Source organism: Amycolatopsis sp. NPDC051045 (genome assembly GCF_040682955.1).
Taxonomy (GTDB): domain Bacteria; phylum Actinomycetota; class Actinomycetes; order Mycobacteriales; family Pseudonocardiaceae; genus Amycolatopsis.
In genome coordinates this window covers 111,574-339,259 of record NZ_JBFBCC010000006.1, presented here as the reverse complement: position 1 = coordinate 339,259, position 227,686 = coordinate 111,574, and the positions used below count along the sequence as shown (strand labels likewise).

At 71.5% G+C, this 227,686-nt stretch carries 209 protein-coding genes and 1 pseudogene (2 of these 210 running past the window's edge); 136 read left to right on the top strand and 74 right to left on the bottom strand.

What is annotated here, in order from left to right; all coding sequences use genetic code 11:
* The 7 genes from AB0M80_RS17965 to AB0M80_RS17935 all read left to right on the top strand — a co-directional run.
* A protein-coding gene (locus AB0M80_RS17965) for a hypothetical protein (protein ID WP_364565560.1) crosses the window boundary here: on the top strand, positions 1-777 show its 3' portion. 273 nt of this gene lie to the left of the window's left edge; the window shows 777 of its 1,050 coding nt (coding positions 274-1,050); the start codon falls outside the window, past its left edge; it ends in the stop codon at positions 775-777.
* Between the two features lie 3 nt (positions 778-780).
* Complete coding sequence (locus tag AB0M80_RS17960) at positions 781-2,142, top strand: WXG100 family type VII secretion target (RefSeq protein ID WP_364565557.1); 1,362 nt, start codon at positions 781-783, stop codon at positions 2,140-2,142.
* Positions 2,142-2,612: a hypothetical protein gene (locus AB0M80_RS17955; RefSeq protein ID WP_364565555.1), complete on the top strand. Its 471-nt coding sequence runs from the start codon at positions 2,142-2,144 to the stop codon at positions 2,610-2,612. Before AB0M80_RS17960 ends, AB0M80_RS17955 begins: the two co-directional genes overlap by 1 nt.
* Positions 2,609-2,929, top strand: a complete 321-nt coding sequence (locus AB0M80_RS17950) for a YbaB/EbfC family nucleoid-associated protein (protein ID WP_364565552.1) — start codon at positions 2,609-2,611, stop codon at positions 2,927-2,929. Before AB0M80_RS17955 ends, AB0M80_RS17950 begins: the two co-directional genes overlap by 4 nt.
* Positions 2,930-2,963: 34 nt before the next feature.
* Positions 2,964-4,337: a type VII secretion integral membrane protein EccD gene (gene eccD / locus AB0M80_RS17945; protein ID WP_364565549.1), complete on the top strand. Its 1,374-nt coding sequence runs from the start codon at positions 2,964-2,966 to the stop codon at positions 4,335-4,337.
* Positions 4,338-4,446: 109 nt separating this feature from the next.
* Positions 4,447-5,715 carry a glucuronoxylanase gene (locus AB0M80_RS17940; RefSeq protein WP_364565546.1) on the top strand — a complete coding sequence of 423 codons (1,269 nt, stop codon included), beginning with the start codon at positions 4,447-4,449 and terminating at the stop codon, positions 5,713-5,715.
* Positions 5,716-5,780: 65 nt separating this feature from the next.
* Positions 5,781-6,179: a RidA family protein gene (locus AB0M80_RS17935; RefSeq protein ID WP_364565543.1), complete on the top strand. Its 399-nt coding sequence runs from the start codon at positions 5,781-5,783 to the stop codon at positions 6,177-6,179.
* A gap of 50 nt (positions 6,180-6,229) precedes the next feature.
* On the opposite strand, the gene AB0M80_RS17930 is transcribed toward AB0M80_RS17935, so the two are convergent.
* Complete coding sequence (locus tag AB0M80_RS17930) at positions 6,230-7,279, bottom strand: type VII secretion protein EccE (protein WP_364565540.1); 1,050 nt, start codon at positions 7,277-7,279, stop codon at positions 6,230-6,232.
* Positions 7,280-7,420: 141 nt separating this feature from the next.
* Between AB0M80_RS17930 and eccB the strand changes: the two genes are divergently transcribed.
* The 3 genes from eccB to AB0M80_RS17915 are packed head-to-tail and all read left to right on the top strand — an operon-like array spanning position 7,421 to position 10,193.
* Positions 7,421-8,842 (top strand): type VII secretion protein EccB, encoded by a 1,422-nt coding sequence (eccB, locus tag AB0M80_RS17925; RefSeq protein WP_364565538.1) that lies wholly within the window; start codon positions 7,421-7,423, stop codon positions 8,840-8,842.
* 11 nt (positions 8,843-8,853) lie between these two features.
* Positions 8,854-9,549 (top strand): response regulator transcription factor, encoded by a 696-nt coding sequence (locus AB0M80_RS17920; RefSeq protein ID WP_364565535.1) that lies wholly within the window; start codon positions 8,854-8,856, stop codon positions 9,547-9,549.
* Positions 9,546-10,193 carry a response regulator transcription factor gene (locus AB0M80_RS17915; RefSeq protein WP_364565532.1) on the top strand — a complete coding sequence of 216 codons (648 nt, stop codon included), beginning with the start codon at positions 9,546-9,548 and terminating at the stop codon, positions 10,191-10,193. The genes AB0M80_RS17920 and AB0M80_RS17915 overlap by 4 nt, the downstream gene beginning before the upstream one ends.
* 106 nt (positions 10,194-10,299) lie before the next feature.
* Here the strand turns inward: AB0M80_RS17915 and AB0M80_RS17910 are convergent, their stop codons facing one another.
* Positions 10,300-11,094, bottom strand: a complete 795-nt coding sequence (locus AB0M80_RS17910; protein ID WP_364565529.1) for a carbon-nitrogen hydrolase family protein — start codon at positions 11,092-11,094, stop codon at positions 10,300-10,302.
* 84 nt (positions 11,095-11,178) lie between these two features.
* Between AB0M80_RS17910 and hisD the strand changes: the two genes are divergently transcribed.
* From hisD to AB0M80_RS17890, 4 genes are read left to right on the top strand one after another with little or no spacing between them, the layout of a single operon-like run.
* The gene (gene hisD / locus AB0M80_RS17905) at positions 11,179-12,504 is read left to right on the top strand and encodes a histidinol dehydrogenase (protein WP_364565526.1); all 1,326 of its coding nucleotides are present in this window, start codon (positions 11,179-11,181) and stop codon (positions 12,502-12,504) included.
* Positions 12,501-13,601, top strand: a complete 1,101-nt coding sequence (locus AB0M80_RS17900; protein ID WP_364565523.1) for a histidinol-phosphate transaminase — start codon at positions 12,501-12,503, stop codon at positions 13,599-13,601. The genes hisD and AB0M80_RS17900 overlap by 4 nt, the downstream gene beginning before the upstream one ends.
* Entirely contained in the window at positions 13,598-14,197 is a 600-nt protein-coding gene (gene hisB / locus AB0M80_RS17895) for an imidazoleglycerol-phosphate dehydratase HisB (RefSeq protein ID WP_326947373.1), read from the top strand. Before AB0M80_RS17900 ends, hisB begins: the two co-directional genes overlap by 4 nt.
* Complete coding sequence (locus tag AB0M80_RS17890; RefSeq protein ID WP_364565520.1) at positions 14,194-14,352, top strand: hypothetical protein; 159 nt, start codon at positions 14,194-14,196, stop codon at positions 14,350-14,352. Before hisB ends, AB0M80_RS17890 begins: the two co-directional genes overlap by 4 nt.
* A 45-nt stretch (positions 14,353-14,397) precedes the next feature.
* On the opposite strand, the gene AB0M80_RS17885 is transcribed toward AB0M80_RS17890, so the two are convergent.
* A complete protein-coding gene (locus tag AB0M80_RS17885; protein WP_364565517.1) occupies positions 14,398-16,584 on the bottom strand; it encodes an MMPL family transporter in 2,187 nt (728 codons plus the stop codon).
* A gap of 205 nt (positions 16,585-16,789) precedes the next feature.
* On the opposite strand from AB0M80_RS17885, the gene AB0M80_RS17880 reads away from it, so the two are divergent.
* Positions 16,790-17,383, top strand: a complete 594-nt coding sequence (locus AB0M80_RS17880; protein ID WP_364565514.1) for a TetR family transcriptional regulator — start codon at positions 16,790-16,792, stop codon at positions 17,381-17,383.
* A 125-nt stretch (positions 17,384-17,508) separates the two neighbouring features.
* On the opposite strand, the gene soxR is transcribed toward AB0M80_RS17880, so the two are convergent.
* The gene (gene soxR, locus AB0M80_RS17875) at positions 17,509-17,970 is read right to left on the bottom strand and encodes a redox-sensitive transcriptional activator SoxR (RefSeq protein WP_364565511.1); all 462 of its coding nucleotides are present in this window, start codon (positions 17,968-17,970) and stop codon (positions 17,509-17,511) included.
* A gap of 52 nt (positions 17,971-18,022) precedes the next feature.
* Between soxR and AB0M80_RS17870 the strand changes: the two genes are divergently transcribed.
* Together AB0M80_RS17870 and AB0M80_RS17865 are read left to right on the top strand one after the other, a co-directional pair.
* Positions 18,023-18,715 (top strand): thiamine pyrophosphate-dependent enzyme, encoded by a 693-nt coding sequence (locus tag AB0M80_RS17870; protein ID WP_364565509.1) that lies wholly within the window; start codon positions 18,023-18,025, stop codon positions 18,713-18,715.
* 2 nt (positions 18,716-18,717) lie between these two features.
* A complete protein-coding gene (locus AB0M80_RS17865; RefSeq protein ID WP_364565506.1) occupies positions 18,718-19,611 on the top strand; it encodes a transketolase in 894 nt (297 codons plus the stop codon).
* Here AB0M80_RS17865 and AB0M80_RS17860 read toward each other — a convergent pair.
* Entirely contained in the window at positions 19,589-20,707 is a 1,119-nt protein-coding gene (locus AB0M80_RS17860; RefSeq protein ID WP_364565503.1) for a hypothetical protein, read from the bottom strand. The genes AB0M80_RS17865 and AB0M80_RS17860 overlap by 23 nt on opposite strands.
* Before the next feature lie 300 nt (positions 20,708-21,007).
* Between AB0M80_RS17860 and AB0M80_RS17855 the strand changes: the two genes are divergently transcribed.
* Positions 21,008-21,622: an NUDIX hydrolase gene (locus AB0M80_RS17855; protein WP_364565500.1), complete on the top strand. Its 615-nt coding sequence runs from the start codon at positions 21,008-21,010 to the stop codon at positions 21,620-21,622.
* Here AB0M80_RS17855 and AB0M80_RS17850 read toward each other — a convergent pair.
* The 3 genes from AB0M80_RS17850 to AB0M80_RS17840 are packed head-to-tail and all read right to left on the bottom strand — an operon-like array spanning position 21,593 to position 23,569.
* Complete coding sequence (locus tag AB0M80_RS17850) at positions 21,593-22,135, bottom strand: NIPSNAP family protein (RefSeq protein ID WP_364565498.1); 543 nt, start codon at positions 22,133-22,135, stop codon at positions 21,593-21,595. The genes AB0M80_RS17855 and AB0M80_RS17850 overlap by 30 nt on opposite strands.
* 36 nt (positions 22,136-22,171) lie before the next feature.
* Positions 22,172-23,344, bottom strand: coding sequence for an acyl-CoA dehydrogenase family protein (locus AB0M80_RS17845; RefSeq protein WP_364565495.1), 1,173 nt, complete (start codon positions 23,342-23,344; stop codon positions 22,172-22,174).
* A gap of 48 nt (positions 23,345-23,392) precedes the next feature.
* Positions 23,393-23,569: a hypothetical protein gene (locus AB0M80_RS17840; protein WP_364565492.1), complete on the bottom strand. Its 177-nt coding sequence runs from the start codon at positions 23,567-23,569 to the stop codon at positions 23,393-23,395.
* Positions 23,570-23,740: 171 nt separating this feature from the next.
* On the opposite strand from AB0M80_RS17840, the gene AB0M80_RS17835 reads away from it, so the two are divergent.
* The 6 genes from AB0M80_RS17835 (at position 23,741) to AB0M80_RS17810 (ending at position 28,049) form a co-directional block, all read left to right on the top strand.
* On the top strand, positions 23,741-24,604 hold the full coding sequence (locus tag AB0M80_RS17835) for a hypothetical protein (RefSeq protein ID WP_364565489.1): 864 nt from the start codon (positions 23,741-23,743) through the stop codon (positions 24,602-24,604).
* A 32-nt stretch (positions 24,605-24,636) separates the two neighbouring features.
* Positions 24,637-25,254 (top strand): imidazole glycerol phosphate synthase subunit HisH, encoded by a 618-nt coding sequence (hisH, locus tag AB0M80_RS17830; protein WP_364565802.1) that lies wholly within the window; start codon positions 24,637-24,639, stop codon positions 25,252-25,254.
* A gap of 36 nt (positions 25,255-25,290) precedes the next feature.
* Complete coding sequence (gene priA / locus AB0M80_RS17825; protein WP_364565486.1) at positions 25,291-26,028, top strand: bifunctional 1-(5-phosphoribosyl)-5-((5-phosphoribosylamino)methylideneamino)imidazole-4-carboxamide isomerase/phosphoribosylanthranilate isomerase PriA; 738 nt, start codon at positions 25,291-25,293, stop codon at positions 26,026-26,028.
* Between the two features lie 504 nt (positions 26,029-26,532).
* Positions 26,533-27,126, top strand: coding sequence for a TetR family transcriptional regulator (locus tag AB0M80_RS17820; RefSeq protein ID WP_364565484.1), 594 nt, complete (start codon positions 26,533-26,535; stop codon positions 27,124-27,126).
* Positions 27,127-27,182: 56 nt separating this feature from the next.
* Positions 27,183-27,524: a DUF1330 domain-containing protein gene (locus AB0M80_RS17815; protein WP_364565481.1), complete on the top strand. Its 342-nt coding sequence runs from the start codon at positions 27,183-27,185 to the stop codon at positions 27,522-27,524.
* A 48-nt stretch (positions 27,525-27,572) separates the two neighbouring features.
* Positions 27,573-28,049 (top strand): GNAT family N-acetyltransferase, encoded by a 477-nt coding sequence (locus tag AB0M80_RS17810; protein ID WP_364565479.1) that lies wholly within the window; start codon positions 27,573-27,575, stop codon positions 28,047-28,049.
* Here AB0M80_RS17810 and AB0M80_RS17805 read toward each other — a convergent pair.
* Complete coding sequence (locus AB0M80_RS17805; protein WP_364565476.1) at positions 28,033-28,419, bottom strand: PPOX class F420-dependent oxidoreductase; 387 nt, start codon at positions 28,417-28,419, stop codon at positions 28,033-28,035. The two genes, AB0M80_RS17810 and AB0M80_RS17805, sit on opposite strands and share 17 nt — an antisense overlap.
* A gap of 133 nt (positions 28,420-28,552) precedes the next feature.
* Here AB0M80_RS17805 and AB0M80_RS17800 point away from each other — a divergent pair, with 133 nt between their 5' ends.
* Entirely contained in the window at positions 28,553-29,491 is a 939-nt protein-coding gene (locus AB0M80_RS17800; RefSeq protein WP_364565473.1) for a hypothetical protein, read from the top strand.
* Here the strand turns inward: AB0M80_RS17800 and AB0M80_RS17795 are convergent.
* The 3 genes from AB0M80_RS17795 to AB0M80_RS17785 all read right to left on the bottom strand — a co-directional run bounded on the left by AB0M80_RS17795 (position 29,481) and on the right by AB0M80_RS17785 (position 32,206).
* Positions 29,481-30,458 (bottom strand): hypothetical protein, encoded by a 978-nt coding sequence (locus tag AB0M80_RS17795; protein WP_364565470.1) that lies wholly within the window; start codon positions 30,456-30,458, stop codon positions 29,481-29,483. The two genes, AB0M80_RS17800 and AB0M80_RS17795, sit on opposite strands and share 11 nt — an antisense overlap.
* Positions 30,455-30,967: a SigE family RNA polymerase sigma factor gene (locus AB0M80_RS17790; RefSeq protein ID WP_364565467.1), complete on the bottom strand. Its 513-nt coding sequence runs from the start codon at positions 30,965-30,967 to the stop codon at positions 30,455-30,457. The genes AB0M80_RS17795 and AB0M80_RS17790 overlap by 4 nt, the downstream gene beginning before the upstream one ends.
* 66 nt (positions 30,968-31,033) lie before the next feature.
* Positions 31,034-32,206 (bottom strand): phytase, encoded by a 1,173-nt coding sequence (locus AB0M80_RS17785; RefSeq protein ID WP_364565800.1) that lies wholly within the window; start codon positions 32,204-32,206, stop codon positions 31,034-31,036.
* A 128-nt stretch (positions 32,207-32,334) separates the two neighbouring features.
* Here AB0M80_RS17785 and hisF point away from each other — a divergent pair, with 128 nt between their 5' ends.
* From hisF to AB0M80_RS17755, 6 genes are all read left to right on the top strand, one after another.
* Positions 32,335-33,108 (top strand): imidazole glycerol phosphate synthase subunit HisF, encoded by a 774-nt coding sequence (hisF, locus tag AB0M80_RS17780; RefSeq protein WP_364565464.1) that lies wholly within the window; start codon positions 32,335-32,337, stop codon positions 33,106-33,108.
* Positions 33,105-33,482, top strand: a complete 378-nt coding sequence (locus AB0M80_RS17775; RefSeq protein WP_364565462.1) for a hypothetical protein — start codon at positions 33,105-33,107, stop codon at positions 33,480-33,482. Before hisF ends, AB0M80_RS17775 begins: the two co-directional genes overlap by 4 nt.
* Complete coding sequence (hisI, locus tag AB0M80_RS17770; RefSeq protein WP_086841627.1) at positions 33,479-33,841, top strand: phosphoribosyl-AMP cyclohydrolase; 363 nt, start codon at positions 33,479-33,481, stop codon at positions 33,839-33,841. The genes AB0M80_RS17775 and hisI overlap by 4 nt, the downstream gene beginning before the upstream one ends.
* Positions 33,838-34,200, top strand: a complete 363-nt coding sequence (locus AB0M80_RS17765; RefSeq protein WP_364565459.1) for a DUF1304 domain-containing protein — start codon at positions 33,838-33,840, stop codon at positions 34,198-34,200. The genes hisI and AB0M80_RS17765 overlap by 4 nt, the downstream gene beginning before the upstream one ends.
* Before the next feature lie 28 nt (positions 34,201-34,228).
* Entirely contained in the window at positions 34,229-34,750 is a 522-nt protein-coding gene (locus tag AB0M80_RS17760) for a hypothetical protein (RefSeq protein WP_364565456.1), read from the top strand.
* A 70-nt stretch (positions 34,751-34,820) separates the two neighbouring features.
* Positions 34,821-35,237, top strand: coding sequence for a hypothetical protein (locus AB0M80_RS17755; protein ID WP_364565453.1), 417 nt, complete (start codon positions 34,821-34,823; stop codon positions 35,235-35,237).
* Here the strand turns inward: AB0M80_RS17755 and AB0M80_RS17750 are convergent.
* Positions 35,218-35,832 (bottom strand): TetR family transcriptional regulator, encoded by a 615-nt coding sequence (locus AB0M80_RS17750; RefSeq protein ID WP_364565450.1) that lies wholly within the window; start codon positions 35,830-35,832, stop codon positions 35,218-35,220. The genes AB0M80_RS17755 and AB0M80_RS17750 overlap by 20 nt on opposite strands.
* A gap of 94 nt (positions 35,833-35,926) precedes the next feature.
* Here AB0M80_RS17750 and AB0M80_RS17745 point away from each other — a divergent pair, with 94 nt between their 5' ends.
* The 8 genes from AB0M80_RS17745 to AB0M80_RS17710 all read left to right on the top strand — a co-directional run bounded on the left by AB0M80_RS17745 (position 35,927) and on the right by AB0M80_RS17710 (position 42,411).
* Positions 35,927-37,486 carry an anthranilate synthase component I gene (locus AB0M80_RS17745; RefSeq protein WP_364565447.1) on the top strand — a complete coding sequence of 520 codons (1,560 nt, stop codon included), beginning with the start codon at positions 35,927-35,929 and terminating at the stop codon, positions 37,484-37,486.
* 25 nt (positions 37,487-37,511) lie between these two features.
* Positions 37,512-38,039: a Trp biosynthesis-associated membrane protein gene (locus AB0M80_RS17740; RefSeq protein ID WP_364565445.1), complete on the top strand. Its 528-nt coding sequence runs from the start codon at positions 37,512-37,514 to the stop codon at positions 38,037-38,039.
* Positions 38,040-38,163: 124 nt separating this feature from the next.
* The gene (trpC, locus tag AB0M80_RS17735; RefSeq protein WP_364565442.1) at positions 38,164-38,973 is read left to right on the top strand and encodes an indole-3-glycerol phosphate synthase TrpC; all 810 of its coding nucleotides are present in this window, start codon (positions 38,164-38,166) and stop codon (positions 38,971-38,973) included.
* Complete coding sequence (trpB, locus tag AB0M80_RS17730) at positions 38,970-40,181, top strand: tryptophan synthase subunit beta (RefSeq protein ID WP_364565439.1); 1,212 nt, start codon at positions 38,970-38,972, stop codon at positions 40,179-40,181. The genes trpC and trpB overlap by 4 nt, the downstream gene beginning before the upstream one ends.
* On the top strand, positions 40,178-40,969 hold the full coding sequence (gene trpA / locus AB0M80_RS17725) for a tryptophan synthase subunit alpha (protein WP_364565436.1): 792 nt from the start codon (positions 40,178-40,180) through the stop codon (positions 40,967-40,969). The genes trpB and trpA overlap by 4 nt, the downstream gene beginning before the upstream one ends.
* Before the next feature lie 34 nt (positions 40,970-41,003).
* Positions 41,004-41,381, top strand: coding sequence for a MerR family transcriptional regulator (locus AB0M80_RS17720; RefSeq protein WP_364565434.1), 378 nt, complete (start codon positions 41,004-41,006; stop codon positions 41,379-41,381).
* Positions 41,382-41,431: 50 nt separating this feature from the next.
* On the top strand, positions 41,432-41,695 hold the full coding sequence (locus tag AB0M80_RS17715) for a Uma2 family endonuclease (RefSeq protein WP_364565431.1): 264 nt from the start codon (positions 41,432-41,434) through the stop codon (positions 41,693-41,695).
* Positions 41,696-41,742: 47 nt separating this feature from the next.
* Complete coding sequence (locus AB0M80_RS17710) at positions 41,743-42,411, top strand: peptidoglycan recognition family protein (RefSeq protein ID WP_364565428.1); 669 nt, start codon at positions 41,743-41,745, stop codon at positions 42,409-42,411.
* Here AB0M80_RS17710 and AB0M80_RS17705 read toward each other — a convergent pair.
* Entirely contained in the window at positions 42,403-43,761 is a 1,359-nt protein-coding gene (locus AB0M80_RS17705; RefSeq protein ID WP_364565425.1) for a glutamine synthetase family protein, read from the bottom strand. The genes AB0M80_RS17710 and AB0M80_RS17705 overlap by 9 nt on opposite strands.
* Before the next feature lie 188 nt (positions 43,762-43,949).
* On the opposite strand from AB0M80_RS17705, the gene AB0M80_RS17700 reads away from it, so the two are divergent.
* The 3 genes from AB0M80_RS17700 to lgt are packed head-to-tail and all read left to right on the top strand — an operon-like array spanning position 43,950 to position 47,383.
* Positions 43,950-45,086: an amidohydrolase family protein gene (locus AB0M80_RS17700; RefSeq protein WP_364565422.1), complete on the top strand. Its 1,137-nt coding sequence runs from the start codon at positions 43,950-43,952 to the stop codon at positions 45,084-45,086.
* Entirely contained in the window at positions 45,083-46,255 is a 1,173-nt protein-coding gene (locus tag AB0M80_RS17695) for an amidohydrolase (RefSeq protein WP_364565419.1), read from the top strand. The genes AB0M80_RS17700 and AB0M80_RS17695 overlap by 4 nt, the downstream gene beginning before the upstream one ends.
* A 51-nt stretch (positions 46,256-46,306) precedes the next feature.
* The gene (gene lgt / locus AB0M80_RS17690; protein ID WP_364565416.1) at positions 46,307-47,383 is read left to right on the top strand and encodes a prolipoprotein diacylglyceryl transferase; all 1,077 of its coding nucleotides are present in this window, start codon (positions 46,307-46,309) and stop codon (positions 47,381-47,383) included.
* Positions 47,384-47,497: 114 nt separating this feature from the next.
* Here lgt and AB0M80_RS17685 read toward each other — a convergent pair whose 3' ends face one another.
* Entirely contained in the window at positions 47,498-48,286 is a 789-nt protein-coding gene (locus AB0M80_RS17685; protein ID WP_364565413.1) for an SDR family oxidoreductase, read from the bottom strand.
* A gap of 300 nt (positions 48,287-48,586) precedes the next feature.
* Here AB0M80_RS17685 and gltB point away from each other — a divergent pair, with 300 nt between their 5' ends.
* The 6 genes from gltB to AB0M80_RS17655 all read left to right on the top strand — a co-directional run bounded on the left by gltB (position 48,587) and on the right by AB0M80_RS17655 (position 60,930).
* Entirely contained in the window at positions 48,587-53,140 is a 4,554-nt protein-coding gene (gene gltB / locus AB0M80_RS17680) for a glutamate synthase large subunit (RefSeq protein WP_364565410.1), read from the top strand.
* Positions 53,133-54,638: a glutamate synthase subunit beta gene (locus AB0M80_RS17675; protein WP_364565407.1), complete on the top strand. Its 1,506-nt coding sequence runs from the start codon at positions 53,133-53,135 to the stop codon at positions 54,636-54,638. Before gltB ends, AB0M80_RS17675 begins: the two co-directional genes overlap by 8 nt.
* A 133-nt stretch (positions 54,639-54,771) precedes the next feature.
* Positions 54,772-58,086, top strand: coding sequence for a hypothetical protein (locus AB0M80_RS17670; RefSeq protein ID WP_364565404.1), 3,315 nt, complete (start codon positions 54,772-54,774; stop codon positions 58,084-58,086).
* A 111-nt stretch (positions 58,087-58,197) separates the two neighbouring features.
* A complete protein-coding gene (locus AB0M80_RS17665; protein WP_364565401.1) occupies positions 58,198-59,085 on the top strand; it encodes a peptidase in 888 nt (295 codons plus the stop codon).
* 82 nt (positions 59,086-59,167) lie between these two features.
* Positions 59,168-60,565, top strand: coding sequence for an alpha/beta hydrolase (locus tag AB0M80_RS17660; RefSeq protein ID WP_364565398.1), 1,398 nt, complete (start codon positions 59,168-59,170; stop codon positions 60,563-60,565).
* Positions 60,566-60,606: 41 nt separating this feature from the next.
* Positions 60,607-60,930, top strand: a complete 324-nt coding sequence (locus AB0M80_RS17655; RefSeq protein ID WP_364565396.1) for a hypothetical protein — start codon at positions 60,607-60,609, stop codon at positions 60,928-60,930.
* A gap of 9 nt (positions 60,931-60,939) precedes the next feature.
* Here the strand turns inward: AB0M80_RS17655 and AB0M80_RS17650 are convergent, their stop codons facing one another.
* Positions 60,940-61,536: a phosphatase PAP2 family protein gene (locus AB0M80_RS17650; protein WP_364565393.1), complete on the bottom strand. Its 597-nt coding sequence runs from the start codon at positions 61,534-61,536 to the stop codon at positions 60,940-60,942.
* A 24-nt stretch (positions 61,537-61,560) separates the two neighbouring features.
* Here AB0M80_RS17650 and AB0M80_RS17645 point away from each other — a divergent pair, with 24 nt between their 5' ends.
* Positions 61,561-62,952, top strand: a complete 1,392-nt coding sequence (locus AB0M80_RS17645; protein ID WP_364565390.1) for a class II 3-deoxy-7-phosphoheptulonate synthase — start codon at positions 61,561-61,563, stop codon at positions 62,950-62,952.
* Between the two features lie 16 nt (positions 62,953-62,968).
* Here the strand turns inward: AB0M80_RS17645 and AB0M80_RS17640 are convergent, their stop codons facing one another.
* From AB0M80_RS17640 to pknB, 5 genes are all read right to left on the bottom strand, one after another.
* Positions 62,969-64,285, bottom strand: a complete 1,317-nt coding sequence (locus tag AB0M80_RS17640) for a wax ester/triacylglycerol synthase family O-acyltransferase (RefSeq protein ID WP_364565388.1) — start codon at positions 64,283-64,285, stop codon at positions 62,969-62,971.
* Between the two features lie 184 nt (positions 64,286-64,469).
* Entirely contained in the window at positions 64,470-65,171 is a 702-nt protein-coding gene (locus tag AB0M80_RS17635; RefSeq protein WP_364565385.1) for a hypothetical protein, read from the bottom strand.
* Positions 65,172-65,309: 138 nt separating this feature from the next.
* Positions 65,310-66,815: an SPFH domain-containing protein gene (locus AB0M80_RS17630; RefSeq protein ID WP_364565382.1), complete on the bottom strand. Its 1,506-nt coding sequence runs from the start codon at positions 66,813-66,815 to the stop codon at positions 65,310-65,312.
* Between the two features lie 55 nt (positions 66,816-66,870).
* Positions 66,871-67,080 carry a hypothetical protein gene (locus AB0M80_RS17625; RefSeq protein WP_364565381.1) on the bottom strand — a complete coding sequence of 70 codons (210 nt, stop codon included), beginning with the start codon at positions 67,078-67,080 and terminating at the stop codon, positions 66,871-66,873.
* Positions 67,077-69,095: a Stk1 family PASTA domain-containing Ser/Thr kinase gene (pknB, locus tag AB0M80_RS17620; RefSeq protein ID WP_364565379.1), complete on the bottom strand. Its 2,019-nt coding sequence runs from the start codon at positions 69,093-69,095 to the stop codon at positions 67,077-67,079. Before pknB ends, AB0M80_RS17625 begins: the two co-directional genes overlap by 4 nt.
* A 103-nt stretch (positions 69,096-69,198) precedes the next feature.
* Between pknB and AB0M80_RS17615 the strand changes: the two genes are divergently transcribed.
* The gene (locus AB0M80_RS17615) at positions 69,199-69,567 is read left to right on the top strand and encodes an Rv2175c family DNA-binding protein (protein ID WP_364565798.1); all 369 of its coding nucleotides are present in this window, start codon (positions 69,199-69,201) and stop codon (positions 69,565-69,567) included.
* 375 nt (positions 69,568-69,942) lie between these two features.
* On the opposite strand, the pseudogene AB0M80_RS17610 reads toward AB0M80_RS17615, so the two are convergent.
* Positions 69,943-70,671, bottom strand: a pseudogene (locus AB0M80_RS17610) (MFS transporter); the annotation flags it as partial.
* Between the two features lie 22 nt (positions 70,672-70,693).
* On the opposite strand from AB0M80_RS17610, the gene AB0M80_RS17605 reads away from it, so the two are divergent.
* The gene (locus tag AB0M80_RS17605; RefSeq protein ID WP_364565376.1) at positions 70,694-71,218 is read left to right on the top strand and encodes a CGNR zinc finger domain-containing protein; all 525 of its coding nucleotides are present in this window, start codon (positions 70,694-70,696) and stop codon (positions 71,216-71,218) included.
* 71 nt (positions 71,219-71,289) lie between these two features.
* Here AB0M80_RS17605 and AB0M80_RS17600 read toward each other — a convergent pair whose 3' ends face one another.
* From AB0M80_RS17600 to merB, 5 genes are all read right to left on the bottom strand, one after another.
* Positions 71,290-72,069: an LLM class F420-dependent oxidoreductase gene (locus AB0M80_RS17600; RefSeq protein ID WP_364565374.1), complete on the bottom strand. Its 780-nt coding sequence runs from the start codon at positions 72,067-72,069 to the stop codon at positions 71,290-71,292.
* A gap of 2 nt (positions 72,070-72,071) precedes the next feature.
* Positions 72,072-72,992, bottom strand: coding sequence for a phytoene/squalene synthase family protein (locus AB0M80_RS17595; RefSeq protein ID WP_364565372.1), 921 nt, complete (start codon positions 72,990-72,992; stop codon positions 72,072-72,074).
* Positions 72,989-74,461: a phytoene desaturase family protein gene (gene crtI, locus AB0M80_RS17590; protein ID WP_364565369.1), complete on the bottom strand. Its 1,473-nt coding sequence runs from the start codon at positions 74,459-74,461 to the stop codon at positions 72,989-72,991. The genes AB0M80_RS17595 and crtI overlap by 4 nt, the downstream gene beginning before the upstream one ends.
* 1 nt (position 74,462) lies before the next feature.
* Positions 74,463-75,554: a polyprenyl synthetase family protein gene (locus tag AB0M80_RS17585; RefSeq protein WP_364565366.1), complete on the bottom strand. Its 1,092-nt coding sequence runs from the start codon at positions 75,552-75,554 to the stop codon at positions 74,463-74,465.
* A gap of 61 nt (positions 75,555-75,615) precedes the next feature.
* Positions 75,616-76,305, bottom strand: a complete 690-nt coding sequence (gene merB / locus AB0M80_RS17580) for an organomercurial lyase (RefSeq protein WP_364565364.1) — start codon at positions 76,303-76,305, stop codon at positions 75,616-75,618.
* A 95-nt stretch (positions 76,306-76,400) separates the two neighbouring features.
* On the opposite strand from merB, the gene AB0M80_RS17575 reads away from it, so the two are divergent.
* The 3 genes from AB0M80_RS17575 (at position 76,401) to AB0M80_RS17565 (ending at position 80,131) form a co-directional block, all read left to right on the top strand.
* Positions 76,401-77,285 carry a methylenetetrahydrofolate reductase gene (locus tag AB0M80_RS17575; RefSeq protein ID WP_364565361.1) on the top strand — a complete coding sequence of 295 codons (885 nt, stop codon included), beginning with the start codon at positions 76,401-76,403 and terminating at the stop codon, positions 77,283-77,285.
* 70 nt (positions 77,286-77,355) lie between these two features.
* Positions 77,356-79,044 (top strand): DUF885 domain-containing protein, encoded by a 1,689-nt coding sequence (locus tag AB0M80_RS17570; protein ID WP_364565358.1) that lies wholly within the window; start codon positions 77,356-77,358, stop codon positions 79,042-79,044.
* A gap of 217 nt (positions 79,045-79,261) precedes the next feature.
* Positions 79,262-80,131 (top strand): EamA family transporter, encoded by an 870-nt coding sequence (locus AB0M80_RS17565; protein WP_364565796.1) that lies wholly within the window; start codon positions 79,262-79,264, stop codon positions 80,129-80,131.
* Between the two features lie 18 nt (positions 80,132-80,149).
* On the opposite strand, the gene AB0M80_RS17560 is transcribed toward AB0M80_RS17565, so the two are convergent.
* Positions 80,150-80,722: a GNAT family N-acetyltransferase gene (locus AB0M80_RS17560; RefSeq protein ID WP_364565355.1), complete on the bottom strand. Its 573-nt coding sequence runs from the start codon at positions 80,720-80,722 to the stop codon at positions 80,150-80,152.
* Complete coding sequence (locus tag AB0M80_RS17555; RefSeq protein ID WP_364565352.1) at positions 80,719-81,231, bottom strand: YbaK/EbsC family protein; 513 nt, start codon at positions 81,229-81,231, stop codon at positions 80,719-80,721. Before AB0M80_RS17555 ends, AB0M80_RS17560 begins: the two co-directional genes overlap by 4 nt.
* A 1,178-nt stretch (positions 81,232-82,409) precedes the next feature.
* Here AB0M80_RS17555 and AB0M80_RS17550 point away from each other — a divergent pair.
* From AB0M80_RS17550 to AB0M80_RS17535, 4 genes are all read left to right on the top strand, one after another.
* Positions 82,410-82,871: an SAV_6107 family HEPN domain-containing protein gene (locus tag AB0M80_RS17550; RefSeq protein WP_364565794.1), complete on the top strand. Its 462-nt coding sequence runs from the start codon at positions 82,410-82,412 to the stop codon at positions 82,869-82,871.
* The gene (locus AB0M80_RS17545) at positions 82,861-83,628 is read left to right on the top strand and encodes a maleylpyruvate isomerase family mycothiol-dependent enzyme (protein WP_364565349.1); all 768 of its coding nucleotides are present in this window, start codon (positions 82,861-82,863) and stop codon (positions 83,626-83,628) included. Before AB0M80_RS17550 ends, AB0M80_RS17545 begins: the two co-directional genes overlap by 11 nt.
* Before the next feature lie 58 nt (positions 83,629-83,686).
* Positions 83,687-84,418: a VOC family protein gene (locus AB0M80_RS17540; RefSeq protein WP_364565346.1), complete on the top strand. Its 732-nt coding sequence runs from the start codon at positions 83,687-83,689 to the stop codon at positions 84,416-84,418.
* 202 nt (positions 84,419-84,620) lie between these two features.
* A complete protein-coding gene (locus tag AB0M80_RS17535; protein WP_364565793.1) occupies positions 84,621-85,682 on the top strand; it encodes a GNAT family N-acetyltransferase in 1,062 nt (353 codons plus the stop codon).
* A gap of 6 nt (positions 85,683-85,688) precedes the next feature.
* On the opposite strand, the gene def is transcribed toward AB0M80_RS17535, so the two are convergent.
* The 6 genes from def to AB0M80_RS17505 form a co-directional block, all read right to left on the bottom strand.
* Entirely contained in the window at positions 85,689-86,189 is a 501-nt protein-coding gene (gene def, locus AB0M80_RS17530) for a peptide deformylase (RefSeq protein ID WP_364565344.1), read from the bottom strand.
* Positions 86,190-86,502: 313 nt separating this feature from the next.
* The gene (locus tag AB0M80_RS17525) at positions 86,503-91,182 is read right to left on the bottom strand and encodes a DEAD/DEAH box helicase (RefSeq protein WP_364565342.1); all 4,680 of its coding nucleotides are present in this window, start codon (positions 91,180-91,182) and stop codon (positions 86,503-86,505) included.
* On the bottom strand, positions 91,160-91,960 hold the full coding sequence (locus AB0M80_RS17520; RefSeq protein ID WP_364565340.1) for a DeoR/GlpR family DNA-binding transcription regulator: 801 nt from the start codon (positions 91,958-91,960) through the stop codon (positions 91,160-91,162). The genes AB0M80_RS17525 and AB0M80_RS17520 overlap by 23 nt, the downstream gene beginning before the upstream one ends.
* On the bottom strand, positions 91,932-93,209 hold the full coding sequence (locus AB0M80_RS17515; protein ID WP_364565337.1) for an MFS transporter: 1,278 nt from the start codon (positions 93,207-93,209) through the stop codon (positions 91,932-91,934). The genes AB0M80_RS17520 and AB0M80_RS17515 overlap by 29 nt, the downstream gene beginning before the upstream one ends.
* Entirely contained in the window at positions 93,206-94,192 is a 987-nt protein-coding gene (pdxA, locus tag AB0M80_RS17510; RefSeq protein ID WP_364565791.1) for a 4-hydroxythreonine-4-phosphate dehydrogenase PdxA, read from the bottom strand. The genes AB0M80_RS17515 and pdxA overlap by 4 nt, the downstream gene beginning before the upstream one ends.
* On the bottom strand, positions 94,110-95,543 hold the full coding sequence (locus AB0M80_RS17505; protein WP_364565336.1) for a four-carbon acid sugar kinase family protein: 1,434 nt from the start codon (positions 95,541-95,543) through the stop codon (positions 94,110-94,112). Before AB0M80_RS17505 ends, pdxA begins: the two co-directional genes overlap by 83 nt.
* Positions 95,544-95,728: 185 nt before the next feature.
* Between AB0M80_RS17505 and AB0M80_RS17500 the strand changes: the two genes are divergently transcribed.
* From AB0M80_RS17500 to AB0M80_RS17485, 4 genes are all read left to right on the top strand, one after another.
* Entirely contained in the window at positions 95,729-97,567 is a 1,839-nt protein-coding gene (locus AB0M80_RS17500; protein ID WP_364565334.1) for an Hsp70 family protein, read from the top strand.
* Between the two features lie 42 nt (positions 97,568-97,609).
* Positions 97,610-97,804, top strand: coding sequence for a DUF3046 domain-containing protein (locus tag AB0M80_RS17495; RefSeq protein ID WP_364565332.1), 195 nt, complete (start codon positions 97,610-97,612; stop codon positions 97,802-97,804).
* Positions 97,805-98,040: 236 nt separating this feature from the next.
* The gene (recA, locus tag AB0M80_RS17490; RefSeq protein ID WP_364565330.1) at positions 98,041-99,087 is read left to right on the top strand and encodes a recombinase RecA; all 1,047 of its coding nucleotides are present in this window, start codon (positions 98,041-98,043) and stop codon (positions 99,085-99,087) included.
* 245 nt (positions 99,088-99,332) lie between these two features.
* On the top strand, positions 99,333-99,860 hold the full coding sequence (locus AB0M80_RS17485) for a regulatory protein RecX (protein WP_364565788.1): 528 nt from the start codon (positions 99,333-99,335) through the stop codon (positions 99,858-99,860).
* A gap of 73 nt (positions 99,861-99,933) precedes the next feature.
* Here AB0M80_RS17485 and AB0M80_RS17480 read toward each other — a convergent pair whose 3' ends face one another.
* From AB0M80_RS17480 to edd, 4 genes are all read right to left on the bottom strand, one after another.
* Complete coding sequence (locus AB0M80_RS17480) at positions 99,934-101,253, bottom strand: MFS transporter (RefSeq protein WP_364565328.1); 1,320 nt, start codon at positions 101,251-101,253, stop codon at positions 99,934-99,936.
* A gap of 19 nt (positions 101,254-101,272) precedes the next feature.
* On the bottom strand, positions 101,273-103,249 hold the full coding sequence (locus AB0M80_RS17475; protein ID WP_364565326.1) for a PEP/pyruvate-binding domain-containing protein: 1,977 nt from the start codon (positions 103,247-103,249) through the stop codon (positions 101,273-101,275).
* 215 nt (positions 103,250-103,464) lie between these two features.
* Positions 103,465-104,079, bottom strand: a complete 615-nt coding sequence (gene eda, locus AB0M80_RS17470; RefSeq protein ID WP_364565324.1) for a bifunctional 4-hydroxy-2-oxoglutarate aldolase/2-dehydro-3-deoxy-phosphogluconate aldolase — start codon at positions 104,077-104,079, stop codon at positions 103,465-103,467.
* Positions 104,076-105,971 (bottom strand): phosphogluconate dehydratase, encoded by a 1,896-nt coding sequence (gene edd / locus AB0M80_RS17465; protein WP_364565320.1) that lies wholly within the window; start codon positions 105,969-105,971, stop codon positions 104,076-104,078. The genes eda and edd overlap by 4 nt, the downstream gene beginning before the upstream one ends.
* A gap of 252 nt (positions 105,972-106,223) precedes the next feature.
* Between edd and AB0M80_RS17460 the strand changes: the two genes are divergently transcribed.
* From AB0M80_RS17460 to AB0M80_RS17435, 6 genes are all read left to right on the top strand, one after another.
* Entirely contained in the window at positions 106,224-106,511 is a 288-nt protein-coding gene (locus AB0M80_RS17460; protein ID WP_364565317.1) for a hypothetical protein, read from the top strand.
* A complete protein-coding gene (locus AB0M80_RS17455; protein ID WP_364565314.1) occupies positions 106,508-107,332 on the top strand; it encodes a hypothetical protein in 825 nt (274 codons plus the stop codon). The genes AB0M80_RS17460 and AB0M80_RS17455 overlap by 4 nt, the downstream gene beginning before the upstream one ends.
* Positions 107,333-107,384: 52 nt before the next feature.
* Positions 107,385-109,301 (top strand): fumarate reductase/succinate dehydrogenase flavoprotein subunit, encoded by a 1,917-nt coding sequence (locus AB0M80_RS17450; protein ID WP_364565312.1) that lies wholly within the window; start codon positions 107,385-107,387, stop codon positions 109,299-109,301.
* Complete coding sequence (locus tag AB0M80_RS17445; protein ID WP_003054483.1) at positions 109,298-110,050, top strand: succinate dehydrogenase/fumarate reductase iron-sulfur subunit; 753 nt, start codon at positions 109,298-109,300, stop codon at positions 110,048-110,050. Before AB0M80_RS17450 ends, AB0M80_RS17445 begins: the two co-directional genes overlap by 4 nt.
* Before the next feature lie 82 nt (positions 110,051-110,132).
* On the top strand, positions 110,133-110,657 hold the full coding sequence (locus AB0M80_RS17440; protein ID WP_364565309.1) for a GNAT family N-acetyltransferase: 525 nt from the start codon (positions 110,133-110,135) through the stop codon (positions 110,655-110,657).
* Positions 110,654-111,769: an amidohydrolase family protein gene (locus AB0M80_RS17435; protein ID WP_364565306.1), complete on the top strand. Its 1,116-nt coding sequence runs from the start codon at positions 110,654-110,656 to the stop codon at positions 111,767-111,769. Before AB0M80_RS17440 ends, AB0M80_RS17435 begins: the two co-directional genes overlap by 4 nt.
* Here the strand turns inward: AB0M80_RS17435 and AB0M80_RS17430 are convergent.
* The 7 genes from AB0M80_RS17430 to AB0M80_RS17400 form a co-directional block, all read right to left on the bottom strand.
* Complete coding sequence (locus AB0M80_RS17430; protein ID WP_364565304.1) at positions 111,753-111,938, bottom strand: DUF397 domain-containing protein; 186 nt, start codon at positions 111,936-111,938, stop codon at positions 111,753-111,755. The genes AB0M80_RS17435 and AB0M80_RS17430 overlap by 17 nt on opposite strands.
* On the bottom strand, positions 111,935-112,786 hold the full coding sequence (locus tag AB0M80_RS17425) for a helix-turn-helix transcriptional regulator (RefSeq protein ID WP_364565301.1): 852 nt from the start codon (positions 112,784-112,786) through the stop codon (positions 111,935-111,937). Before AB0M80_RS17425 ends, AB0M80_RS17430 begins: the two co-directional genes overlap by 4 nt.
* A gap of 395 nt (positions 112,787-113,181) precedes the next feature.
* Positions 113,182-113,919, bottom strand: a complete 738-nt coding sequence (locus AB0M80_RS17420; protein WP_364565298.1) for an SDR family oxidoreductase — start codon at positions 113,917-113,919, stop codon at positions 113,182-113,184.
* Positions 113,920-113,994: 75 nt separating this feature from the next.
* Positions 113,995-114,855 carry an amino acid ABC transporter permease gene (locus tag AB0M80_RS17415; RefSeq protein WP_364565295.1) on the bottom strand — a complete coding sequence of 287 codons (861 nt, stop codon included), beginning with the start codon at positions 114,853-114,855 and terminating at the stop codon, positions 113,995-113,997.
* Complete coding sequence (locus AB0M80_RS17410) at positions 114,852-115,499, bottom strand: amino acid ABC transporter permease (RefSeq protein ID WP_364565293.1); 648 nt, start codon at positions 115,497-115,499, stop codon at positions 114,852-114,854. Before AB0M80_RS17410 ends, AB0M80_RS17415 begins: the two co-directional genes overlap by 4 nt.
* A gap of 99 nt (positions 115,500-115,598) precedes the next feature.
* Positions 115,599-116,525: a glutamate ABC transporter substrate-binding protein gene (locus tag AB0M80_RS17405; RefSeq protein WP_364565290.1), complete on the bottom strand. Its 927-nt coding sequence runs from the start codon at positions 116,523-116,525 to the stop codon at positions 115,599-115,601.
* A 56-nt stretch (positions 116,526-116,581) separates the two neighbouring features.
* Positions 116,582-117,310, bottom strand: coding sequence for an amino acid ABC transporter ATP-binding protein (locus tag AB0M80_RS17400; RefSeq protein ID WP_364565785.1), 729 nt, complete (start codon positions 117,308-117,310; stop codon positions 116,582-116,584).
* A gap of 290 nt (positions 117,311-117,600) precedes the next feature.
* On the opposite strand from AB0M80_RS17400, the gene AB0M80_RS17395 reads away from it, so the two are divergent.
* Both AB0M80_RS17395 and AB0M80_RS17390 read left to right on the top strand, forming a co-directional pair.
* Positions 117,601-118,275 carry a response regulator transcription factor gene (locus AB0M80_RS17395; RefSeq protein WP_364565782.1) on the top strand — a complete coding sequence of 225 codons (675 nt, stop codon included), beginning with the start codon at positions 117,601-117,603 and terminating at the stop codon, positions 118,273-118,275.
* Between the two features lie 5 nt (positions 118,276-118,280).
* The gene (locus AB0M80_RS17390) at positions 118,281-119,678 is read left to right on the top strand and encodes a HAMP domain-containing sensor histidine kinase (protein ID WP_364565287.1); all 1,398 of its coding nucleotides are present in this window, start codon (positions 118,281-118,283) and stop codon (positions 119,676-119,678) included.
* A 9-nt stretch (positions 119,679-119,687) separates the two neighbouring features.
* On the opposite strand, the gene AB0M80_RS17385 is transcribed toward AB0M80_RS17390, so the two are convergent.
* Positions 119,688-120,608: a TAXI family TRAP transporter solute-binding subunit gene (locus tag AB0M80_RS17385; RefSeq protein WP_364565285.1), complete on the bottom strand. Its 921-nt coding sequence runs from the start codon at positions 120,606-120,608 to the stop codon at positions 119,688-119,690.
* Positions 120,609-120,756: 148 nt separating this feature from the next.
* On the bottom strand, positions 120,757-121,665 hold the full coding sequence (locus tag AB0M80_RS17380) for a 2-dehydropantoate 2-reductase (protein ID WP_364565282.1): 909 nt from the start codon (positions 121,663-121,665) through the stop codon (positions 120,757-120,759).
* Between the two features lie 55 nt (positions 121,666-121,720).
* On the opposite strand from AB0M80_RS17380, the gene AB0M80_RS17375 reads away from it, so the two are divergent.
* The gene (locus AB0M80_RS17375) at positions 121,721-122,284 is read left to right on the top strand and encodes an ABATE domain-containing protein (protein WP_364565279.1); all 564 of its coding nucleotides are present in this window, start codon (positions 121,721-121,723) and stop codon (positions 122,282-122,284) included.
* Positions 122,285-122,304: 20 nt separating this feature from the next.
* Here the strand turns inward: AB0M80_RS17375 and AB0M80_RS17370 are convergent, their stop codons facing one another.
* Positions 122,305-124,272: a hypothetical protein gene (locus tag AB0M80_RS17370; protein ID WP_364565276.1), complete on the bottom strand. Its 1,968-nt coding sequence runs from the start codon at positions 124,270-124,272 to the stop codon at positions 122,305-122,307.
* Positions 124,273-124,501: 229 nt separating this feature from the next.
* Here AB0M80_RS17370 and AB0M80_RS17365 point away from each other — a divergent pair, with 229 nt between their 5' ends.
* The 7 genes from AB0M80_RS17365 to AB0M80_RS17335 all read left to right on the top strand — a co-directional run bounded on the left by AB0M80_RS17365 (position 124,502) and on the right by AB0M80_RS17335 (position 136,446).
* Positions 124,502-125,611: an ROK family protein gene (locus AB0M80_RS17365; RefSeq protein ID WP_364565273.1), complete on the top strand. Its 1,110-nt coding sequence runs from the start codon at positions 124,502-124,504 to the stop codon at positions 125,609-125,611.
* Positions 125,612-125,764: 153 nt separating this feature from the next.
* Positions 125,765-126,733, top strand: a complete 969-nt coding sequence (locus AB0M80_RS17360; protein ID WP_364565271.1) for a sugar ABC transporter permease — start codon at positions 125,765-125,767, stop codon at positions 126,731-126,733.
* 25 nt (positions 126,734-126,758) lie between these two features.
* Entirely contained in the window at positions 126,759-127,598 is an 840-nt protein-coding gene (locus tag AB0M80_RS17355; protein WP_364565268.1) for a carbohydrate ABC transporter permease, read from the top strand.
* Positions 127,599-127,632: 34 nt separating this feature from the next.
* Positions 127,633-128,946 (top strand): extracellular solute-binding protein, encoded by a 1,314-nt coding sequence (locus tag AB0M80_RS17350; RefSeq protein ID WP_364565266.1) that lies wholly within the window; start codon positions 127,633-127,635, stop codon positions 128,944-128,946.
* 7 nt (positions 128,947-128,953) lie between these two features.
* Positions 128,954-133,132, top strand: a complete 4,179-nt coding sequence (locus AB0M80_RS17345) for a glycoside hydrolase family 38 C-terminal domain-containing protein (protein ID WP_364565263.1) — start codon at positions 128,954-128,956, stop codon at positions 133,130-133,132.
* A gap of 144 nt (positions 133,133-133,276) precedes the next feature.
* Positions 133,277-135,124, top strand: coding sequence for a phosphatase PAP2 family protein (locus AB0M80_RS17340; protein ID WP_364565260.1), 1,848 nt, complete (start codon positions 133,277-133,279; stop codon positions 135,122-135,124).
* Positions 135,121-136,446 carry a jacalin-like lectin gene (locus tag AB0M80_RS17335; RefSeq protein ID WP_364565257.1) on the top strand — a complete coding sequence of 442 codons (1,326 nt, stop codon included), beginning with the start codon at positions 135,121-135,123 and terminating at the stop codon, positions 136,444-136,446. The genes AB0M80_RS17340 and AB0M80_RS17335 overlap by 4 nt, the downstream gene beginning before the upstream one ends.
* Here AB0M80_RS17335 and AB0M80_RS17330 read toward each other — a convergent pair.
* A complete protein-coding gene (locus AB0M80_RS17330; RefSeq protein ID WP_364565254.1) occupies positions 136,431-137,153 on the bottom strand; it encodes a serine/threonine protein kinase in 723 nt (240 codons plus the stop codon). The two genes, AB0M80_RS17335 and AB0M80_RS17330, sit on opposite strands and share 16 nt — an antisense overlap.
* A 269-nt stretch (positions 137,154-137,422) precedes the next feature.
* Here AB0M80_RS17330 and AB0M80_RS17325 point away from each other — a divergent pair, with 269 nt between their 5' ends.
* The 3 genes from AB0M80_RS17325 (at position 137,423) to AB0M80_RS17315 (ending at position 142,096) form a co-directional block, all read left to right on the top strand.
* The gene (locus tag AB0M80_RS17325) at positions 137,423-138,802 is read left to right on the top strand and encodes a glycoside hydrolase family 43 protein (protein ID WP_364565251.1); all 1,380 of its coding nucleotides are present in this window, start codon (positions 137,423-137,425) and stop codon (positions 138,800-138,802) included.
* A gap of 23 nt (positions 138,803-138,825) precedes the next feature.
* Positions 138,826-140,262, top strand: a complete 1,437-nt coding sequence (locus AB0M80_RS17320) for an RICIN domain-containing protein (protein WP_364565250.1) — start codon at positions 138,826-138,828, stop codon at positions 140,260-140,262.
* Between the two features lie 79 nt (positions 140,263-140,341).
* Entirely contained in the window at positions 140,342-142,096 is a 1,755-nt protein-coding gene (locus AB0M80_RS17315; RefSeq protein ID WP_364565247.1) for a cellulase family glycosylhydrolase, read from the top strand.
* A 272-nt stretch (positions 142,097-142,368) separates the two neighbouring features.
* On the opposite strand, the gene AB0M80_RS17310 is transcribed toward AB0M80_RS17315, so the two are convergent.
* From AB0M80_RS17310 to AB0M80_RS17300, 3 genes are all read right to left on the bottom strand, one after another.
* Complete coding sequence (locus AB0M80_RS17310; protein ID WP_364565779.1) at positions 142,369-143,163, bottom strand: SDR family oxidoreductase; 795 nt, start codon at positions 143,161-143,163, stop codon at positions 142,369-142,371.
* A 32-nt stretch (positions 143,164-143,195) separates the two neighbouring features.
* A complete protein-coding gene (locus AB0M80_RS17305; RefSeq protein WP_364565245.1) occupies positions 143,196-143,591 on the bottom strand; it encodes a carboxymuconolactone decarboxylase family protein in 396 nt (131 codons plus the stop codon).
* A gap of 84 nt (positions 143,592-143,675) precedes the next feature.
* Positions 143,676-144,356 carry a helix-turn-helix domain-containing protein gene (locus AB0M80_RS17300; protein ID WP_364565243.1) on the bottom strand — a complete coding sequence of 227 codons (681 nt, stop codon included), beginning with the start codon at positions 144,354-144,356 and terminating at the stop codon, positions 143,676-143,678.
* Between the two features lie 91 nt (positions 144,357-144,447).
* On the opposite strand from AB0M80_RS17300, the gene AB0M80_RS17295 reads away from it, so the two are divergent.
* Positions 144,448-145,566 carry an NAD(P)/FAD-dependent oxidoreductase gene (locus AB0M80_RS17295; protein WP_364565241.1) on the top strand — a complete coding sequence of 373 codons (1,119 nt, stop codon included), beginning with the start codon at positions 144,448-144,450 and terminating at the stop codon, positions 145,564-145,566.
* A 7-nt stretch (positions 145,567-145,573) separates the two neighbouring features.
* On the opposite strand, the gene AB0M80_RS17290 is transcribed toward AB0M80_RS17295, so the two are convergent.
* Positions 145,574-146,254: a TetR/AcrR family transcriptional regulator gene (locus AB0M80_RS17290; protein WP_364565240.1), complete on the bottom strand. Its 681-nt coding sequence runs from the start codon at positions 146,252-146,254 to the stop codon at positions 145,574-145,576.
* Positions 146,255-146,322: 68 nt separating this feature from the next.
* On the opposite strand from AB0M80_RS17290, the gene AB0M80_RS17285 reads away from it, so the two are divergent.
* From AB0M80_RS17285 to AB0M80_RS17275, 3 genes are all read left to right on the top strand, one after another.
* Entirely contained in the window at positions 146,323-147,432 is a 1,110-nt protein-coding gene (locus tag AB0M80_RS17285; RefSeq protein WP_364565237.1) for an FAD-dependent monooxygenase, read from the top strand.
* Between the two features lie 61 nt (positions 147,433-147,493).
* The gene (gene miaB, locus AB0M80_RS17280) at positions 147,494-148,987 is read left to right on the top strand and encodes a tRNA (N6-isopentenyl adenosine(37)-C2)-methylthiotransferase MiaB (protein WP_364565235.1); all 1,494 of its coding nucleotides are present in this window, start codon (positions 147,494-147,496) and stop codon (positions 148,985-148,987) included.
* Positions 148,984-149,457 (top strand): hypothetical protein, encoded by a 474-nt coding sequence (locus tag AB0M80_RS17275; RefSeq protein WP_364565232.1) that lies wholly within the window; start codon positions 148,984-148,986, stop codon positions 149,455-149,457. Before miaB ends, AB0M80_RS17275 begins: the two co-directional genes overlap by 4 nt.
* 19 nt (positions 149,458-149,476) lie before the next feature.
* Here the strand turns inward: AB0M80_RS17275 and AB0M80_RS17270 are convergent, their stop codons facing one another.
* Together AB0M80_RS17270 and AB0M80_RS17265 are read right to left on the bottom strand one after the other, a co-directional pair.
* On the bottom strand, positions 149,477-149,929 hold the full coding sequence (locus AB0M80_RS17270; protein WP_364565230.1) for a hypothetical protein: 453 nt from the start codon (positions 149,927-149,929) through the stop codon (positions 149,477-149,479).
* A 398-nt stretch (positions 149,930-150,327) separates the two neighbouring features.
* Positions 150,328-151,641 carry a DUF349 domain-containing protein gene (locus AB0M80_RS17265; RefSeq protein WP_364565227.1) on the bottom strand — a complete coding sequence of 438 codons (1,314 nt, stop codon included), beginning with the start codon at positions 151,639-151,641 and terminating at the stop codon, positions 150,328-150,330.
* Between the two features lie 217 nt (positions 151,642-151,858).
* On the opposite strand from AB0M80_RS17265, the gene miaA reads away from it, so the two are divergent.
* Both miaA and dapF read left to right on the top strand, forming a co-directional pair.
* Entirely contained in the window at positions 151,859-152,776 is a 918-nt protein-coding gene (miaA, locus tag AB0M80_RS17260) for a tRNA (adenosine(37)-N6)-dimethylallyltransferase MiaA (RefSeq protein WP_364565224.1), read from the top strand.
* Positions 152,777-152,786: 10 nt separating this feature from the next.
* Positions 152,787-153,614 (top strand): diaminopimelate epimerase, encoded by an 828-nt coding sequence (dapF, locus tag AB0M80_RS17255; protein WP_364565221.1) that lies wholly within the window; start codon positions 152,787-152,789, stop codon positions 153,612-153,614.
* 128 nt (positions 153,615-153,742) lie between these two features.
* On the opposite strand, the gene valS is transcribed toward dapF, so the two are convergent.
* Together valS and AB0M80_RS17245 are read right to left on the bottom strand one after the other, a co-directional pair.
* Positions 153,743-156,274 (bottom strand): valine--tRNA ligase, encoded by a 2,532-nt coding sequence (gene valS, locus AB0M80_RS17250; RefSeq protein ID WP_364565218.1) that lies wholly within the window; start codon positions 156,272-156,274, stop codon positions 153,743-153,745.
* Positions 156,275-156,283: 9 nt separating this feature from the next.
* Positions 156,284-157,537, bottom strand: coding sequence for an MFS transporter (locus AB0M80_RS17245; protein ID WP_364565216.1), 1,254 nt, complete (start codon positions 157,535-157,537; stop codon positions 156,284-156,286).
* Positions 157,538-157,600: 63 nt separating this feature from the next.
* Here AB0M80_RS17245 and AB0M80_RS17240 point away from each other — a divergent pair, with 63 nt between their 5' ends.
* From AB0M80_RS17240 to AB0M80_RS17230, 3 genes are read left to right on the top strand one after another with little or no spacing between them, the layout of a single operon-like run.
* Entirely contained in the window at positions 157,601-158,104 is a 504-nt protein-coding gene (locus AB0M80_RS17240; protein ID WP_364565214.1) for a winged helix-turn-helix domain-containing protein, read from the top strand.
* A 42-nt stretch (positions 158,105-158,146) separates the two neighbouring features.
* Positions 158,147-159,595 carry a GTPase HflX gene (hflX, locus tag AB0M80_RS17235; protein ID WP_364565212.1) on the top strand — a complete coding sequence of 483 codons (1,449 nt, stop codon included), beginning with the start codon at positions 158,147-158,149 and terminating at the stop codon, positions 159,593-159,595.
* A gap of 52 nt (positions 159,596-159,647) precedes the next feature.
* Positions 159,648-160,655: an esterase-like activity of phytase family protein gene (locus AB0M80_RS17230; protein WP_364565210.1), complete on the top strand. Its 1,008-nt coding sequence runs from the start codon at positions 159,648-159,650 to the stop codon at positions 160,653-160,655.
* Between the two features lie 74 nt (positions 160,656-160,729).
* On the opposite strand, the gene lexA is transcribed toward AB0M80_RS17230, so the two are convergent.
* Positions 160,730-161,398 (bottom strand): transcriptional repressor LexA, encoded by a 669-nt coding sequence (gene lexA, locus AB0M80_RS17225; protein WP_364565776.1) that lies wholly within the window; start codon positions 161,396-161,398, stop codon positions 160,730-160,732.
* Between the two features lie 349 nt (positions 161,399-161,747).
* Here lexA and AB0M80_RS17220 point away from each other — a divergent pair, with 349 nt between their 5' ends.
* The 3 genes from AB0M80_RS17220 (at position 161,748) to AB0M80_RS17210 (ending at position 165,841) form a co-directional block, all read left to right on the top strand.
* The gene (locus tag AB0M80_RS17220; protein WP_364565208.1) at positions 161,748-162,221 is read left to right on the top strand and encodes a LysM peptidoglycan-binding domain-containing protein; all 474 of its coding nucleotides are present in this window, start codon (positions 161,748-161,750) and stop codon (positions 162,219-162,221) included.
* A gap of 279 nt (positions 162,222-162,500) precedes the next feature.
* Complete coding sequence (gene nrdR / locus AB0M80_RS17215; RefSeq protein WP_364565206.1) at positions 162,501-162,995, top strand: transcriptional regulator NrdR; 495 nt, start codon at positions 162,501-162,503, stop codon at positions 162,993-162,995.
* 32 nt (positions 162,996-163,027) lie between these two features.
* Positions 163,028-165,841: a vitamin B12-dependent ribonucleotide reductase gene (locus AB0M80_RS17210; RefSeq protein ID WP_364565204.1), complete on the top strand. Its 2,814-nt coding sequence runs from the start codon at positions 163,028-163,030 to the stop codon at positions 165,839-165,841.
* Between the two features lie 36 nt (positions 165,842-165,877).
* Here the strand turns inward: AB0M80_RS17210 and AB0M80_RS17205 are convergent, their stop codons facing one another.
* Entirely contained in the window at positions 165,878-166,669 is a 792-nt protein-coding gene (locus tag AB0M80_RS17205) for an isocitrate lyase/phosphoenolpyruvate mutase family protein (protein ID WP_364565202.1), read from the bottom strand.
* Positions 166,670-166,917: 248 nt separating this feature from the next.
* Here AB0M80_RS17205 and AB0M80_RS17200 point away from each other — a divergent pair, with 248 nt between their 5' ends.
* Complete coding sequence (locus AB0M80_RS17200; protein WP_364565200.1) at positions 166,918-168,633, top strand: hypothetical protein; 1,716 nt, start codon at positions 166,918-166,920, stop codon at positions 168,631-168,633.
* 6 nt (positions 168,634-168,639) lie between these two features.
* Here AB0M80_RS17200 and AB0M80_RS17195 read toward each other — a convergent pair whose 3' ends face one another.
* Entirely contained in the window at positions 168,640-169,188 is a 549-nt protein-coding gene (locus AB0M80_RS17195; RefSeq protein ID WP_364565198.1) for a helix-turn-helix domain-containing protein, read from the bottom strand.
* 76 nt (positions 169,189-169,264) lie between these two features.
* On the opposite strand from AB0M80_RS17195, the gene AB0M80_RS17190 reads away from it, so the two are divergent.
* Together AB0M80_RS17190 and AB0M80_RS17185 are read left to right on the top strand one after the other, a co-directional pair.
* Positions 169,265-169,876, top strand: coding sequence for an NAD(P)H-dependent oxidoreductase (locus tag AB0M80_RS17190; RefSeq protein WP_364565195.1), 612 nt, complete (start codon positions 169,265-169,267; stop codon positions 169,874-169,876).
* Positions 169,876-170,190 (top strand): multidrug efflux SMR transporter, encoded by a 315-nt coding sequence (locus AB0M80_RS17185; protein ID WP_364565192.1) that lies wholly within the window; start codon positions 169,876-169,878, stop codon positions 170,188-170,190. Before AB0M80_RS17190 ends, AB0M80_RS17185 begins: the two co-directional genes overlap by 1 nt.
* Here the strand turns inward: AB0M80_RS17185 and AB0M80_RS17180 are convergent.
* Positions 170,180-172,255 (bottom strand): prolyl oligopeptidase family serine peptidase, encoded by a 2,076-nt coding sequence (locus AB0M80_RS17180; RefSeq protein WP_364565189.1) that lies wholly within the window; start codon positions 172,253-172,255, stop codon positions 170,180-170,182. The two genes, AB0M80_RS17185 and AB0M80_RS17180, sit on opposite strands and share 11 nt — an antisense overlap.
* 112 nt (positions 172,256-172,367) lie before the next feature.
* Here AB0M80_RS17180 and AB0M80_RS17175 point away from each other — a divergent pair, with 112 nt between their 5' ends.
* Positions 172,368-173,345: a neutral zinc metallopeptidase gene (locus AB0M80_RS17175; protein WP_364565186.1), complete on the top strand. Its 978-nt coding sequence runs from the start codon at positions 172,368-172,370 to the stop codon at positions 173,343-173,345.
* Here the strand turns inward: AB0M80_RS17175 and AB0M80_RS17170 are convergent.
* Positions 173,338-173,910 (bottom strand): TIGR03086 family metal-binding protein, encoded by a 573-nt coding sequence (locus AB0M80_RS17170; protein ID WP_364565183.1) that lies wholly within the window; start codon positions 173,908-173,910, stop codon positions 173,338-173,340. The two genes, AB0M80_RS17175 and AB0M80_RS17170, sit on opposite strands and share 8 nt — an antisense overlap.
* An 83-nt stretch (positions 173,911-173,993) precedes the next feature.
* Here AB0M80_RS17170 and AB0M80_RS17165 point away from each other — a divergent pair, with 83 nt between their 5' ends.
* The 3 genes from AB0M80_RS17165 (at position 173,994) to AB0M80_RS17155 (ending at position 176,383) form a co-directional block, all read left to right on the top strand.
* Positions 173,994-175,406 (top strand): PLP-dependent aminotransferase family protein, encoded by a 1,413-nt coding sequence (locus AB0M80_RS17165; RefSeq protein ID WP_364565180.1) that lies wholly within the window; start codon positions 173,994-173,996, stop codon positions 175,404-175,406.
* Positions 175,403-175,849, top strand: coding sequence for a hypothetical protein (locus AB0M80_RS17160; RefSeq protein WP_364565177.1), 447 nt, complete (start codon positions 175,403-175,405; stop codon positions 175,847-175,849). Before AB0M80_RS17165 ends, AB0M80_RS17160 begins: the two co-directional genes overlap by 4 nt.
* A gap of 102 nt (positions 175,850-175,951) precedes the next feature.
* On the top strand, positions 175,952-176,383 hold the full coding sequence (locus tag AB0M80_RS17155; RefSeq protein ID WP_364565174.1) for a CBS domain-containing protein: 432 nt from the start codon (positions 175,952-175,954) through the stop codon (positions 176,381-176,383).
* 52 nt (positions 176,384-176,435) lie between these two features.
* Here the strand turns inward: AB0M80_RS17155 and AB0M80_RS17150 are convergent, their stop codons facing one another.
* A complete protein-coding gene (locus AB0M80_RS17150) occupies positions 176,436-177,989 on the bottom strand; it encodes a DUF4139 domain-containing protein (protein ID WP_364565171.1) in 1,554 nt (517 codons plus the stop codon).
* Between the two features lie 84 nt (positions 177,990-178,073).
* Here AB0M80_RS17150 and AB0M80_RS17145 point away from each other — a divergent pair, with 84 nt between their 5' ends.
* The 4 genes from AB0M80_RS17145 (at position 178,074) to AB0M80_RS17130 (ending at position 183,764) form a co-directional block, all read left to right on the top strand.
* Entirely contained in the window at positions 178,074-179,873 is a 1,800-nt protein-coding gene (locus tag AB0M80_RS17145; RefSeq protein WP_364565168.1) for a Xaa-Pro dipeptidyl-peptidase, read from the top strand.
* A 110-nt stretch (positions 179,874-179,983) separates the two neighbouring features.
* Entirely contained in the window at positions 179,984-181,381 is a 1,398-nt protein-coding gene (locus AB0M80_RS17140) for an FAD-binding oxidoreductase (RefSeq protein ID WP_364565165.1), read from the top strand.
* Between the two features lie 302 nt (positions 181,382-181,683).
* A complete protein-coding gene (locus tag AB0M80_RS17135) occupies positions 181,684-182,538 on the top strand; it encodes a M23 family metallopeptidase (protein ID WP_364565162.1) in 855 nt (284 codons plus the stop codon).
* A 158-nt stretch (positions 182,539-182,696) separates the two neighbouring features.
* Complete coding sequence (locus tag AB0M80_RS17130; protein ID WP_364565159.1) at positions 182,697-183,764, top strand: DUF4192 domain-containing protein; 1,068 nt, start codon at positions 182,697-182,699, stop codon at positions 183,762-183,764.
* Between the two features lie 65 nt (positions 183,765-183,829).
* Here the strand turns inward: AB0M80_RS17130 and galE are convergent, their stop codons facing one another.
* The 3 genes from galE to AB0M80_RS17115 form a co-directional block, all read right to left on the bottom strand.
* A complete protein-coding gene (gene galE, locus AB0M80_RS17125; RefSeq protein WP_364565157.1) occupies positions 183,830-184,810 on the bottom strand; it encodes a UDP-glucose 4-epimerase GalE in 981 nt (326 codons plus the stop codon).
* A 156-nt stretch (positions 184,811-184,966) separates the two neighbouring features.
* The gene (galK, locus tag AB0M80_RS17120; protein WP_364565155.1) at positions 184,967-186,151 is read right to left on the bottom strand and encodes a galactokinase; all 1,185 of its coding nucleotides are present in this window, start codon (positions 186,149-186,151) and stop codon (positions 184,967-184,969) included.
* A complete protein-coding gene (locus AB0M80_RS17115; RefSeq protein ID WP_091307717.1) occupies positions 186,148-186,864 on the bottom strand; it encodes a metal-dependent transcriptional regulator in 717 nt (238 codons plus the stop codon). The genes galK and AB0M80_RS17115 overlap by 4 nt, the downstream gene beginning before the upstream one ends.
* Before the next feature lie 113 nt (positions 186,865-186,977).
* Here AB0M80_RS17115 and AB0M80_RS17110 point away from each other — a divergent pair, with 113 nt between their 5' ends.
* From AB0M80_RS17110 to AB0M80_RS17095, 4 genes are all read left to right on the top strand, one after another.
* Entirely contained in the window at positions 186,978-187,826 is an 849-nt protein-coding gene (locus AB0M80_RS17110; protein WP_364565152.1) for a sulfurtransferase, read from the top strand.
* Between the two features lie 433 nt (positions 187,827-188,259).
* A complete protein-coding gene (locus AB0M80_RS17105) occupies positions 188,260-189,429 on the top strand; it encodes an acetoin utilization protein AcuC (protein ID WP_364565149.1) in 1,170 nt (389 codons plus the stop codon).
* A 2-nt stretch (positions 189,430-189,431) separates the two neighbouring features.
* The gene (locus AB0M80_RS17100; RefSeq protein WP_364565146.1) at positions 189,432-192,113 is read left to right on the top strand and encodes a GNAT family N-acetyltransferase; all 2,682 of its coding nucleotides are present in this window, start codon (positions 189,432-189,434) and stop codon (positions 192,111-192,113) included.
* A 2-nt stretch (positions 192,114-192,115) separates the two neighbouring features.
* Positions 192,116-193,252: a serine hydrolase domain-containing protein gene (locus AB0M80_RS17095; RefSeq protein WP_364565143.1), complete on the top strand. Its 1,137-nt coding sequence runs from the start codon at positions 192,116-192,118 to the stop codon at positions 193,250-193,252.
* A 52-nt stretch (positions 193,253-193,304) separates the two neighbouring features.
* Here the strand turns inward: AB0M80_RS17095 and AB0M80_RS17090 are convergent, their stop codons facing one another.
* Entirely contained in the window at positions 193,305-194,327 is a 1,023-nt protein-coding gene (locus AB0M80_RS17090) for an acyl-CoA dehydrogenase family protein (protein ID WP_364565140.1), read from the bottom strand.
* A gap of 8 nt (positions 194,328-194,335) precedes the next feature.
* Positions 194,336-195,499, bottom strand: a complete 1,164-nt coding sequence (locus AB0M80_RS17085; RefSeq protein WP_364565137.1) for an acyl-CoA dehydrogenase family protein — start codon at positions 195,497-195,499, stop codon at positions 194,336-194,338.
* Between the two features lie 70 nt (positions 195,500-195,569).
* On the opposite strand from AB0M80_RS17085, the gene AB0M80_RS17080 reads away from it, so the two are divergent.
* The 13 genes from AB0M80_RS17080 (at position 195,570) to AB0M80_RS17020 (ending at position 207,104) form a co-directional block, all read left to right on the top strand.
* On the top strand, positions 195,570-195,761 hold the full coding sequence (locus AB0M80_RS17080) for a ferredoxin (RefSeq protein ID WP_364565135.1): 192 nt from the start codon (positions 195,570-195,572) through the stop codon (positions 195,759-195,761).
* Positions 195,762-195,843: 82 nt separating this feature from the next.
* Positions 195,844-196,701 (top strand): 3-oxoacyl-ACP reductase, encoded by an 858-nt coding sequence (locus tag AB0M80_RS17075; RefSeq protein WP_364565132.1) that lies wholly within the window; start codon positions 195,844-195,846, stop codon positions 196,699-196,701.
* On the top strand, positions 196,698-197,456 hold the full coding sequence (locus AB0M80_RS17070) for a glucose 1-dehydrogenase (protein WP_364565129.1): 759 nt from the start codon (positions 196,698-196,700) through the stop codon (positions 197,454-197,456). Before AB0M80_RS17075 ends, AB0M80_RS17070 begins: the two co-directional genes overlap by 4 nt.
* A gap of 75 nt (positions 197,457-197,531) precedes the next feature.
* Entirely contained in the window at positions 197,532-198,320 is a 789-nt protein-coding gene (locus AB0M80_RS17065; protein ID WP_364565127.1) for an ABC transporter permease, read from the top strand.
* A complete protein-coding gene (locus tag AB0M80_RS17060) occupies positions 198,320-199,168 on the top strand; it encodes an ABC transporter permease (protein WP_364565125.1) in 849 nt (282 codons plus the stop codon). Before AB0M80_RS17065 ends, AB0M80_RS17060 begins: the two co-directional genes overlap by 1 nt.
* Positions 199,165-200,499 (top strand): MCE family protein, encoded by a 1,335-nt coding sequence (locus AB0M80_RS17055; protein ID WP_364565122.1) that lies wholly within the window; start codon positions 199,165-199,167, stop codon positions 200,497-200,499. Before AB0M80_RS17060 ends, AB0M80_RS17055 begins: the two co-directional genes overlap by 4 nt.
* Positions 200,496-201,533, top strand: a complete 1,038-nt coding sequence (locus tag AB0M80_RS17050) for an MlaD family protein (protein ID WP_364565119.1) — start codon at positions 200,496-200,498, stop codon at positions 201,531-201,533. The genes AB0M80_RS17055 and AB0M80_RS17050 overlap by 4 nt, the downstream gene beginning before the upstream one ends.
* Positions 201,530-202,561: an MCE family protein gene (locus AB0M80_RS17045; RefSeq protein ID WP_364565117.1), complete on the top strand. Its 1,032-nt coding sequence runs from the start codon at positions 201,530-201,532 to the stop codon at positions 202,559-202,561. Before AB0M80_RS17050 ends, AB0M80_RS17045 begins: the two co-directional genes overlap by 4 nt.
* Positions 202,558-203,751, top strand: coding sequence for an MCE family protein (locus AB0M80_RS17040; RefSeq protein ID WP_364565115.1), 1,194 nt, complete (start codon positions 202,558-202,560; stop codon positions 203,749-203,751). Before AB0M80_RS17045 ends, AB0M80_RS17040 begins: the two co-directional genes overlap by 4 nt.
* Positions 203,748-204,914, top strand: a complete 1,167-nt coding sequence (locus AB0M80_RS17035; protein ID WP_364565112.1) for an MCE family protein — start codon at positions 203,748-203,750, stop codon at positions 204,912-204,914. The genes AB0M80_RS17040 and AB0M80_RS17035 overlap by 4 nt, the downstream gene beginning before the upstream one ends.
* The gene (locus tag AB0M80_RS17030; protein ID WP_364565109.1) at positions 204,911-206,140 is read left to right on the top strand and encodes an MCE family protein; all 1,230 of its coding nucleotides are present in this window, start codon (positions 204,911-204,913) and stop codon (positions 206,138-206,140) included. The genes AB0M80_RS17035 and AB0M80_RS17030 overlap by 4 nt, the downstream gene beginning before the upstream one ends.
* Positions 206,137-206,625 (top strand): hypothetical protein, encoded by a 489-nt coding sequence (locus AB0M80_RS17025; protein ID WP_364565107.1) that lies wholly within the window; start codon positions 206,137-206,139, stop codon positions 206,623-206,625. The genes AB0M80_RS17030 and AB0M80_RS17025 overlap by 4 nt, the downstream gene beginning before the upstream one ends.
* On the top strand, positions 206,622-207,104 hold the full coding sequence (locus AB0M80_RS17020; protein WP_364565104.1) for a hypothetical protein: 483 nt from the start codon (positions 206,622-206,624) through the stop codon (positions 207,102-207,104). Before AB0M80_RS17025 ends, AB0M80_RS17020 begins: the two co-directional genes overlap by 4 nt.
* Before the next feature lie 109 nt (positions 207,105-207,213).
* Here AB0M80_RS17020 and AB0M80_RS17015 read toward each other — a convergent pair whose 3' ends face one another.
* Positions 207,214-209,313: a CHAT domain-containing protein gene (locus AB0M80_RS17015; protein ID WP_364565101.1), complete on the bottom strand. Its 2,100-nt coding sequence runs from the start codon at positions 209,311-209,313 to the stop codon at positions 207,214-207,216.
* Positions 209,279-210,784, bottom strand: a complete 1,506-nt coding sequence (locus tag AB0M80_RS17010) for a hypothetical protein (protein ID WP_364565098.1) — start codon at positions 210,782-210,784, stop codon at positions 209,279-209,281. Before AB0M80_RS17010 ends, AB0M80_RS17015 begins: the two co-directional genes overlap by 35 nt.
* 264 nt (positions 210,785-211,048) lie before the next feature.
* Here AB0M80_RS17010 and AB0M80_RS17005 point away from each other — a divergent pair, with 264 nt between their 5' ends.
* Positions 211,049-211,321 (top strand): hypothetical protein, encoded by a 273-nt coding sequence (locus AB0M80_RS17005; RefSeq protein ID WP_364565095.1) that lies wholly within the window; start codon positions 211,049-211,051, stop codon positions 211,319-211,321.
* Positions 211,318-211,971 carry a hypothetical protein gene (locus AB0M80_RS17000; RefSeq protein ID WP_364565093.1) on the top strand — a complete coding sequence of 218 codons (654 nt, stop codon included), beginning with the start codon at positions 211,318-211,320 and terminating at the stop codon, positions 211,969-211,971. Before AB0M80_RS17005 ends, AB0M80_RS17000 begins: the two co-directional genes overlap by 4 nt.
* Positions 211,972-212,031: 60 nt before the next feature.
* Here AB0M80_RS17000 and AB0M80_RS16995 read toward each other — a convergent pair whose 3' ends face one another.
* Complete coding sequence (locus tag AB0M80_RS16995; RefSeq protein WP_364565090.1) at positions 212,032-212,511, bottom strand: hypothetical protein; 480 nt, start codon at positions 212,509-212,511, stop codon at positions 212,032-212,034.
* 62 nt (positions 212,512-212,573) lie between these two features.
* Between AB0M80_RS16995 and AB0M80_RS16990 the strand changes: the two genes are divergently transcribed.
* From AB0M80_RS16990 to AB0M80_RS16980, 3 genes are all read left to right on the top strand, one after another.
* Complete coding sequence (locus tag AB0M80_RS16990; protein ID WP_364565087.1) at positions 212,574-213,815, top strand: aminotransferase class I/II-fold pyridoxal phosphate-dependent enzyme; 1,242 nt, start codon at positions 212,574-212,576, stop codon at positions 213,813-213,815.
* A 116-nt stretch (positions 213,816-213,931) separates the two neighbouring features.
* Positions 213,932-214,906 carry a ferritin-like domain-containing protein gene (locus AB0M80_RS16985; RefSeq protein WP_364565084.1) on the top strand — a complete coding sequence of 325 codons (975 nt, stop codon included), beginning with the start codon at positions 213,932-213,934 and terminating at the stop codon, positions 214,904-214,906.
* 67 nt (positions 214,907-214,973) lie between these two features.
* Entirely contained in the window at positions 214,974-216,080 is a 1,107-nt protein-coding gene (locus tag AB0M80_RS16980; protein ID WP_364565081.1) for an FAD-dependent monooxygenase, read from the top strand.
* On the opposite strand, the gene AB0M80_RS16975 is transcribed toward AB0M80_RS16980, so the two are convergent.
* Positions 216,070-217,113, bottom strand: a complete 1,044-nt coding sequence (locus AB0M80_RS16975) for a LacI family DNA-binding transcriptional regulator (protein WP_364565078.1) — start codon at positions 217,111-217,113, stop codon at positions 216,070-216,072. The two genes, AB0M80_RS16980 and AB0M80_RS16975, sit on opposite strands and share 11 nt — an antisense overlap.
* Before the next feature lie 222 nt (positions 217,114-217,335).
* On the opposite strand from AB0M80_RS16975, the gene AB0M80_RS16970 reads away from it, so the two are divergent.
* From AB0M80_RS16970 to AB0M80_RS16955, 4 genes are read left to right on the top strand one after another with little or no spacing between them, the layout of a single operon-like run.
* Entirely contained in the window at positions 217,336-218,619 is a 1,284-nt protein-coding gene (locus tag AB0M80_RS16970; RefSeq protein WP_364565075.1) for an extracellular solute-binding protein, read from the top strand.
* On the top strand, positions 218,619-219,551 hold the full coding sequence (locus AB0M80_RS16965; RefSeq protein WP_364565072.1) for a sugar ABC transporter permease: 933 nt from the start codon (positions 218,619-218,621) through the stop codon (positions 219,549-219,551). Before AB0M80_RS16970 ends, AB0M80_RS16965 begins: the two co-directional genes overlap by 1 nt.
* A 9-nt stretch (positions 219,552-219,560) precedes the next feature.
* Positions 219,561-220,445: a carbohydrate ABC transporter permease gene (locus AB0M80_RS16960; RefSeq protein WP_364565069.1), complete on the top strand. Its 885-nt coding sequence runs from the start codon at positions 219,561-219,563 to the stop codon at positions 220,443-220,445.
* A 17-nt stretch (positions 220,446-220,462) separates the two neighbouring features.
* Positions 220,463-221,890 (top strand): GH1 family beta-glucosidase, encoded by a 1,428-nt coding sequence (locus AB0M80_RS16955; protein ID WP_364565066.1) that lies wholly within the window; start codon positions 220,463-220,465, stop codon positions 221,888-221,890.
* A gap of 60 nt (positions 221,891-221,950) precedes the next feature.
* Here AB0M80_RS16955 and AB0M80_RS16950 read toward each other — a convergent pair whose 3' ends face one another.
* Positions 221,951-223,747: a long-chain fatty acid--CoA ligase gene (locus tag AB0M80_RS16950; RefSeq protein ID WP_364565063.1), complete on the bottom strand. Its 1,797-nt coding sequence runs from the start codon at positions 223,745-223,747 to the stop codon at positions 221,951-221,953.
* 127 nt (positions 223,748-223,874) lie between these two features.
* On the opposite strand from AB0M80_RS16950, the gene AB0M80_RS16945 reads away from it, so the two are divergent.
* The 6 genes in view from AB0M80_RS16945 to AB0M80_RS16920 are tightly spaced (at most 27 nt apart) and all read left to right on the top strand, a layout consistent with a single transcriptional unit that may run on beyond the window.
* On the top strand, positions 223,875-224,300 hold the full coding sequence (locus tag AB0M80_RS16945; protein WP_364565060.1) for a polyketide cyclase / dehydrase and lipid transport: 426 nt from the start codon (positions 223,875-223,877) through the stop codon (positions 224,298-224,300).
* An 11-nt stretch (positions 224,301-224,311) separates the two neighbouring features.
* On the top strand, positions 224,312-225,106 hold the full coding sequence (locus AB0M80_RS16940) for a metallophosphoesterase (RefSeq protein WP_364565057.1): 795 nt from the start codon (positions 224,312-224,314) through the stop codon (positions 225,104-225,106).
* A 27-nt stretch (positions 225,107-225,133) separates the two neighbouring features.
* Positions 225,134-225,568, top strand: coding sequence for an SRPBCC family protein (locus AB0M80_RS16935; protein WP_364565055.1), 435 nt, complete (start codon positions 225,134-225,136; stop codon positions 225,566-225,568).
* A 1-nt stretch (position 225,569) separates the two neighbouring features.
* Positions 225,570-226,703: an ArsA family ATPase gene (locus AB0M80_RS16930; protein ID WP_364565052.1), complete on the top strand. Its 1,134-nt coding sequence runs from the start codon at positions 225,570-225,572 to the stop codon at positions 226,701-226,703.
* A complete protein-coding gene (locus AB0M80_RS16925; protein ID WP_364565049.1) occupies positions 226,700-227,107 on the top strand; it encodes a hypothetical protein in 408 nt (135 codons plus the stop codon). The genes AB0M80_RS16930 and AB0M80_RS16925 overlap by 4 nt, the downstream gene beginning before the upstream one ends.
* Before the next feature lie 15 nt (positions 227,108-227,122).
* On the top strand, positions 227,123-227,686 hold the 5' portion of the coding sequence (locus AB0M80_RS16920; protein WP_364565774.1) for an ROK family protein. The gene runs 375 nt beyond the window's last position; 564 of the gene's 939 nt are visible here — the first part of the coding sequence; the start codon lies at positions 227,123-227,125; the stop codon falls past the right edge of the window.

Genomic DNA, 227,686 nt, shown 5'->3' with positions numbered 1-227,686 from the left:
GTGCAGAAGGGCGCCGAGCTGCTCGGGGTCTCCGGCACCCTGATCAAGACCGCGCAGGAGGCCTACCGCGCGGTGGTTTCCGCGGTGAACCCCACGGTGGCCGCCCTGATGTCGAACTGGTGGACCTACGGCGCGGCGGTCGCTTTGTCGACCGCGACGAGCGCGTCGCTGCGGGCGTTCATCACCTCGATCGGCGCGCTGCTCAAGGCGCTGGGCGCGGCCGACCTCGCCCAGCAGGTCACCACGCTGGCGCAGGTCATCGGCGAGATCGAGAAGCTCTTCCACCACGGCTCCGGCAGCTCGGGCGCGACGACGCCGTCGATCGGGAACACCCCGGTCACCGCGCCGCAGACCCCGCCGCCGGTGGCGAGCCCGTCGGGGCAGCAGGCGGTGGCGGGCGGGAGCGGCGGGGGGATCCCGCAGCAGCCTGCGTTCACCGACTACACCCCGCCCGCGCTCGCCACCGGCGGCGGTTCCAGCGGCCCGGCGGCGATCGGCGCGGGCAACCCGTCGAACAGCTGGATCCCCGTCGACCACCCCGTGACGACGGCGCCCTCGACCGGCTCGGTGCCCGCGCCCGCGCCGGTGCCCGCTCCCGCGCCGGTGCCCGCTCCCGCGGCCGGGCACGCCGACGAGGTCGTCATCCACACCAACCTCACCACCGGTGAGTCCACTGTGGAGGCTCCGGGCGGCCAGGACTTCGACCTCGACATCGACCTGGACTACAACGGCAGGCACTTCAGCCAGCACGTCGGCTACGACGCGGCCGGGAACTAGCCGATGGCGGGCTCGGGCGTGGTCGACGCATCCGGCGTGGTCAGCTCCGTGCTGTCCGGGTACCGCCGCGTGCTCGTCGAGTGCCGCCGACGCGTCACCGGTGATCCCGGGGCGCTGAGCGCCGCCTCGCAGCGCGTGGCCACCCGGGCGGCGACCGTTTCGGGCCGGGCGCGCGAAATCGACGAGTCCGCGAAGACGCTGCACGCGGACTGGGACGGCGACGCCTACACCGCCTTCGCGGCGGCTGCGGGCGAACTCGGCCGGGAACTCGCCGACGTCGCCGCGAAACTCGGCGACCAGGCGAACCGGCTCGGCACCGCCGCCCGGCTCGTGCAGTCCGCGGAGGCCGCCGTCGGCTCGGTGCTCGCGCAGTTCGACCAGTACGGGGCCCAGCTGACCGCCCAGGCCCGCGCGGTGAACTCCGCTTCGGTCGGCGCGTTCATCCAGGCCGCGCGGCAGCTCGGGGAACAGAGCGTCGCCGCGGCCCGCCAGGTCGTCGACGAGTTCTCCGACGCCCTCGCCGAGCTGTTCCCGCCCGAAGGCGTCGGACGCCTCGAGCACGAGCTGGGCAAGTGGGCGCGCGGGCCGCTGCACTGGCTCAACGGCGAGCCGCTGGACGGCCGGAAGCGGCCGCGGACCGTGCCGTCGTGGTTCGGCAACTCCGGCTGGAAGAAACTCACCTGGGACGGCCTGGAAGGCACCCGCGCGCCGAAGAAGGCGGACACGCCGTTCGGGCAGCCGGAGGCTTCGGGTCTGAAGGAGAAGATCGGCCGCAACACCGAGATCACGTACTACAAGTTCCAGCACGAGCAGGACGGCTTTTCCCCCGAGTACGACGGGAAGATCACGTCGAAGGGCTGGGACGCCGGCGCGTCCGGGCACGCGGAGCTCGCGGCGCTGCACGGTGAACTCGAAGGCAAGAAGGAGTGGGGCGTCGCCGAAGCCCACGCCAAGGGCACGGTGTTCGCCGGCGGCGAGGTGAGCGCGTCCGGCACGATCGGCGCGCACGGTGTCGGCGCGCACGCCAACGCCTTCGTGGGCGGGAAGGTCGAGGGCGAGCTCGCCGCGGACGTCGCGGGCATCGGCGTCGGCGCGAACGGCACGCTGCAGTACGGCCTCGGCGCACAGCTCGACGCCCAGGCCGTCTACGACGCCGGGCACCTCAAGGTGAGCTTCAAGGCGGGTGCGGCGCTCGGCCTCGGCGCCGGCGTGGGCGCGAAGATCGACATCGACCTGCCGAAGCTCGGCCACACGATCGGCGAGTACGGCGGCGCGGCGGCCGACGCCGTGAGCCACGCGGCCGGCGACGCCGCGGACGCCGTCGGCTCCGCTTGGGACGACGCCGTTGCGTACGTGGGGCTGTGATGACGCTCCCCCTCGACTTCGTCATCCCGGACGGCTGGACCGCCGTCGACCCGGGCGGCTCGGGCGCGGTGTTCGTCGCCGTGCACCCGGTGCCGGGCGAGGACTTCACGCCGAACATCACGGTGAGCGTGCAGCAGCGACCCGACGACGTCTCGATCGACGCCGTCGCCGCCGAAGCCGTCGAACGCCTGGCGCGCACGCTGGCCGGGCTCGAGGTGCTGAGCCGCCGCGACGTCGGCGACCCGGCCGCGCCCGCCGTCATGCAGCTGCTGCGCCTGCGCACCGGCGAAGGCAGCGAGCTGATCCAGACCCAGGTGCACCTGACGGTCCCCGGCGCCACGCCGGAGGACCGCTTGGTGCTCGAGCTCGCCTGCACGGCCGCGCCCGCGACCGCCCGGCGGCTCTCACCCGGTTTCCAGCGGTTCGTGGCCAGTGTCCACGTCCGCCAGCACGAAGGGACGCAACAGTGACCGATCCGCACGCGGTGCCGGACATGGACGAGCTCCTATCCCAGGTGCGCAAGCAGACCGAAGAGGTCCAGCGGATCCAGCGCACGGTCGAGGCGATGGAGGTCAAGGCGCACTCGCGGCAGAACGAGGTCACCGTCACCCTCCGCGGCGACGGCCGGTTCACCTCGATCGACATCGACCCCCGCGCGATCCGCGAGTACGACGCCCGCAACCTCTCGGAGATCGTCCTGGAGGCGGTGAACGCCGGGCTGCAGAAGCTCGCCGAGGCTTCGAGCGCCAAGTTCGCGCCGGTGATCGCGGCCGCGAAGAACGCCTGATGACCGCCGACGTTCTTTTTCCCGCGGAGGCGGCATGAGCACAGCCTCTCTCACGGGGACGACGCGGCGGGTCACCGTGGTGACCCCGAGGGCCCGCGTCGACGTCGCCCTGCCGCAGCAGTCGACGTTCGCCGAGCTGGTGCCGCAGCTGGTCCGGCTGGCCGGAGCCGCCGGGCAGGCGTCGGCCGAACATCCGGGCTGGGTGCTGTCCCGGCTGGGCGGCGCGCCACTGGCACTGGGACTGAGCGTCGCCGCGGCCCAGATCCGCGACGGCGAAGTGCTGCACCTGACCCCGCGGGAGCGCCCGCGGGGCCCGCTGCTGTTCGACGACGTCGTCGACTCGATCGCCAGCGTCGCCGACGCCGACGGCGGCTGGGGCCCGTCGGTCGCGCGGCGGTCCGGGCTGGTCGCCGCGGTGGTGCTGTTGCTGGCCGGTGGCCTGCTGGTCCAGGCGGCGGCGTCGGGCAGCGTCCTGGCGCCGATCGGGACGGGCCTGCTGGCGTTGGTCCTGCTGCTCGGCGGCGGCGCGTTGAGCCGTGCGTACGGCGACGCCGAAGCGGGCGCGGCCGGGGCACTGGCCGGCGTCGGCGTCGCGCTGCTCGCGGGAATGTCGGTGCTGCCACCGCATCCGCTGTTCTCCCTGTCGGCAGGCCCGCTGGCGGCGGGCTTCGCGGCGGTGACGGTGTACGGCGTGCTCGCGGCGGTCTCGGTGGCCGACCGCCTGCCGTGGTTCGTGGCGATCACCGGCGCGGCGGGCTTCGGCGCGCTGACTTCCGGGGTCGTGCTCCTGGCCGGCGTTTCACCGTGGTCGGCGGCGGCGGTGGTCGCGGTGCTCTGCACGGCGCTGGCGGCGGTGGCCCCGATGGTGGCGTTGCGCCTGGCCCGCTTGCCGCTGCCACGCGTGCCGGACGACATGGCGGCGTTCCGCGCGGACGAACAGCCGTCGCTGGGCACGGAGATGATCGGCCGGACGTCCCACGCCCAGGCGGTGCTGACGGGATTGCTGGTGGCACTGGGTTTGGTGGTGCTGGCGGCTTCCGTCGTGCTTTCTTCGGGAGGGCCGTGGGAAGCGGGGCTGGCCGCGTTGCTGGGGGTGGCGTGGATCCTGCGGTCGCGGTCGTATGCGCGCCGCGCGCAGCGCTTGGTCCTGATCGGCTTCGGCGTTCCGGCGCTGGTGTGCGCCGGGGTGTGGCTGGTGGCTTCCGGGCAGCGGACGGCGGTGTTCGCGGCGGGCTGCGCGGTCGTCCTGGCGGCGGTGCTCTGCCTGGCGTACGCGACGCGGGTGGCGCGAGGGCTGCGTTCGCCTTACTGGTCGAGGCTGCTGGACGTCTCGGAGTTCCTGGTGCTGCTTTCGCTGGTCCCCTTGGTGGGCATGATCGCCGGGGTCTACGAGGCCGTCCGCGGCTGAGCAGGCCCGAGGTCCCCTTGACGGCGACACTCGGGCCCTGTTAAGACTGATCTTTGGGAGCGCTCCCAGGCTGTTTCTCGACGTCCGCAGCCGACTTCAGGGAGATGTCATGACACCACGTCGAAACCGGTCCGAGATCGCGGGTTCGCCGCTCCTGAGCCGGCGGACAGTGCTGGCGGCGGGCGCCGCACTGCCGGTGCTGGCGGCGGGGACACCGGCCGCGGCGGCCACCGCGGTGGTCGTCGAGCCGTCGAACGTGCAGCAGACGATCCTGGGCTTCGGCGGGATGAACCACACCGTCTGGATCAGCGATCTCACCGCCGCTCAGCGTGAGACGGCGTTCGGCAACGGTACGGGGCAGCTGGGATTCACCGTGCTGCGCATTCCCGTGCACGAGGACCGCGCCAACTGGAGCCGCGAGGTCGCCACGGCCAGGCGGGCGAGTGAGCTCGGGGCCAAGGTCATCGCTTCGCCGTGGAACCCGCCTGCCTCGATGACCGAGAGCTTCTCCGGAGGCAAGCGGCTGCGGTACAACTCCTACGGCGCCTATGCGCAGCACCTGAACGACTTCACCGCGTTCATGGCGAACAACGGGGTGAACCTGTACGGGATCTCGGTCCAGAACGAGCCGGACTACGCGCAGGAATGGACAGCGTGGACCGCGAGCGAAATCGTCAAGTTCCTGCGCGAGAACGCGGGCACGATCAGCACCAGGGTCATCGCGCCCGAGTCGTTCCAGTACCGCAAGAACCTCTCCGATCCCATCCTCAACGACGCCACCGCACTGGCGAACGTGGACATCATCGGCACGCACCTCTACGGCACCCGGTCCGCGGACCTGCCCTACCCGCTCTTCCAGCAGAAGGGCGGCGGCAAAGAGCTGTGGATGACCGAGGTCTACCACCCCAACAGCACCGACTCCGCCGACCTGTGGCCGCAGGCGCTCGACGTGGGCGAACACATCCACCGCGCGTTGGTGGACGGCCGGTTCCAGACCTACGTGTGGTGGTACATCCGCCGCTCGTACGGTCCGCTGCGCGAGGACGGGCAGATCAGCAAGCGCGGCGCCACCATGGCGCACTTCTCGAAGTGGGTCCGCCCCGGCTACTCGCGGATCACCGCGACCGCGAACCCGCAATCGAACGTCTACATTTCGGCGTACAAGAGCGGATCCCGGATCGTCATCGTCACCGTCAACAAGAACACCTCGGCGGTCGACCTCGCGTTCACCATCCGGGACACCGGTTCCGCGACCGCCCAGACCTGGCTGACGAACGAAAGCGCGACCCTCGCGCGCTACAACGACGTCACCATGGCGAACGGAGCGTTCAACGCTCAGTTGCCGGCCCGCAGCATCCGGACATTCGTCGTGAATTGAGCTGTCCGCTGTGCCGGCGTGAATTCGGTGGTTGGGCGGCCGGCGGACGTGGCATCGTCGGCCTCATGTCTGTGGAATTGATCCGCGCCGGCCGCCTGACCGATGCTGTCCCGTATGCCTACGCCTCGGTGGTACCCGCCGGTGCCCGGCTCGTGCACACCGCCGGCGCGTGTCCGATCGACGAGCACGACCGGGTCGTAGCGCTCGGTGACGTCGCCGGGCAGGCCCGGCAGGTCATGGACAATCTCGAAGTGGCGCTGCAGGCGGCAGGGGCTGCGCTGACCGACGTCGTGCGGACGACCGTCTACGTGGCGAGCACCGACCAGGCGGACCTCGTGACAGCCTGGAACGTGGTGCGCGCCCGGTTCGGCGGCCACGACGCGCCGAGCACCTTGCTCGGCGTCACGGTGCTCGGCTACCGGGGCCAGCTTGTCGAGGTCGACGCCGTTGCCATAGCGAAGTGATCCACCGAGGTCGGTGCGGTGCTGCAGGCGACCCGGGTTCGACCGGACTTTCAGCTGTCCAGCGCGAGGGGCAGGGTGCGGCGCACGCCGGCGCCGTGCCGGCCGTGCAGCGGGACCACCGGGAGGTTCGGCGCGGGAACCGGAGCACCCGGCCGCGCCCCCACCCGGACCGTCACCTCCGCCTTCTCCCGCCCACCCGGCGTCCGCGTCAGCGTGTACGACGTCGCCGTGAAAGCCGCGCCCGGGACCGACACCTCCAGCACCCGCGGCGAACGCGGCGTGAAACACACCTGGGCCGCGCCACCCCACGTCCACGAGCGCCAGCCCTCGGGCGCACCGGAAGCGGCCCCCTGGACCCCCAGCGCCACCCGCAGTTCCTTCGCCAGCTCGCCGGCCTCCAGCACCGTGCTCTGGTAACCGGCTTCGGCCAACGCGCCCATCAGGCTCAACGCCGCCGACGCCGTGCTCCGCAACGCCCCGAGATCGCCGCCGCCTCGGGCCAGCGCCGCGATCGGCGCCTGGTCCGGCCGGTAGCGCACCGCCAGCCACCGCACCCGCAGCACCTGGTCGCCACGCGGGATCGCCCACGTCAGCAGCTGCGCCGAGGCCAAGGGGACGTCCGTCCGGCGATACGCCGAACACAGGACGTCCACCAGCGAATCCGGTGTCCCCGTGCCCGGCGTCAACCTGACCAGTGCGCTCCACCCGCCGTCGACCTCCGCGACGCCGAAACGGTTGCCCGCCCGGTCGACGTGCTGGCGGACCTTCACCGGCCCGGCCACGCACAGCAGCGGGTCCGGGCTGTCGCGGCGCGTGTCGTGGCGCCGCAGCCGGTACGCCGTCCAGGTCAGCGCCCAGCCCGCCAGGTGACGGCCCGCGAAGCGCACCGACGTCAGCAACACGGTCGAACCGGCGAGCACGCTCACGCCGATCCGCGTCGGCTGCGGGACGGTGTCGACCAGCCACGCCAGCAGTACGGCGATCGCGGCGATCTCCCACACCGCGGCCTGCAGCGGCCGGACCGGCAGCAGCCACGGCACCGGCGTGGCGGTGGATCGGGACGGTGCCGGGCGGACGGCGCCGGCGGTATCGACGGACACGGGTTCCCCTTTCCCCGGGCCCCGACGCTACTGCCTCCCCGGATCCGGCGTGGGCGTAAAAATTACCCTCGCCGCCCGCCGGTCCGGTGCCTAGCATCGGGCGCTCGGAGGGTTGACACACACAGCCGGGGGCACAGCAGCGTGTGGACGCAGCGGGACCAGATCCAGGCGTACCAGTTCCTCCGCCGCAGGCTCGTCTCCGCGCTCGTCGCCGCCGACGCCAACCACCCCGTCTCGCCCAGCCGCCGTCTCGTGCTGGGCACGGTGCTGGGGGTGGTGGCCGCCCTCCTGGTCACCGCCGTCTTCGGGATCATCGGCCTGCTGAACCCCTCCGGCGGCAAGGACTGGCTGGCCGGCGGCAAGGTGATCGTCGAGGAGGGCACCGGCGCGCGGTTCGTCCTCGGCGCCGACGGCGTGCTGCACCCGGTGCTCAACTACGCGTCCGCGCGGCTGCTGGCCGGCGGGAACGGCGACGCGACCGTGTCCGTGTCGCCGGAGAACCTCGGCAAGGCGGGCCGCGGCACCCAGATCGGCATCCCGGGTGCGCCCGACTCGCTGCCCGCGGCGGGCGCGCTCGTGAGTGCCGCGTGGACGAGCTGCAGCCGCACCACCCAGGACGCGCCCGCGTCGGCCGAGCCGCGCACCGCCGTCCTGCTGGCCGCGCCCGCGTCCGGCGTCGAACTGCCGCGGGATCAGGGCGTGATCGTGCGGCTGCCGCGGGGGGAGCGGTTCCTGCTCGCCGGTGGCCGGCGTTACAAGCTGAGCGACGAGGCCGCGACCGCGCTGCAGTTCGACAGCTACCCGACGATCGCGGTGTCCTCCCGGTGGATCGACACCGTCCCGGCCGGACGCGACCTCACCGCGCTGCCCGTCGGCGGCGCCGGTGACCCGGGGCCCGCGGTAGGTGGCCGCGCCACCCGCGTCGGCGAAGTACTGGCCGTCGTCGACGCGATGGCCGCGCCCGGCACCGCCACGTCGTACTACCTGGTCCGCCGGGACGGTCTCGAGCCGGTCGGGCAGACCGAGGCGAGCCTGCTGGTGACGACGGAAGCCAACGCCGCCGCCTACCCCGGGCCGCCCGCGCCGGTGGAGGTCCGCGCGGCCGACGTCGCCGCCGCGCCGAAGGTCGCCGCGCCGCGCACCGGCGGCGCCGACCCGGCGGCCTATCCCGACCGCATCCCCGGCAAGGCGCCGATCACCGGGAACTCCGTGGCGCTGTGCGTTCAGGGCAGCCGGTTGCTCGTTTCGGCGGAATTCCCGCTTCCCGCCGGGGCCAAAGCCATCCAGGTCGCCACCCGGACCGAAGCAAGGGTGGCGGACGAGGTGTTCGTCCCTCCTTCGGGAGGGGCCGTCGTCGTCGAAGCCGGCTCGGTCACCACCTACCTGGTGACCGACACGGGCCGGAAGTACCCGGTGGTGAACGCGCAGGCTTTGGTCTCGCTCGGCTACGGAGGAGTCGCCAGGCCGCCGGTCGCAGGTAGTTTGCTGGCATTGGTGCCGATGGGCCCCGCGCTGGACCCGGCCACGGCCGGGCGGCCGGCCCCGTCGGGTGGAACGGGGTGAAAGTCGTGCACATGACAGAAGAGCGTTCGACCGAGGGTGAACTGGGCCAGGGGCGGGTCCGGGTCGCGGTCATCGAAGACCACCCGCTGTACCGCGTCTCCGTCGAACGCGTGCTGGCCGGGGCCGACTTCGTCGAGCTCGGCGCGGTCGTCGATTCGGTCGCCCGGTTCCACGTGCACCGGCAGCCGCCGGGCAGCGTGGTCCTGCTCGACCTCGGCCTGCCGGGCGTCGCGGGAGCGGCGGCGGTGCTGGAGGTGTGCGAGCTCGGGCACCACGTGCTCGTGGTTTCCGCGCAGGCCGAGCCGGAGGTCGTGCTCGGCGCGATCGCGGCCGGGGCGCGCGGCTTCCTGTCGAAGGACGTCGACGCGGACGAGCTGCTGATCGCGATCAAGACGGTCGCCGGCGGCGGTGCGTACGTCTCGGCGGTGGTCGCCGGGATGATCATGAAGGACAACGCCGACCGGCCTGCCGTGTCGGCCGAAGCGGAACTGTCGCCGCGCGAGGAACAGGTGCTGCGGCTGGTGGCGGCGGGGGAGCGGGACGTCGACATCGCGCTGATCCTCGGCATCGGCGTCCGCACGGTGCGCGGCTACCTCGACCGGATCCGCGACAAGACCGGCGAACGGCGGCGGCCGGGGCTGGTCAAAGAGGCCATCCGGCGCGGCCTGATCGGCGGCGCGGGCCCGCGGCGCGGCGGCCGCAAATGAGCGACGAAGCGCCGTCTCCGCGGCGGATCCGCGTGGGCGTGATCGAGGACCACCCCCTTTACCGGTACGCGCTGAGCCGCGTGCTGACCGAAGCCCCGGACATCGAGCTCGGCGCGGTCGCCGACTCGGTGGCCCGGTTCGCGGTCCAGGACCAGCCGGCGGGCAGCGTCGTCGTCCTCGACCTCAAGCTGCGCGGTGTCCAGGACGCGGCCGCGGTCCTGGAAGTGGGGCAGATGGGGCACAAGGTGCTGGTGGTGTCCGCGCACGCGGAGCAGCCGGAGGTCCTCGGCGCGATGCAGGCGGGTGCGAAGGGCTTCCTGTCGAAGGACGTCGACGGCGACGAGCTGCTGCGCGCGATCCGCACGATCGCCGACGACAACGCGTACGTGTCGCCGACGCTGGCCGGGATGATCATCCAGGACAGCGAAGAACGGCACGCGGGGCCGAAGATCGTGTTGTCGGAGCGCGAAAAGCAGGTGCTCCGGCTGGTGGCGGCGGGGGAGCGGGACGTCGACGTCGCGGAGATCCTGAACATCAGCGTCCGGACGGTCCGGTCCTACCTGGACCGCATCCGCGACAAGACCGGCGAGCGCCGCCGGGCCGGCTTCGTCCGGGTCGCCATCCGCGAAGGCCTGCTCCGCTGACCCGAACTCGCGTGATCGAGGCCGTACTTCGCGTGATCAAAGCCGGAACTCGCGAGTTCCGGCCTTGATCACGCGAGTCACGGCTCTGATCACGCGAGATACGGGGTCAGAGGCGGCGGTTGGCGAGGGCGCCCGTGGCCGCGCGGGCCTGGGCCGAGATCGCGGGGTCCACGTCCACCAGCAAGGTCTCCGGGGCAGCGGCCGCCTGGGCGATGATCCGGCCGAAGCCGTCGGCGACCAGGGAGTACCCGATGCCCGTCGGTGCCTTCGGGTTGACCGTGACGCCCGTCGCCGCGGGGTCGGCCTGGCCGCAGCCCAGTACCCAGCAGCCCGAGTCCAGGGCCCTTGCCCGCACCAGGACCTCCCACTGGTCGCGCTTGCCCGCGCCCGCGCCCCACGACGTCGGCAGCAGGACGACGTCGGCGCCGTCGTCGGCCAGCGCGCGGAACAGTTCGGGGAACCGCACGTCGTAGCACGTCGCCACGCCGTAGACGACGCCGTCCAGTTCGAACGTGGTCGCCGAAGAACCGGGCGCCACCGTGTCGGACTCGGCGAAGCCGAACGCGTCGTACAGGTGGATCTTGTCGTAGCCGCGGTGGTGCCCGCCGCCGGTGATCAGGAGCGTGTTGCGGACCCGGCCGTCGTCCGCCGGGGTGAACATCCCGGCGACGACGACCACGTCGTGCTCGGCGGCCATGGCCGACACCGCCGACGCCCACGGCCCGTCGAGGGGCTCCGCGACCGGCTCCAGCGGGCGTCCGAAGCGCGCCATCGTCGCTTCGGGGAACACCACGATCCGCGCGCCGTCGGCCACCGCGGCCTCGACGCCTTCGCGAACCAGCTTCAGGTTCGCCTCCGGATCGTCACCCGAGTTGACCTGGCACAACGCGATTCGCGCCACCGCTGCCTCCTGCATGCTGGGATCGGCCGTCACCGGGGAGTATCGCTGAAAACCCGCTGGGCGTGACCTCGTACCCTGGTGGGCATGTTGAACCGCACCGACCTGCGCGGGCAGGTCCCGACCGCCGCCGAACTGCGCGCCACGCTCCCCCGCGCCGAATACGACGTGGACGCGGCGCTGCATCACGTGCGCCCGGTGGTCGAGGCGGTCCGCGATCGTGGTGTCGAAGCGGTCCTCGAGTACACCGAGAAGTTCGACAAGGTCCGCCCGGCCGCCGTGCGCGTGCCGGGGGCGGAGCTGACGCAGGCGCTGGCGCAGCTCGACCCGCAGGTGCGCGCCGCGCTGGAGGAGTCGATCGCCCGCGCCCGGAAGGTGCACGCCGAGCAGCGCCGCACCGACGTCACGACCACCGTCGTCGAGGGCGGCACGGTCACCGAGAAGTGGGTGCCGGTGGAGCGCGTCGGGCTGTACGCGCCGGGCGGGCTGGCCGTGTACCCCTCGACCGTGGTGATGAACGTCGTCCCGGCGCAGATCGCCGGCGTCGGGTCGCTGGTCGTGTGTTCGCCGCCGCAGGCCGCGTTCGGCGGGCTGCCGCACCCGACCATCCTCGCCGCGGCCGAGCTGCTCGGCGTCGACGAGGTGTGGGCGGCCGGCGGCGCGCAGGCCGTGGCGCTGCTGGCGTACGGCGGCACGGACACCGACGGCGCCGAGCTGGCCCCGGTCGACATGGTCACCGGGCCGGGCAACATCTACCTCACCGCGGCGAAGCGCCTGCTTCGCGGCCTCATCGGGATCGACTCCGAGGCCGGCCCGACCGAGATCGCCATCCTCGCCGACGAGACGGCCGACCCGGTGCACGTCGCCGCCGACCTGATCAGCCAGGCCGAGCACGACCCGCTCGCCGCGAGCGTCCTGGTGACGACGTCGCCGGCGCTGGCCGACGCGGTCGACAAGGAGCTGGTGAACCGGGTCGCCGCGACCAGGCACACCGAGCGGGTCGCCGAAGCGCTGGCCGGCAAGCAGTCCGGCGTCATCCTGGTGTCCACGGTGGCGGACGGCCTGCGGGTCGTCGACGCCTACGCCGCCGAGCACCTGGAGGTCCAGACCGCGGACGCGCGCGAGGTCGCCGCCCGGGTCCGCAACGCCGGCGCGATCTTCGTCGGCGCGTACGCCCCGGTTTCGCTCGGCGACTACTGCGCCGGGTCCAACCACGTGCTGCCCACCGGCGGGTTCGCCCGCCACTCCTCGGGGCTGTCCGTGCAGAGCTTCCTCAAGGGCATCCACGTCGTGGACTACACCGAGGACGCGCTGCGCGAGGTCGCCGGCCGCGTCGTCGCGCTGGCCGACGCCGAGGACCTGCCCGCGCACGGCGAGGCCGTCGCCGCGCGCTTCGAAGGCGAGGCTCGATGACCATCGGCGAAGAGGTCACCCTGGACGCGCTGCCGCTGCGCGAGGACCTGCGCGGCAAGTCCCCGTACGGTGCGCCGCAGCTGGACGTCCCGGTCCGGCTCAACACCAACGAGAACCCGTACCCGCCGCCGCCCGAGCTCGTCGCGGACGTGGCCGAGGCCGTCCGCGCCGAGGCCGCCGAGCTGCACCGCTACCCGGACCGCGACGCGGTGGCGCTGCGGCAGGACCTGGCCGACTACCTGAGCGTGTCGACGCGGGTCGTGCTGTCGGAGGCGAACGTCTGGGCCGCCAACGGGTCCAACGAGGTGCTCCAGCAGATCCTGCAGGCGTTCGGCGGACCCGGGCGCAGCGCGCTCGGCTTCGAGCCGTCGTACTCGATGCACCCGATCATCTCCTCCGGCACCCGCACCGAGTGGGTACCGGCGCCGCGCCGCGCCGACTTCACGCTCGACACGGCCGCGGCGGCCGCGGTGATCCGCGAACGGCGTCCGGACGTCGTGTTCGTCACCAGCCCGAACAACCCGACGGGTGGCTCGATCCCCCTGGCCGGGCTGCGCGAGGTGCTGGACGCGGCCACCGGGATCGTCGTGGTCGACGAGGCGTACGTGGAGTTCTCGGCACAGCCGAGCGCGGTGGAACTGCTGGCCGACTACCCGGCCCGCCTGATCGTCTCGCGCACGATGAGCAAGGCGTTCGCCTTCGCGGGCGGCCGGCTCGGCTACCTGGCGGCGGCGCCGGCGATGGTCGACGCGCTGCAGCTGGTGCGCCTGCCGTACCACCTCTCGCGGCTGACCCAGGCGGCGGCGCGGGCGGCACTGCGGCACGCGGACGCCACTTTGGACAGCGTGCACAAGCTGGCCGCGGAACGCGACCGGGTCGTGGAAGCATTGGCGGGCCTGGGTTACGACCCGGTGCCGAGCGACTCGAACTTCGTCCTCTTCGGACGGTTTTCCTCGCCCGCGGACGCTTGGAAGTCCTATTTGGACGCCGGGGTGCTGATCCGCGACCCCGGTATCGAAGGGCACCTGCGCGTCAGCATCGGCACCCCGGAAGAGAACGACGCCTTCCTCGAGGCGAGTAAGGAAGTCTCGCGATGACCCGCATCGGCAAGGTCGAACGGACCACCAAGGAGTCCTCGATCTCCGTCCAGCTGGACCTCGACGGCACGGGCGAGGTCGAGATCTCGACCGGCGTGCCGTTCTACGACCACATGCTGACGGCGTTCGGCGTGCACGGTTCCCTGGACCTCAAGGTCGAGGCGACCGGCGACGTCCACATCGACGCGCACCACACGGTGGAGGACACGGCGATCGTGCTGGGCCAGGCGCTCCGCCAGGCCCTGGGCGACAAGAGCGGCATCCGCCGGTTCGGCGACGCGTGGATCCCGATGGACGAGACGCTCGCCCACGCGGCGATCGACGTCTCGGGCCGGCCGTACTGCGTGCACGTGGGCGAGCCGGAGCAGTTCACCACGTTCACGATCGGCGGCAACTACCCGTTCGTGCTGACCCGGCACGTGTTCGACTCGCTGGCGTTCCACGCGCAGATCGCGTTGCACGTCCGGGTGATCCACGGCCGCGACCCGCACCACATCGCGGAGGCGGAGTACAAGGCGGTGGCCCGGGCCTTGCGCGCGGCGACGGAGCCGGACCCGCGAGCGGGCGGCATCCCGTCGACGAAGGGTGTCCTGTGAACAACGGAGTCGTCGGCGTGCTTCTGCTCGCCCTGGGCGGCTTCCTGGTGGGTGGGGTCTATTCGACCTGGAAGACGGCGAAGGCCTTCGCCGTGGTGCTGGGTGTCGCGGCCCTGCTCGCCATCGGCGGCGCCATCTTCTGGTTCATGGGCTGAGACGCGAAAAGGCCCCCTCTCGCGAGGGGGCCTTTTCCGTATTCGCTAGCGGTTCGCGCCGACCAGCTCGCGCTCCTCGGACTCGTCCAGGTGCTTCGTGAGCTTCTCGCCCTCCACGTCGACGTCCGGCAAGATGCGATCCAGCCACCTCGGCAGCCACCACGCGCCGCGGCCGAGCAGGGACATCACGGCCGGGACCAGGGTCATGCGGACCACGAACGCGTCCACCAGCACGCCGAACGCCAGCGCGAAGCCGATCGACTGGATCAACGACGATTCCGCGAGCACGAAGCCGGCGAAGACGCTGATCATGATGAGCGCCGCCGCGACCACCACGCGCGCGCCGTGCCGGAAGCCGGTGACCATCGCCTCCTGCGGTTCCGCGCCGTGGACGTGCTCCTCGCGCATCCGCGTCACCAGGAACACCTGGTAGTCCATCGCCAGCCCGAACAGCACGCCGATCAGCAGGATCGGCAGCATGCTCATGATCGGGCCGGTCGACTCGACGCCGAGCAGGTCCGTGAGCCAGCCCCACTGGAACACCGCGACCACCGCGCCGAACGTCGCCGCGACCGAGCCGAGGAAGCCGATCGTCGCCTTCAGCGGCACCACGACCGAGCGGAACACCAGCATCAGCAGCACGAACGCCAGCCCGACGATCAGTGCCAGGTAGGGCAGCATCGCGTCCGACAGCTTCTCGGAGACGTCGATGTTCGCCGCGGTCTGCCCGGTGACGGACAGTTTCGCGCCCGTCGCGTTCGTCAGCGCGCCGGATTCGGTGCGGATCGCGGCCACGAGGTCCTCGGTCTGCGTGCTGCTCGGGCCGCTCTTCGGGATCACCGTCAGCAACGCCGTGTCGCCGGTCTGGTTGACCCGCGGCGGCGTGACGGCGGCGACGTCGGGCAGCTTCTGGATGTCGGCCGCCGCCTGGCCGAGCGCGGCCTGGCGGTCGGTGCTCGCGGAGACGTCGACGACGACCAGCAGCGGCCCGTTGGAGCCTTCGCCGAAGCTGCGGCTGGCGATCTCGTACGCCTTGTGCTGCGTCGACTCCGGCGCCGCGGTGCTGTCGTTGGGCAGGCCGAGCTGCATGCCCAGCGCCGGCAGCGCGACGACGGCCATCCCGGCCAGCGCGACCAGCAGCACCGGGATCCGGTGACGGGCGACGAACCGCGCCCAGCGCTCGCCGTGCGTCGGCTCGACCGGCTTGCGGCGCAGCCGGATGCGGCCGCCGGCGACCCGGGACCCGGCGAAGCCGAGGATCGCGGGCAGCAGCGTCAGGGCGATGAACACGGCGATCGCGACGGTGACGGCCGCGGCGACGCCCATCTGGCCGAGGAACGGGATGCCGACGACGGTGAGGCCGGCCAGTGCGACGATGACGGTGAGCCCGGCGAACACCACGGCGGACCCGGCGGTGCCCGCGGCGCGTCCGGCGGCTTCTTCGGAGTCGCGTCCGAGGCTCAGCTCGTGGCGGTAGCGCGACACGATGAACAGTGCGTAGTCGATGCCGACGGCCAGGCCGATCATCAGCGCCAGCACCGGCGTGTTCGAGTTCAGCTCGAGGAACCCGGAGGCGAGGAAGATGCCCGCCATCCCCGTGCCGACGCCGATCAGCGCGGTGAGCAGCGGGATCCCGGCCGCGAGCAGCGAACCGAACGTGATGATCAGCACGACGGCGGCGACCGCGACGCCCAGGCCCTCGGTGGCGCCGGTCGCGGGCACGCCCTGCACGGCGTCGCCGCCGAACTCGACGGTGAACCCGGCGGCACGGGCGGCGGTCGCGGTGTCCAGCAGGGCCTGGCGGTCCTCGTCGGTCAGCTCGTACGCCTTCGCTCCGTAACTGACCTGGGCGAGCGCGACGCGCTGATCGGGTGAGATCGACCGCGCCTGGAACGGGTTGACCACGGCGGCGACCTTCGGTGCCGTCTTCAGCTGCCCGACCAGGGCTTCGACGGCGGCCTCGCCCTTGGCGTCGGTCACCGTGGTCCCGGCCGGGGCCTCGATCACCACGCGCGCGGTGGCGCCACCGGCGTTGGCCTGCGGAAACTTCTCGGTGAGCTGGTCGATCGCCCGCTGCGACTCGGTGCCGGGGATCGTCACCGAGTTCGACAGCTGGCCCGACAGCGTCAGCGCGCCCAGCCCCAGCCCCACGAGGACTGCCGCCCAGACGGCCGCCACCAGTGCTCGGCGCCGGAAGGAAAACCGGCCCAGCCGGTAGAGGAATGTCGCCACGAGTCAGCTCCGTTTCGCCTGAATGGGGTTCATTCACTCCATCAAGTGAGGTCCACGCTAGCCGATCGGCAAGGGTGTCTCCAAGCCGATCGGCAAGTATGTGACTTGCCGAACAGCAAGGTTTATCCCTGGCCGATCGGCTAGTGAAGCGGTTTGCTGATCGACAGGGCGTGACGTAGGCTCCGACGGCTGCTGAGGAGGAAGAATGACCGCCGGCCCGGCCGAGGACACCCGGACCCGACTGCTGCAGACCGCGCTGCGCCTGTTCACCGAACACGGGGTCGAGGGCACGTCGCTGCAGATGATCGCCGACGCGCTGGGGATCACCAAGGCGGCCGTCTACTACCACTTCAAGACGAAGGCGGAGATCACCGAGGCGGTCGCCGAGCCGGGCGTCCGCGACCTGGACGAGCTGGTGCGGCGAGCGGCGGCGCAGAAGCGCCGGGGCGCGCAGGTGGACCTGCTGCTGGAGGGTTTCGTCGACCTGGTGATCCGCCACCGGGTGCTGGTGGCGCTGTTTTCGAGCGACCCGGGGATCGCGCGCGCGATCGAGAAGTCGGCCTACGGCGGCGCCGAGGGCTTCGGCCGCGCGCTGCTCGGCATCCTTTCGGGCCCCGACCCCGACACGACGGCCCGGGTCAACGCCCTGGTGACGCTGACGGGCATCGCGATGGCAGGCGGTTCCCCGGACCTGGCCGGCCTCGGCGACGAGGAGCTCCGCGCGGAACTCCTCGACGTGGCCCGCCGCCTCCTGGGCCGCCCCCGCCGCCGAGCCTTGAACCCCGTGTCGACCCTCTGATCACGCGAGATGTCCCGCCAATCACGCGAGATGCCCTTCCGATCACGCGAGATGCCCCGCTGATCACGCGTGCCGAGCCGGCCGCTCGAGATGCGGAGCGATTCTTTTCGTTGATGGCAATCGGTTCAGATGCCGCCCTCGACCGCGGGACGCAGTTTGCCGGCGCCGGGTCCGTACCGGGCGAGCTGGTCGTCGTTGTTGTACAGCGCGCAGCTGCGCAGTGAGAGGCACCCGCAGCCGACGCAGCCGGTGAGCCGGTCGCGAAGCCGTTGCAGGGCGTCGATCCGCGCGTCGAGCTCGTGCTGCCAGTCGCGGGACAGGCGTGCCCAGTCCGCCTTCGTCGGGGCGTGGTCCACCGGCAGCGTCGCCAGCGCCGCGCTGATGTCCTCGAGGGAGAGCCCGACCCGTTGCGCGGCACGGATGAACGCGATCCGGCGCAGCACCGAGCGGGCGTAGCGGCGCTGGTTGCCCGCCGACCGCTCCGAACTGATCAGCCCCTTTTCTTCGTAGAACCGCAGTGCCGTGTGCGGAACCCCGCTGCGTTCCGCCACCTGTCCGATGCTGAGATGTTCAGCGAGCCTGGTCACCAGGTCAGGCTATCCTTGACTTCGAGTTTAGTCGAGGTTGCATCGTCGGGGCATGACCACTGTGACCGAACCGGGCTACGCCGACCTGCCCCGGCTGATTTCGCTGATGACCGGCGACGAAAAACACAGCGCCGCCGCGGAGTCCACTTTGGACGTCCTGTGGGTGCTCTACGACCGCGTCCTCGACGTCACGCCCGAGAACTTCCGCGAGCCCGATCGCGACCGCTTCCTGCTGTCGAAAGGGCACGGACCGATGGCGTACTACGCCGTGCTCACCGCGAAAGGCTTCCTCGCCGAGGCGGAGCTGCCGACGTGGTCCGACCCGGTGTCGCGGCTCGGCCACCACCCCGACCGGCGGCGGATTCCCGGCGTCGAGATTTCCAGCGGATCCCTCGGCCACGGCCTGCCGATCGCGCTCGGCACCGCGCTCGGCCTCCGGGCCCGCGGCCTGACGCGCGCGAAGGTCGTGACGCTCGTCGGCGACGCCGAGCTGGACGAGGGTTCGAACCACGAGGCGATCGTCGTCGCGGCGCGCGACGGCCTCGAAAACCTGACCACGGTGGTGATCGACAACCAGTCGTCGACGCGCGGCTGGCCGGGCGGGATCGCCCGCCGCTTCGCTGTCGAGGGCTGGGAGACGCGCACGGTGTCCGGCCGTGACCACGAAGCGTTGTACGACGCCTTCACCACCGCGCACCCCGGCCGGCCGCTGGCCGTGGTCGCCGTCGTCGAACCGAAGGGCTGAACATGTTGCCGATGCGCGAGACGTTCCTCGCCACCACCGAACGGATCATCGACGCCGACCCGGACGTCGCGGTCGTGCTGGCGGACATCTCGGCCGCCCAGCTCGCCGGGGCGGCGCGCCGGCACCCGGACCGGGTGATCAACGTCGGGATCCGCGAGCAGCTGCTGGTCAGCACGGGCGCCGGGCTGGCGCTGGCGGGGCTGCGGCCGATCGTGCACACGTTCCCGTCGTTCCTGGTGGAGCGCGCTTTCGAACAGATCAAGCTGGACTTCTCGCACCAGGAGGTCGGTGGCGTCCTGGTGTCGTGGGGAGCGTCGTACGACATGTCGACGGCGGGCCGTACGCACCAGTCCCCGGGCGACGTCGCCCTGATCGATTCGCTGCCGGGCTGGACGGTCCACGTGCCGGGCCACCCGGAGGAGGCCCGCCGGTTGCTGCTGGAGTCGATCCCCGGCGACGGGCGCGTCTACCTGCGGCTTTCGGCGCAGGAAAACGTTTCCCCACACCTGGGGGTGGGTTTCACCCGGTTGCGGTCCGGCTCGTCCGGCGTCGTGGTGGCGGTGGGCCCGGTGCTGGACCGCGTCCTGCGGGCGACGGCGGGCCTGGACGTGACGGTGCTGTACGCGTCGACGATCCGCCCGTTCGACGGCGCCGGTCTGCGGTCGGCGGTTCTCGATGCTTCCGCTTCGGTCGTTCTCGTGGAGCCGTATCTGGCGGGGACGTCGGCCTACTGGGTGACGGAGGCGCTTTCCGATGTGCCGCACCGGCTCAAGGCGCTGGGAGTCCGGCGGGACGCGGAGGTCCGGACGTACGGCGGGATTGCGGACCACGATCTGGCGCACGGGCTCGACGCCGGGTCGTTGGGGTTGTCCATCAGGGAGTTTTTGGGGGAGTAGGCGGGGTGTCGCCGGTGCTGGGGGTACCGGCGGCGGGGTGCTTGTAGCGGACATTGACCGTACGGTCGTGCTCTATCAACTTCATGAGCTTCTCGTTGTTCCGGCGTTCCTCGATGCTGTTGCGCGGCAGTTCCGTGTGGAGGCTTTCGTAGAGTTTGAAGCGATTGAGATCCACGACAGTGGCCATGATGGTCATGTAGTCGGCTGCGGATGCCGCTGTAGCGCGATAAGCCAGCCAGCTGAGGGCATACGGGACCAGGGCCACCAGCAACCACAGGCCATCGGTCGCGAGGAAGCCACACGTCATCACGGTGGCAACCATGAAGACCACGCAGAGCCGCACGGTCAGGTCGAACTGCTGGCGAGCGTCTCGCAAGTGGTCCAGGTGCCGTTGCTCGGCCACGAGGGAGAAATGCTGAGCAGTGAGGATGACATCGAGCCCGTACTGTTTGCCGACGCGGTCCTCGGAGCCACGCAACACATTGCCCAAGCGCGTGGGCATCGTTCTGGCCATGACCGGATAGGAATGAATGACCCCGAAAAGCGCGTCCTCGGCCGCTCGTAAGCCCGCGAAGTTCGCGCCTGCGGCGGAATCGAAGATCTCGTTGCGGCGTGTCTCCCTGGTCTTGGCATCCCAAGTCCGCGGATCTTCGTCGTAGAGGTCTTCCAGGAGTCGGTCGAGTCCGGCGATCCGGCGCCGGCGAAGGGCCTTTCGCCGCTCGTCGAGCAGGTCCAACCGGCGGCGATGGCGGTCGATCCGCCAGCGCAGTATCAGCCGCGCCGGCCCCGAGCTCCCCCAGTAACCCTCGAGGAGCCGCGTCATCCCGAACTGCAGCGGATTCAGGACCAGGCCGACGATCAAGGACGCCGGCAGGATCCACAGCAGTGCTCCGGCGTAGCTGCTCGGAGTCCACCCGGATAGCGCGTTGTGCAGCTGACGCAGGTCTGGTCGGCCGCGCCAGGAGTTGCTCGTGATCAAGACGGCGCCCCACAGCACCAGGAACAGGGACGGGATCATTCCCACGATCCCGAAGTAGCGGCCGACCCGGGTGCCGGTCGACGTGGCGGCGTCGGTCAGCGAAGTCCCGGCGGTCATCGGGACTTCGCCGAGGGGTTGAAGCCGCACTTCGAACAGCTACGGCCTCCGTGGTTGTTCCGTTTGACGCGCCCCTTGCAGCGGGGCCGTGGGCACGGCTCGTCGTCGTCAACCGGTTCGGGGTCGCGCTCGCGATCGCCGGGTTGCCGGTAGCTCGGATCCTCGTAACGAGCGAAGGGCGCGGTCCGGGCGGTGCCGAACATCAGCCGCAGCAGGCCCATGGCCCTCACCCCGCCCTCCAGGATCCGACCATGTTAGGCCAGCATTCAGGCCGAGTCGACAAGCGAGGACGAGGTGATCATGGGCCCGTCGCCCTGGGCGGTGCCCGCCGTGGGCATTGTGGTCGTCGCCCTCGCCGGGGTCTTCGGGGGTGCGTGGGCTTGGCTTGCCGTCGGGGTGCTGGCGGTGACCGGCGCCGGAGGGGTCGGCTTGCTGGTGCTCCGCGAGCGGCGGACCGATAACGTGACGCCCATGGGGCACTCGATCAGGCCGCTCGCGTTGGCGGTCATCTGGCGCGGCGACGCACTCCTCGTCTTCGACGGGCGCGACGACTTCAAGGACGAGACCTACTACCGGCCGCTCGGGGGTGGGGTCGAGTTCGGTGAGAGCAGCAAGGATGCCCTGAAGCGCGAGTTCCTCGAAGAGCTCGGTGCCGAGATCGAAGTCGGGAAACAGCTCGGGGTGCTCGAGAACGTCTTCACCTGGCGAGACCGGCCCGGTCACGAGATCGCCTTTCTCTACGACGCCCGGTTCACCGACGAAAGCTTCTACGGGCGTGAAGAAATGAAAATCCTCGACGACCCCGCCACCGCGCGGTGGGTCGACGTGCGCCACTTCCGCGACGGCAGCAAGATCCTCTACCCCCACGGGCTCGTCGACCTCCTCTCAGCGCAGCAGGGACCGGGCCGTCGGTGAGAGTTCCACGGACGAAGCCGACGCGGCACGGCTGAACCACACCGAAAACGGGCCGTCCGTGCGGACCGGCAACTGGGGGAACGTGTTCGGCGACGGCTCCGTCTCGAACGCCGCGAACGCCGACTCCGGTGGGGGCGACTGAGCAGACACCGTCACGTGCACGCCCGCGCCCGGAGGTGGGGCACTGAGCCCGCGGCGGACCGGGCGCAGCAGCAGGACGTTGTCCGAGTCGATCATCGTCGCGTTCGCCGCGGCTCGGTGCTCCTTCCAAACCGGGCCGAAGTAGAACTGCTCCAACGCCTCCTTGCGGGCCTCCATCGAGCGGAACCCGCGCAGCCACACGAACTCGTCCGGGGCCGCCGGTGCTCGGAACAGCCCGAACAGGTGCGCGCCCGCCGCCTCCTGTGGCTCGATGAACTCGCGCTCGAACAGCTCGATCAGCTCGTCGCGGCGGCCGGGGTGCAAGGTGTAGCGCCGCAGCTCCACCACGGTTTCGAACTCGGAAAACGTCATGGAGCAGAAGCTAGCGGGCACCACCGACAAAAACGATCAGCGGAACGCCGCCAGCCCCGTCACCGCCTGGCCGAGCGACAGCGCGTGCATCTCCTCGGTGCCTTCGTACGTCAGCACCGTCTCGAGGTTCGCCATGTGCCGCATCACCGGGTACTCCAGCGAAATCCCGTTCGCGCCCAGCATCGACCGCGCGGTCCGGGCCACGTCCAGCGCCGAGCGGACGTTCGCCATCTTCCCGAAGCTGACGTGGTTGTGGTGCAGCTGCCCGGCGTCCTTCAGCTGCCCGATCCGCAGCGCCACCAGCCCGGCGCGGTTGACCTCGACGACCAGGTCGGCGAGCTTGCGCTGGGTCAGCTGGAACCCGGCCAGCGGCTTGCCGAACTGCGACCGCGACAGCGTGTACTCCAACGCCGCTTCGTAGCACGCGCGCGCCGCGCCGACGACGCCGAACAGGATTCCGTAGCGGGCTTCGTTCAAGCACGACAGCGGTCCGCGCAGCCCGCGGACCTCGGGGAACGCGGCCGACGAAGGCAGCCGGACGCCGTCCAGGACCAGTTCCGCGGTCAGGGATGCCCGCAGCGACAGCTTGTGCTTGACCTCGTTCGCGGTGAAGCCCGGCGTCGACGTCGGGACGACGAAGCCGCGGATCCCGTCGTCGGTCTGCGCCCAGACGACCGCGACGTCGGCGACGGTTCCGTTGGTGATCCACATCTTGGTGCCCGAGAGCACCCAGTCGGCGCCGTCGCGCACCGCGCGCGTCCGCATCGAGCCCGGGTCGCTGCCCGCGTCCGGCTCGGTCAGCCCGAAGCAGCCCAGCGCCTCGCCGGTCGCCATCCGCGGCAGCCACTCCTGCCGCTGCTCCTCGCTGCCCCACTTGTGGATCGCGTACATCGCCAGGGAGCCCTGCACCGACACGAAGCTGCGCAGGCCCGAGTCGACGGCCTCGAGTTCGCGGCACGCGATGCCGTACGCGACGGCGCTGGTGCCGGCGCAGCCGTAGCCCTCCAGGTGCATGCCGAGCACGCCGAGCGAGCCGAAGCCCTTCGCCAGCTCCGCGGCGGGGAGTGCGCCCGTTTCGTACCAGTCGGCGACGTGGTCCAGCAGGTTGTCCTTCGCGTACGCGCGGACGGCGTCGCGGATGGCGCGTTCCTCCTCGGCGAGCCCGGCGTCGAGGTCGAGGAAGTCGTGCGGGTCAGGGGTGCGGCTCATGAGGGCTCCCGGGGGACGCGTCGATGCGGCCACCGCAGGAAACCACAGTCAGGCGTCTGTCCTCCGCGTGGCGTTCGTCACGCAGGCAGCAGACGTGCTCGGCGTGCACCGCGGGCGGGTCTGCTGGCGTGGGATCAGCAGCTCGCCGAACTGCGGAAACGGCACGCTTTCGATGTCGTCGCGCCAGGCGTGCAGCATCTGGGACAGCAGATCGTCCTCGGCCATCTTCGCCTCCCTGGCGTCCGGTCGTGCCGGGCCGAACCCACACGATCGGGTGAAGTGATACCCGGCGAGCGGGACACTCAAACGGCCTTCTTCAAGATTTTTCCGGCGGGCGGCGCGCCTGTGGCAGGATGGCGTCGCCGCCGCCAAGGCCTCAACTCCCGAGGAGCGCACGTGCGCGCACTGCGGACGGCAAGTCTGCTCGCCCTCACCACCGCCGCCCTGCTCGCGGCCACCGGCGTCGCCGACGCGCACGGAACCGGCTGGCGGCAGACCGGCCACACCACCGCCGAGAACCGGATCAGCGGCGAGGGCCTCGCGACCCTCCGGCTGCCGGGCCACGCGCCCGGGATCGTCTACCGCAACGGGGCCACCATCCCGCAGCCGCTCAAGGACGAGGGCTGGGGCCACGTCGGCGACCCGGACTCGCTGCGCGGCTACGTCTTCGACGTCTACCAGGACACCCGCACCCCGACGCCCACCACGAAGATGTACCTGGTCACCCGGCCCGACGGGACGACGACGGAGTTCGTCCATCCCCTGCAGCCCGACGAGCCGGCCGCCAACGCGAACGCCCAGGTCGCGGCCACGCCCGACGGCCAATGGCTCGTCTCCGGCCCGCTGGGCGAGATCGACCGCCTCTACGTCTCGCCGGCCCCCTTCCTCAACCCGCGCGGCCCGAAGGCGGCCGGCGACCTCCCCGTCGCCGCCCGCATCCACCTCGACCACCACATCCGCAGTGCCCAGGGCTGCGACTTCGTCACCGCGACGCGCCTGATCTGCGCCACGAGTGACCCGTACAACGACTTGTACCCGACGAACCTGCAGCTCCTGCAGATCGACCTCGCGAGGCCGCTGAACGGCCACGACGTCACCGCGCGGGTGCACGAGATCGGTCAGGTTCCCCTGACCGGCACCTGCACGGGGACCTTCACCCCCGAGGGCGTCGACTACGACGACGGCGTGCTGCGGGTGGAGGTCGTGCCGCCGTCGCCCTGCAACACCGTGACCGACGTCTATTCGTTCGAGCGCCGCTGAGTCCTGCGGCTACGCTGGGTGGCGTGTCTCGTGTGGTGATTCTCGATTACGGTTCCGGCAACCTCCGCTCCGCCGAACGCGCCGTCGCGCGCGCCGGGGCCGACGTCGAGGTCACCGCCGACCCCCATGCCGCGATCGAGGCCGACGGCCTGGTCGTGCCCGGCGTCGGCGCCTACTCCGCCTGCATGGCGGGGCTGCTGGACGTGCACGGCCACCGGATCATCGGCAAGCGGCTCGCCGGCGGGCGGCCGGTGCTCGGCATCTGCGTCGGCATGCAGATCCTCTTCTCCCGTGGCGTCGAGCACGGCGAGGAGACCGAAGGCACCGGGGAGTGGCCCGGGGTCGTCGACCGGCTGCACGCCGACGTCCTGCCGCACATGGGCTGGAACACCGTGCGCGCGCCGGCGGACTCGCAGCTGTTCGCCGGCCTCGACCCGGACGAGCGGTTCTACTTCGTGCACTCCTACGCCGCGCGCAAGTGGGAGCTGGACGGCCTGCCCGGCCAGGAGCCGAAGGTGACCTGGGCGAACCACGGCGAAGACTTCGTCGCCGCGGTCGAGAACGGGCCGCTGTGGGCCACCCAGTTCCACCCGGAGAAGTCCGGCGACGCCGGCGCGCACCTGCTGCGCAACTGGCTGGCGACCCTCTGACCGGGTGATCCGGGCCGCCGCCCTAGAGTTACCCGCGTGACTTTCACGCTGCTTCCCGCCGTTGATGTGGCCGATGGCCAGGCCGTGCGACTCGTCCAGGGCGAGGCCGGTACCGAGACCTCCTATGGCAGCCCGCTCGAAGCGGCGCTCGCCTGGCAGCGCGACGGCGCCGAGTGGATCCACCTGGTCGACCTCGACGCCGCCTTCGGCAAGGGCAGCAACCGTGAGCTGCTCGCCGAGGTCGTCGGCAAGCTGGACGTCCGGGTCGAGCTGTCCGGCGGCATCCGCGACGACGCGTCGCTGAAGGCCGCTTTGGACACCGGCGCCCGCCGGGTCAACCTCGGCACCGCCGCGCTCGAGGACCCGGAGTGGACCGCCCGGGTCATCGGGGAGTACGGCGACCGCGTCGCGATCGGCCTGGACGTGCGGATCACCGAGGCCGGCCACCGGCTTTCGGCCCGGGGCTGGACCTCCGACGGCGGCGACCTGTGGGACGTCCTGGAGCGCCTGGACCGCGACGGCGCGTCCCGCTACGTCGTGACCGACGTCAGCAAGGACGGCACGCTGCGCGGCCCCAACCTCGAACTGCTCCGCGACGTCGTCGCCCGCACCGACGCGCCGGTGATCGCCTCCGGCGGGGTGTCGAGCGTGGCGGATCTCGTCGCGCTGGCGGGCCTGGCGTCCGACGGCGTCGAGGGCTCCATCGTCGGCAAGGCGCTCTACGCCGGCGCCTTCACGCTGCCGGAGGCCCTCGCCGCGGTCGCGAAGGTCTGACCGGGCAGGGACACCGCGGCCCGGCGCGGCAGCAGCCCCGTGACGCGGTGAGCACGGTGGTGACGGCTGTCCGGCCGATGGCCGCCGGCCTGCACGCCACCGAGTGGTGCGCGCTCAGAAGGGCGACGCGTGGTCGTCAGCTCTGCGTCGGACGGTAAGTCGTGATCGTGCCGCCGTGGCCGAACGGCAGGACCTCCACGGGCGCGAACCCGCGCGGCCCGAAGCCGCCGCTGAACATCGGCAGCCCGCCGCCCGCGACCACCGGGAAGGACTTGACGACGGCATGGTCTCCGGGAACTCGGCGCGCACGTGGGCGACCATGTCGGGAGCGAGGGGGTGGAAGTCGGTCTCGCCGTCCGGTCCGGCGATCACGCCGTCGATGCTGACGCCGATGAAGTACACGAGCTTGCGCACGGGTGTCCCCCTATCGAAATAACTTCGAATGTAGTACTTTGCTTGAAGTGGTCGAGACCATAGTACTACGTCTGGAGTGGTGTCAAGATCATGGTGCGACGCAACCCCGAGCGGCGGGCCGCCCTGCTCGACGCCTCGATCGAAGTCCTGGCCAACGAGGGCGCGCGGGGGCTCACCTTCCGCGCGGTCGACCAGCAGGCCGGGGTGCCGGTCGGCACGGCGTCCAACTACTTCTCCAGCCGCGACGACATCCTCAAGCACGCGGGGGAGCGGGTGTACGAGCGGCTGGTCGACGAACAGGTCATCGCGGACGGCCTGGCGGGGCCGCGCGACCGGGCTCGCGTCACCGAGCTGATGCACGCGCTGGTGGACCGCGTGGCCGCCTTCCCGACGGGTTTCCTGGCGCTGCTCGAACTGCGGCTGGAAGCCACGCGGCGGCCGGAACTGCGGGAGGTGCTCACCCGCCGCATCCGGGCGGACGTCGACTTCAACGTCGCCTACCACGAGAAATCCGGTCTCCCCGGCGACGGCACGATGGTGGTCCTGCTGTGGCTGGCGCTGAACTGGCTGATCATGGAACGGCTGACCCTGCCCGATCTGTTCACCGACGAGCAGCGCCACGACCTCGTCACGGCGCTGGTGGATCGCCTGCTGGCCGGGCAGCCGGCCTTACCTCCGGGGTAATCGACTCCGTGCCGGCGGTGGGTCAGGATTCCTTTCGGGACAACGAAAGGATCGCCATGACCGCCTACGGACTCGCCCACCTGCGCCCGCCCGCCGTGCTGCCGGAAGAGGTCTTCCGGTACTTGGAACGCATCCAGGCCACGCTCGACCCGTACGGCGGCAAGTTCGTCGTGCACGGCGCGCCGGTGCAGGTGCTGGAAGGCGACTGGCCCGGCGCGCTCGTGATCATCGAGTTCCCGAGCCTCGCCGCGGCGCACGAGTGGTACGGCTCGCCCGCCTACCAGGAGATCCTGCAGTTGCGCGCGGACCACATCCCGGGCGATCTGATCCTCGTGGAGGGCTGCGGACCGGACCACGACTCGGCCGCCATGGCGGCCGAGCTGCGCGCCGCCGGATGAGGCCGAAAAGCGGCTGACAGCGGCCCGTGGGGGCCGTAGGTTGCCGCGGTGGAGGAGATCGTCACCCAGCTCGAAATGACCGCCGCCGATCAGCTGAACCCCGCTCCGCTCGTCGACGGCGTCTCGCTGCGGGCGACCGAGCCGGGGCCGCTGATCCGCGACCTGCACGTCCGGATCGGGACGCCCCACCGGTGGCCGAGTGCGTCCCGCGGTGACGGCGAGTGGGAACGCTGGCTCGCCGAACCGGGGCGGGAGTACCGGCTCATCGAATACCGCGGGGAAGTCGCCGGCGCCGCGGATTTCGAGCCGCAGCGGGAGAACGACGTCGAGATCACCACGTTCGGCCTGCTGCCCGGGTTCGTCGGGAAAGGGCTCGGCGGGTACGCGCTCACCCTTGTCGTCGCCGACGCGTGGAAGCTGCCCGGCACCCGCCGAGTCTGGCTGCACACCTCGACGCTCGATCACCCGAACGCGCTGCCGAACTACCTGCGGCGCGGCTTCCGCAGCTTCAGCCGTCCAGTTTGACGGCGATCCCGACCGTCCGGTCCGCCGGCCCGCGCAGCTTCGAGAAGAACATCGTGACGCGCCCGACGATGCCGTACTTGCGGGCGATCATGCGCCGGGCCCGCTCGGTGCCCGCGGCGTCCAAGAGCCGGGCCTGGCCGGACACCTTCGCGCCGTGCGTCTTCCGCCCGCGCACGTCGCAGGCCTGGACCTCGATCCGGCCGTCGTTGCGGATGCGCTTGACCTTGCCGGCCTCCCGCACCGAGCACAGCACGAGTTCGCCGCTTTCGCCGGCCACCCAGATCGGGGTGGGCACGGCGCGCCCGTCGCGCCGGAACGTGGTCAGGACGACGTAGCGCTCGGTGGCGAGCCGGTCGGTCTCGGAGGTCATGGGCTCACCGTAGCCGGGTGGGAAATGCCTAGGCCTTTCGGCGCCAAAACCCCACACGGCCGGCCGAAGCGTTTCGACACCGATGTCTGAAACGCTTTGTGGGCTCGATCATCCCGCACACTGGAGGGCGAAGATGGCGGTCACACACGAAGTACCGGTTCATCCGCAAGCGGGGTTCTTCGGCGCCGGGCCGTATCCCGCGCGCCGCGCCGCCATCGCCGTCGTCGCGGTCCTGGCGGGGTTCGCGCTGACCGCGATCTGGTCGGCGCCGTTCGTCGACTCCGTGATCGGCGACAGCGTCGCGAACGGGCTCCTCGGCTACGACGCCAAGGCCACCCCGATCAGCGGCGTCCTCGCCGGCACGCTCTTCGCGTTCGTCTCCGGCCTCGCGGGGTCGTTCACCGCCTGCAACATCGCCGCCTTCGGCGCGGTCGCCCCGCTGGTCGGCGAGCAGGCGGGCGGGAAGCGGAACGCGCTCAAGCCGCTCGGCTGGATCGCCGCGGGCATGCTCGCCGTGTCGGTGGTCTACGGCGTGATCGTCGCGCTCGTCGGCACGCGGATGCCGCAGTTCTCCACCGCCAAGACCACCGGGCTGTCGCCGCGCAGCGTCCAGTCCATGGTCGCCTTCGGCGTCGTCGGCCTGGTCTTCCTGCTGATGGGCCTGATCGCCCTCGGCATCGTCCGCAACCCCCTGGCCGGCTTCACCCGCCGTCATCCGGCGGCCCCGCTGGTCCTGATGGGCGCGCTCATCGGCGGGTTCCTCATCGGACGGCCGTACCCGCTGTTCCGGATCATGTTCCGCAGCGCCGCGGAGCAGCACAACGTGCTCTACGGCGCCGCCGCGTTCGCGCTGCAGTCGGTCGGCAACATCGTCGTCATGGCGGTGCTGTTCCTCATCCTGACCCACGCCACGGGCGGACGCGTGCAGCGCTGGCTGGCCGCGAAACCGGCCCGGATCGCGACCGTGACCGGCGTGGCCCTGCTCGTCGGCGGCACGTTCACGTTGCTCTACTGGGACGTCCGCGTGCTCGGCAGGCTGGGGATCATCTGGTTCCCGATGATCAACTGGTAGCCCGGCCGAGCCACCGGTAGTCCGGTGCGGGGTCGAGCTGGACGCCGTCCGCGACGGCGATCAGCTCGGCCTCCGGCCGCGACCCCGACACCCTCAGCCAGCGTCCCGACGGCAGCCGGACCGCGACCATCGCGTCGCTTCCGTTCTTCGGCGCCACGAAGAAGCCCTGGCCGCCGCGGACCATCACCGGTGCGCCGCCGGTCATCCCAAGGGGATTCGGGCCGACGGTGGCCCGCACCACGGCGATCGACGGCCGGGCCGGGTCCGCCGCGGTCAGCTCGGTGCTCGCGTCGGCGGGGCCGGCGCCCTGCACCGCGGCCGAACGTTCGGCCAGCCCCGGCGGCAGCGGGCCGAACCGCAGCTCGCCGCGGACCTCGACCGGTTCGGCGGTGACCGCGTCGGCGAACCGCTGGGCGACCGCGCGGGCCTCCGGGATCCCGGCGATCGACGCGCACAGCACGTGCTCGTCGTCGGCGAGCCAGGTGAGCTGCGCGGCGCCGCCGGAGCCGGTGAGCATCGCGACCCGGCCGTGCACCAGGGCCTGGTCCCGGATCGACGCGATCTTCAGCGCGGTCTGCGACCACTCGGGGTCGGCGGTGGAGTACGCCGACAGCGTGATCGAGCCCGGGCCGGCGAACCACCGCCGGACCTGCGGGGTGATGCCGGGCCCGCCTTCGCGGTACTGCTCGGTGAAGCCGCCCGGCAGCCAGCCGGGGCCGTAGGCGAGTACCGGGCGACCCGCGGCCGGCACCAGGTCCGGCCTGGTCAGCAGCTGGGCGCCCGCGACGACGCCGACGACCAGCGCGACCACGGCGGCCGCCACCAGCGCGAGCCGGGCGGGCGCGCGCCGCCGCCGGCCGGCACGGGCGAGCGCTTCCTGCACGGCCCGCCCGTCCGGGGCGCGGGCGGCGAGGCGGTCCAGGCTCTCCCTGATCAGCGTCTCGGTCTCGTGCTCGCTGCGCGTCATTCGGGGGCTCCGGCGGTGATGACGGTGGGGGGCGACCCCGCGGGGTGCGGGGCCTGGCGCAGGGTGGCCAGTGCGCGCGCGATCTGGCTGCGCACGGTGGAGGTGCCGCACCGCAGGACCGCGGCGATCTCGGCGTCGGAATAGTTCTCGTAGTAGCGCAGCACGATGGCGGCGCGCTGCTTGCGGGGCAGCGTGGCGAGCAGGCCGAGCATCGCGTCGCGCTCGTCGTAGGCGGCCGCCGGATCGGGTTCCGGCGGGCCGAGCGCGTCGAGGACGTCGTGGCTGCTGGGCACCATCCGCCGCACCGCGCGCCGCCGCCACGACAGGTATTCGTTGGTGACCATCCGCCGCACGTAGGTGGGCGGGGTGGCGATGCCGTCCCACCGCTGCTGGGCGCGCAGCAGCACGTCCTGGACGATGTCCTGCGCCAGGTGCGGGTCGTTCGTCAGGACGGTGGCGTAGCGGAGCAGCCCGTCCAGCCGCTCCGCCACGAACTCTTCGAAGCTCACACGCGTCCTCTCCGTCACCCCTGTGGACGCATGAGCCGGCCGGGCTGCTGCACCCCGGGCGAAAATTTATCGCGAGAGGACGTCCTCCAGCCGGACGAAGGCGAAGCCCGTGGTCGGCAAGGGCCCTGCGACGGGGCGGCGCTCGCCGTCGTGGACCACCAGGAGGCCGTGCGGGAAGCGGCGGCCCAGCGGGGCCGTGGTGATCGCCGAGCCGTCGGAGTGCTCGACCGAGTCCGTGCCGCGGCCCGCGACGATCCGCAGGTCACGGGGGTGCTTGCCGTACACGACGAACCGCGAGTCGCCCTGGCTGGAGGCGAACAGCGTGCCGTCCGCCACCGCCAGGCCTTCCGCGTCGGCGGTCAGCCACCGGCCGCCGTAACCGGAGTCGGGGCCGTCCGGGACGCACTCCTCGGTGCCTGCGTCCCAGCGCTGCGGGACGCCGAACGAGCGCACGCGGTCGACCAGCTCGGGTCGCCCGAAGCCCGACGCGGTCAGCGGGATCCGCCAGATCCCGACGTCCTCCTGGGCGGTGTAGAGCACGCGGCCGTCGAGCACCGAACCCTCCAGCTGCGGCCGCTCGCCGGGCTCCTCGCACGGCGACCAGGTGGCGCCGCCGGGCAGGCGGAACCGCGACGGCAGGTCGATCACCGAGATCGGCGCGGTGCCGACCGTGCCGCCCGGCCGGTCGACCAGCCGCAGCAGGGCCACGCGCGTCTCGTGCCGCCGGGTCACCGCCACCCACCGGACGCCGGTGCGCGGGTCACGGCCCGCGGCCAGGCCGTACGCGGTCCGCTGCTCGTCCACTTCGGACTCCGACGCGGAGAACACCGGCGCCGCGGCGGGGTCGGTGACGTCGCGCAGCACGCGCGCGCCGGCCGCCGAGCCCGCTGGGTCGATCCGGTAGACGCGGACCCGGTCGCGGCCGCGGTCGCTGACGACGGCCAGGTCCCCGACGACGTCGACGTTGTTGAACCGCCCGCCCGGGCCCGCGGGGACGAGCTGCAGGGTCCGCGCGCCGAGGTCGAACGCGGCCAGGCCGCCTTCCTTGAGGGTGCCGAGCACGACGCTGCGCTCCGGGTCGCGCGGGTGCACCCAGACGGCGGGATCGTCGGCGTCGGCATCGGCGGGGACCGCACCGGGGTCGTCGACGAAGGCCTGGGTCTGGAGCAGCGGCGCCGGATCGCGGGCAACGGCGGAAGCGGGGACGGCGGTCAGCAGGCAAAGGGCGGCGACGGCCACCGGGAGGAGTCTGCGCACGCGTGGAACCTAGCCGGACCGGGTGGCCGGGACGTGAACGGCGGATGCCGCGGCACGCTCCCGGCCGTGCCATTGCCTGAGGTCCGGACCCTCTTGACTACGCTGGTGGCATGTCTGTCGCGGTGCGGGTGATCCCCTGTCTCGACGTCGACGCGGGCCGGGTGGTGAAGGGCGTCAACTTCGCCGGCCTCCGCGACGCCGGCGACCCCGTCGAGCTGGCCCGGCGCTATGACGCCGAAGGCGCCGACGAGCTCACCTTCCTCGACGTCACGGCGTCCTCCGGCGACCGCGAGACCACCTACGACGTCGTCCGCCGCACCGCCGAGCAGGTCTTCATCCCGCTCACCGTCGGCGGCGGCGTCCGCAGCAACGACGACGTCAACCGGCTGCTGCGGACCGGGGCCGACAAGGTCAGCATCAACACCGCCGCCATCGCCCGGCCGGAGTTCCTCAGCGAGGCCTCCCGGCGGTTCGGGGCCCAGTGCATCGTGCTGTCCGTCGATGCGCGGCGCGTGCCCGAGGGCGGTGAGCCGACCCCCTCCGGCTTCGAGGTCACCACCCACGGCGGCCGCCGCGGGACCGGGATCGACGCCGTCGAGTGGGCCGCGCGGGGCGAGGAGCTGGGCGTCGGGGAGATCCTGCTGAACTCCATGGACGCCGACGGCACGAAGAACGGCTTCGACCTCGAACTCATCGAGCTGGTGCGCAAGGCCGTGCGCGTCCCGGTGATCGCCAGCGGGGGAGCGGGCGCCGTCGAGCACTTCCTGCCCGCCATCCGGACCGGCGCCGACGCCGTGCTCGCCGCCAGCGTGTTCCACTTCGGACAGCTGAAGATCGGCGACGTCAAGAGCGCGCTGCGCGAAGGCGGGGTCGAGGTCCGGTGAAGTCCTGGCGGGCACCCGTCGAGGTGAAAGTCACCGCCGTCCTGCTGGTCGGGCTGCCGATCGCGTGGGCGCTGCTCGACCTGATCCCCGTGCTCGGCGCCGGGGCGGGCCCGGCCATCTACCGGATGCCGGCGCTCGCGCTGATCCTCGGCGCCGTCGTGACCGCCGGGCTGGTCCTCAAGCACGGCAGTGCGCGGATCGGCGGGCTGGTCGTCGTGGTGGTGTTCGCGCTGCTGCACGCGTTCCTGCTGATCGGCGCCGAGCTGTGGTGGAACAAGCTGTTCTCCGGCCTGTCCTTCGCCGGCTACGGCTACGCGTTCGTCCTGTTGAACTCGATGCCGCTCAAGCGGCACATCCTGGGAGTGCGAGCATGACCCTCGACGCGGCCGTCTCGGCGCGCCTCAAGCGCAACGCCGACGGCCTGATCGCCGCGGTCGTCGTCGAGCACGCCACTTCGGACGTGCTGATGATGGCCTGGATGAACGACGACGCCCTCGCCGCCACCCTGGCCACCCGCCGCGGCACGTACTGGTCCCGCAGCCGGCAGAAGCTGTGGGTCAAGGGCGAGACGTCCGGGCACTACCAGCACGTCCGTGAAGTGCGGATCGACTGCGACGGGGATACGGTCCTGCTGCGCGTCGACCAGACCGGCCCGGCCTGCCACACCGGCACGCACACCTGTTTCGACACCGAGGAGCGCCTGCTCCTGGCCGATGAGAAAGAGCACGCGTGACCATCGTCGCCGACATCCTGGTCGGGCTCGTCGCCCTGATCCACGTCTACATCGTCGTCCTGGAGATGTTCCTCTGGACGACGCCCCGCGCCCGCGCCGCCTTCGGCACGACCGAGGAGTTCGCGGAGGAGAGCAAGACCCTCGCCGCGAACCAGGGGCTGTACAACGGCTTCCTGGCGCTCGCGCTCGTGTGGGGCCTCATCGCGAGCGACCCGACGGGGTTCCAGCTGAAGCTCTACGGCCTCGTCTGCGTGATCGTCGCGGGTCTCTACGGCGCCGCGACGGCCAGCAAGCGGATCCTCTTCGTGCAGGTGCTCCCCGGCGCGCTGGCGCTCATCGCGCTGCTGCTGGCGCGGTAGGGGTTCCGGAGCGGCTAATCTTCATCCCATGGGGGATTGGCTGCCGCCGAGGGAGCCGGGCGAGCCGGCGTGGGCGGCGCGGGGCACGGTGATGCTGGAGACGCGTTTGCGGTGGCCCGTGATCGCCACCGTCCTCGGGGTGCTGTTCGCCGCGGTCTTCCTGTTCTCCGGTCTCGTGGTGCCCGCGGTCGCGATCCTGGCCGTCGCCGGTGTTCCCGGTTACTGGAGTTTCGCCCGTGCGAGGCAAGCGGACGCCGCCCGCCGGACGGGGTGGCGCACCGCGACGGTGACGCTCACCGGGGGGACCGGGACACGGCTGCCGAGCACCGTCGTCGTGCGGTTCTCCGACGGCAGCCGCATCGATCTCCGGCCGTGGGAGGGCGGCAGAACGGTGCTGGCGCTGGGCGACCTGCCCGGGCTGCCGGCCGTCGTCGCCGGGTCCGGGCCCGCCGCGATGACCGTGCTCGTCCTGCCCGAACTGCCCTGGCGCGAGAAGCCGGTGCTGTTCGGGGCACGCACCAAGACCTACCGGTGGCTGCCCAAGCGGTAGATCGGCGCACCGGTCGAGAGCAGCGCCTCCGAAGACGTTCGCTTCACGAGTCGGAATGCGAATTCCGTCGATGCGCGTCTTTTCCGGCACGGTCCTGAGGCGGCCCCCGCCGGAGATCCACGTCCGCTACCGCGAGGGAACCGGGATCGTGCTGCGCGCCGTGTCTTCGACGCACGGGGCCAACGCGCTCGCGGACTTCACCGACCGGCTCGCGTGGGTGGGCGGCTGGGGGCGGGACGTGGTCGTCCTCTTCCCGAACGGCCCGCGCCGCCCGGGGCCGTACGCGGTTCCGGCGACCGCGATGATGCTGCGCACCGAGGGCGGGGCCGCCGGTGACCGCGGTGGCCGAGACCGAGTGGCGTGCCGCCGCCGGGCGGGGATCGGCGGCCGGGGACGGCAGCCGGCGGTCGTGTTCCCGGACGAGCCCGGCCCGCACGTCGTCCGGTGCGGGCCGCCGGGCCGCGGGTTCAGCCGATCTCGCCGGTGAGGTAGCGCTGCAGGTTCGGCGCGATCGCCCGGACCAGGACCTCGACGTCCTCGGTGGCGAGCGGCTCGAACTTCGCCACGTACCGGACCATGCCCAGGCCGACCATCTGGCTCGCGCAGAGGTTCATGCGCAGCGTGATGCGGTCCGAGCCGATCGAGGAGATCAGCGAGCTGAAGAACCGCTGGAAGAAGTCGCGCAGCACGTGCCCGGCCTGTTCGTGGCCGGTGATGCTGCGGATGAGGGCCACGAACACGCCGCCGCCCGCGCTGTCCCAGCGGGTGATGAAGGTGCGGACGATCCGCTCGCCCAGCTCGTCGTCGGGGCCGTGGCGCAGGATCTTCTGCAGTTCCATGGGGTCGAACGGCAGCTCGAGGACCGCCTGGGCGAACAGGCCCTCCTTGCTGCCGAACCAGTGGTTGACCATCGCCGCGTCGACGCCGGCGCGGGTGGCGATCGCGCGCACGGTCGCACCGTCGTAGCCGTTTTCGGCGAACACGGCCCGCGCGGCTTCGACCAGTGCGGTGCGGGTGTCCTGGCCGGCGGGCCGGCGCCCGCGGCGGCGGGCGGTAGTCTCGGTGTTGTCCGTGGTGCTCACGGCCTCATCATGACCCAAGCCCCCACCGAATTCAACACCCATTGAATTACGGCCCGCCGAGGCCGCGCTCCGCCGGGGCGGCACAATGAGGTCCATGGTCAGCGCATCCGCCGGTTCGACCGGTCCCGGCACGGTCAGCCCGTCCCGCGAGGACTTCCGCGTCCTCGCCGAGAGCCGCCGCGTGATCCCGGTCGTGCGCCGGGTCCTCGCCGACGGCGAGACGCCGATCGGGGTGTACCGCAAGCTCGCCGCCGACCGGCCCGGCACCTTCCTGTTCGAGTCCGCCGAGAACGGCGCGTCCTGGACCCGCTGGTCGTTCATCGGCGTCCGCAGCCCGGCCGCCCTCACCGTCCGCGACGGCGAAGCGGTCTGGACCGGCACCCCGCCGGTGGGCCTGCCGAGCGAAGGCAACCCCCTGGAAGTGCTGCGCGAGACCATCGAAGCCCTGCACACCGAACCGCTGCCCGGCATGCCGCCACTGACCGGCGGCATGGTCGGCTACATCGGCTACGACGCCGTGCGCTGGCTGGAAAAGCTGCCGGAGCTGGCCGAGCGCGACCTCGACATCCCCGAGCTGACCATGCTCCTGGCCACCGACCTGGCGGCGTTCGACCACCACGAGGGCACGGTCACGCTCATCGCGAACGCCGTCAACTGGGACGACTCGCCCGAGCGCGTGGACGCGGCCTACGACGACGCCGTCGCCCGGCTGAGCGCCATGACCGAGCAGCTGCAGGTGGCCGCGCCCGCCACGATCGCCGCGTTCGACCGCCCCGCACCGGAATTCACCCGGAAGCGCTCGAAGGCGGACTTCCACGCCGCGGTCGAGAAGGCCGTCGAGGCGATCAAGGCCGGTGAAGCGTTCCAGATCGTGCCGTCGCAACGGTTCGAGATTCCCACCGCCGCCGACGCGCTCGACATCTACCGCGTGCTGCGGACGTCGAACCCGAGCCCGTACATGTACCTGCTGCGGCTCGAGGGCTTCGACATCGTCGGCTCCAGCCCCGAATCGCTGGTCACCGTGCGGGACGGCCGCGCGACCACGCACCCGATCGCGGGCACCCGCTGGCGCGGCGCCGACCCGGAGGAGGACGCGCAGCTGGCCAAGGACCTGCTCGCCGACGAGAAGGAGCGCGCCGAGCACCTGATGCTGGTCGACCTCGGCCGCAACGACCTCGGCAAGGTCTGCAAGCCGGGCACCGTGCGCGTCGTCGACTTCTTCCAGATCGAGCGCTACAGCCACGTCATGCACATCGTGTCCACCGTCACCGGCGAGCTGGCCGAGGGCAAGACGGCGTTCGACGCGGTCACCGCGTGCTTCCCGGCCGGGACGCTGTCCGGCGCGCCGAAGGTCCGCGCGATGGAACTGATCGAAGAATTGGAGCCGGTCCGCCGCGCGCTGTACGGCGGCGTCGTCGGCTACCTCGACTTCGCCGGCGACGCCGACACGGCGATCGCGATCCGCACGGCGCTGGTGAAGGACGGCATCGCGCACGTCCAGGCCGGGGGCGGGGTGGTCGCCGATTCGGTCCCGGACTACGAGGACACCGAATCGCTGAACAAGGCCAGGACCGTGCTCTCCGCGGTGGCCGCCGCGCAGACGATGGCGGCGGCCGGCGCGCTCGACCCGGCCGCGGACGCCGCCCGTGTCTGAGCCGCCGTCTCGCCGTCCACTGTGGATGATCGTGGCCGCACTGCTGCTCGGGGCGCTGGCCCTGTGGGGTGCGTCACGGCTGACGTGGTTCGCCGAGTTCCGCGACGGCGGCGTGCGGGGGACGGTCCTCTACCGCGAGACCGGCGAGCAGCGCGCCACCGCGCTCGTGCCGCTGGCGCTGCTGGCCCTGGCCGGCGTGGCCGGGCTGGTGGCCACGGGCGGCTGGGCGCGGCGCGTGCTCGGCGTCGTGCTCGCGCTGGCGGGGGCCGCGGCGGTCTGGACCGGCGTCGCCGGGGTCCGGTTCGGCGGCTACGCCGACGGGCTGCCGGTGACCGAAATGCTGCTGGGCCGCGGCCTCGCCGTGCTCGGGGGAATTCTCGTCGCCGCCGGCGGGTTGGCAGCCCTCAAGGGCGCGGGCCGGGCCGCGCGGCTCGGCGCGAAGTACGCGGCTCCGGCGACGCGGAAGAAGGTGCGTGACCCGGACGCCGAGCTGTGGGAGGCGCTGTCCGAGGGGGAAGACCCCACGGACGTCCGGGGCAGGCATTCGGAGTAACGCGCACACCCGGAACCGGGCGGTTCGGATGCGGGGGTTAGCATCGTTTCGGCGGGAAGGGGAAGGTTTTTGTGAGCGACCTTGCGAGTGAATCCGTGAGCACGTACCCAGGCGGGGGCGTCCGGTGACCGTGCTCGAAGACATCGTCGCCGGCGTGCGGGAAGACCTCGCCGTGCGGGAATCCGCGCTGCCGTTCGACGAGCTGAAGATCCGCGCGGCCGCCGCCCCGGCGCCCCGCGACGTGATGGCCGCCCTGCGTGAGTCCGGCATCGGCGTGATCGCCGAAGTGAAGCGACGCAGCCCCTCGAAGGGCGACCTGGCCGACATCCCCGACCCGGCCGCGCTGGCGAAGGACTACGAAGCCGGCGGTGCGCGCGTGATCAGCGTGCTCACCGAGCAGCGCCGCTTCGGCGGTTCGCTGGCCGACCTGGACGCGGTCCGCGCCGCGGTGGACATCCCCATCCTCCGCAAGGACTTCGTCGTCAGCCCCTACCAAGTGCACGAGGCCCGCCTGCACGGCGCCGACATGGTGCTGCTGATCGTCGCCGCGCTGGAGCAGAACGCGCTCGTCTCGCTGCTCGACCGCGTCGAGTCCCTCGGGATGACCGCGCTGGTGGAGATCCACAACGCCGAGGAGGCCGACCGGGCCCTCGAGGCGGGCGCCAAGGTCATCGGCGTCAACGCGCGCAACCTGCACACCCTCGAGGTGGATCGCGACGTCTTCTCGCGGCTGGCCCCCGGCCTGCCGATGGATGTCTACAAGGTCGCCGAATCCGGGGTCCGCGGGCCGGGCGACCTGATGTCCTACGCCGGCCACGGCGCCGACGCGGTGCTGGTCGGCGAGGGGCTCGTCGCCTCCGGTGACCCGAAGGGCGCCCTGGTCAAGCTGGTCACCGCCGGCTCGCACCCCGCCTGCCCGAGGCCGTCGCGGTGACGGAGGAGCACGGCAAGCACGACCCGGACGAGCGCGGCTACTACGGCCCGTACGGCGGCCGGTTCATGCCGGAGGCGCTGATCGGCGTCATCGACGAGGTCGCCACCGAGTACGACAAGGCCCGCCACGACCCGGAGTTCCTGAACGAGTTCAACCGGCTGCTGAAGGACTACGCGGGCCGCCCGTCGCTGCTCACCGAGGCCAAGCGCTTCGGCGAGCACGCCGGCGGCGCACGGGTGTTCCTCAAGCGGGAAGACCTGAACCACACCGGGTCCCACAAGATCAACAACGTGCTGGGCCAGGCGCTGCTCACCAAGCGGATGGGCAAGAAGCGCGTCATCGCCGAAACCGGCGCGGGCCAGCACGGCGTCGCGACGGCCACCGCGTGCGCGCTGCTCGACCTCGACTGCGTCGTCTACATGGGCGAGGTCGACACCGAGCGCCAGGCGCTGAACGTGGCCCGGATGCGGCTGCTCGGCGCCGAGGTGATCCCGGTCAAGACCGGTTCGCGGACGCTGAAGGACGCGATCAACGAGGCGCTGCGCGACTGGGTCACCAACTCCGACACCACGCACTACCTGTTCGGCACGGCGGCCGGGCCGGCCCCGTTCCCGGCGATGGTGCGCAACTTCCACCACGTCATCGGCACCGAAGCCCGGGAGCAGATCCTGGAGCAGGCCGGGCGCCTGCCCGACGTCGTCGCGGCGTGCGTCGGCGGCGGGTCCAACGCGATCGGCATCTTCTCGGGCTTCTACGACGACCCGTCCGTGCGGCTGGTCGGGCTGGAGCCGGGCGGCGAGGGCATCGAGGGCACCCGCCACGGCGCGACCCTGACCAAGGGCACCCCGGGCAGCCTGCACGGCGCGATGACGTACCTGCTGCAGGACGAGGACGGCCAGACGGTCGAGTCGCACTCGATCTCGGCCGGGCTGGACTACCCGGGCGTCGGCCCGGAGCACGCCTGGCTCAAGGACACCGGCCGCGCCGAGTACCGCCCGATCACCGACGCCCAGGCGATGGACGCGTTCAAGCTGCTCTCGCGCACCGAAGGCATCATCCCGGCGATCGAGTCGGCGCACGCACTGGCCGGCGCGCTGGACCTGGGCCGCGAACTGGGCCCTGCCGGCTTGATCGTGGTCAACCTGTCGGGCCGCGGTGACAAGGACATGGACACGGCGGCCAAGTGGTTCGGACTGGTGAACGAATGAGCGGGCTGGACGACCTCTTCGCCGCGACGCGCGCCGAGGGCCGCGCCGCCCTGATCGGCTACCTCCCGGCGGGCTTCCCGACGGTTTCCGGGTCCCAGGACCTGATTGCGGCGTGCGTGGACGGCGGCGCGGACCTCATCGAGGTCGGCGTCCCGTATTCGGACCCGGTGATGGACGGCCCGACCATCCAGGCCGCGTCGGTGACCGCGCTGGACAACGGCTTCCGCATCAAGCACCTGTTCGAGGTGGTCGAGTCGGTGTCGGCGCGCGGCGGCCGCGCGGTGGTGATGACGTACTGGAACCCGGTGAACCGCTACGGAGTGGACCGCTTCGCGCGTGATCTCGCTTCGGCGGGCGGGCTCGGCATGATCACGCCGGACCTGATCCCGGACGAAGCCGGGCTGTGGATGGAAGCTTCCGAGGCCCACGGCCTGGACCGGACCTTCCTGGTGGCGCCTTCGTCGTCGGAGGAGCGGCTCGCTCTCACGGCCTCGGCGTCGTCGGGCTTCATCTACGCGACCGCGGTGATGGGCGTGACGGGCGCGCGCGACCAGGTCGGCGCGGGGGCCGAGGAGCTGGTCCGCCGCACGCGGGCGCACACGGCCCTGCCGATCGGCGTCGGCTTGGGCGTCCGGTCCGGTGAGCAGGCGGCCCAGGTGGCGTCTTTCGCGGACGCGGTGATCGTGGGATCGGCCCTGGTCACGGCGGCGGCCGAGGGTCCTTCGGGGGTGCGTGCGCTGTCTGCCGAGCTGGCCGAGGGCGTCCGCCGGGCGGTCGCGACCGCTTGACCCGGAGCGGGCTCCAGGTGCCAGTCTGGGTTCCGTGACCTCCTACACCCCGGCCCAGGTGACCGAAAAGACCGGCTTCACGATCGACACGCTGCGGTATTACGAGCGCATCGGCCTGTTGCACGAGGTGGGCCGCACGGCCGGCGGCCGCCGCGTGTTCACCGAGCAGGACGTGGAGTTCCTCCAGTTGCTGCGCTGCCTGCGGTACACGGGTCTGCCGGTGGCGGAGATGCTCCGGTTCGTGGAACTGCTGCGCTCCGGCGAGGCGACGCGCGAGGAACGGGTCGAGGTGCTGCGCGAGCACGAGCAGCGCGTCGAGGCCCAGATCGAGCGGCTGAAGGAGCACCAGGAACACATCCGGTTCAAGATCCGGCTGTACAGCGGCGCGCCGGAGATGGTGCCGGCGGGCTGAGGTGCGCTGTCACACCCGTGTGACACCCATCGCCCGATTCAGAACTGTCGGTGGCGGTCCGCGTACTCCCCGTGTGTGATCCATTGCTGGCCGCGGAGATCGTTTCTCCGTCGACCAAGATCCAGGACCGGATCCTCAAACGGGCCCTCTACGCCGAAGCCCTGATCCCGTACTACCTGCTGGTCGAACCCGGCGAACCGATCGCGGCGACCCTGTTCGAACTCCAAGGCGACGAGTACGCAGCCATCGCCCAGAGCGATGAAGCGGATATCGAGCTCATCCGGCCGTTCAACGCCACAATCCGCCTCGCCTGACCGCCTTTTGTACGAAAGCTGTACATCGCCGCGGAAAAGTCCGGCCCATGGACATCGCACCTCTTCCGCGGCGCACCTTCCTCCGCGGTGCCGCCGGGCTCGCCGTCGCCGGGGCGGCCGGGCTCGTACTCCCGAGAGCCGCCCAAGCCGCCTTGGCCGCCACCGAGCCGCGGATCTACAGCTGTGCCGAGTGGGGTGCCCGGCCGGCCGCCGATGCGCTCACCACGCTGGACCACCCCGCCAACCGGATCCTGATCCACCACATCGCCAGCGCCAACAGCACCGACTACTCCCTCGCGCACGCCTTCCAGGTCGCGCGCGACGACCAGCACGACCACATCGACAACAACGGCTGGTCCGACACCGGCCAGCACTTCACCGTCAGCCGCGGCGGCTACCGGCTGGAAGGCCGGCACGGCAGCCTCGACGCGCTGCGCGGCCGCACCACCATGGTCCAGGGCGCGCACTGCCCCGGCCAGAACACCAACGCCATCGGCATCGAGAACGAAGGCCTCTACACCAGCGTCGAACCGCCCGAGACGCAGTTCGCTTCGCTCGTCGTCTTCTGCGCCTACATCTGCCGCCAGTACGGCATCCCGGTCGAGGAGATCAAGGGCCACCGCGACTTCTACAACACCGAATGCCCGGGCGACCGCCTCTACGCCAAACTGCCGCAACTGCGCAGCGAGGTGGCCAAGGCGCTCAAGTCAATGTAGGTACCGCATCACGGCGCACAGCTCGTCCGGCGGCAGGGCGCCGAGCCGGTCGAGCTCGCCGCGGCGGATGTCCATCAACGTCGTCGCCAGTTCCGGGCCGAACGCCGACGTCAGCGCGGCGTCGGCTTCGAACGCGGCCACCGCCTCGGCCAGGCCGGTGGGCAGCCGCTCGGCCGAGGGGAGCGTTCCCGGGTCGACGTCGGCCGGCTCCGGCAAGCTCGCCCGGGACTCCACGCCGGCCAGGCCCGCGAAGATCAGCGCGGCCACCACCAGGTACGGGTTGGCGGTCAGGTCGAAGCACTTGACCTCGAAGTTCGCCGCCCGTTCGCGCTGCCCGGCCGGCCCCTGGACCAGCCGCAACGGCGCCTCGCGGTTCTCCAGGCCCCACACGCGGTACACCCCGGCCCAGTGGTGCGGTTCGAGCCGCAGGTAGCTGACCACCGAGGGCGCGCCGATCGCCAGCAGCGCCGGCAGCCGCGAGAGGATGCCGGCGCCGAACGCCTCCGCCGTCTCGGTGAGCCCGAATCGCCGGTCGCCGCCCGCGCACAGGTTGCGGTCGCCGTCCCAGAGGCTCAGGTGGACGTGGCCGCCGTTGCCGACGCCGTCCGGGGCGAACTTCGGCGTGAAGGACGCACGCAGCCCGTGCTGCTCGCTGACCGTCCGGATCGTCTCGCGCGTCAGCACCGCGACGTCCGCCGCGCGCACCGGGTCGCCGGCCGCCACCGACACTTCGAACTGCCCGGCCGCGTACTCCGGGTGGATCTGTTCCACCGCGACACCCTGGGCGGTCAACGTGGACACCAGCGTGCGCAGGTAGCGCGCCTGCGAGGAGAGCCGCGCGTAGCCGTAGGCCGGGCCGGCGGTGGCGGAGCGGGGGTCGTCCGGCGCGTCGGCCGCCGTGATCACCCACTCGATCTCGAACGCCGTCCGCGCGTTGTAACCCAGCGTCGCGAGCCGGGCCGTCGCGGCCGCGGCCAGCGCCCGCGCGTCCTGCGGGTGCCGCGCACCCTCCTGGTCGTACCTCCACACCGGCGCCCACGCCCAGCCGGGCTGCGCGGCCAGCGGCACGAGCGCGTCGAGGTCCGGGTGCAGCCGCAGGTCACCGACCGGGCCGCGGGAATGGGTGCCGTCCACGATGTCGTCGGTGGCCAGGAAGAAGTCGAACGAGGTCGACGCGCCGACCCCCCACGCCGCCGCCGACCACAACCGGTCCACCGGCACGGCTTTCACCCGCGTGATCCCGCTGTTGTCCACGAAGGTCAGCGCGACGAGCTCCACGCCGGCGGCCCGCAGGCCGTCGGCCCGGATGGCCCCTTGCTGCGCGAGTTCCGCCCGATCGAGCCCACTCATCCTGCCCCCCGTCGCTGGTCACCCGGGTCTGCTCACCCCGGGAAAGAGGTGAAGATCTTGGCAGACGCCGCCGGAACCCGTCCAGGGCCACCACCTCGTTTCGTCCTGCCCCGGCTGACCGTCGTGCTGTCCGCGCCCGGCATCGCTCGTAGGGTGGGGGAAAGGCTGACCGAGGTGGACGGAGGCGCATGACCGACCTGCTCCCCTTCGTCGCGGACCTGCCGCTGGTGGACCACCACTGCCACGGCGTCGTCACCCGGGACCTCACCCGCGCGGACTTCGAGGCGATGCTCACCGAGGCCGACGCGCCTTCGCCGCTCGGCACGAGCCTGTTCGACTCGCTCATCGGGCTGGCCGTGCGCGAACGCTGCGCTCCCGTCCTCGACCTGCCGAAGCACGCACCGCCCGACGTCTACCTCGAGCGCCGCGCCGCACTGGGTGCGGCCGAGGTGGCCCGGCGCTTTCTCCGCGCCACCGGCACGACCGACTTCCTCCTGGACGGCGGTTTCCTCCCGGACTCGCTGACCACCACCCGGGAGTTCGCCGAGCTGGCGGGCACCCGTGCGCACGACGTCGTCCGGCTGGAACAGGTCGCCGAAGCGGTGATCCAGCGGACGACGGCCCACGGGTTCGCCGCCGCTTTCGCCGACGAGCTGGGGAAACGCGCCGCGGCCGCCGTCGGGCTCAAGTCGATCGCCGCCTACCGCGTCGGCCTCGAACTGGCGGGGGAGCAGCCGTCGCCGTCCGAGGTCGAAGCCGCGGCGGGCCGCTGGCTGGCGCGGATCGAGGCCGGGGAAGCCGTCCGCCTGGCCGACGAGGTGCTGCACCGGCACCTCGTGTTCACCGGCCTCGACCTGGGCCTGCCGGTGCAGTTCCACGTCGGCTACGGCGATTCCGACGTCGACCTGCACCGCTGCGACCCGCTGCTGCTCACCGGCCTGCTGCGGGCCACCCGCGACCGCGGCGTGCCGATCCTCCTGCTGCACAACTACCCGTTCCACCGCCACGCCGCGTATCTGGCGCAGGTCTTCGCGCACGTGTTCGTCGACGCCGGGCTCATCACGCACAACGCGGGGTTCCGGGCGCCGGCCGTGCTGGCCGAGCTCCTGGAGCTCGCGCCGTTCGGGAAGGTGCTCTTCTCCACCGACGCGTTCGGGCCGGCCGAGCTGTACCACCTGGGTACGGCCCTGTTCCGGCAGGGTCTGTCGGACTTCGTGCGCGCCGCGCTGGCGGCCGATGCGATGTCCGAAAAGGACGCCGTCCGGCTGTGTGCTTTGGTGGGACACGAGAACGCGAAGAGGATCTACCGCTTGGAGCACGTGTGAGTGATCTGTGGACCCGGTGGACGCAGGCGATCGCCGAGGAACTGCCCGCCGCCGTCGAGCTCCGGCACGCGGTGCACGCCGACCCCCGCGGTTCCGGCGACGAGGAGGACACCGCCCGCCTGGTGACCGCCGCGCTCGGCGCGGGCGAGGGGACCCGCGTCGCCAAGACCGGCCGCGCGATCCGGCTGGCCGGCACCTCGGACGGCCCGGCCGTGGCGCTGCGGGCCGAGCTCGACGCCCTCCCGGTGCTGGAAGGCACCGGCGTCCCGTGGGCGTCGGAGACCGACCTGATGCACGCGTGCGGCCACGACGTCCACCTCGCCGCGCTGGTCGCGGCCGGCCGCGCGGCGATCCGCGTCGGCGTGCCGCGGCCGATCCTGGCGCTCCTGCAGCCACGGGAGGAGACGTCCCCGCCCGGCGCGCTCGACGTCGTCGAGTCCGGGGTGCTGGCCGAACACGGGGTGGACACCGTGATCGGCGCGCACGTCCAGCCGCGGATCGCCCACGGCGTGGTGTCGGCGGCGCCCGGCCCGGTGAACGCCTCGACCGACGAGTTCGAGGTGACGCTGCACGGCCAGGGCGGCCACGCCGGCTACCCGCACCTGCTGCGCGACCCCATCCTCGCGCTGTCCCAGGTGGTCGTGAGCCTGCAGCAGATCGCGTCGCGCCGGATCGACCCGGTGTTCGGCGCGGTCTGCTCGATCGGCCGGATCCAGGCCGGCGCCGCGGCCAACGTCGTCCCGAACAGCGCGACCGCGTTCGGCTCGCTGCGCGTGATGCGCGAGAAGGACCGCGAAAGCGCGCTCGAGACCCTCCGGGAGATCGTGCACGGCACGGCGCGGGCGCACGGCTGCGACGCCGAGCTGAAGATCAACCCGTGCGAGCCGGTGCTGAACAACGATCCCGAGCTGGCGGTGGGTGCGCAGCGCTGGCTGCGGCACGCCGGTTTTGCCGTCGACGGCAAGTTCCGGTCGTTCGGCGCCGACGACTTCGCCCACTACTGCGGCGGCGGAACCCGCGGCCTGATGCTGTTCGTCGGTCTCGGCGACACGGCGGGCGTGCCGAGTCTGCACGACGAACGGTTCCTCCCACGTGACGAAGCCGTCACCCAGGTCGCGCACGCGCTGGTGGCGGGCTACCTGGCCGCCTTGGACGCTCCGGTGCGTTAACTGCGGCCGGGTTGGTAACGCACGGCACAGTAGCGCTACGGTGGCCGCGTGATGAGCGCCTACCTCGCGACGATCCCCAGCCCCGACCAGGGGGTCTGGCACCTGGGACCGATCCCGCTCCGTGCGTACGCCCTGTGCATCATCGCCGGCATCATCGTGGCGATCTGGTGGGGCGAACGGCGCTGGGCCGCCCGCGGCGGCACCCAGGGCACGGTGATCGACGTCGCGGTGTTCGCGGTGCCGTTCGGCCTGGTCGGCGGCCGGTTGTACCACGTGCTGACCGACCCCGAGCTGTACTTCACCGAGGGCCGCAACCCCTGGAACGCGTTCGCGATCTGGGACGGCGGCCTCGGCATCTGGGGCGCCATCGCCCTCGGCGCGGTGGGAGCGCTCATCGCCTGCCGCCGCAAGGGGGTGCCCCTGCCGGCGATGGCGGACGCGGTCGCCCCCGGCATCGTCGTCGCGCAGGCCATCGGGCGCATCGGCAACTACTTCAACCAGGAGCTCTACGGCGCGCACACCGACCTGCCGTGGGGCCTCGAGGTCTTCCAGCGGTTCAACCCGGAGGACCCGAACAACCTGCTGAACGGCGTCGCGACGGGGCACATCCCGCTGCCGGAGAGCCCGGTCCACCCGACGTTCCTGTACGAGCTGCTCTGGAACCTGCTGGTCGCGCTGCTGGTGGTGTGGGCGGACCGCAAGTTCAAGCTCGGCCACGGGCGGGCGTTCGCGCTGTACGTCGCCGGCTACACCGTGGGCCGCGGGTGGATCGAGATGATGCGGACCGACACCGCGAACCACATCCTCGGGCTGCGCGTGAACGTGTGGACGTCGATCCTGCTGTTCCTGGGTGCGGTGGTGTACTTCGTGGCCGCCGGGAAGCGAGGGCCGCGGGAGGCGCCGGAGTCCCTGCGGAGCAAGGACGCGCCTGGTCCGGACGAAGTTCCGGAGACTTCGGCTTCGGACTCGGCTTCGGCTTCAGAGTCGGCTTCGGAGGCTGAGCCGGCTGAGCCGGTGGTCGCCGACGAGCCCGAGCACGCCAAGGTGACGGCCGATGCCCCGGCTGCCGTGGAGAAGCCCGCTGCGGAAGCCCCGGCCGACGAGCCGAAGAAGCCCGAAGAGAGCTGAGCCCCGGCCGCCTCGGGGCGCTGGCCGCCGGTCGACAGCAGCGGGACCGTGCTGAGCAGCCCCCGTTTTCCGCGCTACGGGGGAGGGCCGACAGTTTCGGGCGGCCGGAGGGGCTCAGCCGAGGTCGGGCAGGCCCAGTTCGAGGTTGGGCGTCTGCAGGCCGCCGTCGACCTCGAGGATCTTGCCCGTGAGGTAGCCGCCGGCGCGCGAGGCCAGGAAGATCACCGTCGCCGCGATGTCCTCCGCGTCGCCGATCCGCTTCAGCGGCGTCGCCGCCTCCATCTTCGAGCGGAGCTCCGGGTTGCCGACCACGATCTCCAGGGCCGAGGTCGCCACCGAACCCACCGAGATCGCGTTCACCCGGACCTTCGGCGCCAGATCGGCCGCCGCCAGGCGGGTGTAGTGGGCCAGGGCCGCCTTCGCCGTTCCGTACGCCGCGAAGCCGCGGCCGCTGACCCGGCCCAGCACCGACGAGATGTTGACCACCGAGCCGCCCGTTTCCAGCAGGGCCGGCGCCGCCGCCGTCGTCAGCGCGTGGGCCGTCGCGACGTTGAAGCGGAACGCCTCCTCCATGAACTCCACGGAGCTCTCCAGCAGGGGCCGCGGGTACGTGCCGCCGACGTTGTTGACCACCAGGTCGAGGCGCCCGAACTCCGACACCGCCGTCGCGGCCAGTGCCGCCGCGGCCTCGGGCGAAGAGAGGTCCACCGCGACGACGTGGGCGCGGCGGCCGGCCTCGGACACGCGCGCGGCGATCTCCGAGAGCTGGGCTTCGGTGCGGGAGGCGATGACCACGTCGGCGCCCGCTTCGGCGAGGGCCACGGCGGTGGCCGCGCCGATCCCGCGTCCGGCGCCGGTGACCACCGCGACCTGGTCGGTGAGCTTGAACCGGTCGAGGATCATGCGGCGAAATGTAACACGTTCTAGTGACCGGGGACACAGGGCGTCAACCCCGTCACGTTGGCCTGACCGGCGTTTCCGGGCCGTATACTTAGCGGAACGAACTACCGGGAACCCATCAGGAACTACGTCGTTCCGCGCAGCCAGATCGTTACCGTCCGCCGCCGTCCGGGGCGCTCTGAAGTGCTGCTGGCGTGTTTCCCAGGTGTTAAAGTCGCGCTAACAAGCGGGCCATCGTCGTCCCGTGCGCTCCCCGGCCGGTAGCCCGGCCCCGCACGACAAGACGACGAAGGAGGTCCCTTCATGATCTTCTCCGCCATGCCCGGCAAACAGGGTCTTTACGATCCGGAGACCGAACAGGACTCCTGCGGGGTGGCCATGGTGGCCGACATCCGCGGGCGCCGCTCCCACGGTATCGTCACCGACGGCCTGGCCGCGCTGACCAACCTCGACCACCGCGGCGCCGCGGGCGCCGAGCCCACCAGCGGCGACGGCGCCGGCATCCTGCTGCAGCTGCCCGACGCCCTGCTGCGCGCCGAGGCCGGGTTCGCCCTGCCCGAACCCGACGAGCGGGGCCACCACACCTACGCCGCCGGGATCGCTTTCCTGCCTCAAGACGCCGAGCAGCGCCGCAAGGCCGTCGGGCTCGCCGAACGCATCGCCGTCGAAGAGGGCCTCGAGATCCTCGGCTGGCGCGAGGTCCCGGTCGACGCCGACCGCGCCGACATCGGCCCGACCGCCCGCTCGGTCATGCCGCACTTCGCGATGCTGTTCGTGACGGCGGACGGGAAGTCGGGCCTGGCCCTCGACCGGCTCGCCTTCTGCCTGCGCAAGCGCGTCGAGAACGAGAGCGCGAACGCCGGCTGCGGCACGTACTTCCCGTCGCTGTCCTCGCGGACGATCGTCTACAAGGGCATGGTGACGCCGGAGCAGCTGCCCGCGTTCTTCGCCGACCTGCGTGACGAGCGGCTGGAAAGCGCCATCGCGCTGGTGCACTCGCGCTTCTCCACCAACACCTTCCCGTCGTGGCCGCTGGCGCACCCGTTCCGGTTCGTGGCCCACAACGGCGAGATCAACACCATCCGCGGCAACCGCAACCGCATGCGCGCCCGCGAGGCGCTGCTGGAGTCCGACGTCATCCCCGGCGACCTGTCGCGGCTCTTCCCGATCTGCTCGCCGGACGCGTCGGACTCCGCGTCCTTCGACGAGGTCCTCGAGCTGCTGCACCTGGGCGGCCGGTCGCTGCCGCACGCGGTGCTGATGATGATCCCGGAGGCGTGGGAGAACCACGCCACCATGAAGCCCGAGCGCCGCGCTTTCTACCAGTTCCACGCCAGCCTGATGGAGCCGTGGGACGGGCCCGCCTGCGTCACCTTCACCGACGGCAGCCTGGTCGGGGCGGTCCTGGACCGCAACGGCCTGCGCCCGGCGCGCTGGTGGCGCACGGCCGACGACCGCGTCGTGCTGGCCAGCGAGGCCGGCGTGCTGGACGTCGCTCCGAAGGACGTCGTCGCCAAGGGCCGGCTCAAGCCCGGCAAGATGTTCCTGGTCGACACCGCGGCCGGCCGGATCGTGGACGACGAAGAGGTCAAGTCCGCGCTGGCCGCCGAGCTGCCCTACGACTCGTGGCTGCACGCGGGCCTGCTCAAGATCGCCGAGCTGCCCGACCGCGACCACGTCGTGCAGAGCCACGACTCCGTGCTGCGGCGCCAGCTTTCCTTCGGCTACACCGAAGAAGAGCTCAAGATCCTGCTCGCGCCGATGGCCGAGAAGGGGGCCGAGCCGATCGGCTCGATGGGCTCCGACACCCCGCCCGCGGTGCTGTCGAAGCGGTCCCGGCTGCTCTACGACTACTTCAAGCAGAACTTCGCCCAGGTGACCAACCCGCCGCTGGACGCGATCCGCGAAGAGCTCGTCACCTGCATGGCGCGGATCATGGGGCCGGAACGCAACCTCCTGGCCCCCGGGCCGGCGTCCTGCCGGCACCTGAAGCTGCCGTACCCGGTCATCGACAACGACGAGCTCGCCAAGCTCATCCACATCAACGACGACGGCGACCTCCCCGGCTTCGCGTGCAGCGTCCTTTCCGGACTGTACGAAGTGGACGGTGGCGCCGCGGCGCTGGCGTCGGCGATCGAGCGCGTCCGGCGCGAGGCGTCCGAGGCGATCGCCGCCGGTGCGCGCACGCTCGTGCTGTCCGACCGCGACTCCGACCACCGGATGGCGCCGATCCCGTCGCTGCTGCTGGTTTCGGCGGTGCACCACCACCTGGTCCGCACCAAGGAACGCCTGCGCGTCGCGCTGGTCGTCGAGTCCGGCGACGCGCGCGAGGTGCACCACATCGCGCTGTTGCTCGGCTACGGCGCCGCCGCGGTCAACCCGTACCTGGCCTTCGAGACCATCGAAGACATGATCGGGCAGGGCGCGGTCACCGGCATCGAGGCCGCCAAGGCGATCCGCAACTACGTGCAGGCGCTGGTCAAGGGCGTCCTGAAGATCATGTCCAAGATGGGCATCTCCACGGTCGGCGCCTACACCGCCGCCCAGGTCTTCGAGTCCCTCGGCCTGAGCCAGGACCTGCTCGACGAGTACTTCACCGGGACGTCGTCGAAGCTCGGCGGCGTCGGCCTCGAGGTGCTCGCCGAAGAGGTGGCGACGCGTCACCGCCGCGCGTACCCGGACAACCCGACCGACCGCGTCCACCGTGGACTCGACACCGGCGGCGAGTACGCCTACCGCCGCGAGGGCGAGCTGCACCTGTTCACGCCGGAGACGGTGTTCCTGCTGCAGCACGCGTCCAAGACCGGCCGCGAAGAGGTGTACCGCAAGTACACCGACGAGGTGCACCGCCTGTACCGCGAGGGTGGCACGCTGCGCGGGCTGTTCGCCTTCCGGAACGGCGTCCGCGAGCCGGTGCCGCTCGACGAGGTCGAGCCCGCCGAGGCGATCTTCAAGCGCTTCAACACGGGCGCGATGTCCTACGGCTCGATCTCGGCCGAAGCGCACGAAACCCTGGCCATCGCGATGAACCGGATCGGCGGCCGGTCCAACACCGGCGAGGGCGGCGAGGACCCGGAGCGGCTCTACGACCCCGAGCGCCGCAGCGCGATCAAGCAGGTCGCTTCCGGCCGCTTCGGCGTCACCAGCGAATACCTGGTCAACGCCGACGACATCCAGATCAAGATGGCGCAGGGCGCGAAGCCCGGCGAGGGCGGCCAGCTGCCGCCGAACAAGGTGTACCCGTGGATCGCACGCACCCGGCACTCGACGCCGGGCGTGGGGCTGATTTCGCCGCCGCCGCACCACGACATCTACTCCATCGAGGACCTGGCCCAGCTGATCCACGACCTCAAGAACGCCAACGAGCACGCCCGCATCCACGTGAAGCTGGTGTCCTCGCTCGGCGTCGGCACGGTCGCGGCCGGCGTGTCCAAGGCGCACGCCGACGTCGTGCTCATCTCCGGCCACGACGGCGGCACCGGCGCGTCCCCGATGAATTCGCTCAAGCACGCGGGCACGCCGTGGGAGATCGGGCTCGCCGAGACCCAGCAGACGTTGCTGCTCAACGGTTTGCGCGACCGGATCACCGTGCAGGTGGACGGCGCCATGAAGACCGGGCGCGACGTCGTCATCGCGGCGCTGCTCGGCGCCGAGGAGTACGGCTTCGCCACGGCCCCGCTCGTCGTCGCGGGTTGCATCATGATGCGCGTCTGCCACCTCGACACCTGCCCGGTCGGCGTCGCCACGCAGAGCCCCGAGCTGCGCAAGCGCTACACCGGCCAGGTCGAGCACGTGGTGAACTTCTTCAAGTTCGTCGCCGAAGAAGTCCGGGAAACCCTCGCGCAGCTGGGCTTCCGGACGCTCGACGAGGCCATCGGGCACGCCGAGCTGCTGGACACCGACGAGGCCGTCGACCACTGGAAGGCGTCCGGGCTCGACCTGGCGCCGATCTTCGAGGTGCCGTCCGAGACGCCGTACGGCGGCGCGAAGCGGCGCACCCGCGGCCAGGACCACGGCCTCGAGCACGCGCTGGACCGCACGCTCATCCAGCTCGCCGAGGCGGCGCTGGAAGACGCGCACCACGTGAACATCGAGCTCCCGGTGCGCAACGTCAACCGGACCGTCGGCACGCTGCTCGGTTCGGAGATCACCCGCCGCTACGGCGGGGACGGCCTGCCCGCGGGCACCATCAACGTCACGCTCACCGGCTCCGCGGGCCAGTCGCTCGGCGCGTTCCTGCCGCGCGGCATCACCCTCGACATGGTCGGCGACGCGAACGACTACGTCGGCAAGGGGCTCTCCGGCGGCCGGATCATCGTCCGGCCCGACCCGGAGGCGAGCTTCGCCGCCGAGGCGCAGACGATCGCGGGCAACACCATCGCCTACGGCGCGACCGGCGGCGAGATCTTCCTGCGCGGCCAGGTCGGCGAACGCTTCTGCGTCCGCAACTCCGGCGCCACGGTCGTCGCCGAGGGCGTCGGCGACCACGCCTTCGAGTACATGACCGGCGGCCGCGCGGTGGTGCTCGGCCCGACCGGGCGGAACCTGGCGGCCGGCATGTCCGGTGGCATCGCCTTCGTCCTCGACGTCGACGCCAGGAAGGTCAACCAGGACATGGTGGACCTCCTGCGGCCGACCGCCGACGACATGGCGTGGCTCAAGAAAATCGTGCAACAGCACTACGATCTCACCCGCTCCGCGGTGGCGGCGTCGCTGCTCGGCGACTGGCCGCGCCGCTCGGCGGCGTTCACGAAGGTGATGCCGCGCGACTACCAGCGGGTTCTGGACGCGGCGAAGGCGGCCCGCGCCGCCGGCCGCGACGTCGACGAGGCGATCATGGAGGCCGCTCGTGGCTGATCCGACGGGTTTCCTGAAGTACGACCGCGAAGAGCCCTCGAAGAAGTCCAAAGAGGAACGGCTTTCTTCGTGGGGCGAGGTCTACGCGGACGTCGACCCCGGCGAGCGCAACGCGAAGGTGCGCAAGCAGGCGTCGCGGTGCATGGACTGCGGCATCCCGTTCTGCCACTCCGGCGGCTCCGGCTGCCCGCTGGGCAACCTGATCCCGGAGTGGAACGACCTGGTCCGCCGCGGCGACTGGGCCGCGGCGAGCGACCGGCTGCACGCCACCAACAACTTCCCCGAGTTCACCGGGAAGCTGTGCCCGGCGCCGTGCGAAGCGGGCTGCGTGCTGTCGATCTCGCCGGCCTCAGGCGGCCCGGTGTCGATCAAGCGCGTCGAGCAGACGATCGCCGACCAGTCCTGGGAAGCGGGCTACGTCCAGCCGCAGATGTCCGAGGTGTCCACCGGACGGCGGGTCGCGATCGTCGGTTCCGGGCCGGCCGGGCTGGCCGCCGCCCAGCAGCTGACCCGCGCCGGGCACGAGGTCACCGTCTTCGAGCGCGACGACCGGCTCGGCGGGCTGCTGCGCTACGGCATCCCCGAGTTCAAGATGGAGAGGAAGGTCCTCGACCGGCGCCTGGCGCAGCTGCGCAAGGAAGGCACCCGGTTCGTCACCGGGTGCGAGGTCGGCGTCGACCTGACGGTGGAGGACCTGCGCGCGCAGTACGACGCGGTCGTGCTCGCGGTCGGCGCGCTGCGCGGCCGCGACGACACGACGACGCCGGGCCGCGAGCTGGCGGGCATCCACCTGGCGATGGAGCACTTGGTGCCGGCCAACAAGTACGTCGAGGGCGACGGCCCGCCCGCGGTCGACGCCGGCGGCAAGCACGTGGTGATCATCGGCGGCGGCGACACGGGTGCGGATTCGTACGGCACGGCCACCCGCCAGGGCGCCCTGTCGGTGACGCAGCTCGACCAGTACCCGATGCCGCCGACGACCCGGGACGACGAGCGTTCGCCGTGGCCGACGTGGCCGTACATCCTGCGCACGTACGCGGCGCACGAGGAGGCGGGCGAGCGCAAGTTCGCGGTGGCGGTGAAGCGTTTCGTCGGCTCCGAGGGCCGCGTCACGGCGGTCGAGCTGCAGCAGGTGAAGGTGCAGAAGGACCCGGCGACGGGCCGCCGCGAGGTCATCCCCGTCAACGACGAGGTGGAGACCCTTCCGGCGGACCTGGTCCTGCTGGCGATCGGCTTCGAGGGCGTCGAGGAGATGCCGCTGCTGTCCGGGTTGGGCCTGTCCCTGACCCGCCGCGGAACGCTCTCGTGCGGCGCGGACTGGCAGACCGAGTCGCCGGGCGTGTTCGTCTGCGGCGACGCCCACCGAGGCGCCTCACTGGTGGTGTGGGCGATCGCGGAGGGCCGATCGGTGGCGAACGCGGTCGACGCGTTCCTGACCGGCGCGTCGGACCTCCCGGCGCCGGTCCACCCGACGGCCCTGCCGCTCGCCGTCGTCTGAGTCCGTTCGTCCGAAGGCCCCCTCGCCGCTGGCGAGGGGGCCTTCGGTGGTTCGTGGGCGGAATCGCCGTAACGAGGAGCGTCCTCGCAGCGACGCTGGGAGAGCCAGCGGACGGTGACGGGGAGGATCGTCGATGACCCAGCCGGTGGAAGACGAGCCGAGCAGCGTCGTGAACTCGGTTTCGATCGACGGCGACGTGACCGGTGACATCCTCCAGGTCGGGCACGTGGCGGGCAGCTTCCACTACAGCCCGCGTGGCGTGGCCAAGTCCTGGTACCGGGGGACGGTGCGGAGGATTGCGCCTGAGCACTTGGTGGGGCGTGAGAACGAGCTGGCCAAGCTCGAACGATTCTGCCTGGACCCCGAGCCCTCGCCGTCGTACGCGTGGTGGAGAGCTGACGCCTGGAGCGGCAAGACGGCACTCATGGCGTCGTTCGTGCTGGATCCCCCCGAGGAGGTCCGGCTGGTCTCGTTCTTCATCACCGCACGGGACGCGGGATCCGACACGCGAGCCGGCTTCCTGGCCGCCATGATCCCGCAGCTGGCCGAGGTGCTGGAGATCCCGATGCCGGAGCAATCCGGCGCGTCGGACTTCCCGGGATTGCTCGACGCGGCCGCGGAAGCCAGTGCGCACCGCGGCCGACGGCTGATCCTGGTCGTGGACGGGCTCGACGAGGACCGAGACGCAGGGGAGGACCACGGGGCCAAGAGCATCGCAGCCATGTTGCCTCGCCGTCCCGTTCACGGCATGCGGGTCATCGTCACCGGGCGGCCGAATCCCGGCGTTCCGCCCGCTCTTCCGCAGGACCACCCCCTCCACGATCCTTCGGTCATCTGCGAACTCGAGCCCTCGTCCGCGGCTTCCGAGGTTCGCCAGGCCATGGAACGCGACCTCGACCGGTTACTCGATGTGGAGGCGGGCGAGGCCCGGGATGCGCTGGGCTTGCTGGTCGCTGCCCGAGGTGGGCTCAGCCGCGAAGATCTCGTCGAACTCGTCGGACGGGGGAGCGCCGTACTCGGGACGGGCGACGGTGCCCTGTCCGGCTCCGGTCGTCCTGACCGGGTCGAGTCGCGAGTCCGCGCGGTCTTGAACAGCGTCGAAAGCAGGGTGTTCGGCCGCCGGCGTGCTCGCTGGAATCCCGGCTCGGCGCCGGAAGTCTACCTACTGGGGCACGAGGGTCTCCAAGACAAAGCCGTGAGCCGGTTCGGCTCGGACGCTCTTCGCGCCTACCGGGACCGGATCACCGCTTGGGCTGATGAATACCGGGACCGGGGTTGGCCCGCTTCGACGCCCCAGTATCTCCTGCTGGGCTATCCGAGGCTCCTCCAGGAGGCAGGGCAACTCCAGCGGATGGTCGAATGCGTCACGGATCTGGTGCGGCGGGAGCGCATGCTGGAGGTCTCCGGTGGGGAAGCGTCGGCCCAGGCCGAGATCACGGCAACACACGCGGCGGTTTCCGCGTCGGCCCGACCTGACGTGCTGAGTCTGCTCAAGCTGACGATGCACCGCGACGACCTGGGGGCACGCAACGCCCGGACGCCGGCGCGCTTGCCTGCGCTCTGGGCTCGGCTGGGCAACTTCGACCGCGCCGAGGCTCTCGCGCGTTCGATCTCCGAGCCGTCCCGGAGGGCTGATGCGGTTTCCGAGTTGATCCCGGTCTTGGTCCGTGCCGGGCAGGTCGACCGTGCCGATCGGATCGTGGCCGAGGTGGTCGACGAAAAGCTGTATCCGTACGTCAGACAGCGTCTCGTCCGTGAGCTCGCGGCCGGTGGCGACCGCACGCGCGCCAGGGTGATGGCCGACGCCATCGAAGATGCGGGCTGGCGAAGCCGGGCACTGCTCACCTTGTCGATCGACGGCCCCTTGACCGATCCGGATTCGGTGTTGGCCGCCGCCGAAACCATGGAGAACGGCAACGCGAGGTTCAGCGTCCGCTACTTCGTCGCCGCTCGGCTGATCGAGCAAGGAGAAATAGACCGCGCAGTTGCCATATCCAAGGATTTCGACTTGCCGTTCCGCGCTGACGTGATCGAGCGGGCCGCGCGCCATCTTCGGGAGGGTGGAGATCCGAAGGCCGCCTACGACTTTGCTGTGTCAGCCGGTGAGTTCGCGCCGAGTATTGCTTTTCGAACGGAGCTGGAAGGCTTGGCTTGTGTCGACCTCGAACTCGCCAAGGAGAAGGTGTTCGGCGTCGGCGACTCGAACCGCCGTGAGCAGTACGTCTGCGATCTCATCGAGTTCGCCATCGGAGCAGGCCACGTCGACTTCGCCGAATCGCTCGTCGGCTCCCTCTCGTCCGCTTACGGCAAGCGTGGGTTGTCCCTGGTTCTCGAGTCGGTTGCCGCACGTGACGGGTACGCGCGGGCGATGGAACTACTCGAAACGAAATTCGGGAAGCCGGGGGCCCGTGTCGGTCCGGAGGTGCGTGCGGCTGCTTTGACCGCGCTAGCCGAAGGCCTCCTGAAGTGCGGCGAGACCACCACGGCGGAGACCTTGGCCCGGCGGGCCGAATCCGCCGCGCGCAGCCTGGGTGAGGACTACCGGTATGAAGGTTCTTTTCGGCGGGTCACGGATTTCGTGATCGCGGCGAATGATGTAGCCGCTGCCGAACGGCTCGCCCGCATTCTCATCGCCTCTGGCGTGCAACGGCATGACTTCTCGGGGATCGCCGAACTGCTGGCCCATTTCAGTGACGTGGAACTGGCCGAGCGGGTGATTCTGCGGCTGGAGCGGACTTCGGTGGTGGCCGAGGCCATGGTGCCGCTGCTGCGCCGCCACCGTGCCGCCGGGGCCGAGGAAGAGATACGTCGCATTGTCGGTCAGTTCGGCGAACGCGTTGCCGACGGTTCTCTCGGGAACTTCGAAGGAACTCGTCTGGTCGACTTCTACTGTGCCGCCGGGCTTCCGGATCAAGCGCTCGCGTTCGCCGGGAAGATCGAGAACTCTTATCAGCAAGAGCTGGCCTTCGGTACCGTCATCAGGGAATTCTGCGCAGCCGGCCGGATCGAGTCGGCGGTCGAGGTCGTGCGAACCCAGGCCGGCGACCGGGTAGCTGCGTTCCGGCTGGCCGGACCACTCGCCGAGGCGATGGGTGCCGCCGGTTACGGCGACGGCCTCGAAGTGCTGGCGAGCCTGGGCGTCGAACAGCGGTCGACGATAGCCACGGCCTTCCTCGAACGGTTGGCCGAGCACGACACCGAACGTGCGCTGCACCTCGTCAGCACTTCCCTCCGGTCCTACGACCGGAGTTCGGTGCTGCTGGCGATGGCCCGGCGCCTGGCGGAGCCCGCGCGATCGCGCATTCTCGCGGAGGTGGCGCAGTCGAGTGAATGGCCGTCGGTGTTGCCGGCTCTCCGGCCGGACGAGTACCCCGGCGCGACGGAGATCGTCGACCAGTACATCCGCATGCAGGAGGCCCGGGTGGGGCTCGGCTCCGAAGACAGCTGACCGAGCGGGCCCGTTACGCCGGACAGCGGTGTGCGCTCTGTGGCGAGGCAATTACTTTCGAGTAGCTGTGTCGCCTTTGCGACGATTCACTTCTGCGGAAGGTGGGGCGTCTTGAAGCACACGAAACTCCGGGCCGCGGTGGTCACCGCCGTCCTCTCGCTCGCGTTCGCCCTGGTCGGTACCCCCGCCCAGGCCGGGCCGCAACCCTTCTGGACGTCCGATGCCATGCGGGCGGCCGTTCCGATGGACTCGCTCGTGAAGAGCCCGGCCTTCACGCCCCAAGACGTCGCGCGCGGGCAGAGCGCCGTCATCCGGAGCATTCCGAACGGCGGTGGCGCCTGGACCGGGGGTGGCAAGGTCACCCAGACCGCCGGGCGGGTGTTCTTCCTCTTCAACGGCCAGAAGGCATCCTGCTCCGGGGACGCCGTCACCAGCACCAACGGCAGCGTCGTCGTCACCGCCGGGCACTGCGTGAAGTACCAGGGCACCTGGCACACCCAGTGGGTGTTCGTGCCCGGCTACAACAACGGCAACGCTCCCTACGGCCAGTGGACGGCGAAGACCACGCTCACCACGCCGCAGTGGGAAGCCAGTGAGGACATCAACTACGACGTCGGCATGGCCGTGGTGAACCCGCTCGACAGCCAGCGGCTCACCGACGTCGTCGGTGCGCAGGGCATCGCCTTCAACCAGCCGAAGAACCAGAGCATGTACACCTTCGGCTACCCGGCCGCCGCGCCCTACGACGGCACGAAGCTGATCTACTGCAGCGGCACCACGTTCACCGACTTCCTGCTGACCCAGGACCACGGCATGCAGTGCAACATGACCGGCGGCTCCAGCGGCGGGCCGTGGTTCCTCTCGTTCAACGAGGGCACCGGCACCGGCGTGCAGGCCTCGGTGAACAGCTTCGGCTACAACTTCCTGCCCGGCTACATGTTCGGGCCGTACTTCGGCACCGACGCCCAGAACCTGTACAACCGCGCGCAAGCCGCGTGACCCCACGTCAGCCCAGGGGCGGAGCCGTGGTTCCGGTCCCTGGGCTGACGTTCGCGCGCTCCGGGTGAACCAGGCTCGGGGCATGCGAAAAACCTTGGTCGCGCTGGTTTCCCTGACACTGCCCCTGCTCGCCACGCCCCCGGCGGACGCGGCACCGGGATTGGAGTGGACGTCCCCCTGCCCGGACTACGGCATGTCGCCGTCCCCGACCGCCGGGCTCGAATGCGCCACCCTGCGCGTGCCGCTCGACTACGCGCACCCCGGCCGCACCATCGAGCTGACCCTTTCCCGGCACGCCGGCACCCCCGGCAAACGCCGCGGCGTGCTGCTGATGAACCCCGGCGGGCCGGGCAGCCCCGGGCTCGCCATGCCCGCCCAGCTGCTGCAGCGGATGGGCGGCTCCGGCCTGCCGGACGCCTACGACGTCATCGGGTTCGACCCCCGCGGCACCGCCTACAGCACGCCGGTCACCTGCGACATGACGCCGGAGCAGGGCGGCGCGGTCCTCGGCCCGTACGCGGACTCGCCGCGGGACGTCGTGGCCACCGCGGCGAAAGCGCGCGTCGTGGCGGAGAAATGCGGCCGGGCGTCCACAACGGACCTGCTGCCGCACATGACGACCGCGAACACCGCCCGTGACCTCGACCGGATCCGGGAAGCGCTGGGGGAGAAGAAGATCTCCTACTACGGCGTTTCGTACGGCAGCTACCTCGGTGCCGCCTACGCGTCGATGTTCCCCGGCCGCGGCGACCGGATCGTGCTCGACAGCGTGCTCGGCCCGCGGGGTCTCGACGTCCGCGCCAACCAGCGCTTCGCCGAAGGGTTCGACGACCGCTTCCCGGACTTCGCCGCGTGGGCCGCGCAGCGCGACGACAGCTACCACCTGGGCCGGACGCCGGCGGCGGTGACGGCGAAGTTCTTCGAGCTCGCCGCCGTCCGCGGGCCGGAGTTCCGGGCGAACACGTGGAACGGGCTCTACGACGACGGATCGTTCCCCGCGCTGGCCCGGGACTGGGCGGGCACCGCGCGCGCCGCGGCGGGGCCGCTCGACGGGGACAACCACGCCGCTCTGCAGCTCCAGGTGCTCTGCAACGACTCCGACTGGCCGGAGCAGGTCGGTTACTACCAGCGCGCGGTCGAACGCGAACGGGCGCGGCACCCGATGTTCGGCCCGGCCGCGGCGAACGTGAACCCGTGCGCGTTCTGGCCCGTCGAGCGCGCGGAACCGCCGGTGCGCGTGGGCGGTCCCGGCCCGGCGAACGTGGTGCTGGTGCAGAACCTGCGCGACCCGGCGACCCCGTTGTCCGGAGCACGGGAGACCCGGGCGGCGTTCGGGGCCCGCGCGCGGATGGTGACCGTCGACGCCGGGGGGCACGGTGTCTTCACCCGGGAAAACGCTTGCGGCAACGCGGTGGTACTGAGCTATTTGCGTGACGGGGTCTTCCCCGCGGCGGATGGTTCCTGCCAATCTGGCCGGTGAGGGGGTCGTTTCCCCCTCTGCGAAAAACGAGGGGAAAAATCATGAAAAGAATGGTGTTCTTCGCCGTGTCCGCGCTGGCCGCGGTCCTGCTGGCCGCGTCGCCGGCGTCCGCACAGCCCGCGCGTCCGGGACCGATCTGCATTCCGGAAGCCCTCTGGCTCCGCGGAACGGACGGGACCGCGATCTGCATGGCGGCGCCGAATCCGTCGATCACGCCGCCGTTCGCCGCGTATTCCGAAAGCAACGGCAGCCAAGACGCGTGGTGCCTGTTCTCCCGGCCGGATTATGCCGGGTTCGCGGTGCGGATCCCGGCGTTCTCGGGGGCCAACGTGCGGGTGACGGTCGCCTCGGCGCGGCCCTGCTGAGGACCGGGGTCAGGTCAAGGCGGTGAGCAGCGCCCAGTAGCCGCCTCCGCCGACGACGACGCCCATCACCAGCCCGGCCAGCACCTCCTGGGTGGTGTGGTCGCGCAGCTCGACGCGCGACCACGCCACCCAGGCGGCCGCCCCCGCGAGCAGCAGCGCCCACGGGCCGTACGTCAGCGCCAGCACCACGACCGCGGCCGAGGCGACCGCGGCGTGCAGCGAGATCTTGAACTTCGCGCCGAACGTGATCGCCACCGCGACCACCAGGCTCGCCAGCATCGACGCGGCCAGCGCGACCAGCTGCGCGGGCGCGCCACCGGCCAGGAGCACGGCGAAGCCGAGGCCGAGCGACACCCCGGCGACCAGCAACGGGACCCGGCGCCCCGCCCGGTTCGTCACGTGGTGGCCGTCCCACTTGCCGCGTTTCGCCCCGCGGACGATCACCGCCATGGGGATCAGCGAGCCGGTGACGGCGATCAGCAGTCCCCAGCTCAGCGTGGGGAGCGGCCGGTGGCCGGTGGCGGCCCAGGCGACAGCGAGGGGCAGGGTGAGCACCCACACCCAGGGGGCCAGGACCTCGGTGGCCAACCGGGCGAAGCGACGCACGGCGGGAACCTTATCCTGGTCGGTGTGAACTGGACTGTGGACGTCCCCGTCGACACACTGCCCGAGCTGCCGCCGCTGCCGCCCGAACTGCGGGCGCGGCTCGACAAGGCGCTGGCCCTCCCGGCCGCGCAGCAGCCGGAGTGGCCCGACCCCGAGGCGACCCGGCGGGTCCGCGGCGTGCTGGAGAGCGTGCCGCCGATCACCGTCCCGGCCGAGATCGACCGGCTCAAGGGCCGGCTGGCGATGGTCGCCCGCGGCGAAGCCTTCCTCCTGCAGGGCGGCGACTGCGCGGAGACGTTCGAGTCCAACACCGAGCCGCACATCCGGGCCAACCTGCGCACCCTGCTGCAGATGGCGGTCGTGCTCACCTACGGCGCGAGCCTGCCGGTGGTCAAGGTCGGCCGCATCGCCGGCCAGTACGCGAAGCCGCGGTCGGCCGCGACGGACGCGCTGGGCCTGCCGGTGTACCGGGGCGACATCATCAACTCGCTGGTCGCCAAACCCGAACTGCGCGTGCCCGACCCCGGCCGGATGATCCGCGCCTACGCGAACGCGGGCGCCGCGATGAACCTGGTCCGCGCCCTGACCGGCGCCGGCATGGCCGACCTGCACCAGGTGCACGACTGGAACAAGGACTTCGTGTCCGCGTCGCCGGCGGCGCAGCGCTTCGAGGCGCTGGCCAACGAGATCGACCGCGGCCTGCGGTTCATGAGCGCCTGTGGCGTCACCGACACGTCGCTGCAGTCGACCGAGATCTTCGCCAGCCACGAGGCGCTGCTGCTCGACTACGAGCGCTCCATGCTGCGGCTCGACAACGCGGACGCGGCGAACCCGAAGCTGTACAACCTGTCGTCGCACTTCCTGTGGATCGGCGAGCGGACCCGCCAGCTGGACGGCGCGCACATCGCGTTCGCCGAGCTGCTGGCCAACCCGATCGGGTTGAAGATCGGCCCGACGACCACGCCCGACCAGGCCGTGGAGTACGTCGAGCGGCTCGACCCGCGCGCCGAGCCGGGCCGGCTGACGCTGATCGCCCGGATGGGCAACGGCAAGGTCCGCGAGGTGCTGCCGGCGATCGTGGAGAAGGTCGAGGCGTCCGGGCACAAGGTCATCTGGCAGTGCGACCCGATGCACGGCAACACCCACGAGTCGTCCACCGGCTACAAGACCCGTCACTTCGACCGCATCGTCGACGAGGTCCAGGGCTTCTTCGAGGTCCACAACCAGCTGGGCACCTACCCGGGCGGCATCCACGTGGAGCTGACGGGCGAGGACGTCACCGAGTGCCTGGGCGGCGCCCAGGAGATCTCGGACGTCGACCTGTCGGGCCGCTACGAGACGGCCTGCGACCCGCGGCTGAACACGCAGCAGTCGCTGGAGCTGGCGTTCCTGGTCGCGGAGATGCTCCGCGGCTGAGCCGGGCCCGGAGGGGTCAGGAGGCGTCGAGGAGCCGGGCGGTGGACTTCAGGACCGCGTCCCGCAGTGAGCCCACGTCCGGCACCGCCTTGCCGTTGACCTGCAGGCCGACGTGGACGGAGTCGCGGTACGTCGCGACCGCGATGCCGACCGCGTGGCGCGGGGCCAGCGGCACGAACGGGTAGATCTCCGCCACGCGGACGCCGTCGAGCGACAGCCGGGCCGGTGGCACCGGCACCGTCGTGATCACCAGGTCGAACAGCATCGGCGCCGCCCGGCCCGCCGTGCGGGTGCCCAGGCGGTGCAGCAGCGGCGGGACGCGGTCGGCGAGCAGCGGCAGGGCGCCGGCGCCCCGGCTCGGGCCCGCCGCCTTGTTGCGGGTCATCGCCCGGCGGACCACCCGCAGGCGCTCGACCGGGTCGTCCTCGCCGACCGGCAGGTCGCACAGGTAGCCCGAGAGCTTGTTGCCGCCGAGCTGCGTACCCGCCCGGCCGCGCACGCTCACCGGGATCAGGGCGCGCAGCGTGCGGCCGTCGGCGCGCTGGCCGCGGTTGACCAGCCACTCGCGCAGCGCGCCGGACAGCACCGCCAGCACGACGTCGTTGGTCGTGCCGCCGTGTGCGCGGCGCACCCGGCGCAGCTCGGGCAGCGGCAGCCGCACGAACCCGAGGCGCCGTTCGGCGGACAGCGGTGCCGAAATCGGTGAAAGCGGCGGACGCGCGGCCCGCACGACCGACGACGCGATCCCCGCGGCTTCGTTCGCCTGGCCCCACACCGAGCCCAGCGCGCCCTTCACCGTGTCCAAAGTGGAGCGTGGCGCCGGGATCGAGCGGGGTGGCGCGGAGGTCCTCGCGGGCTGTTCGACGCCGTCGAGCAGCCCGGCCGCGATCGCGTACGCCCCGGCGCCGTCGGTCAGCGCGTGGTGCAGTTTCAGCAGCAGCGCGAACTTCCCGCCCGGCAGGCCGGTGACCAGGGTCAGGTCCCACAGCGGCCGGGACGTGTCGAGCGGCTCGGCGATCCACTGCGACGCGTACGCCGCGAGGGGGTCCGGTTCGTACAGGGAGCTCAGGGGCACGTGGTGAACGTGTTCGGCCGCAACGAAATCCGGGTCGTCGGCCCAGCTGGCCGAGCCGGGCGGGAACAGCTCCGCGCGTGCCCGCTGGCGCAGCTTCGGCAACCGGGCGGCCCGTTGCGCGAGCAGCGCCGTCAGCGCGGCCGGATCCACCGGGCCGCGGGCGGTGAAGGTGACCACCGCACCCATGTGCATCGGAGAGGTTTCGCTTTCCAGGCAAAGGAAAGCGACGTCGAGTGCGCTGAGCGGCGAGCCTGCCATGGGCGACCTTTCCGGGTTCGCGGGGGCGCACGGCCACGTGCGTCGGAAGGGAAGGAACCCACTGCACCAGCCCGACGTGACGGCCGGGTGGTCGAAGTGTTTCCACCACGCTAACGAGCGACCCCGTTCCGCCATTCGAGACACCCCGGGCCACGGTGCCCCGGCTCACAGCTCAAGAAAGGGCTCATTCCCCTGGAGCATGCCCGGGTTCTTCCGCCCGGGCCACCGGCGTGCCCCAATCGGGGGTGAGCGCGACCTGCTTGCCGACGCGGCGCACCGGCAGGCCGTTCACCTGCCGCTTGCCGAGCCCCGGCCAGATCTCCGCAGCGCCCTTGGCCGCGGCCCGGATCGCGCCGCCGTCGAGCGTCGTGCGGGTCTCCGGGATCTCCCGGTCCGCCCACTGCACGACCAGCTTCAGCGGGCCGGCCGAGGGCAGCGGCCACAGGAACACCTCGTGCTCGACGGCGAACCGCGTGCCGCCGACCGGGTGCGCCCGCAGCACCGGGGCGTCCGGTTCGGACGCGGACGGCACCGAGATCGTCTCGGAGCTCGCCCGGCTGCCGTCGGCGTAGAGCACGCCGAGGAGCAGCCCGTTGTAGTCGGGTTTGCGCCGGTGGTCGATCAGCCCCTCGGCGGGGTCTTCGACCAGGCTGTCGCGGGAGTAGACCGTGACGCGCAGTGTCAGCGCCTCCGGCCACACCTCGATGACCCGCAGCGCGACCACGGTGCGCTCGGACCGGCCCAGCGGCTGCGCCCACGGCAGCACGGCCGGGACGATGTACTCGCGCGGCGGATCGGTCCAGTGCCGGCCGCTGAACGCGTAAAGCTCCTGCTCCGGCACGGGGAACAGGGGACGCTCACGGGGACCGCCGGCGAAGAAGCTCATCGGACGGCCCGGGACGCACGGTCCGGAACCATGCGCCCACGGTAGGACAAGCGAGCGGGAATTTCCGCCCCCGAACGGGGGTACGGCCCCTGCGGCCCGTGATCCGGGACACAGAGGCCGTACACCGAGAGTAATTGGTCAGTCGCTCAGCTTGAGTTCGCCGTTGCGCCGGGCGCTCTCGGCCGGCTCGGGGTCCGCCGGCTTGCCCATGGCGTCCATCAGCTGGCGGGCCAGGCCGAGGCCGGTCCCGCCGAGCGACAGCGCCTTCGCGAACATGTCGGACATGCCGTCGGCGCCGTTGAGCACGACCATGTGGTCGATATTGCCGAACGCGCTCGCACCCGCCTCGACGATCTCCGGCCAGCGCTCGGCCAGCTGCTGCGCGACGACGGCTTCCTGGTTCTCGGCCAGCGCCGCGGCGCGCGCCTTGATGGCGTCCGCCTCGGCCAGGCCCTTCGCCCGCGCCGACTCCGCTTCGGCGAGACCCTTCGCCTTGGCGGCCTCCGCCTCGGCGAGACCACGGGCCTTGGCCGCGGCCGCCTCGGCTTCACCGGTCGCCCGGGTCGCGCCCGCCATGGCCTCGGCACGCGCCTTCGTGGCCTGCGCCTCGGCCTCGGCGGCCGTCTTCACGCGGGTCGCGTCCGCCGCGGCCCGAAGCTCGGTCTCCTTCGCCTCGGCCTGGGCCTTCGCGATCGAAGCGTCACGAGCGGCGTCGGCCGCCGTCCGCGTGTCGTACGCCTTCGCGTCGGCCGGCTTGCGGACCTGCGACTGCAGCCGCTGCTCGGCCAGTGCCGCCTCCAGCTCGGCCGCCCGCGTCTCCTGGACGACGACCTCCTGGCGCGCGGTCGCCTCGGCCAGCGGACCCGACTGGGACATCTTCGCCCGCGCCTGGTCGACCTCGGCCTGGTAGCCGGCCTGCTGGATCTGGCTTTCGCGGACCGCGGCCGCCTTCTTCGCCGCGGACATCTGCTCGACCTCGGCGGCTTCCTGGTCACGCTGCGCCTCGGCGATGCGGGCCGACGCGGCGATCGCGGCGGCGTGCGGCTTGCCGAGGTTGAGGATGTAGCCGGACTCGTCGTCGATCTCCTGGATCTGCAGCGAGTCCACGATCAGCCCGAGCTTGATCATCTCCGTGGCCGAGGACTGGCGCACCTCGCCGGTGAGCGCGTCCCGGTTGTGGATCATCTCCTCGATGGTCAGCCCGCCCACGATCGAGCGCAGGTGCCCGGAGAAGAGCTCGTGGATCGTGTCGTTCATGCCCTTCTGCTGGTCCAGGAACCGGCGGGCGGCGTTGGCGATCGAGGCGAAGTCGTCGCCGACCTTGTAGATGACGACGGCCCGCACGGTGACCGGCAGCCCTTGCTTGGTCACGCAGGAGACCTGCAGGTTGACGCCGCGGGTGTCGAGCGACAGCCGCCGGGCGGTCTGGAAGCCGGGGATGACGTTCACCCCGCGGCCGGTGATGATCTTGAAGCCCAGGCTGTCCGCGGTGTCCGCGCGGTCGACCCGGACTCCCAGCCCGGAAATGATCAGCGCTTCGTTCGGCTCGGCGACCTTGTACAGCAGCCGCAGGACCCCGAAGATCAAGATCAGCACGGCGACGAGCCCGCCCGCGGCGTACAGCAGGATTTCCACGAGACTCATGGCACCGACCCCCTCGTTCTTTTCTGTTGTGCGTGTTGGTGCCTCTTCTACGCCGTCAGCGCCTCAGGGGTTGCCACCGTTCGACGTAAACCGTCCGCGGGGGTTCGAAGTCCACCACGAGCACCTGGGTACCGGAGGCGAAGGTCTCGTCCGGGTCGGCCGGGTAGGCGTAGAACGCCTCCGTGCCGCCCCGGACGTTCAGGAGCACTTCGCCGACGAGGCCGGGGCCGATCTTGCCGGTCACGCGGCCTCGGCTGCCGATCATCCCCCGAAGCCCTTCAGCTTGACCTTGGAGTTCTTCGCCACGAACGTGCCCGGCTCCGGGTCCTGCTGGAAGACGAAGTCGAACCCGCCGCCGTTGCCGCGGCCGCGGCCGCCGTCGCGGTCGGCCTTCAGGCCGGCCTGCTCGAGGATCCGCTGGGCGTCCTCGAACGACTTGAACCGGACGTCCGGCACCTGGACGGCGTTGTTGACGAACACGCCGATCCGCTTCGCCTTCGCCTGCGAGTTGGCGGGCGGGTCGGTCCGGGTGACGGCGCCGCCCGGAACTTCCTGCTTGAACTCCTCGCCCGCCTGGAACGGCTCGAACCCGGCCTGCTGCAGCAGCTGGAACGCCTCGTCCTTGGACCGGCCCGTGACGTCCGGGACCGGCGGCAGCGGGATCGGGCCCTTCGACACGATGATCGTGACCTGGCCGCCGATGGTGAGCTGGCTGCCCGCCGACGGCGACGTGCGGATGACCGCCCCCTGCGGAACGTCGGCGTCGAAGTCGTCGGTCCCGCGGACCGGCGTCAGCTGGGACGCCTTGATCGCCTGCTCGGCGTCGGGCAGCGCGGTACCCGGCCGGATGTCCGGCACCGCCGGGCGGCCCTTCGACAGCACCACCGACACCGTCGCGTTCGGCGACAGCGGCGTGCCCTCGGCGGGGTCGGCGCGCAGGACGGTGTTCGACGGCGCCGTGTTGTCGTACTCCTGGCTGAACTGCGGGGTCAGCTTCACCGCCCGCAGCGCGTCGCCGGCCGCGGCCTGGTTCAGCCCGACGAGCCTCGGCACGCGCGCGGTCTTGTCCCCGCCGGTGTCGGTGAGGATGAAGACGAACGCCCCGATCAGTCCGCCGAGCAGCAGCACCGCCGCGGCGATCACGAAGATCCGCTTCCGGTTGTCCTTCGGCTTCTCCGGCTCGGGCCGGCTCCGCCGCCGCGGCGGCGGAGCCGGGTGCACCGGTGGCACCTGGCCGGTCACCGGGGGAGCGGCGTGGGTCAGCGCCCGCGTCGCGTTCGGGCGGTGCACCGGCATCGTCTTCTGGTTGTCCGGCACCTGCGGGATCCGCGGCAGCGTGCGCTCGGTGTCGGCGAGGTCGCCCTGGCCGTGGGAGACCGGGATCGGCACGGTCACCGGCAGCAGGCCCAGCTGGGCGCGCACGGCAGTCAGTTCGGTCAGGAACTCCCCGGCGTCGGCCGGGCGCAGCTGCGGGTCCCGCCGCGTCGCGCGCATGACCAGTTCGTCCAGGGCCGGCGGCAGGTCCGGGCGCAGCTCGCTCGGCCGCGGCACGTCGTCGTTCACGTGCCGGTACGCCACCGAAAGCGCCGTGTCCCCGGTGTAGGGCGCCCGCCCGGTGAGCATTTCGTAGAGCAGGATCCCGGCCGAGTAGACGTCGCCCCGTGCGGAGGCCGCGCCGGTGGTGACCTGCTCGGGGGAGAGGTAGGCGACCGTGCCGAGGATGACGCTCGAACTGGTCGTGCCCGCGCTCGCCACGGCCCGCACCAGGCCGAAGTCCGCGACCTTCACTGCCCCGCCGGTCTGCTGCCCCACCCGGCCGATCAGCACGTTCTCCGGCTTCACGTCCCGGTGCACGAGCCCGGCCCGGTGCGCGGTGGCCAGCGCCGACAGCACGGGTTCGGCGACGCTCAGCGCCAGCGCGACGTCCAGCGGGCCCTGGTCGTCCAGCAGGTCGCGCAGCGTCCCGCCGTCCACCAGCTCCATCACCAGGAACGCCAGCCCCGACTCCGCACCCTGGGGCAGGTCGAAGCCCTGGTCGTGCACGGCCACGACGTGCGGGTGGTGCAGCTGCGCCGCGGACTGCGCCTCCCGCACGAACCGGTCCACGAACGACCGGTCGTCCGCGAACCGCGGATCCATGATCTTGATCGCGACCGGACGGTCCAGCCGGGTGTCCGTCCCCCGATAGACGGAAGACATTCCGCCGCGGGCGAGCAGCCGGTCCACCCGGTAGCGGCGCTCGAGGAGCGTGCCGACCAGGCTGGGTTGGGTGCGTGTCACGAGTATGGATCGTACGGAACCGCGCACGCCTCGTGGAGGAGACCTGGCGGGTCACCCGTGCGTACTAGCGGGTGAGGGGACGCAATGTGGCACAGTGTCACCTGTGAGTGGGATTCCTGTCGCCAAAGACATTCTCGACACCGCCATCGCGGTCCTCCCCGTGCCGGAGGTGGCGCGCGTCCTCGGGACCTCGGCCAACAAGGTCCGGCAGATGCTGCGCGACGGGCAGCTGATCGCGCTGAAGCGCGGCGGTGAGCTGTGCGTGCCCAGCGCCTTCTTCGTCAAGGACGGGATCGTCAAGGGGCTCGCGGGGACGATCACCGTGCTCGCCGACTCCGGGTTCAGCCGCACGGAGATGCTGCGGTGGCTGTTCACCACGGACGACACGCTGCCCGGCAACACGCCGGTCAACGCGCTGCGGACCAGCCACGGCACCGAGGTCAAGCGGCGCGCCCAGGCCATGGCGTTCTGACCTGCGGAGAAAGGTCGCCGCGGCCGTCAGCTGGACGGCGGCGGCGATCAGCAGGCAGGCCGGGAGCGACCACGTCGCGAGTGGTCCGGCGAGGGCCGCTCCGGCCGCCAGACCGGTGATCTTCACGCTCGCCGCCGTCGTGAACACCTGCGCGCGCACGTGCTCGGGCGCTTCGCGGTGGCGGATCGCGAACAGCGCCGTGAGCTGCGGGCCTTCGGCGAACCCGGCCAGCACGGCCGCCGCCACGAGCAGCGTGACGTCGTGGGCGCTCGCGGCCAGCGCGGCACTGGCGGCGAGGATCAGGGTGCTGAGCCAGACCGTCCGGTCGGGGGCCCACGGCAGCGGTTTCTTCGCGAAGACCGCGTTGGCCAGCAGAGACGCCACGGCCAGGACGGTCAGCAGCAGCGCGCCGTCCGCCGGGCCGCGCAGGTGCCTCGCCCCCAGCAGCGGGTAACAGACGGTGACCATGCCGATCCCGGCGCAGGAGATCGTCGAGGCGAGGGTGGCCCGCCTCAGCGGGGCGTTGCGGACGAGGACTCTGAAGCCGTCCTTGAGGCGGGTCTTCGTCGGTGTCCGCTTCGGCAGGGACCACGCCACCGGGACCGCGACGGCGACCAGGCCGACCGCGGCGACGAGCCCGGCGGACCCGCCGAGCAACCCGGCCAAGCCGGGGCCGGCGAGGGCGGCGGCGGTGAAGGTCATGGCGTCGAGGCGGCTCGCCCGCGGCAGCGCGGGCCCGGCGACCGCGGGCAGCTGGGCGGTCCAGCCGCCCGCGATGGCGGGGTTGAGCAGGCCGGTCCCGACCGCCACCGCGACGACGGCTTCGAGCGGCAGGTGCCCGAAGACCGCGGCGACGAGCGCGATCCCGCCGGCGTAACCCGCGAGGGCGGTGGCGAGCAGCCGTCCCGGAGCGGGGCTGCGGTCGAGCAGCGCCCCGAACACCGGCCCGCCGACGGCGGCCGCCGCGGTCAGCCCGGCGAGCAACGCCGAGCCGGCGTGCGGGCTCAAGGTCAGCCCGAGCAGGAGGAGGGCGGGTCCGGACAGCTCGTCACCGGTCCGGGCGAGCGTGGCGCCGACGAGGTACCCCGCGTAACGGCTTGACATGGTCGAGACGTTACAGTGGGGGATGGCTTTTCCGCACCGGGATTCCGTGCAGCGCGCTGTCGATCTGTTGGCCGTGCTGCTGGTCCCGTCCCCCGACCCGGCCTCGGTGGCCGGGGTACTGCGTGAGCACGGCGAACCGGAACTTCCGCTGTCCCCGGAAGACGTCGTCGAGCTGCGCGCGGCGGCCCTGGAGCTGCGCGAAGTGTTCGCAGCGCCTGACGTCGCTTCGGCGGCTTCGGCGCTGAACGCGTTGTTCCTGAAGTACGCGGGTCCACCGCGCCTGACCGACCACGAAGACGGGTACGGCTGGCACCTGCACATCGACGCGGCCGACGACGGGCCGTGGGGAGCGTGGCTGGTGACGTCGTCGGCGCTGGGGCTGGCGTCGCTGCTGGCGGAGCGTCAGGGAGTGCCGGGCGGGCTGTGCGCGTCACCGTCGTGCGGGAAGCCGTTCGCCCACACCGGCGGCGGCAGCCCGCGGCGGTTCTGCTCGCCCCGCTGCGCGACCCGCGAACGCGTCGCCGCGTACCGGGCGCAAAAGCCGTGAATACCACCTTGAGGGACGCTAAGTCCTGAAGGTGGCATTCACGGCTTTGGGTCAGCGGGAGCCGGCTGCGCTCAGCTGTTGGTCTTTTCGCGCCAGGCGATCCACTTCTCCAGCGCGCCCAGGTCGTAGTCCGGGCCGCCCACGCCGACGGTGAACGTCGTGACGCCCAGCTCCAGGAGCTTCGGGCCCAGCTCGTCCGGCTCGCCCTCGACGCCGCACGAACGCTCGATCTCGGCCGGGTCGCGGCCGACGTCCGCGCAGTGCTGGTCGAGGATCTTGACCTTGCGGGCGACGACCTCCGGGTCGCCGAAGCCGTGCCAGATGTCGCCGTGCTTGGCCACCAGCTTCAGCGTCTTCTTCTCGCCGCCGCCGCCGATCAGGACCGGGATCTTGCGGGTGGGGGCCGGGTTCAGCTTGCCGAGGCGCGACTCGATGCGCGGCAGCGACTCCGCCAGGTCGTCGAGCCGGCCGCCCGCGGTGCCGAACTCGTAGCCGTACTCCTCGTAGTCCTTCTCGAACCAGCCCGAGCCGATGCCGAGGATGAGCCGGCCGCCGGAGATGTGGTCGACCGTGCGGGCCATGTCGGCCAGCAGCTCGGGGTTGCGGTAGCTGTTGCACGTCACGAGCGCGCCGATTTCCACGCGGGACGTCGATTCCGCCCACGCGCCGAGCATCGTCCAGCACTCGAAGTGCATGCCGTCCGGGTCGCCGTAGAGGGGGTAGAAGTGGTCCCAGTTGAAGACGATGTCGGCGCCGAGGTCTTCGGCGGCCGACGCGGTGCGCCGGATGGTGTCGTAGTCGGCGTGCTGCGGCTGGAGCTGCAGGCCGATCCGGATGCGTCGTTCGGTCATGATCACAGCCTACGACCGGCGCCGAACGTTTCGCGCGCCCACGTCGCGGCCAAGGGCGGTAGTGCGACCACCAGTCTCCGCCGCTTCGGCACCACGGCCCGCCGCGTCAGGATGTCGTAGTCCAGCGCGACGATCTCGTCGAGGATCCCTTCGTACAGCGTCAACGCCGCCCGCACGCAGGGCCGCGATTCGGGGCGCAGCAACGCGACACCGGCTTCGGCGCGCCGGTACACCGCCCGCGTCCGCGCGACGAAGTACGCCAGCGCCGCCCGGATCCGCGGGTCGGGACGCCGCTGCTCCAGCAGCTCACGCGAGACGCCGAACGCGGCCAGCTCCTCCAGCGGCAGGTAGAGGCGGCCGCGGTCGAGGTCCTCGCCGACGTCGCGCAGGAAGTTCGTCAGCTGGAACGCCTCACCGAGCGCGATCGCTCCCGGCGAAGCGTCGGCCGGCGGGCCGACCGTGCCGAACACCGGCAGCATCTGCAGCCCGATCACCGCGGCCGAGCCGTACATGTATTCACCCAGGTCGGTGAAGGTCGCGTACTCGGTGGGCTCGAGGTCCCTGCGCATGGACTCGAGGAACGCGTCGAACAGGTCCCGCGGGAGGCCGTACCGGCGCACCGTGTCCGACAGCGCCACCAGCACCGGGTCGTCCGGTGTCCCGCCCGCGAAGACGACGTCGACCATGGCCGCGACGCGGTCCAGTTCGGCCGCCGGATCGCTGCCGGGTGCCGGGTTGTCGACCAGCTCGTCGGCCATCCGCGCGAACCCGTACAGCGTGTGCGCGCCCGCCCGGGCCCGGGCGGGCAGCAGCCGCGTCGCGAGGAAGAACGTGCGCCCGTAGTGGGCGTTGATGTCGCGGCACGCGGTGTAGGCGGCGCGCAGGGCCGGGTCGGTGATGCCCGCGGCGTCGAGTTCGTTCACCGGCCGGTGATCCTTCCCGCGGCGAGCCGTCCGGAGATGAGCACCGGCGGGATGCCGACGCCCGGGGTGGTGCCGCAGCCGGCGAGCACCACGTTGCCCGCCGCGCGCACCAGGTTCGCCGGCCGGAACGGGCCCGTCTGCGCGAACGTGTGCGCCAGCGAAAACGGCGTCCCGGCGGCCAGCCCGCGCGCCGCCCAGTCCGCCGGGGTGATCGTCTCGTCGACGGTGAACTCGTCGCCGAAGCCGGCCAGTCCGCGCGCCTCGAGCGTGCGGAGCAGCTCTTCGCGGTACGGCCCGCGGACGCGGTCCCAGTCGATCGGCCCGCGGCTCAGGTTCGGCGCGGGCGCGAGTACCGAGACGATCTCGCCGCCGCGCCCGGCGAGCCCCGGGTCGGTCGCCGTCGGCCGGGTGACCAGCAGCGACGGGTCGCTCATGAGCTTCCCCTCGCGGATGATCTCGGCGAACGTCCGCTCCCAGGCGTCGCCGAAGAAGATCGTGTGGTGGCCGAGGTCCCACGCCTTGGCGGCGCGGCCGTGCAGGACCACGGCGGACGGCGAATAACGCAGTGGCAACGGACGGCGGGGCCGCGCCCCGAGGAGCCGGTAGGCCGTGCTCAGCTCGGTGGCCAGCACGACGGCGTCGCAGGCGATCCGCTCGCCCGAGCGCGTCCGGACCGCGCGCACCCGCGAAGACACCCGCTCGAGCCACGCGGCTTCGGTGCCGAACCGCACGTCCGCGCCCGCCCGGGCCGCCGCGCCGGTCATCGCGCGGCCGATCTCGCCCATCCCGCCTTCGGGGTAGTAGACGCCGCCGACGGTGTCCATGTAGGCGATGACGCCGTACGCGCCGATCGCGCGGGCCGGGTCGAGACCCGCGTAGAGCGCCTGGAACGTGAACAGCCGCCGGACCCGCTCGTCCCGCAGGTACCGGGCGACGCGGGGGCCGAGCCGGGCGAACCCGCCCAGCGCGCCGAGCTTCGCCAGTTCGGGGCGGGCCAGGTCGAACGGCGAGTCGAAGTTCGCCGCCAGGAAGTGGTCCTTCTGGACGGTGTACAGCTCGGTCAGCCAGCGCCGCAGCGCCCGGTAACCCGCTGCTTCGCGGGCGCCGGCGAAGGCGCGGATCTCGGCCTCCATCGCGTCGCCGTCCGTGCGCAGCGCCAGCTCGCGACCGTCGGCGAACCGCGCCCGGTACGCCGGATCCAGCCTGGTCAGGCGCAGGTTCTTGGCCAGGGGCTCGCCGACCGCGGCGAACGCCTCCGCCAGGAGCTCCGGCATGGTCAACACGCTCGCACCGGTGTCCACGGCGTTGCCGTCGAAGCTCCGCTGCCCGGCCCGGCCGCCCGGGACGTCCGCCTGTTCCAGGAGCGTGACCCGGCGTCCCGCGCCGAGCAGGTGCAGCGTCGCCGAAAGCCCGGCCAGCCCGGCCCCGATCACGACGACGTGGTCGGCCGGACCGTCGATCCGCCGCACGTCAGTACGTCCGCTGGGTGGCCTTGACGACCAGCCCCGTCAGCGCCTCGGGCGCGGGCTCGGCCAGGTGCGCGCGCTCGAGCGCGGCCATCGCCGCCGTCGTCAGCTCGTCGATCCGCCGCTCCACGGCGTCGATCGCGCCGACCTGCTGCAACGCCATCCGGACGGTTTCGACGCCCTCGTCGGACAGGTCCGCGTCGCCGATCGCGTCCGCGATCACCGTCGCCGCGGCGTGCTCGCCCTTTTCCGCGGCGAGCTGCAGGCCGAGCGCGACGAGCAGGGTGCGCTTGCCCTCGCGCAGGTCGTCGCCGGCGGGTTTGCCGGTGACCGACGGGTCGCCGAACACCCCCAGCAGGTCGTCGCGCAGCTGGAACGCCACCCCCACTTCGCCGCCGAACTCCAGCAGCGTGGCGATCAGCTCCTCCGACGCCCCGCCCAGCGCGGCGCCCAGGTGCAGCGGCCGCTGCACGGTGTAGGCGGCGGTCTTGAGCCGGTCGATCTTCAGCGCGGCCTCGACGGAGGCGTCCCCGGTGGCCTGCGTGCGGACGTCGAGGTACTGCCCGGCGAGCACCTCGGTGCGCATCGCGCGCCAGGCCGGGCGGGCCGCGGCCAGGGTCTGCGCCGGCAGCGGCGCCTCGGCGAACATGTCGTCGGCCCAGGCCAGCGCCAGGTCGCCGACCAGCACCGCGGTGGCCAGCCCGAACGTCGCGGGCGAGCCGAGCCAGCCCCGGTCGGCGTGCAGCTTCGCGCCCGCGATGTGCACCGTCGGGAAGCCGCGGCGGGAGTCGGAGGAGTCGATGAGGTCGTCGTGGATCAGCGCGCACGCCTGGATCAGCTCCAGGCTGGACACCGCCTGCAGCACGCCCTCGGCGTCCGCGCCGGCCGGATCGCCGCCCGCGCCGCGCCAGCCCCACCACGCGAACGTCGGGCGCAAGCGCTTGCCACCACTCAGCACGAACCCGCGCAGCGCGTCGATCCCGGCGGCCACGGTCGGCTCGGTGGCCAGGATCGCGGTACCCGCCCGATCGAGGAACCCGGCCAGCGCGCGCTCGACGTGGACGGGCAGGTCGGTGTCGGCGGCGGGCGCGTTCATGCCCGTAATACTCGCCGAACCCGCGGGCGCGGGAGCCGCCGGGGCACCCCGATGTGGCGAATCAGACTCCGGCCGTGGCCGCCCAGAACGGCCCGGTGAGACCCGCTTCGGCGAAGTAAGCGGCCGCGTCGTCCGGTTCGCGCCGCCGGTAGCCGCGCTCCAGCCGCCCCGCGTACCAGCCGCGGGCGAGCTGCCAGAGCGTGGCCAGGTCCAGCACCGCTCCCTTGGTCCGGCCGGTTTCCGCCAGCCAGGCGTCCACACAGGACTCGCGGCAGAAGAGGCGCTGGTGGGCGCAGGTGTGCAGCACGTCGTCCCACATCCGCGCCGCGGGCACCAGGAAGTGCGCCATCTGGCCGCCCTCGGGCGGCGCCGTCCGGTTCACCACCAGCGCGTGCGGCTGCCCGCAGCCGGGGCAGCGGGTCGCGACGAGCACCTCCGGCTCGCCGTCGACCAGGTGGGGGATGGCGAACGAGTCCCACGCGCAGCCGCCCCACCACAGCGTGGCCGAGCCCATCACGGAGAAGCCGAGCGACTTCGCGGCGAACGGGTGGGCCAGGACGACGTGCTCGCACTCGTCGAGCACCAGGTGGTGGGCGCCGGCGAGGCGGTGCAGGGCCTGTTTCGCGACGGCCAGCGACCCACCCGCGGCGTCGGCCAGCTCCGGGGCGGCCGGCGCGCGGCCGTGGCGGGCGAAGGCGTGGTAGACCGCGAGGCGCACATCCTCGTCCCAGCTCGTGTCGTCGTCCCTCACCGCTCCAGTTTAGTCGTCGAAGGTGACTCGAATGACTGTCTCGCGAGGCGGACGGGGGCTCCCGGATACCGGGCGGTGGCCCTTAACATGCGGGTATGACGTCGGTGATCGAGCGGTTGCGAGGAGAAGGGCCGAAGTTCTCCATCGAGTTCTTCCCGCCCCGGGACACGGCGGACGAGGCCGTCCTCTGGAAAGCCATCCGGGAGCTCGAGCCGTACGACCCGGCCTACATGTCCATCACCTACGGCGCCGGCGGCTCCAGCCGCGACGGCACGATCCGCAGCATCGCCCGTGTCGCGACCGAGACGACGCTGGTGCCGATGGCGCACCTGACCGCGGTCAACCACTCCGTCGCCGAGCTGCGCAACGTGATCGGCTGGTACGCCTCGGTCGGCGTCCGCAACATCCTCGCGCTGCGCGGCGACCCGCCGGGCGACGTCTACGGCGACTGGATCCCGCACCCCGAGGGCCTCAACTACGCCGAAGAGCTGGTGCAGCTCGTGCGCGAGCTGGGCGACTTCTGCGTCGGCGTGTCGGCGTCCACCTACGGCCACCCGCGCTCGCCCGACCTCGACACCGACACGAAGTACCTGGTCCGCAAGCTGCGGGCGGGCGCGGACTTCGCGATCGCGCAGCTGTTCCACGACGCCGAGGACTTCCTGCGGCTGCGCGACCGGGTGGCCGCGACCGGCTGCGACGTGCCGGTCCTGCCCGGCGTGATGCCGCTGACGACGCTGCGGACGCTGCAGACGACGATCAAGCTGTCCGGGGCGCCGGCGCCCCGGAAGCTCCTAGACCGGCTCGAACCGCTGGCCGACGACCCCAAGGCGTTCCGCGCGGAGGGCATCGACGTCGTCACCGAGCTGTGCGAGAAGCTGATCGCCGAAGGGGTGCCGAACCTGCACTTCTACACGTTCAACCGGTCGAAGGCGACGCGCGAGGTGATCGCGAGGCTGGGGCTGGTCCCGGCTCGCGCTTGAGGCCGGGACGACCCGCGCTCCGACTGAAGTCCGTACCACCGGGCACAGGGGGCCCGGTAGCGTGCGGCGCATGGCTTCTACTGCTTCCGAAGGCGTGCACGAGATCTGTGACCGCTACGTCGACGACTACGTGGCCGTGGACCCGGTCGCGGCGACCGTCCACGGCGTCCTCGGCCACGACCACCAGCTGACCGACTATTCGGCGGACGGGTTCGCCGAACGCGCCGGGCTGGCCGCGCGGGCGCACGCCGCCGTCGCCGCTGCCGAGCCGCGGGACGCCGCCGAGCGGGCGGCGAAGGCCGTGTTCACCGAGCGCGTCGGCCTGGAGCTGGAGATCCACGAGGCCGGCCTCGACGTGGCGAGCCTGAACGTCATCGCCAGCCCGGTGCAGGACCTGCGGATGGTGTTCGACCTGATGCCGCTGGACACCGAGCGGGACTGGTCGGTCGTCTCGGCCCGGATCGGCGAGGTCCCGCGCGCGCTCGCGGGCCTCCGCAGCGGCTTGCTTTCGGCGGCCGACGCGGGGCACGTCGCGGCGCTGCGGCAGGTCGCGAAGGTCGCGGAGCAGTGTGAGACGTGGGCAGGCCTGCAGGAGGAGACGGGCTTCTTCACCGAGCTCGTCGACGGCGCGTCTGCGCAGGGCGAAGCGTTGAAGGCGGATCTCGCGCGCGGCGCGCGGGCCGCCGAGGAGGCGTTCGCGGAGTTCGCCGGGTTCCTGCGGGCCGAGCTGGCACCGAAGGCCCCGGTCAAGGACGCCGTCGGCGAGGACGTCTACCGCCTGTGGTCCCGGTACTTCGTCGGCGCCGCCCTGGACCTGCGCGAGGCCTACGAGTGGGGCTGGGCGGAGTTCGCCCGGATCGAGGCCGAGATGCGCGCGGTTGCGAACCGGATCAAGGCGGGCTCGACCCCGGCGGAGGCCGCGGCGATCCTGGACGCCGACGCGCGCTACCGCGTCCGCGGCCGCGCCGAGTTCGAGGCGTGGATGCAGCGCCTGTCCGACGACGCGCTGAAGTCGTTGCGCGGCAAGCACTTCGACATCTCCGACCGGGTGATGGCCCTGGAGTGCAAGATCGCCCCGCCGGGTGGTGGCGTCGGCGCGTACTACACGGCGCCGAGCGAAGACTTCGCCCGCCCGGGCCGCATGTGGTGGTCCCTGCCCGCCGGCCGCGACGAGTTCGTCACCTGGCGCGAGACGAGCACGGTGTACCACGAGGGAGCTCCGGGCCACCACCTCCAGATCGCGACGGCGGTGGACCAGTCGGGCGGGCTGAACAAGTACCAGCGGCTGATGGCGTTCACGTCGGGCCACGCGGAGGGCTGGGCCCTGTACGCGGAGCGCCTGATGGAGGAACTGGGCTACCTGTCCGACGACGGCGACCTGCTGGGCATGCTGTCGGAGCAGCTGTTCCGCGCGGCCCGGGTGGTCGTCGACCTGGGCATGCACCTGGAGCTGACCATTCCGGCGGGCACGGGGTTCCACGAGGGATCGCGCTGGACGCCGGAGTTGGGCCTGGAGTTCATGCTGACCCGCACGATCACGGACCAGGCCCACGTCCGCGACGAGATCGACCGGTACCTCGGCTGGCCCGGCCAGGCCCCGGCGTACAAGATCGGCGAGCGCCTCTGGCTCGCGGCGCGGTCGGAGGCCCAGGCGCGGGCGGGGGCCGGGTTCGACATCAAGCGGTTCCACACGGAGGCGTTGAAGATGGGCGGGATGGGGCTGGACACGTTGCGGGAGCAGCTGGCCGGACTGGACTGAGTGTTCGTGGGCGGGGTCACCGGAAAACCGGTGGCCCCGCTTCGCGTATCCCCGTTAGGTTTGCTCCGTGCGCCGAATCCTTTTCGTCACCCCACCGCCTCGCGCCTGAGCGGGGTGGTCCCTCGCCGCGTGGTCTTCAGGGCCCGCGGCTGCTTCGTCTTGCGCACCGCCCCGCGTCGTCGATCTCCCTTTCCTTCGACGCAGGAGCGTTCCCTTGCTGTCTTTGCCCACGCGCGCCCGTTCTTCGGCCGCGCTCGTCTTCGCCGGTGTCCTGTGGGGCACCGGCGGCCTCGCCGGCTCGCTGCTCGGCGAACTCGCCGGCCTCCACCCGCTCGCCGTCGCCGCCTACCGGCTGCTCGTCGGCGGTGGCGTCGCGACCCTCTTCGTCGTCCTGAAAGGCGGCGCCCTCCCGCGCACCGCGGGCGCGGCCAAGCGCATCGCCGCCGTCGGCGGGCTTTTCGCCCTGTTCCAGGCGAGCTACTTCGCCGCCGTCGCGCTCAGTTCCGTCAGCATCGCGACCATGACCACGATCGGCGCCGCGCCCGTCATCGTCACCCTCGCCGGCGTGCGGAAACCCCGTCGCTGGACGCTGGTGTCGGTGGCCGGCACCGTCGCCGGGCTGGTGCTGCTCCGCTGGTCGCCGGAGGCACCCGCGCACCTGCTGGGCGGCCTCGGCTTCGCGCTGCTCGCGGCGGCCGGCTTCGCGACCCTCACCCTGGTCACCGCGAAGCCGGTCGAAGGCCTGGAGCCGCTGCCGACGACGGCGTTCGGCTGCCTCACCGGCGGCCTGCTGCTGCTCCCGGTCGCGAGCTGGTCCGGCATGGCGATCCCGCTGCACGCGGACGTTCTCGCGGTCGTCTGCTACCTCGGCGCGGTCCCCACCGCGCTCGCCTACGCCGCGTACCTGCGCGGACTGGCGGACGCGCACCCGGTGCTCGGCGCGCTGTCGGCCGTGCTCGAGCCGCTGACGGCCGCGGTGCTGTCCGCCGCGCTGCTCGGCGAACGGCTGAGCGTCACGGCGTGGTGCGGCGCCGCCGTGCTGGTCGCGGCGCTGGTCGTCGGCTACTGGCGCCCGGAACCGCGCTGAAGCTCGCTGCCCCTCGGCTCAGCGCGGGTCGAGGGGCAGCGCCCGCCCCAGGATCGCGAACGGCCGCGGGTCGCCGGCGAAGTGGTAGTCGCGCAGGACGTCGACGAAGCCGGTGCGGCGGTAGAGCTTCCACGCCCGGCTGGTGCCCTCGGGCGTCGACAGCAGCACGTTCGCGTTCGGGACGCCCTCGAGCAGGCTGCGCAGCAGGTCTTCGCCGATCTGGTGGCCCTGGTTCTCCGGCCGGACGTGGATCTCGGTCAGCTCGAAGTAGTCCGACAGCCAGCGGTCGGCCTCGGCGGCCCCGGACCGGCGGCTCAGTCCGTGGCGCACCTGCTCGTGCCACCACTGCCCGGCCCGGCCGCGGTAGCCGTAGGCCACGCCGAGCAGGACGTCGTCGGCGTCGAGCGCGGCCATGCAGCGCCAGCCCTCACGCAGTGCGTGGGTGAGCCACATCGGCGCGCGCTGCTCGGCGGTGCCCGCCGGGTACCGCATCGCCCGGACGTAGATGTCGAGCGCTTCGGGCAGGCGGGCGCGGAACTCCTCCGCGGAGAGCTGGACGTAGCGGGAGCAGCCGGCGGGCATCGCGGTCACGGCTGCCCATCTTCCTCGCCGCCGGCGAGCGCGCCCGGGGTGCCCCCGGTCAACGCCACCAGTTCGGCGAAGGTCGTGGGGAAGACGGCCTTCGGGTGCCCGGCCGCGGCCCACACGACGTCGTGGGCGCGCAGCGCGGTGTCGACGAGAGTCGGCAGCGGCTCGGGGTGCCCGACCGGGGCGACGCCCCCGATCGGCTGCCCGGTGTGCGCCCGCACGAAGTCGGCGTCGGCCTTGCCGATTTCGGCCCCGGCCAGCCGGGCGAGGGTCGCCGGATCCGCCCGGTGGGCGCCGGAGGTGAGCGCGAGGAGCGCGTTTTTGTCGGACCCCAGGCGGAAGATGAGGCTGTTGGCGATGGCCCCGACGGGCACGCCGAGTGCTTCGGCCGCCTGAGCGGCGGTCCGGACCTCGGCGGGCAGGACACGGATGCCCTCGGCGGCGGCGTGCTGCCCGGCTTCGGCCAGCGCGGCCGCCACCTTGGCGACGGCGGGGTGCTCCAGCGAACTCATGAACCCTATGAGATCACGCCACCGATCCGGTGTCCCGCACCACGTCCGGGGATGGCCCCCTGGGGTTGAGCGCGCACCGGGTCCGGGGTTACTCTGGAAATTGTTCGAACAAGCGTTCGACATCTGGTGAGCGCGCACCGGTCAGGTGCCCGGTACCGGGACGGGGGAAGCGTCTCGGCACCGGGCCCCCGATCGGGCTCACCCCGCGCAGGAGGAGGGTCGTCATGTCCGTCAAGGTCGTGTCCCCCACGGATCCCGGGCAGTCCGAGCTGCCCATGTCGCTGCGCCCGCAGCCGGCCCCGGCCCCGGCCGGCCCGCACCGCGGGCGGTCCCGGCAGTGCTTGTCGGCCGAGCCCCGGCCGCGTTCGTCGGCCCCGGCGGTGGACTCCGGGCAGCCCCAGCTGCCGATCTTGCTGTGCTCGTCGACTCCTGCTGCGGAATCCGGGCAGTCCCGGCCGGTGGCTGCTGATGCGGCTTCCGTCCGGTCCGAGCGGCCGGCTTCGGGGCAGTCCCGTCCGGTGGCTGCCGGTGCGGACTCCGGTCAGTCCGAGCTGCCGGTCCTTGCGGGCTCGGCGCAGTCTCGGCGGCCTGTGGCGTCGTCTCCGGCGGCCAGGCCGGTGGCTGCCGGTGCGGCCTCTGACTTGCCGATCCCTGCCGACCCGGGCGAGGCCCGGTCCGCGGTGGCGTCGTCTCCGGCGGCCCGGTCGGTGGCTGTCGGCGCGGGCTCTGACTTGCCGATCCCTGCCGACCCGGGCCAGGCCCGGTCCGCGGTGGCGTCGTCTCCGGCGGCCCGGTCGGTGGCTGCCGGTGCGGCCTCTGACTTGCCGATCCCTGCCGACCCGGGCCAGGCCCGGTCCGCGGTGGCGTCGTCTCCGGCGGCCCGGTCGGTGGCTGTCGGCGCGGCCTCTGACCTGCCGATCCCTGCCGACCCGGGCCAGGCCCGGTCCGCGGTGGCGTCGTCTCCGGCGGCCCGGTCAGTGGCTGTCGGCGCGGCCTCTGACCTGCCGATCCCTGCCGACCCGGGCCAGGCCCGGTCCGCGGTGGCGTCGTCTCCGGCGGCCCGGTCAGTGGCTGTCGGCGCGGCCTCTGACCTGCCGATCCCTGCCGACCCGGGCCAGGCCCGGCCGTCCGTGGCGTCGACTTCCGCTGCCGCCGGCTCCGAGCAGCCCGAGCTGCCGATGGCGCTGCGCCCGCCCGGCGCGGACTCCGACCAGTCCCAGCTCCCCATGTCCCTGCGCCCGCCCGCTTCTCCGGCGGCCGCCGGCCTGCTCGCCCAGGCGCGGCGCGGGCTCGCCGAGGCCGAGCGGGAAACCCAGCCCGCCGAGCGTTTCATCGGCGCCTACCTCGCCGCGCTTCGGGGCGCCGCCGCGGTGCTCACCGCGCGAGGACGTCCGCACCGGGGGCGGGCGCGTCCCGCCAGCACCTGGGTGCTGCTCGACTCCGTCGCTCCCGAACTGCGGGAGTGGTCCGCCTTCTTCGCGAGCAACTCGGCCACGCGCGCCGCCGCGCAGGCCGGCATCACCGGCAAGGTCACCGCGGAGTCGGCCGCCGGGCTGGTGCGGGCCGCCGCGCCGTTCCTGGAACTGGTCCGCCGTCTGGTGCACGGCCTGCCGATCACCGGGGAAGCCCATGTCGCGTGAGCACGGCCCGGTCGACCAGGGGCGGTTGCTCACGGCGTTGGGAATCGAAGGCAGGCTGCTGGCCGAGGCCGTGCACGCGGCGCCGACCGAGGCCCCGGTGCCCGCCTGCCCGGGCTGGTCGATCGGCGAGGTCGCCCGGCACGTCGGGAGCATCTACCGGATGATCCGGCGCCGGCTGGCCGAGGGCCGGAGCCCCGACGACTGGCCGCGCGACCCCGAGCCGGGCCAGAGCCTGCAGCAGTTCCTGGAAGCGGGCCTGTCCGAACTGCTCGACGAGCTCGCCGCGCACGACCCGGAGGAGCGCGCCGACACCTGGTGGCCCGCGGACCGGACGTACGGGTTCTGGCGCCGGCGGATGCTGCACGAGACCGTCGTCCACCGGGTGGACGTCGAACAGGCGGCCGGTGGGGACTCGCACGGCGTGCCCGACGACGTCGCGATCGACGGCATCGACGAGGTGCTGACCCTGTGGTTCGGGCAGAAGCTGCCGATGCTCGGCCTGACCGGCACGAAGGCGGGCTCGGTCGGCGTCCGGGCCGGTGCGCACAGCTGGATCGCGCGAGCCGGACCCGTCACCACGGACGCCTGGCGCTGTTCGGCCGAGGAGGCCGAGGCCGCGGACGACGTGGTCACGGCTCCACCCGCGCAGATCTACCTGTGGCTCTGGGGGCGGGCGTCCCTGACCTCGGTGACCGTGCGGGGCGTGCACGACCAGGCGGCCCAGCTCTGGGCGCTGCTGCGGCTCGCGACCCGATGACCCGGCCGGTGGGGAAGCCGAACCGGAATCGTCGGAGGTGGCGGTTAGCCTGCGGCGCATGAACACGCGCCTGGAGAACCTGGTGATCGACGCGGCGCAGCCGGAAGTCCTGGCGGATTTCTGGGCCGCGCTGCTCGGCTGGCGCGTCGCCGTCGAGGAGGCCGACGAGGTCGACGTGCGCGCCCCGGAGAGCGACGGCTGGGGCCTGGATCTGGTCTTCGTGCCGGTACCCGAACCCAAGGAGGTGAAGAACCGCATCCACCTGGACCTGGCGAGCACGACCCCCGCGCACCAGGCCGAGCTGGTGGCGCGCGCCCTGGAGCTGGGCGGCCGCCGGGTCGATCTCGGGCAGGGCGCGGTGCCGTGGGTGGTGCTGGCGGATCCGGAGGGCAACGAGTTCTGCGTTCTCGAACCCCGCGAGCAGTACGCGGACACGGGCGCGGTCGCCTCCATCCTGGTCGACGCCCACGCCCCGGAACTCTTGGCGGGCTTCTGGACGCGGATCACCGGCTGGCCGGTCCAGGCCCGGGAAGGTGACGTCCTGGTGGGACTGCGGGCGCCGTCCGGCCGGGGGCCGTGGCTGGAATTCCTCCGCAACGACGACGTCAAGCGGGTCAAGAACCGCGTCCACCTGGATGTCGCCCCTCCGGCGGGCAGCGACCACGCCGCGGCGGTGACGGAGGTCGTCGCGGCCGGTGCCGCGCCGGCGGACCTGGGCGGTCCGGCGCTGCCGTGGCGCGTGCTGACGGATCCGGAGGGCAACGAGTTCTGCGTGCTGACTCCGCGCTGACCCGGCTGGGTATTTCCACCGGCGGGAGCGCCGGGGACCAGGGCCGGTGGCCGTGTTCTGCCAGGAGGAAAGAGCCGCGGTCGTGGCCGAGTGTTTCGCCGGCGTTGCCGGGACGCGTCGAACGCTGATCTGCGCGAAACACCGGCGTCCTGGAGCGGCAACAACCCCGGGGGACCGTGGAGGCATGGAGACCTCCAGAGCGTTGCCCCAGCCGAGCCGGACGGCCGTCGCCGAGGAGCCGGCTGCGCCGTCGGCGTGGCGGGTGCGGGTCCGGATGCACGACCACCCGGGCACCCTCGCCCGGATCGCCATCCGGCTCGCCGACCTCGAGTGCAACATCCTCGGCCTGTCCGTGCTGCCGGTGCCCGGCGGGGTGCTCGACGAGATCGTGGTGCGCCCCGCGACCGGTCTGCCCCGCCGGCACCTGGCCGACGCCATCCGCGCCGAGGGCTGCGAATGCACGGCGATCATCGACGCCGACGTCCACGAGCTGGTCGACCCGTCCTCGTCGACGCTGCTCGCGGCCCGCCGCGCGATCGACGACCCGGCCCGCCTCGCCGAAGTGCTGAAGGACGTCTTGGCCGCGGACGTCGTCACGCTCGTCCCCGCCGCCGAGGCGAACCCGGCGCGCACGGAGAGCGGGCACCGGGCGGTGTTCGCGCTGGCCGACGGCAGCGCGCTGGTGGCGCGCCGCCAGTGGGCGCCGTTCGTGCAGCTGGAGCTGACCCGCGCCGAAGCGCTGGTGACGCTGCTCGCCGCGGCGGCCCGGAACGTGGCCGGCCCGGTGGTCCTCGACCGCCCGGACGGCGCGGCGATCGTCCTGCGCAAGGGCGTCCCCGGCGACGCCGACGCGGTGTCCGAACTGCACCGCCGCTGCTCGATGGCGACGCTGTTCCGGCGCTACCACACGGGAGTGCGGACGGTACCGCGCCGCCGGCTGCACCGGCTGCTGGTGCCACCGCGCGGCACGAGCGTGCTCGCCGTCTTCGGCCGCGAGGTGATCGGCCTGGCGCAGCTCATCCCGCTGCTCTCGGGCGGCGCCGAGATCTCGCTGCTGGTGGAGGACGACTGGCAGCAGCAGGGGATCGGCACGGCGATGCTGGCGCGGCTCGCGGAGCTCGCGGAGGCACAGGGCATCACGGAGCTGTTCGCGAACTGCCTTGAGGGAGACGACATCCTGCCCCGCACCGCGGCCCGCGCCGGCTTGCGCACGGAACGCAGCATCGAGGACGGCGCCAAGCTGAGGCTGTTCCTGCCCGCGTGAGCGGTCTCAGCGCTTCCAGAACCAGTCTTTTTCCCGCGCATCGCGCAGGGCGGACTTCTTGCGCTCGGCGGTGAGCCGGTCGAGGTAGAGAACGCCGTCGAGGTGATCGGTCTCGTGCTGGAGGCACTGAGCCAGCACGTCCTCGCCTTCGACCTCGATCGGCTCGTTGTGGACGTCGACGCCGCGGACCTTCGCGTGCTTCGCCCGCTTGGTGGGGAACCACAGTTCCGGCACCGACAGGCAGCCTTCGTCGATCTCGTGCGTTTCCTCGGACAGTTCGACGATCTCGGGATTGACGACGTACCCGGTCAGGCCGGCGACGTCGTAGCTGAATACGCGGAGCCCCACCCCGATCTGCGGCGCGGCCAGCCCGGCCCGCCCGGCGGGTTTCACCGAGTCGACCAGGTCCCGCACGAGCGCCTCGAGCTTCTCGTCGAACACGGTGACCGGGTCGCAGACGGACTTGAGGATCGGGTCCCCGAAATAGCGCAGTTCGCGCATCGCCATGAGCAGAACATCCTTCGTGCGGTGTCGGACTGGCAGCTTAGGCCAGCCCGGATCAGCGCTGCGCGGGAATCGCCAAGCCGGCACGCGAACCGGGCCGGCACGCGGCGGCCGGGGCGGGTTGTGGGTGGTGTTGGCGAGCTGCCGTGGCTCGTGATGCTGCGTCCTGTCGGAGGGTGTGGTGGCCGGGCCGGGGTGTGGGTGCTGTCGGCGAGCTGCCGTGGCTCGCGATCCTGCGTCCCGCCGGGGTTTCCGTGGTGCGCATCACCCCGCCGGCAGGTCCGCATCCCGCCGGAGGCGGGCTGGCCCCGTGACCTCAGGCGCGCAGGCGCAGTCCTGATGGGGTGGCCCGGAAGCCCGCCTCCTGCAGGACTTCCGCCAGCTCCGAGGTCAGCGCCTGCTCGCCGTCCGCGCGTTGGACCGACAGCTGGCCCAGCCAGCCCTCGCGGACCGCTGCCGACAGGGCCCGGGCCGCCTCCGACAACGCTGGGCGTTCCTCCGTGAAGCTCAGCAGTGATCGGCCTCCTCGCTCCACGTACAGGGCCGGGACCCCGTCGACCAGGACGGCCAGTGCGCCGGCCTTGCGGGCTGGGCGGTGCTTCGTATCTCCCGTGGCCGCCGGCCAGGGGAGGGCCGCGCCGTAGGGCTGGGCCGGGTCCGCTGCCGCCAGGACCACCGCTCGGCCGGGGGCCGGGCGGCCGGGGCCGGACAGGGCGCGCAGGCGGTCCACCGCGCCCTTCGCCGCGAACTGGGCCGCGCCGAGGCCCTCCACCACGTAGCCGCGGATCACCTGGCCGGTGTCCTCCATGCCGCGGAGCACCTTGTAGATCCCGGAGAACCCGCCGGTGACGCGTTCGGTGTCCAGCGCGCCGCGGGTCAGGACGCCGTGGCGTTCCAGGAACGCCTCCGTGCGTGCGTGGGCCCGGCGGGTCGCGTCGGTTTCGCGGGCCGGGGTCAGCGCCCACCGGCCGGCGACCGTCGGCGGCCCGGACCGCGACGGCATCTGTGGCCGCCCGGCCCGCAGTCGCGCGTAGCGGCCGCGGGGCGCCTGGCGCCGGGGTTTGTGCGCCCCGTGCCCGGCCACCTGGGCCCGCAACGGCCCCAGGGTGTCGCCCGTGACCAGCCCGGCCCAGACCAGGTCCCACAGCGCCGCCACGACTTCGGCGTCGTTCGGTGCCTTGTCCACCAGCACGGTCGCGCGGTCCACCAGCTGGCGGAAGAACAGCGCTCCACCCTCCAAAGTGGACACGATCGCGTCGTGCAGCGGGCCGGTCGGAATGTCCTCGACGACGTCGGGCAGCAGGAGGTCGGCGACGTCGGCCGGGGCGAGGGCGATCCAGCCGTCGCCGCCGGACAGCGCGCCGCAGCCCGCCCACGTGACTTCGCCCGCCGTGGTCAGCTCGTCCAGCAGCGCGGGGGAGTAGCCCGGCAGCCGCCCCGGCAGGATCAGCGACTCCACCGCGCTCGCCGGCAACGGCGCCCCGGCGAGCTGCTCGACCACCGACAGCACGTCGTCCGCCGTCGGGGCCGCCCGGACGCGGCCGCCGAAGCCGTGCCACGAAGGCAGGAACCGGCCCAGCGCCGCCGGTTCGACCGGCTCCACCTCGGCCCGCAGCTTCGCCAGCGACGCCCGGCGCAGCCGCCGCAGCACCGCCGCATCGCAGTACTCGGTGCCCACCCCGTGCGTGTCCGGATGCCCGACCGGGCTCAGCTCGCCGCGCACCAGGCGGCCTTCCCCGGTCATCCGGTCGAGCACGCCGGTGACGACGGCCGTGCCCAGCCCGAACCGAGCGGCCGCGTCCGCCGCGGCGAACGGGCCCCGGCTCCGGGCGTAACGCGACAGCAGGTCCCCGAGCGGGTCCGCCACCGGTTCGGTGAACGCCTCGGGCACGCCCACCGGCAGCGCGGTGCCCAGCGCGTCACGCACGCGGCCGGCGTCTTCGATGGCCAGGAACCGTTCCGTGCCGCCGATCCGCACCCGGATCGCCCGCCGGGCCGCTTCCAGCTCGGTGAGCCACTCGGCCTGGATCCCGCGCGCCGCGGCCTCCTCGACGGACAGGTCGCCGAGGAACCGCAGCAGGTCGGCGGCGTCCTCGGCCGAGCGCGCGTGCCGCTCGGGGTCGAGCCGTTGCAGCGACCGTTCCACCTCGGTGAGGGCGTCGGGATCCAGCAGCTCCCGGATCGCCTCGGTGCCCAGGAGCTCGGCCAGCAGCCCGGAATCCAGTGACAGCGCCGCCGCCCGCCGCTCGGCCAGCGGCGCGTCGGTCTCGTACAGGAACATCCCGACGTAGCCGAAGAGCAGGCTGCGCGCGAACGGCGACGCGGCCGGTGTCTCGACCTCCACCAGCCGGACTTTGCGGGCGCGGACGTCGGCCATCAGCTCACGCAGGCCGCTGACGTCGTAGACGTCCTGCAGGACCTCCCGCATCGCTTCGAGCACGACCGGGAAGCGCTCGTACTTCGCCGCGACCGACAGCAGCTGTGACGCGCGCTGCCGTTGCTGCCACAACGGAGTCCGGCGCCGCGGGTCCCGGCGCGGCAGCAGCAGCGAGCGTGCCGCGCACTCCCGGAACCTCGCCGCGAACACGGCCGACCCGCCGACCTCCGCGACGATCAGCTGCTCGACCTCCTCGGGGTCGAGCAGCACGTCGTCCGCGCCGATGGTGACGTCACCGCCGTCGGCGTCCAGTGCGTCCGGCAGCCGCAGGACGATGCCGTCGTCGGAGTGCGCCACCTGCGCGTCCACCCCGCGGTTCTCCCGCAGCCGCGCGGCGATGGCCAGCGCCCACGGCGCGTTCACCTGCGCGCCGAACGGCGAGTGCAGGACGATCCGCCAGTCGCCGAGCTCGTCGCGGTAGCGCTCCAGCAGGATCGTCCGGTCGTTCGGGACGTGCCGGGTGGCGGCCTTCTGCTCGGCCAGGTAGGCGAGGAGGTTGTCGCACGCCCGCTCGTCCAGCCCCGCCGCTTCGGCCCGTTCGCGGGCTTTCGTGTCGTCCGAAGTGGACAGTTCGCGGACGAACTTCCCGAGCGCCCGGCCGAGTTCCAGCGGGCGGCCCGGCGCGTCGCCCTTCCAGAACGGCATCCGCGCCGGTTCGCCCGGCGCGGGCACCACGATGACGCGGTCGTGCGTGATGTCGGTGATCCGCCACGACGAAGTGCCCAGCAGGATGGTGTCGCCGACGCGCGACTCGTACACCATCTCCTCGTCGAACTCGCCGACGCGCGAACCGGGCTTGTCTTCCCCGCCCGGCGTCATCACGGTGAACAGGCCGCGGTCCGGGATGGTGCCGCCCGAAGTGACGGCCAGCCGCTGCGCGCCGGGGCGCCCGCGCAGCTCGCCGCTGATGCGGTCCCAGGTGATCCGCGCCCGCAGCTCGCCGAACTCCTCGCTCGGGTAGCGGCCCGCGAGCATGTCGAGCACCGCGTGCAGCGCGTCGTCCGGCAGCGCGGCGAAGGGGGCCGCCCGCCGGACCAGCGAGGCCAGGTCCGGCACCGTCCACGGCTCCAGCGCCACCATGGCGACGACGTGCTGCGCCAGGACATCCAGGGGGTTGCGCGGGTAGCGGACCGCCTCGATCGCCCCGCTCGCCATCCGCTCCGCGACGACCGCGCAGGAGACGAGGTCACCGCGGAACTTGGGGAACATCACCCCGGACGACACCGCACCGACCTGGTGCCCGGCCCGGCCGACCCGCTGCAGGCCGGACGCCACCGTCGGCGGCGCCTCGATCTGCACCACCAGGTCGACCGCGCCCATGTCGATGCCCAGCTCCAGCGACGACGTCGCCACCACGCACGGCAGCTGCCCGGACTTGAGCGCCTCTTCGACGTGCGTGCGCTGCTCCCGCGACATCGACCCGTGGTGGGCCCGGGCGATCACCGGCGGCGCGCCGGTGCTCACGCCGGACTGCCCGACGGCTTCCGCCGGGAACGCGTCGGCCGGGGTGAGCTCGGTCTGCTCGGCGGCCAGTTCGTTCAGCCGGGCGGTGAGCCGCTCGGTGAGCCGGCGCGAGTTGGCGAAGACGATCGTCGAGCGGTGCGCGCGGATCAGGCTCAGCACCCGCTCCTCGACCGCCGGCCAGATCGACGGCCGCTGCACCGGGTTGCCGGCCATCTCTTCCAGCGTGCCCAGGCCGCCCGGCGCGATGCCCCCGGGCGGGAACGCCTCGGTCAGCGACTCCAGCGACTCCAGCGACTCCAGTGCGTCGAGCGGGCTCGGCGCCGGGCCGCGCGGCGCGTCGAGGTTGCCCATGTCCTCCACCGGGACCTCGACGCGCACGTCGATCGTCTTCGCCAGCTTCGGCTGGACCACCCGCACCGGACGGCCGCCCGCCAGGAAGGCGCTCACCTCGTCGACCGGGCGGACGGTCGCCGACAGGCCGATCCGCTGCGCCGGCTTCGGGAGCAGCGAGTCCAGCCGCTCCAGCGAGAGCGCGAGGTGTGCGCCGCGCTTGCCGCCGGCGACCGCGTGCACCTCGTCGACGATCACGGTCTCGACGCCGCGCAGCGACTCCCGCGCCGACGACGTGAGGATGAGGAACAGCGACTCCGGCGTGGTCACCAGCACGTCCGGCGGGGTCTTGCCGAACGCGCGGCGCTCGGCCGTGGTGGTGTCGCCGGTGCGCATGCCCACTTCGATCCCGGGCACCGGCAGCCCGAGCCGGCGGCTGGCCTGCGAAATGCCGGCCAGCGGGGCCCGCAGGTTCCGCTGGACGTCGACCGCCAGGGCCTTCAGCGGCGAGACGTAGAGGATCCGGCAGCGTTTCGTCGCCTCCGCCGGCGGCGGCTCCACCGACAGCCGGTCCAGCGCCCAGAGGAACGCGGACAGCGTCTTGCCGGACCCGGTCGGCGCGACGACGAGGGCGTGCTCGCCCGCGTGCGCGGCCCGCCAGGCCCCTTCCTGCGCCGCGGTGGGCGCGGCGAAGGCCCCCGCGAACCAGTCCCGGGTCGCGGGGGAGAAGAGGTCGAGCACGTCAACTGCCACGTCGTCCATCATGCGCGGCACCACCGACAGTTTCCGGCGTGCCCGCCAGGATCACGCTCTGGGCGAACTGCGGATACAGGACGTCGACCTTCGGTTCGTCGGTGATCAGCCGGTAGTCGCGGTCCAGCGGGGCCCAGTAGGAGAAGGGTGACTGGCCCAGCTTGGCGTGGTCGGCCAGCACATACGCTTCGGCGCCGGCGTGGAGCATCGCGTGTTTGACCACCGACTGCTCGAGTGAGGGACAGCACAGGCCCCGCTCGGCCACCACACCGTCCGCGCCCAAGAACACCCGATCGGGGGAGATGTGCCGCAGCTGCGCCAGCACGCTCTCGCCCAGGATCGCTTCGTTCGGGTGCCGCAGCCGCCCGCCGAGGACGATCAGGTCGATCCCGGCGAAGCCGGCGAGCTCGCGGATGGCGTTGACGCCGTTGGTGACCACGGTCAGCCCCTCGCGGTGGGCGAGGTGCCGGGCCAGCCTGCCGGTGGTCGTGCCGGCGTCGAGCAGCACCACTTCGCCGTCCCGGACCAGGGCGGCGGCTTCCCGGGCGATGGCGTCCTTCGCCGCCGCGTGCTCGCGGTCCTTCTCGTGCGGGCTGCGTTCGGTGTCGAGCGCGCCGCCGTAGGTGCGCACGACGTGCCCGGCGCCGGCGAGCGAGGCCAGGTCGCGCCGGATCGTCGACTCCGAGACCCCGAATTCCTCGGCGAGCTCCGCGATGCCGCCCGAGCCGTCGCGGACGGCCTCCAGGAGCATCGCGCGCCGGTCACGGGTTCCTGGTCGCGGCTGGGACATGCGCCAAGCCTTCCACAGGGACGGGTTTCAGCCCGAAGAACGCCAGCGCGGCGGCCACGGCGAGGAACGCGGCCAGTACGACGAACCCGGTGGTCGCGCTGCCGGTGACGTCGGTCAGCCAGCCGACCAGGTAGGGCCCGGCGAACCCGCCGAGGTTGCCCAGCGCGTTGATCAGACCCATCGCGACGGCGACGACCTCGATGCCGAGGAGCCGGCTCGGGATCGCCCAGAAGGGCCCGTACGGCATGTACACGCCGGTCGCCACGACGCAGAGCAGGGCGAGCTGCACGGCCGGCGGCCAGTGCCCGAGGTTGCCGAGCAGGAGCCCGGCGATGGCGACGAGCAGGGGCAACGTCACCGCGAGGCGCCGGTTGCCGGTCCGGTCGGACCAGTGCGCGCACGCGACCATCCCGGCCAGCGCGAGCACATAGGGCACGGCGGACAGGAACCCGACGGCGGTGGCCGACCCGCCCGTCATCGTCTTCACCACCGACGGCAACCACAGGCTGAAACCGTAGAAGCCGGTGACCCAGAAGAAGTAGATCCCGATCAGCAGCAGCACCTGGCGGTTCGCCAGCGCTCGCCGGTAGCCCTGCTTCCCGAACGCCGGCTTCGCGTCCTCCTCGGCTTTCAAGGTGCTTTCGAGGTACTCGCGTTCCGCCGCGGAGATCCACCGGGCCTGCGCCGGCCGGTCGGCCACCGCGAACCACCAGACGACCGCCCACAGCAGCGGCGGCAGCCCCTGCAGGACGAACACCCAGCGCCAGGACATGTGGTCGAGCATCAGGCCGGACAGCGGCGACATGAGGATCGCCGAAATCGGCAGGCACGTCATCCACAGCGCGTTCGCCCGCGCCCGTTCCGCCTGCGGGAACCAGGACGCCAGCAGGATCAGCACCGCGGGCCACACCCCGCCCTCGAACAGCCCGAGCAGCAGCCGGGCCAGGTGCAGCTGGGTCTCGTTCCGCACCAGCCCGCACAGCACCGCCGCGACCGCCCACGCGATCATCAGCAGCAGCACGGTCTTGCGGGCGCTCCACTTCGCCGCCAGCACCGCCGCGGGGATCTGGAGCACGAGGTAGCCGACGAAGAAGATCCCGCTCGCCAGCCCCTTCGCACTGGCGGACAACGGGAAGTCGGCGCCGATGTAGGGCAGGATCACCGCGACGTTCGTGCGGTCGAGGTAGGCCAGCATGTACATGACGACCGCGACCGGGATGACGTACGCCCAGCGCTTGCGGGGGATCACCGGAGGGTCGGCGGGTAGATGGCGGGCAGTTTCCGCGCGTACGGCGCCAGGGTGGCCGCGGCCTTGAACGCCGCTCGCATGGTGCCGTGCGACGCCCGGCCGGTGCCGGCGATGTCGAACGCCGTGCCGTGGTCGACCGACGTCCGCAGGATCGGCAGGCCGACGGTGACCGACACCGTGCCGTCGAAGTCGTACGTCTTCGACGCGATGTGCCCTTGGTCGTGGTAGAGCGAGAGCACCCCGTCGAACCGGCCCTGGATCCCCTGGTGGAACACGGAATCCGCGGGGATCGGGCCGACCACGTCGAGCCCGGCCGCCCGTGCGGCGGCGACCGCGGGGGCGATCGCGACGATCTCCTCGTCGCCGAACTTGCCGTTCTCCCCGCCGTGCGGGTTCAGCGCCGCCACGGCCAGTCTCGGTTTCTCCGTGCCGAAGACCTCCAGCGCGGTGTATGCCTCCCGGATCGCGTGCTCGATGTTCTCGCGGGTGATCTGGTCGAGCGCTTCGCGCAGCGAAAGGTGCCGGGTGGCGAAGAAGATCTTCAGGCCGGAGACCCAGAACATCGTGTTGAACCGGGTCGACCCGGTCAGCTCGCCGAGCATCTCGGTGTGCCCGAGGTGCTGCGAGCCCGCCGCCCAGATGGCCTCCTTGTTGATCGGCGCGGTCACGACCGCGTCGACCTCGCCGGCCAGCGCGAGCCGGGTGGCGACCTCGATCGCCCCGACGGCCGCGGCGCCCGCGGTGGCGTTCACCTCGCCCCACGGCAGGTCCTCCCGGACCACGCCGAGGTTGAGCACGTCGATCACGCCGGTGGTGAAGCGCGCGTCGGCGACCGTGGCGATCGGGTTGATCTCGAGGTGCAGTCCCAGGTGCCGGACCAGGCGCTCCAGCACGATCGCGTCACCCACCGCCACTCCGTGCGCCATCTGCAGGGCCTCGGGCTCGGCGAGGGTCTTCAGGGTGATCTCCGGGCCGATGCCCACGGGGTCGCCGAGGGTGACGGCGAGGACGGGGAGGTCGCTCACGGGTTCTTCCTTCCGGTGGCGAGGACGTGGTTGAGGTGTTCCAGGCAGGCGACTGTGACAACCGAGGCTTCGCCTCGGGCCGGGGGCTTCGCCACCCGGACCCCCGAAAAGCGGTCACGGCGTCGCGCCCGCCGATCAGCCCGCCCTTCGTGGCGAAGGGCAGCCCGGCGTGCGGGCCGCCGGACAGCCGGCCGGCGACCGCCAGGGGCACGATTTCGGCGTCGATTTCGAAACCTTCGGCCCCCAGCGTTTTCGTGACCCCGACGGCGATGTCGCCGCCGGTGGCGTAGAGCCCGCCGATCCGGTGCGTGCCGAGCACCAGCCGGGCGGCCTCCCCGAGGGCGGGCGGAAGCCGCGCCGCCACCTCCGGATCGACCGGCGTCCCGGGCGCCGGTGCCCGGGCCCGCACGCCCACCACACGGTGCCCGGCGTCGAGGAGTTCACGCACCGCGGCGGCGGTCGCCGGCGGATCGGGCCGCTCCGGGTCGACGTCGACGTACCTCGCGTCCAGCACCAGCTCGGTCTCCAGCAGCTGGTCGTGGGTCTGCCCGGTGATGCTGCCGACCACCGCCAGTACCGGCGGGACGGTGCCGTGTCCGGGTGCGAGGCCCAGCGCCGCGGCCAGCCGGACGCCGAAGGGCCCGGAGTCCACGGAGATCCACCGCGTGCCTTCGGCCGCCAGCCGGGCCGCGGCGCGGGCGACGGTGGTGAGGTGCCGGTTCGTCGTGGCGTCGCAGACGACGATCCCGGCCGGCCGGCGCAGGGCCGCCTCGACCGCGTCCACCCCCTCCTCGACGACGTCGAGCGGCAGTTCGGCGATCTCGCGGCGCGTCGGCTGGAGCAGCGTGCGGATGCGCGACGACCGGACCGGGGTCAGCGGATCGCGTGCCGCGGGGCTCTCGGCCAGTGGCACGCCGTCGACGAGGTGCAGGCCGCCGAGGGTGACGCGGCCGGCGTCCGGAAACGCCGGCACGACCAAGGCCCGTGCGGCCGGCGCCGAGCCCAGGACGGCTTCGGTCTCCGCGCCGACATTGCCGCGCAGTGTCGTGTCCACGCGCTTCACCGTGAGCTCGACGGGCCCGGCGAGCTCGATGGCCGCCCGCACCGCCTGCGCGGCGTGTGGTCCCGAAGCGTGCCGGGTACCCAGGTTCACGACCAGCGCGTCGATCCCGCTCTCCGCGCGCAGGCAGGGCGCGTCCGGTTCGAGTGGCACGTTGACGGAAACCGCGCGCAGCCCGAAGCGGGCGTACAGCGCTCCGGTCGCGTTGCTGCCGGTCAGGTCGTCCCCGAGGACGAGCAGCTTCGGCACCGGCCCACTCCCTTCCTTGCGCAGTCTGTGCAACTCGGTTGACCGAACTGCGCAACTATCGTGCACCTTGATCGACGTCCGCGTCAAGGTGCAGTGACTTTCCCGGGTCCGCACGCACCGTGACCGCGCGCATGGCAGCATCACCGCGAACGCCGTGCCGGCGTGTTTTCGCGAAGGGGAGTGCTGTGCGGATCCTGTCGGTGGACCTCGGGACGTCCAACACCGTCGCCGTGCTTTCGGCGCACGGGATGCCGCCCCGGGTCGTCGAGGTGGACGGCTCGGCCAACATGCCGTCGGCGGTGTTCGCCACCGAAGAGGGCACGATCATGGTCGGCCGCGACGCCGAGCGCCGCGCCCGCCTCGACCCGACGCGCTTCGAGCCCAACCCCAAGCGCCGCATCGACGAACAGACCCTGCTGCTCGGCACCGACGTCGTCCCGGTGACCGAAGTGCTCGCCGCCATCCTGCGCCGGGTGCTCGAAGAGACCTCCCGCCAGCTCGGCGGTGAACAGCCCGACGAGGTCCGGCTGACCCACCCCGCGCAGTGGGGCCAGACCCGCCGCACCGTCCTGATGTCCGCCGCCCGGCTCGCCGGGATGGGCCCCCACATCCTCCTGGTGCCCGAGCCCGTCGCCGCGGCGGCGCACTTCGCGTCGTTCCCCGGCAAGTCGCTCGCGCCCGGCCAGGCCCTCGCCGTCTACGACCTCGGCGCCGGCACCTTCGACGTCGCGGTCGTCGGCGCCACGCAGAACGGGTTCACCGTGCTCGCCGAGGACGGCCTGCCCGACCTCGGCGGCCTCGACGTCGACCAGGCGCTGATGGTGCACGTCGGGCGCGAGGTCTCGCACTCCGACCCGCAGCGCTGGCAGCGGCTGCTGCGGCCGGAGTCCACCGCCGACCGGCGCACCCGGCGCGCGCTGCAGGAGGACGTCAAGGCGGCCAAGGAGGCGCTGTCGCGGCACCCGCAGACCGAGGTGCCGATGCCCGAGCCGTTCAAGGACGTCCTGGTCACCCGCGGCGAACTGGAAGGCCTGGTCCGCCCGGCGATGCTGCGCAGCGTCGAACTGCTGGCGCGGACGCTGCGGTCGTCCGGGCTGACCCCGGACCGGCTGGCCGGCATCTACCTCGTCGGCGGGTCGAGCCGGCTGCCGCTGGTCGGCACGATGATCGCGGAGAAGCTCGGGGTCGTGCCGGGCAGCCTCGACCAGCCGGAGACCGCCGTCGCGCTCGGCGCCCAGCACGTGGCCCGTGACGGGCTGTCCGTGCGCACCCAGAACGTCGAAGGGGCGGTGGCCGCCGGTGCGCCGCCGCACCGGCCGCAGTACGCGCCGCCGCCTCCGCCGCAGCAGCAGTACTACGGGAACTTCCCGGCCGGCGGCCCGCAGCCGATGCCGTCGAACTTCCCGGCGTACTCGCCCGCGCCGGAGAAGGCCGAGCCGAAGCCGGGCGGGAAGAAGAAGCTGCTGATCGGGATCGCGGCCGCGGTCGTCGTGCTGCTCGCGGCGGGCCTGACCTTCGTCCTCACGTCGTCGTCCTCGGTGACCACCTACACCGCGGACCAGTGCCGGACGCCGGGTCAGGCCGACGTCAAGGGCCTCACCGGCTGCCTGCGCCAGCTCGCCGGGAAGATCGCCGACACCGGCGACTGCAAGCCGGGCATGGGCAACGGCCCGGCGGCGCCGCCGCAGAGCCTCGGGGCCGCCTCGACCTGCTCCGCGCCGGGCCGGGCGGGCACCCAGGTGACCTACGTCCACGGCGACAGCGCCGACACGCTCAAGCAGTACACCGACGGCCTGCTCGCCTCGGCGGGCGGCGACCGCACCGAGGCCGACTGGGGCGGCAACGGGCTCAAGGGGCACTACTCCTCGGCCGCGGGCAAGACGTCGGCGGTGCTCGTGTTCACCGTGTCGGACCGGCCGCTGGCCGGGTTCATCTACCAGCTGAACACGAGCGGCCAGGCCCAGGTGACGACGCCGGGCACGCTGGCCGACTACTTCGAGGCGAGCGTCCAGCCGGGGGAGTAGGCGCGAACGGGCCGTTCGCGCCCGCCGGTTAGAGTGGGTTCGATGCGGATCACGGTTTTCCGGCGGCTGATGGCCGACGAGTTCGGCCCCGGGCGGGCCCAGGTGCTGGCCAGGGACCACGTCCTGAGCGCGCTCGGCGGGCGCACCGTCGACCAGGCGCTGACCGCCGGAATTCCGGTGAAAGAGATCTGGCGCGAGGTCTGCGACGCCTTCGACGTCCCGGCGGAACGACGCTGACCAGGGCCGATGCGGTCGGCACCGACCCGGGCGGGCGAAAACCCTAGCGCAAGGGTGTGTCGCTGCGGGCCTCGAACAGGTGTTCGTCTAAGGTGTTGTCCACATCGGGTCCAGCGATCCACAGATTGGGCGCCGCGCCTGGAATTGTCGGTCCCCGCCGCTAGCGTCGGACCGGACAGCTGAAGAACCGACACAGAGAGCCCTCGACGGGGCTCCGACCAGCGAGGTGGACTTCCATGCCTGCAGCACCCGACAAGGACAAGGCGCTCGAGCTCGCGCTCGCGCAGATCGACAAGCAGTACGGCAAGGGCTCGGTCATGCGCCTCGGCGAAGAGGGCCGTGCGCCCATCGCCGTGATCCCCACCGGCGCGATCGCCCTCGACGTCGCGCTCGGCATCGGCGGCCTGCCCCGCGGCCGGGTCGTCGAGGTCTACGGCCCGGAATCCTCCGGTAAGACCACGGTCGCCCTGCACGCGGTGGCGAACGCGCAGCGCAACGGCGGCATCGCGGCGTTCATCGACGCGGAGCACGCGCTGGACCCGGACTACGCCAAGAAGCTCGGAGTGGACACCGACGCGCTGCTCGTCTCCCAGCCGGACACCGGTGAGCAGGCCCTGGAGATCGCGGACATGCTGATCCGCTCCGGCGCGCTCGACATCCTGGTCATCGACTCCGTGGCCGCGCTCGTGCCGCGCGCCGAGATCGAGGGCGAGATGGGCGACTCGCACGTCGGCCTCCAGGCCCGCCTGATGAGCCAGGCGCTGCGCAAGATAACCGGTGCCATGAACAACTCCGGCACCACCGCGATCTTCATCAACCAGCTGCGCGAGAAGATCGGCGTCATGTTCGGCTCCCCGGAGACCACGACCGGTGGCAAGGCGTTGAAGTTCTACGCCTCGATCCGGCTCGACGTGCGCCGCATCGAGACGCTCAAGGACGGCGGCGAGCCGGTCGGCAACCGCACCCGCGTCAAGGTCGTGAAGAACAAGATGGCCCCGCCCTTCAAGCAGGCCGAGTTCGACATCCTGTACGGCCACGGCATCTCCCGCGAGGGTTCGCTCATCGACATGGGTGTCGACCAGGCCATCCTGCGCAAGTCCGGCGCCTGGTACACCTACGAGGGCGACCAGCTCGGCCAGGGCAAGGAGAACGCGCGGAAGTTCCTGCGCGACAACCCGGACATCGCCAACGAGATCGAGAAGCGGATCAAGGAGAAGCTCGGCATCGGCGCGCAGCTCGACGCGGAAGCCGTCGAGGCCGTCCCGGCGCCGGTCGACTTCTGAGTGGCTGCGGGATTGGGTGAGGGCTTCGGGATTGGGTGAGGTGTGCTTGCGGAACGCGCTCGCCTCTATCCCTTCGCCGTGTTTCCCGGGGGTCGAACCCCCGGACCCCCGCCAGGGGGCGGGCCCCCTGGACCCCCGACGGGGTTGCGTTGGGTGGTGACGCGCGGCTTGGGTGACGTGCGGGTGGTGACGTGCGGTTTGGGCTGTGAGAACGAGGAGTGATTCGGGTGGCCAGGGCGCCTAAGGTGCCGCCGGCTGAGCTTTCTCCTGAGGAGCGGTACAAGAAGGCCAAGGAGATCTGCTTCGATCTCCTGGCCGTGCGTGCGCGCACCCAAGAGGAACTCCGGCAGGCCTTGCACCGCAAAGGCTTCGACGAGGAGACCAGCGAGACCCTGCTCGGCAAGCTCGACCGGGCCGGGCTGGTGAACGACGCGGAGTTCGCGGAACTGTGGGTGAAGTCCCGCCACACCACCCAGGGCCTGTCCCGCACCGCGCTGATGGCCGAGTTGCGGCGCAAGGGCGTCGACGACGAGATCGCCGCGCAGGCGGCGGGCGAGGTCGACCGCGAGTCCGAGGAGCAGATGGCCAGGGAACTGGTCCGCAAGCGCCTCGGTTCGCTCGGCAACGTCGACGAGCAGACGGCCCTGCGGCGGCTGCTCGGCTTCCTGGCGCGCAAGGGCTACCCGCAAGGGCTGGCGTACACGGTGATCAAGGAAGAACTCCGCGAGTACGGCGCGGAGTCCACCCTGCTCGACGACGCCGTCATCGACTGACCGCGCCTGCCGGCTCCGCGCCGTCGGGGCGAGGGTCGTGCGGTGGCGCTGGGCCCTGAGGCGGCCGCGGCGGTCAGTGGCGGACTTCTCCCCGCTGCCGCTGCGCGCGGAGTTCCCGGTCGGCCGGAGGGTGGTTCGCGAAGACCTGGCCGGGACGGCGGGCGCTGGGCACCCGGCGGTCCGAGCGGTGCTTGCGGACGGCCAGCAGCAGCACCGCGAGCAGTCCCATCGCGACGCACGTCACCACCGCCGTCAGCACCAGGAACTCGTCCAGCTGCCCGGCCGCCAGGTACGCGCCCAACGCCACCGCGACCAGTGCGCACACCGCGCGGTCCACAATGGACTCCATGGACAGGAGGGTCGCGCGGTACCGGGAGTCCGGGATGGAGTCGTTCAGCAGCTGCTTCTGGACCGGGAACGCGATGCCCGTTGCCACCGCGAAGACGCACAGCAGCACCACCGCCGGGAAGGAGCCCACGAAGACCGTCACCCCGAGGCACAACGCCATCACGATCGTCAACGTGAACACCGAACCCACCGGGCCGATCGCGCGGCGGAGGCGGTGGGGGCGGGCCGCGCCCAGTGCCTCGAAGACCGTCATCGCGGCCAAGACCGCGCCGTACCAGTTCACCGACAGCGACTTCGACGCCAGGATCGGCTGGAACAGGTTCACCTGGCAGATCCGCACCAGCGTGAACATCGCGACGCCCTGCACCATCAGCAGCGCCAGCCACCGGGACGAGCGCAGCGCCGACAACGCGCCGCCCACTCCCGCGAGCAGGGACGCCGTCTTGCCGGTCGCCCGGCGGCCACCGGGGATCGGCGGGAGCTTCAGCGCGAACACGAGCGCGACGGCCGCGTTGATCGCCGTCAGCCAGTACGGGGAAGGGAGGTTCCACGCCATCAGCAGACCGATCACCGGCCAGAACACGATCTTGCCGACCAGGCTGTACGCGCGGCCGACGCCTTCCACGTGCAGGTAGTGCTCGCCCGAGCCGGAGGCGTGCAGGTACTCGTACAGGTACGCGCTCTGCGCACCGGACACCAGCGAGCGCGCCAGGGCGATCAGGACGAAGTGCACCAGGAACCCGGTGTAGGAGCCCAGGAACACCGGCACCAGGTTCGCCGCCACCAGCACCCCGCCGCCCGCCGTCAGCGAGGCGCGGTAGTCGAAGCGGTCGGCGATCATCCCGGTCGGGATCTCCAGCAGGCAGAACACGAGGTAGTAGATGCTCTGGATGCCGAAGATCTCGCCGTCGGACAGGCCGGCCAGCTTTTGGTAGGAGTAGAAGATCGGTACCCACAGCAGCAGGCCGAAGAAGAACTGGAACCCGTAGGTCAGCCGGACGGCGCGCTGAACGGCGGGTTTCGCGGGCAGGCGAAGGCCCAGCATGATCGTGTCTCCCGGATGGTCAGGCCGAATAGGGGCGCAGCTGCACGAGGTGGAGGTGCTCGCCGTCGGCGAGCCACTCGACGTCCACCGGCGAATCGAAGGTGTAGTCGGGCGAAAAGTGCCCCTGCAGCAGGCGGCCGGCGATGGCGAGCCGCTGCAGCTGCGCGTGCGCCCGCTCGTCGAGGTCCGACGCCGCGTCGCCCAGGGACACCGTGCGCCCACCGCCCTCCACCGTCGAATACAGGTACTGCATCGGCAGGGCCGAACCGTCGACGACGTCGGTGACCTCCGGCGACACGTTGACGTACACCGTGCGGAAGTCCGCGCGGTTCATCGGGTTCGTCGTCACCAGCACGCCGCCGAAGTCGGCCGCGACCTGTTCCTGGATCACGACGCCCATGTAGCACTCGTCGAGGGAGATCCCGGCCTGCCGGCGCAGCCGGACGCTGCGCACGGACACCAGCGACGCCCAGACTTCCTTGACGCTGGCGAAGATCCGTTCGGCCGTGGTGACGTGGTTGCGCGACTCGTAGATCCCGGCGGCCGAGAACCCGGCGAGGTCTTCGGCGTTCGACGAACTGCGGACGACGAACGCCCGCACGCCGGCCAGCTGCGACACCAGCGCGGCGTCGATTTCGCCGGCGAGCGCACCCGGCAGGCGCGCCGACCGGATCAGGCCCTGCAGTTCGACGCACAACGGCTCGATCTCCCGCGCGTCCAGCTCGAGGGCCATCTTCAGCTTCCCGATGGCCTGCTGGATCCGCGGCGACGACTCCAGGAACCGCCGCTGCAGCGAGAACGGCAGCGCGATCCCGCGCGGCACGCGGACGTGCTCGTCGAGCAGGCGGCGGGCCGCGGCCAGCAGATCGGCGTCGACGGGGACGTCCAGCAGCCGGGCCAGGTACGGCAGCAGGTTGTCCCGCGGCGGCCGCGGCACCTGGTAGAAGCCGAGCAGCCGCTGCGAACCGCAGGCCAGGACGTGGTGCAGCTCGCCGAGGTTGGCCGCCTTGGTGCCGTAGCGGTGCCGGTCGGACGCGCGCAGCCGCGCGAGGTTCACGATCGGGCTGTGGTCGGCTTCGGGTTCCTCCAGCGTGACGCGCTGGGCGTACCACGCCGGCCGGGGTGTCGCCTCGGCCGGTTCGGCCACCTCCCGCAGCGAGATCGACGACGCCTGGGTGGCCACCGTGTACTCGACCCACCGCCCGTCGAGCCCGCGGCGTTCGATCTCGGCCAGGGCGCCCAGCTGGACGGCATTCGGGATCTGCCAGCCGGTGGCGAGGACGTTGGTGTGCGACAACGGCGTCGTGTGGCGGGCGTTGACGATCCCGGACAGCCGGGGGATGTCGTCGGGCACGCGGTCCATCACGATGATGTCGGTCCAGTCCAGCGTGGCGGCCCGGTATTCGGCCTCGGTGCGGAACGCGCGCAGCCGGCCGGTGACCGTGCCCGGGTTCAGCGCCACGAACGGCGCCGTGGAGAACAGCTCGTGTGCGAAGACGCGGGGCAGCTCGCTCGCCGGGATCTCCCGGACGATCCGCTCCTGCAGCTGGTTCGCCGGTTTGAACAGCAGCGGCAGTGACTGGTCGACGTACTGCGCGACGAAGGCGTGGAATTCCCGGATCAGCGCGGCCGGCATGGTGTCGACCTCGACCGTCTCCAGCGAAAGCATCTGCGGGTGCAGCGCGAGAATGCCGAGCAGGAACCGGCGGTCCGGCGCGTGGTAGAAGGCCTCGTTGTACGAGTCGATCTCGGCGCGCACGCGTTCTTCACCGACGCCGAGGATCTCTTCGCCGATATAGATCGCGTGAAAGGAATGCCGCGCGTCGTTCAAGAAGTGGATCATCGACCGTTCGCGGTCGACCACGACCTTGACGAAGGAATAGCCGCCGAGTGTGCCGCCCAGCTGGTGGAGTGCGGACAGCGAAAGGCGTTCGCCGACGAGCGCGGCCACGCTCTCGGGGGCAGGACTGGGCGCGACCACGCTGGTCAGGGACACGGATTCTCCTCGCTGGAAATAGCGAAGAGGAACGATAACAGGCCGGTAAATAACTCACCAGGGCGGCGGATGAGCCATTCAGCGGCACCGGGCCGGTTCTCATGACCGGCGCCACACTCTCTCGGAGCACCGTTCCAGCGCGCTGGAACGGTGCTCCCGGAATGCGGACGCGCATTCCACCATTCGGGTGCGGCAATGACGCGGAGTGATCTCCGCTACAGCGCCGCGGCCTCCGCGGCCAGCTTCTCGATCGCGGCGAAATCGCGGGTGGCGAGCGGGGTCGTCAGCCACGAGCCGCCGATGCAGCCGACGTTCGGCAGCGCCAGGTACGAAGGCGCCGAAGCCGCGGTGATCCCGCCGGTCGGGCAGAACTTCAGCGAAGGCAACGGACCCGCGATCGACTTCAGGTACGCCACCCCGCCGCTGGCCTCCGCCGGGAAGAACTTCAACGCCGAGAGCCCGCGCTCGGCCAGCCGCATCGCCTCGGACACGGTGCTCGCACCGGGCAGGAACGGCAGCCCGGACTCGAAGCACGCGTCGACGACCGCGTCCGTGCAGCCCGGGGTCACGAGGAACTTCGCGCCCGCGTCGGCCGCCTGCTTCGCCTGGTCCGGCGAGGTCACCGTGCCGGCGCCGATGACGATGTCCGGCACCTCGGCGGCGACGCGCTCGATCGCGGACAGCGCCGCCGGGGTGCGCAGGGTCAGCTCGATGACCCCGATCCCGCCGGCGAGCAGGGCCCGGGCCGCGGGGACCGCGTCGTCGGCGTCGTCGATCACCACGACGGGCATCACGGGGGACAGCTCGAGCAGGTCCTGACCGGTGGTCACTGACCGACCTCCTGGGTTTCCAAAGCGTGCGTGGGGATACCGAAGTGCTCCGGCGTCAAACCGCCGAACACCGAAGCGCCCTGGTCGGCGGGGCCGACGGCACGGCGCAACGCGGCGAACAGCTCTCGGCCGGTGCCGGTCCAGGATGCTTCGGACGGCGGCGAGTCCACAAGCGCACGCCCGGCGAGTTCTTCGTCACCGACGAGCACGTCGAGCGAGCCCGCGGCAGCGTCGAGCCGGACGACGTCGCCGTCCGCGACGCGGGCGATCGGGCCGCCCGCCGCGGCCTCCGGCGTCACCTGGATCGCGGCCGGGATCTTGCCCGACGCGCCCGACATGCGGCCGTCGGTGAGCAGCGCCACCGCGTGCCCGCGGTCCATCAGCACGCCCAGCGCCGGCGTCAGGCCGTGCAGCTCCGGCATGCCGTTGGCCTGCGGGCCCTGCTGCCGGATCACCACGACGACGTCGCGGTCCAGCTCGCCGGCTTCGAACGCGGCCGTGAAGCCCTCCTGCGTGGTGAACACCCGCGCCGGCGCCTGGACGACGCGGTGCTCGGGGGCCACCGCGGACACCTTGACCACCGCGCGGCCGAGGTTGCCCTCGACCATCCGCAGCCCGCCGTCCGCGGCGAACGGCCGCCACGCCGGGCGCAGCACCTCTTCGTCGAGGCTGCGGGTGGGCACCTCCCGCCAGACCAGCTCGCCGTCGGACAGGATCGGCTCGTCGCGGTAGCGGTGCAGTCCGAACCCGGCCACGGTGTGGACGTCTTCGTGCAGCAGCCCCGCGTCGAGCAGCGTGCCCACCAGGAACTGGATGCCGCCGGCGGCGTGGAAGTGGTTGATGTCGGCGCTGCCGTTCGGGTAGACCCGCGCCAGCAGCGGCACGACCGCCGACAGGGCGGAGAAGTCGTCCCAGGTCAGCTGGATGCCCGCGGCCGCGGCGATGGCGACCAGGTGCATCGTGTGGTTGGTCGAGCCGCCCGTGGCGAGCAGCGCGATGACGCCGTTGACGAACGCCTTCTCGTCGAGGATCCGCGAGACCGGTGTGTACTCCTCGCCGCGCGAAATCGCGACGACCCGCCGCCCGGCCTCTTCGGTCAACGCGCGGCGCAACGCCGAGCCGGGCTGGACGAAGCTGGCGCCCGGCAGGTGCAGGCCCATCACCTCGACGACCATCTGGTTGGAGTTGGCGGTGCCGTAGAACGTGCAGGTGCCGGCCGAGTGGTACGAAGCCGCTTCGGCGTCGAGGAGGTCTTCGCGGGTGGCGCGGCCCTCGGCGTACAGCTGGCGGATGCGGGCCTTCTCCTTGTTCGGCAGCCCGGAGTTCATCGGCCCGGCGGGCACGAGAACCGCCGGCAGGTGACCGAAGGACAGGGCACCGATCAGCAGGCCCGGCACGATCTTGTCGCACACCCCGAGCAGCAGCGAGGCGTCGAACATGTCGTGCGACAGCGCGATCGCCGTCGACATCGCGATGACCTCGCGGCTGAACAGCGACAGCTCCATGCCCGCGCGGCCCTGCGTGATGCCGTCGCACATGGCCGGGACGCCGCCGGCGAACTGGGCGACACCCCCGGCGGAGCGCACGGACTTCTTCAGCCACGCCGGGTACTCCTGCATCGGCTGGTGCGCGGACAGCATGTCGTTGTACGACGACACGATCGCGACGCCGGGGGCGCGCGCGGCCCGCAGCGCTTCCTTGTCGGCGCCGTCCATCGCGGCGAAACCGTGGGCGAGGTTGCTGCACGCGAGGCCGCGGCGGACCGGGCCTTCGGCGTACGCGGCGGCCATGCGGTCGAGGTAGGCGGTGCGGGTCGCGGCACTGCGCGCGGCGATGCGGGCGGTGACTTCGGCGATGACGGGGTGCAACGATGAGGTGGGGACGGTGCTCAAGTCCGGCTCCGGATCACTGGTCAGTGGTGGTCCGCGGGACGGCAGCGCTGACGCCTCTGGGTCGTGACTCTGGCCACACTACCTGCCGTGAACTGCGAATCAAAATCGATTCAGAAGATCGTCCCCCGTGACGCCGATCACGCTTCTCGTTGGCTAATGTGCTACTTGTCACACTGCACTACGCGCGGCAGAGTCGGTACCGGCGAGTTGATCGCCGACCGGCTCCGCCGGCCCCACGACCCGGGAGGCATGATGTCCACCTCCGAGATCGCCGAGCTGCGGCGAACCATCGGCCAGCTCCGGCAGTGCGTCGGCGCACTGCGCTCTCGCTACGGCGACGCGTCGGCGGTGCGCCGGCTCGCCAACGACGTCGAGCGCCTCGACATCGACACCGCGGACCTCGACGGCGTGCCCCTCGCGGTGCCCGCCCAGGCGAAGGCCGCGGAGCGCGTCCCCGTCCCCGACACCCCCTACGACCCGGCGCTCTGGCACGGCGCCGATGACGAAGGCGTCGGCGGCTACCTGCGCGACCAGCGGTGAGCGCTCCCGCTGACAACGGCGTCGGCACCGGCGTCCGGGCCCCCGAACGGGCCCGGATCGCCGAGCGCACCCTCCGCACGGACCGGTGGTGGCTGCAGCCGCTGCTGACCGTGCTCGGCCTGTCGGTGTTCCTCGTCTACGCGACGGTCCGGTCGTTCGTGCGCACCGCGTACTGGGTGCCCGAGTACCACTACCTGACCCCGTTCTATTCGCCCTGCCTGTCCACGTCCTGCGTGCCGGGGTCGAGCCACTTCGGCCACTGGTTCGGCGACCTGCCCGGCTGGATCCCGCTCGGGTTCGTCGTGCTGCCGTTCCTGCTCGGCTTCCGCCTGACCTGCTACTACTACCGCAAGGCCTACTACCGGTCGGTGTGGTTCTCCCCGCCCGCCTGCGCCGTCGCGGAACCGCACGCCAAGTACACCGGCGAGACCCGGCTGCCGCTGATCATCCAGAACGTCCACCGCTACTTCTTCTACGTCGCCCTGATCGTCTCGCTGGTCAACACCTACGACGCGATCACGGCCTTCCACGGGAAGACCGGCGGCTTCGGCTTCGGGCTGGGCAACGTCATCCTGCTCGCCAACGTGATCCTGCTCTGGGCCTACACGCTTTCCTGCCACTCCTGCCGGCACGTGACCGGCGGCCGGCTGAAGCACTTCTCCAAGCACCCGGTGCGCTACTGGATCTGGACGCAGGTCACGAAGCTGAACACCCGCCACATGACGCTGGCCTGGACGACGCTCGGCACGCTGGTGCTGACCGACTTCTACGTCATGCTCGTGGCCAGTGGCGCAATTTCGGACCTGAGGTTCGTGAACTGACTCTTGACCGCTCCCGACAACGACGTCCCCAGTTCCGAGGTGGAATCTCTTCATGACCGAGGTCGAACGGCACAGCTACGACGTGGTGGTGATCGGTGCCGGTGGTGCCGGTCTGCGCGCCGTGATCGAAGCCCGCGAACGCGGCTTCCGCGTCGCGGTCGTGTGCAAGTCCCTGTTCGGCAAGGCGCACACGGTGATGGCCGAAGGCGGGTGCGCCGCCTCGATGGGCAACGCGAACTCGAACGACAACTGGCAGGTCCACTTCCGCGACACCATGCGCGGCGGGAAGTTCCTCAACAACTGGCGGATGGCCGAGCTGCACGCCAAGGAGGCGCCCGACCGCGTCTGGGAGCTCGAGACGTACGGCGCGTTGTTCGACCGCACCGCGGACGGCCGGATCAGCCAGCGCAACTTCGGCGGCCACACCTACCCGCGGCTGGCGCACGTCGGCGACCGCACCGGGCTCGAGCTCATCCGCACGATGCAGCAGAAGATCGTCTCGCTGCAGCAGGAGGACTTCGCCGAGACCGGGGACTACGAAGCGAAGATCAAGGTCTTCGCCGAGTGCACGGTCACCGAGCTGCTCACCACCGAGGGCCGCATCGCCGGGGCGTTCGGCTACTGGCGCGAGAGCGGCCGGTTCATCCTCTTCGAGGCGCCGGCGGTCGTGCTCGCGACCGGCGGCATCGGCAAGTCGTTCAAGGTGACGTCGAACTCGTGGGAGTACACCGGTGACGGCCACGCCCTGGCCCTGCGGGCGGGCGCGAAGCTGATCAACATGGAGTTCGTCCAGTTCCACCCGACCGGGATGGTCTGGCCGCCCAGCGTCAAGGGCATCCTCGTCACCGAGGGCGTGCGCGGTGACGGCGGTGTGCTGAAGAACTCCGAGGGCAAGCGGTTCATGTTCGAGTACGTGCCCGAGGTGTTCAAGGGGCAGTACGCCGAAAGCGAAGAGGAAGCCGACCGCTGGTACGCCGACGCGGACAACAACCGGCGCACGCCGGACCTGCTGCCCCGCGACGAGGTGGCCCGCGCGATCAACTCCGAAGTCAAGGAGGGCCGTGGCTCCCCGCACGGCGGCGTCTTCCTCGACATCGCCAGCCGGCTGCCGGCCGAGGAGATCAGGAAGCGGCTGCCGTCGATGTACCACCAGTTCAAGGAGCTGGCGGACGTCGACATCACCGCGGAGCCGATGGAGGTCGGCCCGACCTGCCACTACGTCATGGGCGGCATCGAGGTCGACCCCGACACGGCCGCGGCGAGCGTGCCCGGCCTGTTCGCGGCCGGCGAGTGCTCGGGCGGCATGCACGGGTCCAACCGGCTCGGCGGGAACTCGCTGTCGGACCTGCTGGTGTTCGGCCGCCGCGCCGGGCTCGGCGCCGCCGAGTACGTGCACGGCCTCGACGGCAGGCCCGCGATCGAGGAGTCCGATGTGGACGCCGCGGCGAAGATGGCGCTCGCGCCGTTCGACCCGCCGGAGGGCGCGTCGGCCGAGAACCCGTACACCCTGCACACCGAGCTGCAGCAGTCGATGAACGACCTCGTCGGCATCATCCGCAAGGCCGAGGAGATCGAGCAGGCGCTGGTGAAGCTGGGCGAGCTGCGCCGGCGGATCCTGCGCGTCACCGTGGAGGGGCACCGGCAGTTCAACCCCGGCTGGCACCTCGCGATCGACCTGCGCAACATGCTGATGGTCAGCGAATGCGTCGCGAAGGCCGCGCTGACGCGGACCGAAAGCCGCGGCGGGCACACGCGCGACGACTACCCGGGCTTGGACGCCCAGTGGCGCAACAAGCTCCTCGTGTGCGCGTCATCGCCGGGGGACAACCCGGTGGTGCCGGACGTCAGCGTCACGGTGAAGGAACAGCTCCCGCTGCGGCAGGACCTGCTGGAGCTGTTCGAGTTCGGCGAGCTCGGGAAGTACTACACCGACGACGAGCTCGAGGCGCACCCCGGGAGCAAGGCATGAGCTACAAGGCGAGTTTCCGGGTCTGGCGCGGCGACGACACGGGCGGCGAGCTGCAGGACTTCACGGTGGAGGTGAACGAGGGCGAGGTCGTCCTCGACATCATCCACCGGCTGCAGGCCACCCAGGCGTCGGATCTGGCGGTGCGCTGGAACTGCAAGGCCGGCAAGTGCGGCTCGTGCTCGGCCGAGATCAACGGCCGCCCGCGCCTGCTGTGCATGACGCGGATGTCGACGTTCACCGAGGACGAAGTGATCACGGTGACGCCGATGCGGACGTTCCCGGTGATCCGCGACCTCGTCACCGACGTGTCGTTCAACTACACGAAGGCGCGGGAGATCCCGTCGTTCACCCCGCCCGCCGATCTCAAGCCGGGCGAGTACCGGATGCAGCAGGTGGACGTCGAGCGCTCGCAGGAGTTCCGCAAGTGCATCGAGTGCTTCCTGTGCCAGAACACCTGCCACGTGGTGCGTGACCACGAGGAGAACAAGGAGGCCTTCGCCGGGCCGCGGTACCTGATGCGCATCGCCGAGCTGGAGATGCACCCGCTCGACGTCGCCGACCGCCGCGACGCGGCGCAGGACGAGCACGGTCTCGGGTACTGCAACATCACCAAGTGCTGTTCGGAGGTGTGCCCGGAGGGCATCCACATCACCGACAACGCGCTGATCCCGATGAAGGAGCGCGTCGCGGACCGCAAGTACGACCCGATCGTGTGGCTGGGCAACAAGCTCTTCCGCCGGGACAAGTAGGGCTTTTCTCCTCGACGCTCGCGAACCGTGCTCCGGGCCGGTTCGCGAGCGTCTTCACGTGTCGGCGTGCCATGGTGGGGGCATGGAGATCGAGCTGCTGCCGCCGTCCGCCGGCTCCGCGGTGATCGAACGCGTCGCGGGGCTGGTCAACCAGGTCTACGCCGAGTCCGAGAAGGGGCTCTGGCGGGGGAGCACCGACCGGACGTCCGCCGAGGAGGTGGCCGGGTTCGTGCGAGCCGGGGAGATCGCCGCCGCCTTCGTGGAAGGTGATCTCGCCGGAGCGGTGCGGATCCGGCGGCTGGACCAGGCGACCGGCGAGTTCGGCATGCTCGCCGCCGATCCGGCGTGCCGGGGCCTCGGCGTCGGCCGGGAACTCGTGCGGTTCGCCGAGCAGGCGAGCCGGACCGCCGGGTGCCGTGAAGTGCAGCTCGAACTGCTCGTGCCGCGGGAATGGACGCATCCGTCGAAGCAGTTCCTGGCCGAGTGGTACGGCCGGCTCGGCTACCGCGTGACGCACCGCGCCGACCTCGCCGAGGACTACCCGCACCTCGCGCCCGCGCTGGCCACGCCGTGCGATTTCCTCGTTTACCGCAAGGAGCTCGCGTGACGGTCCTCGCCGGGGCGCGGGTGTTCGATCCCGAAACCGGGGAGACCACCCGCGCGGACGTCCGGCTGGACGGCGACCGGATCGCCGAGGTCGGGCCGGGGCTCGACGGCGAGCGTGCCGACTGCTCGGGCGGGCTGCTGATCCCCGGGCTCATCGACTGCCACGTGCACGTGGCCTTTCCCCGGCCCGAGCCGTTGCCCCGCAGTGCGCGGATCCTCGAAGCCGTGCCGGTGTTGCGCGGGCTGCTGGCGCGCGGGATCACCACGGTCCGGGACGCCTGGGGCGCCGATGCCGGGCTCCGGCACGCGCTGCGCGAAGGCTGGATCGCCGGGCCCGACCTGCTGATCAGCCTCCGTCAGCTGGGCCCGACCGGCGGGCTCGGCGACAGCTGGGAGCCGCCCGCGGGCGCCGTCGACCACTTCGGCGACCCGTCGCTGCCGGACCCGCTGTTCGACGGGCCGGACGCGGCGCGCGCGGCGGTCCGCCGGATGGTGCGCGCGGGGGCCGACTGGATCAAGGTCGGCGCGAGCGGCGCGATGCGGGCGGTGCGCGAGCGGGCCGACGTCCGCCCGACCGACGACGAGCTCGCCGCGCTCGTCGACGAGGCCCGCCGCTGCGGCCGGGACGTCCTGGCCCACGCGCACACCTCCGCCGCGGTCGTCTCGGCCGCCCGCGCCGGCGTGCGCAGCGTCGAGCACGGCACCTTCCTCGACGACGACGCCGTGGCCGCGCTGGAGAACGCCTGGTACGTGCCGACGCTCTCGCCGATCAGCGCCAGCGAGTTCGCCGAGACGCACCGCCGCTCGCTTCGCTTGGCCGCGGAAGCGGGCGTCCGCGTCGCCGCGGGCTCGGACCTCGCCCCGCGTCCCCATGTCGACTTGACGACCGAGCTGCGGCTGCTGGCCGCGGTGCTCGGCGAGGCGGCCGCCCTGAAGGCGGCCACCTCCGAAGCGGCACGGTTGCTGCGCCTCGACGACGACCGCGGCCGCATCGAGCCGGGCCTGCGGGCCGACCTGGTGCTGCTGGACGGCACGGATCTCGACGTGACCGACCTGCCCGGGCGGATCCGGGCGGTCTGGCACGACGGGAGACGCGTCAGCGCAGCGAGCTGAGCAGCGCGCTCCAGGCGGGGTGGGGAACGGCCAGGTGCCCGGCGCCGGGCGCCTTGGAGTCGCGGACCGCGGTGGATCCGGTGTCGAGAGCCACTTCGACGCAGGTGCTGTGTTCGGTGCCGGCATCGCTGTGACTGCTCTTGAACCACCTCGGCCCGCCACCGGTCACTCCTTCATGCGCTCGAACTCGTCCGCCAGCCGGATCAGCACCTCCCTCGATTGCCCCTCGGAAAGGGCCGCTTGTTCCAGCCTCGTGGCCAGGACGTAGAACGCCTCGACCGCGACCCGATCGTCGATGAACAGGCCCGCCGCGTAGGTTTCCTCGTAGACGACCGGCGGATGCTCGGGGAACTCCAAGATGGTGAACCGGCTGCCCACGAGGTGGTAGGGGAGTGCGGATTCGGGCAGGACCCTGATGGTGCAGTGCGGCAGGTTGGTCGACAGCACGAGGTACTGCAGCTGCTCGTGCATCAGCGCCGGATCGCGGACGATGGTCCGGAGGCTGCGTTCGTAGATGAAGTAGAGGCAGCGCGGCGGATTCTGCCGCTGCAGGAGCTGCTGCCGGTCGAGCCGAGCCTGCACGAGGAACTTGATGCGGTCCGCGGTGTAACGCCCGGTCAGTTCGTGGAGCTCCTTCACGTAGTCTTCGGTCTGCAGCATGCCCGGGATGGCGGTCGGGCTGTGCGAGACGACCGTGTCGGCCAGGTTTTCCTGGATGACGAGGGACTTCATCGGATCGACGAGCTTGTCGAAGGAAGGCCGCACCCAGTACAGGTCGCTGGGCGGCTTGGTCAGCTCGAGGAGCCGTGCGCGTTCGGCGGCCTTGGTGCCGCAGTGGGCGAGGTAGATCGCCGCGTCGATCGGCGAGATGCTGCGGCCGTTCTCCCAGGCCGACACCTTGGACGCCGACCAGTCCGCGCGGCGGGCCACCTCGCGCAGGGTCATCCGTTTCAGCTCGCGCTGGCTCTTGAGTTCGAAGGCCATTTCGCGCGTGCGCACCGTGCTCTTTTCGGTCATGCCCCGCACGCTAGAGGGGGCCTCCGACAAAACCGGGCAGGCCGCGCGCGGATTCACCGCAAGGAGGTCGTTGTTCTGGCTGTGTGACAACGGAATCCGCCTGCGAAGCGCTGTGAAGCTGCTTCGCGCACTGAAGCTGCTTCGTGCTTTCTTAAGCGAGCTTAGGCGTCGGAACGAAAGCTGCGATTGGCGAGGAGGAAAAGCGCGCCGGGTGAGGGAATCGGTTTACGGAATCGAATCGGCCGGTTTCCGGCGGCGGCCCTCGAGCGACAGTGGAGCATTACGGTGGTGCCTGGACGGGTCTTTCACTCGGCGGATGTGTTGGTCGCCCTACTCAGCCAGCCGCCGAAAGATCCGCCCCCTCGCCTCAGACCCCGCCGGCCGACCCGCGACAGCTAACCGAGCGCGCGACCGCCGTCGACCAGCAGGCGCTGGCCGGTGATGAACCCGGCCTCCTCCGACGCGAAGAAGCTCACCGCCGCGGCGACGTCCTCCGGGGTGCCCAGCCGCCCCACCGGCACGCCGGCCAGGTAGGCCGCGCGCTCGGCGTCCGGGACGTCCGCGTGGCGCTCCACCGGGACGAAACCCGGGGCCACCGAATTGACCGTGATGCCGTCCGGGGCCAGCTCGCGGGCCCACGCCCGGGCCAGGCCGACCTGGGCGGCCTTGGCCGTCGCGTAGGCCGAGCGGCCGGGGGGCGGGCGCTCGGCCACCTCCGAATCGATGTGGACGATCCGGCCGTACCCGCGGGCGCGCATGCCCGGGAGGACCGCGTGGCCCAGCAGCATCGGCGACCGCACGAAGAAGTCGAGGTGGCCCAGGTGGTCCGCCCAGTCCACATCGGACAGGAAGGCGTCCGGCTGGGGGCCGGTCGCGTTGACGACCAGGACGGTGATCGAGCCCAGCAGCGCCGTCACCGCGTCGACCAACTCGCCCACCTGGTGCCGGTCGGTCACGTCGGCGGCGAAGGCGACGGCCTTGCCGCCCTCGGCGAGGATCTCCGCCGCGGCGGTCTCGAGGCCGGGATCGTCGTGCAGGGCGTTCACCGCCACGGCGAACCCGTCGCGGGCCAGCCGCCGCGCGATCACCCGTCCGAGGCCCCGTGAACTGCCGGTCACCAGTGCGACACCCATGCTGCCGACGCTAGGGGAGACGCCGGGACACGACAAGGCCCCCGGGACGGATCCCGGGGGCCTCGAACGGGTGACTCAGGCCGACGCGGCCACGAGGTCGTCGGCCGCGGTGGGCGGCCCGGTCACGACCTTCTTGTTGCGCCGGTTGCGCCGCTCCAGGTACGTCGCCAGCGCCGTCAGCAGCAGGCACATCACGACGTAGAGGCCGGTCGCCACGATCGTCGACGGCACGATCGGCCGCCCGAACGTGCCCTGCGAACCGATGTAGCGCGCGTAGTACAGCAGCTCCTGGAACGTGATGATGAAGCCGAGCGCGGTGTCCTTGAGCAGCACGACCAGCTGGCTGATGATCGTCGGCAGCATCGCCCGGATCGCCTGCGGCAGCAGGACCAGGAACATCACCTGCGTCTTGCGCATGCCCAGCGCGTACGCGGCTTCGCTCTGGCCCGTCGGCAGCGACTGGATGCCCGCGCGGAAGACCTCCGCGAGCACCGAGCCGTTGTACAGCGTCAGGCCGAGCACCACGCCGAGGAACGGCGTCGTCGGCACGCCGGCGGTCGGCAGACCGAAGTAGAACAGGAACATCAGGATCAGCGCGGGGATGGCGCGGAAGAACTCCACGACGAACCCGGCGATCCGGCGGATCCACGCGTGGTCGGACAGCCGGCCCGCCGCGAAGATGGCACCGAAGACCAGGGCGAGCACAGCCGCGGCCGCGAACGCCTGGAGAGTCTGGAGCACCGCGTTGGCGAGGTCCTCCTGGACCTGCGCGTACTGGAGCCACTCCCACTTCCGCGCGGTGAACTGGCCGCTGTCGTAGAAGCGCCAGCCGATGAACGCGAGGAACGCGAGGACCACGACGGTGCCGACGACCGCGTAGGTCCGGTAGCGCAGCCGGGCGCGCGGGCCCGGGACGTCGAACAGCACGTTGCTCATCGGGCCACGCTCCAGCGCTTCTCCAGGCTGCGTTGGGCGAACGACAGCACGGTGACCAGGACGATGAAGCCGAGGGCGACCCACAGCAGGCCGATCAGCTGGTTCTCGCCCCGCTCGGACAGGTACGAGCGGATCGCGCCGGCTTCGGCGACGGAGAAACCGGCGGCGATGGTGGTGTTCTTCAGCAGCGCGATCAGGGTGCTGATCAGCGGCGGGACGACCGACCGCAGTGCCTGCGGCAGCACGACCTGGCCGAGGATCTGGGCGAAGGTGAGCCCCAGCGCCCGGCCCGCCTCCGCCTGGCCGACCGGCACGGTGTTGATGCCCGAGCGCACGACCTCGCAGATGAACGCCGAGGTGTACACGGTGAGGGCGACCACCGCGGCCGGGAAGTAGTCGAGCTTGACGATGTCGAGCAGCGGATAGGCGAACACGAAGAACGCGAACACCAGGGTGAGCGGGGTGTTCCGGGCGATCGTCACGTACGCCGTGCCGACGGCTCGGAAGACGGGGACCGGGCTCACCCGCAGCATGGCCAGGATCGTGCCCCAGACGAGGCTGCCGACGGCCGAGAGCAGGAACAGTTCGATCGTGGTGAGGAAGAACGGACCGAACAGGTCCAGGTTGTTGAGCAGGACGTCCATGGAGCCTTCCCGCGTCCGTTTCTTTCAAGCGGTGGTCAGGTGGTGGATGTGGGAAGGCCGGCGGACCGGGAAACCCGATCCACCGGCCTCGGTGTCACGTCAGTACTTCTCGAGGGTCGGAAGCTTGGCGTCCGAGCCCGACTTGCCGAGGGTGGCGTCGTAGATCTTCTTCCAGGTGCCGTCGTCCAGCGACTTCTGCAGGATCTCGTTGATCTTGTCGCGCAGGACCTTGTCGTCCTTGTTCAGGCCGATGCCGTACTTCTCGGTCGAGAACGTCTTGCCGACGACCTTCAGGTTGTCCGGGTCCTGGGCGGCGAAGCCCTTCAGGATCGCGTCGTCGGTCGTGACCGCGTCGACGTCCTTCGACAGCAGCTTCTCGACGCACTGGGAGTACTTCTGGAACTCGACGATGTTGCCGGGTTCGGTCAGGTTCTCCGAGCGGACCTTCTGGATCGGGGTCGAACCGGTGACCGAGCAGACCTTCTTGCCCTTGAGGGTCTCCTTGCCGGTGATCGACGTGTCGTCCTTGCGCACGAGCAGGTCCTGGCCCGCGACGAAGTACGGGCCGGCGAAGGAGACCAGCGCCTTGCGCTTGTCGGTGATCGAGTAGGTGCCGACGTAGTAGTTCACGTCGCCGTTCGCGATCGTCTGCTCACGCGCGCCGGAGTCGACCGTGCGGAAGGTGATCTTCTCGGGGTCGAAGCCGAGGCCGGCCGAGACGAGCTTGGCGATCTCGACGTCGAAGCCGCCGAACTTGCCGGTCGTCGGGTCCTTCTGGCCGAGGCCGGGCTGGTCGTCCTTGGCGCCGACGGTCAGCGCGCCCGCCGCCTTCATCTTCGCGAACACCGGGGAGCCGGCCAGGTCGACGCCGGTCGCGACCGGGTACGTCGGCAGCGCCGCGGCGTTCGTGCCGCTCTGCTCGCCCGAGCCCGGCGTGGCCGGCGTGCCTTCCTTGCCGCAGGCGGTCAGCGTGGTCAGCGCCAAGCCGCCGGCGAGCAGTCCCACCGCGAGGGTGCGGATCCTCATGTGAATCTCTCCTGTGTGTCGTCACCCGAGACGCGCACGGCGCCGCGGAACGTTTCTCAGTGGGTAAGGATCTTGCCGAGAAAGTCCTTCGCGCGCTCGCTCTTCGGCGCGGTGAAGAACTCTTCGGGCGTCGTGTCCTCGACGATCTCGCCGTCGGCCATGAAGATCACCCGATCGGCTGCCCGCCGGGCGAAGCCCATCTCGTGGGTGACGACGAGCATCGTCATGCCGTCCTTCGCCAGGCCGGTCATCACGTCGAGGACCTCCTGGACCATCTCCGGGTCCAGCGCCGAGGTCGGCTCGTCGAACAGCATGACCTTGGGGCGCATCGCCAGGGCCCGCGCGATGGCGACGCGCTGCTGCTGCCCGCCCGAAAGCTGCGCCGGGTACTTGTCGGCCTGGTTGGCGATGCCGACGCGCTCCAGCAGTTCCATCGCCGTCTTGCGGGCTTCGGCCTGCGGGGTCTTGCGGACCTTCGTCGGCGCGAGCATGACGTTCTCGACGATGGTCTTGTGCGCGAACAGGTTGAACGACTGGAACACCATGCCGACGTCGGCCCGCAGCGCGGCCAGGGCCTTGCCCTCGGCGGGCAGCGGGACGCCGTCGACGGCGATCTCCCCCGAATTGATCGGCTCGAGCCGGTTGATCGCCCGGCACAGGGTCGATTTGCCCGACCCGGACGGGCCCAGCACCACGACGACCTGGCCGCGAGGCACCTCGAGCGTGATCTCCCTGAGCACGTGCAGGTCGCCGAAGTACTTGTTCACGGCGGACGCCTTGATCATCGGCGCCGCCACCTCCGCGGTCATCTGGCCTCCCGGGTCGTTCGTGCAAATCGGGCATGGGTCACCACGCGATGGCGAGAACCTACCGTTGCGGCACCCGCTCGCAAGGCCGCTTGAGCAATACTTAGGGTTTCAACTGAGTATCGATGTCCGGTTCGGGGTGTCCCGCCGCCCGCGCCACCTCTCCTCACGGAGAGTGACCGTCCGGGTGGCCGGTGCGGGTCCGGCCCGGACGTCCTAGAGTTCGTCGCTACCGGCCGGTGGAGCAGGTCACCATGGGAGGCGGACGGGTGCGGGTGCTGCTGGTGGAGGACGACGACCGGGTCGCGGGCGCCCTCATCCCGGCGCTGACCCGCCGCGGCCTGGCGATCGCCCGGCTGGCCACCGGCGCCGGGGTGCTCGACCGCGTGCACGAGGTCGACGTCATCCTGCTCGACCTCGGCCTGCCGGACATCGACGGCGTGACGCTCTGCCGCCAGATCCGCGCCGTCAGCGACGTCGCGATCATCGTCGTGTCGGCGCGTGGCGAGGTCGACGACCGGATCCAGGGCCTGCGCGCGGGCGCCGACGACTACCTGGTCAAGCCCTACGACGTCGAGGAACTGCTCGCCCGGGTCGAGGCCGTGCGCCGGCGGCGGGGGGAGCACACCACGGCCGAACCGGTGGTGATCCGGGTCGGGGACGTCAGCGTCGACCTGTCCCGGCACGAAGTGCTGGTCGACGGGAAGGCGGTCGCCCTGTCCCGCAAGGAGTTCCAGGTGCTGGCGCTGGTGGCGGGTGCTCGCGGCGCGGTGTGCTCGCGCGAGCACGTGCTCACCGAGGTGTGGGGGCACCGCGGCCCGGCGGAGAGCCGTTCACTGGACGTCCACGTCGCGACGCTGCGGACGAAGCTGGGCCGCCCGGCGCTGATCGAGACGGTCCGCGGGGTCGGGTACCGGCTCGGCGGCCAGGTCACCAGGAGCTGAGGAGCGTGCGCGTCCGGCTGCAGGGCATCGTGCTGACGCTGGTCGCGTTGCTGGTGTTCGGCCTGGGCGTCCCGCTCGCCAGGAGCATCGCCGCCGGCGCGCAGCAGGACCTGTTCCTCGACCGGCTCACCGACACCGCCCGGTTCGCGTCCCTGGCCCAGCGCCCGCTGCTGGACAACAAGCCGTTCCTGCTCGAACCCGACCTGCGCCGCTACAACGAGGTGTACGGCGTCCGGGTGGCGGTCGTCGACCAAGACGGCAAGCTGGTCACCTCGGCGCTCGGGCCGTCCGCGGCGCGGATCGACCTGAAGGCGGAGCGGTTCAGCGGGCCGATCAACGAGGCGCTCGCCGGCCGCCGGTCCCAGCCCGCCGGCGTGCTGATGCCGTGGGATTCGACGCCCCTGGTGCTCGCCGAGCCGGTGCTGGCGGACGGCGAGGTGCACGGCGCGGTGCTCACCGTGTCCGACACCGGTGCCGAGCGCGCCGACGTGCTGTGGTGGTGGCTGCTGCTGGCCGCGGGCGGAATCCTCGCCTTCACGCTCGCGCTGGCCGTGGCGGTCCCGGTGGTCCGGTGGATCCTGCGCCCGGTGCAGCGGCTCGACGACGCGACCGGGGCGCTGGTGGCGTCGGTGATCGGCGGGCGGGAAGCCGAGCCGGTGGGCGAGGGCGGCGGGCCGCCGGAACTGCGTCAGCTCGGCCGCTCCTTCGACCGGATGGCCGAGAGCGTGTCCGGTGCGCTGGCCGCGCAGCGTGCGTTCGTCGCCGACGCCTCCCACCAGCTGCGCAACCCGCTGACCGCGCTGAAGATCCGGCTCGGCAACCTTGAAGGCCACGTCGACGACGAACCGGCCGCCGCCGACCTGGAGGCCGCGCGGATCGACGCGGGCCGGCTGCACCAGATCTTGGACGGGCTGCTTTCGATGGCCCGCGCCGAGGCGTCCGGCGGCGAACTGGACCCGGTGGTGCTGGACGAGGTCGTCGCCGACCGGGTCGCCGACTGGACGGTGGTCGGCGAGGCGCGGGACGTGCGGCTGCTCGTCGACACGGCCGGCGACGGCGCGCGGGTGCGCATGCCGCCGCGCGGCGCGGAGACGATCCTGGACGCGCTGCTCGACAACGCGCTGAAGTTCACCGCGGCGGGCACCGAGATCCGGATCGCGGTGGCCCGGGACGGCGACCGGGTGCGGTTGTCGGTGCGCGACCACGGGCCGGGGCTGCGGCCCGACGAGCTCGACCGCGCACGCGACCGGTTCTGGCGTAGCCCGGCCCACCAGAACGTGCCCGGCTCGGGCCTGGGCCTGGCGATCGTCAGCGAGCTCGTCGCGCACTCCGACGGCGAACTGGAGCTGGCCCTGCCCGAGGGCGGCGGCCTGCGGATCACGATGACGTTCCCGGTCGCCTGAGGACGCGGGCTACGTCTTCTGCGCCCGGTAGTAGCGCAGCGCGCCCGGGTGCAGCGGGATCGGCTGGGTCTCGATGCCCGGGTGCACGTCGATCGACAGCGCCGCCGAGTTGGCTTGCGCGAGCTGGCTGCGGGCGTCGAACAGGCCGCGGACCAGTGCCTCGGCGACGTCGTCGGGCATGGATTTCGGGACCACCAGGAAGTTCGGCACCACCAGCGTGGTCACCGGCAGGAGCTGGTTGTAGATGCTCGCCGGGATGGTCGCGGTGCCGTAGACCTCGGTGATCGCCTGCATCTTCGGCATCAGGTCGGCGATGTCGAGCAGCCGCACCGAGCTCTTGTAGCCCGCGAGCGTCGGCGTCGGCAGCCCGCCGGACCAGAAGAACGCGTCGACCTCGCCGTTCAGCAGCGCCGCGATGGAGTCTTCGAGGCCGCGGGTGCTCTTGGTGACCGAGTGGGTCAGGCCGGCCACGTCCAGCAGCTTGCTGGCGATGTACTCGACGCCGGACGCCGGCGAGCCGATCGCGATCCGGTGCCCGCGCAGCTGGGCCACCGACCGGATGGGGGAGTCGGCGCGGACCACGACGTGCAGGTAGTCGTCGTGGATCCGGGCGAGCGCGGCCAGGTCGGGCCGGGCCTCGTACCGGTCCGCGGCGACGTCGGCGGCGACGAAGGCGACCTCGGCCTGGCCGGCGAGCACCTTGGCGATGTTGTCGGGCGAGCCCTGGGTCTGCAGCACCTGCGGCCGGTCGATGTCCAGGCCGGTCTGCCAGGCGGTGGCCAGGGTCTGGGCGAGCTTGTAGTAGACGCCACCGGGGTTGCCCGCGGCGATCCGCAGGCGGAGGCCGTCGAAACCGGCGGTGCAGGCGGTGAGCACCAGCAGGAGGGCGGCCGCCATCGCGAGTCCGCGCGTCCGCCGGCTGCTGGCCACCCGCTGATCGTGCCAGACTCCGCGCCGTCCGGGCAGCTCAGCCGCCGGCGCACCGGGCCGCCGGTCGGCTTCCGCCGGACGAACCCCGCGGCCGTGACCGCGAGGTTCAGGGCTCAGGTGGGTGCGGCGGCCGGCCGCGGCACCCCGGCTACCTGTCTTCCCGAAGCCGCAGCACCGCGTAGAGGACGTCGTTGACGGGCGTCGGAATGCCGGCTTCCCGGCCGAGCCGCACCACGGCGCCGGTCCAAGCGTCCGATTCGGACGGACGCCCGGCGGCGATGTCGCGCTGCAGCGACGTCGTGCCCTCGGCCGGTTGCCCGTCCAGGAACGCCAGGGTGGCGGCGACGACGCCGGTGGGCAGATCGACGCCGGAAGCGCGGGCCAGCTGTTCGATCTCCGCCATGGCGGCGTGCAGCGTCCGCCGGGTTTCGGGGTGGTGGCGCAGCTCGCCGAACGTGGCGCCGGTGACCGCGCCCAGCCCGCCGGCCGGGGCGATGAACAGGAATTTCGCCCACAGGTCGGCCCAGATGTCCGCCGGGGGAGTGGTGCCGATCCCGGCGCCGGCGAACGCGGCGCGGATCCGCTCGACCCGCTCGCTCGCCCGGTTGTCCCACTCCGCGACGTCGAGCGAGCCCGCGCCGCCGACGTGCCGGATGGTGCCCGGCCCGGCGAGCGCGGCGATCACCTTCGCCACGCCGGGGAGGACCGCGTCCTTGCCGAGCACCCGGGCGACCTGCGCCGGGGCCTCGACCCCGTTCTGCAGGGTGATCACGGCGGTGTCCGCGTCCACCACGGGCGCAAGGGCGGCCACGGCGGCATCGAGCTGCCAGGTCTTCACCGCCAGCAGGACGGCGTCGGCGGTGCCGAGCTCCGCCGGGTCGCCGGTGGCGTGGACGGGCAGGGTGGTGGCTTCGGGGCCGAGCACGGTGAGGCCGCGCTCGCGCAACGCCGTGAGGTGCTCGCCGCGGGCCAGGAAGGAGACGTCGTGTCCGGCGGCGGTGAGCCGGGCCCCGAAGAACCCGCCCAGACCGCCCGCGCCGATGATCGCAAATTTCACCCGTCCTACGTTACCGGTTGAAGGGGTAACAGGGAAGGCCGGTAACCTCCACGGCGTGGGAGACAAGCAGGGATTCCGCTTCCACGGCGGGCGGCCGTCGGTGAACTTCACCGCCACGGTCGGCATGCGGTGGCGCGACGGCGGGTTCGAGCGCCTGACCGACCCCGCGGCGCTGGGCCGCTGGTTCACCGAAGCGGGCCTGACCCCGGTTGATCCGGCCTGCTCGGCGGCGGACCTGGCGGCGGCCCGCGAGCTGCGGGAAGCCGTCTACCGCTTGCTGCGCACCCAGCTGGACGAGGGCCTCGCGCAGCCCGAGGACATCGCGACCGTGAACCGGTGGGCGGCGCAGCCGCCGCCCGTCACCGCCCTGCACGCCACCCCGGCGGGCCTGCGGGCGCAGCCGGTCTCGGCGACCGTGCCGTCCCTGCTGGGGCTGCTCGCCGCGGACGCGATCGCGGTGCTCGGCGGCGACGACGCCGCCCGCCTGCGCGAGTGCGCCAACCCCGAGTGCTCGCTGCTGTTCCTCGACACTTCACGAGCGGGCGCGCGCCGCTGGTGCTCCATGAGCGCGTGCGGCAGCCGCGAGAAGATGCAGCGGTACCGGTCCGCCGACCGGTGAGGTCCCGGCTCGCCGGGCGGTCAGGGACGCGCCGTCAAATGGAGGATCGGCTCCCCGGCTTCGTCACCCGCGGGATCGCCGACGACGGCCGAGAATCCCGGTGTCTCGAGCACCAAACCGTCCGCCGTCTCCCGGACTCCGACGGTGAACGGCACATCGGGATGCGGCCCGTACCGCACCGCGAACACCGACGCTCCCGGCGGAGAATCGGGGAGGGGGCCCGCCAGGACGTGGTTCGTCTCCGTCACCCGGTGCCAGCCCGTGTCCGGGTTGCCGTAGCCGCGGGGGTCGTCGGCCAGGGAAAACGCCAGCTGCTCCTGGGTCAGGCCGATCGTTTCCGGGCTGTTGAAGCTCGTTCGGCCCGCCGGTGGGTTGACCACCTTCAACGTCGCTCCCGAGGTGATGGCCAGGCGGCCCGCGAGGAGCGTGCCGTTGGTGTGCAGCACCGCGCCGGGGGTGCTCAGGTCGAACGGTGCTCCGGCCGGTTCGGCCACCGTGAGGATCTTGCGTTGCCCGGCCTCCGTTTCCTCCGTGTACGGCAGCCCGGCGAGGAAGTCGCACGCCTCCGCCGGGACCACCGCGAACAGCGTCATCCGGGTGCCGTCGGTCACGAACAGCTGCTGGACGCTCAGCATGACCTGGTCCCGGGTGACCACCGCCTTGGTCACCAGCCGGGCGGCGAGGTCGCCGTCCCGTGCGTCGCGGAGGCGGACCGGGCCGAGCGGGCGGGTGAGCAGCGTCCGGTGCCCGTCGGCGTAGCTCAGGACCGGTCCGATCCCGTGCTGGCCGGTCACGACGGACTCGATCACCGCGGCGTGGCCGGCGTCGATCAGGTACGGCGTGTGGCTTTCCGTCAACGACACCGACGTCGTGCGGTGGCGCAGCGAATACGGCGTCGTGACGGGGAAAGCGGGCGCGCCGTGCCACGTGCTCCCGTCCTGGTACAGCCAGACCGTCGTGAACGCGAAATGCCCGCTCGGTGCCCCGGTTTCCGCCACCGGGTAATAGGGGACGCGGCGGTCGCCGAGGTAGCGGCCGAGGTCGGTTCCCAGGTGCGCGCTGAAGTAGCGGAGGCCGAGCAGGCCCTCGGCGCCGCAGTGCTGTTCGCTGTAGCGGGGGCCGCCGTAGTCGAAGCCGCGTGCGGAGAGACGGCAGTCGAGGTGGCGGGCGATCTCCGCGCCGTCGTCGAGGAACAGCCGGTCCGCGGTGACGCGGTGGGCCTGGGCCAGGAAGGACAGCGAGATCGGCAGGTAGTTCTGATCGTGGCCGGCGCCGTGCTCCGCCGGCAGCGCGAAGCCGCGGTCGGTCACCCGCGCCGGCCTGATCACGTCGGTGTACAGCCGCATGGCCGCCGCGGTGACGCGGTTGCCCTCGTCGTCCCGGGAAACCCGGCCGAGGTGGCGGCCGAGCATCAGGCCCGCGACGACCGCGCCGAGTGCCTGGTTGCCCGTCTGCTGGGGGTTGAACACGCTCGCTTCGGTCAGCCACCGCCAGTACCCGAGCGCCAGTTCCGTCACCTCGGCGTACTGGGCGCCGGTGAGCAGGCCCTCGCCGAGCTCCAGGACGTCGACGGCGTGCAGCATCGCCCACACCGTGCTCGGCCAGTCGCCGAACGGGTGCTCGCCGTCCCCCGGCAGGTACCGCGCGTACGGCAGGCCGCTATTGCGGACGCGCAGGAACGGCTCCCCGGGGTTGTCGTGCCGGAACACCCGGTTCGCCAGGAAGAAGTCCAGGCCGCGGCGCACCGCACCGGCGAACGCGGGATCGTCCGGTGCGCGGCGCCGCCAGGCCAGGCAGAGCAAGGAGAGCACACCGAGGCCCAGGTCTCCGACGTCGTCGTCGGCTGCGGGGTCCTCGAAGTTGCCGTCCGGCTGCTGCGCCGCGAGCGCGGCACCCGCCGCTGCGTCCAGGACGGCGTCGAGATGAGCGGGGTCGTCGGGCAGGTCGTGCGAGCTCGCGTGCTGGCTCGGCAGCAGGATCGGATCCATCCGCTTCGCAGGCTCCCCCGCCGTCCTGGGCACCGGACCGGTCGACATGGTCAGAAAGCGCTTTCCGGGCGACTTGCCCACTGCAGACCGGAAAACGGTGATGCGGCTGGGACCCGCACTTGGTTAAGTAGTAAACAAACGAACCCGCACGTTGTCAACGGATCGGATCGCAGCGGCGCGAGCGGCGAACGGCATTCGACAAATTCACTTCGCGAAAGCAGGGGTGCAGATGGCGAAATCGGGCATCGGTGACCGCGCCGGCGAGGTTTTCGCCGCCCTGGCGGCCGCCGGCCGGGCCACCCGGCCGCAGCTCGCGGTGGCCTGCGGGCTGTCGAAGCCGACGGTCTCCCTGGTGATGGCGGAGCTCGAAGCCGCGGGGCTCGCCGAGCGCAGCGGCCGTTCGTCGGGGGCGACCGGGCGGACCGCGGCGGTCTACCGGCTGGGCCCCCGGGCGGGGTACGTGCTGGCGGTGGACCGGGGATCGACGCAGGTGGCGCTGCGGGCCACCACGCTCGGCGGGGAACTGCTCGACGAAGAGCAGACCGCGCGGCCCGCTTCCGCAGCCGCCATGGTGGAGGCCGTGCTTCGCCGCGGGAGCGCGCGCGGCCCGCTTCGTGCCGTGGTGGTGGCCGTGTCCGATGTGGTCTCCCCGCCCGGTCGCGGTGAGCCGGCGACCATGGCGCGGGTCCGGGACGCGGTGGCTTCGCTCGGGCTGCCCGCCGGCGCGGCCGTGCGCACCGAGAACAACGTCAACTGCGCGGCGATCGCCGAACTGGCCGAAGGTGCGGGCAGAGACCACGACAGCTTCGTGTTCCTGCAGGTCGGCGTGGCGATCGGCGCGGGTGTCGTGCTCGGGCGCCGGCTCGTGCGCGGGGCGAGCGGTGCGGCGGGGGAGGTCGCCCGTTTGGCGTACCCGTGGGCGGACGACCGGCTGCCGGTCCGGGACGCCCTGGAAGCGCGGCTCGGCTCCCGGACGCTGTTGCGCCGCGCCCGTGGCCGATGGCCGGGACGCCCGGAGCCGGCGCCGCGGACGGCCGCCGCGCTGTTCGCGCTGGCGGAGAACGGGGACCCGGTTGCGCTCGAGATCGTCGCGGAACACGCCGAAGCCGTGGGAAACCTGGCCGTGTCGATCTGCGCGGTCGTCGACCCCGGCTTGATCGTGCTGGGCGGCGGGGTGGGGCGGAACAAGCTGCTCCGGCCCGGCGTCGTCGCCGCCGTCGACCGGCTCAGCTGGCCGACCGAGGTCGTGGTGAGCGAGCTGGGTGCCCGCGCGACCGTGCTCGGCGCCGCGCACCTGGCCAGGGAGACGGGCATCCGCGCGGTGCTGGACGAGGGGTGAACGAGCCGTCGTTGACAGCGGCGGAGGGCGCTGCCTAGAGTGCCGAGAAAGCGCTTCCAGCTCCCTGGGACGGAACTCCTGGAACCGCGTGCGTCGGAAGATGTGCCACGGCAGCGGTGCTGCCGGTCCACGCTGGAGTCCCGGGAGCAGCCGATGTCGCCGTCAGCCGAAGCAGCAACCCAGCCCGCCGAAGCGGGTGCCGGGATCCCGCCGGCGGCGAAACCCGCGCCTGCCCGTCGCCGCCGGAAGCGGCACAAGGACAACCGGGCGGCCTACGCCTTCCTTTCGCCGTGGTTCCTCGGGATCTTCGGGTTCGTCCTGCTGCCGATGGCGTACTCGCTGTACCTGTCGCTGACGAAGTTCGACCTGCTGAGCTCGCCGCAGTGGGTGGGCTTCCGGAACTACCTGGCGATGTGGCAGGACGAGAAGTTCCTGCACTCGGTCAAGGTCACGCTCACCTACGTCGTTTTTTCGGTGCCGCTCAAGCTCGCGGCCGCACTCGTCGTCGCCGCGGTGCTGAACCGGGGCCTGCGCGCGCTGGGGTTCTACCGTTCGGTCTTCTACCTGCCGTCGCTGCTCGGGGCGAGCGTCGCGGTGTCGGTGATGTGGCGGCAGATCTTTTCGCAGCAGGGACTGCTGAACCAGGTGCTGGGCTTCTTCGGCATCCGCGGCGCGGACTGGATCGGGGACCCGCGGTTCGCGCTGTGGACCCTCGTCCTGTTGTCGGGCTGGCAGTTCGGTACCCCGATGCTGATCTTCCTCGCCGGGCTCAAACAGATCCCGAAGGAGCTGTACGAGGCGGCGGAACTGGACGGGGCCGGCCGGATCCGGGTGTTCTTCCGGATCACCGTGCCGATGCTGTCGCCGGTGATCTTCTTCAACCTGGTCCTGGAGACGATCAACGCGTTCCAGACGTTCACCCCGGCGTACGTGGTCAGCGGCGGACTCGGCGGGCCGATCGATTCGACCATGCTGTACACGCTTTACCTCTACCGCAAGGGATTCACGAGCTTGCAGATGGGTTACGCCTCGGCGATGGCGTGGGTCCTGTTCGTGGTGATCGGCCTCTTCACCGCGCTCTACTTCGCGTCGTCACGGCGCTGGGTCACCTACGCGGACTGAACACACCACGGCCGAAAGGACCGAGATGGCCAGCAAGACCACGAAGACCCACTGGCGCGCGCACGCGGTGCTGCTCGCCGGGGTCGTGGTGATGATCTACCCGCTGGTGTGGCTGGTGGGGGCTTCGTTCAAGCCGGAGAACCAGATCTTCAGCACGCTCGACCCCATCCCGTGGCACTTCACGCTCGAAAACTACCTCGGCGGCTGGACCGCGACGGGGACGTCGTTCACCGTCTACCTCACGAACTCGGCGACCATCGCGCTCTGCGTGGTGATCGGCAACATCGTTTCCTGCTCGCTCGCCGCCTACGCGTTCGCCCGGCTCGACTTCGCCTTCCGCAGGCTCTGGTTCGGGCTGATGCTCGGAACGCTGATGCTGCCGTTCCAGGCCACGATGATCCCGCAGTACACGATCTTCTACAAACTGAACTGGATCAACACGTTCCTGCCGCTGGTGGTGCCGCAGCTGCTCGCGTTCGACTCGTTCTTCATCTTCCTGATGGTGCAGTTCATCCGGGGCATTCCCCGCGAACTGGACGAAGCGGCGGCCATCGACGGCGCCGGGCACGCCCGGGTCTTCTTCTCGGTGATCCTGCCGCTCCTGCGGCCCGCCCTGCTGACCACCGGGGTGCTGACGTTCATCTGGACGTTCAACGACTTCCTCCGCCAGCTGGTCTACCTGTCCGACAAATCGCGTTACACGGTCCCGCTGGGCCTCAATTCCTTCATCGACCGGGCGAGCGGTTCCAGCTACGGCGGAATGCTCGCGATGTCGGTGGTCACGCTCGTGCCGACGGTCGTGGTGTTCCTGGTCTGCCAGAAGCGGCTCGTCGACGGCGTCGCCAACACCGGGATCAAAGGCTGAACCCGCAACTCCACCAGCAGAAAGTGAGACCGCCATGGCACAGCACCTGTCCAGGAGGGGGTTCCTCGGGATCGCCGGGGCGGGGGTGGCCTCGGCCGCGCTCGCGGGCTGCGGTTTCGCGCCGCCCAGCACCGGATCCGGCCCCGCGGGGAACGCGCTGACCTTCCGCTGGTGGGGCGGCAACGCCCGCAACGACGCCTACCAGAAGGCGGTGAAGATCTTCACCGACAAAACCGGGATCGCCGTCACCACGCAGTATTCCGGTTACGACGGCTACTTCGACAAGCTGAACACGGAGTTCGCCGGCGGCAACCCGCCGGACATCTTCCAGATGGACACCGCCTACGTCAGCACCTACGCCGGGCGGAACGTGCTCACCGACCTGGGCACCTACATCCCCGGCACGATCGGCCTGGACACCTTGTACGCGCCGGTGCGCACGGCGGGCGCGGTGAAGGGCAAGACCTACGGCATCCCGTCCGGTTCCGGCTTCGCCCCGGTCCTCTACGACAAGACCGTCCTCGACCAGCTCAAGATCGCCCCACCGGTGGACGGCTGGACCTGGCCGGACTTCGCCGCGATCGCCACCGAGATCTCCAAGGCGTGGGGGCCCGACAAGTACGGTGCGCTGGACGCGTCGAAGGACGACTCCGGTGCGCTGCAGCCGTGGCTGCGCCAGCGCGGCAAGGACCTCTACACCGCCGACCAGTCCCTCGGGTTCGGCCCCGACGACCTGACCGAGTGGTTCACCTTCTGGGACGGCCTGCGCAAGGCCGGCGCGGTCTGCCCACCGACGCTGCTGAGCAACACCGACGCGGCGACCGGCAACCACCCGCTGATCACCGGCCAGATCGCGATGACCACCGGCTGGGGCCTGGCCCAGATGCAGCCGCTGACCCAGCACGAGCTGAAGCTGATCGTCGTGCCCCGCGGCACGAACGGCAAGACGGGCCAGGCGCTCAGCGGCGGGGTGCTGCTGTGCGTCCCGGTCAAGAGCCGGAACCCGGAGGGCGCGGCGAAGCTGATCGACTTCTTCCTCAACGACGCCGACGCGATCAAGACGATGAAGCTGCAGCGCGGGCTTCCGCCGTCGGACAAGGCGAAGAACCTCCTCGCGCCGACGGCGACGCCCACCGAGAAGGCCGACATGGACTACGGCGAGTACGTGGCCGCGGAGGTCGCCAAGGACGCCCTCCCCACCGCGCCGACCGCGCCCCCGGGCTACGGCGACGTCAAGACCGCCCTCGACTCGGCGGCCAAGCAGATCGCGTTCGGCAAGATGTCGATCGCCGCCGGCGTCACCCAGTTCTTCAGCGACGCCAAGGCGGCGCTCGCCAACGCGAAGTAGGGGAACCGTGCGCATCACGGCCGTGCGGGGCACCGACCTGTTCACCGGCTCCGCCGCCGCGGCCCGCCAGGTGGTCCGGGTGACCCTGAGCGGGCCCCGGGCTCCGGCGCGGGTCCGGGTCGAGGGCAAGTGGGTGGTCACACCCGAGCCCGTCACCGCCGACGTCCGCCCGGACGGCGTGACGGTGGAAGTCGGCGTGACCTTCCAGGCTCCCGAGGGCTCCTCGCACCGGGTCACCGTGGTCGCGGAGTCGGCCGGGCGGCGCGTCACGGCCGAGGCGGACCTGGTCGTGGCGGAAACCGGCTGGACGATGTGGATGGTTTCGCACTTCCACTACGACCCGGTGTGGTGGAACACCCAGGCGGGCTTCACCGACACCTGGCTGGATCTGCCACTGGCGCAGGAAAAGCGGATGCAGTTCCAGCGGTCGGCGTTCGACCTCGTGCGCGCGCACCTGGAGGCCGCCCGCGACGACGAGGACTACCGGTTCGTGCTGGCCGAGGTCGACTACCTCAAACCGCACTGGGACACCTTCCCCGGGGACCGGCACGACCTGGTGCGGTTCCTCCGCGACGGCCGGATCGAGCTGGTCGGCGGCAACTACAACGAGGCCAACACCAACCTGACCCACCCCGAATCGACGATCCGCAACGCCGTCTACGGCGTGGGCTACCAGCGGGACGTCCTCGGCGGTGACCCGCGCTCGGCGTGGATGCTCGACGTGTTCGGCCACGACCCGGCCTACCCCGGGCTGATGGCCGACGCCGGCCTGGAGTCGAGCGCCTGGGCCCGCGGGCCCTGGCACCACGTCGGGGCAAATCGGCACACCGGCGACATCGGCCGGATGCAGTTCCCGTCGGAGTTCGAGTGGATCTCGCCGAGCGGGCGGGGACTGCTGACCGCCTACATGGCCGACCACTACGTCGCGGGGTGGGGCATCGAGCGCCAGGACACCCTCGAAGAGGCGATGGCGGAGGCCTACCGGCAGTTCAGCACGCTGCGGCGGGTGGCCGCCACGCGCAACGTGCTGCTGCCGGTCGGGCACGACCACAACATCCCGTCGCGGTTCTGCACCGAGATCCACCGCACCTGGAACGCCCGCTACGTCTGGCCCCGGTTCGTCGTCGGCCTGCCCCGGGACTTCTTCGCCGCGGTCCGCGCGGACGCGGCGGCGCGGGGCACGGCGATCAGCGTGCAGACCCGGGACATGAACCCGGTCTACACCGGCAAGGACGTCTCCTACATCGACACCAAGCAGGCCCAGCGCGCCGCCGAGGTGGCGGTGCTCGACGGGGAGCGGGCGGCCACCCTCGCCGCCCTGCTCGGGGCGCGCTACCCCCACGAAGCCCTCGACAAGGCGTGGCGCCAGCTGGTCTACGGCGCCCACCACGACGCGATCACCGGAACCGAGTCCGACCAGGTCTACCTGGACCTGCTCACCGGCTGGCGCGAAGCGGGCGAACGCGGCGGTGAGGTGCTCGAAGGCGCGATCACCGAGCTGGCCCGGCACGCGGACACGACCGGGGACGGCGTGGCCGTCTTCGTGCTCAACACGCTGTCCTGGGCCCGCGACGCGGTGACGACGGTGACGGTCACCCACCCGGAACCGGGGGTCACGGGAGCGCGCGTGGCCGACCCGCAAGGCCGACCGGTCCCCGCCGTCACCGACGCAGTCGTGCGCCACCCCGACGGCTCGCTCGCCGAGGTCACGCTGACCTTCCTCGCGACGGCGGTGCCCGCGCTCGGCTACCGGGTCTACCGGGTCCTCGACGCGGCCACCGTGCCGCCCGGGTGGACGGTCCGGCCGGGGCCGCCGTCGATCGAGAACGACGTCTTCGCCGTCGAAGCCGACCCGGCGCGCGGCGGTGCGCTCCGGCGCGTCCACGACCGGCGGGCCGGCCGGGAACTGCTGCGGGACGGCGGTCTCGCCGCCGGGCTGGTGGTCCAGGACGAGCACGCCGAGCACCCGGTGTGGGGCGAGGGACCGTGGCACCTGCTGCCGAAGGGGCCCGGCCACGGCCCCGGTGCGGCGGAGGTGGTCGTCGAGACCAGTCCGGTGGGTGAACGGCTCGTCGCGACGACATCGCTGGCCGAGCTGCGGATCACCCAGCGCACGACGTTGTGGCGCGGAGTGCCCCGGGTGGACGTCCGCACCGAGGTCGACGGCTCGCTGGGCCGCGACCGGCTGCTGCGGGCCCGGTTCGACTTCGCCGTGCCCGGCGCCCTCCCGGTGGCCGAGGTCGGGTTCGGCGCGATCGGCCGGTCGTTCGGCTTCCCGGACGTCGACGCGGCCGAGCACCTGTGGACGCTGGACACCCCGGCCCACACCTGGGCCGGCCTGTCGGCGACGGCCCGCATCGCGCTCACCCGCGACGACGGCACCCGGACCGCGCACGCCATCGGCGTCGCCGAAGTGGTCGAGCCGGTCGGCACCGGGCCCGAGATCCGGGCGCTGGTGGCGGCCTTGGCCGCGAAGGGAGTGACAGCGACCTGCACCCGTCCCGGCGGCCCGCGCTACGGCGCCCTCGACGCCGATTCGAACCTGCCCGACGTCCGGATCGTCCTGGGCGGTGGCAACCCGTTCGCCACCGAGGTCCTTTCCACCGCCGAGCCCGGGTACCGCGCCGCACTCGCCCGCCACGGCCGGGTGTTCGTCCCGGCCGCCCGGACCCGCCGCGAAGCCTGGGTGCCCGACGCCGACCTGCGGGGACCCCGGGACCTGCCGGTGGTGATCATCGAGGACGTCACGGCCGCCGTCGACGAGCTGCGCGCCGGCGCCACCCTCGCCGTGCGGGTCCCCGACGGGCTGGCCGGGACCGCCGAGCCCGCCGACGGCTACTCCGTCGCGGTCGTCAACCACGGCACGCCCGGGTTCGTCGTCGACCCGGGCGGCACGCTGCACCTGTCGCTGATGCGCTCGTGCAGTGGCTGGCCCAGCGGGGTGTGGATCGACGGCGAACGCCGGACCGCGCCGGACGGCTCGAGCTTCGCCTGGCAGCACTGGACCCACACCTTCGACTTCGCCGTCGTCGCCGGGGCAGGGGACTGGCGTGACGCCGGTTTCCCGCGCAGCGCCCAGGAGGCCGCGCACCCGCTCCGGGCCCGGCAGGTGCCCGCCACGGAGGGCGCACTGCCGCCCACGCTGAGCCTGATCGCGGTCGAACCGGCGGAAGCCGTGCTGACCGCGGCGAAACCCGCGGGCAACCCCCTCGCCTCGGGTGCGGAGATCGCCCCTTCGGACGCGATCACCCTGCGCGTGTACGAGTCGACCGGGTCCCCGGCCACGGCGTTCGTCGCGCTGCACGGCGGGGTGCGCTCGGCCTGGCGCACCGATCTCCTCGAAGAGCGGGGCGAGCCGATCGAAGTCGACGGCGGACGCGTGCGCGTCGACCTGGGGGCCGCGGACGTGGCGACCCTGCGCTTGGAGCCGGCCGTCCGCGGTGACGGGAGCGGCCGGGAGCTCGTCCGGGCCGCGGAGCCCGTGCAGCCGGTCCCCACGCGGTACTGGCTGCACAACGAAGGACCGGCGCCGGTCGGCAACCTGCCGGTGAGCGTGCACGTGACACCGACCCGGCTGCGGCTGAGCGACGGGCGAGCCCGGTTCGACGTCACGGTCAGCTGTAGTGGCCGCCGGGCCCGCGGGCGCGTCGAACTCGAGCTGCCACCGGAGTGGCGGACAGAGCAGCTCCCGGACCTGGACTACGACCTCGAGCCGGGAGAACACGCGAAAACGGCGGTCGAAGTGCGCGGGCCGGCGACGCCCGGCCGGTACCTGGTCGCCGCCCGGATTTCCGACGGCGGGCAAATCCTCGAAGACACGGCGGAAATTCTGGTCGGGGCGCCGCCACCGCGCGACGACCTCGTCGACGTCGGTCTCGCGACCGAAGCGATCGCGGTGCCACCGGGCGGCAGTGCCGAACTGGTCGTGTCACTGGCCAACCTGGCCCAGAGCGAGATCCGGGGCGGGATCGCGGCGATCAGCCCGTTCGGCAGCTGGGCGGGCGAGGTGACGATCGGCCCGCGGCTCCAGCCGTTCCGGCTCGCCGCCGGCGAGAGCACCCCGGTGCCGATCACGATCCGGGCGGCGCGCACGGCCCGGCGCGGGGCGCACTGGTGGGTTCTGGTCCGGGTGACCGCCCACGGGCGGCTCGTGTACAGCCCCGCCGTCGAAGTCCGAATCGAGTGAATTCGTCGAATTCGCGCTACTCCCGCAAAAGATCAGGTTACTGCTCGGCGAATTGCTCCGGACGCTCCTTGACCGGGGTCGGCCGGGCACTGATCATTCCAGCGATTCCCGTGCGCTTTTCCGGCGCCTTCTCAGGAGAACGACTTGATCCCTGCGCCCTTGGACCGGCGGACCTTCCTGCGCTGGTCCGCGCTCGTCCCCGCCGTCGCCGCCGTGCCCACCGTGCTGGGCGTGCCCGCGTGGGCGGAGTCGACCGCGTTCGTCGACGCCTACCGCACGAACATCCCGGCGAACCGCACCCCGGAGACCAACGCGGTGGTGCGGATGCTGACCGGGATGCAGCGGCTCTGGCGCACCGGGTCCACTTGGGACAGTGGGGTCGTGCTCGACGCGGCGGTGCTGCGGGCGAACGTCCGGCACTGCGTCGCCGTCACCCGCGCCCGGACCGACGCCGAAGCCAAGCGCGCCTTCGTCTTCGACCGCCAGCACCAGTCCTACGCGGCCATCGGCGGTCTGGGCCCGCTCGCGGACCTCTACCGCAGCGGCGCCAAGGCCGTCACGGGCATCACCTCAGCGCCCGACGGCACGCCGCCGGCGAAGATCGACGACGCCGTCCCGGTGGACGCGCCGGCGGGCTCGGCGCTCGGCGCCGGTTCGCACGACTCGGAGCTCGGCCTGGTGGCGCAGCTCGTGGACACCGTGCGGGGCCCGTTCGCCTCGGGCAACCCGAGCAAGTACGCCTACCAGTACCCGCGGCCGTGGCGGCTGAGCGCCGACAGCCGGGTCGTCCCCACCGGCGAGACCGACGCGCTCGGCTACCCGGTCTACCGGTCCGACGTGGTCGTCGCACCGCAGCTGCTGCGGCAGCGCAGCACCGCCCCCGTCGACGACGGCGGGTTCCCCAGCGGCCACACCAACGCGTTCCACCTGGCCTGCCTGGCGCTGGCCTACGCGGTCCCCGAGCGGTTCCAGGAACTGGTGGCGCGGGCCTACGACCTGGCCGACACGCGGATCGTCGCCGGGATGCACTCGCCCGTGGACGTGATCGGCGGCCGGATCATGGCCACCGCGCTCGCCGCCGCCACCCTCGCCGACCCCGAAAACGCCACCCTCAAGGCCGACGCGCGGGAGCAGGCGCTGAAGTACTTCACGGCGAAGACCGCCACGACCGCCGACACGCTGTTCGCCCGGGCGCACACCGGCGCCGACGAATACGGCGACCGCCGGGCGAACGCGGCGATGGTCGCCCGCCGGGCCACCTACGGCCTGCCGGACCGGGCCGCGCGCACCTCGATGCGCGTGCCGAAGGGCGCCGAGGTCCTGCTCGAAACCCGTCTGCCGTACCTCGACGCGGCGCAGCGGCGGGAAGTCCTGCGCACGACGGCGTTCCCGGCCGGGCACCCGCTGCTCGACGGCCCGGAGCCGTGGGGACGGCTGAACCTCTTCGCCGCCGCCGACGGCTACGGCGCGTTCGACACCGGCGTCCGCGTCACGATGGACGCCGCTCGCGGCGGGTTCTGCGCGAACGACAGCTGGCGCAACGACATCGGCGGCGACGGCGGGCTCGTCAAGGCGGGCACCGGGACGCTGACGCTCACCGGGGGCAACAGCTACCGCGGCGGCACCCGGGTCGAGGCGGGCACGCTCGTCGCGGCGGCGCCGGGCGCGCTCGGCCCCGGGGACGTCGAACTCGCCGGGGGCACCCTGCGCGTGTCCGGTCTCCGGGCCGGCGGCTACCAGCAGACCGGCGGCACGTTGTCCGTCAGCCCGGGGCCGGGGCTGCTCGTCCGCGGCGAGGCCGCGCTCGAGCGCGGCAGCGTCCTGGTAATCCGGCTGACCGGCTCCTGCCCGGCGCACGAGGTCGAGGTGCTGCGCGCGCGGCGCCTGCGTGGCCGGTTCTCCGCGATCGAGGTCGACCGCCCGGGGCACCGGGTGGTTGCGCGTTACACGTCCACCGGTTTGTCCGTCCGAATCCTGCGGGAGTTCTCGTGAAGAAACGCCTGGCCGCGCTGGTGCTCGTCACCGCCGTGTCCACAGTGGTCAGTCCGGCGGCCGCCCACGCCGCCGACGGCGGCAGCTTCTCCGTCCTGGCCTACAACGTCGCCGGCCTGCCGGAGTCGATCTCGAGCGCGCCGACGCCGCGCGACCCCGCGACGACCGCGATCGGGCAGCGGATCGGTCCCTACGACGTCGTGCACGTGGAGGAGGACTTCAACTACCACGCCAAGCTCTACGCCGCCGACCAGCACCCGTACCGCACGCCCACCAGCGGCGGCGCGGGGATCGGGAGCGGGCTGAACACCCTGTCTTCGCTGCCGTACGACACCGACGACTTCGAGCGCGCCCGCTGGACGTCCTGCCAGCTCGATTCCGGGGACTGCCTGACCCCGAAGGGCTTCACCTTCATGCGGGTCCGGCTGGCCGAGGGCGTGTACGTCGACTTCTACAACGCGCACACCAACGCCGGGACGAACGACGGCGACGAGGCGTCCCGGGCGTCGAACCTGGCGCAGCTGACCGCGTTCATCCGGACGCACTCGGCGGGCAACGCCGTGGTCGTCATGGGCGACACGAACACGCGCTACACGCGCGCGGCCGACACGATCGCCGGGTTCGCCTCGGACAACGGCCTGACCGACGCGTGGGTGAAGCTCGTGCGCGGCGGGGTCGCGCCGGCTCCGGGCAGCCCGGCGCTGCTGTGCGACGAGCAGGCGGTCACCAACGACTGCGAGGTCGTCGACAAGGTCCTCTACCGCGGCAGCAAGCTCGTGTCGCTCGACGCGACCTTCTACAACAACGAGCACGCCAAGTTCCTCGACAGCGCGGGCAAGATGCTGTCCGACCACGACCCGATCACCGTGCGGTTCACCTGGACGCGCAACCCGGCGCTGCGGCTGTCCGACCAGTACGGCGGCCCGCACGGGAACTACTTCACCGACGTCGACGGCGTGCCCGCGGCCGCCCGGGCGCGGACGTTCTCGCTGCGCGGCGGGTCCCGCGTCGACCAGGTCGGGGTGACGCTGGAGAACGGCACCACGCTGACCCACGGCGGGACCGGCGGGACGGCGGCGTCGCTCACGCTCGGCACCGGCGAGTACGTCACGACGGCGACCCTGTGCCAGGGCAAGTACAGCGGCACGACCCGGATCTTCTCGGCCCGGTTCACCACCAACCTCGGCCGCACGCTGGCCGGCGGTACGACCACGGCGGACTGCGTGACCCGCACCGCGCCGGACGGCTGGCAGCTCGCCGGCTTCCACGGCCGGAGCGGTGACGGAGTCGACAAGCTCGGATTCGTCTACACGCAGCGGTAGTCACCCGCGGCGCCGCGCCCCGTCCCGCCGTCCGGCCGCGCCACCGGATGGCGGGGCGGCACGCCGCTCAGCAACTCCTCGGCCGCCGCCATCGTGGGCCGGGCCGCCGGGTCGGGGTGGAGCAGCCGCAGCACGGCGTCGATGACCGGATGGTGCGCCGCTTCGTGCTCGCCGGTGCCGGGACGTCCCTCCAGCGCGGCGTAGAGGGTGACGCCGAGCGAGAACACCTCCGACGGGAAGTCGGGGAAGCCCCCGTCGATCACCTCGGGGGCGAGGTAGGCGCGCGCACCGGAGCCGGCCGCTCCGGCCACGATCCCGGCGCGGCCCTCGGCCGAGATCACGACGTGGTCCGGGTCGACCGCGGAGTGCAGGACGCCCTCGTCGTGGGCGGCCGCCAGCGCCGAGGCCAGCTGGGCGCCGAACCGGGCGACCAGCCCCGGGGCGAGCGTGCCGTGCTCGTCGAGCAGCTCGGTCAGCGTCCGCGCCCCCGGGTACTCCAGCACCAGGTAGGTGGTGTCGTCCTCGTCGACGACGTCGCAGAGGGCGGTCCTCGGCGCGGGAATCCCCGGCGCCACCGGAGGCTCGTCGAACAACGGCTTGAGCGTGACGATCCGGTCGAGCCGTTCGTCCCGGGCGTGCACCGTGCCGTGCCCCGCCGGGCCGAGCAGGCGGTACCGCTCGCCGATCAGGGTTCCTTCGTGCGCCACTTCGCCGTCCCTCCCGTGCCGTCCACCGTCCTGCTCGGGGATACGGCCACGACGCGGATCCGGTTCGCTTGATCGGCTCGATTCACCCACCCGGTTCGTCCGGCCGCCCGACGATCGGACCTTGACACGGTGTGGCGCAGGCCACCTACACTGCGAACATCCCTTCACCGGCCGCGGCCGATCATCCCGACCCGGCGCCCGGCTCGTGTGTTAGCGCTAACAATGTTGTGGTGCACGCCTTTCCGGCGTTCGGACGAGATGGGTGGACGATGATCAGTCGACGAGGACTGCTGGTGGGCGTGGCCGGAGCCGCGGTCGCCGGCGTGGTCGGCAGCCGGGCCGCGGCGCGCGCCCAGGCCACGTACGACGGCTACGTCATGGCGTACTTCACCGAGTCGCCGGCCATGACGGGCGCCGATTACGGGCTGCACCTGGCGGTCAGCGCGGACGGCCTCGACTGGATGCCGCTGAACCAGAACAACCCGGTGGTGACGCCGTCGGCCGGCACCGGCGGGCTGCGCGACCCGTTCGTCCTGCGCAAGCAGGACGGCCGGTTCGTGGTGCTCGCGACCGACCTGAAGGGCACCGACTGGTCGCTGCAGAACCAGTACGTCCACGTCTGGGATTCGGCGGACCTGCGCGGGTTCACCGCGTACCGCCGGATCAAGCTGCATTCGATGGCCACGCACAGCTGGGCGCCGGAGGCGTTCTGGGACCCTTCGCGCAACCAGTACGCGATCATCTACTCGGCGGCGTACGGCGGCCACGACGTCATCATGGTCAACTACACCACCGACTTCGTGACGGTCAGTGCGCCGCAGGTGTTCTTCGACCCCGGCCACGCGACGATCGACGGGACGATGGCCGTCATCGGTGGCGTCAACTACCTGTACGTCAAGAACAACACCAACAGCACCCTGGTCGGCCAGCGCTCCGGCTCCCTCGCCGCCGGCAGCTTCACCACCTACAAGACCGGGATCGCCCCGGGGCGGGGCGTCGAGGCACCGCAGATCGTCCCGGCGCCGGCCGGGAACCGCTGGTACCTCTGGGGCGACACGTGGAGCCCCAACGGCCGGTTCTTCTGCTGGGAGACCACCGACGTGGCCGCCGGGAACTGGACGCTGCTCGGCGACCGCGCCTACACCCAGCCGCTGAACTCCAAGCACCCCGGGATCACGCCGATCACGGCCGCGGAGAGGTCCGCCCTGGTCGCCAAGTGGGGCGCACCGGCTTGGCGGCGCCTCAAGTCCTACAACTTCCCCGACCGCTACGTCCGGCACGCGAACTCGGTGGGACGCATCGACGCCTACCCGTTCGACCCGTACCAGGACCAGCTGTGGAAGCTGGTGCCGGGGCTGGCGGACGCGGCCGGCGTGTCGTTCGAGTCGGTCAACTACCCCGGCCGGTACCTGCGGCACAGCGACTACGAGCTGCGCCTGGCCGCCGACGACGGCTCGGCGACGTTCACCGCGGACGCCACCTTCCACCGGACACCGGGGCTGGCCGACTCCGGCTGGTCGTCGTTCCGCTCGCACAACTACCCGGACCGCTACCTCCGGCACCACGACTACGTGCTGCGGATCGACCCGCTCGGCAGCGCATCCTCCACTGTGGACAAACAGGACGCGACTTTCCGCGTCGGCTACTGAGACCGCTCGCGGAAGGAGCCGTCATGCTACGACGAGGTGGCGTGATTTCGTCCCTGTTCGTGCTCGTCACCACGCTGCTCGGCGCGCCCGGTGCGCACGCCGCGGCGGTCGCGGTGACCAACGGGAGCCAGTTCGCGGACACGTCCGGCAGCTGGGTGCACGCCCACGGCGGCGGCGTGCTCAAGGTGGGTGCGTACTACTACTGGTTCGGCGAGAACCGCAATCCCGACGACACCTTCCGCGCGGTCTCGGTCTACCGCTCGACCGATCTGAAGACGTGGGAGTTCCGCAACGACGTGCTCACGCAGTCCTCGGCGGCCGAGCTGGGCCAGGCCAAGATCGAGCGGCCGAAGGTGATCTACAACAGCTCGACCGGTCAGTACGTGATGTGGATGCACAAGGAAAACGGCGCCGACTACGCCGAAGCGCGCGCGGCCGTGGCCACCTCCTCCACGGTCGACGGCGGCTACACCTACCGTGGCAGCTTCCGCCCGCTCGGCACCCACATGTCGCGTGACCTGACGCTGTTCAAGGACGACAACGGAACCGCGTACATGGCCTCCGCGGCCCGTGAAAACGCCGACCTGAACGTGTACCGGCTCACCGCCGACTACACCGGCGTCGATGCGCTGGTGCAGACGCTGTGGCCGGGCTCGTACCGCGAGGCCCCGGCGATGTTCAAGCGGAACGGGGTCTACTTCCTGGTCACCTCGGGCGCCACGGGCTGGCAGCCGAACCAGCAGAAGTACGCCACGGCCTCCAGCGTCACGGGGACGTGGAGCGGGTTGACGAATTTCGGGGACTCCACCGGCTACGGCAGCCAGGCCGCGTTCGTGCTGCCCCTGCAGGGCACGCAGGCGACCTCCTACCTCTTCATGGGCGACCGCTGGGCGGGTGCCTGGCAGCGTCCCGTCAACGAGTCCCGGTACGTGTGGCTGCCGCTGACGTTCCCCAGTGCCACCACGATGGCGATGAACTGGTACCCGAAGGTGAACATCGACACGGCCACCGGCGTGGTCGCGGGCGTCGGCTCCGGCAGCGCGTACGAGTCCCTCGTCGCCCGGCACAGCGGCAAGTGCGCGGACATCCCGAGTTCCGCCAAGGACGACGGCACGGCGGTGAAGCAGTACTCCTGCAACGGCGGCGGGAACCAGCAGTGGAGCGTGCTCGACCTCGGCAACGGGTACTACAACCTGGTCGCCCGGCACAGCGGAAAGTGCCTCGACGTTTCGGGCGGCGCCACCGCGGACGGCGCCGCGGCGGTGCAGTGGGCGTGCAACGGCGGCACGAACCAGCAGTGGCAGATCCAGGCGGCCGACAGCGGGTACGTCCGCCTCGCGGCCCGGCACAGCGGCAAGTGCCTGGACGTCGTTTCCGGGTCCACGGCCGACGGCGCCGCCGTCAAGCAGTACCCGTGTACCGGCGTGACGAACCAGCAGTGGCTCCGGCGGGCGGCTTGATCAGCACCTTCGGCCCTTGACGGCCGGGAGGCAGCTCGCTAGCTTTTTGCGAAACTCCTTCATGTTTGGGGCCGCCATCATGCGCATGCTCGTGGCTTTGCTCACCGCCGTGGCTTTGACGTCCGGCGTCGTCGCCTCCGCGGTGGCCGAGGACGTACCGCCGCACCGGCTGACCGTGCGCGGTTCGGCCTTCGTCGACGAGTACGGCCGCGAAGTCGTCTTGCGCGGCTTCAACGTCTCGGGCGAGACGAAGCTGGCAGAAAACGGTTTCCTGCCGTTCGCGAACGCGGCCGACGCGCGCCGGTCCGCCCGGTCGATGCGGGCGCTCACCGGCGCGAACGCCGTGCGGTTCCCGATCGCGTGGGCCGGGACGCAGCCGGTCCGCGGGCCGGTGGACACCCGGTACCTGGCGGCGCTGACCGACCAGCTGAAGGCGTTCCTGGACGAGGGTTTCACGGTCCTGCCCGACTTCCACCAGGACCTGTTTTCCCGCTACCTGTTCAACCGTGGCAGCTGGTACACCGGCGACGGCGCGCCGAAGTGGGTGGTCGACCTCGGCGGCTATCCCGCGGAGAGCTGCGGCATCTGCGCCCACTGGGGCCAGAACATCACCCAGAACGGCGCGGTCCAGGACGCCACGAAGGACTTCTGGCACAACGCCCGCGGTGTCCAGGACGAGTTCGTCGGTCAGGCCGTCCAGACGATGACGTATCTGCGGACCAACCTGAGTGCCGCCCAGTTCGCCGGCGTCGCGGGCATGGACCCGTACAACGAGCCCTTCGCCGGGCGGTACGACCAGGGCCAGGACAGCAAGGCGTGGGAACAGAACGTGCTCTGGCCGTTCTTCAAGCGGTTCCGCGAAGCGATGGACACCGCCGGCTGGCAGGACAAGCCCGCGTTCGTCGAGCCGAACATGTTCTGGAACGCCAACATCTCCTTCCAGCTCCACCCCGGCGGCTTCCAGGACACCGGCGTCATGGGGCCGCGGTACGTCTTCAACACGCACTTCTACGACCAGCTGGCCCAATCCGGCGTGTTCATGCCGGGCAAGGCGGGCGACGGCCAGTACAGCGCGAACTTCGGCGCGGTCCGCGACCGCGCGACCGCACTCGGCACGGCGGCGATCGTCACCGAGTTCGGGCACCCGATGACCGGCTACACCTCGGACAAGACCCCGACGGTGGACAAGGCGATGTACCAGGCCCTCGACTCGCGGCTGCCGGGCGCGAACTGGTGGCGCAGCCCGGCGCAGTCGGGCCCGGTGCTGTCGGCGACGCAGTGGCAGTGGGACATCTACAGCGGCCGCCACCACGAGCTGATGAACGACAACCCGGACAAGGTCAAGACGGACGGCGACGCCTGGAACGGCGAGGACTTCTCCTCGGCCCGCACGGCGGACGACGGGACGGTCCAGCTCCGCCAGGACGCGCGCCTGCTCGACCGGCTCTACCCGGCCGCGGTCGCCGGCCACACCCTGGCGTTCACCTACGAGGACCGCTCGCGCGACGGCAGCCAGACGCTCACGTGGAACCAGGTGCCGTCCACGATGCCGGCGACCGCGGCGCTGACCGGCACCGGGCGGTACGGAATCCTCGTGTGGCAGGGGACCGCCGCCGGTGCGCCGACGGAACTCCACGTACCGGCCGGAATGACCCCGACAGTGGTCACGGACCTGACCGGGGTCACCTCGGTGGGCGACCGCCTGCGGCTCCCTGCCACGCCGGGCCTGCACTACGCCCTGATCACCGAGCCGGCGACGCCGCCGACCGCGGCCCAGCTGGCCGCGGCCCGTGCGGAACTCGCGGCTTGGGCGCCCACGGCGTCCGCGAGGTGATCGACGCGACCGCCCGAATTCCCGGACGGTGAAGAGCCATTCCGGGAATCGCCCGGACGTCCCATATCCGCCCCATCCGGCTAGGGGTACCGTGAAGTCGCGGGGGGCATCACGGCGCGCCCTACGTGTTCCAGGTCGCCACGCTCTACGTCTGGCGGCTGGTGGGCCTGAGGTGATCTCACCAAGCTGATCATCGGTGAGATCACCTCACTGCACGCCGGCGTGAGGGCAATTGCGGAGCCCGGCATCGCGCCGATCTTGTTGCCAAAGGATCACGCGGTCGTGGCGATCCCTCCGTCGACGGGGACGACGGTGCCCGTCAGGTAAGCGCCTGCCCGGCTGGCGAGGAACACGGCGACACCCGCCATGTCGTCGTCGCGGCCGATCCGGCGCAGCGGGGCCGCCGCCGCGATCGCCTCGCCGAGCTCCTCGAGGGTGGCAGCCATCATCGTCGACGGGAACGGTCCCGGCGCCACCGCGTTCACCGTGATGTGCTGCGGGCCCAGTTCCTTGGCGAGCACTCTGGTGAGTTGGTGCAGCGCAGCCTTGCTGCTGGAGTACGAGTAGTTGGGCCGCTGGGGGATGTGGATGGCGGCGATGCTGCCGATGTTGATGACCCGTGCGGGATCATCGGCCGTCCCGGCGTTGCGAAGTGCCGGCAGCAGCGCCTGCACCAGCCAAAACGGCGACTTCAGGTTGAGGTCGATGACCGTGTCCCAGGCCGCGTCCGGGAACGTCTCCAACGGCTCGTCCCACATTGCGCCCGCATTGTTGACGAGGATGTCGAGACTCCCGCCGTCGGCCGTGACGAGGTGGGAGAGGCGCTCACACTCTTCGTGCCGGGACAGATCGGCGGGGACCGCCTGGACGTCGCCGTATTCGGACAGCTGTTCCTGCGCCTGAGCGCACGCTTCTGCGTTGCGTGAGCTGATGACCACGCGGGCGCCCGCCTGGAGGAGCCCGCGCGCGATCATCATCCCGATGCCCCTGGTGCCACCGGTGACGAGGCCGCGCTTACCGCTCAGGTCGAAAAGCTCTGTGTGCGTTGCGAATCGGCTGTTCACCACTTGTCGCCTTTCTTGTTGGTCGCCCGGCATCCCTATTCCGCGTTCACCGGCAGCAACCCGCGCTCGTCGAAGACCTTCTTGGCCGTGAAGGTCGCGTTCAGCGCCTTCGGAAATCCACAGTAGACAGCGGAGTGCAGGAGCGCCTCGACGATCTCCGCCGGCGTGAGGCCGACGTTGAGCGACGCGTTGACGTGCACTTCCAGTTGCGGCTCACAGCCGCCGAGGGCGGTGAGCATGCCGAGGGTCACCAGCTGCCGGTCGCGCGGCGCCAGCCCCGGCCGCGAGTAGATCTCCCCGAACCCCCAGGAAACGACGGCCTCGCCCAGCGCGGGGGAGACGTCGGCGAGCGCGTCGATCACCCGCTGCCCGCTCTCGCCGTCGATCTCGGTCAGGGTCTTCAGGCCACGCTCGAAGCGCTCGTCGGTCATGTCGGTTCCTTTCCCCAGCGATCTTGTCTCGAACGACGCTAGGGCCTGGAGCGCGCTCCAGGTCAAACGTGACGGCCACCCGGATCACGAATATGGGGTCTGGTGAAGGGTCGCGATACCGGCCAGAAAGATGTCGACCCCCGCGAGGAATTGTTGCCGGTCGTCGTGTTCGCGCAACTGCGTCGCCGCCTTGTGCACGAAGGGGTACTGCGCTGGATCGAGTGATGCCCATCGGTCCGACACGCTGGTGAGAAAGGCCGTTCGATCCGCCTCGTCGGCGGCGAGCAGCCGGGCGTTCGCGGCATTCTGCCCCGCGACGCCGAGGACGTAGTTCACGAGCGCGCCCGCCGCGTCGAACAGGGCCCGGTCCGGAACATCGAGACGGGCGAGCCGCCCGCCGATGCTCTCGTAGATGTCCAGCAGCGCGGGGCGCCACGGTTCCCGGGAGAGCTGAGCACCGACCCAGGGGTGGGCGTCGATCGCGTCGAACAGGCCCAGTGCCACCGTGCGCAGGGCTTCCCGCGGCTCCGCGTCGACGACCACGTCGCTCAGCACGCGGGCGATGACGTCGTCGGTCGCCGCGGCGAGCAGGTCGCTCTTGTTCGCGACGTGGTGGTAGATCGCTCCGTAACCGGTGCTCAGGCGCGCGGTGAGCGCGCGGAAAGTCAGCGCCGCCTCGCCGCCTTCGTCCAGGATCTCGGCCGCGGCCTTGACGATCAGCTCCTTGGACAGCCCGTCGGTGCGGCGCGGGGCTCGTTTCGTCATGCACCGATCATCGCACGGTTGGAACGTCGATCCAAACTTGTGTTAGCGTGGTGATTGGAACGACGATCCAACCAACCTCCCGGAGGAAGTCATGACGGTCGCGATCATCGGAGCCGGCCTCGGCGGTCTCGTGCTGGCCCGCGTCCTGCACCTGCACGGCATCCCGGTCACGGTCCACGAGGCGGAACCCTCGCCGGCCGCGCGCCGCCAAGGCGGAATGCTCGACATCCACCCGTGGAACGGCCAGCCGGCGCTGGCCGCGGCCGGCCTGACCGAGGGATTCCGCGAGCTCGTCCTGGCGGGCCGCGAGTCCGCCCGCGTCCTCGATCGCCAGGGGACCGTGCTGCTCGACCAGCCCGACGACGGCACCGGCGAGCGTCCCGAAGTGCAGCGCGGCGAGCTGCGGCAGCTGCTGCTCGATGCGCTGCCGCCCGGCACCGTCCGATGGGGACACAAGGTCACCGGCGTGCGGACCCTCGGGGAAGGCCGCCACGAGGTCAGCCTGGCCGACGGCACCACCTTCGGCACGAGCCTGCTGGTCGGCGCGGACGGCGCGTGGTCACGCGTTCGGCCGTTGCTCTCCGGCGCCACGCCCGAGTACGTCGGCGTCTCGGTCGTCGAGACCTTCCTGTTCGACGGCGACACCCGCCATCCCGCCGCCGCGAAGGCAGTCGGCGCCGGAGCGCTCTACGCACTCGCGCCGGGCAAGGGAATCGTCGCGCATCGGGAGAGCGGCGGGACTCTGCACACGTATGCGCAGCTGTACAAACCCCAGGCCTGGCTCGCCGGGTCGGATGACGCCACCGTGCTGGCGCGGGTTGTCGAGGAGTTCGACGGCTGGGCCCCCGAGCTGATCGCGCTGATCGCCGACAGCGACACCCCGCCGGTCGTGCGCCGCCTCTGCACGCTGCCGGCCGGGCACCGCTGGGACCGCGTCCCGGGGGTGACCCTGCTCGGCGACGCGGCGCACCTCATGCCCCCGAACGGCGAAGGCGCCAACCTGGCCATGCAGGACGGCGCCGAACTCGGTCAGGCCATCGCCGCGCACCCCGGCGACGTGGAGGCCGCACTCGCCGGGTACGAAGCGGCGATGTTCCCGCGCGCGGCCGCGGAGATGGCGGACGAGGACATCTACGCGATCCTGTTCGGCGAGGACGCACCGCACAGCATGGTCGCCTTGCTGACCGGAGCCGAGAGCGCGGCGAAGTAGCGCCGTCTCAACGCTGCAGCCGGCCGGAGATGCCGTCGAGCAGGAAGTCGAGCCCGATGCGGAAGGTCTCGTCGGCGTCCAGGTGGGCGGCATCGCGGACCACCTTCTCCAGCGCCGGGAACCGGCCGGTGGCGAAGGTTCGTTCCAGGTAGGGCCCGAAGGTGGCCTGCCACTGCCGCTGGTCCATCCCGGAGGTCCGTTCGGCCCGGCGCTCGGCGATTTCCCGGCGCACCGCGCCGATCACGTACGCATCGACCGCGGTCACCAGCGGCATGACCATGTCCACGTCGACGTCGCCCAGCGCGGCCAGCACGGCCTCGCCCCTGGCCAGCGCGTTCGGGCCGAGCTGCGGCCGGCCACCGATCAGGTCGGCGAACCATTCGTGCCGGTGGACGGCCTGCCTGGTCAGTTCGGCCACGGAGCGCAGCACTTCACGCCACCCGTCGCCGGCCGGCCGGATTTCGGCGTGCACCGCGTCGACCATCAAGTCGAGCAGCTCGTCCTTGGTGGCGATGTAGCCGTAGAGCCGCATCGGCCCGACGTCCAGCGCGCCGGCGATCTTGCGCAGCGACACCGCCTCCAGGCCGGCCTCGTCGGCCAGCTCGATCGCCGTCCGGACGATCAGTTCCCGGCTCAGCGGGGCCGGCACCGGCCGATCCGGCGGCTCCGGCCGTTCCCACACCAACATGGCGGTGACAATACAACGCACTCTGCGATACACTGTATCGAGACATACGCTGTATCGAAGGGGGACTCATGAGCATCGCCATCGTCGGAGCCGGACTGGGCGGCCTGGCGCTCGCCCGCGTGCTGCACGTGCACGGCATCGAGGCCGTCGTGTACGAACGTGAACCGTCGCGCGACGCTCGCGGTCAGGGCGGCATGCTCGACATCCACTCCGGGCAGCGGGCGCTGCGCGAGGCCGGGCTGATCGACCAGTTCTTCGCGATCGCCCGAGGGGAAGGCCAGGACATGCGCCTGCTCGAGCCGGACGGCACCCTGCTGCTGCAGGAGGACACCCCGGACGACGCCCCGCTCCTGCGGCCCGAGGTGGACCGTGCCGACCTGCGCGACCTGCTGCTGGACTCCCTGCCCGAACACTCGGTGCGCTGGGGCCACGCGTTCGAGTCCGCCGGCGACGGCGTGCTGCACTTCGCCGACGGCCGCAGCGCGCCGTACGACCTGCTGGTCGGCGCGGACGGCGCGCACTCCCGGGTCCGCGCGCTGCTCACCGACGCCCGCCCGGAGCACATGGGCCAGAACGCCGTCGAGGTCGGTATCCCCGACATCGACCGCACGCACCCCGACCTCGCGGCGATGGTCGGCCGCGGCAACTACTGGGTGCTCGGCGACGGAAAATCCTTGGCGGCGCAGCGCAACGGCGACGGCCGCGTCCGCATCGGCATCAGCTTCTACAACACGGACGAGGACTGGTTCGCCACCAGCGGCATCCCGTTCGACGACCCGGCCGCCGCCCGGGCGCGCCTGATCGACCTCCTCTCCGGCTGGCACCCGCGCTTCACGGCCCTGATCGCGGCCTGCGACGACACGGTCGTGCCACGATCGATGACCACGCTCCCGGTCGGCCTGACCTGGCCGTCGAGGGGCGACGTCACCCTGGTCGGCGACGCGGCCCACCTGATGCCCCCGGTGGGCGAAGGCGCCAACATGGCCCTGATCGACGGCGCCGTGCTGGCCCTCGCGCTCGCGGCACACCCGCACGACCACCCCGCTGCGGTCAAGGAATACGAAGAGGAGATGTTCGAACGCACCAGCGCGGCGGCGCGGATGTCCGCGAAGATTCAGGAACTGCTGATGTCGCCGGACGCCAGCCGCAGAATGCTCGAGTTCTTCCAACCGCGCTGAAGGTCACCGGTCGGGAGGGGATGCCGAGGTGCAGGTGGCGGCGGGGCTACCCTGGAAGCCGATGACCGAGAACCAGGCACCCAGGGCGTACCAGATCCGCACCTTCGGCTGCCAGATGAACGTGCACGACTCCGAGCGGCTCGCCGGGCAGCTCGAGGAAGTCGGCTACGTTCCGGCCGCCGCCGGGGCCAAGCCCGACCTCATCGTGTTCAACACCTGCGCCGTCCGGGAGAACGCGGACAACAAGCTGTACGGCACCCTCGGGCACCTGCGCCCGGACAAGATCGCGAACCCGGACCTGCAGATCGCCGTCGGCGGGTGCCTCGCCCAGAAGGACCGCGGGGAGATCGTCAAGCGGGCGCCGTGGGTGGACGTCGTGTTCGGGACGCACAACATCGGGTCGCTGCCCACGCTGCTCGAGCGCGCCCGGCACAACGCCGAGGCCGAGGTCGAGATCCTCGAATCGCTCGAGACTTTCCCCTCGACGCTGCCCGCGCGCCGTGAATCGTCCTACGCGAGCTGGGTGTCCGTTTCGGTCGGCTGCAACAACACCTGCACCTTCTGCATCGTCCCCGCCCTGCGCGGCAAGGAACGCGACCGGCGGCCCGGCGAGATCCTCGCCGAGGTGGAAGCGCTCGTCGCCGAGGGCGTGCTCGAAGTCACGCTGCTCGGCCAGAACGTCAACTCCTACGGCGTCGAGTTCGGCGACCGGCTGGCGTTCGGCAAGCTGCTGCGCGCGTGCGGCACCGTCGACGGCCTCGAGCGCGTCCGGTTCACCTCGCCGCACCCGGCGGCGTTCACCTCCGACGTCATCGACGCCATGGCCGCGACCCCGAACGTCTGCCCCCAGCTGCACATGCCGCTGCAGTCCGGGTCCGACCGGGTCCTGCGCGAGATGAAGCGGTCCTACCGCTCGGCGCGCTTCCTGAACATCCTCGACGAGGTCCGCGCGGCCATGCCGGACGCGGCGATCACCACCGACATCATCGTCGGCTTCCCCGGTGAGACCGAGGAGGACTTCCAGGCGACCCTGGACGTCGTGGCGCAGGCCCGCTTCTCCAGCGCGTTCACGTTCCAGTACTCCAAGCGCCCCGGCACGCCGGCCGCGACCATGGACGGCCAGTTGTCCAAGGCGGTCGTGCAGGAGCGCTACGAGCGCCTGGTCGAACTGCAGAACGCGATCTCCTGGGAAGAGAACAAGAAGATCGTCGGCCGCCGCGTCGAGCTGCTCGTCGCCGAGGGCGAGGGCCGCAAGGACGCCGAGACCCACCGGATGAGCGGCCGCGCCCGCGACGGGCGGCTGGTGCACTTCACCCCGACCGGCGCCCAGGTGGACCGCGCGGTCCGCCCGGGAGACGTCGTCGAGACGGTCGTCACCTACGGCGCGCCGCACCACCTGGTGGCCGACGGCGACCTGCTGTCCCACCGGCGGACGCGGGCCGGCGACAACGCGGAGGCCGGGCTGCGGCCGAAGACGAGCGGCGTCACGCTGGGCCTGCCGGGCTTCGGTGCCCCGGCGGCCCGGCCCGAACCGGTGAGTGGGTGTGCGCTGTGACCGACCCCAAGGGCGACGGCGACCTGGCCGAGCTGGCCGCCGAGATCGACGAAGCGGGTGCGCACGCGTCCCGCACGGTGGAGCTGGGCCGCCGCGGGTTCACCATCGCGGTGTTCACGTTCGTGCTGCTGATCTGCCTGATCCTGCCGTGGGTCGGCGACCACGCGGGCTGGCAGGTGCTGGCCGGCGAGGGCGGCGGCATCCCGCAGCTGTTCGCGGCGACGTCGACCGGTGTCGGCATCCTCGCGTCGGCGCTGGCGCTGGTGACGCGGCGGTGGTGGCTGGCCTGGGTCTGCGCCGCGGGCGGCTGGTTCGCCTCGGTGGACGGGCTGCTGGCCATCTGGTCGCAGCAGTCGTCGCACGCCGTCGGGTCCGCGGGTGGCGGCCCCGGCTTCGGCATGGTCATCGCCTGGATCGCGATGATCTGCCTCGCGGTGCAGTGGATGCGCACGGCGTTCTCGCGCTCCTGAAGGCCGGTGGGGACCAGGCTCAGCCGACTCGCAGGGTCAGGGTGCTCGCCGAGTACGCGGCGGCGTACAACGTTGTCTCGGGGTGGTAGAGCCGCAGCGAGACCGTGGCGCTCAGGCTGAAGCTGAGCCGGAACGTGAAGCCACCGTTCGGCCGGCAGGTGGTGTCGGCGAGGTTCACCCACGCCCCGCCTTGCAGCTGCTGCACGATGACGGTTTCGAGGGACTGGGTGCCGTCGGCGCGGGCCGCGTCGAGCACCTTCAGATTGCCCTTGAGGTCGACCTTCTCGTTGACCTTGACGTGGTCCTTGGCCAGCTTTCCGTCGACCTTCACCTTCCCCTTGCCGGCTTCGGCGGAGGAGGTGAGCGGAGCGGCCCCGGCCGGAGCGGCGAGCGCCGGGACGAGCCCGGCGAGGGCGATGCTGATCACCAGCGCGGAGAGGATCCTGCTGGCGCTGTGGGGTGTCCTGGTCATGATCAGAGTGGAGCACCGGGAGGGGCGGGAAGCGCGCGGAAACCCCCGGTCGGGGCGGTGACCGAACCCCATCGGGTGGTCCGTCGGCCGAAAACCCCTCCCGCAGGGCAGGGCCCGCCCTCCCTGGGGGCTGCCCCCGCTTCCAGCGTATCGGCGCCCACCGACAAAACGGCCCGGAAACCGAGCCGAGCGGCCGGCTTGTCCACATCACAACGGCGCTGTGGACAAACCGCAAAAGGCCCCCTCGCCGGCTGGAAGTGCCGGCAAGGAGGCCTTTTGCGGAAAGCGACCTCAGTGGCTGGACGTGCCGGTAAGGGGCCTCTCCGGGAAACGACCTCAGAGGTCGTGACGTCAGCGGAAACGACCTCAACGGTCCGCGACTGCAGTGGTCAGCGACCTCAGCGGTCCGCGACCGCCGCCTCCGCGGCCTGGAGCCACTCGCGCCACTGCGCCGCCTGCTCGTCGGCCTGTTTCGCCCGGCGCTCGTCGCCCGCGGCGCGCGCCTTGGCCGCCTGCGATTCGAACTGCGCGACGCGCTCGCGGAACTGCGCGGCCCGGGCCTGGGCCTCCGGGTCGGTGCGGCGCCAGCGGTTGTCCTCGGCCGACTTGACCGCGTCCTGGACCGCCTTCAGCCGGCCGTCGAGCTCGCGGATGCGCTCGCGGGGGACCTTGCCGATCTCGTCCCACTGCTCCTGGATGCGGCGCAGTGCGCTCTTCGCCGCCTCGAAGTTCGCCGCCGCGTCGATCTTCTCGGCTTCGATGAGCAGTTCCTCCTTGCGCGCCGCGTTCTGCGAGAACTCCGCGTCACGCTCGGAGAACACCGCGGACCGGCGGGCGAAGAACTTGTCCTGCGCCGCGCGGAACCGCTGCCACAGCGCCTCGTCGCTGTCCTTCGGCGCCCGGCCGGCGGCCTTCCACTCGGTCATCAGGTCCTTGTAGCGGCCGGCGGTTTCGCCCCAGTCCTCGGACTCGCTGATGGCCTCGGCCTCGGCGATGAGCTCTTCCTTGCGCGTCTTGGCGGAGGCGCGCTGCTTGTCCAGCTCGGCGAAGTGCGACCCGCGCCGCCGGTTGAACCCTTCGCGGGCCTTCGAGAACCGCTTCCACAGCTCGTCGTCGGTCTTGCGGTCGACGCCCTTGACCGTCTTCCACTCGTCGAGGATCGCGCGCAGCCGGTCGCCCGCCGCCTTCCACTGGGTGGAGTCGGCGGCGATCGTCTCGGCCTCCTCGGCCAGCGCCTGCTTGCGGACGACCGCCGCCGCGCGGGCCTCCTCGCGCTCGGCCTTCGCGCTGGCCAGAGCCTTCTCGGCGTGCGCGATGACGTACTCCAGCCGCGCGGCGAGCGCGGCCAGGTCGCCGACCACGGCAGCCTCGGACAGCCCGTCCCGGATCTGGGTGGCACTCGACAGCGCGTGCTTCGGGTCGCCGGCCCCGGAGATCAGCCGGGTTTCCAGCAGCTCGACCTCGGTGCGCAGGTCGTCGAAGCGGCGCGCGTAGTGCACCAGGCCCTCGTCGGGAGTGCCTGCCTGCCAGATGCCGACGGCGCGTTCGCCCTCGGCGGTGACGACGTAGACCGCGCCCTCGTCGTCGATCCGGCCCCAGGTGGACGGGGTGGGTTCGGCGGGCGGCACGGGCGGGGCGGCGTGCCCGGCGTGCAGCGCGTGCGGCACCGGGTGCGGGGCCGGGGTACCGGTGGAAGTGTTCTCCTGGGCCATCGCAGGCTCCTTATCGCCTGTACGCCCGCTCGCGCGGGCGCCCCGCCGTGGAGCGGGGCCGGGTAATGCGGTCGTCACGGGCCGTGCTCGGATGCTACGGCCCCACGCGGCATTCAAGCAGCTCAGCGCGCACCGTGGTACTGGATGGGCCACTCGAAGCTCGTGATCCTACTTCCGGTGGACGCTCCGTGTCGGCCCGCAGGTATCGTCAGCCGCCGTGAGCAGCCCGTCCGTACCCCGTCCCGTGGCGGTGGTCGGGCCGACGGCCACCGGCAAGACCGCGCTCGCCGTGGACCTGGCCCGCGAACTCGGCGGGGAGGTCGTCAACGCCGACGCGATGCAGCTCTACCGGGGCATGGACATCGGCACGGCCAAGGCGACCGAGGCCGAGCGCGGCGGTGTGCCGCACCACCTCCTCGACGTGCTGGAGGTGACCGAGACGGCGTCCGTCGCGGTCTACCAGCGCGACGCGCGGGCCGAGATCGAGCGGCTCCTGGCCGCCGGCCGGGTGCCGGTGCTGGCCGGCGGGTCCGGCCTGTACGTCCAGGCGGTGCTCGACGACCTGCGGTTCCCCGGCACCGACCCGGCGGTGCGGGCCCGGCTGGACGCGGAAGCGGCGGCGCTCGGCACGGCCGCGCTGTACACCCGGCTGGAGGAGCGCGACCCGGTGGCCGCCGCCAAGATCCTGCCGACCAACACCCGGCGGATCGTGCGCGCCCTGGAAGTCATCGAAATCACCGGCGAGCCGTTTTCGGCGAACCTGCCCGAGCCGGGACCGGCCCGCTACGGCACGGTCCTGATCGGCGTCGACCGGGCAGCGGCCGAGCTCGACGAGCGCGTCGACGAGCGCGTCCGGCGGATGTTCGCCGCCGGCCTGGTCGACGAGGTGCGCGAACTGCTGGGGCGCGGCCTGCGCGAGGGGAAGACGGCGTCGCGGGCGCTCGGGTACCAGCAGGTTCTCGCCGAGCTGGACGGCGAAGGCGACTTCGACGCGGCCGCCGCGGCGACGGCTCAGGCGACGCGGCGCTTCGTCCGGCGGCAACGGTCCTGGTTCCGGCGCGACCAGCGGATCCACTGGTTCGACGGTGCCGATCCCGGCCTGGCCGCGCGCGTCCTGGATACCCTGGGGCGGTAATCTTGCCCCTATGGGCGGAATCGAGTTCCTCAAGGGGCACGGCACGCAGAACGACTTCGTGCTGCTCCCCGATCCGGCAGGCCGCCTCGAGCTGACCGAGGCCAGGGTCGCCGCGCTGTGCGACCGCCACCGCGGCCTGGGAGCCGACGGCGTGCTGCGCGTCGTCCGCGCCGCCGCCCTCGGCCGGCCGTCCGCGGGCGAGTGGTTCATGGATTACCGCAACGCGGACGGGTCGATCGCGGAGATGTGCGGCAACGGCGTGCGCGTGTTCGCCCGGCACCTGGTCGACGCGGGCCTGGCCACCGAGGGCGAGTTCGTCGTCGGCACCCGCGCGGGCGACCGCCCGGTGGTGGTGCACCCGGACCGCTCGGTCACCGTCCACATGGGACCGGCGACGATCACCGGGACCTCGGTCACGGTGGTGGCCGGCCGCCCGTTCTCCGGCGTGGCGGTCGACGTCGGCAACCCGCACCTGGTGTCCCTGCTCGACGGCGACGTGGCGGAGCTCGACCTGCGCGACCAGCCCGACTTCGACCACGACGTCTTCCCGCACGGCGTCAACCTCGAGTTCGTCAACCGCCTCGGCGAGGGCGCGCTGCGGATGCGCGTGCACGAGCGCGGGGTGGGGGAGACCCGGGCGTGCGGCACCGGCACGGTCGCCGCGGTGGCGGCGGCGTTCCACCTGGCGGGCACGGACACCGGCAGGTCCACAGTGGACATCCCCGGTGGCCGCGTCGAGGTGACGGTGTCCCGCGGAGCGTCGACGTTGTCGGGCCCGGCGGAGATCGTGGCACGCGGCGAAATCGACGACGCCTGGTGGGCCGCCGCCGGTTCCTGAGCCGGTTGTCCACAGTCCGGCGGTGATGTGGACAACCGGGCCCGGACGGCGGCTGTTTCGGCCTGTCGTCGGCCACCCCCGATACACTGGAAGCGGGGCCGGTCCCCCGGAGAGGGCGGGGGCTGGGGTCAGGCCCGGGCGCCGACTTCCACCTCGAGCGTGAGGGCGCCGTCGCCGTTGCGAGTGGTCACGTCCGCGATCGCGCCCGCCAGCCGGATGTCCGGCTCGACCTGCGCGAAGCGGTCCAGCACCTCAGCCGGAGCCGTCACCGTCAGCGTCTCCACCGCCGAGCGCATGGACACCTTCGCGTCCGTCTTCGCCCGGCGCACCGCCGCGATCACCTCGCCGGCCAGGGTCAGCAGCTCCGGATCACCGTCGGCAGCCGGCGGGACGGGCCACGGCGCCCGGTGCACCGAGCCCTCCTGCCACCACGACCAGACCTCCTCGGTCGCGAACGGCAGGAAGGGCGCGAACAGCCGCAGCACCGCCGACAACGCCGTCACCAGCGCCGCCTGGGCCGAAGAAGCCGCCGACGGGCCCAGGTCGCCGTACGCGCGGCCCTTCACCAGCTCGACGTAGTCGTCGCAGAACGTCCAGAAAAACGTCTCCGTCACCTGCAGCGCCCGCGCGTAGTCCAGGGCTTCCAACGCCGCCGTCGCCTGGGAGACCACCGAAGACAGCGACGCCAGCAGCGCCCGGTCCAGCGGCTCGGTGGCCACCGCGGACCCGGACGGCACGCCGAGGCCCAGCACGAACCGGCTCGCGTTGAGCAGTTTCGTCGCCAGGCGCCGCCCGACCTTCATCTGGCCCTCGTCCACTGCCGTGTCGACGCCGGGGCGCGCGCTCGCCGCCCAGTACCGCACCGCGTCCGAACCGTGGCGCTCCAGCATGTCCACCGGCGTCGTCACGTTGCCCTTGGACTTCGACATCTTCTTGCGGTCCGGGTCGAGCACCCAGCCCGCGATCGACGTCTCCCGCCACGGCAGCACGCCGTGCTCCAGCTCCGCGCGCACCGCCGTCGAGAACAGCCAGGTGCGGATGATTTCGTGCGCCTGCGGCCGGAGATCCATCGGGAACACCCGCGCGAACAGGTCGTCGTCGACGCTCCACCGGCCGACGATCTGCGGCGTGAGCGACGACGTCGCCCACGTGTCCATCACGTCGGGATCGGCCACGAACCCGCCCGGCACCCCACGCTGCTCCGCCGTGAACCCGGGTGGGACGTCGCTGCTCGGGTCGACCGGCAGGACGTCCGGCAGCAGACGGGCGTCGTAGTCCGGCTCGCCGTGGGCGTCCAGGCGGTACCACAACGGGATCGGCACGCCGAAGAACCGCTGGCGGCTGACCAGCCAGTCGCCGGCCAGGTTCTCCACCCACGACGAGTACCGGACGCGCATGTGCTTCGGCACCCAGCCGATCTCCTCGCCGCGGGCCAGCATGCGAGCCCGGAAGGCGGCGTCGGTCCCGCCGTTGCGCAGGTACCACTGCCGGCTGGCGACGATCTCCAAGGGCTTGTCGCCCTTTTCGTAGAACTTCACCGAGTGCGTGATCGGCCGCGGCTCACCGCGCAGGGCCCCGGCTTCGCGCAGCAGGCCGACCATGATCTCGCGTCCCGTGTGGACGGTCTTGCCGACCAGCGGCGCGTACGCCTCGGCCGGTACCCCGGAAGGCGCGTCGGGCAGGAACCGGCCGTCGCGGCCGAGCACCACCCGCGTGGCCAGCCGCAGCTCTCGCCACCACGTGACGTCGGTGGTGTCGCCGAAGGTGCACACCATCGCGATGCCGCGGCCCTTTTCCGGATCCGCCAGGTGGTGCGCCACCACGGGCACCTCGACGCCGAACACCGGCGTCCGCACGGACGTCCCGAACAGCGGCTTGAACCGCTCGTCGTCCGGGTGCGCCACCAGTGCGACGCACGCGGGCAGCAGCTCCGGCCGGGTCGTCGCGATCACGACGTCCGAGCCGCCGGGCCCGGTGAACGCGAGGTCGTGGAAGGCACCCGGGCGTTCGCGGTCCTCCAGCTCGGCCTGGGCGACGGCGGTGCGGAAGGACACGTCCCAGAGCGTCGGAGCTTCGGCCTGGTAGGCCTCGCCGCGCTCGAGGTTGCGCAGGAACGCGCGCTGCGAAATCAGCCGGGACTCGCGCCCGATCGTCTGGTAGGTCATCGTCCAGTCGACCGACAGCCCGAGCCGCCGCCACAGTTCTTCGAAGACCTGCTCGTCGGTCTCGGTCAGCAGTTCGCACAGCTCGACGAAGTTCCGCCGCGACACCGCGACGACGTCCTTGCCCGGCTTCTCCGGCGGCCGGAAGCCCGGGTCGTAGGGCAGCGACGGCTCGCAGCGGACGCCGAAGTGGTTCTGCACCCGGCGCTCGGTCGGGAGACCGTTGTCGTCCCACCCCATCGGGTAGAACACCTCGAGCCCGCGCATCCGCTTGAACCGCGCGAGGACGTCGGTGTGGGTGTAGGAGAACACGTGCCCGATGTGCAGCGACCCGCTGACCGTCGGCGGCGGGGTGTCGATCGAGTAGATCTCGTCCCGGGTCTTCGTGCGGTCGAAGCGATAGGCGCCGGTGGATTCCCATACGGGTACCCACTTGGCCTCCAGACCGTCGACACCGACCTTGTCCGGGACTTTCGGGCGCTCGTACGGGGTACTCATGAAGCAACTCTAGGCGGTGGCGGCACCTGCTTTTCCGGTGACGGGCAGGTCGTGCATCTTCCGCAGCGGCGAGCACACCACCCACAGCGCGGCGGCGGCCTCCCCGGCGACCGCGACCCACACCGCACCGCGGAGCCCGAGCCCTTCGCCGAGCGCGCCGCCCAGGAGCCCGCCCAGCGGGATCGTGCCCCAGACGAGGAAGCGGACGCTCGCGTTCATCCGGCCCATCAGCCGGTCCGGGCAGATCGCCTGCCGGTACGAAACCTGCGCGACGTTGTAGACGATCACCCCGAACCCGTAGACCACCTCGCCGAACACGGCGACGGCGAGCCGCCAGTCCGGACCGGTCCAGGGGATCAGCAGGTGCGCGGGCCAGGAGAGGAGCGGGACCAGCCAGATCGTGCGGGCGTGGCCGATCCGCCGGGTGAGGGCGCCGGAGAAGGCCGCGCCGAGGATGCCGCCCGCGCCGCCGACGGCGAGCAGCACGCCGACGCCCGCCGGGGACAGCCCGACGGTGCGGGTCAGGAACAGCACCTGGACCGCCATGAAGGCGCCGCCGAACAAGTTGGCCGTCGCGGTGCACGCGACACTCGCGCGCAACGGCTTGTCGGAGAAGACGAACCGCAGTCCTTCGGCGATCTGCGGCAGCAGCCGCGCGTGCCCGGTGCGTTCCGGCTGCGGTTCGACCGCGCGGATCCGCAGCAGGCACAGCGCCGAGGTCAGGTAGCCGAAGGCGGTGACGAGCACCGTGTTCGCCGCGCTGACCAGCTGGACCAGCACGCCGGCGCCGCTCGGCCCGGCGATCTGCGCGACCGATTGGACGGCCTGCAGCTTCGCGTTGCCCTCCAGGAGGTGCTCCCGCCCGACGAGCGAGGGCAGGTACGACTGGTAGGCGACGTCGAAGAACACCGTCGCGACCCCCACGAGCAGCACGACCACCAGCAGCTGGACGAGCGTCAGCACCCCGGCCCACCACGCGAACGGCACGCTCAGCAGCAGCGCGAAACGGACGAAGTCGGCGATGAGCATGACCCGGCGGCGCCGCAGCCGGTCCACCCACACCCCGGCCGGCAGCCCGATCAGCAGGAACGCGAGCGTCTGGGCCGCGGTCAGCAGGCCCATTTCGAACGGCGTCGCCGCCAGGGTCACCGCCGCGAGCAGCGGGATGGCGGTGTACCCGACGGTGGTACCGAACTGGCTGGCCGTGTCGCCGGCCCACAGCCGTCTGAAGTCGGCGTGGAAGAAGAGTGACCCCCTGCGCATGGCGCCGAGTGTCGCGCGAGTGATTGGAAAGTGTCAATCACTGTTCGCTCTAGGCTGGACGCCGTGCTCCCTGCGAATCGACGTGCCGCGACCGAAGCCGAGGCGGCCGCGCTGGCTTCCGGAATACGGCTGCGCATCATCCGGTTGACCTATTCGGAGGCGCTGACGAACAAGGAGCTGGCCGAAAGGCTGGGCCGGGATCCGGCGACGACGCTGCACCACGTGCGCAAACTCGTCGAGACCGGCTTCCTCGCCGCGCAGCCGCCGCGCCGCGGGACCCGGGGCGCCAGGGAAATTCCGTATCTTTCGACCGGGCTTTCCTGGACACTCGACTCATGCGGTGACAAGGACGTGGAGCAGGCGGTGCTCGAGGCCTACCTGGCCGAGATCGCCGAAACCGGATTCGAGGGCGTGCACCAGTCGCGCCTGGTCGTCCAGGTGGCCCCCGAGGAGCGGGCGGAGCTCGATTCGCGGCTCAACGCCCTGCTCGAGGAGTTCCGCGCGCGCCCGCGCCGTCCCGGCGCCGAACGCACCGCGATCTACCTCGCCACCTACCCCAGCACGTAAAAGTTCGGTTCCCGCGGCGAATCGTGGGAACATGGAGGCACGATGACAGAACTGACACACACCGAAGACCACGACGACGACCTGTACGACGGTGACCCGTCGACAGGCGAAATGGAGCTCGAGGACCGGGCGTCGCTGCGCCGGGTCAGGGGACTGTCCACGGAGCTGGACGACGTCACCGAGGTCGAGTACCGGCAACTGCGGCTCGAGCGCGTCGTGCTGGTCGGCGTGTGGACGGAGGGCACCGCCCTGCAGTCCGAGGCGTCGCTGGCCGAGCTGGCGCGCCTGGCCGAGACGGCGGGCTCGGAGGTCCTCGAAGGCCTCATCCAGCGGCGGACCAAGCCGGACCCGGCCACCTACATCGGCTCGGGCAAGGTGCGGGAGCTGCGTGACATCGTCGGCTCCACCGGCGCCGACACCGTGATCTGCGACGGCGAGCTCTCGCCGGGCCAGCTGCGGCAACTCGAGGAGAAGGTCAAGGTCAAGGTCATCGACCGGACCGCCCTGATCCTCGACATCTTCGCCCAGCACGCCCGCTCCAAGGAGGGCAAGGCGCAGGTCGAGCTGGCCCAGCTGCAGTACCTCATCCCGCGGCTGCGCGGCTGGGGTACGTCGCTGTCCCGGCAGGCCGGTGGCCGCGCCGGCGGTGCGAACGGCGGCGTGGGCCTGCGCGGTCCCGGTGAGACCAAGCTCGAGACCGACCGGCGGCGGATCAGCAAGCGCCTGGCGAAGCTGCGCCGGGAGCTCGTCGCCATGGACACCATCCGCGAGACCAAGCGCGGGCGGCGGCTGGCCAACGAGGTGCCCAGCGTGGCGATCGTCGGCTACACCAACGCCGGCAAGTCGAGCCTGCTCAACGCGCTGACCGGGGCCGGGGTGCTGGTGGAGGACGCGCTGTTCGCCACCCTCGACCCGACCACGCGGCGCGCGCAGACCCCGGACGGGCGCGGCTACACGCTGACCGACACCGTCGGGTTCGTGCGGCACCTGCCGCACCAGCTGGTGGACGCGTTCCGCTCGACGCTGGAGGAAGCCGCCGACGCGGACCTGCTGGTGCACGTGGTCGACGGGTCCGACCCGGCGCCGGAGGAGCAGGTCAGCGCGGTGCGCGAGGTGCTCGGCGAGATCACGCGCAAGCGCAAGGAACCCCTCCCGCCGGAGCTGCTGGTGATCAACAAGATCGACGCGTCCGACGACGTCAGCCTCGCCCGGCTGCGGCACGCGCTGGCCGGGTCGGTCCAGGTCTCGGCCCGGACCGGGGCGGGCATCACCGAGCTCGTCGAGGTGATCGCCGACCGCCTGCCGCGGCCGGAGGTCACGGTCGACATCCTCGTGCCGTACTCGCGGGGCGAGCTGGTCGCGCGGGCGCACTCGGACGGCGAGGTCCTCGAAGAGGAGCACCTCGAGGACGGCACGCGCCTGCTGGTGCGGGTCCACCCGGATCTCGCCGCGGCTTTGCGCGAGTTCGAGACCAACTCGACCGGGGCCTGACACGTCTCCGTAATGTGCGACCAGGGCGGTCGCACATTACGGAGGTGGCTGGGTGCGCTGGGTTCTGGCGGTGGTCTTCGTGGCCGTGCTGTGCGGGCAGGTGCCCGCTTCGGCGGCCGAAGCACCGCAGCCGTTGTGCACGGTGGCCGATGCGCGCATCGGCGAGCTGTCCGGCCTGGTCTCCGACGGTTCGCGGCTCTACGCGATCAACGACGGCGGCAGCAAGGTCCAGGTCTTCGTCCTGGGCCGGGACTGCAAGGTGCAGAAGGTCCTGACCGACCGGACGGACCCGTTCGACGTCGAGGACCTGGCCCGCACGTCCGACGGGCGGCTGTGGCTGTCCGACACCGGTGACAACCAGAAGGGCCGGCTGACGGTCGCCCTGCTGGAGATGAACCCGCAGGGCAAGGTCACGCTGCACCGGCTCACGTACCCGGACGGCCAGCACGACACCGAGGCGCTGATCATGGACAAGGCGGGCACGCCGTACCTGATCACCAAGGACGTCCTCGGCGAGGCCCGGGTGTACCGGCCTGCGGGCCCGTTGGCGAGCCCGGGACCGACCAACCTGGAGCAGGTCGGCACGGTCAAGATCGCCACCACGGACACCCAGGGCGGCCCGGTCGGCTCGATCGGCTCGGTCCTGGTGACGGGCGGCGCTTCGATGCCCGACGGCAGTGCGGTGGCCCTGAGGACGTACACGGACGCGTATGTGTATGCGGCTCCGGACGGTGACGTACTGGCGGCGCTGCAGCGCAATCCGGTGCGGATCCCGTTGCCGGGGGAGAAGCAGGGGGAGGCGATCGCCTTCGATCCCGACGGGACGTTGCTGTCGGGGAGCGAAGGGGTCGGCCAGCCCCTCCGCGCGGTGCGGGGCGCGGCCGCTCTGGCCGCGCAGTCCGGCGCACCGGCGGAGGGTTCGACCGGCACCGGCGCGTCGTCCGGTCCGGCGGGGGACGGGGCCGGGCTCCCCTTCCTGCCCGCCGCCGGGGTCACGCTCGCGGTGGTCGGCATCGGCTGGTTCGGCTTCAGCAGACTGCGCAGGCGAAGCCGCCGCTGAGCTTGGCTCCCCACGGCCAAGATCACTCGATCCGGTGAAGCTTCCGGGCCGTGCGATAGCCCGGAAGCGTCCTCTCAAAGGCGCCGCAGCACCGCCACGACCTTGCCGAGCACCGTGGCGTCGTCGCCGGGGATCGGCTCGTACGCCTCGTTGTGCGGCATCAGCCAGATGTGGCCGCCCTTGCGCTTGAACGTCTTGACCGTGGCCTCGCCGTCGATCATCGCCGCGACGATCTCGCCGTTGTCCGCGTCCGGCTGCTGCCGGACCACCACCCAGTCGCCGTCGGTGATGGCCGCGTCGATCATCGAGTCGCCGGTGACCTTCAGCAGGAACAGCTCACCCTCGCCGACGATCTCCCGCGGCAGCGGGAAGACGTCCTCGATGGCCTGCTCGGCCAGCACCGGGCCACCGGCGGCGATCCGGCCGACCAGCGGCACGTACGCCGCCTTCGGCATGACCGGCTGCTGGTCCATCTCGATGCCCATGGGGTTGTCGTCGGTCGCGGAGAGCACGCCGACCGCGCGCGGCCGGTTCGCGTCCCGCCGCAGGTAACCCTTGCGCTGCAGCGCCCGCAGCTGGTGCGAGACCGACGACGTCGACGTCAGCCCCACCGCTTCGCCGATCTCGCGCACGCTCGGCGGGTAGCCGAACCGGCTCACCCACGAGCGGATCACGTCGAGGACCTGCTGCTGGCGGACGGTGAGAGCGTCGTCCACCTCGTACACCTCGGGCAGGGTGTGCACCTTGCCCGGGCCACCGGGGGACCCACTGGTCCTGCCCGCCTTGTTCTCCTTCGCCACTGCGTCGCCTCCCAGACGTTCGCTGCACGTATCTGCGCGCCGGCCGCCGCCCGCGGGGTGCGGGCAGCCTCGCCGGGCGGCATCTGCCCGGCAGATGCCCTGGTCACCGACGTTAGCCCCCGGGCACGACGATTTCAAACATCTGTTCGATCGACACGCCGTGTCCGCTCGATTTTGTCGGTGGCAGGTGGTAGACCTTCGCACGGGCGTTCGATAGAACGCCTGTTCGACCTTGATCCACGGGCCGCCGGGTCCGGAATCGGGCGGACACCAGGGTTTCGAGGAGGTTCGGATGTCCCTTCTGGCCGAACGCGGGCACGCCCGCCCGGCGACCCCGGTCCCGGCGCCACCCCGTCCTGCGCGCGTGCTGCGCGGTCGCCGCGGCGAGGTGCACCGCCCGCCGACGCGCGCGCGGGTCGTGGCGGGCCGCCGTCCGGCCGGGGCACCCTGCGCGGCGCCCCGGCGGGTGTCCGTGCGGTGGCCGTGGCTCGCCGCGCTCGCCGTCGCGACCTGCCTCGTGATCACCGGATCGGGTCTTCTGGGGGCCGGGGTTTCCGGCGCCCCGGTGCCCGAGCGGACCGCGACGGTGTCGGTCGCGCCGGGCGATACGCTCTCTTCGCTGGCCGGGCGATTCGCGCCGGACAGCGAACCTGGCGCGGTTGTCGCCCGGATCAAGGAGCTGAATCGCCTGGACCAGGCCGTTCTGGTGCCCGGGCTGCCGCTCACGGTCCCGGTCGCCGACCCGGCCGCGGTATCCCGGCCCTGATCCGCCCGCGCCGTCAACCGCACTCACCCGGGCGGGAACCCGGCCCGGCGTGCCGCTTGCGCACGCACCTCTCGAGTTCTACCCTTCGCCGCTATATGTAGTAGTTACACCGCTGTAGTTGGTCCACAGGTTGGGGTAGACTGGACAGCAGTTGTCCACAGCTGGTCGGCTGTTACCCACCGGATGTCCACAAAACGATCACCAGGTGTGCAGGGGTGCGCGGGGTGGCCGGGGGACGTCGACCGGGGCGGCCGGCTCGGAGGGGAAGGTGATCGGCGGATGAGGTGCCCGTTCTGCCGGCATGCGGACTCTCGGGTCGTCGACTCCCGAGAGGTGGATGAAGGCCAGGCGATCCGCAGGCGGCGCTCGTGCGCGTCGTGCGGACGGCGGTTCACGACGTCGGAGACGATGGTGCTCGCCGTCGTCAAGCGGTCCGGGGTCACCGAACAGTTCAACCGGGACAAGGTGGTGAGCGGCGTCCGCCGCGCTTGCCAGGGCAGGCCGGTCGACGACGACGCGCTGCAGCAGCTCGCGCAGCGCGTGGAGGAGTCGATCCGCTCCGCCGGGCTGGCGGAGATCCCGAGCCACGAGGTCGGCCTGGCCATCCTGGGCCCGCTGCGTGAGCTCGACGGGGTCGCCTACCTCCGGTTCGCCAGTGTCTACCGGTCCTTCTCCTCGGTCGAAGACTTCGAGAAGGAAATCGCCGACCTTCGTGAGGCCATGGCGGGTTCTGCTGCTCCGAAGGAGAGCGATCAGCGCGAAGACGGCGACTGAGCCGTCCCGCTGCGGGAGTGAGGGTTCAACCGATGACCGAAACCGTGGGTACGGGGGCCGGCACGGCCGCCGGCAAGAAGAGCAAGGCCGCCGGCGGGCTCAGCGTGAAGCGCGTCTTCACGACCGAAGGGCAGCACCCGTACGACCAGGTGACCTGGGAGCAGCGGGACGTCGTCATGACCAACTGGCGTGACGGCTCGGTCAACTTCGAGCAGCGCGGCGTGGAGTTCCCCGATTTCTGGTCGGTCAACGCCACCAACATCGTCACCAGCAAGTACTTCCGCGGCGCCGTCGGCAGCCCGCAGCGCGAGCGCAGCCTCAAGCAGCTCATCGACCGGGTCGTGAAGACCTACGTCCAGGCCGCGCGCGACCACGGCTACTTCGCCACGCCGCAGGACCTGGAGATCTTCGAGCACGAACTCACCTGGATGCTGCTGCACCAGGTCTTCAGCTTCAACTCCCCGGTCTGGTTCAACGTCGGCACGCCGTCGAAGCAGCAGGTCTCGGCGTGTTTCATCCTCGCGGTCGACGACACGATGGAGTCGATCCTCAACTGGTACCGCGAAGAGGGCCTGATCTTCAAGGGCGGCTCCGGCGCCGGCCTGAACCTCTCCCGCATCCGCTCCTCGAAGGAACTGCTCACCTCCGGCGGCACCGCGTCCGGCCCGGTGTCGTTCATGCGCGGCGCCGACGCGTCCGCGGGCACCATCAAGTCCGGCGGTGCCACCCGGCGCGCGGCGAAGATGGTCGTGCTCGACGTCGACCACCCGGACATCGAAGAGTTCATCCAGACCAAGGCGCGCGAAGAGAAGAAGATCAAGGTCCTCCGCGACGCCGGGTTCGACATGGACCTCTCCGGCGCGGACATCTCCTCGGTGCAGTACCAGAACGCCAACAACTCGGTCCGCGTGTCCGACGAGTTCATGCAGGCGGTGGAGAACGGCACCGAATTCGGCCTGCGCGCCCGGCTCACCGGCGAGGTCATCGACCGCACCGACGCGAAGAAGCTGTTCCGCACCATCGCCCAGGCCGCGTGGGAGTGCGCCGACCCCGGCATCCAGTACGACGGCACGATCAACGACTGGCACACCTGCCCGGAGTCCGGCCGGATCACCGCGTCCAACCCGTGCAGCGAGTACATGCACCTCGACAACTCCAGCTGCAACCTGGCGTCGCTGAACCTGCTGAAGTTCGTCACGCGGGAGGGCACGTTCGACGCGCCGCTGTTCGCCCGCGCCGTCGAGTTCGTCATCACGGCGATGGACGTCTCGATCTGCTTCGCGGACTTCCCGACCGAGCCGATCGCCGACACCACGCGGAAGTTCCGCCAGCTGGGCATCGGCTACGCCAACCTCGGCGCGCTGCTGATGGCGCTCGGCCACGCGTACGACTCCGACGGCGGCCGCGCGCTCGCGGCGGCGATCACGTCGCTGATGACGGGCGTGTCCTACCGGCGCTCGGCCGAGCTGGCCCGGGCCGTCGGCGCGTACGAGGGCTACGCCCGCAACGCCGAGGCGCACCAGCGCGTCATGCGCAAGCACGCGGCGGCGAACGAGCTGGTCCGCACCTACCACTCCAACGACGCCGCCGTCCGCGCGCTGGCGACCGAGGAGTGGAAGAGGGGCATCGACATCGGGACGAAGCACGGCTGGCGCAACGCGCAGGCGTCGGTGCTCGCCCCCACCGGCACCATCGGCTTCATGATGGACTGCGACACCACCGGGATCGAGCCGGACTTCTCGCTGGTGAAGTTCAAGAAGCTGGTCGGCGGCGGCTCGATGCAGATCGTCAACCAGACGGTGCCCCGCGCGCTGACCGCGCTCGGTTACCCGGAGGAGCAGGTCGAGGCGATCGTCGAGTACGTGGCGCAGCACGGCCACGTCGTCGACGCGCCGGGTCTGCGGCCGGAGCACTACGAGGTGTTCGACTGCGCGGTCGGCGAGCGGTCGATCGCGCCGACGGGCCACGTCCGGATGATGGCCGCGGTGCAGCCGTTCCTGTCCGGCGCGATCTCCAAGACGGTCAACATGCCGGAGTCGGCGACGGTCGAAGAGGTCGAGGAGATCTACTTCCAGGGCTGGAAGCTCGGGCTGAAGGCCCTCGCCATCTACCGCGACAACTGCAAGGTCGGCCAGCCGCTGTCGACGGCGAAGAAGGAGAAGGCGGCCGCCGAACCGGAGAAGGTCGTCGAGTACCGCCCGGTGCGCAAGCGCCTGCCGAAGAAGCGCCCGAGCCAGACGGTGTCGTTCACCGTCGGCGGCGCGGAGGGCTACCTGACGGCGGGCTCGTACCCCGACGACGGGCTCGGCGAAATCTTCGTCAAGCTCGGCAAGCAGGGCTCGACCCTGGCCGGCGTGATGGACGCGTTCTCGATGTCGATCTCGGTGGGCCTCCAGCACGGCATCCCGCTCGAGTTCTACGTCTCGAAGTTCTGCAACCTGCGTTTCGAGCCGGCGGGCATGACCGACGACCCGGACATCCGCATCGCGACCAGCGTGATGGACTACCTCTTCCGCCGCCTGGCCCTGGACTACCTGCCGTACGAGAAGCGCTCGCAGCTGGGCATCTTCTCGGCGGACGAGCGCTCGGCCGAGGTCGAGGCGAACTACGGCAACTCCGGCGTCGACCTGGAGGCGTTGCAGTCGACGGTGGATTCGTCGCCGGAGCCGCACGCGGAGGAACCGGAGCACCCGCACCGCGAAGCCCAGACGACGACGGAGCTGATGGAGCTCCGCCTCGGTAAGGCGGCGGATGCCCCGCTCTGCATGACGTGCGGCACGAAGATGCGCCCGGCGGGCTCGTGCTACGCGTGCGAAGGCTGCGGCGCAACGTCCGGTTGTAGCTGACGGGTTTCCGGCTGGGCCGGGCGTCGGCCGCCCGGCTCAGCCGAAGAACTCCTGCAGCTCCGAAACCGGCGGCAGATCGGCGACGAACCCGAACCGGCCCGCACGCATTTCCCTCGCTCCGTCCATGAACGACTTCAGCGCCAGCCGGGACAGTGCTGCGCCGATGCTGACGCGGCGGACGCCGATTCCGGCCAGCTGCTCGAGGGTGATCGCCGGGTCCGCGAACCCCATCACGACGTTCACCGGCTTGCCCACCGAGGACACCACCGCGCGCATTTCCGCCAGGGTTCGCAACCCCGGCGCGTACAGCACGTCGGCGCCCGCTTCCTCGTACGCCTGCAACCGGCGGATCGTGTCGGCGAGGTCGCCGACGCCCAGCCAGAGGTTTTCACAGCGGGCCGTGAGCACCACCGAGCGGGCCCGGGCCGTCTCCACCGCCGCGCGGACGCGGTCGGCCGCCAGCCCGATGTCGTAGATCGGCGTCCGGGAGTCGCCCGTGAAGTCCTCGATCGACGCGCCGGCCACGCCGGCGTCGGCCGCCGCCTCGATCATCTTCGCGGCTTCGGCCGGGTCGTCGGCGAAACCGTTCTCGAGGTCGGCGTTCACCGGCAGGGGCGTCGCCTCGGCGATCTCCCGGCAGTTGGCCAGGATTTCCGCCCGGGTCGCGCGGGTCCGGCCCACCACGTTGGCCACGCCCAGGCTCGTGGTGGCCAGGGCTTCGAAGCCGAGACCCGCCAGGAGCCGGGCCGTTCCGGCGTCCCACGGATTCGGCAGCAGGAAGGGTTCGGATCGCTCGTGCAGGGCGCGGAACTCGTCGGCGGTCGTCATGCGTCGAGCTTGCGCCCGTGGCGGTCCGCGGACAATGCGCGCGGACCACCGGAGTGGGTGATAATCGCAGCGAATCGCGCAAGATAACATAGTTTCGGCATGGCGGGCCACTATTTTCGCGGTTAATCGCCGCGTTCGACCCCGCGTGCCGCCTATTCACTCGTTCGAGTTATCGTGCTGCCCGGGGGATTTCGAGCCGATTTCCCCCGCTGGTGCACTTCTGGTGCGGAACCGGGGAGGGATCCGCGATGACCTCGCTCGTCGTCGACGAACCGACGCCGGCCACGGCACGACCCCGACGCGGCGAGCGGCGCGGCCAGTGGTGGCTGATCGGGCTCGTCCTCGCGGTGTTCGCCGTTCTGGCGTGGCAGCGCCGCTGGGTGTGCGACGACGGCCTGATCGTCCTGCGCACGGTGCAGAACCTGCTCGACGGAAACGGGCCGGTGTTCAACGCCGGCGAACGCGTCGAAGCCAACACGAGCACGCTGTGGACCTACGTCGTGGCCCTCGGGGGGCTGCAGCCGTGGTTGCGGCTGGAGTGGGTGGCGGTCGTCCTCGGGCTGCTGTCCGCCGTCGGTGGCCTCTTCTTCGGGCTCGACGGAGCCCGGCGGCTGTTCCCGGACCGGCGGATCGTGCCGGCGGGAGCCTTGGTCGTCCTCGGACTGCCGCCCTTCTGGGACTACGCCACGTCGGGTCTGGAGACCGGGCTGGTCACCCTCTGGCTGTCCCTCGGGTGGTGGCGGCTGGTCCGGCACGCGACCGGCAGCCCGGTCCGGACCCTGCCGACCCTCCTGCTGCTCGGCTGCGGCCCGCTGGTGCGCCCCGAGTTCGCCCTCGTTTCCGCGGTCACGTTCCTCGCGCTGGTGGCCGTCGTCCGGCCGGGGTGGCGCCGCGGGCTCGGCTGGCTCGCGCTCGCCGGCGTGCTCCCGGTGGCCTACCAGGTGTTCCGGATGGGCTACTACGGCCTGATCACGCCCAACACCGCCCTGGCGAAGGAGGCGACGCAGGCCCGCTGGGAGCGCGGGTGGTTCTACCTCGTCGAAATGTTCGCCGCCTACTGGCTGCTGATCCCGGTCGTGTTGCTGCTCGCCGTCGCCGTGCTGGTCCTGTCGGGCCGGGATCGGACGACGCTCGTGGTCGTGCTCACCCCGGTGGTCGCGGGGGTGCTGCTCGGGTTGTACGTCACCCGGGTCGGCGGGGACTACATGCACGCCCGGATGCTCCTGCCGGTGCTGACCTGCCTGCTCCTGCCCGTGATGGTCGCTCCGCTGACCCGCTGGACGGCTCCGCTCGTGGTGGCGGTCGTGGCCTGGACGGTCGTCAGCGCCGTCGGCCTGCGGCCGGTCTCCGCCGAACAGCACAAGATCGGCGCGTACGGCATCACCGACGCGCGCGTGTTCTGGGTCGACTCCACGCACAACGAGCACCCGATCACCGCCGGCGACGCCGCGAACCTCATCGGGTACCTGCCCGATCTCGCCGCGGCGCGGGCGGGGAAGACCGGCCCGGTCGTCGCGGTGAAGGTGAACTTCGTGTGGGTGGTCTTCCCGGGCACCCGCACGGTGATCTCCACCCCCGGCGCGCTCGGCTTCCCCGGCCTCCTCCTGCCGCGCACGGAGACCGTGATCGACGACCTCGGGCTCGCCAGCCCGCTCGCCGCGCACAGCCTCGTGGTGCCCGGCCGGCCGGCGGGGCACCAGAAGGAGCTCTCGGTGGCCTGGGTGATCGCCGACGCCGGGGCCGGGACCCCGGAACAGCTTTCGGCCGCCGGGCACGAACTCGTCTACTCGGAGGAGATCAGGGCCGCGCGCATTGCGCTCACCCGCCCCGAGATCCGCGAGATGCTCGACTCGGTCCGGGCCCCGCTCACCTTCGAGCGGTTCCGGGACAACCTCCTCCACGCGTTCGGACGCAGTCGCCTCCGCTACCACCCCGAGCCCTTCACCGCCCAGTTCGGCGGGTGAGCTCGGCTAAAGCAGCCGCGCCGCGAGCGTCCGCAGGGCCGCGGTGATCCGTTCCGGCGACACGCCGCGGGACGTCTGGTGCAGGAACAGCTCCGGTGCCAGCGGGGCCAGCAGCACATCGGCCAGGACGTCGGGGTCCGCGGCGCCCGCCGCCTCCGCCAGGATCCGGACGTGCGTGCGCCAGAACCCGTACGCCCCCGTCGTGAAGCGCGAATGGCCGACCTCGGCGCCCAGCACCAGGGGCGCGTGCCGCTCCAGCAGTTCCACCATCGCCGCGTAGAACGCGGCCAGGCGCTCGGCCGGGGGTGCGCCGGGGCCCAGCGGGGGGTCGCCGCGCAGCAGCACCTCCTGCAGCCGGCGCTCGTGCTCGTCGAGCAGGGCCACGGCGATCGCCGCGCGGTCCGGGTAGCGGCGGTACAGCGTTCCGCGGCCGACACCGGCCGCCCGCGCGATGTCCTCCATCGTCACTTCCGCCGCGCCGCGGGCGGTGAACAGCTCTTCGGCCGCCGCGAGGATCTTCGCGCGGTTGCGGGCCGCGTCGGCGCGTTCGGGCATGGCGCCAGCCTAGGGAATATCCGGACAGGGCGTCCAGTTGACTCAAGTGGACACCGTGTCCACTTGAGGAGGAATCGTGCCCCACCTGCTGCACCTCGACTCCAGCGCCCGCCGCTCGTCGTTCTCCCGCGAGCTGTCCGCCCGGTACGCCGCCACCTGGCAGGGCACCCGGACCTACCGCGACCTCGCCGCCGACCCGGTTCCGGTGATCGGGCAAGCCTGGACCGAAATCTGCGACGCCCTGCTCACCGCGCAGATCACCGATCCGGCGCACTACGCCGACGTCGTCACCACGCAGGAACAGCGCCGGGCCTGGGCCGTCGTCGAGCCCCTGCTCGCCGAACTGCTCGAAGCCGACGTCGTGCTGATCGGCGCGCCGATGTACAACTTCTCGATCCCGGCCGCCCTCAAGGCCTGGATCGACCAGGTGACGTTCCCGCGCATGTCCTTGCGGGGCAAGGCGTTCGTGATCGCGGGCGCCCGCGGCGGGACGTACGCGCCGGGGACGCCGCGGGCGCCGTTCGACCACCACGAGCCTTACCTGCGGGACTTCATCGCCGGCCACTACGACGTCGACGACGTCCGGTTCGTGCACGCCGAGCTCACCAACGCCCTGGTCGACCCGCACCTGGCGGCGCGCGAAGGCGAGCGCGTCGCTTCGCGCGAAGCGGCACTGGCGGCGCTCTGATGGGCTGGGTGACGCTCGTGCTCGCCGGGCTCGTCGAGATCGCCTGGTCACAGAGCATCAAGCCGACGGAGAACTTCACCCGGCCGTGGCCGACGCTCCTGTGCTTCGTGCTCGGCGCCGCCGCGGTCTACCTGCTCTCGCGCGCGATGGACACCGTCCCGGTGGGTACCGCCTACGCGGTGTTCACCGGGATCGGTGCCGTCGGCGCGATCGTGCTCGGCGTCGTCGTCGCCAAGGACCCGCTGAGCGCCGGCCGGGTGGCCGCGCTGGCGCTGATCGTCGGCGGCGTCGTGCTCGCGCGCGTCACTTCGTGAGCTGCTCCCACAGGAACTCGAACACCAGCGCCCACTTGAACGCCAGCTGCTCGTTGTCCGCGGCCGCGCCGTGGCCGCCTTCGATGTTCTCGTGATACCGGACGTCGTGCCCCTGCTCACGCATCCGCGCCACCATCTTGCGGGCGTGGGCGGGGTGCACGCGGTCGTCGCGGGTGGACGTCACGAACAGCGACGGCGGGTACTCACGTCCACTGTGGACGTTCTGGTACGGCGAGTACTCCGAGATGAACGCCCATTCCGCGGCGTCGTCCGGGTCGCCGTACTCGGCCATCCAGGACGCGCCGGCCAGCAGCAGGTGGTAGCGGCGCATGTCCAGCAGCGGCACCTGGCTGACGATCGCGCCGAACCGCTCCGGGTAGCGCGTCAGCATGACGCCCATCAGCAGCCCGCCGTTGCTGCCGCCCTGGATGCCGAGCTTCGCCGGCGTCGTGATGCCGCGGTCCACCAGGTCCGCGGCCACCGCGGCGAAGTCCTCGTACACGCGGTGGCGCTCGGCCTTGATGGCCTGGGTGTGCCAGCCGGGCCCGTACTCGCCGCCGCCGCGGATGTTCGCGACGACGTAGGTGCCGCCGCGGGCGAGCCAGCCGCGGCCGATCATGCCGCTGTAGGACGGCGTCAGCGAAATCTCGAAGCCGCCGTAGCCGGTCAGCAGCGTCGGGCCGCCCTCGGCACCGGACGGCCGGACGACGAAGTACGGGATCTTCGTGCCGTCCTCCGACGTCGCGAAGTACTGCGCGACGCTCATGCCCGAAGCGTCGAAGAACGCGGGAGCCTGCTTCAGGACTTCGACAGTGTCATTCCGGGGCTCCGCCCCGGGCCGGGGGCTCTGCCACCCGGACCCCCGCGAAGACACCTGTTCACCGACGTGGCCATAGCTCAGCGTCGACGGCTGGAGGAAGCCGCTGGAGTCGATCAGGTACTCGTCGCTGACGTCGGGATCGGTGTCGAAGATGTCCGCGCTGCCGAACTCCGGGCCGCCGGCCAGCGGTGCCTCCTGCCAGCCGTCCGGGCCCGGGGTCAGGGTGCGCAGCTCGGTGCGGACGTCGCGCAGCGTGCCGAGCAGCAGGTGGTGGCGCGTCCAGGCCCAGTAGCTCAGCGAGGTGTGCTCGTCGGGGGTGAACAGCGTCGTGAAGGCCCGGTCACCGGCCATGAAGGCGTCGAACAGGATGGCGATCAGCGAGCCGGCCGGGTGTTCGGTCCCGCCGACGTTCCACGCGGTCCGCGGCCGCACCAGCAGCCATTCGCGGTGCACGGACGCGCTCGCGTCGTCCGGGATGTCGATCTTGACCAGCCCGCCGGGCGTGCGCAGGTGCAGTTCCGAGCGGTAGAAGTCGATCGCGCGGCTGACGAAGTCGCGCTCGAAGCCTTCGGTCGGGTCGTGGGACGCACCGATCGAGACGTCGTCGGGCTTGCCCTCGAAGACCACTGTGGCGGCGTCAAGGGGCGTGCCGCGGCGCCACTCCTTGGCCAGCCGCGGGTAACCGGAGCTGGTCAGCGAACCCGGCCCGAAATCCGTTCCGATGTAGACGCGGTCTTCGTCGATCCAGCCGATCCGCGTCTTCGCCTCCGGCACGGTGAAGCCGTCCTCGACGAACTCGTGCGCGTCGAGGTCGAACTCGCGCACGACCGTGGCGTCCGCGCCGCCGCGGGACAGCTCGATCAGGCCGCGCCGGTAGTCCGGCCGCAGCACGGTGGCGCCCTGCCACACCCAGTTCTCGCCCTCGGCCTCGGCCAGCGCGTCGACGTCGAGCAGCAGCTCCCACTCCGGTTCGGCCTGCCGGTAGGACTCCGGCGTCGTCCGCCGCCACAGGCCGCGCGGGTGGCTCGCGTCCTGCCAGAAGTTGTAGAAGAACCCGCCGCGGCGGCGCACGTACGGGATCCGGTCGTCGGCGTCCAGCACCTCGCGCAGTTCGTCACGCAACTCGGCGAAACGCGCTCCGGTGGTCAGCTCGGCCAGCGTCTCGCCGTTGCGGGCGCGCACCCAGTCCAGCGCGTCGCCACCGGTCACGTCTTCCAGCCACAGGTACGGATCTTCGACACTCATGACGACAGTTTCGCCCGGTCCCCGCACCCGTGGCCACCCGGTGGCGTTTTCGTTTCGTGATCCCGGCCTCCCGGCCGGTCCGTATGCTGGTGCCACGCAGCAGGGGGAGAACGTGAACGACGCCGAAACGTCATGGCCGGGGGCGGCCCGGCCGCCGGAACCCGCGTGGGTGCCCGAACCGAACCCGTGGGCGCCCAGCTGGGCCGCCGCCCCGCCCGTCCCGATCGCCCCGCCGCGCAACCGGCTCTGGGGTGCCGTCACCGGGGTGCTGATCGTCGTGGTGGCCCTCTCCCTGATCGCCGCCACCATCCCGCGCCGGGTGGACGGCCGCGCGTTCGCCGCGCAGGGCGCCGACACGGGCCGGACGTACGGCGGCACCGGGAAGACCCCGAAGGCCGTGCCCGAGCTGGCGCGCAACCCGCTGCTCGGCGACGGCATCAGCCCCGGGCCCGCCACGTGCTCCCTGCCCGACCTCGGCCGGGCGCCCGAGCAGCTCAAGGCCTACTACGGTGCGCTCGCCGGCTGCCTGGAGCAGTCCTGGCGCCCGGCGCTGGAGAAGGCGAACGAGCCGACGCTGACCGTCACCGTGTCGGTGACGCTGCCGGACCACAGCGCGTGCGGCGAGGCGCCGACGGAGGACGAAGCCGTCGCCTACTACTGCGGCGGCGACACGACGATCTACGCCCCGACCGACTGGATGCTCTCGGACGCCGGGCTCAACAAGGCGCGGCACATCGCGACGATCGCCCACGAGTACGGCCACCACGTCCAGCGCGAAAGCGGCATCCTGTCCGCGGCGGCGGACAAAATGACCTCGCCGGACGAGGACAGCGCCGCCGACAAGGAGGTCGTGCGCCGGATCGAGCTGCAGGCGAACTGCTTCGGCGCGCTGTTCCTGACGGCCGTCGCCGGCTCGGGCTCGATCAGCCGGTCACTGGCGAACGCCGCCGTCGCCGACTACGCCCGGGCCAACGACAGCGACACCCACGGCTCGCGCAAGCACCAGCTGACCTGGGCGAAGGCGGGCTTCGACGGCAAGGCCACGAAGGCGTGCGACACGTGGAGCGCCCCGGTCGACGAGGTCAGCTGAGGGCCCAGGCGGGGTCGCGGCCGAGGAGGGCGAGGAACCGGTCGAGTTCGCTCGCGCCGGCGGGCACCTCGACGCTGTGGGCGAACGAGCCGTTCTTCTCGCGGCCCTCGTCCGGGATCCGCTGGGCCAGCCGGAGAGCGGCGTGGACGGCGTCGGCGTCGGGCTCGTAGGGGAGGCCGAGCGTGCGGGCCAGGTCCCAGCCGTGCGCGACGGTGTCGACCAGGTGCATGTGGGCGGCGATGGTGCCGGGGAAGGTGCCGAAGTGGTTGATGGTCAGCTGCCGGTCCAGCACGGCGTCGTCGGCGAAGGCGTCGAGGAAGTCGTCGACGGAGGCCCGGTACGCGGCGTAGGCGTCGTCGCCGAGGGCGCCGGCGTCCCAGTCCGGGGCCGAGCCTTCGCGGGCCGCCGTCGCGAAGGCGTGGTTCTCACTGACCTGGTGGCGGAGCAGATCGGCGAGGGTCCAGCCGGCGCACGGGGTGGGGCGGACGAGGTCGGCGGGCGTCACACCGGCGACGATCTTGTCGAGCACGAGCAGGGTGCGGCGGTCGAGTTCGCGAAGATCCATGCCGGGCACGTTAGGCGGGGAAGCGGACCACGAACAGAGCCAAAACTAGGCCAACCTTCGTGGGCCAATCTAGACTGCCGCCGGTGGAGATCCACATCGACCTGACCGGGACGCGCGGCCACCGCGACGCGATCTACCGGCACCTGCGCGCCGCGATCCTGGCCGGCCGGATCCGGCCCGGCGAGGCGTTGCCGCCGACCCGCGAACTCGCGCAGCGGCTGGCGGTCTCCCGCACGACGGTCAGCGCGGCCTACGACCGGCTCACCGCCGAGGGGTTCCTCGCCGGACGCGTCGGCGCGGGTACGTTCGTCACGGCTTCGCCGGCTTCCCCCGAGCCGGTGCCGGATGTGCCGGGCGTGCGGCCGCTGCCGGAGTGGGACGCCGTTCCGCCGCCGCCCGCGCCCTTCGCCCCGGCGCCGGAGTTCGACTTCCGGCCGGGCGTCCCCGATCTCTCGCTGTTCCCGTTCGACACCTGGCGGCGGCTGATCACGCAGCGGCTGCGCGCCGGTCAGGCCGATCTGATGACCTACGGCGACCCGCAGGGCCACGCCGGGCTGCGTGCCGAGATCGCCCGGCACGTCGGCGTGTCGCGCGACGTCCGGGCGAGTGCGGCGCAGATCGTCGTCACCGCCGGTGCCCAGCAGACGACCGACCTCGTCGCGCGGGTGCTGCTGCGCAACGGCGATCTCGCCGCCGTCGAGGACCCCGGGTACCCGCCGCCGCGGCTGGTGCTCGGCGCGCGCGGCGTCCGGGTGGCGCCGGTGCCGGTGGACGCGTCCGGGATCGTCGTCGGCGCCATCCCGGCGGGCACGCGGCTGGTGTACGTGACGCCGTCGCACCAGTACCCCCTGGGCCTGTCGATGTCGCTGGACCGCCGTCTCGAGCTGCTCGACTGGGCCGAACGGAACGACGCGGTGCTCGTCGAGGACGACTACGACACCGAGTTCCGCTACACCGGGCGTCCCCTGGAACCGTTGCACAGCTTGGATTCCCGGGGCCGTGTCGTGTACGTCGGGTCGTTTTCGAAGGTGCTTTCGCCGTCGCTGCGGCTCGGTTTCCTCGTCGCGCCGCCGTCGCTGGTCCCCGCCTTGGTCAAGGCCCGCTACCTCACCGACTGGCACGCGCCGAACGTCGAGCAGGCGGCGCTCGCGGCGTTCATGGCCGAAGGCGGCTTCGCCCGGCACGTCCGGCGGATGCGGAAGGTCTACCGCGCACGGCACGAGCTGCTGTCCGCGCTGCTCGCCCGGGACTTCGCGGATTTCCTGACGCCGTTGCCGTCGGCCGCGGGCCTGCACCTGAGCGCCGCTTCGGCCGTCGATGCGGGCCCGCTCGTCCGCGCGGCGCGTCGCCGCGGAGTGCGGCTGTACTCCCTCGGCGACTTCGCCGTGGGCGAGCGGCGGCACGGGCTCGTCTTCGGTTACGGTGCGGTCGCGACCGAGCGGATCAAGCCGGGATTGGCCCGGCTGCGGGCGCTGGCGGACGAAGGAGCGGCATGACCGACGACGTGATGGTGGCGATCGACGCCGGTCTGCGGCAGCACATCGGCGGGGACCGCGCCGGCGCGTACGCGACCTTCACGGCCCTGTGGGCTTCGATCGGCGACGACGGCGACCCGCTGCACCGCGTCGCGCTGGCGCACCACCTGGCCGACGTCTGCGACGACCCGGCCGAGGAGCTCGAGTGGGACCTGCGGGCGCTGGCGGCGGCCGATTCGCTGACCGACTCGCGGGCCCAGGAGCACCACTCGTCACTGGCCGTGCGCGGGTTCTACCCGTCGCTGCACCTCAACCTGGGCGAGGACTACCGCAAGCTCGGCGACCTCGCGGCGGCGCGGGAACAGCTGGCCCTGGCCCGGGCCCGCCTGGACGCGCTCGGCGACGACGACTACGCGGCCGGGATCCGGCTGGCACTGGACGGCCTGGCCGACCGGCTCGGCTGAACCGGGTCGAATACCACGAAGACGCCCCGTTTGCCGGACTTTCGCGCAGGCCCGGGGGGCCCTAACCTGTGGTGATCCACCTCACCGACGGGAAGGATCGCCATGCGGATTGCGGATCTGCTGCGCAAGAAGGGGTCGGCGGTCGCGACGGTCACCCCGGAGACGACGGTGACCACGCTGCTGGCCGGACTGGCCGAACACAACGTCGGGGCGATGGTGGTCGTCGCACCGGACGGCTCGATCGCGGGCATCGTCTCCGAACGCGACGTGGTGCGGCGGTTGAACGAGCACGGCCCCGGCCTGCTCGACGGCCCGGTCTCGGAGATCATGACGAAACTGGTGGCCAGCTGCGGCCCGGACGACTCGGTGGACCAGCTGTCGGTGCTGATGACGGAGCGGCGCATCCGGCACGTCCCGGTGCTGGCCGACGGCAGGCTCGCGGGGATCGTCTCCATCGGGGACGTCGTGAAGAACCGGATGGAACAGCTGGAGCAGAGCCAGGAACAGCTGCAGGCCTACATCTCGCAGGGTTAGTGGTCCGGCCGGCTCGTCCCGCTCCGGGCGAGCCGGCGCGACCGCGCTGCGGTCACTCCCGCCAGCCCGACAGTTCCACGCCCTTCGCGACATCCACCCGGTACGACAGCGTCACCACGCCGGTCTCACCCGGTGCCAGCGTCAGCTTCCAAGTGAACTCGCCCAGTGCGGACGTCTCCACCGGCTCCGGCGACGTCTTCACCTCCCGCACCGTGATCGTGTCGTCCCGGGAAACCGGCGCCTGGTCGAGCACCGTCACCACCGCTTCCCGAGGCCCGTGGTTCCCGACCGAAATCCGGTACTCCGCCTCACGCCGTTTCTGCCCGGACAGCGTCGCCTTCGAAGCCGTGCGCCGGACCAGTTCCCGCTCGACGCGGATGCGGTCGTCGACGCCCAGGGCCAGCTCCAGCTCTTCCCCGGGGGCCCACGGTTCGAGCACCGTCGTCCCGACGAACTCCGCGTCGTGGAACACCGAAGCCCGCCCGGGGCGCAGAGCGTGCTCCGAGGTGTTGACCACCGTGGCGCGCAAGTACGCCTCCTCCGCCAGCACCGGCGCCGTCACGTAACCCAGGTCAGCCGTGAGTGAAAGCTGCGCCAACGTGGTCCGATGGCCGGAAGCTCCCGAAGGCACCGCCACCGGACGCGACGGCCGGTACGTCACCGCCGTCGTTCCTTGCTCGACCGACGCCAGTTTCGGCGCCATCGCCGGAGCCGCCGCGAACCGCGCCATCCTGGCGCCTTCGGGGATGCCGCCGCCCGATCCGCCGTACGCGGCCGCGGGGGCCGCCGGGACCGGGTGCACGCGGTCCAGGTACCACGGCTGGAGTTCCGGCACGACCACCGACACCGCCGGCCGCGCCGTCGACAACGCCAGCTCGCACTCCGGCCAGTCCTCGCCCGTGTACTGGCTGACCAGTCCGTACGACACCACGGTGACCTCGGTGCCGCGCACCCGGATGTCGTAGCCCGGCTCCCAGCTCGCCCCGGGGACCACATAGGACAGTTCCAGCTCGGCTTCCCCGGCCGGTTCCGTGATCTCCAGCTCCACGACCACCGACGTACTGTCCTGTTCGGACCGCGCGCCGTGCGCCTCGATCCGACGGTCGAGTGCGGCGAGGTCTTCCCGAAGCCGGGTGATCCGGTCCGAAAGCACCCGTCGTGACTTCAACGCCGCAGCCAGCCGCGAACTCAGCGCGTCCGTGACCTCGGCGACGCGTGAAGGTTCGGCGGTTCCAGCGGCCAGCGCCTTCGCGAAGCTGCCGCCGCTGCGCTTCGCGAGCGAAGTCAGCAGATCCACCTTCATCGTTTCGGCGGCTTCGTCGTCCACGACGCCGTCGAGCGTGGCTTGGTCCGCGCGCCGCTGCTCGACGAGCGCCCGCAACGCCGCGTCGGCCGGCGAAGCGTGCCGCTCGGTGCGCACGTCGACGCCGGTGATCAGCGCAGGCCCGGTGCCGGTGACACGCACCGAGGCCGGGTCGAGGGCCGGTGGCAGCCCGGCGAACGTCAGGCGCGGCCCACCGTCGAGCGGGGCCTTGCCCCGGCGGGTGATCCGCGCCTGCTGCGGGTAGACGGTCACGGCGGCGATCGGCGCTTCCACGGTCGGCATGCCTCCGACGTTAGTCTCTTGACACCCCCGCGGCCGGAGCGGAAGTGTCTTCAGTCGTCCGCTTCGCCCGGCTTGGGGGTTTGAGTGAAAGCCGCAGTCCTGCTCGCCGCCGTGCTCGCCCTTCCGCTGACCGCGGTCACCGCGGAAGCCGCCGCCCCGCCGGCGCCGGTGTTCACCGGCGGCCAGGCGCAACCGGTGTTCGACCCGGCCGACGTCGTCCGCGAGGACGTCTGGGTCACCGCGCCCGTCGACAGCGACCACGACGGCACCGACGACCTCGTGCACACCCAGGTCGTGCGTCCCCGCGCGACCCAGCAGGGCTTGAAGGTGCCCGTCGTCTACCAGGCCAGCCCGTACTACGCCGGCGGCAACGACGTCGCGAACCACGACGTCGACGTCGAGCTGTACGCGCCCGGGTACGCCCGCGGCCCGGAAGGCCCGCGCGTCGCCGCGCACGGCGTCGGCCCGGCCACCCCGATCACCTGGCGCTACCAGGACTACTTCACCGCGCGCGGGTTCGCCGTCGTCTACGGCGAGTCGCTCGGCACCGGGCTCTCGACCGGCTGCCCGACCACCGGTGACGTCAACGAGACGATCGGCGCCCGTTCGGTCGTCGACTGGCTCAGCGGCCGCACGACCGCGCGCGACGCCGCGGGCGCGGCGGCGAAGGCGGACTGGAGCACCGGCAAGACCGGCATGATGGGCGTGTCCTACAACGGGACGCTGCCCAACGCCGTCGCGAGCACCGGCGTCGAAGGGCTCGAGACGATCGTGCCGATCGCCGCGATCTCCAGCTGGTACGAGTACTACCGCCACGACGGCGCGGTGGTCGCGGCCGGCGGGTTCCAGGGCGAGGACGCCGACGTGCTCGCCGAATACGTCTACACCCGCGAAGACCGGCGGATCTGCCGCCCGGTGATCGACGGGCTGGTCCGCGACCAGGACCGCGTCACCGGCGACTACACGCCGTTCTGGGACGTCCGGAACTACCGCGACGACGTCGGCCGGGTGCACGCGTCGGTGCTCGCGGTGCACGGCCTCAACGACTGGAACGTCAAGACCGAGCAGGTCGCGACCTGGTACGAGGCGCTGAAGGCCCGCGGCGTCGAGCACAAGATCTGGCTGCACCAGGCCGGGCACGCGGACCCGTACTCGCTGCGGCGCGACGTCTGGCTCGCGACGCTGAACAAGTGGATGTCGCACTACCTCTACGGCATCGACAACGGCATCCAGAACGAGCCGAAGGCGACGATCCAGCGCGAAGACCTGTCGTGGACCGACGAAGCCGACTGGCCGGCGCCGGGCACCGCGGACGTCCGCGTGTACCCGTGGCCCGGCGGCCGCTCGAAGGGCGCCATCGACACCCGCAACCCGGTGCCGGGCACCGCGGCCGCCGAGACGCTCGCCGACGACGCGACCAAGACGATCGAGCAGCTGGCCGGCCTCGCGTCGTCCGGCAACCGGTTGTTGTACGCGACTTCGCCGGCGAAGCAGCGGGTGCGGCTCTCCGGCACGGCCCGCGCGGACCTGGCGCTGGCGTTCGACCGGCCCGCGGCGAACGTCTCGGCGATCCTGCTCGACCGCGCCCCCGACGGCACGTCCCACGTGATCAGCCGCGGCTGGACCGACCCGCAGAACCGCACGTCACCCGCCCGCACGGAGCCGATCATGCCGGGGCAGACCTACCGGATCGGCGTCGAACTGATGCCGAAGGACTACATCCTCGCGGCGGGGCACCGGCTGGAGTTCCTGCTGGCCTCCAGCGACCACGACTACACGCTGCGGCCCAGGCCGGGCGCGGGGCTGGCGCTCGACCTGACCAAGACGTCGGTGACGCTCCCGGTCACGGGCGGCAAGCCGGCGCTGCGAGCCGCGTTCGGCTGACGCCGGGGCCGCTCCGCGCGGTCACCCTCCGCGGCAATGATCACGGAATGTAACGGCCTTCGCAGGCCGGACGACTTACCGGAGTTCAGCCCGCTGCGAGAGGACCTGCCATGACCTCGACCGCCGAACCCACCTTGGCGCGCCTGCGCACCCAGCTGTCCGGAACGGTGCTCACCGCCGGCGAAGCGGGTTACGACGTCGCCCGGTCGGTCTGGAACGGGGAAATCGACCGCTACCCGGCCGTCGTCGTGCGGCCCGCCGGGCCCGCGGACGTGGCGACGGCGCTCGGGTACGCGCAGGACGCCGGGCTCGACGTCTCGGTGCGCGGCGGCGGGCACAACTACGGCGGCGCCGCGGTCGTGGACGGCGGCCTCGTCATCGACCTGAGCTCGCTCGACGCGATCAGCGTCGACCCGGCGAGCCGGACCGCGCGCTGCGGCGGCGGGGCGACCTGGGCCCAGCTCGACGCCGCCACGCAGGAGCACGCGCTCGCGGTGCCGGGTGGCACGATCAGCCACACCGGCGTCGGCGGGCTGACCCTCGGCGGCGGCTTCGGCTGGCTCACCGGCAAGCACGGGCTGTCGTGCGACAACCTCCTTTCGGCCGAGGTCGTCACCGCCGGCGGCGAGATCCTGCGCGCGTCCGCCGCGGAGCACGCCGACCTGTTCTGGGCGCTGCGCGGGGGTGGCGGCAACTTCGGGGTCGTCACCGAGTTCGAATTCCGGGTGCACCCCGTGGGCCCGATCGTCCACCTGGGACTGTTCTTCTGGGACCTCGACGACGGCGTGGCCGCGCTGCGCCAAGCCCGCGAAGTGCTCGAGAGCCTGCCCGGCGAGATGGGCGCGCTCGTCGCCGGGCTGAACGCGCCGCCCGCGCCGTTCGTCCCCGAGGCCTACCACTTCCGGCCCGGATACGCCCTGTTGATCGCCGGGTTCGCGGGGGAGGAGCAGCACGCCGAGGCGATCCGGGCGGCGCGCTCGGGGCCGGCACCGCTGTTCGAGTTCGTCTCGCCGATCCCGTACGTCGAGCTGCAGCAGATGCTCGACGGCGCGGCGCCGTGGGGCATCCTCGGCTACGAGAAAGCCACCTACGCCGACGGGTTCACCGACGAGGTCATCGACGTGATCGCGGACTTCCTGCCGCGCAAGACGTCGCCGATGTCGATCATGCCGATCTTCTCGATGCGCGGGGCGTTCACCGAGGTCGCCGCCGACGCGACGGCGTTCGGCGGCCCGCGTCGGCCGAGCATCCTGGTCAACATCGACTCGATCGCGGCCGAACCGGAGCCGTTCGCCGCGGACCGCGCGTGGGTGCGGGAGTTCTGGGCCGCCCTGGTGCCGTTCTCGTCCAATCCGGCGGGTTACGTCAACTTCATGGCCGAGTACGAAGAGGACCGCGTCCGGACGTCGTACGGCCCGGCGAAGTACGCGCGGCTCGCGCGGATCAAGGCGGAGTACGACCCGCAGAACGTGTTCCACCACAACGCGAACATTCCGCCCGCGAAGTGAGTCAGCCGGCGATGCCGGCGCTGGTTCACGTGGGTCTGCACGGTCGCCCCGCTCACTGCCAGCGTGCGTCCACTGTGGACTCGACGTCGGCGTCGCCGGTGAGGAATCCGTGAGCTCCGCGAGCAGCGCGGCCGGCAGCGCTGCGTCGTCGGCGTAGGTGGCGAGCACGATGACCTCCGTGCCCGGGTGCCCGCCCGGTCGTCGTCATTTCGGATCCTCCGAGGCGTGCTTGTACGGAAAATGTACCGACGCGGGCTTGGCTTCGTGGCGTCAAGTTGTCCCGTTTGCCAGGAGGTTTCCCCATGTCCAGGTTGCGACGGCTCGCCCTGCTCGCCGCCGCCGCGGCGCTGCCCGCGCTCGGCCTCACCCTCGCCGGCCAGGCACCCGCCTCGGCCGCGCCGAACTTCCAAGTGCCGTTCAAGTGCGGGGTCACCGTGGACGCGGCGACCTTCAGCGGCCACAGCCCCGAATACTCCGTCGACTTCCAGAAGTCCGGCATCACGGGCATGCCCGTGCTCGCCGCGGCGTCCGGCACCGTGACGCGGGTGGAGGACAAGGGCAGCACCAGCTACGGCAAGTGGATCGAGGTCGACCACGGCGGCGGCTGGAAGACCCGGTACGCGCACCTGTCGGTGCAGGAAGTCTCCGTCGGCGCGTCCGTGGCCGGCGGCCGGGAGATCGGCAAGGCCGGCGCGACCGGCGGCGTCACCGGGCCGCACCTGCACTTCGAGGAGATCCTCAACGGCGCGGTGCAGAAGGCCAAGCTGAACGGTGTCGCGGTGCCGTACTACGCGCACACGAACTTCACGAGCAAGAACAACTGCGGCGGCAACCCGTACTCCGCCGAAGAGGTTTGCGGCGACGGCTTCTCCGTCGTGGACGAGCAGGCGCTGGCCAACTCGTCGGGCACCGCCTACCTGCTGTACAACGCTGCCACCAAGGCGAACTGCGTGACCACGCTGAAGGCCACGTCGCTCGGCACGGCCAGCGAGGTTTCGGCGTTCCTCGAGGTCCAGGGCGCGACGCGGGCGACCGATTCCGGCAGCTTCACCTACTACGCCGGGCCGGTCAAGAAGACCGCCGACTCGACCTGCGTGAAGTGGGGCGGTTCGGTGGGCACCAACACCTACGAGAGCGGGTTCGAGCACTGCGGCTGAGCCTGTCCGGCCGGTGGGGCCGGGCAGCATAGCCCGCCCCACCGACAGGAATGCCCCGCCCGGCCCCCGCCGGGCGGGTTTTGTCCACATCGGCTCCGCCGATCCACAGATTTGCCGCCACCGCCCCATCCGGCCCCGTCCTGCCCCACCGTGGAGGCATGACCACTGCCACCCCGCCCGGCCGGCCGCCGGCCGACCTCCGAAACCCCGCGCAGCTGCTGGCCGCGCTCCCGTACCTGATCGGGTTCCGGCCCGCAAAGTCGGTCGTGCTGGTCGGCCACCGGGCACCCACGGGCCACGAACCGGGCTTGGTGCTGCGGGGCGACCTGCCGCGCCGCGAAGACCGGGTCCGCCAAGCGCGGGCGCTCGCGCCGCGCTTCGCCGCGGGCCGGCACCTCGGCGTGACGCTGGTGATCGTCGGCGGACGGCGAAGATCCGGCAGCCCACCGCCGCACCGGGGTTTCGTCGATGAACTGGCTGATGCGCTGGGGGAGTTCGGTCTCCCGGTGCTGCACGCCCTGTGGACGACGGGCATCACCGCGGGCGCACCGTGGGCGTGTTACGTCGAGGTGAGCTGCTGCGGCTCGCTGCCGGATCCCCGGGCCACGGTGCTGGCGGCGGCCGCCACCGAGTGCGGCACGGTGGCGTTCGACAGCCGCGAGGAGCTCGAGGCGCTGCTCGCCCCGCGTTCACCGGAAGCACTCGCCCGCCGCACGGACCGCCTGGCGCGGCTGCCGTCCCCACCGTGGCCCGACGCCACCTGCGTCTCCGACGCGGCGTCGGTGATCCGCGACGCGTTCGACCGCCGGCGGCGCGGCGAGGGACCGCCGACCGACGAGGAAGCCGTCATGCTGGCGAGCGCTCTGAAGCTGCCCGAGATCCGCGACGTGTGCCTCGCGATGGCGGTGCCGCCGGAGACAGCGGCAGCACGGGAAGCGGAGCACCTCTGGCTGACACTGGTTCGGGAGATCCCGCCCCCCGAACGAGCGGAAGCGGCGGCCCTGCTGGGCTTCACGGCGTACATGCGCGGCGACGGCGCCTTCGCGGGCATGGCCCTGGAGAACGCGCTGGAAGCGGCACCGGGCCATTTGCTGGCCACGCTGCTGAAGAGGGTCTTGGACCGAGGCACGCCACCAGAAGTGCTGCGCGGCCTGGCCGCGGCGGCCGGCCAGTTCTCCGGTTTCGGCCTGGACCCGGTGGATTTCGACGCGGGCCAGGCCGTGTGAGGCGGCGGGCGGCTCGGCGGGCTCGGGCGCAGGGCCTCGGCCCGCCGGCCGCAGGTGGCGCGGGTTCAGCCCCGGCGCGACTGGGCGAACTCCCAGGCGTCCCGCACGATCTCCGTCAGGTCGGTGCGTTCCGGCTTCCAGCCCAGCTCCTCGCGGGCCCGGTCGCTGGCCGCCACGAGCACCGACGGGTCGCCCGCGCGGCGCGGGGCCACCGCGGCCGGCACCGCGTGGCCGGTGACCTCGCGGCAGGCCTCGATCACCTCGAGAACGGAGAACCCGGTGCCGTTGCCCAGGTTGTAGATGCGGTGCTCGCCCGCGGTGGCGTGCTTCAGCGCCAGCAGGTGCGCGTCCGCGAGGTCCACGACGTGGATGTAGTCGCGGACCGCGGTGTGGTCCCGCGTCGGGTAGTCGTCGCCGAAGATCTGGATGCGGTCACGGTCGCCCGTGGCGACCTGGAGAACGAGAGGGATGAGATGGGTTTCCGTGGTGTGGCGCTCACCGAAGGCGCCGTACGCGCCCGCGACGTTGAAGTAGCGCAGGCTGACCGCGGCCAGGCCGTGCGCGCCGGCGAAACTGGTGATCGCGGCGTCGATGGCGAGCTTCGTGGCGCCGTAGGTGTTGGTCGGCCGGGTCGGCGCCGTCTCCGGGATCGGCGACTGCTCCGGCTCGCCGTAGGTCGCCGCGGTCGAGGAGAACACCAGCCGGGGCGTGCCGTGCTCGCGCATGGCCTCGAGGAGCCGCAGCGAGGTGACGACGTTGCCTTCCCAGTACTTCGCCGGGTCCGTCATCGATTCGCCGACCAGCGACTTGGCCGCGAAGTGCAGCACGCCGTCGAAGCCCTCGCGCAGCAGGCTGCCCGCCACCTCGGCGGCGTCGCCCTCGACGAACCGCGCGTCCGGGTGGACGGCGTCGGCGTGCCCGGTGGACAGGTCGTCGACGACGGTGACCTGGTGCCCGGCTTCGACCAGCCGGGCGGCGCAGACACTGCCGACGTACCCGGCTCCGCCCGTCACGACCAGCTTCAGGGCGTTGCTCTGCTCCGACACATCCAGGCCTTTCTGCCGAGGGTGGTGACTGTGCTTTCCGGCCCGGCCCGACGCAGGACACCCGGGCGAGACGGGCTGACCGGACCAAGTCTCAGTCTTCCCCTTCGCCGACGCGCGGGTCCGCGCGGGGGTTGCCCCGGGCGGACCCGCGCGGCGTCAGAGCTCGTCGCGGCCGGCGCCGCGGGAGGGCACCGCCGTGAACATCCGCGGCCGCCGGTAACCGGCCTTTTCGTACGCCGCCTCGACGGCCGCCTTGACCCGCTCCAGGTCGGCGTCGCGGACCAGCGCGATCGCCGAGCCGCCGAAGCCGCCGCCGGTCATCCGCGACCCGAGGGCGCCGGCCTCGCGCGCGGAGTCGACCGCGAGGTCCAGTTCGGCCGTGGAGATCCGGTAGTCGTCGCGCATGCTGACGTGCGAGGCGTCCAGGTACGGCCCGATGTCGGCCAGCCGCCCGGCCCGCAGCAGCGCGACCGTCTCGAGCACGCGCTGGTTTTCGGTGACGACGTGCCGCACCAGCGGCACCAGGTCGTCCGGCAGCCGGTCGAGGGCGTCGGAGAGACCCTCGACGGTGACGTCGCGCAGCGCCTTCACCCCGAGCAGCTCGGCCGCCCGTTCGGTGCCGCGGCGGCGCTCGCCGTACCCGCCTTCGGCGTGCGAGTGCTTGGTGCGGGTGTCCATGATCAGCACCTGCAGCCCGGCCTCGGCGAGGCCGAACGGCACCTGCTCCTGCTCGCCCGACCGCACGTCGAGGAACAGCACGTGGGACTCGGTGCAGCAGAGGGACGCCGTCTGGTCGAGCAGGCCGGTGGGGGCGCCGACGAAGTCGTTCTCCGACCGCTGCACCCACCGCGCGACCTGGGGCCGCGTCGGGACGTCGGTGCGGCTGCCGTCCAGCTCCAGGCCGGCCAGCCCCAGCAAGGCCAGCGACACCGCGCACTCGAGCGCGTGGGAGGAGGACAGGCCCGCCCCCGACGGCACGTCCCCGGCGACGACCAGGTCGGCCCCGCTCGTGAAGCCCTGGTCGCGCAGCACCCAGGCGACCCCCGCCGGGTACGCGGCCCACCCGTCGACGCTGCCCGGCGCCAGGTCGGCGATCTTGAGCTCGCCGGAGCGCTGGAGCTGGCCGTCGTCGCCCAGGGTGGCCACGGACAGGACGCCGTCCTCGCGGGGCGACGCCGCCGCGGCCAGCCGGTGCGGCAGGGCGAACGGCAGCACGAAGCCGTCGTTGTAGTCGGTGTGCTCGCCGATCAGGTTGACGCGGCCGGGCGCCGACCAGACGCCGGCCGGCGCGGTGCCGTGGACCGTGCGGAACGCCGCCACGGCGTCCGAAGCGGGGCTCATCGGGCCTGCGCCAGGACGGCGTGCAGCGCGGAGCTGGCGACCTGGGCGGTGGTGTCCCCGCCGGTGACCTCGATGGTGGCGCCGTTGGCCTTGCCGACGGTGACCGTGCCGCCCGGCACGATGCCGACGGACTTGAGCTCGGTCATCAGCGACTCGTCCAGCTGGACGTGCTCGGCGATGCGCCGGATCTCGACGCGGCCGCCCCCGGTGCGGGCGAACTCGTCGAGCCGGACCAGGTCGGCCTCCGCGGGCGGCGCGGGGTCGCCGTCGCCCAGCTTGTCCAGGCCGGGGATCGGGTTGCCGTACGGGGAGGTGGTCGGGTGGTCGAGCAGCTTGACCAGCTTGCGCTCGACGGCCTCGCTCATCACGTGCTCCCACCGGCACGCCTCGTTGTGCACGTGCTCCCACTCGAGCCCGATCACGTCGACGAGGAGGCGCTCGGCCAGCCGGTGCTTGCGCATCACGGCGATGGCCAGTTCGCGGCCGTGGTCGGTCAGCTGGAGGTGCCGGTCGTCGGCGACCACGACCAGCCCGTCACGCTCCATCCTGGCGACGGTCTGGCTCACGGTCGGGCCGCTCTGCTGCAGGCGCTCGGCGATGCGGGCACGCAGCGGAACGACACCTTCTTCTTCGAGCTCGTAGATGGTACGCAAGTACATCTCGGTGGTGTCGATGAGATCGTTCACGCTGTCCCCTTCGTCCGCGTTGCTCATCGTAGTCGTTGACCCCGGCAGTGGCGGCGGGCCTCGGGCGTAACAACTCGCCGGTGGGGGATATGTCCGCACCCCGGCGCGGCCGCGCGGGCGGCCGCTGGAAGATGGGAGGCATGCGTCCGCTGATCAGCACCACCGAACTCGCCGCCGCGCTGACCGGCGCCGACGGCGCGGCCCGGCCCGTGGTCCTCGACGTCCGCTGGCGGCTCGCCGGCCCGCCCGGCGCCGAGTCCTACCGGGAGGGGCACGTGCCCGGCGCGGTGTTCGCCGACCTCGACCGCGTGCTCGCCGGCGAGCCGGGCGAGGGCGGCAGGCACCCGCTGCCCGACCCCGCTGACCTGCAGCGCGACCTGCGCGCGGCCGGCGTCCGGGCGGGCGCACCGGTGGTGGCCTACGACGACGCCGACGGTTCGGTGGCGGCGCGGGCGTGGTGGCTGCTGCGCTGGGCGGGCCACGACGAGGTCGCGGTCCTCGACGGCGGTTACGCGGCGTGGACCGCGGAGGGCCACCCGGTCAGCACCGAGCCGGCGCGGCCGGAACCGGGGGACATCACGGTCCGCCCGGGCGGCATGCCGGTGCTGGACGCGGACGAAGCGGCGGCCCTGGCCCGCGACGGTCTGCTGCTCGACGCCCGGGCGACTCCGCGCTACGCGGGCGAGACGGAGCCGATCGACCCGCGCGCGGGTCACATCCCGGGCGCGGTCAACGCCCCGTTCGCGGCCCACACGGACGACGAGGGCCGCTGGCGCGCACCCGAGCAGCTGGCGGCGAGGTTCGCGGACCTGGGCCTGCGCCCGGCCGAGCCGGTCGGCGCGTACTGCGGCTCAGGGGTCACGGCGAGTTCGGTGGTGCTGGCGCTGGAGCTGGCGGGCCACCCGGGCGCGGGACTGTACGCGGGCTCGTGGTCCCACTGGTCCCGAGACCCGAACCGCCCGGCGGCGACGGGCACCCTCCCCGGCTGAGCCAAGCCCGCCGTGGCCGCCTGGGATGCGGCGGCGCCCACCCGCGAGTCCGGCCGCCGGCACCCACCCCGGCGATCGGCCGGGACCCCCCCGCCAGTCCGGCCGCCGGCACTCCACCCCGGCGATCGGCCGTCGGGATTCCGCCCGCGAGTCCGGCCGCCGGCACCCGACCTCGGCGACCGGCCACCGTGACCCCGCCCGCGTCCGGCCGTTGGGACCCCGACCCCGGCGATCGGCCGCCGGGACCCCACCCGCGCGTTCAGCCGCCGGCACCCCCACCTGGTCGCACCTGGTCGGCCACCCGGCCGGCGGCGCCACGTCCACTCCCGGCTGAACCACCCCCGCCGAACCGGTGCCGGTCCGCGCCGGGCGGAGCATTCCCGCGCCGTTTCCAGTCCACGGATCCGCGCGATCGGCACTACAGTCGGACGGTATGTCGCCGGCCGTTGTTTGGGACCGTGCCCTGCTGGGCTATGACCTGGGTGGGGACCACCCGTTCAACCCCGTCCGGCTGGAGCTCACCGTCCGGCTGGCCGGCGAGCTCGGCGTGCTCCAGGACGTCGAACTGCTCGTCCCGACCGCTGCCGGGGACGAAGAGCTGCTGCGGGTCCACGCCCCCGAATACCTCGCCGCCGTGCGGGAGGCGCCGCTCGTCGGGTGGGAGGTCGGGCACGGGCTGGGGACCGCCGACAACCCCGTCTTCTCCGACATGCACGACGCCTCCGCCCTCGTCGTCGGGTCGACGCTGCTCGCCGCCCGCAAGATCGCCGAGGGTGCGGCCACCCGGGCCGTCAACATCGCCGGTGGCCTGCACCACGCCATGCGCGACCAGGCGGCCGGCTTCTGCGTCTACAACGACTGCGCCGTCGCCATCTCGTGGCTGCTCGACCACGGCTTCGACCGCATCGCCTACATCGACACCGACGTCCACCACGGCGACGGTGTCCAGGCCGCCTTCTACGACGACCCGCGCGTCCTCACCATCTCGATGCACCAGCACCCCTTCACGCTCTGGCCCGGCACCGGCTACTCCGCCGAGACCGGCCGCGGGAAGGCCGACGGCACCGCGGTCAACGTCCCGCTCCCGCCGCGCACCCGGGACCCCGGCTGGCTGCGCGCCTTCAACGCCGTCGTCCCCTCGCTGCTCGCCGACTTCGAACCGCAGCTGCTGTTCACCCAGTGCGGCGTCGACTCCCACGAAGAAGACCCCCTGGCTGACCTGTCGCTGTCGGTCGACGGGCACCGCGCCATCTACACCACCCTGCGCGACCTCGCCGAGACCTACGCCGGTGGCAAGTGGATCGCCGTCGGCGGCGGGGGCTACCAGCTGATCCGGGTGGTTCCGCGATCCTGGACGCACCTGATCGCCACCGTCCTCGACCGGGACGTCGACCCGGCGACGCCGCTGCCGCCCGGCTGGGTCGCCACCGTCGCCAAGGCCGCCCCGCACGCCGAGCTGCCGCGCGCGATGACCGACGACCGCGACACGGAGTTCAAGCCGTGGGGCGACGGCGAGGACGACCCGGTCGACGTCGCCGTCCGGGACACGCGCCGCGCCGTCTTCCCCCTGCACGGCCTCGACCCGGACGACCCGAGGGACTGACCATGGCCGGACGGGATCCCTTCGACTACCCCCGCGACTGGGAGGCCGACGTCGTGCTGTCCGACGGCGGCACCGTCCACCTGCGGCCGATCGTGCCCACCGACGCCGACGGCCTCGTCGCCTTCCACGCGAAGCTCTCCGAGCGCACCCGCTACTTCCGCTACTTCGGCGCCTACCCGCGGATCCCGGAGAAGGACCTGAAGCGGTTCTCCACGGTTGACCACCACGACCGGGTCGCGTTCGCCGCGTTCCTGGGCCACGACATCGTGGCCGTCGGCCGGTACGAACGGCTCGACCACGGGCCGTCGGCGGAGGTCGCCTTCGTCGTCAGCGACGCCCACCAGGGCCGCGGGCTCGGCTCGATCCTGCTCGAACACCTCGCGGCGGCCGCGTCGGAGTGCGGGCTGCGCCGGTTCGTCGCCGAGGTGCTCGCCGAGAACGCCGCCATGGTGCGGGTGTTCCGCGACGCCGGGTACCAGGTCAGCCGCGAGATCGAGGAAGGCGTGCTGCACCTCGAGTTCGACATCGACCCCACCGAGGAGTCCCTCGCCGTGGCGCGCTCGCGCGAGCAGGCGGCCGAAGCGCGCAGCGTGCACAACCTCCTGCACCCGTCCTCGGTCGCGGTGATCGGCGCGTCCACCGAACCGGGCAAGGTCGGCCACGTCGTCTTCGTGAACCTGCTGGCCGCCGCGTTCACCGGCACCGTCTACCCGGTCAACCCGGAGCACCACTCGGTCCGCGGTGTCCGCGCGTACCCGTCCGTACTGGACATCCCGGACCCGGTGGACCTCGCTCTGGTCGCGGTGCCCGCCGAAGCCGTCGAGTCCGTTTTGGACGCTTGCCTGGCGAAGGGCGTCAAGACGCTGCTGATCGTCTCCGGCGGCTTCGCCGAGTCGGGCCTGTACGGCCTGCACGCCGAGCTGCGGCTGGTCGGGGAGGCACGGGCGCACGGCATGCGCGTGGTCGGCCCGAACGCGCTCGGCGTGCTGAACACCGCGCCCGGGATCCGCCTGAACGCCACGCTCGCGCCGCGGCTGCCCGGCCGCGGGCGCACCGGCTTCTTCTGCCAGTCCGGCGCGCTGGGCACCGCGATCCTGGCCGACGCCGAGGCGCGCGGCCTCGGCCTGTCGACGTTCGTCTCGGCCGGCAACCGCGCCGACGTGTCCGGCAACGACCTGCTCCAGTACTGGGAGACCGACCCGGACACCGATCTGGTGCTGCTGTACCTCGAGTCCTTCGGCAACCCGCGCAAGTTCGCGCGGCTGGCCAGGCGGCTCGCCCGGACGAAGCCGATCGTCGCGGTGAAGTCGGGGCGGCACGCGGTCCGGCCGCAGCTGGCGGCGACGTCGACGGAGATCGACGAGGCCAGCGTGCAGGCGCTGTTCGAGCACGCCGGCGTCGTGCGGGTGGAGTCGCTGGCGCAGCTGTTCGACACCGCGCTCGTCTTCGCCCACCAGCCGCTGCCCGCCGGCCCGCGGGTCGGCATCGTCGGCAACTCCAGCGCGATCGGGCTGCTGGCCGCCGACACCGCGCGGATGCAGGGCCTGCGGCTGGCGTCGGACCCGGTGGACGTCGGCCCGCAGGCCCCGCCGGAAGAGTTCGCCAAGGCGGTCCGCGAGGCGCTCACCTCGCCGGACACCGACGCGCTGGTCGTCGTGTTCGCGCCGCCGGTGGCGATCCCCGGCACCGCGTACGCGCGCGCCCTGCGGGAGACCGTCGTCGAACTGGGGCAGCGCAAGCCGATCGTCTCGACGTTCCTCGCCGCCGAAGGCGTCCCGGACGAACTCGCCGTCTTCTCCGGCGATGGCGTGCCGACGCGGGGGTCGATCCCGTCGTACCCGAGCCCCGAACGCGCGGTGAACGCCCTCGCCCGGGTCGTGCGGTACGCGGCGTGGCGGCAACGCCCGCAAGGCACGCTGGCGCGGCCGCAGGGGATCCACACCGAGCAGGCGCAGGGGATCGTGCGCGAAGTCCTGGAGGCCGACGGCGGCAAGACGACCCTGCTCTCGGATGCCGAAGTCGTGCGGTTGCTGGATTGCTACGGCATCGACGTGGTGCCCTTCCGCATTGTGTCCACTGGGGACGAAGCGGTCGCGGCGGCGGGTGAGCTGGGCTACCCGGTAGCGCTCAAGGCGGTCGACGAGCGGCTGCGCGGCCGGCCCGACCTGGCCGGCGTGCGGCTCGACCTGTCCTCCGAAGACTCGGTGCGCACCGCCTACTCGACGCTGCGGGAGATCTCCCACGACGACGACGTGTACGTCCAGCGGATGGCCCCGAAGGGCTTGTCGTGCGTGATCGGGCTGCAGGACGATCCCTCGTTCGGCACGCTCGTGTCGTTCGGGCTGTCCGGGCTGGTCAGCACGCTGCTCGGGGACCGCGCCTACCGGGCCGTGCCGCTCACCGACGTCGACGCCGCGACCCTGCTGCGCGAGCCGCGGACGGCGCCGCTGCTCACCGGCTACCGCGGCGACGAGCCCGCCGACCTCGCCGCGCTGCAGGACATGGTGCTGCGCGTGGCCGCATTGGCGGAGGACAACCCGGAGGTGCGGTCGCTGGTGCTCGACCCGATCCTGGCGTCGCCGGACGGCGCCTTCGTCGCCAACGCCCGCCTGGTGCTGGGGCCGCCGCCGTCCCGGCCCGACACCGGCCCGCGCCGGCTGCGCGCGATCAACCCCCAGGACTGAGCATGGCCTCGCTGACCGAGCTGCTGACCCGGCACACCGGCGACCTGCCGGGCGCGGTGGCGCTCGTGGCGCACGGCGACCAGGTCGAAGCCGCGGCGGCCGGCTCGGCCGACGCCGAGGGCATCGTGCCGATGGCGCGGGACTCGCTGTTCCGCATCGCGTCGCTCACGAAGCCGATCGTGGCCGCGGCGGTCCTGCTGCTCGTCGACGACGGCGAGCTGGCGCTGGACGACCCGGTGGCGCGGTGGCTGCCGGAGCTGGCGTCGCCGGTGGTCGTCCGGACGCCGGCGGGCCCGGTCGACGACGTGGTGCCGGCCGTCCGCCCGATCACGGTGGCCGACCTGCTCACCTTCCGCTGCGGGTACGGTCTCGCCGCCGACATGACCCTGCCCGCGGTCGAGCTGCTGCTCCAGGTGGTCGGCCATCCCGCCGCGTCGCCGCGGGGCCTGCCGCGGGACCAGTGGCTGGCGGCCCTGGCGCAGGTGCCGCTGCTGCACCAGCCGGGGGAGGCGTGGCTCTACGACACCGGCTCGGACCTCCAGGGCGTGCTGATCGCGCGGGCCTCCGGCCGTCCGCTGCCGGACTTCCTGGCGGAGCGGTTGTTCGAGCCGCTGGGCATGGCCGACACCGGGTTCTCCGTGCCGACCGCCGCGCTGGGGCGGCTCACCAGCGCGTACCGCCGCGGTGAGGAAGGACTCCGGCTGATCGACTCGCCGGAGGGGCGGTGGAGCAGCCCGCCGGCGTTCCCCTCCGGCGCGGCGGGCCTGGTTTCGACCGTCGACGACCTGCTGGCGTTCGCGCGGTTCCTGCGGGACGAGGGCACGGCAGGCGGCCACCGGCTGCTGACGCCGGAGTCGGTGCACCGGATGACCACCGACCACCTGACGCCGGCCCAGCGGGAGTCCGCGCGCCTGTTCCTGCACGGCCAGGGCTGGGGGTTCGGCGGTTCGGTCGACGTCGACCCGAAGGAGCCGTGGGAGGTCCCGGGCCGCTTCGGCTGGGTCGGCGGCGCGGGGACGGCCCTGCACCTGGTCCCGGCGACGGGCACGATCTCGGTGCTGCTGACCCAGGTCGAGCTGATCAGCCCCGAGCCCACCCCGCTGATGCGGGAGTTCTGGACCTACGCGGCCAAGCCGTGAATGCCACCTTCACGGACGTCAGGTCCCTCAAGGTGGCATTCACGGACTTGGGCTAGGGGGTGCCGGCGAGGAGGTCGCCCAGGGTCAGCAGTTGCGGAGTGGCCGGGCCGAGCTCGAACTCCAGGCGCTTCGCCGCCGTGAAGTAGCGGTGCACGACGTGGTCGACGTCGATGCCGACGCCGCCGTGGACGTGCACCGCCGTGTGGGCCACCCGGTGGCCCGCTTCCGCCGCCCAGAACTTCGCCGTCGCCACCGCTGCGGCGGCCGGGACGCCGGAGGTCAGCTGCCACGCGGCCTGCTGCGCCGTCAGGCGGACCGCCTCGACGTCCACGTACGCGTCCGCCAGGCGCTGGCGGACCGCCTGGAACCCGCCGATGACGTGGTCGAACTGCTTGCGCTCGGCCGCGTACGCCGCCGTCAGCTCCAGCGCCCGCTCGACCACGCCGAGCTGCTGCGCGCACACGCCGACCGTCCCGCGCAGGCGCAGCCACTCCCCGATGTCGCCGAGCGAAACCCCGGGCACGGCGGTCAGTTCCAGCAGGCACGCGTCCGCGTGGTCGACTGTTTGCTGCGGCCGCACCATGACGCCCGGAGCCGCCGCGTCCACCAGGAACACCTCTCCGGAAGCGGCGACCAGGAACCCGTGCGCGAACGCCCCGAACGCCACCGCCGACCGCGAACCGGACACCCGGCCGTCCGCAGCGGTGAACCCGCCGAGCGCCACGGCCAGGACCCGCTCGCCGCGCAGCACCGGCAGCGCCCAGCGGTCCACCAGTTCGGGGGTGCCGAACTCGGCCAGCGCCGACGCCGCCATCGTGATCGACGGCAGGTAGGGGACCGCCGCCACCGCGCGGCCGATCTCGGTCAGCACCGCGCACTGCTCCAGCAGCCCGAACCCGCCGCCGCCGAGCGACGACGGCAGGCCCGCGTCCAGCACGCCCGCCTGGCCGAGCGCTGTCCACGAGACCGCGTCGAAGCCGCCGGTGCCGTGCGGGTCGTGGGTGGCCTTGTCGGCGAGCAGCCGCCGGGTCAGCGCGCCGAGGTCGGCCGACGCTTCGGAAGGGGTGAAGTCCACGGGTGCTCCTAGCGCGTGACGGGCAGGCCGAGGGCGGTGGCGGCGATCATGTCCCGCTGGATCTCGTTGGTGCCGCCGCCGAAGGTGAGGATCAGCGCCGACCGGTGCAGCCGTTCGATCCGCCCGGCCAGCAGCGCGCCCGGCGAGCCTTCGCGGACGACGGCGGCCGCGCCGAGCACCTCCATCAGCAGCCGGTAGGCCTCGATCGCGAACTCCGTGCCGAACACCTTCGTCGCCGACGCGTCGGCCGGGCCGAGCTCACTGGCCGCGGCGGCCCAGGCGATCCGCCAGTTCCGCAGCTTCAGGTACTCCGCGCCCGCGTGCACCCGGGCGAGGTGCAGCCGCACCCATTCGTGATCGATGGCGCCGGTCTCCTTCGCCCACGCCAGCACGTCGGCCAGTGCCTTGCGGATCGGCGCCGCCGACGTCAGCGCGACGCGCTCGTGGTTGAGCTGGTTGGTGATCAGCGGCCAGCCCGCGTTCTCCTCGGCGACGCGCGCCGACATCGGCACGCGCACGCTGTCGTAGTAGGTGGCGCTGGTGCCCGCGCCGGCCACCGTGTGCACCTTGGTCCACGAGAAGCCGTCCGACGACGTCGGCACGATGAGGATCGACAGCCCTCGGTGCTTCTTCGCCGAAGGATCGGTCCGGACCGCGAGCCAGACGTAGTCGGCGTACTCGATCAGGCTCGTCCACATCTTCTGCCCGGTGACGACGTATTCGTCGCCGTCGCGCTCGGCGCGCGTCCGCAGCGACGCCAGGTCGGTGCCGGCCTCCGGCTCGGAGTAGCCGATCGAGAAGTGCAGCTCGCCGGCGGCGATCTTCGGCAGGTAGAACGCCTTCTGTTCTTCGGTGCCGTAGCGCATGATGGTCGGGCCCACGGTGTTGACCGTGAGGAACGGGACCGGCACCCCGGCGACGGCCGCTTCGTCGGTGAAGACGAGCTGGTCGAGCATCGGCCTGCCCTGTCCGCCGTACTCGGGCGGCCAGCCCAGCGCCAGCCAGCCGTCCTTGCCCAGCTGCCGGACGATCTCCTTGTACGCCACGCCATCGCCGTATTCGCCGCCACCCGGCCGGAGGCCTTCCCGCCGCTCGGGCGTCATCAGTTCGGCGAAGTACTCCCGGAGCTCCACCGCCAATGCGCGCTGCTCCGGCGTGTAGTCGATCCGCACCCGTCACCTCGATCCGGCGTTATACTAGAACCTGTTCTAGTTGTACCAGGACTCACGTGGCGGAGGAAGCATGGAGATCGGCGTCGATCGTTCGCTCTGCGAGGCGAACGCGGTGTGTCTCGGGATCGCGCCGGACGTCTTCGACCTCGACGACGAGGAGGAACTCGTCATCCAGCCGGGCCCGGTCCCGGCCGATCGAATAGAACAAGTTACAGATGCGGTCAAAGGTTGCCCTAAGAACGCCCTGTTCATTGCCAGTTAGCACTGTTCACTGAACCCTTGCGGTAAGGGAGAACAGATTCTACTCTAGGCGCGAGATCCAGGACTCGACGAGGAGGCCCGCGGTGACCCTGACCGGCAGGACGGCGATCGTGACCGGCGCGGCCGCGGGGCTGGGACGGGCGGAAGCACTCGCCCTCGCCGCGCGAGGCGCCACTGTCGTCGTCAACGACATCGCCGAGCCGAAGGACGTCGTCGCCGAAATCGAAGCGGCGGGCGGCAAGGCCGTCGCGGTCGCCGGTGACATCGGGGAGCGGGCCACCGCCGACGCGCTCGTGGCCGCCGCGCTCGACCTCGGCGGGCTCGACATCGTGGTCAACAACGCGGGCGTGCTGCGCGACAAGATGCTGTTCTCGATGTCCGACGACGACTGGGACACCGTCCTGCGGGTGCACCTCCGTGGCCACTTCCTGTTGTCCCGCAACGCCGCGAAGCACTGGCGCGACCGGTCCAAAGCAGACGGACGACCGGTGTACGGACGCCTGGTCAACACCGCGTCCGAGGCCTTCCTCATCGGCTCGCCCGGCCAGCCCAACTACGCCGCGGCGAAGGCGGGCATCACCGCGCTCACCATGTCGGCCGCCCGCGGCCTGGCCAAGTACGGCGTCCGCGCCAACGCGATCTGCCCGCGCGCGCGGACGGCGATGACCGAGGACGTGTTCGGCGCGGCTCCCGCCGAGGGCGCCGATCCGCTCTCGGTCGAGCACGTCGCCCCCTTCGTCGCCTACCTCGCCTCCCCGGCGGCCGAGCACGTCAACGGCCAGGTGTTCGTCGTCCACGGCGGCACGGTCGCGCTGGTCGAGCCCCCGAGGATCGAGCAGCGCTGGAAGCTCGACGAGCTCGAAACGTCCCTCACCACTTTCTTCGCCGACCGCGACCCCGGCCGGATGTTCGCCGCCACCGAGATCCTGGGAGAGTCATGAGGCTGGACGGGAAGATCGCCCTGATCACCGGCGCCGCGCGCGGGCAGGGCGAGGCCGCCGCGCGCGCGTTCGTCGCCGAAGGCGCGCGGGTGGTGATCGCCGACATCCTGGACGACGAGGGCAAGCAATTGGCCGCCGACCTCGGCGAGCACGCCGTCTACCAGCACCTGGACGTCGGCAGCGAGGACGACTGGGCCGCCGCGATCGAGCGCACCACCACCGAGTTCGGCGCGCCGAACGTGCTGGTCAACAACGCGGGGATCCTCCATTTTTCGGAGCTGGGCAAGACGACGCTGGCCGATTACGAACGCGTGATCCGGGTGAACCAGATCGGGGCGTTTCTCGGGATGCGTTCGGTCGTTGAACCGATGACCGCCGCCGGCGGTGGCTCCATCGTCAACGTGTCCTCTGTGGAGGGTCTGGCCGGGATGCCCTACCTCGTCGCCTACACCGCGAGCAAGTTCGCGATCCGCGGCATGACCAAGGTCGCGGCGATGGAACTCGGCAAGAAGCACATCCGCGTCAACTCGGTGCACCCCGGGGCGATCGACACCAAGATGGTCGAGACCGCGGCGGGCGGCCAGAAAGTCGACATGTCGTACGTCGGGAAGAAGGTCGCCCTGCGGCGGGTCGGGCAGCCCGAGGACATCGCCAAGCTGGTGTTGTTCCTGGCCAGCGACGAGAGCGCGTATTGCACGGGAGCGGAGTTCGTCGCGGACGGCGGGGCCACCGCCACGCACGCCCTCAACTTCTAGTTAACACCGCTAACGAAAAGCCGGAACCGGGTGTGGAGAAGACTCGGGGGTGAGCGACTACTACGGGGAGGTGTGGTGAGCGGAAGCACTGGCACGTTCCCCGGAACCGCGGCCCTGACGCAGGTCGGCCGCCTCGCGACGCTGTCGTGGGAGGTCCTGCGCGCGATCTTCAAGCGCCCCTTCCAGGCCCGCGAGTGGATCCAGCAGTGCTGGTTCTTCGCCAGCGTCACGATCCTCCCGACGGCGCTGGTGGCCATCCCGTTCGGCGCGGTGATCGCCCTGCAGCTCGGCTCGCTGACCGCGCAGATCGGGGCGCAGTCGTTCACCGGCGCGGCCAGCGCGCTGGCCATCGTGCAGCAGGCCAGCCCGCTGATCACCGCGCTGCTCGTCGCAGGTGCCGGCGGCAGCGCCGTCTGCGCGGACATCGGCGCGCGCAAGATCCGCGAAGAGATCGACGCCATGGAGGTCCTCGGCGTCAACCCGATCCAGCGGCTCATCGTGCCGCGGGTGCTCGCCGCGATGGTCGTTTCGGTGCTGCTGAACGGCTTGGTCAGCGTCGTCGGCGTGCTCGGCGGCTACTTCTTCAACGTGGTCCTGCAGGGCGGCACGCCCGGCGCGTACCTGGCCAGCTTCAACGCGCTCGCGCAGGTGCCGGACCTCTGGGTCAGCGAAATCAAGGCGCTGCTGTACGGCTTCGTCGCCGGCGTCGTCGCGGCGTTCCGCGGGCTGAACCCGGCCGGTGGCCCCAAGGGCGTCGGCGACGCCGTCAACCAGGCCGTGGTGATCACGTTCCTGCTGCTGTTCCTGATCAACGTCGTGCTCACCGCGATCTACCTGCGGATCGTCCCGCCGAAGGCGATGTGATGACCGCCGGACCCCTGGACACCGACCGGACGCTCGAGTACCTCGCGCGCCCCGGCCAGAGCCTGGAAGGGCTCGGCAAGCAGCTCGCGTTCGCCGCGAAAGCGCTCGCCTGGTCGCCGCGCACGATCCGCCGCTACAGCCGGGAAACGCTGCGGCTGCTCACCGAGGTCTGCTTCGGCACCGGCGGGCTCGCAGTGATCGGCGGCACGCTCGGCGTGATGATCGGGATGACAATGTTCACCGGCCTCATCGTCGGCCTGCAGGGCTATTCCGCGCTCAACCAGCTCGGCACGGCCGCGCTCACCGGGTTCATCTCCGCCTACTTCAACACGCGCGAGGTCGCGCCGCTCTCGGCCGGACTCGCCCTGAGCGCGACGGTCGGCTGCGGCTTCACCGCGCAGCTCGGCGCGATGCGGATTTCCGAGGAGATCGACGCGCTGGACGTGATGGGCGTGCCGAGCATGCCGTACCTGGTGACGACCCGGGTGCTCGCCGGCGTCGCCGCGGTGATCCCGCTGTACGCGGTCGGCCTGCTCTCGAGCTACCTCGCGTCGCGGCAGATCACCATCTGGCTCTACGGCCAGTCCGCGGGCACCTACGACCACTACTTCACGCTCTTCTTGCCCCCCGGCGACGTCCTGTGGTCGTTCGGGAAAGTGATCGTGTTCAGTGTGCTCGTGATCCTGTCCCATTGTTACTACGGCTACCACGCGAGCGGCGGCCCGGCCGGGGTCGGCGTTGCGGTGGGCCGCGCGGTGCGGACGTCGATCGTGCTGATCTCGGTGCTGGACTTCTTCCTCAGCCTGGCGATCTGGGGCGCGAACACCACGGTGAGGATCTCGGGATGAGGCGCGAGCTCTGGCAGCGGCTCCGGTACCAGGTGCTGGGGCTCGTCTTCCTGCTCGTCGCCGCCTTGTTCATCGCGTTGACCCTCGCCGTCTACAACAAGGCGTTCACGCCCGTGACGCTCGTGAAGCTCGAAACCGACCGCGTCGGCAGCCAGCTGCGCACCGGCGGCGACGTCAAGGTCCGCGGCATGCTCGTCGGCGAGGTCCGGTCGGTGCTGGCGAAGGGCGATCACGCCGAGCTGGAGCTGGCCCTCGACCCGGACAAGACCTCCGTCATCCCGGCGAACGTGTCCGCGCGGCTGCTGCCCAAGACGCTCTTCGGTGAGCGGTACGTCGCCCTGCAGCTGCCGGAGAAAGCCGAGCGGCCGATCGAGGCGGGTGACGTCATCCCGCAGGACCGCAGCAGCACCGCGATCGAGCTGCAGAAGGTCCTCGACGACGTGATGCCGCTGCTGCAGGCCGTCCAGCCCGAAAAGCTGTCGAGCACGCTCACCGCGGTGGCCACCGCGCTCGACGGCCGCGGCAAGCAGCTCGGCCAGACCCTCGTGGGCCTGTCGGACTACCTCGGCAAGCTCAACCCGTCGCTGCCGGACGTCAAGGCCGACATCACCGGGCTCGCGAACGTCGCGAACACCTACGACAAGGCGGCGCCGGACCTGCTGCAGGCCCTGTCCGACCTGACGACGACGAGCCGGACGATCGTCGACCAGCGCGACCGGCTCAGCGACCTCTACGCCACGGTCACCGCGGCTTCGGTGGACCTCACGAGCTTCCTGCAGGTCAACAAGGACAACCTGATCCGGCTCACCACGGCGATCCAGCCGACGCTGGACGTCCTCGCGAAGTACGCGCCCGAGTACCCGTGCCTGATGCGGCAGCTCGCGGAGTCGGTGCCGCGGGCCGAGCTGGCGTTCGGCAAGGGCACCGCGCACCCGGAGGTCAGCCGGGTCACCATCGAGTTCGCCGCCAGCCGCGGGAAGTACCTGCCCGGCGTCGACGAGCCGAAGTACGAGGACAAGCGCGGGCCGCGCTGTTACCCGACGGTTCCGAAGCCCGGGGTGTGGCCGCAGTACCCGCCCGACGGCGCGATCGAGGACGGCTCCAGCAAGCCGGCGCCGCCGAAGTCGCCGTCCGGGGAACTGCCCGGCCCGGTCACCGCGGGCGGCGGCGCGGTCGGCGGAGATGGCTCGATCGTCGGCTCCAGCTACGAACGGGACTTGATCGACCTGCTCGCCTCGCCCGCGCTCGGCACTTCGCCCGGCGACGTGCCCGGCTGGGCGGGTCTGCTCGTCGGGCCGCTGTACCGCGGGGTGGAGGTGGAGCTGAAGTGAGGAGTTTCGTCCCGTCGCTGATCAAACTGGCGGTGTTCGCCGTCGTCACCGTGCTGTTCACCGGGATCCTCGCGGCCACCATCGCGAACACGAACTTCGGCGAGACATCGGGGTACACGGCCAAGTTCACCGACGCGTCCGGCCTCAAGGAAGGCGACGACGTCCGCATCGCCGGGGTCAAGGTCGGCCAGGTCGACACGATCGCGGTGGTCGAGGGCGAGCGGAACCTCGCCGAGGTCCGGTTCGACGTCGAGCACACCTACCGGCTGCCGGAGACGGTGACCGCGACGATCAAGTACCGCAACCTCGTCGGCCAGCGCTACCTCGCGCTCGGCACCGACGTCCCGGGCGACAAGGCGCTGCCGGACGGCGGCACCATCCCGCCCGAGCGCACGAAGCCCGCGCTGAACCTCACCGTGCTCTTCAACGGGTTCAAGCCGCTGTTCAAGGCACTGAACCCGAAGGACGTCAACCAGCTCTCGGCCGAGATCATCAGCGTCTTCCAGGGCGAGGGCGGCACGATCACCAGCCTGCTGCAGCACACCGCGTCGCTGACTTCGGCGATCGCGCGCAAGGACCAGGTGATCGGCCAGGTCATCGCCAACCTCAACACCGTGCTCGGCACGGTCAACGCCCACGGCCCGCAGCTCGGCGACCTCATCGAGCAGACCCAGAAGCTGGTCAGCGGGCTGGCCGAGCAGCGCAAGCCGATCGGCGACGCGGTCAGCGCGCTCGGCGACCTCGCGGTGTCGACCACCGGGCTGCTGGCCGACGCTCGCCCGGCGTTGAAGGACGACGTCGCGCAGCTCGGCGTGCTCTCGCAGAACCTCGGTGACTCGGGTGAACTGCTCAACCACCTGCTCGAGGTGCTGCCGGGCAACCTGCAGAAGTTCACCCGAACCCTGAGCTACGGCAGCTGGTTCAACTACTACCTGTGCGGGATCACCGGCACCATCGGCATTTCCTCGCTGGACATCACGCTGCCGATCATCCCCATCCCGGGCACCGAGCGCGCGGAGAGGTGTGGTCCGTGAAACCGCTGAAGGAACGCAACCAGGCCGCCGTCGGCTTGGTCACGCTCGTGCTGATCGTGCTCGTCACGGCCACGACGTACTTCTCCGACCAGCTGCCGTTCTTCGGCAACGGCACGACGTATTCGGCGTACTTCGGCGAGTCCGCCGGGCTGGCGCCGGACAACGAGGTCGAGGTCGCCGGGGTCAAGGTCGGGACCGTGTCGTCGGTGAAGCTGGCGGGCAAGCAGGTCCTGGTCAAGTTCCGCGTCAAGGACGTCCGGGTCGGCGACGCCACCACGGCGTCCATCGAGATCAAGACGCTGCTGGGGGAGAAGTACCTGGCGCTCGACCCGAAGGGCGGCGGCGCGCAGGAGCCGAACGCGACGATTCCGCAGGCCCGCACGCGCACGCCGTTCCAGCTGCAGGACGCCTTCGAGCAGCTGTCGACGACGGTCGGGAACATCGACACGAAACAGCTGGCGGACAGCTTCAACGCCCTCTCCGACAGTCTCAAGGACAGCCCGCAGTACCTGAAGGACACGTTGAACGGGCTGTCCTCGCTGGCGAAGACGGTGTCCTCCCGCGACGCCGACCTGCACACGCTGCTGGCGAACACGAGCCGGGTTTCGAAGACGCTGTCCGACCGCAACGCCCAGCTGCAACGCGTGATCAGCGACGGCAACCTGCTGCTCACCGAGCTGCAGAACCGCAAGACCGCGATCCACGCGCTGCTCACCGGGACACAGCAGCTTTCGCAGCAGCTGACCGGTCTGGTGCAGGACAACCGCGCGCAGCTCAAGCCGACGCTGGAGAAGCTCGGGAAGGTGACCGACATCCTGCAGCGCAACCAGGGCAACCTCGACAAGAGCCTGCAGCTGATGGCGCCGTTCGCCCGGGTCGGTGCCAACGCCACCGGCAACGGCCGCTGGTTCGAGGGCTACCTCTGCGGGCTGCTGCCGCCGACGATCACCGCGGCCGGGCTGCACATCAACCCCGAAGGCTGCACCCCGCCGATCGCGGCGCCGAACCAGGGGGTGGGCCGGCGATGACCATCCGCACCTACCGCGGCCGCACCCTGGTGACCTGGCTGGCGTTCGCGTGCGTCCTCGCGCTGATCGTCACCGCGGGGCTGTACCTGGTGTTCCGCGGATCCGCCGGCACGAAGCTCTCGGCGTACTTCGGCAAGACCGTCGGGCTGTACGCGGGATCGTCGGTGCGGGTGCTCGGCGTGCCGGTCGGCGAGGTCACCGACGTGACGCCCCAGGGCGACGCGGTCCGCGTGGACATGCGGGTCGACGACGTGCCGCTGCCGGCCGGCGTCGGGGCCGTCGTCGTCGCGCCGAGCCTGGTCAGCGACCGGTACGTCCAGCTGACCCCGGCGTACGACAGCGGGCCGGTGCTCGCCACCGGCACGGTGCTGCCGCGCGAGCGCACGGCCACGCCGGTGGAGCTGGACGACCTGTATGCGAGCCTGGACCAGCTGTCGACGGCGCTGGGCCCGAACGGTGCCAACAAGAACGGCGCACTGTCGGGCGTGCTCGACACCGCCGCGAACACGCTGAAGGGCAACGGCGCTTCACTGAACTCGACCGTCGGGCAGCTGGCCGAACTCGCCGAGACCCTCGACGGCTCGAAGGACGACCTGTTCTCGACCGTGCAGAACCTGAACTCCTTCACCGGTGCCCTGGCGCAGAGCGACCAGCAGCTCAACGAGTTCTACGGCCGCGTCGCCGACGTCAGCGGGTTCCTCGCCGCCGACTCCGCCGAGGTCGGGGCCGCGCTGCAGTCGCTCGGTGGCGCGCTCGGCGACGTCCAGCAGTTCGTCAACGACAACAAGGCCGCTCTGGAGTCCAATGTGGACAAGCTGGCGTCGCTGTCGAAGGTGCTGGTCGACCAGCGGGCCGCGCTCGCCGAGGTGCTCGACATCGCGCCGACCGGCGCCACGAACTTCATCAACTCCTACGACGCGGCGTCGGGCACGATCGCCGTCCGCGACAACCTCAACGAGCTGACCCACCCGCCGATCCTCACCGTGTGCCGCCTGATCAGCGCGGTCACGCCCAAGGAGGTTCCGGACACTCTCGGGAACATCTGCAAGCAGCTGGCCCCGATCCTGGACGGCACGCTCAAGCTGCCGACCATCCCGCAGGTGCTCAATTCCCTGCAGAACGGCGAACTGCCACCGCTGCCGCTCCCGCTCGTCGACGTGATGGAGCAGCTTTCGGGTGGGGCGAAGTGAACCGGCGGCAGCGCATCGCCGGGATGGTGGCGGGCGTGCTGGTGCTGGCGGGCTGCAGCGACGGCGGGTTCAACGGCCTCTACGGCACCCCGTTGCCGGGTGGTGCCGACGTCGGTGACCGCCCCTACCACGTCACCGCGTTGTTCACCGACGTGCTCGACCTGGTGCCGCAGTCGAGCGTCAAGGTCAACGACGTCGCGGTCGGGCGCGTGGACAAGATCACCCTGACCCCGGACACGCGGTCGGCGCTGGTGGCGATGACCGTCAACGGCGACATCGCGCTGCCCGCCAACGCCCGCGCCGAGCTGAAGCAGTCCAGCCTCCTGGGCGAGAAGTTCGTCGAGCTGAGCGTGCCCACGGCCGAGCCGGCCACCGGGAAGCTCGGCGATGGCGCGCAGATCCCGCTCGGGCGCACCAACCGCAACCCCGAGGTCGAGGAGGTGCTCGGCGCCCTTTCGCTGCTGCTCAACGGCGGCGGCGTCGAGCAGATCCAGAAGATCAGCCACGAGCTCAACGACGCGCTGTCGGGCAACGAGCCGGAGATCCGCGCGCTGCTGTCCCGGGTGGACGAACTGGCCACCCAGCTCGACGGGCACAAGACCGAGATCCTCCGCGCGATCGACGGCCTCGCCAAGCTGTCCCGCACGTTGACGGGCCAGACGCAGAACCTGACGAACGCGCTCGACAACCTCGCGCCGGGCCTGAAGGTCGTCACCGACCAGCGCGACCAGCTCGTGAGCATGCTGAACGCGCTGAACACGCTGTCCGGGGTCGCGGTCGACACCGTGACGAAGAGCCGGGACCAGCTCGTCGCGAACCTCAAAGCCCTGCAGCCGACGTTGACGAAGCTCGGCGAGGCCGGCCAGAACCTGCCGAACGCCCTGCAGATCCTGCTGACCTACCCGTTCCCCGACTACGCGGGCAACGTGATCAAGGGCGACTACGCGAACGTCGAGGCGAACGTGAACCTCGATCTCGACACGCTGATCCAGAACTTCACGAACTCGTCGCAGCCGCCGATCGCGCTCCCGCAGGGGATCGGCGGCGGGCAGCTGTCCACCGCGCCGCCGCCGTTGCCGCTGCCCGACCTGGGGACCACCCCGCCGGCCGCCGGACCCGATCTGCTGGGCGGGCTGCTCGGCCTGATCGGGGGTGGCCGGTGACCCGCAAGATCCGCGTGCAGCTGTTCGCGTTCGTCGTCATCGCGGTGGTCTCGGTGGTCTACGCCGGCGGCCGGTACGCCGGGCTGGACCGGCTCTTCGGCAACCGCGGCTACGTCGTCACCGCGCAGCTGACCGACTCCGGCGGCATCTTCGTCAACTCCGAGGTCGCCTACCGCGGTGTCACGGTCGGTCGGGTGACGTCGATGAAGCTGACCGAGCACGGCGTCGACGTCGCCCTCGACATCGACGCGGGCGCGCCGGACATCCCGGCCGACGCGCACGCGCAGGTGGCGAACCGGTCGGCGGTGGGGGAGCAGTTCGTGGATCTGCTCCCCGCCACCGACCACGGGCCGTTCTTGACGGACGGCTCGGTGATCACCGCGGACAGGACGTCGCTGCCGCCGTCGCCGGACACCGTGCTCAGCCACCTCGACGACCTCGTCGCGAGCGTGCACCCGGACTCGCTGCGGACGGTCGTCGACGAGACGTACAACGCGTTCGCGGGGGCGGGCCCGGAACTGCAGCAGCTCCTGGACAGCACGGGATCGTTGACGGCGGTGGCCGCGCAGTACGTGCCGCAGACGCAGGGGCTGCTGGCGAATTCGCGGATCGTGCTCGGCACCCAGGAGCGGCAGGCGGCGAACATCACCGACTTCGCGAGCGGGCTGCGCACGATCGCGGGACAGCTCAAGAAGTCGGATCCGGACCTGCGGCGGGTGATCGCGGAGGCGCCCCAGCTCAGCAGGCAGATCAGCGACGTGCTCGCCGCGTCGGGCACCGACCTGGGCGTGCTGTTCGCGAATCTGCTGACCACCGCGCAGATCACCACGTCCCGCAAGGACTCGATCGAGGAGCTGCTGGTCGCGTACCCGATCATTGCGGCGTTCTCGCCGTCGACGTCCCCGGACGGCACCGGCCACCTGGGTGTGGTGTTCAACTTCTTCGACCCGGCTTCGTGCACGAAGGGCTACGAAGGCACGAAGCAGCGTCCGGCGAACGACGAGACCGAAGCGCCGGTGAACCTGACCGCGTACTGCGCCGAGCCGCCGGGCAGCCCGACCGGGGTGCGCGGGGCACAGAACGCGCCCTACGCGGGGAAGCCGCCCGCGATCCCCGCGGCTCCGCAGCAGCAGGCCGCTCCGGCACCTCAGCAGCTGCCGGGGATGCTGAGCCTGCTGACCGGGCCGTCGGCGGGTGGGCTCGGCCGGTTGCTGGGCGCGCCGTGAAGCTGCGTTTGCTGGTGGTTCTGGCGATCCTGTCGGTTTTGGCGGCGGCGTTCTCGGGCTGGTCGTGGTGGCGTGCGGCGGCGGACGATTCCTTCGCTCGCGGCCGTGAGCGCGACGCGGTGCTGGCGGCGGCGGGTCCTCAGCTGGTCACGCTGAACACCATCGACCACCGCACGGCGGCGGCGGACGTCGACCGCTGGATCGCGGCGACGACCGGCCGGTACGGGACGGACCTCGCGGGCGACCGCCAGCTCCAGATCGACCGCGCGACGACGGCTCGCACCGTCTCGACGGCATCCCTGGTCCAGGCGGCGGTGACGGAGATCGACGTCTCCGCCGGGAAGGCACGTCTCCTGGCGGTGCTGGACGTCCGGGTTTCGACGGGCGGCAACGCTGTTTCGCCACGCTTGAACCGGCTGACGGTGGACGTCTCCCGGTCGCCGGGCGGCTGGAAGGTCAGCGGCGTCCAGGCGGCGGGCTCATGACCCGGCTCCTGACGGCGATCGTGGTGCTGGCCCTGGGCTGCACGGCGTGGTTCGGCATCGAGACGGCTTCTCTCTCGCCGGGCGACAACGAGGCGTTGGTCGACCTCCCGGCGACCTCGGACGTCTCGTCGGAGGTGAGCGACGCGGTCAAGGCGGTGTTCTCGTACGACTACGCGAACCTCGCCCGCACCGAGCGGGCGGCTTCGGAGGTCCTGACCGGAGACGCGGTCCGGCAGTACCAGGCCCAGTTCGCGTCGGCCCGAACGCGGGCATCGGCGGAGAAGCTGACTCGCACGACGACGGTCCGGGCGGTCGGGGTCCGTTCGCTGCGGGGCGACGAGGCTTCGCTGTTGTTGTTCCTGGACCAGCAGACGGTGGCCCAGGGCGGGGGAGCGCCGTCGTCGTCGGTGGCCCAGCTGGCGGTGACGGCGAAGCGGGTCGACGGCCGCTGGAAACTGGCCACCCTGACGGCGCTTTAGCCGTCCCAGACAGTCGTGCCCTGGCTGTAACGGTGCAGCTGTGAAATCGGCTTCCCACAATCGCCCTGCCGACCCGAACCCGGCGTGGGTCATCGGCCGCGGCATTGTGTCATGGTCCCAGGTGGATGTACGGCGCCCAGCGCAGAGGGTCCGTAGGATGCGCTGCTCGCAGGGCACCGACCGCCTTGTGGAGGGCGCGGGCCGGATCGCCGGCGTGGGAGCCAGCTGTTCCGGCGAGCTGGTCGTACACGTCAGCAGTGACCTGCGGCGCGGAATTGTCGGCGACGTGCCACATCGTCGCAACGACGTGGCGGTAGCCAATCAGCTGCATGGCGGCCGCCAGGTGGATCGCCTCATCAGGCAACTGGGCACCGCCGGTGGCGGTCTCACACGCCGAAAGGTATGCCAGTTCCGGCTCAGCGAGCTTGACTTCGGCAAGTTCCCGCAACGGCAACGGCCCGTCGGCCAACGCAAATGACCCGGCCTCCGGTTGCATCAGGTCCTGGTCCGCGTGGCAGGCGAAATGCACCCACGGATAATCGGCGAGGACTTCCAGTACAGCCTCTCGCGTCGCTTGCTCTCCGACCAGGTGCCGGACTTCGGCGACCCCGGCCAATGCTTCATTGAGTGCCGTTAGTTCCTCGGTTACTCCGGGCAACGGCGCCCGGTCCCGTGTCGTCGGCATCGCGACGGCGAGCACGCTCGGGGAACGTGTCGGCTTGGGCCGGGATTGCAGACGACGCAGAGCAGTGAGTGTGGGGGTATACGTCGACACCACGCGGTCGGGGACAGATGCGCCGGGCTCCGGTGGATCATCTCTGAGATGACGTGGGTACGAACCGGCTGCGTGGAGGGGAAGTAAGGCCAGCGCATTGGTTGGGCACCACCAAAGCCGGGGTGGAGCATCATTCGCACCGGTCAGGCCGAGTCGATTGAAAATGGGTAAGCAAATCACTTCCCACATCCACTCCAGCAGGTCGAAAATTTCATGCCTATCACGTTCCCGTTCGATGAATGATCGTCCGGGCTGCTGTGAGCGAGTCACGACGTTGAGGAATCCGACGGTGCGCTCCATCGCGGTCCACAGTGTCAAGTCCGGCAGCTCGATGAAATCAACTTGCCCCGGGCCGGTCACCATGAGAGCGTGGCAGTTCAGCCTGCTCACGTTGACGATTACCACTGGACCGTTGGATGCCGCGGTGGACAGTTCAGTGAACGGCGTGGGTGCGAAGAGATGGCCGAGATCCGGGATTTTTTGGACCTCGGTGACCAGCTCATCCCATTGTTCAGTCAGGCGGAGTTGTTCCTGGACTCTCCGTTCCCGAGCTGACTGGGGCAGGAGATGGCCATGGTTCATCGAGTCGAGGTCGTCCTCGACAGTCATGCCGGGAGCATCCATCTGCTCGCGCAGAGTCCGCAGTCGCGCGGCCAGTTCCGGCGCCCGGGTGTCGAGAACTGACAAATCTGTGCGGATTCGGAGCAGTTGTTTCCAGATGACGGACCGTCCCTCTTCGAGGATCTCGACCGCACGCTCGGGACGTCGAGCAGCCAGCAGGGCCGTGGCAGTATTGCTGGCGATGTCCGACCAGTCGGTTAGGTGCTTCTGTCGAGCGTTCCAGCTCAGCCCGTGCCAAGTGAGCTGTGACAGCAACCGCATGGCCAGTTCGTACGCCTCGGCTGCGCCCTCGAAGTCTTTCATTTCGAATGCCACGCGTCCCCATGTCGACGCCGCGTCCATCCTCTGTTCCCGGAGCGCTTCGTTGGAGCGCATCACGCGGTTCCAGCAGCTCCTCGCCTCATCGAGGTCAGTTCGGTCGCCCCGTTGCCGATACCGTTGCTCAAGTAGCTTGCCCAGTTCGAAAAATACAAAACCAACTGTGTGTTCCGGTGTTGGCAGCAGGTCGCGCATGGTCGCGACCGCGCGGTCCAGCTCTGTTGGCGACCCGCCGTCGTGATCGGAGGCCATCGCCAGTGCTCGAGCCAGATTGGCTGCGGCGAGGTGTCGGAAAGAGTGCCGCGGGGCGGCGATATCCATTGCTTCCTGAAGTACGGTTATGGCTTCACGGAGGAACGCAATATTGCCGATTTCTTCATATTGGTGCACGCGACGCAGGCCAAGATTAGACATGTAGATGACGCGACTGGGTGAGACTCGTGGAGTAGCTGCAATTGCTTCACGGTTCCAAGTGATCAACTGCTCGTCGTCCACCTCCTCGCCTGTCAGTTCTTGCCGGACGCTGTGTACGTAGACGAGGTGTGGCCAATGCCATTCCTCGGTCCGGATGGTCCGGCGGGCAGTGCTCGACCGCGCGTTGGGTGAGGGAAATCGCCCGGTTCAGATCGGCGGGTTCGAAGAGATGCCGGAACCGCCACGCGAAACAAGTGCTGAGGTTGGTCAGCGCCAGAACGTGCGATTCGGCGTAAAGCTGCACTGCCTCCGAGCCGATCGTGATTGCTTCGTCGAGGTCGGGCAGTCGGCGTAGCCACTCGTAGCGGACGCGCAGAGATGTTGCGAGGTTGGTCAAGCGACTGCGCCGTTCGGGGTGCCCGGCCGGGGTCTCGGCCAATGCGAGCCGTTCTACGTCGACAGCTTCGCTCAAGTCGTCGAGCCGGCCCGTTCGCTCGTACCGCGTGTACAACGCGGTGCCCAGTAAAGTGAGCCTGAGCAGCCGCGTGTCGCCGGTGGCGTCGTCCAAAACCCGGCGGCGCAGCGTAATGGCAGCGTCCAAGTCCTCGGCGTTACCAGTGTGATCCGCACGGTCGACCAGCCATGAGGCAAGATCGGAGACGTACGCGCCGGCATCCGGTTCGTCCTCCTCGGTGAGGTTGTCGACCGCTTGATAACCCAAAACGATCGCTTCTTCGAGTGTGGTCAGGTTCTCGGTCGTGGTGAATTCGCGGGCCAGTAGGCGAGCGAGGCGGCCGGAACGCAGTGATACGTGCCCGTCCCCCTCCGGGGTGGCCTCGAGGGCTTCGCGGGCTGCACGGATCCCTGCCCGGAGATCCTCTACGTCTCCGGCCAGGTCGAACCGTGCGACGTACAGATCCGCCAGGATCGATTTTCGGAGCGTGCGGTGGGGGTCATCGGGTGGGGTGACCGCGAGAGCCTGGGTGCGCAGTCTGACGGCTGTATCGAGGTCCAGGGCCTCTTTTCTGTGCTGATATCTGTGCCAGAATGCGACGGAGAGTCGTGAGAGCAGGAGCCCTTGTGTTGCCCCGGGTACTGGAGAGAGGTTGACGGCCGCTGTGCATTTGCTGATGGCGGTATCGAGCAAGACGAGATCGTTCTCGTCGCGGTACGAGTTGAGCAGACTCTGCGTCTCTTTGTCGAGTTCTTTCGCTTTGTGGTACATCTTCGTCAGGTTGGCTTGGAGCTGTGGTGTCAGCAGCTCACCGTTGACTGAGACGGCGAAGGACATCAGCCGACTGGCCGTGCCGAGTTCGATGTACTGCGGGTCGGGCCGGCAGTTGTGGCGCGCGGTGTGGAACTTGACGAGCAGGAGCACTGCGGGCATGTAGACCAGTGGTGTACCGGATTCGTCCCGGGCGAACATTGCCGCGAACAGCTTCTGGGCTTCGCCATCTGCCTCGGGGCCGAATATTGCCTCACTGTCGCCTGCTTCCTCGAACCTGGCAAGCCTGGCGATCACGGGTGCCATGAGTGCGGCAACGACGTCCAAGATCTGTGCACCTCGGGTGAATCGTGGGCTGGGACACTGAATATGGTACTTGTCGTACACTACTGTCCGGCGACGTCGTCTGGAGGCTAGCGAATGATCTTGCCTGGGCACGATGATACTCGCTGGGAGCGCGTTGCCGACTTCCAATGGACTGAGAAGGCGTTCGAGTATCTTGAACGTGGGTCTCTGAAAGCCGAGGTCCGACTACGTGACGGCGTGGTCAGCACCCGCGTTTGGGGTAGCTGTCCCCGGTGCGGTGGTTTGTTGGATGACCGGCAGGTGCACTCGGCGGTCACCAATGTGCTGGGTGGCAGCCGGGGTGTGAAAACGTCGTCCAAGCCGGGGCCGGCCGTCGTCCCGGTCGACATCACGTGCGGTTGCGGCCGGGCTCACGACGGTTCCCCGAATGAGCAGACCGGTTGCGGAGTGAGTTTCCGGGTGGAACTCGAGGCGGTCGACCACGACCGCTTGCTGCGGTCAACCGGCGAGATGTCCGACAATGCTGGTGAAGCTGATCCGGCCGGCGCGGCGTCGTGACCGACTATCGCCCCAGGAAGCCCGAGGGACCGCCGTCGGAGGCGGATCTGGCCGAACGCGAAGCGTTCAACGCTTTGGTGCACGAGTCCCTGACGTCGGTCCGGAGCAGCGCAGAGACCTGGCGAAATGGCCTTACCGCGTTCATTACGCTGGTCACCACCGGTATCGTGATCAAGGGGCGAGAAAGCACCAGCTTGCTCGAAGTGGGCTGGCGCGTGGCGGTCACGGCTTTTCTCGGCGTCGGGCTCGCATGCGCAGTTCTCGGGTTGTGGCAGACTCTCGCGGCGCAGGCGGGCACCAGGGCAGGAACCGTTCACCTCACCGAGGTCCTGCGCGATTACGGCTCCGTCGCCGCGTATTCGGTGGCTCTCGCCGCTGCAGCCGCGAGACGGATGCGGCGAGCACGCATTCTCGTCGGCGTGGCGCTTTCCTTTCTGTTGAGTGGTATCGTCGCCAACTGGTGGGCTCCGACAGCACCAGCGGTGCCGCCCGCCTATTTGCAGGTCACCAGTGATCAGACAACCGCCTGCGGCGTTCTCCAGTCAGCCGACGGAGGAGAGATCGTTCTGAAGGTGGACGGTGCTGCTGTCCCAGTGATCATTCCGGTCAAGGGCATCGCGAACTTGAAGGTGGTGTCGCGGTGCGGGTGACGGGTATCGCCAAGTCGGTTCTGCGCTCGGCAACACCGACTGTGTAACTCCGGCGGCGCGCTAACCGTCCCAGACCATGGCGCCCTGGCGGAGAACCTCCACATCGGACGGCTCCGCGACCGGCCACAGCTGGACCACGTACCGGTAGTGCTCCCCGAACTCGTGCTCGTTCCAGGTGCCCGGCGGCGGCTCGGCCGGCACGTACGACACCCGCGCCCGGTACAACCCCGGCAGCACGGAAAAGAACTTTTCCTGTGACGGGTAATCGGCCGGCCCGGAAATGACCAACCGACCGCTCGGAACCGGAAGATCCGCTTCCACCACGTGCTCCGCGTCGGACGCCAAGGAAGTCGCCGAAGGCACCAGGGTCACCGAAGACTCCACCAGGTCCGACCGCGCCGTGGCGATCGCGATACCGCCCGGTTCCACCCCGATCCGGTGAGATTCGACCGCGAGCGGAGTCCAGCCGCTGCCGTCCAGCCGGGAAGCGGAGTCGCGCAACGAGAACTGACGCTGGTCGGCGTGGACGACGAGGTGCACACCAACCACCCTAGCCAGGACCCGCCCCGAAATGGTATCGACGCCGGGTTTAGCGTTGACACATGACCACTGCTTCCGTCGACGTCGACACAGCCCGCAGCGACTACGCGGCCCTCGTCGACCGCGGCCTCTCCCTGGACATCACCCGCGGCAAGCCGTCCCCCGAGCAGCTCGATCTCTCGAACGCGCTGCTCGGCCTCCCGGGCGACGGCACCTTCAAGGCCGAGGACGGTACCGACGTCCGCAACTACGGCGGCCTCAAGGGCCTGCCGGAGCTGCGCCGCATCTTCGCCGGGGCGCTGCAGGTGCCCGCGGAGCAGCTGCTCGCCGCGGGAAACTCCAGTCTCGAGCTGATGCACGACGCCGTCGTGCAGGCCCTGCTGAGCAAGCTGCCCGGCGCCGAGCGCCGCTGGGCCGACGAGCCGCAGGTGAAGTTCCTCGCCCCCGTCCCGGGCTACGACCGGCACTTCGCGCTCACCGAGCGGTTCGGCATCGAGCTCGTCCCGGTCGCCATGACCGACGAGGGCCCCGACATGGACGCCGTCGAGACGCTGGTCGCCGAGGACAGCGCGGTCAAGGGCATCTGGTGCGTGCCCAAGTACAGCAACCCCACCGGCGTCACGTTCAGTGACGACGTCGTGCGGCGGCTCGCGACCATGACCACCGCGGCGCCCGACTTCCGGATCTTCTGGGACAACGCCTACGCCGTGCACCACCTCACCGACGACGAGCCGGCGCTGGCGGACGTCCTGGCCCTGGCCACCGAGGCCGGCCACGCCGACCGCGTCTTCGTCTTCGGCTCGACCTCGAAGATCACCCTCGCCGGGGCCGGCGTCGGCTTCTTCGGCGCCTCCGAGGCCAACCTCGCCTGGTGGACCGGCAACACCGGCAAGCGCACCATCGGCCCGGACAAGGTCAACCAGCTGCGCCACGCGCTCTTCCTCCGGGACGAGGCCGGCGTCCGCGCCCACATGCGCAAGCACGCCGAGATCATCGGCCCGAAGTTCGCGGCCGTCGACCGCATCCTCACCGAGGAGCTGTCGGACCTGGCGTCCTGGACCAAGCCGACCGGCGGGTACTTCATCACGCTGACCGTCCCGCAGGGCACCGCGAAGGAGGTCGTGCGGCTGGCGAAGGAGGCCGGCGTCGCGCTGACCCCCGCCGGGGCGACCCACCCGCACGGCGACGACCCGGCCGACGCGGTCATCCGCATCGCGCCGACCTTCCCGAAGCTCGCCGAGGTCGAGGAGGCCGTCCGCGCGCTGGCCGTCTGCGTCCGGCTCGCGGTCGCGCAGCGCGACTGACCAGGGAAAACGGAAGTCGATCAAAAATTTTTCCGTTTTGACCGAGCCGGGGGGCTCCGCGGTACGTATGACCGGTGGGTGAGGTGGACGAACTCGTCACGAGAGGACGTCCCCCGGTGTTCGGAAAACGCTACACAGAGCAGCTGATCGAGCGCAGCGCGGAGAACGCGACCGACCGCCGCCGCTTCCTCAAGGCTGCGGGAGCGGCGGGGCTCGGCGTCGCGGGCGCCGGTGCGCTCGGCACAGCGCTGTCGCTGGGCCTCGGCTCGGCCGGTGCCACGTCGCAGTACGGGCAGCAGGGAGGTGACGCGGCGAAGGAGGCGGCGAGTGACGCCGCCGTGCTGAACTTCGCGCTGAACCTCGAGTACCTCGAGGCGAACCTGTACTCGTTCGCCGTCTCCGGCTACGGGCTGAACGAGAAGTACGTCAACGGCGTCGGCAACCTGGGCCAGGTCTCCGGTGGGCACGCGGTGAAGTTCAAGAGCGAGCACACCAAGCAGATCGTCCAGGAGATCGCCGGCGACGAGGTCGCGCACGTTCAGTTCCTGCGCAAGGCGCTGGACAAGGCGGCCGTCGCACAGCCGGAGATCGACTTCCAGAACAGCTTCACCGCGGCCATGCAGGCCGCCGGGGTGATCAAGGAGGGCCAGACCTTCGACCCGTTCGCGAGCGAGAACAACTTCCTGCTCGCCGCGTACCTGTTCGAGGACGTCGGCGTGTCCGCCTACAAGGGCGCGGCGCCGCTGGTGAACAACAAGACCTTCCTCGACGCGGCCGCGGGCATCCTGGCCGTCGAGGCCTACCACGCCGGGATCGTGCGGTCGGCGCTGTTCGAGCGCGGCCTCGGTGACATCACGAACAAGATCTCCGATGCCCGCGACAGCCTCGACGGCAAGGCCGACGACGACGAAGGCGTGCTCAAGGACGGCAAGGCGAACCTCGTTCCGACCGACGCCAACGGCATCGCGTTCGGGCGCTCCGCCGAGCGCGTGCTCAACATCGCCTACCTCAACCCGGACAAGGTGTCCTCGGGTGGCTTCTACCCGCGCGGCCTCAACGGCGACATCGCGACCAGCGGTGCGAAGGAGTAGGCGCCGCGTGCCGCCGTCACGGTAACGTCGACGACGGCGGCACGCGGAGTTCACGAGGGGGCGCGGAGTGCGGGTACTGGTCGCGGGCGGCGGGATTTCCGGCACGGTCACGGCGATGGCGCTGAAGCTCGCCGGGCACGAGCCCGTCGTGTACGAGGCCTACCCCGCAGGTGGGGACGACATCGGCGCGTTCCTCACGATCATGCACAACGGCATGGACGCCCTGCGCGCGATCGGCGCGGACCGGCCCGTGATCGACGCGTCCTTCGCCGCCTACGGGGTCGAGCTCGTCGCCCCGACGGGAGAAACCGTCGGGCGGCGCGAGTTCGGCACCGAAGGCCTCGACGAGCCGCGCACGCTCACCCGCGCGACGCTCTACCGCGTCCTGCAGGACGAGGCCGTGGGCCGCGGTGTCCCGCTGGAGCGCGGCAAGCGGCTGGTGAGCGCGACGCCCGGTCCGCACGGGGTGACGGCGGAGTTCGCCGACGGCACCACCGCGACCGGCGCCGTCCTCGTCGGCGCGGACGGCCTGCGCTCGGTCGTCCGGCGGCTGATCGACCCGGCCGCGGACGCACCCCGCTACACCGGGCTGACCGTCGTCTACGGCTACACGCGAGCGGGCGGGCTGCCCGCAGCGCCCGGGATCTACCGGATGGTCCGCGGCAGCCGGGCGGCCTTCGGGTTCACGACCGACCCCGGCGGCGCCACCTTCTGGTTCGCCCGCATCCCGGACGCCGAGCGGTCCCGCGAGGACATCGCCGCGGTCACCCCGGCCGGCTGGCGCGAGTTCGCGCACGCGGCGTTCGACGGCGACCCGCTGCCCTGCGCGGACATCGTGGCCGCCACCGGTGACCAGGTGTTCGGCGGGCACTCCTACGACGTCCCCGGGACGCGCCTCTGGTCGACGCCCGAGATGGTCCTCGCCGGCGACGCCGCCCACGCCGCCTCCCCGGCCGCCGGCCAGGGCGCGTCGATGGCGTTGGAGGACAGCGTCGTGCTGGCGCAGTGCCTGCGGGACCTGCCGGACCCGGTGGCGGCCTTCGCCGCGTACGAAAGACTTCGCCGCGAGCGCGTCGAGAAGCTCGTCGCGGCGAGCGCCGGCCAGGACGTCGGCGAAGAAAGTGGCTGGCTCTACTCCCACCACATCGACTGGGACGAGAAGATCACCGCTTAGCGCCGCACGAATCGCGGACCACGAGCTTCGTGGGCAGGTGCACCGGTTGCGGTGCCGTCGCGTTCTCGATCATCGCCAGCAGCGCGCCGGCCGCGGCCGTGCCGAAGCCCGGTTTGTCCTGGGCCACCGTGGTGAGCGCCGGGTCGACCAGGGACGCCACCTCGATGTCGTCGAACCCCACCACGGCCAGGTCCGCCGGCACGCGCAGCCCGGCCGCGCGGGCCGCCAGCAGCGCGCCGATCGCCATCTCGTCGCTGGCTGCGAACACCGCCGTCGGCGGGTCCTTGCGGGCCAGGAGCCGCCGCATGCCGACGAACCCGCTTTCGCGGTAGAAGTCCCCGCTGATCACGAGGTCCTCGCGCGCCGGCAGCCCGGCGTCGGCCAGCCCGCGCCGGTACCCCTCGGTGCGGGCGGCGGCGGGCGCGTTGCCACGGGGGCCGGTGATCGTCGCGATCCGGCGGTGCCCGAGTGCGGCCAGGTGCCGGACGGCTTCCGCCGCGCCCTCGGCGTTGTCCGAGGTCACGTAGGTCGCCCGCGGCCCGGCCAGTGCGACGTCCAGTGCGACGCACGGCAACCCGGACTGGGCGAACGCGGTGAACGCCTCGGCGTCCGTGCCGCTGTCGATGAGCACCAGCCCGGCCAGGTGGTGCCGCCGGGTCATGCCGACGTAGGCGATCGGGTCGGCCAGTGACACGCCCGGGTGGCGGTCGCGGGCGTCGTCGCTCGTCGCGAGCAGCAGCAGGTGGTAGCCGTGTGAGCTCAACGCGGATTTGAGGCCCAGTAACAGGTCCTGCAGGAACGGGTGCCGCCAGCCGGGCCGCCGGTGGTCGGTGTCCCAGACCAGCCCGACCATCGCCGACTGCTGCCGCGACAGGGCCCGCGCCGACTCGTTCGGGGAAAAATCGAGCTCCCGCGCCACGCGCTCGACGCGTTCGCGCGTCGTCGCACTGACCGTGGCGGGGCGGTTGAACACCCGGGACACGGTGGCGACGGAAACCCCGCAGAGCTGCGCGACTTCGCGGGCGGTGACCATGGCAACCTCCTTACCTGCTTTCCGGGGGCTCCGGGTGGCGGAGCCCCCGGCCCGAGGCGAAGCCCCGGATGTCGCAGCTGTAACCGGTTACATTCCTAGCACACGACCTCAGGCAGCGTAAACGCCAAGCTCGGTTATCATTTCGTTACTTGACGGATGGCTGCTGGGAGCGCTCTCATGGGACCGCGTTTTCCGACCGGCTCGTAGAACAACGGAGATCTCATGCGCCCGAAAACGAGGAACCGCTCGATCCGCCTGATCGCCGGGGTGGGTGCCGCCCTGATGGCGGTCACCACGCTGAGCGCCTGCGGGGACGGCGGTGCCGGTGGTGGCGGCAAGACCAAGCTGAGCCTCGGCCTGTTCGGCAACTTCGGCTACACCGACCTGATCAAGGAGTACCAGGCGGCCCACCCGGACATCGAGATCACCGAGCGGACCGCCGCCTACTCCGACCACCACAAGAACCTCGCCGCGCACCTGGCCACCGGCGCCGGCGCCGCGGACGTCGAGGCCATCGACACCGGGTACGTCGCCCAGTTCAAGGCGACGCCGGACAAGTTCGTCGACCTGAACACCGTGGGCGGCGCCCAGCTCAAGGACCGCTGGCTGGGCTGGAAGTGGGCGGCGTCGCTGGGCAAGGGCGGGCAGCAGATCGGTTACGGCACCGACGTCGGCGGCCTGGCCATCTGCTACCGCCGCGACATGTTCAAGACCGCCGGGCTGCCCGAGGACCGCGACGCCGTCTCCGCGCTCTGGCCGACCTGGCAGGCGTTCTTCGACGCGGGGAAGCGGTTCCAGGCCAAGGCGCCGAACGGCGTCAAGTGGATGGACGGCGGCCCGACCGTGCTCAACGCGATCGTCGGCCAGGCCCCGGTCGGGTACTACGACCAGAACGACCAGCTCGTCGTGGGCAGCAACCCGGCGCTGCGCCAGGGCTGGGACCTCGTGGCCGACGCGGTCAAGGCGAACCTGAGCGCCGGGTTGCTCTACAGCACGCCGAACTGGAACACCGGCTTCACCCAGGGCCAGTTCGCGACCGTCACGTGCCCGGCGTGGATGATGACCAAGATCAAGGACCAGGCGCCGGACACCGCGGGCAAGTGGGACATCGCGAGCGTGCCCGGCGGGGGCGGCAACTGGGGCGGCTCGTACCTGACCGTGCCGAAGCAGGGCAAGCACGCCAAGGAAGCCGCCGACCTCGCCGCCTGGCTGACCGCGCCCGAGCAGCAGGCGAAGGTCTTCACCAGCAAGGGCTTGCTGCCCTCGGCGCCGTCGCTCTACGACGACCCGAAGATCACCGGCTACACCAACCCGTTCTTCAACAATGCGCCCGTCGGCAAGCTCTTCACGGACGCGGCGAAGAAGCTGAACCCGCAGTACCAGGGCCCGAAGGCCGGGGACGTGCAGACGGAGTTCGGCAACGCGATGCAGCGCGTCGAGCAGGGCAAGCAGGACGGCACGGCGGCGTGGCAGCAGCTGGTCGGTGACGTCGCGAAGATCAAGTGATGGCTTCGGCAAAAACGCTGACCTTCGCCGAGCGGCGGCAGAAGTGGGACGTCAAGCTGTCGCCGTTCGGCTTCATCAGCCCGTACTTCCTCATCTTCGGCGTCTTCGGGCTGTTCCCGCTGCTCTACACGGCGTTCGTGTCGCTGCAGAAGCGGAACCTGCTCGACGCCGAGGGCGCGACGTTCATCGGCTTCGGCAACTACGAGCAGCTGCTGTTCCACGACTCGTACTTCTGGAACGCGATGGGGAACACGGTCAGCCTGTGGCTGCTGACCACGATCCCGCAGATCCTGTTCGCCCTCGGCATCGCCGCCCTGCTCAACCGCAGGCTGCGTGGGCGGATGCTGTTCCGGATGGGGATGATCCTGCCCAACATCACCTCGGTGGCGGCGGTGACGATCATCTTCGCGCAGCTGTTCGGCCGGGACTTCGGCCTGGTCAACTGGGTGCTGAGCTGGTTCGGCGCCGGGCAGGTCGACTGGCAGGCGGGCACGGCCAGCTCGCACACCGCCATCGCGACGATGGTGGTGTGGCGCTGGACCGGTTACCACGCGCTGATCTTCCTGGCGTCGATGCAGGCGATCCCGTCGAGCATGTACGAGGCCGCCACCCTCGACGGCGCCAAGGGGTGGCAGCAGTTCTGGCGGATCACCGTGCCGCTGCTGCGCCCGCAGATCATCTTCTCCACGGTGATCGCGACGACCGGGAACATGCGGCTGCTGGCCGAGCCGCTGCTGTTCAACCCCGGCACCGCGGCCGCCACCGGCGGGTCGGACCGGCAGTTCCAGACCGCCGCGCTCTACCTCTACGAACAGGGCTTCACCAAGTACGACTTCGGCTACAGCTCGGCGATCGCGCTGATCCTGGCCGTGACCACGATCCTCGTCGCGGGGCTGTCGTACCTGGTGACCCGGCGCATCCAAACGGACTGAGGAGCGGACATGACCACCGTGCTGACCCCGGCCGCCCCCGCGCCGCCGGTCGCGCCCGGACGGGCGCGGCGGCTCGCCCGGCGGGTCGCGAGCCCGTGGACCTACGCCGCGCTGATCGCGATCCTGGCCGGCTCGGCGTTCCCGGTGTACTGGTCGTTCGTCGTCTCCTCGCAGACGACGGAGGCGGTCGGGAGCGTGCCGCCGGTCCTGGTGCCGGGCGGGCACCTGTTCGAGAACATCGCTCGCGTCTTCGACCAGACCGACTTCGCCCTGGCGCTGGGGAACTCGCTGGTCGTCGCGGGCACGATCACCGTCTCGGTGGTGCTGTTCTCGACGCTGGCCGGGTTCGCCTTCGCCAAGATGCGCTTCCGCGGCCGGACCGCGCTGCTGCTCGTCGTGGTCGCCACCCAGGCGATCCCGACCGAGCTGGGTGTCGTGCCGCTGTACATGATGATGGCCGACTTCGGGTGGGCCGGGCAGCTGCAGGCGGTGATCGTGCCCGGCCTGGTCACCGCGTTCGGCGTGTTCTTCATGCGCCAGTACTTCGAGCGGGCGCTGCCGCTGGAACTGCTGGAAGCCGGGCGGATGGACGGCTGCGGCTCGCTGCGGCTGTTCTGGCACGTGGCGTTGCCGGCCGCCCGCCCGGCCGCGGCGGTGCTCGGGCTGTTCACCTTCATGCAGGCGTGGAACGACTTCTTCTGGCCGCTGGTGGTGCTGGTGCCGGAGAACCCGACCGTCCAAACCGCACTGTCCACTCTGGCCAGTGGCTACACCACCGACTACACCCTCGTGCTCACCGCCGCCACCATCGGCACCGTCCCCGTCCTCGTCGTGTTCCTGCTGTTCGGCCGTCAGATCGTCGGCGGCATCATGCAGGGCGCGCTCAAGGGCTGACCCACCCGGAGCTCACCGTGACTTCCAGCTGTGACAACCAGGGCTTCGCCCCGGGCCAGGGGCTTCGCCACCCGGACCCCCGAAAAGCGAGCTTCCCGCCCGGCTTCCGCTGGGGCGTGGCCACCTCGGCGTTCCAGATCGAGGGCGCCACCCGATCCGATGGGCGCGGACCGTCCATTTGGGACACCTTCGCGGCGGTCCCCGGCGCGGTGGCCGGCGGCCACACCGGGGAACCGGCGGCCGACCACTACCACCGCTGGCCGCAGGACCTCGCCCTGCTCACCGGGCTCGGCGTGGACGCCTACCGGTTCTCGGTGTCGTGGCCCAGGGTGCAGCCGTCCGGCCGCGGCCGCGTCGAACGCCGGGGCCTCGACTTCTACCGGCGGCTCGCGGAAGGGCTGCGGGAGAAGGGGATCGAGCCGTTCCTGACGCTGTACCACTGGGACCTGCCCCAGGGTCTGGAGGACGGAGGCGGCTGGCGGTCGCGCGACACCGCCCACCGGTTCGCCGACTACGCCGCTTTGGTCCACGCGGAGCTGGGTGACCTGGTCGAGCACTGGACGACGCTGAACGAGCCGTACCCGTGCGCGGTCGCGGGTTACGGCGAAGGGCGGCACGCTCCGGGGGCGAAGGAGGGCGACGGCGCGCTGGCCGCCGCCCACCACCTGCTGCTCGGTCACGGGCTGGCCGTCCGGGCGATGCGGGCCCAGTCGACCCCCCAGCACCAGTTCGGGATCGTGCTCAACCAGTCGCCGGCCGTCCCGGTGACGGACTCGGCCGCGGACGCCGCCGCGGCGGCCCGGCAGGACACGCTGCTGCGCCGCCAGTTCACCGACCCGCTCTTCGGCGGCCGGTACGCCCCGGGGCTCGCGGCGATGTTCGACGGCGTCTCGGGCTTCTCGTTCCGCCACGGCGGCGACCTCGCGACGATCGGGGTGCCGCTGGACTACCTGGGGGTCAACTACTACTACCGCCTGCACGTCGCGGACGCACCGCACCGCGAGCCCGACCCGGCGCTGCGGACCGCGGCCGACATCGGGGTGGACACTTCACGGTTGCCGGACGTGCCGCGGACGGGCATGGGCTGGCCGGTGGAGCCCGAGGGCCTGACCGAAGCCCTGGTCGGGCTGCACAACCGCTATCCCGCGCTCCCGCCGGTGTACGTCACCGAGAACGGCTGCGTCTACCCGGACCGCGCCGATTTCGCCGACTACGAGCGCATCAGCTTCCTGAACGAGCACATCGAGGCGGTGCGCACGGCCGCGGCGGCCGGGGTCGACCTGCGCGGGTACTTCTGCTGGTCACTGCTGGACAACTTCGAGTGGGCGCACGGGTACCGGCCCCGGTTCGGGCTGGTGCACGTGGACTACGAGAGCCAGCAGCGCACGCCGAGGGCGAGCTACCGCTGGTACCGCGACTTCATCGAGGCCCAGCGCACCCCGTAAGTCCGTGAAGGCCACCTTGAGGGACGCCAAGTCCCTCAAGGTGGCTTCACGGACTTGGGGCTACTTCTTGTACAGGCTCTCGATGTCGTTCGCGTAGTTCTTCGTCACCACGTTGCGCTTCAGCTTCAGGCTCGGCGTGATCTCGCCGCCCTGCTCGGTGAAGTCGTTGGCCAGCACCGTGAACTTCTTGATCGCCTCGGCCTTGGACACCGACTTGTTCGCCTCGTCCACCGCGGCCTGGATCTCCGCGAGCAGGTCGGCATCCGAAGAAAGGTCCGCGACCGTGGCCGACGACGGCTTGCCGTGCTGGGACTTCCACGACGGGAAGTACTCCTCGTCCACCGTCACCAGCGCCGCGATGAACGGCCGCTGGTCGCCGACCACCATCGCCTGGCTCACCAGCGGGGACGCCTTGATCGTGTCCTCGAGGCCGGACGGGGCGACGTTCTTGCCGCCCGCCGTCACGATGATCTCCTTCTTGCGGCCGGTGATCTTGAGGAAGCCGTCCGCGTCGAGCTCGCCGAGGTCGCCGGTGTGGAACCAGCCGTCGGTGAGCGCTTCGGCCGTCGCTTGCGGGTTGTTGTAGTACGCCCGGAACACGACGTCGCCCTTGAGCAGGACCTCGCCGTCGTCGGCGATGCGGACCGACGTGCCGTTGACCGGCTTGCCGACGGTGCCGACGCGGAACGCCGTCTGCGTGTTGACGTTCGCCGCCGCCGACGTCTCGGTCAGGCCGTAGCCCTCGAACACCGGGACGCCGATGCCGCGGAAGAAGTGCGCCAGCCGCGCGCCGAGCGGGGCGCCGCCGGAGACCGCCGCGACGCAGCGGCCGCCGAGGGCCGCGCGCAGCTTGCCGTAGACGAGCTTGTCGAACGCCAGGTGCTTCAGCTTCAGCCCGAGCCCGGCGCCGCCGGTGTCCTGCGCCTGGCTGTATTCGACGGCGACGGCCTCGGCGACGTCGAAGATCTTGCCCTTGCCCTCGCTGTGGGCCTTCTGCTTCGCCGAGTTGTAGACCTTCTCGAACACGCGCGGCACGGCGACGACGAACGTCGGCCGGAACGTGCCGAGGTCGGCGACCAGGTTCTTGACGTCCGGGGTGTGCCCGAGGGTGACCCGGGCGGTCAGCGCGGTGACGGCGATCGCGCGGGCCAGCACGTGCGCCAGCGGCAGGAAGCACAGCAGCGAGTTGCCCTGCTCCATCAGCTGCGGGAACGCCTCGATGTCGGCGCGGATCTCCGCCAGCAGGTTGCGGTGGGTCAGCTCGACGCCCTTGGGGCGGCCGGTGGTGCCCGAGGTGTAGACGATCGTGGCGAGCTCGTCCGCGCTCACCTCGCGGCGCCGGTCGTGCAGCTCGTCGTCGGACAGGTCGGCGCCGAGGGCGGCGAGCATCTCGACGGCGGGGTTGTCGCCTTCGATCTGCCAGGTGTGCTGCAGGTCGGTGAGCCGGTCCCGGACCTCCTCGACCGAGCCGGCGTGCGCGGTCGTCTCGACGAACACGGCCTTGGCGGCCGAGTCCGAGAGGATCCAGCACACCTGTTCGGGGGAGGACGTGTCGTAGATCGGGACGGTCACCGCGCCGGCCGCCCAGATGGCGAAGTCGATCAGCGTCCACTCGTAGCGGGTCTTCGACATGATCGCGACGCGGTCGCCGCGGCCGATCCCGGCCTTGGCCATGCCCTTGGCCACGGCCACTACCTCGGCCGCGAACTCCTTGGCGGTCACGTCCAGCCAGCTGCCCTCGACCTGGCGGCGGAAGCTCACCACGTCCGAGAACCGCTCGGCGTTCGCCCAGACGACATCGGACATGTTCTCGTCGTCGGCCACCGGCTTGCCGGCGGGAGCGCTGTATTCGCGCACGTGGACCTCCGTGTTCAACGCGTGCGGCAGGTGACACCGCTGTTACCCGCCAGTCAACTTAGCGTGGTGAGCACCTTAAGACCATGCTGATCGCCGTCGCGCAGCGAGGGCGTGACATTCTTCGCACGTGAACGCGCCGCCCTCACTCGACATCGTCGACGAGACGTTCCTCGCCGTTCCGCCCGCCACCGTGGCCGCGGTCTTCGCCGAGCCGGCCTCCTGGCGGCGTTACTGGCCCGACCTGGTCCTGGAGGTCTACACCGACCGGGGGGACAAGGGCCTGCGCTGGACCGTGCGGGGCGCGCTGGTCGGTACGATGGAGGTCTGGCTCGAGCCGGTGCTCGACGGCACCCTGCTGCACTACTTCCTGCGGGCGACCCCCGCCGACGCGGCCGGGGCGCCCCGTGCGCCGGCGCCGCGCGAACTGCGCCGGGAGTTCGACCGGCGGGCCCGCGCGGCGAAGGCGATCGCCCTCGAGCTCAAGGAGATCCTGGAGGACGGGCGCGAGCCCGGGGTGCCTCCGCGCGGCGAGGGCAGTGACGGCGAAAGCTAGGGGGAGCACCGGTGCGGGTACACGTCGTCTCGGACGTGCACGGCAACGCGGACGCGTTGAAGCGGGCGGGCGACGGGGCGGACGCCCTGGTCGTGCTCGGCGACCTGATCGACTTCGTCGACTACCGCGACCACGACAAGGGCATCATGGGCGCCCTGTTCGGCGCGGAGAAGGTCGGCGAGTTCGCCCGCCTGCGCCGCGAGGGCACCCGTGACGAAACCGTTGCCTACTCGCGCACGCTCTGGGCGAGCCTCGACGACCCGGGTGCCGCGGTCGACGAGGCCGTCCGCGCCCAGTACGCGACCCTGTTCGCGGCGATGACCGCGCCCACCTACGCCACGCCCGGCAACGTCGACACCCCGGCGCTGTGGCCGGAGTTCACCGGCGAGGGCGTCCGGGTGCTCGACGGCGAGGTGGCCGAGATCGGCGGCCTGCGGTTCGGGTTCGTGGGCGGCGCGCTGCTGCCCGACGGCGTCGTCCCGCGGCCGCGCAAGGGCACCGCCTGGCGCCCCTACCTGCGGGATCGCGCGGACTACGACCGCAGCGTGGCGGCGCTCGAGCAGGTCGACGTCCTCTGCACGCACGGCCCGCCCGCCCTGCCCGAGCTGACCTACGACGTCGTCGCGCGCCGCAGCGAGATCGGCTCGACGGCGCTGCTGGAGCTGATCCGCGCCCAGCGGCCGCGCTGGTCGGTGTTCGGGCACGTGCACCAGCCCCTGTCGGCGCGTGCCCGCGTCGGCCTGACCGAGTGCCGTAACGTGGGTCACTTCAAGGAGACCGGGCAGCCGTACGTGCTGCGCTGGTGACCAACCGCGGCGGCTACGCTTCGACCCATGGCCGAGCAGTCCACACAGTCCATCGAGGTCGACGCCGAGCCCAGCCGGGTGATGGCCGTGATCGCCGACTTCCCCGCGTATCCGGAATGGGCCAAGGCCGTCCGGCAGACCGAGGTCCTCGACACCGACGGCGAGGGCCGGGCCAAGCAGGTCAAGCTGACCCTGGACGCAGGCCCGATCAAGGACGTCTACACCCTCGAATACGACTGGGACGACGACGGCCTCGGCGTCAGCTGGCACCTGGTCAAGGGCCAGATGCAGAAGGCGCAGAACGGCCGGTACGCGCTCGAGGACCTCGGCGGCCGGACGCGGGTCACCTACACGCTGTCGGTCGAGCTGGCGCTGCCGATGATCGGCCTGCTGCGCCGCAAGGCCGAGAAGATGGTCATGGACACCGCGCTGAAGGAGCTCAAGAAGCGGGCCGAGGGCTAGCGTGCGGATCCTGCTGTGCACCGGCAAGGGGGGTGTCGGGAAGACGACGCTGGCCGCCGCCACCGGCGCCGCCCTGGCCGCCCGCGGCAGGAAGACCCTCGTCGTGTCCACCGACCCGGCGCACTCCCTCGGCGACGCGTTCGGCCGTCCCCTCGGCGCCGAACCGTCCGAAGTGGACGCTCTCCTGTCCGGCGTGCAGATCGACTCGCGCACCCTCGTGGACACCACCTGGCAGCGGCTGCGCGGCGAACTGCGCACGGTGCTGGCCGGCGCGGGCCTGGACACCCTCGACGCCGAAGAGCTCACCGTGCTGCCCGGCGTCGACGAGCTGCTCGCCCTCACCGAGGTCCGCCGGCTGGCCGAGGACGGTCCGTGGGAGACCGTCGTCGTCGACTGCGGGCCCACCGCCGAGACGCTGCGGCTGCTCGCCCTGCCCGAGGCCGTCTCCGGCTACCTGACCCGCGTGTTCGGGCCCCGCGGCCGCGTCACGGACTCGGTGCGCCGCCTCGGCACCCACCTCGACGGCCTGCGCGCCCTGCTCACCGAGCCGTCGGTGACGACGGTCCGGCTGGTCCTGACCCCGGAGCGGGTGGTCGTCGCCGAGGCGCGGCGCACGCTCAGCTCCCTGGCCCTGCGCGGCATCGCCGTCGACGGCGTGATCGCCAACCGGCTGATGCCCGCGCCCGGGATCTGGCGCGGGGGCGCCGCGTCGTGGCTGCGCACGCGCCGCACCCAGCAGGACGCCGTGCTCGCCGAACTCGCCGCGGCCGGGATCGCGCCGGTCGCCCGGGTGGAGCACCGCGCCGTCGAGCCGGTCGGGCTGCCCGCGCTGCTGGAGATCGCCGCCGAGCTCTACCGCGGCGAAGATCCCCTTGCGGGCGACGGCACGCCCGTCACCCCGCTGCTGCGCGTGCGGCCGGCCCCGGACGGGTACACGCTGCGCGTCGCGATCCCGCTCGCGCGGGACGCCGAGGTCGACCTCGCCCGCGTCGACGACGACCTGGCGATCACCGTGGACGGCTTCCGCAGGCTCATCGCCCTGCCGGGGCCGCTGCGGCCGTGCCGGATCACCGGCGCGGAATCCGACGCCGACGGCCTGGTCGTGAGCCTGGCCGGGAACCGGGGACGCGGGTGAGCGAAGAGGAACACGGGCCGCGCCTGGCGGAGGAGATCCGCCTGCTCGCCGAGCTGGTCGCGGAGAAGGCGGCGCCCTGGCTCGAGGGGGTGCTCGCGGCCGGGCACGGCTTCGCGGGCGACCCTGACGAGGCGAAAGCGGACGGTTCGGCGTGCGGCTGGTGTCCGCTGTGTGCGATCGTCGCCGTGGTACGAGGTGAGCGGCCCGAACTGGTCGCGCGGCTGGTCGAACAGCTCGCGCAGCTGGTCGCCCTGCTGCGCGCGGTGCTCGCGGACCGCTGGGAACCGGACGAGGGCGTGCACATGCCCGGGTTCCGGCCCGCGCCGCGGCCCGCCGCGGACGCCACGGTGTCGACCAGGGTGCAGCACGTCACCGTCCGCAGGCGCGACGAGTGGGAGAGCTGAGTGCGGACGATAGGGGTGGACGTCGGCGGGACGAGCATCCGGGCCGGCGTGGTGGACGAACGCGGCTCCCTGCTCGACACGGCCCGCGTCGCGACGCCGACCGAGGAAGGCGCCCTCGAGGACGCCATCGCCGGCGTCGTCGAGGACCTGCGCAACCGGCACGAGGTGGCCGGGGTCGGGCTCGCGGTGGCGGGCTTCGTGGCGCGCGACCGCCGGTCGGTGATGTTCGCGCCGCACCTGGCGTGGCGCGGCGCCCCGGTCGCCGACCGGATCGAAAAGCGCGTCGGCCTGCCGGTGCTGCTGGAGCACGACGTCAACTCGGCGATCGTCGGCGAGCACCGCTTCGGCGCGGCCCGCGGCGCCCAGGTGGCGGCGCTGGTCGCGCTGGGCACCGGGATCGGCGCGGGGCTGCTGCTGGACGGCAAGCTGTACCGCGGCGCGTACGGCGTCGCCCCGGAGCTGGGCCACCTGACGGTGGTCCGCGGCGGCCGGCCCTGCCCGTGCGGCAAGTACGGCTGCTGGGAGCGCTACTGCAGCGGAACGGCCCTGGCGGCGACGGCGGTGGAGCTGCTGGCCCGG

Excerpts from the sequence above, each read along its gene's own strand:
- dapF (WP_364565221.1), top strand. The coding sequence starts at position 152,787 with ATGGGCGGAATCGAGTTCCTCAAGGGGCACGGCACGCAGAACGACTTC.
- AB0M80_RS17805 (WP_364565476.1), bottom strand. The coding sequence starts at position 28,419 with ATGACCTCCGAGACCGACCGGCTCGCCACCGAGCGCTACGTCGTCCTG.
- AB0M80_RS17860 (WP_364565503.1), bottom strand. The coding sequence starts at position 20,707 with ATGACCGCCGGGACTTCGCTGACCGACGCCGCCACGTCGACCGGCACC.
- AB0M80_RS16990 (WP_364565087.1), top strand. The coding sequence starts at position 212,574 with ATGACCACTGCTTCCGTCGACGTCGACACAGCCCGCAGCGACTACGCG.
- hisF (WP_364565464.1), top strand. The coding sequence starts at position 32,335 with ATGTCTGTCGCGGTGCGGGTGATCCCCTGTCTCGACGTCGACGCGGGC.
- AB0M80_RS17820 (WP_364565484.1), top strand. The coding sequence starts at position 26,533 with ATGGTGCGACGCAACCCCGAGCGGCGGGCCGCCCTGCTCGACGCCTCG.
- valS (WP_364565218.1), bottom strand. The coding sequence starts at position 156,274 with ATGAGTACCCCGTACGAGCGCCCGAAAGTCCCGGACAAGGTCGGTGTC.
- AB0M80_RS16935 (WP_364565055.1), top strand. The coding sequence starts at position 225,134 with ATGGCCGAGCAGTCCACACAGTCCATCGAGGTCGACGCCGAGCCCAGC.
- AB0M80_RS17325 (WP_364565251.1), top strand. The coding sequence starts at position 137,423 with ATGATCAGTCGACGAGGACTGCTGGTGGGCGTGGCCGGAGCCGCGGTC.
- nrdR (WP_364565206.1), top strand. The coding sequence starts at position 162,501 with ATGAGGTGCCCGTTCTGCCGGCATGCGGACTCTCGGGTCGTCGACTCC.
- AB0M80_RS17625 (WP_364565381.1), bottom strand. The coding sequence starts at position 67,080 with ATGATCGGCAGCCGAGGCCGCGTGACCGGCAAGATCGGCCCCGGCCTC.
- AB0M80_RS17800 (WP_364565473.1), top strand. The coding sequence starts at position 28,553 with ATGGCGGTCACACACGAAGTACCGGTTCATCCGCAAGCGGGGTTCTTC.
- AB0M80_RS17540 (WP_364565346.1), top strand. The coding sequence starts at position 83,687 with ATGAACACGCGCCTGGAGAACCTGGTGATCGACGCGGCGCAGCCGGAA.
- AB0M80_RS17900 (WP_364565523.1), top strand. The coding sequence starts at position 12,501 with ATGACCATCGGCGAAGAGGTCACCCTGGACGCGCTGCCGCTGCGCGAG.
- AB0M80_RS17745 (WP_364565447.1), top strand. The coding sequence starts at position 35,927 with ATGGTCAGCGCATCCGCCGGTTCGACCGGTCCCGGCACGGTCAGCCCG.
- AB0M80_RS17185 (WP_364565192.1), top strand. The coding sequence starts at position 169,876 with ATGGGCTGGGTGACGCTCGTGCTCGCCGGGCTCGTCGAGATCGCCTGG.
- AB0M80_RS17555 (WP_364565352.1), bottom strand. The coding sequence starts at position 81,231 with ATGAGTTCGCTGGAGCACCCCGCCGTCGCCAAGGTGGCGGCCGCGCTG.
- AB0M80_RS17020 (WP_364565104.1), top strand. The coding sequence starts at position 206,622 with ATGACCCGGCTCCTGACGGCGATCGTGGTGCTGGCCCTGGGCTGCACG.
- AB0M80_RS17460 (WP_364565317.1), top strand. The coding sequence starts at position 106,224 with ATGTCCACCTCCGAGATCGCCGAGCTGCGGCGAACCATCGGCCAGCTC.
- recA (WP_364565330.1), top strand. The coding sequence starts at position 98,041 with ATGCCTGCAGCACCCGACAAGGACAAGGCGCTCGAGCTCGCGCTCGCG.
- AB0M80_RS17685 (WP_364565413.1), bottom strand. The coding sequence starts at position 48,286 with ATGATCCTCGACCGGTTCAAGCTCACCGACCAGGTCGCGGTGGTCACC.
- AB0M80_RS17450 (WP_364565312.1), top strand. The coding sequence starts at position 107,385 with ATGACCGAGGTCGAACGGCACAGCTACGACGTGGTGGTGATCGGTGCC.
- AB0M80_RS17640 (WP_364565388.1), bottom strand. The coding sequence starts at position 64,285 with ATGGCAGGCTCGCCGCTCAGCGCACTCGACGTCGCTTTCCTTTGCCTG.
- AB0M80_RS17405 (WP_364565290.1), bottom strand. The coding sequence starts at position 116,525 with ATGAGGATCCGCACCCTCGCGGTGGGACTGCTCGCCGGCGGCTTGGCG.
- AB0M80_RS17305 (WP_364565245.1), bottom strand. The coding sequence starts at position 143,591 with ATGACCGACGAGCGCTTCGAGCGTGGCCTGAAGACCCTGACCGAGATC.
- AB0M80_RS17080 (WP_364565135.1), top strand. The coding sequence starts at position 195,570 with ATGGAGATCGGCGTCGATCGTTCGCTCTGCGAGGCGAACGCGGTGTGT.
- AB0M80_RS17440 (WP_364565309.1), top strand. The coding sequence starts at position 110,133 with ATGGAGATCGAGCTGCTGCCGCCGTCCGCCGGCTCCGCGGTGATCGAA.
- trpA (WP_364565436.1), top strand. The coding sequence starts at position 40,178 with ATGAGCGGGCTGGACGACCTCTTCGCCGCGACGCGCGCCGAGGGCCGC.
- AB0M80_RS17295 (WP_364565241.1), top strand. The coding sequence starts at position 144,448 with ATGACGGTCGCGATCATCGGAGCCGGCCTCGGCGGTCTCGTGCTGGCC.
- AB0M80_RS17525 (WP_364565342.1), bottom strand. The coding sequence starts at position 91,182 with ATGATGGACGACGTGGCAGTTGACGTGCTCGACCTCTTCTCCCCCGCG.
- AB0M80_RS17115 (WP_091307717.1), bottom strand. The coding sequence starts at position 186,864 with ATGAGCAACGCGGACGAAGGGGACAGCGTGAACGATCTCATCGACACC.
- lgt (WP_364565416.1), top strand. The coding sequence starts at position 46,307 with ATGAGCGCCTACCTCGCGACGATCCCCAGCCCCGACCAGGGGGTCTGG.
- gltB (WP_364565410.1), top strand. The coding sequence starts at position 48,587 with ATGATCTTCTCCGCCATGCCCGGCAAACAGGGTCTTTACGATCCGGAG.
- AB0M80_RS17585 (WP_364565366.1), bottom strand. The coding sequence starts at position 75,554 with ATGAACGCGCCCGCCGCCGACACCGACCTGCCCGTCCACGTCGAGCGC.
- hflX (WP_364565212.1), top strand. The coding sequence starts at position 158,147 with ATGACAGAACTGACACACACCGAAGACCACGACGACGACCTGTACGAC.
- AB0M80_RS17320 (WP_364565250.1), top strand. The coding sequence starts at position 138,826 with ATGCTACGACGAGGTGGCGTGATTTCGTCCCTGTTCGTGCTCGTCACC.
- AB0M80_RS17705 (WP_364565425.1), bottom strand. The coding sequence starts at position 43,761 with ATGAGTGGGCTCGATCGGGCGGAACTCGCGCAGCAAGGGGCCATCCGG.
- AB0M80_RS17955 (WP_364565555.1), top strand. The coding sequence starts at position 2,142 with ATGACGCTCCCCCTCGACTTCGTCATCCCGGACGGCTGGACCGCCGTC.
- AB0M80_RS17755 (WP_364565453.1), top strand. The coding sequence starts at position 34,821 with ATGCGCGTCTTTTCCGGCACGGTCCTGAGGCGGCCCCCGCCGGAGATC.
- AB0M80_RS17135 (WP_364565162.1), top strand. The coding sequence starts at position 181,684 with ATGTCCAGGTTGCGACGGCTCGCCCTGCTCGCCGCCGCCGCGGCGCTG.
- AB0M80_RS17130 (WP_364565159.1), top strand. The coding sequence starts at position 182,697 with ATGACCACTGCCACCCCGCCCGGCCGGCCGCCGGCCGACCTCCGAAAC.
- AB0M80_RS17840 (WP_364565492.1), bottom strand. The coding sequence starts at position 23,569 with ATGGCCGAGGACGATCTGCTGTCCCAGATGCTGCACGCCTGGCGCGAC.
- AB0M80_RS17635 (WP_364565385.1), bottom strand. The coding sequence starts at position 65,171 with ATGAGCTTCTTCGCCGGCGGTCCCCGTGAGCGTCCCCTGTTCCCCGTG.
- AB0M80_RS17155 (WP_364565174.1), top strand. The coding sequence starts at position 175,952 with ATGCGGATTGCGGATCTGCTGCGCAAGAAGGGGTCGGCGGTCGCGACG.
- AB0M80_RS17710 (WP_364565428.1), top strand. The coding sequence starts at position 41,743 with ATGGACATCGCACCTCTTCCGCGGCGCACCTTCCTCCGCGGTGCCGCC.
- AB0M80_RS17855 (WP_364565500.1), top strand. The coding sequence starts at position 21,008 with ATGGGCCCGTCGCCCTGGGCGGTGCCCGCCGTGGGCATTGTGGTCGTC.
- AB0M80_RS17170 (WP_364565183.1), bottom strand. The coding sequence starts at position 173,910 with ATGGATCTTCGCGAACTCGACCGCCGCACCCTGCTCGTGCTCGACAAG.
- AB0M80_RS17070 (WP_364565129.1), top strand. The coding sequence starts at position 196,698 with ATGAGGCTGGACGGGAAGATCGCCCTGATCACCGGCGCCGCGCGCGGG.
- eccD (WP_364565549.1), top strand. The coding sequence starts at position 2,964 with ATGAGCACAGCCTCTCTCACGGGGACGACGCGGCGGGTCACCGTGGTG.
- AB0M80_RS17210 (WP_364565204.1), top strand. The coding sequence starts at position 163,028 with ATGACCGAAACCGTGGGTACGGGGGCCGGCACGGCCGCCGGCAAGAAG.
- AB0M80_RS17095 (WP_364565143.1), top strand. The coding sequence starts at position 192,116 with ATGGCCTCGCTGACCGAGCTGCTGACCCGGCACACCGGCGACCTGCCG.
- AB0M80_RS17935 (WP_364565543.1), top strand. The coding sequence starts at position 5,781 with ATGTCTGTGGAATTGATCCGCGCCGGCCGCCTGACCGATGCTGTCCCG.
- AB0M80_RS16975 (WP_364565078.1), bottom strand. The coding sequence starts at position 217,113 with ATGGTCACCGCCCGCGAAGTCGCGCAGCTCTGCGGGGTTTCCGTCGCC.
- AB0M80_RS17160 (WP_364565177.1), top strand. The coding sequence starts at position 175,403 with ATGACCGACGACGTGATGGTGGCGATCGACGCCGGTCTGCGGCAGCAC.
- AB0M80_RS16970 (WP_364565075.1), top strand. The coding sequence starts at position 217,336 with ATGCGCCCGAAAACGAGGAACCGCTCGATCCGCCTGATCGCCGGGGTG.
- AB0M80_RS17140 (WP_364565165.1), top strand. The coding sequence starts at position 179,984 with ATGACCTCGACCGCCGAACCCACCTTGGCGCGCCTGCGCACCCAGCTG.
- hisB (WP_326947373.1), top strand. The coding sequence starts at position 13,598 with ATGACCCGCATCGGCAAGGTCGAACGGACCACCAAGGAGTCCTCGATC.
- hisD (WP_364565526.1), top strand. The coding sequence starts at position 11,179 with ATGTTGAACCGCACCGACCTGCGCGGGCAGGTCCCGACCGCCGCCGAA.
- AB0M80_RS17270 (WP_364565230.1), bottom strand. The coding sequence starts at position 149,929 with ATGACCAGGACACCCCACAGCGCCAGCAGGATCCTCTCCGCGCTGGTG.
- AB0M80_RS17655 (WP_364565396.1), top strand. The coding sequence starts at position 60,607 with ATGAAAAGAATGGTGTTCTTCGCCGTGTCCGCGCTGGCCGCGGTCCTG.
- AB0M80_RS17480 (WP_364565328.1), bottom strand. The coding sequence starts at position 101,253 with ATGCTGGGCCTTCGCCTGCCCGCGAAACCCGCCGTTCAGCGCGCCGTC.
- AB0M80_RS17865 (WP_364565506.1), top strand. The coding sequence starts at position 18,718 with ATGTTGCCGATGCGCGAGACGTTCCTCGCCACCACCGAACGGATCATC.
- miaB (WP_364565235.1), top strand. The coding sequence starts at position 147,494 with ATGACCGAGAACCAGGCACCCAGGGCGTACCAGATCCGCACCTTCGGC.
- AB0M80_RS17960 (WP_364565557.1), top strand. The coding sequence starts at position 781 with ATGGCGGGCTCGGGCGTGGTCGACGCATCCGGCGTGGTCAGCTCCGTG.
- AB0M80_RS17400 (WP_364565785.1), bottom strand. The coding sequence starts at position 117,310 with ATGATCAAGGCGTCCGCCGTGAACAAGTACTTCGGCGACCTGCACGTG.
- AB0M80_RS17220 (WP_364565208.1), top strand. The coding sequence starts at position 161,748 with ATGTCCCTTCTGGCCGAACGCGGGCACGCCCGCCCGGCGACCCCGGTC.
- AB0M80_RS17445 (WP_003054483.1), top strand. The coding sequence starts at position 109,298 with ATGAGCTACAAGGCGAGTTTCCGGGTCTGGCGCGGCGACGACACGGGC.
- AB0M80_RS17630 (WP_364565382.1), bottom strand. The coding sequence starts at position 66,815 with ATGAGTCTCGTGGAAATCCTGCTGTACGCCGCGGGCGGGCTCGTCGCC.
- AB0M80_RS17605 (WP_364565376.1), top strand. The coding sequence starts at position 70,694 with ATGGCTTTTCCGCACCGGGATTCCGTGCAGCGCGCTGTCGATCTGTTG.
- AB0M80_RS17060 (WP_364565125.1), top strand. The coding sequence starts at position 198,320 with ATGACCGCCGGACCCCTGGACACCGACCGGACGCTCGAGTACCTCGCG.
- AB0M80_RS17550 (WP_364565794.1), top strand. The coding sequence starts at position 82,410 with ATGGCGCTGCGCCCGCCCGGCGCGGACTCCGACCAGTCCCAGCTCCCC.
- AB0M80_RS17670 (WP_364565404.1), top strand. The coding sequence starts at position 54,772 with ATGACCCAGCCGGTGGAAGACGAGCCGAGCAGCGTCGTGAACTCGGTT.
- AB0M80_RS17815 (WP_364565481.1), top strand. The coding sequence starts at position 27,183 with ATGACCGCCTACGGACTCGCCCACCTGCGCCCGCCCGCCGTGCTGCCG.
- AB0M80_RS17545 (WP_364565349.1), top strand. The coding sequence starts at position 82,861 with ATGTCGCGTGAGCACGGCCCGGTCGACCAGGGGCGGTTGCTCACGGCG.
- AB0M80_RS17290 (WP_364565240.1), bottom strand. The coding sequence starts at position 146,254 with ATGTTGGTGTGGGAACGGCCGGAGCCGCCGGATCGGCCGGTGCCGGCC.
- AB0M80_RS17915 (WP_364565532.1), top strand. The coding sequence starts at position 9,546 with ATGAGCGACGAAGCGCCGTCTCCGCGGCGGATCCGCGTGGGCGTGATC.
- AB0M80_RS17795 (WP_364565470.1), bottom strand. The coding sequence starts at position 30,458 with ATGACGCGCAGCGAGCACGAGACCGAGACGCTGATCAGGGAGAGCCTG.
- def (WP_364565344.1), bottom strand. The coding sequence starts at position 86,189 with ATGGCGATGCGCGAACTGCGCTATTTCGGGGACCCGATCCTCAAGTCC.
- AB0M80_RS17300 (WP_364565243.1), bottom strand. The coding sequence starts at position 144,356 with ATGACGAAACGAGCCCCGCGCCGCACCGACGGGCTGTCCAAGGAGCTG.
- AB0M80_RS17660 (WP_364565398.1), top strand. The coding sequence starts at position 59,168 with ATGCGAAAAACCTTGGTCGCGCTGGTTTCCCTGACACTGCCCCTGCTC.
- AB0M80_RS17360 (WP_364565271.1), top strand. The coding sequence starts at position 125,765 with ATGTCGCCGTCAGCCGAAGCAGCAACCCAGCCCGCCGAAGCGGGTGCC.
- AB0M80_RS17055 (WP_364565122.1), top strand. The coding sequence starts at position 199,165 with ATGAGGCGCGAGCTCTGGCAGCGGCTCCGGTACCAGGTGCTGGGGCTC.
- AB0M80_RS16960 (WP_364565069.1), top strand. The coding sequence starts at position 219,561 with ATGACCACCGTGCTGACCCCGGCCGCCCCCGCGCCGCCGGTCGCGCCC.
- AB0M80_RS17350 (WP_364565266.1), top strand. The coding sequence starts at position 127,633 with ATGGCACAGCACCTGTCCAGGAGGGGGTTCCTCGGGATCGCCGGGGCG.
- AB0M80_RS17760 (WP_364565456.1), top strand. The coding sequence starts at position 34,229 with ATGGGGGATTGGCTGCCGCCGAGGGAGCCGGGCGAGCCGGCGTGGGCG.
- AB0M80_RS17180 (WP_364565189.1), bottom strand. The coding sequence starts at position 172,255 with ATGAGTGTCGAAGATCCGTACCTGTGGCTGGAAGACGTGACCGGTGGC.
- AB0M80_RS17425 (WP_364565301.1), bottom strand. The coding sequence starts at position 112,786 with ATGACCGAAAAGAGCACGGTGCGCACGCGCGAAATGGCCTTCGAACTC.
- AB0M80_RS17740 (WP_364565445.1), top strand. The coding sequence starts at position 37,512 with ATGATCGTGGCCGCACTGCTGCTCGGGGCGCTGGCCCTGTGGGGTGCG.
- AB0M80_RS17520 (WP_364565340.1), bottom strand. The coding sequence starts at position 91,960 with ATGTCCCAGCCGCGACCAGGAACCCGTGACCGGCGCGCGATGCTCCTG.
- AB0M80_RS16965 (WP_364565072.1), top strand. The coding sequence starts at position 218,619 with ATGGCTTCGGCAAAAACGCTGACCTTCGCCGAGCGGCGGCAGAAGTGG.
- AB0M80_RS17420 (WP_364565298.1), bottom strand. The coding sequence starts at position 113,919 with ATGGGTGTCGCACTGGTGACCGGCAGTTCACGGGGCCTCGGACGGGTG.
- AB0M80_RS17920 (WP_364565535.1), top strand. The coding sequence starts at position 8,854 with ATGACAGAAGAGCGTTCGACCGAGGGTGAACTGGGCCAGGGGCGGGTC.
- AB0M80_RS17100 (WP_364565146.1), top strand. The coding sequence starts at position 189,432 with ATGGCCGGACGGGATCCCTTCGACTACCCCCGCGACTGGGAGGCCGAC.
- AB0M80_RS17415 (WP_364565295.1), bottom strand. The coding sequence starts at position 114,855 with ATGAGCAACGTGCTGTTCGACGTCCCGGGCCCGCGCGCCCGGCTGCGC.
- AB0M80_RS17265 (WP_364565227.1), bottom strand. The coding sequence starts at position 151,641 with ATGGCCCAGGAGAACACTTCCACCGGTACCCCGGCCCCGCACCCGGTG.
- AB0M80_RS17495 (WP_364565332.1), top strand. The coding sequence starts at position 97,610 with ATGCGGATCACGGTTTTCCGGCGGCTGATGGCCGACGAGTTCGGCCCC.
- AB0M80_RS17370 (WP_364565276.1), bottom strand. The coding sequence starts at position 124,272 with ATGGATCCGATCCTGCTGCCGAGCCAGCACGCGAGCTCGCACGACCTG.
- AB0M80_RS17200 (WP_364565200.1), top strand. The coding sequence starts at position 166,918 with ATGACCTCGCTCGTCGTCGACGAACCGACGCCGGCCACGGCACGACCC.
- AB0M80_RS17870 (WP_364565509.1), top strand. The coding sequence starts at position 18,023 with ATGACCACTGTGACCGAACCGGGCTACGCCGACCTGCCCCGGCTGATT.
- AB0M80_RS17365 (WP_364565273.1), top strand. The coding sequence starts at position 124,502 with ATGGCGAAATCGGGCATCGGTGACCGCGCCGGCGAGGTTTTCGCCGCC.
- AB0M80_RS17315 (WP_364565247.1), top strand. The coding sequence starts at position 140,342 with ATGCGCATGCTCGTGGCTTTGCTCACCGCCGTGGCTTTGACGTCCGGC.
- AB0M80_RS17845 (WP_364565495.1), bottom strand. The coding sequence starts at position 23,344 with ATGAGCCGCACCCCTGACCCGCACGACTTCCTCGACCTCGACGCCGGG.
- hisI (WP_086841627.1), top strand. The coding sequence starts at position 33,479 with ATGACCCTCGACGCGGCCGTCTCGGCGCGCCTCAAGCGCAACGCCGAC.
- AB0M80_RS17570 (WP_364565358.1), top strand. The coding sequence starts at position 77,356 with ATGGCTTCTACTGCTTCCGAAGGCGTGCACGAGATCTGTGACCGCTAC.
- AB0M80_RS17940 (WP_364565546.1), top strand. The coding sequence starts at position 4,447 with ATGACACCACGTCGAAACCGGTCCGAGATCGCGGGTTCGCCGCTCCTG.
- AB0M80_RS17700 (WP_364565422.1), top strand. The coding sequence starts at position 43,950 with ATGACCGACCTGCTCCCCTTCGTCGCGGACCTGCCGCTGGTGGACCAC.
- AB0M80_RS17150 (WP_364565171.1), bottom strand. The coding sequence starts at position 177,989 with ATGCCGACCGTGGAAGCGCCGATCGCCGCCGTGACCGTCTACCCGCAG.
- AB0M80_RS17410 (WP_364565293.1), bottom strand. The coding sequence starts at position 115,499 with ATGGACGTCCTGCTCAACAACCTGGACCTGTTCGGTCCGTTCTTCCTC.
- AB0M80_RS17245 (WP_364565216.1), bottom strand. The coding sequence starts at position 157,537 with ATGCGCAGGGGGTCACTCTTCTTCCACGCCGACTTCAGACGGCTGTGG.
- AB0M80_RS17105 (WP_364565149.1), top strand. The coding sequence starts at position 188,260 with ATGTCGCCGGCCGTTGTTTGGGACCGTGCCCTGCTGGGCTATGACCTG.
- AB0M80_RS17195 (WP_364565198.1), bottom strand. The coding sequence starts at position 169,188 with ATGCCCGAACGCGCCGACGCGGCCCGCAACCGCGCGAAGATCCTCGCG.
- AB0M80_RS17880 (WP_364565514.1), top strand. The coding sequence starts at position 16,790 with ATGACCGCCGGCCCGGCCGAGGACACCCGGACCCGACTGCTGCAGACC.
- AB0M80_RS17575 (WP_364565361.1), top strand. The coding sequence starts at position 76,401 with ATGACGTCGGTGATCGAGCGGTTGCGAGGAGAAGGGCCGAAGTTCTCC.
- AB0M80_RS17600 (WP_364565374.1), bottom strand. The coding sequence starts at position 72,069 with ATGACCGAACGACGCATCCGGATCGGCCTGCAGCTCCAGCCGCAGCAC.
- AB0M80_RS17850 (WP_364565498.1), bottom strand. The coding sequence starts at position 22,135 with ATGACGTTTTCCGAGTTCGAAACCGTGGTGGAGCTGCGGCGCTACACC.
- AB0M80_RS17355 (WP_364565268.1), top strand. The coding sequence starts at position 126,759 with ATGGCCAGCAAGACCACGAAGACCCACTGGCGCGCGCACGCGGTGCTG.
- AB0M80_RS17285 (WP_364565237.1), top strand. The coding sequence starts at position 146,323 with ATGAGCATCGCCATCGTCGGAGCCGGACTGGGCGGCCTGGCGCTCGCC.
- AB0M80_RS17205 (WP_364565202.1), bottom strand. The coding sequence starts at position 166,669 with ATGACGACCGCCGACGAGTTCCGCGCCCTGCACGAGCGATCCGAACCC.
- AB0M80_RS17110 (WP_364565152.1), top strand. The coding sequence starts at position 186,978 with ATGCGTCCGCTGATCAGCACCACCGAACTCGCCGCCGCGCTGACCGGC.
- galK (WP_364565155.1), bottom strand. The coding sequence starts at position 186,151 with ATGAGCCCCGCTTCGGACGCCGTGGCGGCGTTCCGCACGGTCCACGGC.
- AB0M80_RS17040 (WP_364565115.1), top strand. The coding sequence starts at position 202,558 with ATGACCATCCGCACCTACCGCGGCCGCACCCTGGTGACCTGGCTGGCG.